Genomic DNA, 230,686 nt, shown 5'->3' with positions numbered 1-230,686 from the left:
TCGACGTCGCGGACGCGCTGACCGGCGGTCCCGCCATGGGCCGCGCGATCAAGGCGATCAAAGAGCAGCTGCGCGAGGTCCCGGACAAGGGCGTGGGCTACGGACTGCTGCGCTACATGAACGCCGACACCGCCGCCGAGCTGCCCGCGCAGCTGCCGGGGCAGGTCAGCTTCAACTACCTGGGCCGGGTCTCCGAGGGCGGCGTGCCCGAGGCGCTGCGCGGCTTCGGCTGGATTCCCGCACCCGAACTGGGTGAACTCGGCGGCGACTACGACGCCGATATGCCCGCGATGGCGCCGCTGGACATCAACGCCATCGTCGTCGGCGATCAGCTCACCGCCAATATCGGCTATCCGACCACGCTGCTCGGCGACGAGGCGGTCGCGGACTTCGGCCGGTTGTGGATCGAGGCCGTGGAAGCCGTTGCGCGCCACGCGGATTCCGCGTCGGCGGGCGGGCACACGCCCTCGGACTTCGCGCTGGTGCGCAGCACCCAGCAGGACGTGGACGACTGGGAACGTCGCTTCCCGGCGCTGACCCAAACGGGTGAGCGCCGCTTCCCGGCACTCGTCGAGGTGTGGCCGCTCTCGGCGCTGCAGGCCGGTCTGCTGTTCCACGCGCAACTCGCCGCCACCTCGGTCGACGTGTACACCGCGCAGGCGGTACTCACGCTGACCGGCCGGGTGGACGCGGACCGTCTGCGCGCGGCCGCCCAGGCGCTGGTGGATCGCTACGAGAACCTGCGCACCGCCTTCGTCACCGACGCACAGGGCAATCCGGTGCAGCTGGTGTTGGACGGTGTGCGGGTCGCCTGGGCCGAGCACGACGGCCGTCCGACGCACGCGCGTCCGGGTGCGAGCGCGAGCGAGATCATCGAGGCCGACCGCACGCGGCGGTTCGATCTCACCGAGCCGCCGCTGATCCGGTTCACGCTGATCCGGGTCGGCGAGGCCGAATGGCAGCTCGCGGTGTCCAACCACCACATCCTGCTGGACGGCTGGTCGATGCCGCTGCTCATGCGGGATCTGCTGGTGCTGTACGCGACGCACGCCGACACCGCTGCGATGCCCGCGGTGCGCTCGTACCGGCACTTCCTGGAATGGGTTGCGCAGCAGGATCATTCGGCCTCGGTCGCGGCGTGGGCCGCGGCGCTGTCCGGAGTGTCCGAGCCGACGCTGCTGACCCGGCCGGATTCGGGCCGCGAGATCACCTCGCTGTCCGGGGAGTACCTGTTCGGGCTCGATGTGGCCGCCACCGCGCGGCTCACCGAACTGGCCACCCGCCTGGGCGTCACCCCGAACACCGTGTTGCAGGTCGCATGGGGAATCCTGTTGGGCCGCACCACCGGTCGCGACGACGTGCTGTTCGGCACCACGGTCTCGGGACGTCCGGCGCAGCTGCCGGGCGTGGAGGCCATGGTCGGCCTGTTCATCAACACCGTGCCGGTGCGGGTGGACATCGACCCGGCCGAATCGGTGCGCGCGCTGCTCACCCGGACCCAGGGCGAACAGGCCGATCTGCTCGATCACCACTACGTCGGCCTGGCGGACATCCAGCAGGCCGCCGGCCTGGGCGGGCTGTTCGACACCCTGGTCGTGTTCGAGTCCTATCCGGTCGACTCCGAGGGCATCCGGGAGCAGGCCGCCGATATCGACGGTATGGCCGTCACCGGGCTCGAGGCCGCCGACGCCACGCACTACCCGCTGACCCTGATCGCGCAGCTCGACACCCGCGCGGGCGACACCGGGCAGACGTTGCGGATCCGCGCCGGATATCTGCGGGATCTGTTCTCCGAGAGCGCTGTTCGCCGGATCGCCGGCCGGTTGGTGCGTGTGCTGGCCGCGATCACCGCCGATCCCGACGCGCCGGTGGGCGATATCGCCCTGCTGGACGCCGCCGAACGCGATCTGGTGGTCACCCGCTGGAACGACACCGCGCACGAGCTGCCGGATACGGCAGCGACGCTGGTGTCGATGTTCGAGGAGCGGGCCGCCCGCACACCCGACGCGCCCGCGCTCACCTTCGAGGGGACAACTCTTTCTTACGCCGAGTTCACCTCCCGCGTGCATCGCCTGGCGCGCTGGCTGGTGGAACGTGGCGTAGGCGCGGAATCCTTTGTCGCACTGGGCATGCGCCGCTCGATCGATCTGGTGGTCGGCATGTACGCCGTCGCCGCGGCCGGTGGCGCGTACGTGCCGCTGGATCCGGATCACCCCGCCGAGCGCACCGAGTACATCCTGCGCACCGCGGACCCGGTCTGCGTGCTCACCTCGGGCGACGACCTGGAGATCGACACCGCGCAGGTGCGGATCGATCTGCTGGATCTGTCCGGCTACTCGATCGATCCGCTCACCGACGACGACCGGCGCTACCCGCTGCGCGCGGCCGATACCGCGTACGTCATCTTCACCTCGGGTTCGACCGGCCGCCCGAAGGGTGTGGCGGTGCCGCATTCGGCGATCGTGAACCGTCTGGTGTGGATGCAGTCCGAGTACGGGTTGACCGCGAATGATGTTGTATTGCAGAAGACTCCGTCGACGTTCGACGTGTCGGTGTGGGAGTTCTTCTGGCCCTTGCAGATCGGTGCGCGGCTGGTGGTCGCGAAGCCGGACGGGCATCGTGATCCGGCGTATCTGGCTGAGTTGATCGCGGCCGAGGGTGTCACGGTCGCGCACTTCGTGCCGTCGATGCTCTCGGTGTTCGTCGCCGAATCCGCTGTGGCGCAGTGCCGTTCGCTGCGCATGGTGTTCTCCTCGGGTGAGGCGCTGGCCCCCCGGTCCGCGCATCGCATGCGTGAGCTGACCGGTTCAGCTGTGCACAACCTGTACGGCCCGACCGAGGCCGCCGTCGACGTGACCTACCACCACGTCACCGGATCCGATCAGGAATCGGTGCCGATCGGCCGCCCGGTCTTCAACACCCGTGTGTACGTGCTGGATTCGCGTTTGCAGCCGACTCCGGTGGGTGTCGCGGGTGAGCTGTATCTGGCGGGCGCGCAGCTGGCGCACGGCTACGTCCGCCGACCCAACCTGTCCGCGGATCGGTTCGTGGCCAACCCGTTCGGCGCCGGCGAACGCATGTACCGCACCGGCGACCTGGTCTACTGGACCGGCGACGGTGAACTGGAGTACCTGGGCCGCACCGACTTCCAGGTCAAGCTGCGCGGCCTGCGCATCGAACTCGGCGAGATCGAATCCGCGCTGACCGCCCTGCCCGAGATCGCCCAGGCCGTGGCCGTGGTCCGCAACGACGTGCACACCGGCGATCAGCTGGTCGCGTATGTCGTTGCGGCCGGGACGATCCTGGACACCGACGAGGTGCGCGAGGAGCTCGGCCAGCGGCTGCCCGCCTACATGGTGCCCGCGCTGGTCATGGTGCTGGACGAACTACCGCTGAACGCGTCGGGCAAGCTGGATCGCAAGGCGCTGCCCGCGCCGGTGTTCGAGGCCGCGGTGTTCCGCGCGCCGACCACGCCGGTCGAGGAGATCGTCGCCGAGATCTTCGCGGAGACACTGGGTGTCGCACGCGTCGGCCTGGACGACGACTTCTTCGCCCTGGGCGGTAACTCGCTGATCGCGACCCAGGTCGCCGCGCGGCTGTCGGCCGCGCTGGACACCGATCTGAGCGTCCGGGAGATCTTCGAGGCGTCCACGGTATTCGCGCTGGCCGCCCGCGCCGAGTCCGGGACCGCCGGTTCGACCCGCAAACCGCTTGTGCCGCAACAGCGTCCGGAGCGGATCCCGCTCTCGCTGGCGCAGCAGCGGATGTGGTTCCTGAACCGGTTCGATCCGGAGTCCGCGGTCGACAACATCCCCGTCGTGGTCCGGCTGTCCGGTCTGCTGGACCGCCAGGCGCTGCACATCGCGGTCGCCGACGTGCTCGCGCGGCACGAATCGCTGCGCACCCGGTATCCCGAGGCGGCGCTGGAGCCGCACGAGCCCGCGCTGGCCGCGTACCAGGACATCGTGCCGACCAGCCGGGTGATCCCGGATCTGACGCCGATCGAGATCACCGAGGCCGAACTGCCGGGCCAGCTTTCCGAACTGGTGCTGACCGGATTCGACGTCACCGTGCAGGTGCCGCTGCGGGCCCGGTTGTTCGAGGTGAGCCCGACCGAACACGTGCTGGCCCTGGTGCTGCACCACATTTCCGGTGACGGTTTCTCGATGGGCCCGTTCGCCCGCGACGTGATGATCGCCTACGGCGCGCGGGTGGAGGGCGGCGAGCCCGCCTGGCAGCCGCTGACCGTGCAGTACGCGGACTACGCGCTGTGGCAGCGCGAGGTGCTCGGCTCCGAGAGCAGCCCGGAATCGCTGATCTCCCAGCAGATCTCGTACTGGACCGACACCTTGCGCGGTCTGCCCGAACAGCTGGATCTGCCGTCCGATCGGCCGCGTCCGGCGGTCGCCTCGGGCCGCGGCACCATCCACACCTTCGAGATCGACGCCGAAACCCAGGCCCGCCTGGCCGAACTGGGCCGCCCGCACGGCGCGACCATGTTCATGGTGGTGCACGCGGCGCTGGCCGTGCTGCTGTCCCGGTTGAGCGGGGAGACCGATATCGCGATCGGCACGCCGGTCGCGGGACGTGGTGAGCGCGCGCTCGACGACATGATCGGCATGTTCGTCAACACCCTGGTGTTGCGCACGCAGGTCGAGGCGCAGTCCAGCTTCGCCGATGTGCTGCACGCGGTCCGGGGCGGGGACATCGCGGCCTTCGGGCATGCGGACCTGCCGTTCGAGCGGTTGGTGGAGATCCTCAATCCGACCCGTTCGCAGGCCCGGCATCCGCTGTTCCAGGTGATGCTGTCGTTGCAGAACACCGGCCGGACCACGCTGGAACTGCCCGGTCTGACCATCCACGGCGTCGAATTGCCCATCGAGACGGCCAAATTCGACCTGCAACTCGAACTGACCGAGCGGCTGGAGGTTCCCGAGGGGTCCGCCGACGGCGTGCCCGCGCTCGCGGGGATGAGCGCCAAGTTCATCTACGCCACCGACCTGTTCGACGCCGAGACCATCGCCCAGTTCGCGCGGCGTTTCGTGCGGCTGCTCAAGGCCGTCGCGGTGACGCCGGATCGGCCCGTCGGCGATCTGCCGCTGCTGGATGCGCGGGAGGCCGAACTCGAACTGCGGGTGTGGAACGACACGCGGTTCGATCTGCGGGCGGCGCTGGCCGGGCGGGCCGCGACGTTGCCGTCGATGTTCGCCGCGCAGGCGTTTCGTACGCCGGAAGCGCCCGCGCTCACGTTCGAGGGGACAACTCTGGCCCACCCGTCGCCCGACCACCGCCCCTCATCGAGTCCCTCCGGGACGCTGTCGTATTCGGACTTCGCCTCCAGCGTGCGTCGCCTCGCGCGCAAGTTGATCGAGGCGGGCGTCGGACCCGATGTGCCGGTGGCGCTGGGTCTGCGACGTTCGCTCGAACTGGTCATCGCCATCCACGCGGTGGTCGAGGCCGGTGGCGCGTACGTGCCGCTGGATCTCGAACAGCCCGCCGAACGCATCGCGCACGTGCTCGAGACCGCGCGTCCGGCGTGCGTACTCACCACGGCCGCAGACGAATTCGCGCCCGATGGGGTGCCGGTCCTGCTACTGGACGAGCTGGATACGGCCGGTTACTCCGACGCGCCGGTCACCGACGCCGAGCGGATCAGCCCGCTGCTGCCGCAGCACATCGCGTACGTCATCTTCACCTCCGGTTCGACGGGTCGCCCGAAGGGTGTGGCGGTCTCGCACGCCGCGATCGTGAACCGTCTGGTGTGGATGCAGTCCGAGTACGGACTGAACACGAATGATGTTGTGTTGCAGAAGACTCCGTCGACGTTCGACGTGTCGGTGTGGGAGTTCTTCTGGCCCTTCCAGATCGGCGCGCGGCTCGTGGTCGCCAAGCCGGACGGCCACCGCGACCCGGTGTACCTGGCCGAGCTGATCGCCGCCGAGGGTGTCACGGTCGCGCACTTCGTGCCGTCGATGATGTCGGTGTTCGTCGCGGAATCCGCTGTGGCGCAGTGTGGTTCGCTGCGCATGGTGTTCTCCTCCGGTGAGGCGCTGGGCCCCGAGGCCGCGCATCGGCTGCGGGAGCTGACCGGTTCGGCGGTGCACAACCTGTATGGCCCGACCGAGGCCGCGGTCGATGTCACCTATCACGAGGTGACCGACGCCGACGTCGATCTCGTGCCGATCGGCCGACCGGTGTTCAATACCCGTGCGTACGTGCTGGATTCGCGGCTGCGGCCGGTGCCGGTGGGTGTCGCGGGTGAGCTGTATCTCGCGGGCGACCAGCTCGCGCGCGGCTACGTGGGCCGCACGGATCTGACCTCGGACCGGTTCGTGGCCGATCCGTTCGGTGACGGCGGGCGCATGTACCGCACCGGCGACCTGGTCGCTCGCGCCGCCGACGGTGAGCTGCTGTACCGGGGCCGCACCGACTTCCAGGTCAAACTGCGCGGTCTGCGTATCGAACTGGGTGAGATCGAGGTCGCGCTGCGGGCGCACCACACCGTCGTGCAGGCGGTGGCCGTGGTGCGGTCCGACGACCGCACCGGGGCCCGGCTCGTCGCGTACGTCGTGCCCGAGCAGTCGGGCGACGAATTCGATTCCGCCGCTTTCGATCTGGCGCTGCGCACGCATCTGGCCGGGGTGCTGCCGTCCTACATGGTGCCCTCGGCGATCGTCGTGCTCGACGCACTTCCGTTGAGCCCCAACGGCAAACTCGACCGTCGCGCGCTGCCCGCGCCGTCGTTCGAGGTGCGCGAGTTCCGCGCGCCGTCCACGCCGATCGAGGAGATCGTCGCGCACACCTACGCCGACGTGCTCGGCCTGGGCACGCCGATCGGCGTCGACGACGACTTCTTCGAACTCGGCGGTAACTCGCTGATCGCGACCCAGGTCGCCGCCCGTCTGGGCAGCGCTCTGAACACCCGCGTCCCGGTGCGGCTGCTGTTCGAGGCGTCCACGGTGCGGGCGCTGGCCGTGCGGGTGGAGGCCCAGGCCGGTTCGGGTCACCGCGAACTGGTGGCCGGACCGCGTCCCGAGCGCATTCCGCTGTCGCTGGCGCAGCAGCGGATGTGGTTCATGAACCGCTTCGACGCCGAGTCCACGGCCTGGAACGTGCCGATGGCGGTGCGGGTGTCCGGCGTGTTCGATGTGGCCGCGCTGCGTGCGGCGATCGCGGATCTGGTTGCGCGGCACGAGATTCTGCGCACCATCTACCCGCAGCACGACAACGGTCCGGTGCAGGTGATCCTGCCGGTGGGACAGGCGATTCCGGAACTGGAGTTGCGCACGGCCGCCGCCGACGGCGTCGAGGCCGCGCTGGTCGAGTTCTTCGCGGCGACCTTCGACGTGACCGTCGAGGTGCCGTTGCGCGTCGCGCTGTTCGAGATCGAGGGCAGCACAGGCGAATTCGTGCTGGCGATGGTGGTGCACCACATCTCCGGCGACGGTTCGTCGATGGGGCCGCTGACCCGTGACCTGATGATCGCGTACGCGGCCCGCGTCGCGGGTGAGGTGCCGGGCTGGGCGCCGTTGGCGGTGCAGTACGCGGACTTCAGCGTCTGGCAGCGCGCGGTGCTGGGCTCCGACGACGATCCGGAGTCGTTGGCCGCCAAGCAGGTCGCCTACTGGCGGTCCGCGCTGGCCGGGCTGCCCGATCAGCTGGATCTGCCCGCGGACCGGCCGCGGCCGCTGGCGCAGACCTTCGAGGGCAGCCGGGTCGAGGTGCGGATCGACGCCGAAACCCACGCTGCGCTGGCCGATCTGGCGCGTACCGAGGGTGCGACCATGTTCATGGTCGTGCACACCGCGTTCGCGCTGCTGCTCGCCCGCCTGTCCGGCACCGACGACATCGCGATCGGCACCCCGATGGCGGGTCGCGGCGAGGCCGCGCTGGACGACATGATCGGCATGTTCGTCAACACGCTGGTGTTCCGCACGCGGATCGACCTCGGCGAGTCCTTCACCGATCTGCTCGCCCGTCAGCGCGACATCGACATCGCCGCCTTCGCGCACGCCGACGTGCCGTTCGAGCGGCTGGTGGAGGTGCTGAACCCGGTTCGTTCGACCGCGCGGCACCCGCTGTTCCAGGTCGGCATGTCGTTCCAGAACCTGGCTCAGGTTGGCCTGGAACTGCCCGGCCTGACCGTCTCGGGGGTGGATCTCGACCTGCGGCAGTCGCAGTTCGACCTGAACCTGATCGTTGCGGAGGATCTGACCGAATCCGGTGCGCCCCAGGGCATCGCCGGTCACCTGACCTACGCCACCGCGCTGTTCGACCACGCCACGGTGCAGGGCTTCGTGGATCGTTTCGTGCGGATGCTGAGCCGGATCGTCGCCGATCCGTCCGGCGCTGTCGGTGACATCGATCTGCTCGACCTCGTCGAACGCGATCGGATCATGGTGCGGCGCAACGCGACCGACTATCCGGTCGACGCGTCCGCCACGCTGGCCTCGCTGCTGGCGGAGACCCTGGGCGCCCGCTCGGACGCCGTGGCCCTGATCGGCCCCGACGGTGCCCGGATCACCTTCGACGAACTCGATCGCCGGGTGAATCGTCTTGCGCGGCAGCTGATCTCGCTCGGTGTCGGGCCCGAGTCGCTGGTCGCGCTGGCGTTCGACCGGTCGGTGGATCTGGTCGTGGCGATGTACGCGGTGGTGACCGCCGGTGGCGCGTACGTGCCGCTGGGCCCGGACCAGCCCGCCGACCGCACCGGCTACATCCTCGAGACGGCCGCGCCGATCTGCGTGCTGACCAACACGGAGACCGCGTTCGGCACCGAGGTCGCGCCCGTGGTCCGCATCGATGAGCTGGATCTGTCGGAGGTCTCGGACGCGCCGTTCGCGCCCGCCGAGCGACTCGGCGTGCTGCGGCCGGACAACACCGCGTACGTCATCTTCACCTCCGGTTCGACCGGCCGCCCCAAGGGCGTGGCCGTCTCGCACCGCGCGATCGTGAACCAGATGCTCTGGGAGGTCGCCGAATTCGGCATCGACGCCGACGACGTGATGCTGTTGCAGACCGCCGCCACCTTCGACGTGTCGACCTGGGAGTTCTGGGCCGGCGCGCTGACCGGCGGACGCCTGGTGATCGCCGCGCCCGGCGGCCACCGCGACGCGGCCTACATGAACGAGCTGATGGCGCGCGAGGGTGTGACCACGCTGGGCACCGTGCCCTCGATGCTGGACGGTCTGCTGATCGCGTCGGCCGACGCGCTGGCGCCGTCGCTGCGGCAGGTGCTGGCGATCGGTGAGGCGCTGCCGGGTTCGATGGCGCAGCGCTTCCTGCGGGCCAACACCTCCGGGCTGTTCAACGTGTACGGCCCGACCGAGGCCGCGGTCTCGATCACCAACCACCAGGTCACCGCGGACGACACCGCACAGGTCTCGATCGGTGTGCCGGAGTGGAATTCCCGTGTCTACGTGCTGGATTCGCGCTTGCGGCCGGTGCCGGACGGGGTGGCCGGTGAACTGTATCTGGCCGGTGTGCAGCTCGCGCGCGGCTATCTGACCCGTCCCGATCTGACCTCGGACCGGTTCGTGGCCGACCCGTTCGCGGCCGGTGAGCGGATGTACCGCACGGGTGATCTGGTGGTCTGGAATGCCAACGGCGAGTTGGACTATCGCGGTCGTACCGACTTCCAGGTGAAGATTCGCGGTTTCCGGATCGAGCTGGGTGAGATCGAGGCGGCGCTGCTGACGCTGCCGCAGGTCGGGCGCGCGGCGGTGCTGGCGCGCGCGGATCAGCGCCTGGGCGACACCCTGGTCGCCTACGTGATCCCGGCCGGTGGCGCGCTGGACGTCGCGGAGGTCAAGGCCGCGCTCGCCGCGAGCCTGCCGTCCTACATGCTGCCCGCGGCGTTCGTCGTACTGGACGACTTCCCGCTCAACCCCAGCGGCAAGCTGGACCGAAAGGCGTTGCCGGAACCGGAATTCGAGACCACCGAGTTCCGCGCGCCGACGACGCCGATCGAGCAGATCGTGGCGGGCGTGTTCGCCGATGTGCTCGGTGTCGAGCGGATCGGCCTGGACGACGATTTCTTCGGCCTCGGCGGCAACTCGCTGCTGGCCACGCAGGTCGCGGCGCGCCTCGGCAGTGCCCTGGACGCCCGGGTGCCGGTGCGCACCGTCTTCGAGAACTCGACGGTCGAGGGCCTGGCGACGCGGGTCGAACAGCACACCGGTGGCCGTCCCGCGCTGCGTGCGGCGCAGCGTCCCGAGCGGATTCCGCTGTCGCTGGCGCAGCAGCGGATGTGGTTCCTGAACCGGTTCGATCAGTCCTCGGCCGCCTACAACGTGCCGATCGCGGTGCGCCTGACCGGCGAACTCGACGTCGCCGCGCTGGGCGAGGCCGTGGCCGACGTGGTCGCCCGGCACGAGGTGCTGCGCACGGTCTACCCCGAGACCGAATCCGGTCCCGTGCAGGTCGTGCTGCCGCCCGGACAGTCGGTGCCCGAGCTGGTCGTGCGGCCCGCCGCGGCCGGTGACATCGAGGCGCTGCTGCTCGAATTCTTCTCCGCCACTTTCGATGTGACGGCCGAGGTGCCGCTGCGGGTGACGTTGTTCGAGACCGGTGCGGGCGAGTACGTGCTGGCGATGGTGGTGCACCACATCTCCGGCGACGGCTCCTCGATGGCCCCGATGACGCGCGATCTGATGACCGCGTACGCCGCGCGCTCCACCGGCCACGCCCCCGGCTGGGCCCCGCTCGAGGTCCAGTACGCGGACTTCAGCATCTGGCAGCGCGCGCTGCTGGGCAGCGAGGACGATCCGGAATCGTTGCTGGCCAAGCAGACCGCCTACTGGACCACGGCGCTGGCCGATCTGCCCGATCAGCTGGATCTGCCCGCGGATCGGCCGCGTCCGGCGGTGCAGTCCTTCGCCGGTCGCAAGGCCGCGCTGCGGATCGACGCCGAATTGCACAGTGCGCTCACCGATCTCGCGCGCGAGCGGGGCGCGACGCTGTTCATGGTCGTGCACACCGCACTGGCCGTGCTGCTGGCGCGTTTGTCGGGCACCGAGGACATCGCGATCGGTACACCGATGGCGGGTCGCGGTGAGGCGGCGCTGGACGACATGATCGGCATGTTCGTGAACACGCTGGTGTTCCGGACGCGGGTCGATGCCGCGACGCCGTTCGCCGAACTGCTGGAAGCCCAGCGCGAGACCGACATCCAGGCGTTCGCCAACGCCGACGTCCCGTTCGAGCGCCTGGTCGAAACGCTGAACCCGGTCCGCTCGACCGCACGTCATCCGCTGTTCCAGATCGGTCTGTCCTTCCAGAACATGGGCGTGACGAACCTGGAACTGCCCGGTCTGACACTGTCCGGGATCGAGGTCGACACCGAGATCTCGCAGTTCGACCTGCACCTGTTCCTGGCCGACGGTTACGACGACGCCGGCGCGCCGAACGGGATCGACGGCTACTTCACCTACGCGACGGATCTGTTCGACGCCGCGACGGTCGAGGGTTTCGCGACCCGGTTCCTGCGTCTGCTGGGTGAGATCGCCGCTGCGCCAACGACTCCCGCCGGTGAGCTGGAGATCGTCGACGCGGCCGAACGCTCGCTGCTGCTGCGGGATTGGAACGACACCGCGCATCCGGTCGAGGCGACCGCGCTGCTGGACGGATACCGCGGCATGGTGGCCGCGCATCCGGATCGCGTCGCGGTGTCCTTCGAGGGCGAAGAGCTCACCTACCAGGAGTTCGACGAGCGGGTCAATATCCTTGCGCGGCGGTTGATCTGGGCCGGTGTCGGTCCGGAAGTGCTTGTCGCACTGGCGATCCGACGTTCGATCGATCTCGTTGTGAGCATGTACGCGGTGATCACCGCGGGTGGTGCTTACGTGCCGCTGGATCCGGATCATCCTGCCGAGCGCATCGCGCATGTGCTCGAGACCGCGCAACCGGTATGCGTGCTGACCCGTGCCGCCGACGAGGTCGCGGTGCCCGACGGCATCGAGGTGCTGGACCTGGAGACCATCGATCTCGATGGTTTCGAGGTCACGCCGCTGGAGCCCGATGAGCTGGAAGGCCCTGTCTTCCCGGACAATCCGGCGTACGTGATCTTCACCTCCGGTTCCACCGGACGCCCGAAGGGTGTGGCGGTGCCCGGCTCGGCCGTGGTGAACCAGATCGCCTGGATCACCGGCGAATACGGCATCGACCAGGACGACGTGGTGCTGTTCAAGACCCCGTCGACGTTCGACGTGTCGGTGTGGGAGTTGTTCGCCCCCTTGGCCGTCGGCGCGCGCATGGTGATCGCGAGCCCGGACGGTCATCGCGACCCGCAGTACCTCGCCGACGTGATCGCCGCCGAGCGGGTCACCATGACCTCGTTCGTGCCGTCGATGCTGCGGGTGTTCTCCGACAGCGTGTCCGCGCAGGCGCTCGCGGCGGTGCGCATCCTGTTCGTCGCCGGTGAGGCGCTGACGCCGGACACCGTGGCCGCGTTCGGCCGCCTGGGTGTGTCCGCGCGGCTGCACAACCTCTACGGGCCGACGGAATTCACCGTCCACGCCACCTACGCGCCGGTCGCCGAGAGCGTCAGCGCCGCCGTGCCGATCGGTTCGCCGGTGTGGAACGCCCAGGCGTACGTGCTGGATTCGCGACTGCGTCCGGTGCCGGTGGGTGTCGCGGGTGAGCTGTATCTGTCGGGCGCGCAGACCGCGCGCGGCTATCTGGGCCGCGCCGACCTGACCGCCGACCGGTTCGTGGCGAATCCGTTCGGGGACAACGGTTCCCGCATGTACCGCACGGGTGACCTGGTCCGGCACACGGGTGACGGCGCGATCGTCTACCTGGGCCGCACCGACTTCCAGGTCAAGCTGCGCGGTCAGCGCATCGAACTCGGTGAGATCGAATCCGAGCTCACCGCAACCGATTCCGTCGCGCAGGCGGTCGCGGTCGTGCACTCCGACGAGCGCGCCGGGGACCGTCTGGTCGCCTACGTGGTGCCCGCCGCCGGAAGCCTCGACGTCGAGGCGCTGCGTGCGCACCTGGTCGCGCAACTGCCGTCCTACATGGTTCCCTCGGCGTTCGTCGTGCTGGATGTGTTGCCGCTCAACGCGAACGGCAAGCTGGACCGCCGGGCGCTGCCGGAGCCGGAGTTCGAGGCCGCCGCCTTCCGCGCGCCGTCCACCCCGATCGAGGAGATCGTGGCGGGCGTGTTCGCCGATGTGCTCGGCGTCGAGCGGATCGGCCTGGACGACGATTTCTTCGGCCTCGGCGGCAACTCGCTGCTGGCCACGCAGGTCACCGCCCGGATCGGCGCGGCGCTGGACGCGCAGGTGCCGGTGCGGGTGCTGTTCGAGTCCTCGACGGTCGCCGGTCTGGCGGTCAAGGTGGAACAGGGTTCCGCGGCCGCCGACCGTCCGGCGCTGGTCGCCCAGCCGCGTCCCGAGTTGGTGCCGCTGTCGCTGGCCCAGCAGCGGATGTGGTTCCTGAACCGCTTCGATCAGCAGTCCGCGGCCTATCACGTGCCGGTCGCGGTGCGGTTGACCGGTGAGTTGGACATCGCGGCGCTGCGGGCCGCGGTGGGCGACGTCATCGAGCGGCACGAGGTGCTGCGCACCATCTACCCGGAGCGCGACGGCCTCGCGCATCAGGTGATTCTGCCTGCGGCACAGGCAGTTCCGGACCTCGAGCCGATCGCCGTCGCGCCGGATGCGTTGCGGGAGACCGTCACCGAACTGGTCACCGCGAGCTTCGACGTGAGTTCCGAAGTGCCGCTGCGGGTTCGGTTGCTGCGGGTGGAGACCGCGGGCGCGACCGAACACGTCCTGGTCGTCGTGGCGCACCACATCACCGCGGACGGCTGGTCGATGGGCCCGCTGACCCGCGACGTGATGCTCGCCTACGCCGCCCGCAGCACCGGTGAGGCTCCGACCTGGACGCCGCTGCCCGTGCAGTACGCGGACTTCAGCATCTGGCAGCGCGAGTCGCTGGGTGTCGAGGACGATCCGGCCAGCGTGCTGGCCGCCCAGGCCGACTACTGGCGCGGTGCGCTGGCGGGCCTGCCCGACGAGCTGAATCTGCCCGTCGACCGGCCGCGCCCGAATGTGCCGACCTATCGCGGCGGCCGGGTGCCGTTCACCCTCGACGCCGAGCTGCACGCCGCGCTCCAGCGGCTGGCCCGCGCGCGGCACACGACATTGTTCATGGTCGTGCACGCCGCGCTCGCGACGTTCCTGGCGAAGCTGTCCGGCACCGACGACATCGCGGTCGGCACCCCGGTCGCCGGTCGCGGCCGCGCCGAACTGGACGACGTGGTCGGTATGTTCGTCAACACGCTGGTGCTGCGCACCGGCGTGCGGCCCGAGGCGAGCTTCACCGAACTGCTCGCTCAGGCCCGGGAGACCGATCTGCAAGCGTTCGCGCACGCGGACATCCCGTTCGAGCGCCTGGTCGAGATGCTCTCGCCGGAGCGTTCCACGGTGCGCAACCCGCTGTTCCAGGTCGCGCTGTCGTTCGAGAACATGCCCGAGACCGCCTTCGAACTGCCCGGCCTGCGCGTCGGCGCGGTCGAGTTCGAGTCCGGGATCGAGAAGTTCGACCTGTCGCTGACCATGCGGGAATCGCTCGACGATTCCGGTATGCAGGCCGAATTCTCCTTCGCGCGTGACCTTTTCGACGACGACACGGTCGAGGTGCTGGCCCGCCGGTTCGTCCGCCTGCTGGGCGCGCTGGTCGCCGAGCCGGAGGTCGCGGTCGGTGACGTCTCGCTGCTGACCGCGTCGGAATTCGAGCTGCTCACCCACGTGCACGGCGACGACGTCATGGCCACGGGCCTGCTGCCGGATCTGCTGAGCCGCGGCCTGGAGCTGGGCCGCGACCGGATCGCGGTGCGCTACGAGGGACGTTCGATCACCTACGGCGAACTCGACGAGCGCTCGAACCGCCTGGCGCGGGTGCTGATCGATCGCGGTGTGGGCCCGGAAAGGCTGGTGGCCCTGTCCTTCCCGCGCGCCTACGAGATGGTGCTGGCCGTGCTGGCGGTCACCAAGGCCGGTGGCGCGCACGTGCCGGTGGACCCGACCTATCCCGAGGACCGCGTGACGCACATGCTCACCGATTCCGGTGCGGTACTGGGCATCACGAGTTCGCAGCATGTGGCCGACCTGGCCGGTGGCGTGGAGTGGCTGGTCCTGGACGACCCGTCGACCGAAAAGCTGTGTGCCGCACGGTCGTCCGAGCCGGTCACCGATGCGGACCGGATCACCCCGCTGCGCATGCGGCATCCGGCGTACGTGATCTACACCTCCGGTTCGACCGGCCGGCCCAAGGGTGTCACGGTGACGCACGCGGGTCTGGGTGGCCTGGTCGACGTCGCGGTGGGGCATTACGAGATGGAGCTGGGGTCACAGGATCGGCTGCTGCACATCTGCTCGCCGAGTTTCGACCCGTCGGTGCTGGAATGGCTGTGCGCCTTCTACACCGGCGCGACCCTGGTGATCGCGCCCGCGCACATCATCGGCGGTACCGATCTGGCCGAGCTGATGCAGTCCGAGCAGGTCACGCACCTCATCATCACCCCGGCCGTGCTGGGCACCGTCGACCCGGCCGGACAGCGACAGGTGCGGATCGCCTCGGTCGGTGGCGATGTGACCACGCCGGAACTGCTCGCCAAGTGGGAGCCGGGCCGCAAGTACTTCAACGCCTACGGTCCGACCGAGACCACGATCATCTCCTCCTACGCGCGGCTGTCGCCGGGCCGCCACATCACCATCGGCGATCCGGTGCACGGCATGTCGGCCCTGGTCCTGGACGCGCGGCTGCATCCGGTGCCGCCGGGTGTCGCGGGTGAGCTGTATCTCGCGGGCGCGGGCGTGGCGCGCGGTTACCGCAACCGCCCCGACCTGACCGCGGATCGCTTCGTGCCCAACCCGTTCGGCGCACCGGGCGCGCGGATGTACCGCACCGGTGACGTGGTGCGCTGGTACGCCGAACCGGGCGAGCGCGCCGGGAACGAGGCCGTGGCGTCGGTGCCGTGGGAGCTGGACTACGTGGGTCGCTCGGACTTCCAGGTGAAGATCCGCGGCTTCCGCATCGAACTGGGCGAGATCGACGCCGTGCTGGGCACCCACCCGGACGTCGAGTTCGCCTTCACGATGGGACGCGAAACCGCCGCGGGCGCAACGATTCTGGTCTCGTACGTGCTGGGCGTCGCGGGCCGCGCGGTCGATCCGGCCGACGTCAGCGCGCACGTCGCGCGGACCCTGCCGCCGCACATGGTCCCCGCGGCCATCGTGGTGCTGGACGAGATCCCGCTGACCCCGGTCGGCAAGCTGGATCGCCGGGCGCTGCCCGAACCCGAACTCGCGCCGCGCGAATTCCGTGCTCCCGCAGGCGAGATCGAGACGATCATCGCCGAGGTGTTCGCCGAGGTGCTGGGCGTCGACCAGATCGGCGTGGACGATTCGTTCTTCTCGCTGGGCGGCGATTCGATCCTGTCGATCCAGCTGGTGTCGCGGACCAAGGCGCGCGGCGTGGTGTTCTCCCCGCGCGACGTCTTCGAACGTCGCACGGTGGCAGCGCTGGCCGAAATCGCCACGCGCGGTGACGATTCCGATCGCCGACAGCTGGCCGAGCTGCCCGGCGCGGGTGTCGGTGAGATCCCGCTGAGCGCGATCATGACGCAGCTGCTGTCCAGTGGTTCGTCCTACGAGCGGTTCTCGCAGTCGATGACGGTCCGGCTGCCCGCGGGCATCGACCGCCCGACGCTGGTCGCCACCCTGGACGCGGTCTTCGAACACCACGACGTGCTGCGTTCGCGGCTGCGCGGCGACGCCGAGAGCGGCTGGGTCTTCGAGGCCCTCGCACCCGGCGCGGTCGATGTCGACGCGCTGCTGCGTCGCGTCGAGGTGCCCGCCGATATCGATGACGAGGCGCTGAACCGCCTCGCGACCGCGGAACTCGATGCGGCACTGGGACGTCTGGATCCGGCGAACGCGGCCATGATGCAGTTCGTCTGGTTCGCCGCCGACGCGGGCAGCGCCCGACGTGACGCGCTGCTGATCGTCGGCCACCACTTCGTGGTCGACGGCGTGTCCTGGCGCATCCTGCTCCCGGACTTCGCGATGGCCTGGTCCCAGCTGGCGGCCGGACAGCCGGTGACGCTGCCCGCCAACGGCACCTCGATGCGGCGGTGGGCGCACGCGCTCGCCGAGGCCGCCACCGATGCCGCGCGGACCGCGGAACTGCCGTTCTGGCAACGGGTTTCGGCGACCCCGGACCCGCAGCTGGGCTCGCGGGCGTTCGATCCCGCGGTCGACACCAACGCGACCGTGGATCAGGTGCGCGTCAGCGTCCCCGCCGACGTCACCGAGGCCGTGCTGACCACGCTGCCGGGCCTCTACCACGGCGGCGTCAACGACGGACTGCTCTCCGCGCTGGCCCTGGCCGTCGCGCGGTGGCGTTCGCGCGCCGGTGACGCCGCGCTGATCCGGGTCGAGGGCCACGGCCGCGAGGAAGAGGTCGTACCGGGCGCGGACCTGTCGCGCACGGTCGGCTGGTTCACCACCGCCTACCCGGTGCGGCTGGATCCGGCCGGGGCCGATCTGGACGACGCGTTCGCCGGTGGACCCGCGCTGGGCGCGGTGGTCAAGGCGATCAAGGAACAGCTGCTGGCCGTGCCCGACAAGGGCCTCGGCTACGGTCTGCTGCGCCGCCTGAACCCCGAAACCGCTGGGCTGCTGGGTGATCCGGGTCAGATCAGCTTCAACTACCTGGGCCGGATCTCCGCCGGTGAGGTCCCCGAGGGACTCGCCGAACTGGGCTGGGTCCCGGTGGACGACCTGGGCGATCTGTCGGTCGGCCAGGACGCCGATATGCCCGCCAACGGCGCGGTCGACATCAACGCCATCGTCACCGACGGTGAGCAGGGCCTGCGCCTGGGCGCGTCCTTCACCTTCCCGACCGGTCTGCTGGACCGGGAGCAGGTGCGGGAGTTCGCGGACCTGTGGGTCGCGGCGCTGACCGCCCTCGCGCGGCACGCCCGTCGCCCGGACGCCGGTGGTCTGACGCCGTCGGATCTGCCGCTGGTGCCCGCCACCCAGACCGATATCGCGGTGTGGGAGAAGAACTATCCGGCGATGATCGATGTGTGGCCGCTCTCGACCTTGCAGTCGGGTCTGCTGTTCCACGCGTTGCTGGCGCAGCAGGGCGTGGATGTCTACACCGTGCAGTCCACCGTCGGGCTGAGCGGCGCGGTCGACATCACCCGGCTGCGGTCGGCCGCCCAGGGCATCCTGGTGCGGTACCCGAACCTGCGCACCGCGTTCGTCACCGACGCCGACGGGCGTTCGGTGCAGGTCGTACTGGATAAGGTCGAAGCGCCCTGGCGCGAGGTGGATCTTACCGATCTGCCTGCGGCACAACGTGATACCGAGCTGAAGCGGCTGATGGCCGCGGACCGGGCCGAGCACTTCGACATGTCCGCGCCGCCGCTGCTGCGCTTCACGCTGTACCGCCTCGAGGCGCACGAGTGGCAGATCGTCATCACCACGCACCACATCCTGCTGGACGGCTGGTCGATGCCGCCGCTGCTGCGGGATCTGCTGATGCTGTACGCGGTGCGCGGCGATGCGAGCGTGCTGCCGCGCGTCGCGCCGTACCGGAACTACCTGGCCTGGCTGGCCGGTCGTGACAAGGACGCCTCGCTGCGCGCCTGGCAGACCGCGCTGTCCGGGGTCGAGGAGCCGACGCTGCTCGCCCCGCAGGTCGTGGTCGAGGAGCAGACCTACGAGATCGGCCGTCAGGTCACCGAGATCGACGCGGCCCGGACCGAGCGGATCAAGCGGTACTGCGCCGAGCTGGGCATCACGGTCAACACGCTGATCCAGGCCGCGTGGGGTGTGCTGCTGAGCCGGATGACCGGCCAGGACGACGTGATGTTCGGCGCGACGGTCTCGGGTCGTCCGGCGGAACTGCCGGGCGTGGAGTCGATGGTCGGCCTGTTCATCAACACCCTGCCGGTGCGGGTGCGCGTGGACGACGACGCGTCGGTCGGGCAGCTGCTGTCGGATCTGCAAGCGGCACAGGCGGATCTGCTCGATCACCACTACGTCGGCCTGACCGATATCCAGCGGGTCGCGGGTACCGGCGTCGGCTTCGACTCGCTCGTGGTGTTCGAGTCGTACCCGGTGGACAAGGACGCGATCGAGGCGACCAGTTCCATCGACGGCATGTCGGTGACCGGCGCGGGCATGTACGACGACACCCATTACCCGATGACGGTGATGGTCAGCGCCGAGGCGACCGTGGTGCTGGCGATGAAGTACCTGGTCAGCCACTTCACCGACGATCAGGTGACCGAGCTGTCCGCGCGTCTGCTGCGGGTACTGGACGTGCTGGTGGATCGGCCGGACCGTCGCGTGGGCGAGATCGATCTGCTCGACGACGCCGAACGCGATCGAATCCTGGTGCGCTGGAACGACACTCGGCACGAGGTCGCGCCGGAGCTGCTGCTCGACGGATACCGCCGCACGGTGGCCGCGCACCCGGATCGGGTGGCCGTGGTCTTCGAGGGTGCGGAACTGACCTATCGCGAGTTCGACGAGCGGGTCAATATCCTTGCGCGGCGGTTGATCTGGGCCGGTGTCGGTCCGGAGTCGCTTGTCGCACTGGCGATTCGGCGTTCTGTCGATCTGGTCGTGAGTATGTACGCGGTGATCACGGCCGGTGGTGCGTATGTGCCGTTGGATCCGGATCATCCGGCCGAGCGCATCGCGCATGTGCTCGAGACCGCGCAGCCGGTGTGTGTGCTGACCCGTACGGCCGACGCGGTTCCGGTGCCCGACGGCATCGAGGTGCTCGACCTGGAGACCGTCGACCTGGACGGTTTCGATGTCACGCCTGTGGAGCCGGACGAGCTGGAAGGCCCTGTCTTCCCGGACAATCCGGCGTACGTGATCTTCACGTCCGGTTCCACGGGACGCCCGAAGGGGGTCGCGGTCTCGCACGCCGCGATCCACAACCAGATCACCTGGATGCTCGCCGAGTACCCGATGGGCGCGGGTGACGTCTACTTCCAGAAGACCGCGACCACGTTCGACGTCTCGCTGTGGGGCTACTTCATGCCGCTGCGCGCGGGATCGAAGCTGGTCGTCGCCACCCACGACGGGCATCGCGATCCGGAGTACCTCGCGGAAACCATTGCCGCGCAGCAGGTCACGGTCACCGACTTCGTGCCCTCGATGCTGACGGTGTTCGCCGCGCACACCCCGGCCGGTGCGGTGCCGACGTTGCGTGACGTGTTCGTCATCGGTGAGGCGCTGCCGCCGCAGACCGTCGCCGGGATGCGCGAGATCTCCACCGCGACAGTGCACAACCTGTACGGCCCGACCGAGGCCGCGGTCTCGATCACCTACTGGCCCGCGACCGGCGACGAGCGCTTCAGCGTGCCGATCGGTGCGCCGCAATGGAATTCGCAGGTGTACGTGCTGGATTCGCGGTTGCGGCCGGTTCCGGCGGGTGTCGCCGGTGAGCTGTACCTCGCGGGCGATCAGTTGGCGCGCGGTTATGTGGCGCGTCCGGATCTGACCTCGGATCGTTTCGTGGCGGATCCGTTCTCCACCACCGGCGAGCGTATGTACCGCACGGGCGACCTGGTGTCGTGGCGCGTCACCGACGGCGCGCCGGTGCTGGATTACATCGGCCGCACCGACTTCCAGGTGAAGTTCCGTGGTCAGCGCATCGAACTCGGCGAGATCGAATCGGCGCTGCTGGCGCATCCGACGGTCAGCCAGACCGTGGTGCTGGTGATGCCCTCGGATCTGGGCGATCAACTGGTGGCCTACACCGTGCCCGCGCCCGGCCGGACGATCGACCAGCGCGAGTTGCTGGCCGCCGCCGGAGAATCGTTGCCCGCGTACATGATTCCCGCCGCGATCGTCGAACTGGCCGAGTTCCCGCTGAACACCAGTGGCAAGCTGGATCGAAAGGCGTTGCCGGAACCGGAACTCGCGCATCGCGAGTTCCGCGCGCCGTCCACCCCGATCGAGGAGATCGTCGCGAACGTCTTCGCCGAGGTGCTCGGTGTGGACCGGGTCGGCGCGGACGACGACTTCTTCGCCCTCGGCGGTAACTCGCTGATCGCGACGCAGGTCACCGCACGTCTGGGGGCCGCGCTGGAGACCCGGGTCTCGGTGCGGGAGCTGTTCGAACGCTCCAGCGTGGCCGAACTGGCCGCGCGGGTCGCGCAGTACGCGGGTTCCGATGTCGCCCGGCCCGCGCTGGCCGCGACCGTGCGGCCGGAGCAGGTGCCGTTGTCGCTGGCCCAGCAGCGGATGTGGTTCCTGAACCGCTTCGATCCGACGTCCACCGCCTATCACGTGCCCGCCGCGGTGCGGTTGTCCGGGAACGTGGATCTGGACGCGTTGCAGGCCGCGGTCCGCGATCTGATCGAGCGTCACGAGGTACTGCGCACGGTCTACCCGGAACGTGAGGGCTTCGCGCAGCAGGTGATTCTGCCTGTGGCACAAGCGGTTCCGGACCTGACGCCGGTACCGGTACAGCCGGATGCGGTGCAGTCCACCGTGCTCGACCTGGTCACCGCCGCGTTCGACGTGACGACCGAGGTCCCGCTGCGGGCCCGGCTGCTGCGCGTCGACGCTGCAACCGACCACGTAGGCACCTCGGACGTGGCTGACGCACACGGCACCATCGGCTCGCGCCTGGCGACCGATCACACGGGCACCTCGGACGTGGCTGACGCACGCGACACCACCGGCTCGCGCCCGGCGACCGACCACGCGGGCACTGCGGACGTGGCCGATGCACACGGCACGACCGGCTCGCGCTCGGTGGCCGACCACACCTCTGCCGTACCCGGCGACGCCGAATACGTCCTGGTGTTCGTCGCTCACCACATCACCGCGGACGGCTGGTCGATGGGTCCGCTGACCCGCGACCTGATGCTCGCCTACGCGGCCCGTACGGCCGGTGAGGCCCCGGCGTGGACCCCGCTGCCGGTGCAGTACGCGGACTTCAGCGTCTGGCAGCGCGCGGTGCTGGGCTCCGAGGACGACCCGGACAGCGTGCTCTCCGCGCAGGCCGAATTCTGGCGGACCACCCTCGCGGATCTGCCCGACGAGCTGAACCTGCCGGTGGACAGGCTGCGCCCGGCGGTGCCGTCGTATCGCGGTGGGCACGTGCTGTTCCCGATCGACGCCGAGGTGCACGAGGCGCTGCGGGCGATCGCGCGGCAGCAGAACACCACGTTGTTCATGGTCGTGCACGCCGCGCTGGCGGTGCTGCTGGCCAAGCTCAGCGGCACCGAGGACATCGCCGTGGGCACGCCCATCGCGGGTCGCGGTGAGGCCGAACTCGACGATCTGATCGGTATGTTCGTCAACACGCTGGTGTTGCGGACCGAGGTCAGCGGCCAGCGCAGCTTCCTCGAGTTGCTGGCCGGTGCCCGCGAGGCCGACCTGCAAGCGTTCGCGCACGCGGACATTCCGTTCGAGCGGCTGGTCGAGCTGCTCGCGCCGGAGCGGTCCACCGCGCGCAACCCGCTGTTCCAGGTCGCGCTGTCCTTCGAGAACATGCCCGAGACGACGTTCGAACTGCCCGATCTGAAGGTCGGCGGCCTCGAATTCGATTCCGGCATCGAGAAATTCGATCTCTCGCTGACCCTGCGCGAGCTGCCCGGCTCGGGGATCTCGGCGCAATTCTCCTTCGCCCGTGACCTTTTCGATCAGGATTCGGTCGAGGTGATCGCGGCCCGCTTCGTGCGACTGCTGCGGCAGATCGTGGCGCGCCCGGACATCTCGGTCGGCGATCTCGAGCTGATCGAGGACAGCGAACGCGCGGATCTGGTCTCGCGCAACGGACTTCCCGCCAGCACGCCGCGCACCCTGCCGGAACTGCTGGCCGAGGCCGTCGCGCGCGATCCGCAGGCGATCGCCGTGGTGGAGGGCCACGCGCCCGTGGCGGGTCCGTCGTGGGGCCGCAGCCTGACCTACGGCGAACTCGACGAACGCTCGAACCGCTTGGCGCGCTTGCTGATCGAGCGTGGCCTGGGCGCCGAGGATCTGGTGGCCGTGGCGGTGCCGCGATCGCTGGACTCGTATCTCGCGGAGTGGTCGGTGACCAGGTCGGGTGCGGCGTTCGTGCCGATCGACCCGACCTATCCGGCCGACCGGATCGCGCACATGCTCACCGATTCCGGTGCGAAGGTCGGTCTGACCGTGGCCTCGGTGCACGAGCAACTGCCCGATTCGGTGCAGTGGCTGGTGCTGGACGAGCTGGACACCACCGCGTTCGACGCGGCCCCGGTGACCGACGCGGATCGGGTGCGTCCGGTGGTTCCGGCGCATCCCGCCTACGTCATCTACACCTCCGGTTCGACCGGCGTCCCCAAGGGCGTCATGGTCACCCACGCGGGTCTGGCCAACTTCCGGGACGAGCAGCTCGCGCTCTACAGCCTCGACTCCGCAACGCGCGCACTGCATTTCGCCTCGCCGAGCTTCGATGCGTCGATCCTGGAAATGCTGCTCGCCGTGGGTGCGGGTGGACGTCTGGTCATCGTCCCGCCGGGCGTCTACGGCGGTGCGGAACTGGCCGAGCTGATCCGCTCCGAGGGCGTCACGCACGCGTTCATCACCCCGGCCGCGCTGTCCACGGTCGATCCGGCCGGGCTGGACAGCCTGCGGGTGCTGACCGCCGGTGGTGAGGCCGTGCCCGCCGATCTGGTCGCCAAGTGGGTCGTTCCGCTGGCCGACGGGACCGTGCGCCGGATGCACAACGTGTACGGGCCGACGGAAACCACCATCGCGACCACGCTCGGCGCGCTCGCGCCCGACGAGCCGGTCGCCCTGGGCGGTCCGATCCGCGGTATGCGGCTGCTGGTCCTGGACGAGCGGCTGCGGCCGGTGCCGGTGGGTGTCGCGGGTGAGCTGTACCTGTCGGGTATCCAGCTCGCGCGGGGGTACCACGCCCGCAACGGCCTGACCGCGCAGCGGTTCGTGGCCGATCCGTACGTGTTCGGCGGACGCCTCTACCGCACCGGTGACGTGGTCCGGTGGACCGCCGCCGGTTCGGTGGAATACGTCGGCCGCTCGGACTTCCAGGTCAAGGTGCGTGGTTTCCGCATCGAACTGGGTGAGATCGACGCCGCCCTCACCGCGCACGAGACGGTCGGCTTCGCGGTCACCCTCGGTCATCGGGGTGCCGCCGGAGTTACCGCGCTGGTGTCGTATGTCGTTGCGGCACAGGACTATTCGATCGACGTCGGCGCACTCGCCGCGCACCTGCAGGATCGTCTGCCCGCCTACATGGTGCCCGCGTCGATCATGGTGCTGGACCGCGTCCCGCTGACCCCGGTGGGCAAGCTGGACCGGCGTGCCCTGCCCGAGCCGGTGTTCGAGGCCGAGACGCAGTTCCGCGCGCCGCGCACCCCGATCGAGGAGGTCGTGGCGGGTGTGTTCGCCGCGGTGCTCGGTGTGGACCGGGTCGGCGCGGACGACGATTTCTTCGCTCTCGGCGGTAACTCGCTGGTCGCGACGCAGGTCACCGCGCGCATCGGCGCGGCCCTGGACACCACGGTCACGGTGCGTTCGCTGTTCGAGTCGCCCACGGTGGCCGGACTCGCGGAGGCCGTGGCGGCATCCAGTCGCGGCGAGCGGGTCGAGATCGGCAGTCTGGAACGGCCGCAACGGATTCCGCTGTCGCTCGCGCAGCAGCGGATGTGGTTCCTGAACCGGTTCGATCCCGATTCCACCGCGTACAACGTGCCGATCGCGGTGCGGCTGACCGGTGTGCTGAACATCCCCGCGTTGCGCGCGGCGATCGGCGATCTGGTGGCCCGGCACGAGGTGCTGCGCACGGTGTACCCGGAGACCGATCAGGGGCCGGTGCAGGTGATTCTGCCTGCGGTGCAGGCGATTCCGTCGCTCGATGTGCGGGTGACCGGGCCGGATCAGGTCGAAGCGGCGGTGCTGGAGTTCTTCTCGGCCTCGTTCGATGTGACCGCCGAGGTGCCGCTGCGGGTGGCCGTGTTCGAGGTGGCCGCGGCGGGAGCCGACGGTACGGGTGAATACGTGCTCGCGATGGTCGTGCACCACATCTCCGGCGACGGTTCGTCGATGGGACCGCTCACTCGCGATCTGATGACCGCGTACGCGGCCCGCTCGGCGGGTACCGCCCCGGACTGGGAGCCGCTGGCCGCGCAGTACGCGGACTACAGCATCTGGCAGCGTGCGGTGCTGGGCTCGGAGGACGATCCGGAATCGTTGGCCGCCAAGCAGATCGGGTACTGGCGCCGGGCGCTGGCGGAGCTGCCCGATCAGCTGGATCTGCCCGCGGACCGGCCGCGTCCGGCGGTGCAGACCTTCGCCGGTGGCACGGTCGGCCTGCGCATCGACGCGCAGACCCATGCCGCGCTGGTGAACGTCGCGCGGGAACAGGGCGCGACGCTGTTCATGGTCGTGCACACCGCGCTCGCGGTGCTGCTGGCCCGCCTGTCGGGCACCGAGGACATCGCGATCGGCACCCCGATCGCGGGCCGCGGTGAGGCGGCGCTGGACGACATGATCGGCATGTTCGTGAACACCCTGGTGTTCCGCACCCAGGTCGAGTCCGGTGCGGCCTTCACCGATCTGCTTGCGACGCAACGCGAATCGGATATCCAGGCGTTCGCTCACGCCGACGTCCCGTTCGAGCGTCTGGTCGAGGTGCTCAACCCGGAACGATCCACCGCGCGGCATCCGCTGTTCCAGGTCGGTATGTCGTTCCAGAACCTGGCCCGGATCAGCCTGGAACTGCCCGGTATGACCGTGTCCGGACTCGACGTGGACGTCGAGATCTCGCAGTTCGACCTGCATCTGATCGTGGGTGACGGCTACGACGAGTCGGGCGCGCCGCTCGGCATCGCCGGCGACCTCACCTACGCGACCGATCTGTTCGACCGCGAGACCGCGCAACTGTTCGCGGACCGGTTCGTGCGACTGCTCGGCGAGATCGTGGCCGCGCCCGGCACGCCCGTCGGCGATCTGAACTACCTGGACGCGGGCGAGATCACCGCGCTGGTGTCGGACCGCAACGCGACCGCGCACGAGACCGATCGCGCGGCGACCCTGGTGTCGCTGCTCGAACGCACCGTCTCGGGCACGCCGGACGCGCCCGCGCTGATCGCACCCGACGGCCGCACGATCAGCTACGCCGAACTCGGTTCCCGGGTGAATCGTCTTGCGCGTCAGCTGATCTCGCTCGGTGTGGGTCCGGAGGCGCGGGTCGCGCTGGCACTGCGCCGGTCGGTGGATCTGGTCGTGGCCATGTACGCGGTGGCGACCGCCGGTGGTGCGTATGTGCCGGTGGATCCGGATCAGGCGGCCGAGCGGACCGATTACATCCTCGACACCGCGGGCCCGGTCTGCGTGCTGACCAATGCCGAGACCGCGTTCGAGACCACGATCGCTCCGGTCGTGCGGATCGATGCGGATCAGGACGGCTCCGACGCGCCGATCACGGCCGCCGAGCGACTCGGTGTGCTGCGTCCGGACAACACCGCGTACGTCATCTTCACCTCAGGTTCGACGGGCCGCCCGAAGGGCGTGGCCGTGCCGCACGCGGCGATCGTGAACCAGTTGCTCTGGGAGACAGCGGAATACGGCCTCGGCGCGGACGATGCGGTGCTGCTCAAGACCGCCGCCACCTTCGACCTGTCGGTCTGGGAGTTCTGGACCGCCGCGGTCTGCGGCGGCCGGTTGGTAGTCGCCACGGCCGACGGGCATCAGGATCCGGAGTACCTGAACGCGCTGATGGCCCGCGAGTCGGTGACCACGTTGCATGTGGTGCCCTCGATGCTCGACGCGCTGCTCACCGAATCCGATGGGACACTGCCGGATTCGCTGCGACGGGTGCTGGCGATCGGCGAGGCGCTGCCGGGTTCGGTGGCGCAGCGTTTCCGCGCGGGGAACGCGGCCGGGCTGTTCAACCTGTACGGGCCCACCGAGGCGGCCGTCTCGATCACCAGTCACCAGGTCGACGCGGCCGATGTGACGTCGGTGTCGATCGGTGTGCCGGAGTGGAATTCCCAGGTGTACGTGCTGGATTCGCGGTTGCGGCCAGTGCCCGCGGGTGTTCCGGGCGAGCTGTATCTGGCCGGTGCGCAGCTGGCGCGCGGCTACTTCGGTCGCGCGGAGCTGACCTCGGATCGGTTCGTGGCCAACCCGTTCGCGAACGGCGAGCGGATGTACCGCACCGGTGACCTCGCGGTCTGGAATGCCAACGGCGAGTTGGACTATCGCGGCCGTACCGACTTCCAGGTGAAGATTCGCGGTTTCCGTATCGAACTGGGTGAGATCGAGGCGGCGCTGCTGGCGCTGCCGCAGGTCACGCAGGCCGCGGTGCTCGCGAAGTCCGATCCGCGCCTGGGTGACCGGCTGGTCGCCTACCTGGTGACCTCGGACGCGGAACTCGATGTGGCGCAGGTGCGTTCGGAGCTGTCCACGAACCTGCCGTCCTACATGGTGCCCGCGGCCTTCGTGACGCTCGACGCGCTGCCGTTGAACGTGAACGGCAAGCTGGACCGAAAGGCGTTGCCGGAACCCGAATTCGAGTCCACTCCGTACCGCGCGCCCGCGACGCCGACCGAACAGATCGTCGCCGAGGTGTTCGCCGACGTGCTCGGTCGCGAGGGGATCGGCGTGGACGACGACTTCTTCGGCATCGGCGGTAACAGCATCCTGTCGATCCAGGTGGTGTCGCGGTCCAAGGCCCGCGGTGTGGTGTTCAGTGCCCGCGAGGTGTTCGAGCGGCGCACCATCGCCGGGATCGCCGCGGGTGCGGTGCTCGGCAGTAGCGAACTCGAACTGCCGACCGGTCCGCTGGTCGAGGTCGGCGCGGCCGATCAGGCGGCGTGGGAGCAGACCTATCCGGCGCTGACCGAGGTGTGGCCGCTCTCGCCGTTGCAGTCGGGTCTGTACTTCCTCGCGGTGATGTCGGAGTCGAGCCGGGACGTCTACAGCCAGCAGGCGCGCCTGGACTTCACCGGAACTCTCGACGCCGAGCGGCTGCACGCCGCGGTGCAGGCGCTGGTGGATCGCTACGAGAACCTGCGCGTGGCCTTCACCACCGACGCCGACGGCAAGGCCGTGCAGATCGTTCAGGATCGGATCGAAGTGCCTTGGCGCGAAACCGATCTCACCGAGCTGCCCGCCGCTGAGCGCGAGCTCGAGATGCAGCGGCAGCTGGCGCAGGATCGCGCGGTGCCGTTCGACATGGCCGCGCCGCCGCTGATCCGCTTCGGGCTGTTCAAGCTCGACACGGACGATGATCCGGCGACGCAGCAGTGGCGTTTGGCGATCACCGCGCACCACATCCTGTTCGACGGCTGGTCGATGCCGCTGCTCATGCGGGATCTGCTGGTGCTGTACGCGGTGCACGGCGATGTGAGCGTGCTGCCGCACGTCGCGTCGTACCGGGACTTCCTGGCGTGGCTGTCGGTGCGTGACCGCGAGGAGTCGCTACAGGCATGGGCGCGTGCCCTGGCCGGTATCGACGAGCCGACTCTGATTGCGCCGCAACAGAAGTCGTCCGATGCCTTCGATGTCGAGCATGTGAGCATCGCGCTCGACGCCGAGCGCACCCAGCGCCTGAGCAAGTTCTGCGCCGACCTCGGGATCACCGCGAACACGCTGATCCAGGCGTCGTGGGGGCTGCTGGTCGGTCGCCTGACCGGCCGCGGCGACGTGGTGTTCGGCGCGACCGTCTCGGGTCGTCCGGCCGAGCTGACCGGCATCGAGTCGATGGTCGGCCTGTTCATCAACACCCTGCCGGTGCGGGTGCGGGTCGAGGACCATCGCACGGTCGCCGATCTGCTGACCGGATTGCAGGGCGAGCAGGCCGCGCTGATGGACCACCACTACGTCGGGCTGCCCGACATCCTGCGGGTGGCCGGGCTCGGCGCGCAGTTCGATTCGCTGATCGTGTTCGAGTCGTATCCGGTGGATCGGGAGGCGATCGCCGCCGCCAGTTCCATCGACGGCGTCGCGGTGACCGGTATCGACTTCAAGGGTGGTACGGACTATCCGCTGACCATCACGGTGACCGCCGATACCACCATCGCGGTGAACCTGGAGTACCTGACCAACCGCTACAGCGAGGCCGCGGTGCGCACCCTCGCCACGCGGTTGGAGCGGGTGCTCGAGGCGCTGATCGGCGATCCGGACGCGCTGGTGGCCGACATCGACATCCTCGATGCCGCCGAGCGGGCCCGGATTCTGGCCGAATCCGGCGGCGCGGCAACCGAACCCGCGTCCGCGCGGGTCGGTGCGCGCACCCTGGCCAGTACGCTGGGCGCGGTCGTCGAGGAGGATCCGCAGGCTCCGGCGCTGCTGGTCGGCGAATCCGAAATCGGTTACCAGGTGGTCGATTCGCGGTCCTCGCAGCTGGCCCGGGTGCTGATCGATCGCGGTGTGGGCCCCGGCGACATCGTCGCGGTGGCGCTGCCGCGTTCGGTGGAGTCGGTGGTCGCGCTGTGGGCGGTGCAGAAGGCCGGTGCGGCGGCATTGTTCGCCGACGGCCTGTCCTTCGGCGAGATCGTCTCCGCCGGAGCGGGATTCGGCATCACACTGGAACCCGCGGCCAAGTCGATGCGCTGGCTGGTCCCCACCGATCCGAAGGTCCAATCGGAACTCGCCGCGGCCCCGGCCCACCCGGTCTCCTACGCCGACCGCCTGCGCCCGCTGCACGAGGACCACCCGGCCCTCATCGCCCGCCGTGCCGACGGCTCCTGGCTCACCCTGACCCAGGACCAGGCCCTCGACCACGCCGAAACCCTCCGCGAGGACAACGGAATCGACTACGAATCCACCACCTTCACCGCCGCCACCGCGGGCCCCGCAGCCCTGGCCGAATTCCTGGCCTCCGCCACCGCGGGCGCCCTCTCGGTCCTGCCCACCGGAGCCCCCCTCACGGACGACCTCTCAGACGGAGAGGTAACCCACTGGTTCGCGACCTCCGAGGAGTCCACCGCAGCCGCGGACGACGAGATCCAGGTGGTGATCACCGACTGACCCGGTTCCGGTGCAGAGTGGACCCGGCCACTTTGATGCCCTGACAGCTGTGCGGGGATGTCGTGTCCAGCGAAGTGCCGAACGCCCGGCTGGTGTCCGGTTCTTCGGAAAGTTCCGGCAGCCGATCAGCGGTTGGGGAGCGCGGTATATGTTGTGCGGCAGTTTATTCCGGGTATTCGCGAGCAGCGGGAACATGGGGCGGGCTGTCGGGGCGGCAATCGCTCCGGGCCTGCGGGCACGATGTCGTCGCAAACCCGCGTAGCGACGACCGGGTTGGCGATGGGAGCTTCTCGACTGCGGTATGTGTTGTGGGGCAGGGGGTTTCGGGAGGTTTCATGATCGACGGGTACTCGGGTGGTGATGGGTGTCACTTGGGGATACAGGTAGTGGGGTACTGCGGATTTTCTCGCGGGTGGGATGGATCGTGGGAGGGGACGGATCGTCCGTCGGGCCGCGGCAGTGCGTGTGGGCCTGTACCGCGGTCAGTTGGAGTAGGAAAACAGACGGTGGATCAGATCCTGTACTGGAATCTTCAGGTGCTCGGGGCGAACAGGACGGAGCACGCCGATGTCGGAGGAATGGCCAGGGCGCTCGCGATGACGCATCTGGCGATGTACGAGGCGTACCGCGGTATCGCCTCGATCCCATATCCCAGCTATCTCGCCGACCCGCCGGTTCCGGAACCGGGTGCGGCGCCGGACGCGGCCATGGCGGTCGCCGCGCACACCATCCTGACCGCGCTGTATCCGCAGTGGACCGCGCGCCTGGACAACGCCCTGCAGCGCACCGGCCTGAGCAGTTCGGGCCGCACCGGCGGCACCGCCCACGGCCTGGCGGTAGCCCAGGCGATCCTGGCCGTGGCCGGCGTGCCGGAATGAGTGGCCGCCAGCCGCTCGCGCATCGACTGAACCGACGGCAGACAATTTCTGGCTAACTCACCGTAGACTGAGTGCTCCACGGTTGTCGGGTGACGGCGGGAGTGGCGCATGACGGACACCGATGTCGATTCGGGACCGCTGCGGGGCAGGGCGCGCTGGTTCGCGCTGGGGGCACTCGCGCTGGCGGCGGGCACGCTGGTGTTCGACGCCACCATCGTCGGCGTGTCGATGCCCGCGGTCATCGCGGGCACCGGACTCGGGTTCTCCGCCGCGCAGTGGGTGCTGTGCGCGTACTCGGTGGTGTTCGCGGCGCTGCTGATCACCGCCGGGCGAGTGGGCGATCGGGTGGGGATGCGCACACTCATGGCTATCGGTGTGGTGCTGGTCGTCGCGGGCAGTCTGCTCGCCGCCGCCGCACACCATCCGGACCTGCTGATCTGGGGTCGGATCGTGCAGGGCGCCGGGGCGGCGTGCGTTCCGGCGGGGGTGTTCAGCGCCATCGACGCGGTGTTCCGCGGCCGCGATCGGACCCTCGCGTACACCGCCGGCGGGGTGGCGCTCGGCGTCGTCGCGGTGCTCGGCGCGCTGCTGGGCGGCTGGCTGACGACGTCGTTCACCTGGCCGTGGATCTTCCTGGTGAACGTGCCGATCGGCGCGATCCTGCTGGCGGGCATCCTGGTCGTGGTACCCGAGGTCCGCACCGAGGATCGCGGCCTGGACATCGACGGATTCCTGCTCGGCGCGGCCGGTTTCGCGGTGGTCGTATTCGCGCTGATCGAGGGCGCGGCCTACGGCTGGGGGCGGCCGCTGCGGGCCTTCCCGGTGTTCGGCCTGCACTGGTCGGTGCGCGCGGCGGCCTCACCCGCCCCGGTGCTGCTGGTGCTCGGGATCGTGCTGCTGGTGCTGTTCCTGCTCTGGGAGCATCATCGCGCGCAGTCGGATCGTCCTGCGCTGCTGGATCTTTCGCTGTTCACCAAGCCCGCGTTCCGGTGGGGTGCGGCGGCGGCGTTCGCGAGCGCACTGACCGTTTTCGGCCTGCTCTTCGTACTGCCGCTGTATCTGGTCGACGTGTTGGACCTGTCCACGTTGCACAGCGGCCTGATCGTCGCGGTCGCGGCGCTGGGGGCACTGCTCGGCGGGCTGGTCGCGCGGGGGCCGGTGGCCGAACTCGGGCGGGTGCGGATCGTGCGGCTGGGTCTGGCCATCCAGACCGTCACCATCGCCCTGACCGCGCTGTGCATCACCGCGGACATCTCGCCGTGGTGGGTCGCGGTGCTGCTGCTGTGCTACGGCCTCGGGCTCGGCGTGACCTGCGCACATCTCACCGCCATCACGCTGTCCGGCACCCCGCGCGAGCGCAGTTACCGCCGCGGCCGCGCCGCCCAGACCACGCTGGCCGGTTTCGGCGCGTCCCTGGGCGTGGCGATTCTCGGCGGCGCGCTGTCGCTGTCCCTCGGTCACGCACTGACCGATCGGCTCGCCGCGATCCACGATCTGCCGCATCGCACCGCCCGCGAGGTCACCATCGTCACCCACGATTCGGCCGGCGGCGCGATCGCCGCCCTGCGCGCCCACCACGCCGACCCCGCCGTCGTCGAGGCCCTCGCCCGCGGCTTCACCGACGCCACCCGCGCCGCCCTCCTGGTCGCCGCTGTAATCCTGCTCCTGGGCTTCTGCGCCGCCACCCGCATCCCACCCGGCGTGGTGCGGACGCTGCGCGCGCAAGCGGTCTCGGACGCTGCGCCCGAGGCGAAAGAGGCCGCCGACGAGGTCTCCACCCCGGATCGAACCGACGCCAGCGAGGATTGATCCGTTCGGCGATGCCGCGTGAATCCGAGTGCGACAACGTTACGGGCGCAATGGAATTCGCGAGTCGCTGACCAGTGGCGCGTTCGAGGCGCGGTCGTGCGTCGGCTGGTCGAGCGCGCCGTTCGATCAATGCGGCCGAGCCGCGTGCCGGTGATGGGATTCGCGTGTCGGGGCATACGGGACGTTCGAGGCGCGATGTGCGTCGGCTCGTCGTGTGCGCCGGTCAGTCGATGAGGCCGAGGGCTTGCAGGTGGCGGAAGACGAGCATGGAGCCTGGGGCGACGTGTGGCATGGCGGCGTATTCGCCGACGGTGAAGTAGCGGAGTTCGGCGATCTCGCTGGTGGGGTGCGGGTCGCCGCCGAGGTCGGCGGTGAAGCAGGTCATGTGCAGGGCGGTGCCGGGGGCGTGGCCGTACGCCTCGCATTCGAAGACGCCGAGTTCGGTGTACTCGGTGACCTCGACGCCGAGTTCCTCACGGACCTCCCGGTGCAGGGCCTGCACCGGGGTCTCCCCGGGATCGATCTTGCCGCCCGCCATGTAGAACACGTCCTTACCCGTCGAACGCGCCTGCAACAGCCTGCGATCGCGGACGTAAGCCAGCGCCGCGGTGCGAATCATGGTGTCCACCTTCTTCTTCGGTCCGTCAGTGCGCGGTGGGCGGGGCCAGCTTCCAGTGCTCGTGCAGCGCCCCGGCGATCTCGGGCAACACCGTCACCGGAATCCTCTTGTGCCGCAACATCTTCCGAATCTGCGCGACCTGCTCCCGCTTGCGATGCTCATAGGCGTTGGACACCGGCCGCACCACCGGCGGAATAGACAGCAGCACCAGTTCACCGTGCTGCTCGTCCCCACCGGACAGATCCAGCGCCAACGCCCAGCGTGCCCGCTCGTCCAGCGTGAACCGCCCCGCCACCACCCGATCCCACGCGATGGCACTCTCGTGCAGCGGCGTCCGCCGCGAGATCGCCTGCTCCCCGAGCACCACCACATCCCGCCCGAACAACGCCACCAACACCGCGATCCCCACCGCACTCCCCGCGAACAACCCGGTGAACACCCGATTCACCCCGAACGCCCCCACGATCCCCCCGCAAACCACCGCGGTAGCCACCACCCCCAACACCCCATAAACCAACACCCGCTGCCCCGGCACCACACCCGCACGCACCATCGCTCGGTCCTTCCCGTCCACGACAGCACCGTACCGGCCCGAAGCAACAGCAGAAACCGCGGACCACACCCGCCCGACCCCCACAAGGCCACTCGCTCCGATATACAGCCCGGGATCATCATCCCGTACCCAGCGCGACGGCAGCGCAGATCGCCGCCGACTGGCAACGTGAACTACCGGGTGCTAGCACCGAATCCATCGAAGTCATCACGCCGCTGTGGCGGGTTGCCAAGTTACTGAGCGAGGAGCGGCAGCGCACCCTGGCCCGGCTCGACATCGACGAATCCACCCTTGACCTGCTCAGCACTCTCCGCCGTGCCGGCCCGCCCTATCAGCTGACGACTCGTCAGCTCACCGTTCGCAGCCTGGTGACCGCCGGCGCCGTCTCGCAACGCCTGGCTCGCGCCGAAACCGCAGCGCTGATAATCCGCGAGCCGACCACCTCGTCTCGCCGTGGCATCCTGGTGACTCTGACTGCCGAGGGGCATGAGCTGATCGAGCGGGTGGTCCGTGACTTGCTCGATCATGAAACCACGCTCATCGAGCGTCTCACTGCTGCCCAGCGAACAGCCCTCATGGACGGACTGCGATGCCTCGCGGCAGTGGTACGCCCAGGTCACCCGATATAGCGGCGGTCCACGATGCGTCGCGAGCACAGTGCGGTTCCGTAGGTGATCTGTCGGCGGCTCGATCCGCGCCGTCTCAGGGACGCAGGGCGACCGCGGCCTCGGCGGTGTAGACCAGGAAGGTCAGGCTCTCCTGGAAGTACAGTTGTACCGTTTCGGCGTCGTGGGACAGGTAGCCGATCGAAAGGTCTTGTCCCAGTTGGAGATCGAAGTCGCCGCCGCGGGTGGTCAGGACGAAGGCGCCGTCGATGGCGGGGGCCCAGATGATGTCGCCGTCGGGGATGAGGCGTTCGATGTGGGTGCGGATGGGGTAGCCGTGGTCGGAGGTTTCGCTGACCGCGGTGTAGAGGTCGGCGTTCAGCAGCACCGAGTACGGGCCGTCCACACCGGCCAGCCGCAGTGCGGTGACGGCCTGTGCGATCGCCTCGGGGGCCTGCCGGGCGTCGGCGGGCGGGGCGATCGGATCGTTCGAGGAGGACGCCCGGATCCCGGTGATCCCGGCCGCGGCGTATCCCTCGAAGATCGCGCGGTCCTCGGCGTAGGCGATCTTGCGCGCGGCATCCTTCACCGCGTCCAGATCGGTGTCCTGCCCGCCGCGCTCGACATTGTCGAGTTCCTCGCGCGAGAGCGTGAACGGCACCCGCAACTCCACCACCGGCGCGACCTGCCGCTGCCGCGCCACGATGCCCTCGTCGGGCGCGTCGATGACGGTGGTGCGGCCCAGGCCGACCGCGGAGAACTCGGTGCCGTGCGGTCCGGACACGTCGACCACGCGACGTCCGGCGATATGGCGTTTGAAGGTGCGCTTGGCCTCGTCCTCGATCGCCGACCACGCCTCGGACGTGATCGGTGCGAGTTCGCGGTGCAGATTGTTCATCGCTGGAGTCCTTTCGACGTGGCCGGGCCGGTGGGCCGGACCGCTCGCGTACTCGACCCGATCATGCCGGGTCCTTACTTCAATGTGCCGATGCCCAGGGAGCCGTCCCCGGAACTCGCGGGCGCGGGTTCGGGTACGGCGGGCGCGGTGGGTGGATCGGGCAGATCGTCCAGGAAACCCGCGGGCGGGGTGAAGAACAGGGTCCCGGTGATCGGTGTGGAGAAATCCAGGATGCGGTCGTAGGCGGCCTCGTCGCTGCCCAGGAACATCCGCTCGAGCATGCGTTCGGTGACGCTCGGCGTCGCGGCGTAGGCGATGTAGTAGGTGCCGAACTCGCTCTCGCGCACACTGCCGAAGGGCATGTTCGCGCGCAGGATCTGCCGCTGCGTACCGTCCGGATCGATCAGGGTGTTCACCGCGACGTGCGAATTCAGCGGCTTCTCGGCATCGGACATCTCGTAATCGCCCAGCTTGCTCCGGCCGATCACCCGCTCCTGCTCCGATACCGGCAGCGCGTTCCACGCCTCCAGATCGTGCAGGTACTTCTGCACGACGACGTAACTACCGCCCGCGAACGCCGCATCCTCCGCGCCGATCAGCGCCGTCGAGGCCGCGAACGCGCCCTCGGGATTCTCGGTGCCGTCCACGAACCCGAGCAGATCGCGCTGCTCGAAATAGCGGAACCCCACCGTCTCGTCCACGATCGTGGCCGCGCCGCGCAACCTCTCGCCGATCGCCATCGCCAACTCGAAACAGGCGTCCTGAGCTTCGGCCTTGATGTGGAACAGCAGATCGCCGGGCGTGGTGGGAGCCTGATGCCGCGGGCCGGCGAAACCGGGGAACTCGTGCAACTCGGCCGGGCGTGGACCGGCGAACAACCTGTCCCACGCCGCGGACCCGATACCGGTCACGCAGCTCAGATCCGCGCCCGGGACCCGGAACCCCACCGAACGACGTAGACCGGACAGGTCCGCGAGCAGTTCGCGGACGCTGCTCTCGCCGCCGTCGTCGATCGTGACGACCAGGAACCGCGCGGCTCGGGTGAGCGGATCGAGGATCTGCTGCGCCTCACTCATGATCGACAGCGTACGGGGACCCACCGACAAAGACGCGGAATGGCCCCCCGCACTCGCTATTTCGCGACAGCCACCCGGCTACTTCGCGACCGTCAACAGGAACGCGACATCCTCGACCGCGGAGACGCTGTGCCGGGCGCTGGGCACGATCAGCAGATCGCCCGGCGAACCCTTCCACTCGTTGGCCCCGCTGAACAACGTGAGTGTGCCGGACAACACCTGCAACGTCGCCTCGCCCGGATTCTCGTGCTCGGCCAGGCTCTGCCCCGCGGTCAGCGCGATGACGGTCTGTCGCAGCGAATGGGTGTGGCCACCGCAGAGGGTCTGCGAACTGCGCCCACTGGTATTGGCCGCGGCCAGTTTGAGCTGTTGGCGGGCCACCGCGGTCAGGGATTTCTTGTCCATGAACAGCCTTTCACGCCTGTGCCGTGCGAGTTGTCACGGGCTGAATAGTCGTGAGTATGCCGGAGAGGCCGGTCGAGAACGTGCTGTTTCACATTGCAATTCGATGTTTCGTCCGGATCATCCGCGTTCGTCCGGATCGGCCGGCGTCAGCGTCTGGTGTAGTGCCGCACGCGGTAGCGCAACCCGGTGCTGGACTGCTCCCACGGCGAATCCCGCGCGACCCACTCCGGGCCGATATCGGGCGCGTACGCGTCGCCGTCGATCTCCGCGTCCACCTCGGTGACCATCAGCTCGGTCGCGTATCGCATTGCGGCACGGTAGATTTCGCCGCCGCCCATGACCCAGAGCGGATCGGTTCCGGGTGTCCGCAGCGCCTGTTCCAGCGAATCGGCGTGCTCGGCCCCGGTCGCCGCCCAGTCCGGCTGCCGCGTCAGGACGATATTGCGGCGCCCGGGCAGCGGCCGGAAACGCTCGGGCAGCGAATCCCAGGTGCGACGTCCCATCACCACCGGATGTCCGCCGGTGACCTTGCGGAAATGGGCCATATCCTCGGGAATGTGCCACGGGATCGCATTGTCCCGGCCGATCACGCCGTTCCTGGCCTGCGCCCAGATCAAGCCGATCCGCGTCATACCGCGACCGGCGCCTTGATCGCCGGATGATGCTGGTATCCGACCACTTCCACATCGGAGTACTCGTAGTCGAACAGTGACGGCGCGGGCCGCAGATGCAACTGCGGGAACGGATACGGCTCCCGGTCGAGCTGCTCTCGCACCTGCTCGACGTGGTTGTCGTAGATATGGCAGTCCCCGCCGGTCCAGATGAAATCACCCGGCGCCAGCTCGGTCTGCTGGGCGACCATCAGGGTCAGCAGGGCATAGCTCGCGATATTGAACGGCACACCCAGGAACAGATCCGCGCTGCGCTGATACAGCTGGCAGGACAGCTTCCCGTCCGCGACATAGAACTGGAACAGCGCGTGGCACGGGGCCAGCGCCATCCGGTCCAGATCGGCCACGTTCCACGCCGAGACGATCATCCGCCGCGAATCGGGATTGGTCCGCAGCGTGTGCAGCACCTCGGAGATCTGATCGATCTGCGCACCGTCCGGCGTCGGCCAGGACCGCCACTGCACCCCGTAGACCGGCCCCAGCTCGCCGCGCGCGTCGGCCCATTCGTCCCAGATGCTCACCCCGTGCTCGTGCAGCCACGCCACGTTCGAATCGCCGCGCAGGAACCACAGCAATTCGTAGACGATCGACTTCAGATGCACTTTCTTCGTGGTGATCAGCGGAAACGCGGTCGACAGGTCGTACCGCAGCTGATGTCCGAACACACTGCGCGTCCCGGTCCCGGTCCGATCGGATTTCGCCGTCCCCGTGCCGAGCACCAGCCGCAGCAGATCCTCGTACTGGGTGTCGGGAAAGACGTCGGATACCGCTCTGAGCCGCGAGTCGTCCATGACAGGCAGCTTACGCAGATTTCGGAAGGCGAGTACTGCCGCGGCTCCGACGCCAGCTGTCGCGTACGGGGTGAAAGCCGAGCATCGGATCGTGCACATCTCTTGCGCTCTCGATATAATATCAGTACCGTATCATACGAGACTCATACTTTAGGGGTTTGGATGCCCACCGCACATCTGGTCGTCACGCTCATCGCCATCGGTGCCAATGCGTTCTCCGGCCTCGCCGCGATCACGCGGTTCGGGCCGATCATGAAGACTCTCGGTCCGGCGATGGAGACTGCGGGAATCCCGCAGTCCTGGTTGATCTTTCCCATCGGCACCTTGAAAACCGCGGGCGCGGCAGGTCTTGCGATCGGCCTGCTCGGTGTGCCTCTCATCGGCACGGCGGCAGCGATCGGTCTGGTCCTGTTCTTCGTCTGCGCTGCCTACACCCATATTCGAGTGAGTGACTATTCGCAGACGTTCTTCGGTGCCGTGACGTTCTTCCTGCCCCTCGCCATCGCGAGTCTGGCTCTCGGCCTGGCCGGTTAGCCGCCGCTCCATGAAAGGCATTCCCATGCGTATCGCCGTATTCGGAGCCAACGGGCCCACCGGTCGGCTCCTCACCGATCTGGCATTGGCCGCGGAGCATGACGTCGTTGCGGTAACGCGCCGTCCGGATTCGTTTCCGCTGCACCATGATCGACTTACCGTGGCCGGCGCCGACGTACTCGACCAGGCCGCGCTCGACCCTGTCCTGGCCGGTACGGACGCTGTGCTGTCGGTGCTCGGCGTGCCGTTCGGCAGGGCGCCCGTCGTGACCTACTCCCACGGGATCGGCAACATCATCGCGGCCATGCGCCGACAGGGCGTGCGGCGGCTGGTCGCCGTTACCTCGACCGCGGTCGATCCGCATCCCTACGCCGATGCCGGATTCCTGTTCAACCGCGTACTTCAACCGTATGTGGTGAACGTGCTCGGCAAAACCGTCTACGACGACATGCGGCGCATGGAAGACCTCATCCGCGCGAGCACCGTGGAGTGGACGATCGTGCGCCCGGCCGGACTGTATGACCGGCCCGATATCACCGCCTATCACATTGCCGAGGGCCGCGCCGAGGGGCGGTTCACCGCACGTACCGACCTCGCTGCCAGTCTGCTGGCGCTGGCTGGCGACGTCCGGTATCTGCGCAAAGCCGTCGGTGTGATCACGACCGTCGGCAACCCGGGTTTCTTCCGGTTGGTCCGAAAGGAAGCATTCGCCGATCGCTGACTGGACACCGTCGCCTGACGAGATCCGATCCGTACGACCTGAAATCCGTACAACCTGAAAGGACATGCACGATGACCGACAGCAACGCGACACCGAAGGTCGATATGACGACCTCCGACTTCGAGCCGATGTACCGGGGCGACGAATTCTCCACCGGCCTCGTCCTCGAACGCGCGCCATGGGACATCGGACGGCCGCAACCGCTGGTCGTGGAATTCGAACAGCAGGGCCGCATCACCGGGGAAGTACTCGATATCGGCTGCGGCCCCGGTGACAACGCGGTTCATCTCGCCGGCCTCGGGTACGTGGTCACCGGTCTGGACGTCGCACCTACCGCCATAGCGCAGGCCCGCGGCCGAGCAGCGGCACGTGGGCTGGCGGTCGATTTCGCCGTCGCGGACGCGACCGTCCTCGAGGGGTACGACAGCCGCTTCGACACGGTGCTGAGCAGCGGTCTGCTGCACAACCTCGATCCGCGACAACAACGCGAACATGTGGATGGGCTGATCCGAGTGCTGAAACCCGGCGGCCGACTGATCCAATTCTGTTTCACTCCGGCCGAGCACGGCGACCTGTACTCGCCCCATCCGGTTTCCGAACAGCGGCTCCGCTCGCTCTTTGCCGAGCCGACCTGGTCCATCACGGCCCTGCGAACCGGTCGGCTCGAAACCAACGGATTGGCCGACCAGATGCTCGAACGCTTCACTCGGCACGACTTCCATCCGGAATTCGACGAAGCGGGAGCGCCACAGCTACCGGTGCTCGTACTCGAGGCGAACAAGGCACTTTCACTCCACTGACCATGGAGTATCAATGTGGGCGACGCTCCGGCGTCGGAGAGGGCGCGCGGTGGGTGCCGGTTTCCGCGCCGACCATGGAGCGTCCACCCGGGAACCGCTGGTTGTGGGGGTTTGGCAAGCTTGCGGGGTGCGGAAGCTTTATGTGATCGGGATCGGGGCCGGGGATCCGGAGCAGGTGACGGTGCAGGCCGTCAATGCCATGCGGCGGGCCGAGGTGTTCTTCGTGATCGGTAAGGGGGAGGCCAAGCGGGAGTTGGTGGAGGTGCGGACCGCGATTCTGGCCGCGCACATGGATCGGGAATACCGGATCGTGGAGATCGTCGATCCGCCGCGCGAGCGCACGGTGGGGGACGGGGAGTACCGGGACGTCGTGCTGGATTGGCATGCGCGGCGCGCGGCGCTGCTGGGGGAGGCGTTCGCGGGGCACGACGGGGTCGGGGCGATTCTGGTGTGGGGGGATCCCGCGCTGTACGACAGCACGTTGCGGATGATCGAGCGCGTCGATGCCGTGATGCCGCTGGACTACGAGGTGATTCCCGGCGTGACCAGCGCCCAGGCCCTGGCCGCCCGACACCGGATCGTGCTGCACGAGATAGGCGAACCGGTGCACATCACCACCGGCCGCCGCCTGCGCGAGGAAGGGCTGGCGCCCGGCGTGCCCACGGTGGTCATGCTCGACGGCGAGACCTCCTTCACCGGCGTTCCCGGCGACGACGTGCACATCTGGTGGGGCGCGTACCTGGGCATGCCAGACGAGGAACTCATCGAAGGCCCGCTGCGTGCGGTGGAATCGCGAATCCTCCAGCGTCGCAACGAACTCCGCGAGCAGAAGGGGTGGATCATGGACATCTACCTGCTGCGCCGGGATGTCGGCTGAGTCCGTCGTGGTCTGAACTTCGCCGGGAGACGCGACGGCGATACGCAGATGGCGAGTGCCACTGCCGTCGGGGCGCGGTCCGAGGATGTTCTCCGAACCGTCGCGCCGGTCCGTGCACTGCGGTGTGGATGGATGTGGAATTCTTCGGCGACTCGCGGTGCGTCCTGGATCGACCGGCTCGGCGAGTGGGCCGGATTTCCGGCTCGGATTGTCGGTGGTCGCCGGTAGGGTGCAGGGGTGCCCGAATTACCGGAGATCGTGGCGCTCGAGCGGTTCCTGGTCGAGCATGCGGTGGGCGCGGTCGTGGGGCGGGTGGATGTCGCGGCGCTGAGTGTGCTCAAGACGTTCGATCCGCCGGTCACCGCGCTGTCGGGTCGCGATGTCACCGGGGCGGGGCACTGGGGTAAGCATCTGGGGTTGGCGTGCGATGGTCTGTGGTTGATCACCCATCTGTCGCGGGCCGGTTGGCTGCGCTGGATCGATGAGCCGGGGCGTACGCCGCCCAAACCGGGCAAGGGGCCGCTGGCGCTGCGGGTGCATCTGTTCACCTCCGAGGGGGCGACTCCGGCCTTCGACCTGACCGAGGCGGGAACGAAGAAGCGCCTGGCCGTGTGGGTCGTGGAGGATCCGCAGACGGTCCCCGGCATCGCCCGCCTGGGCCCCGACGCGCTGGAGGTCACCTCCGCGCAGTTCGCCGAACTGCTGCACGGCACCGCTCAGCGACTCAAGACGGTACTGGCCGATCAGGTGGTGATCGCCGGAATCGGCAATGCCTATTCCGACGAAATCCTGCACGCGGCAAAGCTTTCCCCGTTCGCCACCGCCAACCGCCTGACCCCCGAGGAGGTCGAGCGGCTGTACGCGGCGATGCGCGAGATCCTCACCGACGCCATCGATCGATCGGTCGGCCAGGAGGCGGCGAAACTCAAGGGCGAGAAGCGATCCGGGCTCCGGGTGCACGCCCGGACCGGTCTGCCCTGCCCGGTGTGCGGTGACACCGTGCGTGAAGTTGCCTACGCGGACAAGTCTTTCCAGTACTGCCCGACCTGTCAGACCGGCGGCAAGATCCTGGCCGACCGGCGCATGTCGCGGCTGCTGAAATAGTCCTCAGGTCTGGTTCGTCGGCGCTTGATAGCCCGAAATGCCGAGGTGCGCACCGATTTCCGCGAGCGCGTCCACGATCGTGCGGCCGTTGAGCTGCGGCCAGCCGGTGAACACGGCGGGCATCGCGGTCCGAGTGCCCTCGCCGCCGATCTGGTCGACGGTCAGATCCGTGTGGTAGAGCAGCCATTTGAGGGCGTCGCCGACGGAAACCTGATTCCCGTACGCATCGGTGATGGTGTCACTCAGTTGCATATCTCCTCCTAGGCTCCATTGTCCGAAATCGGCGGTCAGGGATTGGTCGATATCGCATTCGACGCCGTTGACGTGGGCGTATCCGAGGGAGACGTTCTGCAGGATATTGATGCGCGGATCCTGATTCCCGCCGCTCCACGCCTGGGTCTGCCACGCCCAGGCGGCCACGCCCGCGTCCAGCGCCCGCGAGACGGTCCAGTACCCGCCGTAGATGCCGACGTTCTTGGTGCCGAGAACCGTTGCGGCGCCTTGGAGGTAGGCGTTGATCGGGGCCTGTTGTTCGGGGGTGGCGTCGAAATCGGCGGAGAAGTAGATCGGGCGGTCCGCCGAGCCGCCGCAGGCCAGCGCCTGCCGCAGTGCGGCCGCGGCGTCCGCGCGCCCGGCGTCGTAACCGTTCAACATCGCGTCGGCGGTGGTCTCCCAATTCGCGACGATGTCGATTCCGTTGGCGCGCAAGTCATCCGCTTCGCCGGGCGTGAGTAGTTTGCCGGGTAGGCCGGGACCGCCCGGAGTGAGATAGCGGCAGACGAATCGATATCCGGCGGCCGCGATGGCCGCGCCGCCGGGAATTCCCCCGGCATAATCCAGACCATTGGCCATGTCGTTCCTCCCCGATCGAAGATATGGCTGATGCGGCGACCGGCCACACGTCGCGATGGCTGCCGAGGTGTGGGTGATCGCCCTGATGATGTTCTGGCCGTGAGCTTTACGTGCTCAGTGATTCGGAACCGCGCGGCGATCGGACGGGTGCCGGGCTCGGGGTGCCCGGCACCTCATCTCGAATGTGAACGAATTCCCTTGGTGTGCAACAGGATCCGATATCAATCGGTTTTCCGGATGGCCGCGACGGCGACGGTCGTGTACGACATCGTGAAGACGCCCCCTAGTTCATCGATGACCGTGCCGGTCCCGGCCAGGATCTCGGCCAGCCGATCCGGTTCGAGCCGGGTGAACATGCCGGTCGTCGGCAACTGATCCAGCCATTCGTCGCGGGTGTAGTCGCGCTGCCACTCGAACTGCCACTGCCGCGGCTCCTCGAACGCGCCGCTCGCCCGCATCCCCTCGGCGGCGCGGTCGAAGAACGCCCGGTAGAGGTCCACGGTCGGACGGGTCGGCTGATCCAGGAACGGCGAGTCGGGAATCACCCGCCGATAGACCGCCTGCACCCGCTCGGCCACCTCGGGCGGCAGCTGGAAGACGTGGTTGAACGGTGCGAGCAGCCCGCCGGGCCGCAATACCCGCCCGGCCTGCGCGGCCCCGGCGGCCGGGTCCACCCAGTGCCAGGCCGTGCCCGACACCACCGCGTCGAACCGGCGGTCCCCGGGTGCCCAGGTCTCGAAGGTCGCGACCTCGGTCTCGATTCCGGTGCTGCGCGCGAATTCGGCCATCCGCGCGTCGGGTTCCACGCCGAGCACGGTGCAGCCCAGATCCCGGAATTGTCGTGCGACGATGCCGGTTCCGGTGCCGACGTCCAGGATCGCGCCGCCGGGCGCGGTCGTGCGGATGCGCTCGATCAGCGCGGCCGGATAGGGCGGGCGGGTGCGGTCGTAGCGGGGTGCGTCCACGCCGAAGGATTCGGCGATGGCGCGGGCCCGGTGCGGAGTCTCGGGCGAGGGTGTCTCGGTCGGTGCTGGTCCGGGCTGTTCGGGCGGTAGAGTGGGCATGTGCCCACGGTAATGGGCGCATGCCCACTCGACAACGTTTCGAGTGCGTCATCGAGTTCGCCCTGAGCGGAAAGGAGTGCCGGTGCCCACCGGAGTGGCCCTGCGCGATGTGCGCGAGCAGCTGTTCGGCGCGGCCGAACGCATCCTGCTGCGGGACGGTCCCGACGCCCTGACCAGCCGCGCGGTCACCACCGAGGCGGGGTGCGCGAAGGGCGTACTGCACCGGCACTTCAGCGATTTCGACGAATTCCTGGCCGAACTCGTCCGGGACCGGATCACGAAGTTGAACGCGCAGGCGCACGCGCTACAGGAATCGGCCGGAACCGGAACGGTCGTCGCGAATCTCACCGCCGCACTGACCGAGCTGTTCGGCACCATCGCGGTCTCGATCGTCAGCCTGGTGATCTTCCGCGACGAACTTCGTGCCAGGCTGCGCCGCGCCGGGACGCCCGGCATCCCGCTGATGCGCGAGGCCGCCGAGATGATCGAGACCTATCTGCGACGGGAACGCGAACTCGGCCGCCTCACCGCCGACGCCGATATCGCCACTCTCGCACCGACATTGGTCGGCGCGGGCCATCTGCGTTTCGCCGACCGGACCGCGCCGCCGGAGTCCGCGGAGGTCGCGCGGATGGTGACCACGGTCCTGGCCGGAGCCCTGCCGGGGTAACGGTTCAGCTCACCGCTGGAACCCGAACCCCTTCCCAGGCAAGGCGTTTGGACTTCTCCGGATCCACCTCGAGCCGGGACGGCGCATCGATGACGCGCGTGATCCGTCGCTGCTCGCTGTATTCGGGCCAGGACGCCAGCGGTGTGCCGGTGCGCGCGAAAGCCAGCCAGTTGTCCTGGAATTCGCGTTGCACCGCGCGAAAACCCTTGTGCCCGCCCGCGGCGGTGAGCACCCGCCCGATCGGCGAATCCACCCCGCCGAACACCGGGATCAGATCCAATGCGTGCGTCGCGCCGAATCCGGCCAAACGCACTGCGCGCGGGGCGAAATCGAAGCGGTAGGCGTAGGTCGGCGCGTGCCGGCTGTGCCCGGCCATGACCTCGAGTGAGGGCCGCCAGAACACGAAATCACCGCCCGCCCGCACCGCCGTCTTCGCGGCCGGATAGCCGGGATACGCTGCCGCGATACGGGATTCGGCACCCTCGGACCCGGCCAGTACCTCGCGCATGCGCTCCTGCGTGGTGGGCAGGGTGTCGTCGAAACGCGCGAACAGCGTCGCCTCGTTGCGGTTGGTGCCGATGATCAGCGGCAACCGGTGGGCCGATCCGTTGACGATCGCGTCGATCGGGGCCTCGGGCAGGAAGTCGCCGTCCACGACCGGGGACGCGACGAAGGTGCCCGGATGCTGCCGGGTCCACTTGCCCAGCCGCGATTCCACCGCCTTGCGGATATCGTTCGCGCTGGCGTCGCTCAACGCCTCGGCCGCGGTTTCCGGTGTGGCACCGAGCTTTTCGACGCAGGTGCGGGCGAACAGCCGGGCCTGCTCGGCGGTCACCGCCCAGTCGGCGGGTGCGCTCTGGGCGATACCGCGATGGAACAGTCCGGCCGCGGCGGGCGTGGCCAGCAGCGAGAGCACCGCGTGCGCGCCCGCGGACTCGCCGAATATCGTGACGTTGTCCGGATCGCCGCCGAACGCCGCGATATTGCGCTGCACCCACTCCAGGGCCGCCACCTGATCGCGCAGGCCCAGGTTGGAGTCGAAAGGCCGTTCGGGCGTGGAGAATTCGCTGAAATCGACGTAGCCGAACGCGCCGAGCCGGTAGTTGATCGAGACGACCACGACATCGCCGCGGGTGGCCAGCCGCGTACCCGAGTACAGGCTCAGCGCCGAGGTGCCGATCAGGTACGCGCCGCCGTGGATGAACACCATCACCGGTCGCGGCGTCGAGGACGGTTCCGCGGGGGCGACGACGTTCAGGGTCAGACAGTCCTCGGCGGTCGGCTGCGTGGTGCGGGGGCCGATGCGCGCGCCCGAGCGATGCTGCATCGCGGCGAAACCGAATTCGGTGGCATCACGCACCCCCTGCCATGGCGCCACCGGCTGCGGGGCCCGGAAGCGCAGCTCACCGACCGGCGCGGCCGCGTAGGGAATCGAACGCCAGCGCACCACACGACGACCGCGATGGCCGCGAACCGCACCGTCCGCGAGGGAAATCTCTGCCATGAGGTCGATGGTAGCTGTTACTGCAGGTATCCCTCGACCTGCTTGGCCGGGTTGACCTGGGCATCATCCGGATCGCCACCCTGATCGATCCGCGCGCGCCGCTGTCGCAGCAGATCCCAGCACTGATCGAGCTGCACCTCCAGCTCGGCCAGCCGCGCCCGCTCGTCCTCCTGACCGAGCGCCCCCTGCGCCGCCTTGGACCGAAGCCGATGCTCCTGATCCACCAGTTCACTGATCCGCGCGAGAACATCGTGTTCGGTCATGAAGCCGAGTTTAACGGCCTCGCTCACCTCGCGTCGGGACTCGTTCCGCGCACCCGCGGCAGCGCTCGCTCTGTGGGTTCGCAGCGCTCGAATGTCTACAGATCCGGGCCGGGTTACTTGTTCGTCGTACCCGCGACATGTTCGGGTGGCGAGCCGTGCAGTCGTTTGCTTGTGCGGCCGACGGCGTTGCGCGGCGGAATGCACGATGAATCTTGTTGTTGTGCAAAGAAATCCGTGATCACCGCGGTCGATTCGATGAATCAGTGGACGTGCGCGGTGGGGATGCTGTGGGTCGGCCGCTCGGGGGACAGGTGGCGGTACTGGGGGCGGCGTGGTGCGGGTGGGGCGGGGCAGGGGTCCTGGCGGGGTGGCTGGGGGAATTGGGACAGCCAGGCGGTGAGGCGGTGCAGGCCGTCGACGTCGACGCGGTAGAAACGGTTCATACCAGCGGGGCGGACGGTCGCCAGACCATTGTCGAGTAACGCCTTGAGATGTTGCGATACCGCGGCTTCGGTAATTCCGCGCTGTTCGCTGATCGTTCGAGTGATCGCGCCGGAGCTCTGCTCACCCGATGCGAGTAATTCGAGAATTTGTCGGCGGGTCGGGTTGCCGAGAACCCCAAAGGCGTCCATGGGGGAATAGTAGGAAAAACTGTATTAGAGGACGATGAGAAGCGGGCCTTCCCCCTGGTCAGGGCGGGTGACCAGGGGGAACATGACTCAGATATCCGTGTTGTAGGCCGAGGTGGCCGCCAGTGCGAGCGTGTCGTCGTCACTGAAATGGATGCGCGCGTTGACCCGGTAGACCTGCCGCAACATATCCTCGGTGATCACCTCGCGCGGCGTTCCCACGACGTGCACGCCGCCGTCTCGCAGCACCACGACGCGTTCGGCGAAACGCGCCGCATGCGTCAGATCGTGAATTGTGGTGAGCACGACCGCGGGCTGCTCCCGCGCGTATTGCCGTACGAGTTCGAGCATCTTCAACTGATTGTGCAGATCCAGACTGCTCGTCGGCTCGTCCAGCAGCAGCACCGACGGCCGCCGCACGATGGCCTGCGCGAGGCTGACCAACTGCTGCTGCCCGCCGGACAGCTGTGCCATCCGACGTCCGGCCACCGCGGTCAGCCCGACCCGCGTCAGCACCTCGGACACCAGATCCACCGTCGCGCGCTCGACCCGGAATCCGGCCCCCTGCTGATAGGCCAGCAGCACGTTCTCGAACACCGTCAACGTCGTCGCGGGCGGCGGATCCTGCGGCAGATACAGCACCGAACCCGGTTGTCCCGCAACGGTTCCGTCGCCGAGCCGGACCGTGCCGGAATGCCGGTGCAGCCCCGCGATGCAGCGCAGCAGCGTGGATTTCCCGGCCCCGTTGGGCCCCACCACCGCATACATCGCGCCGGGTTCGAACTCCGGCAGCGAGATCGAGCGCAGCACGGGGGTGCGGCCGTGGGCGAAGTCGAGATTCTCGACGGTGAGGGTCATGTCCACGTCCGCTGTCGCCGGGTCATGATGATGAGCAGGAATACCGGCACGCCGACCAGCGAGGTGATCACCCCGACCGGAATGATCACCCCCGGCACCACGATCTTGCTGACCATCGAGGCCCCGGTGAGCAGCGTCGCGCCGCTCAGGATGGAGGCGGTGAGGAAGTACCGCTGATCCTCGCCGACCAGGATGCGCGCGATGTGCGGGCCGACGAGTCCGATGAAACCGATTGTGCCCGCGATGGATACGGCCGTCGCGGCCAGCAGCGAGACGCCGATCAGCGCGATGGTGCGCATCCGGTCGACGGGCACGCCCAGGGCGCTCGCGCGATCGTCACCCATCCGGAACGCGGTCAAAGTCCATGCCTGCCAATAGAAGAACGGCAGCAGCACCGCCGTGACGACCGCCAGCGTGCCGATCTGCGGCCAGGTCGCGCGGCTGAGGCTGCCGAGCGTCCAGAACACGACCTGCTGCAACTGCACCTCGGAGGCCACGTACTGCATCAGCGCGAGTAATGCGTTGAACAGGAAGACGATCGCGATACCCAGCAGGATCATGGTCTCGGCCCCGGCCCCGGCGCCGCGCAGGCGGCTGAATCCGAGGATCATCGCACACGCCGCGATCGCGAAAATCCATGCGCTACCGGCCATTCCGATCTCACTGCCGAGCGGCAGCAGACTGGTGAACCCGGTGACCGCGGCCAGCGCCGCGCCGAATCCGGCGGCGGCGGAGACGCCGAGCGTGTAGGGCTCGGCCAGCGGATTGTTCAGGATCGTCTGCATCCCCGCCCCGGCCGCGGCCAGCGCACCGCCGACCAGGATGCCGGTGACCGACATGGGAAGCCTTATGCCCCAGACGATCTGGTCGTCCACGGCGGGTGCGTGCCCAGGTGTGAGCGCGGCCCGGAGCAGATCGCCGACCGGCATCGGCGCACCGCCGATCATCACGTCACCGCAGAACACCGCCACCGTGAGCATTGCGAGCCCGAGGACGATCAGGATCCGCCGCCGGGTCAGCTTCCGGTACCCGTCCTGCGCGGATTCCAGGCGCTCGACCGGCGTCCGGCTCAGCGTGATCACGACAACCCCGTCCAGAAGGCGCCGCCGGCCGTGATCGGCAGGAACTTCGAATGTAGTTCTGCCAGTTCGGCATTGGGGTCCACATCGCCGAACAGCTCCGGGTGCAGCCACTTCGCCATCCACTCGACGGCCAGGTAGTTGTACGGCGAATCGTAGAAGTGGTGCCACAGCGCGAAGGTGCGGTGGTCGCGCACCGCGGCGAGGGTGTCGAAACCCGGCTGTTTCGAGACGACCGCGGCGAGCTGTTCGCGCGCGGCCTCGGGGGTCTCGTTGTAGCCCAGCGCCACGAAACCGCCTGCCTTGACCGGTGTTTTACCCGGAGCCCAGTTCGCGCCGGTGGCGATGACGACCGCGGGATTGCGCTCCAGAATCTTCTCCGGCGACAGCGTGCCCTGCGGGGTGGACAGCAACTCGTCGCCGAGGTTCGTCCCGCCCGCCGCGGCGACGAGTGCCGCGAGATTGCTGCGCGCGAAGGTCGAACAGCAGTCGTAGTAGCCGGGCGCTCGCCACAGGAACGCCGGGGTCGGGCTCGCGTGCGCGGCGGCCAGCCGGTCGCGCACCATGCCCACCTTGGACCGGTAGTAATCGATGAACGCCTGCGCCTGCTGTTCGCGGCCGAAGATCTGCCCGAGCGCGCGCACGCTGGGCACGGTGTGCGCGACGGGGTCGACGAAGTAGTCGATCACGACCGTCGGGATACCGGCCTTGTCCAGCTTGTCGACGATCCCGGCGTTCCGCGCGGCCTCGAAACTCGCCGCGCTGATGACGAATACGTCCGGCCGCAGTTGCAGCGCCTGTTCGGCGGACAGCGAGCCGTCGTAGACCTCACCGGTGGTGGTGATCTTGTCCATCTGCTGTGCGAACCGCGCGCGGTACTTGTCGTAGGTGTCCTGATCGTTCTGGAGCAGATCGTCCGGCCAGCCGACCACGTCGCGGGTGGGGTCGTCCTTGTTCAGGAACGCGGTGGTGTAGATCAGGCGTTGCCCGCCCAGCAGCACCCGTTGCGCGGGCAGCCGTACCTGGACCTTGCGGCCGAGCGCGTCGGTGATCGTCGTCTCGTGCCCGTTCGAGGCGCCGGTGGTGCCCGGGCTGCATCCGGTGATCAACAGCAGCAGCGCGGTCGCGAACAGGACCGCGATCGAGGCTGCCCGCCCGGACGGCGGTGTGCGGCCCGGCATTCGGCGTGGTCGCGGTGACACTGAATTCGACATATTTGGTTAGCCTTCCCTCATCTCATGGCAGGCTAAGCGTGCGGTCCGGAAGGTGTCAACGGCGACGGTCGAGCTCGGAAATTGCCCTGACCAAGAGTTTTCTTAGTTGCTTGCGGCCGTTGATTAGGTAAGGCTAGCCTCCGAAACGCCGCATCTTCTCAGCGGATCCCCAGCACCCACGATTGGACCGCATCCCCATGCATATCCTCACTCGGAGCGATCTGGCGGACCTCCAGGTATCCCCGTCGGATGTGATCGGCGCCGTCGAGGACGGCTACCTCGCGTTCGCGCGGGGCGAGTCCCGATGTCCGACCAAACTGATGATGCCGCTGCCCGACGAGCGGCGCGATTCGGTGTCGTATTCGATGCTCGGTTACGACGCCAACCTCGAGCATCTGGGCTTCAAGACCTCGTACCGGCAGGGTAGTCAGACCAACGAGAAGTACTACACCACAATCACTTTGTACGACGACGCGACCGGACAGCCGTTCGCGTTGATGGACTGTCAGCGGGTCGGCGCGTCGCGCACACCGGCCACCACGGCGTTGATCGCGCGCTCGTGTGCCGCGCCCGGGGCTCGTTCCGCGCTGATGATCGGCACCGGGGTGCAGGGGGTGAACACGCTGCCGTATCTGCTCACGGTGCTGCCGGAGTTGGAGACGGTCCGGCTGTTCGGCACCCATCCCGACGGAATCGCCGGCTCGAAACGTCTTCTGCGCGAACACTTCCCGGATCGGAAGCTGGAGTTGGTCGAGGATGTGCGGGGCGCGGTCGCGGCCTCGGACATCGTGGTCGTCGCCTCGGGGCGGGCCGCGCATCCGCCGATCGATGTGCGGTGGTTGCCGCCGGGCGGGTTGATGATCTCGGTCGCGAGCAAGGGCGTCGCGGCGGGGGCGATGCGTGATTCGGACTACAACATCACCACGAGTATCGGCCAATTGGGTGTCACCGGAACGAGATTGGCGTCCGGAGGGGAGGTGCGGGTGGACGCGGTGCTGCCCGACATTCTCGCCGGGAGGTCGCCCGGACGCCGCGACCCGGGCGATCGGATCTTCGCCTTCTCCAGCGGGATGATCATCACCGACATCCCGGTTGCCCACGCATTCGCCACCCGCGCCATTGCCGCCGGACGAGGACGGAACGTCGAATTATGGACCTGACAGTGTCGAATCGGGCAGCCGCATCGAATTCCGTGGCAGTGCCGGATGATTCAGCGACATCGCGGGACGATCCGGCAGCCGCGTCGGGCGGTGCGGTGCGAGCGCCGGGTCATCCCGCGGCAGTGCCGAAGGGGCAGGTGGTGGTACCGAATATCGGTCCCGCGCTGCCTGCCAGGCAATCGAGCTGGGCGTGTTCGGTTCAGGCCGATCCCGCGCTGCTCGGTGACATCGCGCACGCGGTCGGCGGGCCGTTCCATGTGATCGACCCCGAGCGGTTCGCGGCCAACCTCGAAAGCTTCCGCGCGGCGCTGCGTGTCGCGGGTGTCGAGGGGCGAATCTACTTCGGCAAGAAGGCGAACAAGGCCGGAGCGTGGCTGGAGGAATGCGCTCGGCACGACGGCGGTGTCGATGTCGCCAGCGCCCAGGAACTCGTGCACACACTCGGGCACGGTGTGCGCGGCCGCGACATCGTCGTCACCGGGCCCGCCAAATCCAGCGAACTGCTGTGGCTGGCCGCCCGGCACGAATGTCTCATCGCCATAGACGATCTCGAGGAGTTGGAACGGCTCGTCGACGTCGGGGTACCCGCGCGGATTCTGCTGCGGGTGCTGCCGCCGACCGGGCCGAACAGCCGCTTCGGGCTGGATTCCGAACAACTCGAGCGCGCGCTGGACCGCTGTGTTCGAGTGCGCGAGCAGATTACGATGGACGGCTTCTCCTTCCATCTGGACGGCTATCTGCCGCAGCCGCGCGCCGAACTCGCCGACGCGTTGATCGATCGCTGCCTGGACGCGCGGGCACGCGGTCTGGCGGCGACGTCGATCGATATCGGTGGCGGATTCGCTTGCGACTACGTCGATGCCGAGGATTGGCGACGTTTCCAGGAGGACTACTCCGACGAATGGTTCCATGCCGCAAAGCAATTCACCCGCTTCTATCCCTATCATCAGGCCCCGGTCGGCGCGGATATGCTCGCCGCGGTCCTGGCGCAGGTCGGGCCGCGATTCGTCGAGACCGGTACCCGGCTGCTGTGCGAACCCGGGCGGGCGCTGCTCGATCAGGCCGGTTTCTCGGTGTTTCCGGTGCAGGGGTGCAAGGCGCGCGGGGACCATTTCGCCGTCACGGTCGCGGGGTTGAGTATGAGCATCTCCGAGCAGTGGAAGGGCAGTGAATTCCTGCCCGATCCGCTGCTGTGGCCCGCCGGTTCGCCCGGTGACGACGCTCCGATCACCGCGTTCGTCGCCGGTTCCAGCTGCCTGGAGTACGACGTATTGACCTGGCGCAAAATAGCTTTCGAGCGAGCACCGCGCTACGGCGAGCTGATCGTCTACCCCAATACGGCCGGATATCAGATGGACAAGAACGAGAGCGGATTCCATCAGCTGCCGCTGCCGCCCAAGGTGCGCGTGCACACCCGAGACGGCCGGTACACCTGGTCGATCGACGCCCACTGATGCCGACGCGACCCGAAGGAACGTCACCATGCTGACCACGATCAGCCGATCGTCCACCGCGATCGCGGAACACGCCTCCGCGCTCGTCGGTGACACACCCCTGCTGGAGCTCACCCGCACCGGTTCGGGCACCCGGTTACTGCTCAAACTCGAGCAGTTCAACCCGACCGGCTCCGGCAAGATCCGGATGGCCCGGCAGATGGTGCTCGCGGCCGAACGCAGCGGCCGGTTGCGTCCCGGCGGCCATATCGTCGAACCGACCTCCGGCAACACCGGACTCGGGCTGGCCATGATCGCGCTCGAACGCGGCTATCGCTTCACCGCCGTGGTGGATTCGCACGCCGCGCGGGACAAACTGCGCGCCATGGCCGCGATGGGCGCGGAACTCGTTCTGGTGGACAGTGATTCGACCGGCGGGCCGAGTACGGTCGAGCGTCGCCGGGTCGCGGACGAGATCGCCGCCCGCACCGGGGCGTTCCGGCCCGATCAGCACAACAATCCGGCCAACAACGACGGCTATGTCGAACTCGCCGGGGAATTGATCGACGCGCTCGACCGGATCGATTACCTGGTCGGCGCGGTCGGCACCGGCGGATCGCTGTGCGGGACGACCCGAGAACTGCGTCGTCGCGGTGTGCCGGTGACCACGATCGGGGTCGAACCGATCGGCTCGATCATCTTCGGCGGTCCGGGTGGCAAGTACTGGCAGTCCGGCGCGGGGAGTCCGCCCGGATTCACCGTGGGCAGCAATGTCGACTACGGCTGTATCGATGAGGGTGTGCCGGTCGGTGATGTCGCGGCGTTCACCACCGCGCGCGTCGTCGCCCGGCGCACCGGCCTGCTGATCGGCGGAACCGCCGGTGCCGCAATAAGTCTCGCGTTACGGCGGCTGACGCTGGTACCCGCGGGCAGCACGATCGTGGTGCTCGTCTGCGATGCGGGTGAGAAATACTTGGACACCATGTACGACGACGAGTGGTTGCGGGCGCGCGGCCTGCTGGATGAGGCCGCGCATCGACGGTTGCACCGGCTGCTCGACGCGTATGCCGATTCGGTGGATATCGCGGCCGCCGACCTGTGCCGGAAGGCGGGTGCGTGATGGCCGCGCTGCTCGGTAGTCCCACGGGACGGTTGCGGGAATATCGGCCGGTCATCGCGCTGGCCGCGCCGATCGCGGGGGTGCAGCTCGCCCAAGTCGCCTTGACCACGGTCGATTTGGCGATGATGGGGTTGCTGAGCGTCACCGCGATCGCTGCGGGCGGGCTGGCCATCCTGCTCTACAACCAGTTGCGGACCATGAGCGTCGGAATGGTCACCGGCATCGGCAATCAGATCGCCGGTGCGGTCGGGCGTGGCGAAAAGCGTACCGGCACCGACGAACTCGACGAGCAGGCGCGAGTCGAGATCCGAGAGTTGGTGCGCGCCGGGCTGTTCGTCGCGACGCTCGTCTCCCTACTGGCCGCGCTGATCCTGATCGGGCTCGGCTTCGCGCTGCCGCTGTTCGGACAACGCCGCGAAGTGGTCGAGATCGCCCGCCCGATGATGATCGCGCTCGCTCCCGGACTGATCCCCATGTTGTGGCTGAATGTGTTGCGGCAGTTCACCGTCGGTATGCGCAGGCCCGGTTCGCTGCTGCGCGTCACGCTGATCTCGATCGCGGTGAACGCGCTGCTGGACGCGGCGTTCATCTACGGCTGGCTGGGGCTGCCGAAGCTCGGCGCGACCGGAATCGGTCTGGCCACCACGCTGGTTCAGGTGTTCACCCTGGTCGCCCTGCATCTCCAGATCCGCCGGGATGCCCAGCTCACCGGGCTGCTCGCGTTGGATCTGTGGAATTTCGACCGGGCGACCGTGCGTCGCGTGGTCACCATGGGCACCCCGATCGCGTTCACCTACGGCAACGAGGCCGCCATCACCTCCATCGCGACCGTGCTGATGGGTATCTTCGGACCGGAACTGCTGGCCGCGAGCAATATCGTCAATCAGCTGGCCTACATCGTCTACCAGCTGAACATCGGTCTGTCCCAAGGATCTTCGATCCTGGTCAGCCGGAGCGTGGGGCGCGGTGACCGCGGTGACGCCGGGCAGATCGCGCGGCGGGTGCTGACCGTGAGCGTGGTGGCGATGACGGCGTTCGGGCTGCTGTACTGCCTCGCGCCGCGCGCGGTGGTGACGCCGTTCCTGCACGGTGCCGGGCCCGAGGTGGTGGCCGCGGCGACCGGGCTGCTGTGGTTCGCGATCGCGCACCAGTATCTCAAAGGCGCACAGAACATCTGCGTCGGATTGCTGCGCGGGCTGGGCGATACGAAATCCAGTCTGCGGATCACGCTGATCGGGTACTGGGGCGTGGGGATTCCGGTCATGTTGATCGCCGCGTATCTGCTGCACTGGCGTGGGTACGGGATCTGGCTGGGGTTGTGCGCGGGGTTCGGGGTCACGGCGGTACTGCTGCTGCGGCAGTTCCGCGCCGATCTGCACGCGGAGTAGGCCAACCGCCTCGACAGTTCGGATCCGGTGGAAGATCTTCGGCGGCAACAGTTTTCGATGTCTTTCGCCGGAGGCCGGTCCGGGCTGCGGGTGGTGGGTGATCGATCGGATGAGAGGGGTCGCTGCACGGGCGTCGGCCGGGTCGAACGGCCCGATGTCCTCGGCAGCGGCGACATGATCGATCGCCGTCGCATCCATCGCGGGGCGCGGATGCCGGTGCCGACTCGTGCGGATGGGCGCTAGTCGGCCAGCTGGTATCCGACCCCGCGGTGGGTCTTCAAAGTTGTTCTGTCGAAAGGGATGTCGATCTTGCTGCGCAGGTAGCGGATGTAGACCGCGACCACGTTGTCCGGGCCGTCGTAGTGGCTGTCCCAGACGTTGCGCAGGATCTCCGATTTGCTCACCACCGTGCCGGGATTGCGCATCAGGAATTCCAGCAGGCCGAATTCCCTTGGTGTCAGGGATAATTCGACTCCACCGCGACGCACCGAACGCTGACTCGGATCGAGTGCGAGATCGCCGACGGTGAGGATCTCGCGCTGCTGCGGTGACTGTCGTCGCATCAGGGCGCGGATCCGGGCGATGAGCACCACGAACGAGAACGGTTTGGTGAGATAGTTGTCCGCGCCCATGTCCAGGGCGTCGGCCTCGTCGAGCGCGCCGTTCTTGGCGGTCAGCATGAGTACCGGCGTGCTGACGTCCCCGGCGCGGATGCCGCGCAGTACCTCGTAGCCGCTCAAACCCGGCATCATGATGTCCAGCACGATCACGTCGAAGTCGAATTCGGTTGCCATCCACAGTCCGTCGACGCCGTTGCCCGCGATCTCGACGTGGAATCCCTCGTGTTCGAGGCCGCGGCGCACGGTTTCCGCCAGCCCCGCCTCATCCTCGACCAGTAGCACACGCATGAGCTGTGCACTCCCTTCCGGTCCGGCAAACCCCCTGCTGACGACTCGATCCGTCATCTACCTTAACTTAGGCTAAGCAAACTATATGCATAGGTGAGGGAGTCGGTATGCGATGGCAGAGGCGGGTCCGCGAACGCCTCGCGGTGCTGTGGCCGCCCTCGCGATGGGGATTGCGGGTGCGATCGGCGTTGGTCGCGGCGGCCGTCATCACGGTCGTGCTCGGATTCGGCGCGACCCTGATGCTGTGGCTGCTGTTGCGATCGATGTTCGACACGGTCGACAGCGCCGCCGTCGCGCGCCTCGACGATATCGCCGCACAACTGCGCACCACCCCGCCCGAAACCGCGAGCGCGGCGTTGTTCGAACCCAACGGATATGTGGTGATCGTGGAGATCGTGGGCCGATCCGGGCGGGTGCTGCGATCCTCCGAGCGGTCCGGGAGCCATCCGCCACTGATTCCGGCGGCTGAAACCGTTGTCGGACAGTCATTGTGCTGCGATTCGGATCTGAGGCTGTCGGCGCGGCGGGTCGACTCCCCGTCCGGGCCGGTCACGGTGATGGTCGCCGGGAACACTCAGCCGGTCGAGGACGCGATGGGGGAGGTGGCGCTGGCGTTGGCGATCGGTACCCCGGTCGTCGTCGCGGTGGCCGCCGGTGCGACATATGCGCTGGTGGGGCGTTCGCTGCTGTCGGTGGAGACGATCCGTTCGCGCGTCGCGGGGATCGGCAGCACCGGACTGGCCGAGCGGGTGCCGGTGCCCTCCGCGCGGGACGAGGTCGCTCGGCTGGCCGTCACCATGAACGAGATGCTGGGCCGCATCCAGGCCGGTCACCTTGCGCAGCGGCGGTTCCTGTCCGATGCCTCGCACGAATTGCGCAGTCCGCTGGCGACCGTGCTGAGTGGGCTGGAACTCGCCCGTGATCATCCCGGGGCCTTCGACACCGAGCTGGCCGCCCGCACCCTGCTGCCCGAGGCCGAACGCATGCGATATCTCATCGACGACCTGCTCATGCTCGCCGCCGCCGACGAGAACGGGCTCACGGTTCCGGTCACCGACGTCGACCTGGACGATGTCGCCGCCATCGCGCTCGAGGCCACCCGCCATCCCGCCGATGTGACGCTGGCCCGGCAGTTCAACCCCGTCCGGGTGCGCGGCGACGCGCGCTCGCTGACCCGCGTCGCCCGCAACCTGCTCGGCAACGCCATCACGCACACCACCTCGATCGTCACGATCCGCACCGTGCGCACGTTGTCGGGGGCGCAGTTGATCGTCGACGACGACGGTCCGGGAATCCCTGTCTCCGAACGGGAACGGGTCTTCGAACGCTTCGTCCGTCTACAGGACGACCGTGGACGCGACAGCGGGGGCGCCGGACTCGGGTTGGCGATCGTCGCGGAAATCGTTGCGGCGCACGGGGGTACGGTCACCATCGAGGATTCGCCGTACGGTGGCGCCAGAGTGCTCGTGAAACTCCCACTGCCGCAGGCGTAATGCATTCGTTCAGGCGGCAACTGTCGCACGCCGCGTCGCTGGTATGTCGGGCGTTGCGTATGGCGATGGAGAGGTGCGCCGCCGAAATCGTGGGAAATGTGGTCGCTTCAAGGATTTGTCGCCTGGGCACTCGCCGAGTGTCCGGATTCGTCGTTCCAGGTGGTTGACCTGCGAGTGGGTCGGTGCCTGAGTGCTGACACGGCAGTGAGGCGCGGTCGCGATTGCCGATTGCGGAATGCCGTGCTGCGGACCGGGCGTCTGTGGTGACAGGGTGAGAATGGGCGGGGTTCGAATCTCATGCCTCGGCGATGCAGCGGGCTGCGATTCGGGCGGCGGTGGCGAGGTCGGTGGGGGAGAGGGTTGCGTAGCCGAGGGGGATGCCGAACTCGCGAGGTGGGCCGCTGTGGTGGCGGGCCAGGCCGTCGAGCAGGACGCCGTGGGAGTGGGCGGTGGTGATGGCTCGGTTCTCGTGGGCGGCGGTGGGGAGGGGGACGGTGACGTGGGAGCCCGCGTCGTCGCCGCTGACGTGGAGGTCGTGGGCACGTAGTTCGTTGACGAGAAGTGCTCGCCGGGGCGGCATTTCGCGGCGGAGGCGGCGCAGGTGGCGGGCCAGGTCGCCGTGGCGGGCCAGTTCCACCAGGACGCGTTGGCCCGCGGGCGCGGGGTGGGTGCCGACTCGTTCGCGGTGTGCCACTACGGCATTCGCGATTTCCGGGTTCGCGACCAGCCAGCCGACGCCCAACGTGGTCGACAGGATCTTCGAGGTGGTGCCCAGGTGGATCACCACATCGGGGGCGAGGGTGGCGAGCAGGGGGAGCGGGGCGGTGTCGTAGCGTAGTTCGCCGTCGTAGTCGTCCTCGATCACCAGGGCCCCGGTGCGCCGGGCGAAGTCGACCAGGGCGACGCGGCGGGTGGCGGGCATCCGCGCGCCGAGCGGAAACTGGTGTGCGGGTGTGCAATACACCGCACGGACGTGCGGCGGGATCAGGTCCACGCACAGTCCGTCGGTATCCAGCGGGACGGGCAGCACCCGGATGCCCGCGGCCCGCAGTGCGCCGACCGCGCGCAGATATCCGGGCTCCTCCACGGCCACCGCGTCACCCGGACGCAGCAGCGCGGCCGCGAGTTCGCCTACGGCCGAACCGGTTCCGTTGGTGGCCAGCACCACGGCTTCGCCGCCCAGGCCGCGATGTCGCAGCAGATGTTCGGCGACGGCCTCGCAGTATTCGGGTTCGCCCGCTCTGTGCTTGTGCGCCAACGGGATTCGATCTCCGCTCGCGCGCCAGGCCCGTCGCCAGGCCGCCCGGTCGATCGCCGCTACGCACGGAGTGCCGGGAACCAGATCGAGCAGATCGGTGCGCGGCTGTTCGGCGCTGACGGCCGCCGGATCTCGCGGTGCGGCGGCGGGGGAGGCGGTGAGGTAGGTGCCCGAACCGTGGCGGCCGCTGAGCCAGCCCTCGGCGTGCAGCTGATCGTAGGCCGCGGTGACCACGGTGCGGCTGACGCCGAGTTGGGTGGCCAGCGCGCGGGAGGAGGGCAGCCGATCGCCGCCGCGCAGTCGTCCGGCGGTCGCGGCGGCGCGCAGACCATCGGCGACCTGCACGGCCAGCGGTGTCGCCGACGCGCGGTCGATCAGCAGTGGCAGATCCGGCTGCGCCATGAAGTGGTCTTTCGAAACAGTACGTAATTGGCCATTCGATAATGCCACTGGTTCGGGGAACCTGGGAATATGACCGAGTCAGTCGCCACCCGCACCCCGCTCTCGCCGACGCTCCGCAGCACCGTCACCCGGTATCGCGGTCAACGCGACGCCACCGACCGCGCCGCACTCGACGCGATCCTCGACACCGCCACCATCTGCCACCTCGGCGTCCTGATGCACGGCGCACCGGCGGTCATCCCCACCATCTACGGCCGCGGCGGTGACACCCTCTACCTGCACGGATCCACCGGTTCGGGCAACCTGCGCGCGGCCATGACGGGCGATGTCTCCGTCGCGGTCACCCTGGTGGACGGCATCGTCTACGCCCGTTCGGCCATGCACTTCTCGATGAACTACCGCTCGGCCGTCATCCACGGCCGCCCCACCGAACTCACCGACCACGCCGAGCGCCTACACGCTCTGCGCGTCATCGTCGAACACGCCGCCCCCGGCGCCTGGGACACCGTCCGCCCACCCACCCGCAAAGAACTCGCCGCCACCACCGTCCTGTCCCTCGACCTCACCGAAGCCTCCGTCAAAACCCGCACCGGCGACCCCAGCGACGACGAATCCGACCTCACCAGCACCGCCTGGGCAGGCACCCTCCCCCTCCACCAAACCTTCGCCCCACCCATCCCGTCGGCCGACCTCGCCCCCGGCATAGAAATCCCCACCCACGTCCTGTCCCGCAGGTAGGTTCGCAGCTACCAGAGGGTTTCGGCTCTGGTCCACATTCGGTGGCCCTGCCGATCCGGTGGTCCGCGCGGGCGGCGCATCACGATCGCTGCGCGAAATACCCATTGCGACAAGATCGTTCACGTCGCATCCGAGCCTGCGGAGTTGGTGGCCGTGCCGAGACCGCCGATCCGGTGGTCCGCGCGGGTGGCACATCACGATCGCTGCGCGAAATACCCATTACAACAAGATCATTCACGCCGCAGCGGAGCCTGCGGAATCGGCGGCCGGGGACTGTCTGAGATCTGGCTCTGGTCCACATTCGGTGATCACGCCGATCCGGTGGTCCGCGCGGGTGGTACATCACGATTGCTGCGCGAAATGCCCATTGCGACAAGATCGTTCACGCCGCATCCGAGCCTGCGGAGTCGGTGGCCGTGCCGAGACCACCGAATGTGCCCCAGAGCCGGAATTTTTGGCTCGGTTCCACATTCGGTGGTTACGCCGGGCCGGTGGTTCGCGCGGGCGGCACATCAAGATCGCTGCATGAAATACCCATTGCGACAAGAATATTCACGCCGCAGCGGAGCTTGCGGAGTCGGTGGCGGTGCCGGGACCATCGGATGTGCCCCGGAGCCAGATCTCAGACAGTCCCCTACCAGAAGGTTGGGGTGAGGTTGTAGGTGGTGAGGGTGGTGTGGGCGAGATCGGTCAGGGCTGTGGGGGATTGGATGTGGGTGGGGTCGAGGGAGGTGAGGGCGAGGGTGTAGGCGGGGGATAGGTGGGACAGGTAGGCCGACAGGCGGGTTCGGGGGAGTGGGGGTGTGAGGGCGGGGTGGATGGCTCGGGCGGCTACGCCCAGGCAGGGGTGGGGGCCCAGGTGGGTGAGGGTGGTGGGGAGGGGGCCGATGTTGGAGCAGAGGACGTCTCGTTCTCCCGCGCCTCGGGTGAGGGCATGGGCGGTGCGGGCGGGGAGGACCTGGAGGATCTCCTCGGGGAGGCCGCCGGGGCTGGACATGCGGTATTCGTATGCGGCGCGGCACTTTTCGCGCACGGTTGCAGCGGTGTCCGAGCGGGTGACGGTGATCTCGGTCATCGACATGTCGTTGTCGACGCGCGGTTCGTCGCGGGTGTCGACCGGGATGCTGGCCACGATCTCCGGTCCGTCGAATCCACTGTGCCACAACATTTGTGCGATCAGGTGGACGAACAGGCTGTTGGCCGTCGCGCCGTGCGCGGCCGCGGTCCGCTCCCAGTCCGCCGCCGGAATCTCCAGTACGACACCGCAGGTGCGGGCGGGTCCGGGGCGATCGGGTGCGGATGTACTCGGAGGTTTCGGAACGCCGCGTCGCAATGCCCGAGCCGTCCCACCCAGGATTATGCCCCACTGCCGCCACGCATCCAACCAATCAGACTGTGGTGCACCGATTTCCGCTGTCATCGCGCCAGAGAGTGACTGATCGGGCTGTTGCGCAATACCTTCCGCTATCGCCGTGCCAGAGAGCGACTGATCAGGCTGTTGCGCAATACCTTCCGCTATCGTCGTGCCTGAGAGCGACTGATCGGACGGTAGCGCGACAACTTCCGCTGCCATCGCAGCTGAGAGTGCCTGATTAGACCGCGGCGCACCGACTTCTGCTGCCGCCGTGCCTAAGGGCATCTGGTTGGACTGCGGCACACCGATTTCCGCCGCTGTCGTGCCGGAGAGCGCCTGATCGACCGCGATCGCCAGCCCGCGCCCGTCGGCCAGTACGTGCGAACACGTCAACGCGACGATCGAACCCCCGTCCGCGAGCGTCGCCGTGGCGAGCCGCCAACCCGGACCGTACTCCGGATCCAGATCGAACCCCTGCTCATCGGCCCAGTTCAGCACTTCGTCCGCGGGCAGCGCATGCTCGGTGACTGCGAGCGGATGCGCATTCACATTCGCCCGCCAGTACGGCCGCGCGCCCGGCACCCGAGCCCGCACCACCCGCCGCCCCAACGGCCCGGTCCGCAATGCCGCATGCACCTTTTCCAGCACCTCCGGCGCAACCCGATCGGCGGTGCGCCACAACCCCTGCAAGGCGATCGGCGTCCCCATCCCCCGATGCGTGCGCAGGAAGATCTCGTCGACGACCCCGAGTCGGCTCATCGGGCGCTGCTCGGCGGACATCCTGTCATCGTGCCATCGCCGCACATCGCGTGTTCAGGGGGTTTGCCGGGATCAGGCGGTACTGCCGTGGCGGCCCGCGCCGGAGGCGAAACGCTGTGCGCCCGCGAGCGCGCCGTCGGCATCGGACAGCGCGTCCATGCCGTGGCGGAGCTCGTTGGCGATGGCCGCGGGCTCGTCCATACCGTGCTGCTCGAGTGCCGACATCCGGTCCGAGCGCAGGCAGGTCTGCGGGAGTGCGGCCAGTTCGCGCGCGAGATCCTCTGCGGCAGCGCGTGATTCACCGTTGGGTACGACACGGTTCGCCAGCCCCATCTGCAATGCCTCGGTGGCACCGACGGCACGTCCGGTGAGGATCATGTCCATCGCGCGACCCTCGCCCACGATGCGCGGCAACCGAACCGTCCCGCCGTCGATGAGCGGCACACCCCAGCGACGGCAGAAAACGCCGAATGTACTGTCCTGCTCGGCAACCCGCAGATCACACCACAGCGCCAGCTCCAGCCCGCCGGCCACCGCATACCCCGAGATCGCGGCGATCACCGGCTTGGACAACCGCATCCGGGTCGGCCCCATCGGCCCGTCACCCTCCGCCTCGACGCGATTGGAACGCTCGGTGCCCAAACCCTTGAGATCGGCTCCGGCGCAAAAGGTTCCACCCGCACCCCACAGCACCGCCACCGCGGCCGCCGGATCGGCCTCGAACTCCCGGAACGCGTCCGCCAACGCGTCCGCAGTCGGCCCGTCGACCGCATTCCGCGCCTCCGGCCGATCCAGAACGACCGTGAACACCGGCCCGTTACGTTCGATGCGAACACTCACTTCTGCTCCTTGCTGACACGCGGCTCACTGTGCGCTCTGCGGTGATGGTCTGTTCGCGAATGCGCACGCGGCCTCGCAGGATGTCCCGGTGCCACGGGTTCGTGCGCGAGCACCGTCATGTCCGCTCCTTGCTGCCGTAGCGCCGACTGTCTCACCCGACGATACGTCCCCGCCAGGGCCTTGCGTCAAGAAATGAATTCGTGCTTCACTTCTTGTGTGGCCTATCGCAGAACCCCTGCCGTGCAGGCCCGTCTCGACAAGCAGGCGGGCGTGATCGTGCACGCCGCCACCCGGGTGCTCTCGCGGGAGGGTTTCGCCGGGCTGTCGATGGCGGCGGTCGCGGCCGAGGCCGGAGTGGCCACGGGCACGGTGTACAAGCACTACAGCGGTAAGGCCGAGCTGGTCACCGCGGTATTCCGCGAGGTCGTCACGCGGGAGGTGGCCGCCGTCGCGCAGGCGGGCGGTTCGGGTGGTGTGGTCGAGCGCGTCACCGCCTCCGTGGAGACCTTCGCCGGACGCGCGCTGAAGAATCCGAAACTCGCGTACGTCCTGCTCGCCGAACCGGTGGATACCGCCGTCGACGCCGAGCGGTTGCGTTTCCGCCGCGCGTTCGCCGAGATCTACGAGACGGCCGTCGCCGAGGGCGTGGCCGACGGGCAGCTACCACCCCAGGACCCCCGGATCAGCGCCGCCGCCCTGGTCGGCGCCATCGGCGAGGTGCTGGTCGGCCCGCTCGCGCACGCCCGCCAGAGCGAATCGGTGATCCCTGAACTGGTCGCTTTCGCCCTGCGCGCCTTGGGATTTCACGACATCGGCGATGCCCGCCCGCCCGGCATCGCGCAACCCCGCGACAATCACAGCCCGGCATCGCCCGAATAGGAGTTCCGCATGCCCACCCACGAGGTCTTCAACCAGGTTCCCCCGATCGTCCCGTTCGACAACTCGCGCAATCCCGCGCTGCTCGAGGGCCTGCACCGGGAGGGGGCGGGCTGGGCGGAAGCCGAGGTGCGTGAATTGGGCGCGCTCGCAGGCGGATTAGAGGCCCAGGAGTGGGGCCGGGTCGCCAACGAGTACCCGCCGGTGCTGCACACCCACGACCGCTACGGCAATCGGATCGACGAGGTCGAATTCCATCCGTACTGGCATCGGCTGATGGACGTCGCGGTGACGCACGGCCTGCACGGCTCCCCCTGGCTGGACGAGCGCCCGGGCGCGCACACCGCCCGCGCCGCCAAGTTCTACACCTGGGGCGCGGCCGACGCCGGTCATATGTGCCCGATCTCCATGACCTACGCGATCGTGCCCGCCCTGCGCCACAATCCGGAGCTGTCCGCCCGGTACGAACCGCTGTTGGGTTCGCGCACTTACGATTTCGGCCTACGCGAGCCCTCCGCCAAGGCCGGTCTGATCGCGGGCATGTCGATGACGGAGAAGCAGGGCGGCTCGGACGTCCGCGCGAACACCACCACGGCCACACCGCAATCCGACGGCACCTACCGCATCGTCGGGCACAAGTGGTTCACCTCCGCGCCGATGTCGGACATGTTCCTCACCCTCGCGCAGGCCCCCGGCGGCCTGTCCTGCTTCCTGCTGCCCCGGGTGCTGCCCGACGGCAGCCGCAATTCCCTTCGTCTGCAACGCCTCAAGGACAAACTCGGCAACAAGTCCAACGCCTCCTCGGAGATCGAATACGAGGATGCCGTCGGCTGGCTCGTCGGCCTCGAGGGCGCGGGCGTCAAGACCATCATCGAGATGGTCAACATGACCCGCCTGGACTGTGTGATCGGTTCGGCCACCGGCATGCGCGCCGGACTCGTCCAGGCCGTGCACCACGCCCGGCACCGAGAGGTGTTCGGGGCCAAGCTGATCGATCAACCCGCCATGCGCAACGTGCTGGCCGATCTGGTGATCGAATCCGATGCGGCCACCACCGTGATGATGCGCCTGGCAGGAGCCACCGACCGCGCCGCGAGCGATCCGGCCGAGGCGGCGCTGCGCCGGATCGCCCTGGCGGTCACCAAGTACTGGGTGTGCAAGCGTGCCCCCGCGCACGCCGCCGAAGCGCTGGAATGCCTGGGCGGCAACGGATATGTGGAGGATTCGGGTATGCCGCGGCTGTTCCGCGAATCCCCGCTGATGTCCATCTGGGAGGGGTCGGGCAATGTCGCGGCGCTGGATGCGTTGCGCGCCATGGGTCGTCAGCCCGAGAGCGTGGAGGCGTACTTCAACGAGGTCTCCCTCGCCCGCGGCGTGAACCACCACCTCGACGACGCGATCGACCGAATCGGCAAGGAGCTCACCGACTTCGGCGACATCGAATACCGCGCCCGCCGCGTCGTGGAACTGATGGCGCTGGTCCTACAGGGCGCGCAACTGGTCCGACACGGTCACGCCGCCATCGCGGATGCGTTCTGCGCCAGCAGATTCGGCGGCGACTGGGGTATCGCCTTCGGCACCCTGCCCACCGGCGTCGACACCACCGCCATCCTGGAGCGGGCCTACGTGGACTGACACGGTTCCGCCCGCCCCGGGTTCAGCCGAGCGAAAGCCCCAGCTCACCCAACGCCTCGGACAGTATCCGCACGGCCTTGGGCCCCACCCCGTGCAACGCGAGCAACTCCGCCGCAGGCACCCCGGCCAATTGCTCCAGGCCGGAATACCCGGCCGCGGTCAGGGCCCGGGTCGCGGGCGCGCCGATCCCCTTCGGGAGCGCCGAATCGGTCATACGGGCAGCGTAACCGGCGAATCGGCACCGCCCGCCCACACGTGAGCAGCGACACGCTTCCTGGCCTGTACCAGGAGGATTAGCGTCAGAGGTATGTCACGTACAACGGCGTACACACAATTCATCGCGCTGCCGCCGGAACGGTTGTGGGCGGTGCTGGCGGACCCGGTTCGCTGGCCGGAATGGAACCCCGCCGTCGCCTCGGTGCGGCTGCGGGACGCGCCCGGGGTGGGAGTACAGGGCGATTATCTGCCCGGCGGCACAGTGAGCAGGGCCGTGCACGGCAGGCTGGCGCAGCCGTTCACGATCACGAGTTTCGTCCCCGCCCGGGAACTGGTCGTGCAGCAGCCCGAACCGGCCGGTGCGATGCGAATCTCCTGGACGCTGACACCCTGCCCCGGCGGCACCGAACTCGCCCAGCGACTCACCCTCGACGGCGTCTCGGCACCGATCTTCTGGTCCGTCGTCGGCGGCCGGTTGCAGGCCCACGCCCGGGTCGGTTTCGCGCGCTTGGCCCGGCTCGCCGGAATCACCCCGGACGATCAGGCCCCGACCGTCGTCATCGCCGGTGGCAGCGGGGCGCTGGGCCGCAATATCGCCGCCGATCTGACCTGTCGCGGGCTGCGGGTACGCATCCTGACCCGCCGCCGCGATCCCGAACTCCCCTTCGAACAGGTCGAATGGGACGGCCGCAGCGTCGGGGATTGGGTTGCTGCACTGCGTAATCCGGGCCCCACCGCCTTGATCAACCTGGCCGGCAAGCTGGTCGACTGCCGCCCCACCGCGGCCAACGTCATCGAATTGCGCCGCAGCCGAGTGGATCCCACCGCGGCCCTGGTCGCCGCCTCGAAAACACTGGACCGCCCGATCGAGCACTGGATCCAGGCGAGCACCACGGCGATCTGGTCCGACGCCGGTGAAATGCATTGCACCGAAACGACTCCGCTACCCCGGGGCCTACCGCAGATGACCGGCGTCGCCCAACCGTGGGAGCAGGCTTTCGAGGGCGCGAACACCGCACACCACACCATCCTGCGCACCTCGATCGTGCTGGACTCGGATTCCCCCGCCCTGCAACGCCTGTGCGACCTGACCCGCGCCGGTCTCGGTGGCCGCGTCGGCTCCGGCAACCAGTGGTTCAGCTGGATCCACGTCGAGGACTGGCTGGCCCTGATCCGCGCCGCCCTCGGCCTGGACCCCGAGGTCCACTTCCCCGACGGAATCCTCGTCGCCGCAACGGATTACCCGGTCCGCAACCGCGACTTGATGACCGTCCTACGCCGCCACCTGCACCGCCCACCGGCACCCCCGACCCCCGCACCCCTGCTGCAGATCGGCGCGATCTTCCTCCGCACCGACCCGGCCCTGGGCCTCACCGGCCGCCACGCCACCTCGGAAGTCCTCCCGCACACCGGTTTCCGCTTCCGCTACCCAACCCTCGACGAAGCCCTGGGCAACCTGCTCCCACACTGACCTCAGCGGTGGTCGCGGTACCACCCGATGAGCGCGTCGGTGGACGAATCCCCTTGCGGCGCAGGATCTTCGGCGGAGGTGAGCAGCGGAGCGAGCTCCAGAGCCTGCTGCTTGCCGAGTTCCACACCCCACTGGTCGAAGCTGTCGATACCCCAGATGGTGCCCTCCACGAAAACCTGATGTTCGTAGAGCGCGATGAGCTGCCCGAGAACCGAGGGGGTCAGCTCGGGCGCGAGGATGGCGGTGGTGGGCCGGTTACCGGGCATCACTTTGTGCGGCACCACCTTCGGGTCGGTGCCCTCGGCGGTGATCTCCGCGGCGGTCTTGCCGAACGCGAGCACCTTGGTCTGCGCGAACAGGTTGCTCATCAGGATGTCGTGCATGCTGCCGGTGCCGTCGCGGGTCGGCAGATCGTCGGTGGGACGGGCGAATCCGATGAAATCGGCCGGAATCAACCGGGTGCCCTGATGCAGCAGCTGATAGAACGCGTGTTGCCCGTTCGTCCCGGGCTCACCCCAGAAGATCTCCCCGGTGGAGGTGGTGACCGGAGAACCGTCCGCGCGAACGGATTTGCCGTTCGACTCCATCGTCAACTGCTGTAGATACGCCGGGAACCGGGCCAGATCGTTCGAGTACGGCAGCACCGCCCGCGACTGCGCGCCGAAGAAATTCGAGTACCAGACGCCGAGCAGCCCGAGCAGCACCGGCGCGTTCTCGTGCAGCGGCGTCCGCGCGAAATGCTCATCGACACTGTGCATTCCGGCCAGGAACTCCCCGAAACGCTCGCGCCCGATCGTCGCCATCACCGACAGCCCGATCGCCGAATCCACCGAGTACCGCCCGCCGACCCAGTCCCAGAAGCCGAACATGTTCGCGGTGTCGATACCGAACGCCGCCACCCGCTCGGCATTGGTGGACACGGCCACGAAGTGTTTGGCGACCGCGTCCTCGCCGAGCGCGTCCACCAGCCAGCGCCGCGCCGCGGTCGCGTTGGTGAGCGTCTCGAGCGTCGAAAACGTCTTGGAGGCAATGATGAACAGCGTCGAGGCCGGATCGAGGCCGTCGAGTTTCGCGGTCAGATCGGCCGGATCCACATTGGACACGAAACGCGCCGAGATCCCGGCGTCGACGTAGTGCCGCAGCGCCTGATACACCATCACCGGCCCGAGATCCGACCCGCCGATACCGATGTTCACCACCGTGGTGATGCGCTCGCCGGTCGCCCCGCGCCACTGCCCCGAACGCAGCGAATCGGTGAAATCGCCCATGGCACTGAGCACTTCGTGCACCTGCGCGCCCGCGTCCTCGCCGTCGACCTCCAGCGACGTCCCTGGCAGCACCCGCAACGCGATGTGCTCCACCGCGCGATCCTCGGAGGTGTTGATGTGCTCCCCGCGGAACATCGCGTCCCGGCGCTCGGCCACCCCGGCGGTCTCGGCCAATTCGACCAGCAGATCCAAGGTTTCGCGAGTCACGCGATGCTTGCTGTAGTCGATGCGCAGATCCGCGCTCTGCACGATCAGCTCGCGCCCGCGCTCGGGATCCTCGGCGAAGAGTTCACGCAGGTTCCGGTCGGCGATCGCCGAGTGGTGATCCCGCAGTTTCCGCCAGGCCGCCGTCGCGGTGATGTCGCTGCTCACCGCACCGACATTACCGTCAGCGCCGAGACGGCGTCGACCATCGGACCGATGTCCCCGGCCGCGGCGGGCCCGCCGCGGCCGAGACGATCGCCGGGGCCTACTGGCAGACCCACATCCAGTGCGTGCCGTAGTGCTCGGCGGCACTGCCGTCCAGGTGGACCCAGTTCCAGTGCCCCGGCTTGTTTCCACCGGCCCGGCAGTCGCCGCCGACGTGCTGACCGTTCGGCGGCGCGGGCGGGGTGCTGCTGTCCGGCGGGGTCTGGTTCCCCTGGCCGCTTCCGCTGGGGATGGGCCCGAGGTCGATGCCGGCGACGGTGGCGGCGTCACCCACACCCGCCGAGAAGGCGGCGATGGCGAGGGACATGACCGCGATGGCAGCCGATTTCTTCACTGTGGGATCTTCTCCTCAAATATTTTCGTTCGGTATCTCATGACATGAGAACACGATCCCGGCCGGTCCGCAGGGCCGAGGGCGCCCGGACGGGCCGTTGCGGCGAGGTCCCCGAACTCCGCCGGACGGCTGGACACCCGGGCATAGGCTGGTCGCATGGTGTCCGAACGTGAACTTCTCGCATCCGTCCCCACACAGCTCTGGATCGGTGGCCCGGTGGACGCCACCGGCGGTGCCACCTTCCCGGTCGAGAATCCGGCGACCGGCGAAACCCTCGTCGAGGTGGCCGACGCATCCCCCGAGGACGCGATGCGCGCCCTCGACGCCGCGGTCGCGGTGCAGGCCGAGTGGGCCGCGACCCCGGCCCGGCAGCGCGGGGAGATCCTGCGCGCAGTCTACGAGCGGATCATCGAGCGCACCGAGGATTTCGCGCTGCTGATGACCCTGGAAATGGGTAAGGCGCTGCCCGAGAGCCGCAACGAGGTGCGCTACGGCGCGGAGTTCTTCCGCTGGTTCAGCGAGGAGGCCGTGCGCATCCACGGCCGCTATCAGACCGCGCCGACCGGCACCGGCCGCATCATGGTGCACAAGCAGCCGGTCGGGCCGTGCCTGGCGATCACGCCGTGGAACTTCCCGCTGGCCATGGGAACTCGCAAGATCGGCCCCGCGCTCGCGGCGGGCTGCACGATGATCGTCAAACCGGCCTCGGCCACCCCGCTGACCATGCTGCTGCTCGCCGAGCTGTGTCGCGACGCGGGCCTGCCCGACGGTGTGCTCTCGGTGATCACCAGCCGTCGTTCGGGCGCGGTGACCGCCCCGTTGATCAACGATCCGCGGCTGCGCAAACTCACCTTCACCGGTTCGACCGAGGTCGGCAAGAAACTGGTGGAGTCCTCCGCGCACGGCCTGCTGCGCACCTCGATGGAACTCGGCGGGAACGCGCCCTTCGTGGTGTTCGACGACGCCGATGTCGATGCGGCCGTCGCGGGCGCGATGCTGGCCAAATTCCGCAACGGCGGCGAGGCGTGCACCGCGGCCAACCGCCTGCACGTGCACAACTCGGTGATCGCGGAGTTCACCGAGAAGTTCGTCGCGGCGGTGCAGGGGAGCAAGCTCGGTCCCGGCGCGGATCCGGAGACCACCCTGGGCCCGCTGATCAACGCCGAACAACTCGACACGGTCAGTGAACTGGTCGACGACGCGGTGACGAAGGGCGCGCAGGTGCGCACCGGCGGCAAGGCTCCCGGCGGCCCCGGTTACTTCTATCCCGCCACGGTGCTGAGCGATGTGCCCACCGACGCCCGGATCCTGAGCGAGGAGGTGTTCGGCCCGGTCGCGCCGATCGTCGGCTTCGATACCGAGGAGCAGGGTCTGGCCGCCGCCAACAACACCGAATACGGTCTGGTCGCCTACGTCTACACGCGGGATCTGGATCGGGCGCTGCGGGTCGCCGAGGGCCTGGAGAGCGGCATGGTCGGCATCAACCGCGGCGTCATCTCCGATCCGGCCGCGCCCTTCGGCGGCGTCAAAGCCTCGGGCTTCGGTCGCGAGGGCGGCACCGAGGGGATCGAGGAGTACCTGTCGACCAAGTACATCGCGCTGCCCTAGCCGGACAGCGAAACGCCCCGGGACCGGTTCCCGGGGCAGATTCGACGTGAAAAGCCTTGTGACCGAGTGTGTTTCGGTCTCCTGCCGCGTCGGCGCGGGCTATCGCCGCATCGATCCCGGACACCGCGTGCCGGGATCGGGGCCGTCGCGGGTCAGCGACCGAGACGTCCGCGACCCAGGCGCAGCAGCAGCATGGCGAGCGTGTGGCCCTCCTGGCCCAGCTCGCTGAAGCGCTCCAGCACCTTCATCTCGCGGGAGTGCACCAGTCGCGTCCCGCCGTTGGCCATGCGGGTGCGGCCGATGATGCGCGAGATCTCGGTGCGGCGTTTGATGGCGGCCAGGATCTCCGCGTCGAGGCGGTCGATCTCCTTGCGGAGTTTGTCGATCTCCGCCTCGCTACTGGGCAGCGCGGCATCGGACCCGGTCGTCGTCGTAGAGGTGCTCATACTTCTTCTCCTCGTGTCAGAACTTCGATCGGCGCGCGACCGCTGGCCGTTACCGATGGGGTTCCTTCACCGTGAATCAGGCCCGGTAGGCCGAATATTCCCCCAGCCGATACCCCGTACGCTCAGGTGCCAAACCGCTGACCGGAATCAACGGTGGTCAACCGGTACGTGGTGATAGCGCGAGCGCTGGTCATGTGGTCAGTGTGCCATGGGCCCCTGCTTCGGCAAAACGGTAACCGCTGGGGGGAAGCCGAAGTATCCCGCGATGATCACCGGCCGGTCACGCGGATGTCGCGTGGATGTGCCCAGGGCTACAACCTTGTCGGTGCCCGCCGGTAGCGTGGGGATCGATGGAGACGACGGTGGCTGATACGTGGCGTCCGCAGGCGCGGACGGGGCAGATGGCAGGCGCGGCGGGTAGCCCGCACGATCGCGCGGCGGAGGCGGTCGAGCGCCTGCTCGAGGGCTTGAATCCGCAGCAGCGCGCGGCGGTGGTGCACAGCGGTACACCCCTGCTGATCGTCGCGGGCGCGGGCTCGGGCAAGACCGCCGTGCTCACGCGCCGCATCGCCTACCTGTTGGCGGCCCGCGGCGTCACTCCGGGGCAGATCCTGGCGATCACGTTCACCAACAAGGCCGCCGCCGAGATGCGGGAGCGGGTGGCCGGTCTGGTCGGCCCGCGCGCGGCGAGCATGTGGGTGTCCACGTTCCACTCCAGCTGCGTGCGCATCCTGCGCACCCAGGCTGCGCTGCTGCCGGGCCTGAACACCAACTTCTCCATCTACGACGCCGACGACTCGCGCCGCCTGCTCGCGATGATCGGCCGCGATCTGGAACTCGACGCGAAGAAGTACACCCCGCGCCTGCTCGCCACGGCCATCTCCAACCTCAAGAACGAGCTGATCGAGCCCGACCGGGCCACGATCGACGCGGAATCCGACGAGAGCCAGCTGCCCCGCATCGTCGCGCAGGTCTACACCGAATATCAGCGTCGGCTGCGCGGCGCCAACGCGATGGACTTCGACGATCTGATCGGCGAGACGGTCGGTCTGCTGCAACGTCATCCGCAGGTCGCCGAGTACTACCGCCGCCGGTTCCGGCACGTGCTGGTCGACGAGTACCAGGACACCAACCACGCCCAGTACGTGCTGGTCCGCGAGCTGGTCGGCCATCATGCCGCAGGCCTGGCCACCGAGGCGGACGACGCGGATGCCGGTGCGGCAGCGGCGGACCCGGACTTCACCCCGGCCCGGCGCGAGGACGCCGTGCCCCCGAGCGAGCTGTGCGTGGTGGGTGACGCCGATCAGTCGATCTACGCCTTCCGCGGCGCGACCATCCGCAACATCGAGGAGTTCGAGCGCGACTTCCCGGACGCGGAAACCATTCTGCTGGAACAGAACTACCGTTCCACCCAGCACATCCTGTCCGCGGCGAACGCGGTCATCGCGCGCAACGAGGGCCGCCGCGAGAAGAAGCTGTGGACCGATTCGGGCGAGGGCGATCTGATCGTCGGCTACGTCGCGGACAACGAGCACGACGAGGCGTCCTTCGTCGCGCGCGAGATCGATCGCCTGGTCGATCAGGGCGATTACAACTACGGCGACGTCGCGGTCTTCTACCGCACCAACAACAATTCCCGTGCGCTGGAAGAGATCTTCATCCGGATGGGCCTGCCGTACAAGGTGGTCGGCGGCGTCCGCTTCTACGAGCGCAAGGAGGTCCGCGACATCGTCGCGTACCTGCGCGTGCTGGAGAATCCGGAGGATGCGGTGAGCCTGCGCCGCATTCTGAACACCCCGCGTCGCGGGATCGGCGATCGCGCCGAGGCGTGCGTGGCGGTGCATTCCGAGCAGCGCGGTGTCGGTTTCGGTCAGGCGTTGCGCGACGCCGCCGACGGCAAGGTCGCCCTGCTCAACACCCGTGCCCAGCGCGCCATCGCGGGATTCCTGGATCTGCTGGACGAGATCCGCGCGGCCGGTGTGCAGGAGGATCTGGATTTCCCGGACGTGGGAACCGTGGTCGAGGCGGTGCTGGACCGTTCCGGATATCGCGCCGAACTCGAGGCGTCCGACGATCCGCAGGACGGCGCGCGCCTGGACAACCTCAACGAATTGGTCAGCGTCGCACGGGAATTCAGCTCCGAGGCGCGCAACAGCGTGGAGGCCGCGCGGGATGAGGGCCTGCTGCCCGAGCCCGCCGAGGGCGAGCCCGATCCGGGCTCGCTGGCCGCCTTCCTGGAACGGGTGTCCCTGGTCGCGGATACCGACCAGATTCCCGACGAGGGCGCGGGCGTGGTCACCATGATGACCCTGCACACCGCCAAGGGCCTGGAGTTCCCGGTCGTCTTCGTGACCGGCTGGGAGGACGGCCAGTTCCCGCACATGCGCGCCCTGGGCGATCCGACCGAACTGGCCGAGGAACGCCGCCTCGCCTACGTCGGCATCACCCGCGCCCGCCGCCGCCTGTACCTGTCCCGCGCGGTGGTCCGCTCCGGCTGGGGCCAACCGGTGTCGAATCCGGAATCCCGCTTCCTGCAAGAGATCCCGGGCCACCTGATGGACTGGCAACGCCTGGAACCGACCTCGGCTCCCGGCACCCGGGGCATGCGCCGCCGCGGCGAGAGCGACGGCCTGGAACGCGACTGGACCCGAGGCGACGGCTGGAACGACCGCCCCGGCGTCCGCGGCGGCGACCGCCGCCCCGCCCCCGGCAGCGCCAAACGCACCAACACCAACCTCGTCCTGGCCGTGGGCGACCGGGTCAACCACGACAAATACGGCCTCGGCCGAGTAATAGCCTCCGAAGGCACGGGCCCCATAGCCAGCGTCACCATCGACTTCGGCACCGCAGGCAAGATCCGCCTCATCCCCCAATACAGCGGCGGAGTCCTGGTCAAACTGTAAAACACTGTCGCCCTGGGGATTTCGATCCCCAGGGCCACCCTTGCCCGTGGCAGGATGCTCAACTGTGCCCGAGATGAGACGGCTCAGCTACGCGGACGGTGTTCAGGCACGCTCGATCTGGTAGATCGGCAACAGCCCGAACCGAGGTCAGACCCCGACAGTCTCCGGGTTGAGGTGAGATCCCGACAGTCTCCGGGTTGAGGTGAGATCCCGACAGTCTCCGGGTTGAGGTGAGATCCCGACAGTCTCCGGGTTGAGGTGGGATCCCGACAGTCTCCGGGTTGAGGTGGGATCCCGACAGTCTCCGGGTTGAGGTGGGATCCCGACAGTCTCCGGGTTGAGGTGGGATCCCGACAGTCTCCGGGTTGAGGTGGGATCCCGACAGTCTCCGGGTTGAGGTGGGATCCCGACAGTCTCCGGGTTGAGGTGGGATCCCGACAGTCTCCGGGTTGAGGTGGGATCCCGACAGTCTCCGGGTTGAGGTGGGACCCCGACACTCCTAAGCCGAGGTGAAATCCCAGCAGGCCAGAGTTGAGGTCAGACCCCAACGGCCCCGAGTTGAGGTGAGATCCCTCGGTCCTCTTCGGGGCCGACGAAATCGGTCAGTCCTCTTCGGGCCCCAGGGAGATCCCGCGACTGGCCAACCAGGGCAGTGGATCGATGCGGTCGGTCCCGTGCAGCCACACCTCGAAGTGGCAGTGCGGCCCGGTGGAGAAACCGCGGTTGCCGATGGTCGCGATCTGATCGCCCGCCATGACGTGCTGGCCGACCGAGACCGTCGTGGTGTTGACGTGGCCGTACACGGTGATGGTGCCGTCGTCGTGCCGCAGCCGCACCCACATGCCGAAGCCCGAGGCCGGCCCCGCGTCGATGACGGTGCCGTCCATGACCGCGTAGATGGGGGTGCCGATCGGGCCCGCGATGTCGACGCCGGGGTGCAGGACGCCCCAGCGGCTGCCGTATCCGGAGGTGAAGGTGCCGCTGGCGAACTTCACGAAGACCGGGCGGAGTTTGGCGGCGGCCTGGGCGGCGAGGCTCTCGGCGAACTGCTGACCGTGGTGCAGCACGTCCTGGAACTGGCTGATGTCGGTCACCGGCGCGGTATCGAGCACCTGCGGCGACTGGCTCGCGGTGGCCGCGCCGGTGGCGGGCGTCGACGCGGCGACCTGACGGATCTCACCGGTCCGCGCGGCGTCGGCGGTGGCGGGACGCTGGGTTCCGGCATGTTGCGTTGCGGCCTGGCCCGCGGCGACGACCGCACCCGCGGCGACCGCGACGACGGCCGCGCGACCCTTGAGCGCGGCGGGCGGAACGGGCATCCGGTGCGAGTTCGGCACGCGAGCGGCCCGATGATCGGAATTCCCGCGTGCGGCGCGCCCCGCGAACGGGCTGGGCCCGGTCGGCTCGTCGGGGTCGTCGTAATCGGCCTGCTCGGCTTCGGAGGCATCGCCCGAGGCCCAGGGATCCCACTGCGAATCCTCGGAAGACTGTGCGTCCCACTGGTATTCGGTGCTCTGCTGCCAGCCGTCGGCTTCGGGGGTGGACCAGTTGTCGGCGGGTGCGTTCCAACTGTCCGCGTGCCAGGTGTCGCCGACCGGTACGTCCCAGGTGGCCGCCGCGGGGGCCCCGGACCAGCTGTCGGCGCGACCCGCGGGAGCGGCGTAACCGCCGAACGAGGCCGCATCACCGATATTGCTCAACCCATCGCCCTCACGGCGGTAACGCAATGCGGACGGGGCGCGATGTCCCGGCTGAAATGGATCGCCGCTCATTACCGAGCCTCGAGGGAGTGCGGATACGGAAGTGTGCGAGGGGCCGGGCCGATCGACAGGTCGCCTGCGACGCGGCTCGCTACCTGCGGAGCGCTGTGCTGCAACAAGCCTGCCGTCCTCCTGTGCCCGTCAGCGGCGGATGTGGTCGTCCCGTGAAGCCCGGTCGGGAGTTCAGAGACTACCGCCTGGGACGGCCGCATTCACGCTGGTCCTGTGACCATGTTGTGACTTCGGTCGCATCGACGGTAACGAAATGATTGCGACCCGGCAAGCGCTCCAGGACATCTCCGTCCGCTTGTGAGATTCATCACAAGAATCGCCGGGAATATTACCCTCGACATCACGGCCGATCTGTCGCATTTTTGGTACGACGCCGTGTAGTAATCGAGCCGTCCTGAACGCCTCGAACCCGTGGTCCCGCCGCCTCCGCGGAAAGCTACTCGCCAGTAGCAGTGGCCAGCGGTTTTGCCCGCCCGGGTGCGGCCCGGTGACCTGTGCCACTTAGGCTGTATGCGGCTGATTTCCCGTGCTCGCGAGTGATTAGAGTCCGATTCGACCCGCCCTGGAACGACGGGACGCCAACAAAGTCGTTGTCACCACAACGCAGACGAGACGGTGAGTACATGGATCTCTTCGAATATCAGGCGAAGGAGCTCTTCGTGAAGCACGGAGTGCCCTCGTCGGAAGGCCGGGTCACGGACTCGGCCGAGGATGCGCGTGCGATCGCGACCGAGATCGGCAAGCCGGTCATGATCAAGTCCCAGGTCAAGGTCGGCGGCCGCGGTAAGGCCGGTGGCGTCAAGTACTCCGCCACCGCCGACGAGGCGTTCACCAACGCCGAGGCCATCCTGGGCCTGGACATCAAGGGTCACATCACCAAGAAGATCCTGGTCGCCGAGGCCAAGGACATCGCGGAGGAGTACTACATCTCCTTCCTGCTGGACCGCTCGAACCGCACCTACCTGGCCATGTGCTCGGTCGAGGGCGGCATGGAGATCGAAGAGGTCGCCGCGACCAAGCCCGAGCGCCTGGCCAAGGTGCCGGTCGACGCCGTCAAGGGTGTGGACCTGGCCTTCGCGCGTTCGATCGCCGAGCAGGGCCACCTGCCCGCCGACGTCCTGGACGCCGCCGCGGTCACCATCCAGAAGCTGTGGGAGGTGTTCATCGGTGAGGACGCGACCCTGGTCGAGGTGAACCCGCTGGTCCGCACCCCCGAGAACGAGATCCTGGCCCTCGACGGCAAGGTCACCCTGGACGAGAACGCCGAGTTCCGCCACCAGGAGCACGCGGAGTTCGCGGACATCGACGCGACCGATCCGCTCGAGCTCGAGGCGAAGAAGAACGACCTCAACTACGTCAAGCTGGACGGCGAGGTCGGCATCATCGGTAACGGCGCGGGCCTGGTCATGTCGACCCTGGACGTGGTCGCCTACGCCGGTGAGAAGCACGACGGCGTCAAGCCCGCCAACTTCCTGGACATCGGCGGCGGCGCGTCGGCCGAGGTGATGGCCAACGGTCTGGACGTCATCCTGAACGACGCGCAGGTCAAGAGCGTGTTCGTGAACGTCTTCGGCGGCATCACCGCGTGTGACGCGGTCGCCAACGGCATCGTCAAGGCCCTCGAGATCCTGGGCAGCGAGGCCAACAAGCCGCTGGTCGTCCGTCTCGACGGCAACAACGTGGACGAGGGTCGCAAGATCCTCGCCGAGGCGAACCACCCGCTGGTGACCCTCGCACAGACCATGGACGAAGGCGCCGACAAGGCCGCCGAACTGGCCGCCGCCAAGTAAAGGAAACAGGGCAATGTCTATCTTCCTCAACAAGGACAACAAGGTCATCGTCCAGGGCATCACCGGTGGTGAGGGCACCAAGCACACCGCCCTGATGCTGAAGGCCGGCACCAACGTGGTCGGCGGCGTCAACGCGCGCAAGGCGGGCACCACCGTCAAGCACGTCGACAAGGACGGCAACGACGTCGAGCTGCCGGTGTTCGCATCGGTCGCCGAGGCCATCGAGAAGACCGGCGCGGACACCTCGATCGCGTTCGTGCCCCCGGCGTTCTCCAAGGACGCCATCATCGAGGCCATCGACGCCGAGATCCCGCTGCTGGTCGTCATCACCGAGGGCATCCCGGTGCAGGACAGCGCGTACGCGTGGGCCTACAACGTGGAGAAGGGCCAGAAGACGCGGATCATCGGCCCGAACTGCCCCGGCATCATCACCCCGGGTGAGTCGCTGGTCGGCATCACGCCGAACAACATCACCGGCAAGGGCCCGATCGGTCTGGTCTCCAAGTCCGGCACCCTGACCTACCAGATGATGTACGAGCTGCGCGACTTCGGCTTCTCCACCGCCATCGGCATCGGCGGCGACCCGGTCATCGGCACCACCCACATCGACGCCATCGAGGCGTTCGAGAAGGATCCGGAGACCAAGGTCATCGTGATGATCGGCGAGATCGGCGGCGACGCCGAGGAGCGCGCCGCGGCCTACATCGAGGCCAACGTGACCAAGCCGGTCGTGGGCTACGTCGCGGGCTTCACCGCTCCCGAGGGCAAGACCATGGGTCACGCGGGCGCGATCGTCTCCGGTTCGGCCGGTACCGCCGCCGCGAAGAAGGAGGCCCTCGAGGCCGCGGGCGTCAAGGTCGGCAAGACGCCGTCCGAGACCGCCGCGCTGGCGCGGGAGATCCTGGAGAAGGCCAGCATCGAGGCTTGATAGCGGCGCGCAGCGTCTCCGTTGCGGGCGGGGGTGGGGACGAGGCGGGCCTGATCGAGACCCGTCCCGCTGCTTTCCACGAAGGCCGTCAACCGAATCCGGTTGGCGGCCTTCGTCATTGCCCGATCGAGGTATTCACGGTGCTGGGAATACGTGACACAGTCCCAGCGCGCGCACCACGGTGCAGAACATTTCCGAAAGATTCACGGCAAACCTCCTTTTTCTCCTTCTGGAGGCACGATCGGAGTGCTCACCTGGTTCATCGGGCATACCATCCGGCCGACTGCGGGTTTGCGGTGGCCGTGACCCGGGCGGTTTCGTGCAGTAGCGTCAAGAGCACATTCAGTCTTGACAACGAGGGACTCGACAAGGAGAAGACGACATGTCATACCCGTCCGGGGGCTCCGGGTACAACGCACCCGCGCCGACACCACCCACCTCCGCCGCCGGTTTCGCGCAGCAGCAGCCGCCGAGCGGCGGTAAAACGGGTGCACCGGGATCGAGTGCGATCGGGTTGCCGTTCTATCTCACGGCAGGCACCGCCATCCTCGGTGTCATCAACCTGCTGTTGGGTTTCGCGCCGTTCGTCTCCACCAGTAGCAAAGATCTCGGCGAAGGCATGCAGATCTCGGCGAGCAGCAGCGACTTCTTCTTCTCCTTCCCGGTGGCGGTGCTGATCGTGCTGCTGGCCGGTGGTCTGCTGGCCGGTATCTCGCTGCTGCCGAAGCAGAACTGGATCGGCGCCTCGGCGGCGGTGTCCGGGGCCGCGTTCATCGGGCTGATCTTCATCGTGATCAAGGTGCCCGACGGGGCCAATGTCGGCTGGGGTACCTGGGTGGTGCTCTTCCTGGCCCTCGTGCAGACCGCCGCGGCCGTCGCCGCGGTGCTGTTCGAGAGCGGCATCGTGGCCATGCCGACGCCGAAACCGGCTGCGCCGCAGGCTGTTCCGGGTGGTTACGGGGCTCCGGGTTACGGTCAGCAGAGCTACGGTCAGCCCGGGCAGTACGGCCAGCAGTCGCAGCCGGGACAGTCGGCCCAGGGCGCGCAGCCGGGGCAGTCGCAGCCCGGACAGTCGCAGCCGCAGAGCCAGCCGTCCTACGGCCAGCAGCAGTACGGGCAGCAGCCGTCCTACGGGCAGCAGCCGGGTGGTCAGTCGGCCCAGTCGCCGTACGGTCAGGCCGGTCAGCAGCAGTACGGCCAACAGCAGTACGGCCAGCAGCCCGGTCAGGCGCAGTCGCCCTACGGCCAGCAGCAGTACGGGCAACAGCAGTACGGTCAGCAGCCCGGATACGCCGCCCAGCAGCAGCCGTCGGGCGCCAACCCGACCGCGACCCCGCCCTCGGACGCGCCCAGCACCCCGCAGCCGTACGGTTCGCTCAATTTCGGTCAGCAGCCCTCGACCGGTCAGGGCGCGGCGGCCAGCCCGTCCGGCCAGTCGGCGAGCACTCCGAAACCGGCCAACCCCTTCGGTGAGGACCGCGCGGTCAACCCGGCCGCCGACCCCACCACCGCCTTCCGCCCCGGCGAGGACGACAAGAAGTAACCGGCCGCGTCCGGAGGCTTGCTACTCGGCCTCGGTGCCGGCTACCTGTTCGCAGCGTGTCCGGGTAGCAAGCTTTGTCACAGTTTTCGGCACTCGTTCGTTCGAATGAGTGCGTAGCGCGTCGGGGTGCGCTGCCGAATCCGGTCGGCGGTGTAGCGAGCCTTGCCGCTGTTTTCGGCACTCGTTCGTTCGAATGAGTGCGTAGTACGTCGGGGTGCGCCGCCGAATCCGGTGAGCGGTGTAGCAAGCCTTGCCGCTGTTTTCGGCACTCGTTCGTTCGAATGAGTGCGTAGCGCGTCGAGGTGCGCCGCCGAATCCGGTGGGCGGTGCGGTAGCGGCATTTTCAGCTCTCGGGGCGGGGACCGATATCGGCGAGTCGCAGGTGTGTCGGCGCGCCTGACTTGCCGATGCGGGGGAAGGTGTCACGCTGGGGTGTCGTGAGGGAGCGCCGCGGTGAGAGTGAGCGCGCCGACCCGTCGTGAGGGGAAATCGTGACAGTCGCATCGGATGCCGGACGTCGCGGGAGAGTCGGATCGTGAAAGCTTCTCCCGTCCGGTGGGATCCCCGCGACGCCCGCCCGCCGCGGCGCGAGAACGGCCGTGGTTCCGGACGTTCCGGCGGCGAGGACAATCTGTTCCTGTCGTTGAGCCCGGAGCGCGCCCGGGTGCTGCTGATCGTGGCCGCGCGGGCGAGCAGCTACACCATCGTGGTGATCGTGGCGCTGGTCCTGGTGACATTGTTCGCCGCCGACAGCGCGATGACCGGGGCCTCGGGCGCGATCGCCGCGGGCTGGCTCGCGGTGCACCAGGTGCCGCTGGTGATCGGCCGCACGACCCTGAGCCTGCTGCCCCTGGTGCCGACCGGCCTGGTGCTGTGGCTGACCGCGCGTGACTGTGCGCGTGCGGTGGAACCCCGATCCTCGCGCGCGGATCTGGGCTGGATCCTCGGCGCGGCGCTGACCGGACCGCTGCTGGTCACCGCGATCTGTCTCGCCGTGGCGGGGGACGCCTCCTCGGTGGTCGCGCTGCAACCACCCGAGGCGCTGGCCGCCTTCGCCTGGGTGGGCGGACTGCATCTGGCCGCGGCCCTGTTCGGTCTGGCCGTGCGGCCGAATCCGTTGCGCGACAAGGTGATCGCGCGCATTCCACTGTGGGTCGAGTCCGCCGCCCGGATCGCGGTGCGCGCGGTGTGGCGGCTGCTGCTGTGCGCGGCCGTGCTGACGCTGCTGTCGTTCCTGCTGCACTGGTCCCGGATCGGTGAAACCTACAGTGCGGCAGGCAATTTCGGCGGCGTGCTCGGGCTGTCCGTGCTGTCGCTGGCCTATCTGCCGAATACGGTGATCGGCGCGACCGGTGTGCTGGTCGGGGCGCAGTTGCACATCGGTGTCGGCGGGCTGAGCGTGTTCGCGGTATCGGGTGCGTCGGTCCCGGCGCTGCCGATTCTGGCCGCTGTGCCGACCGGTCCGGCCGCGGGCTGGTGGCCGGTGGTGCTGGCGGTGCCGGCCGCGGTGGGCGTGCTGACCGGGCGGGATTGTGCGCGCGGCACCTACGATCAGCCGCTGCGGCCGTGGGCGACGCTGACCACGGCGGCGTTCGCCGCGGTGCTGCTGGGTGTGCTCGGCGGGATCGCCGGTGGCGTGGTCGGCTCGTTCGGCGAGATCGGTACGGGCATATTCCTTTTCGGCGGTCTGGGCTTCGCGTGGCTGGCCGCGGCCGGATATCTCGGGCTGATCGGTTCGCGCTGGTTCCTCGCGATTCCCGCCGCGCGACTGGTCGACGAGCACGAATACGCGGCCGACGCGGCCTACGCAGACGACGACCAGCACGAGGAGTACGCCGAGGACGGCTACGCCGACGACGCCTACTATGAGCCGGTCGAAGACGACCACCACTACGAGGATCACCACTACGACGAACCGGAGTACCCGGAGCGCGGCCCCGGCGGTCCGGGCTACCGCGAGCGAGTCTACGAATACGACGACCTCGACTACGGCCGCTACGCCCGGCTCGCCGATCGCGACGTCGAGGAGATCGACGGCGAACTCGTCGAGGAGCAGGCCGCACTCGGCCCCGCCGACGATCCGGACGACATTCTGGACGCCGAGGTGGTGGAGACGGACCTGCCGGAGGGTCGCCGGTGGGACGGTAGCTAGGCTCTACAGCGGCGGTCCACGCATCCGCCGCAATCCTTGCAGTCCCGACGCACAGGGAGTAGAGCGCTGACGACTCCGCCCACCCACTCGGTGCCCGCGGCCGTGCCCGCGACCGTCGTCGTACTCGCCTCGGGCGCGGGAACGCTGCTGCGTTCGCTGCTCGCGGCCGCCGCCGCGGCCGATTATCCGGCGCGCGTGGTCGCCGTCGGCGTCGATCGTCCCTGTGCCGCAACCGATCACGCGGTGGCCGCCGGAATCCCGCATTTCCGGATCGGGCTGGGGGAGTACCCGGATCGCGAAGCCTGGGATGCGGCGCTGACCGAGGCGGTCGCCGCGTACGCACCCGATCTGGTGGTGTCGGCCGGATTCATGAAGATCCTGGGCCCGGCGTTCCTGTCCCGTTTCGGCGGCCGCGTCATCAACACCCACCCCGCGCTGCTGCCCTCGTTCCCGGGTGCGCACGGCGTGCGCGACGCGCTCGCCTACGGGGTGCGGGTGACCGGCTCGACCGTGCATCTGGTCGACTCCGGCGTGGACACCGGGCCGATCCTCGCGCAGGAGGCGGTCGCGGTCCTGCCCGAGGACGACGAGGACACCCTGCACGAGCGGATCAAGGTTGTCGAACGGCGGTTGCTGGCGCAGGTCGTGGCCGCCGTCGCGACGCGAGGCATTGTCTCCGATGGACGAAAGGCAGTTATTCCAGATGAGCGAGTACTCCGGTGAGTGAACGCAGCGAAGCTTCCGCGACCGAGGTCGGGCGCAGGCCGATCACCCGGGCGCTGGTGAGCGTCTACGACAAGACCGGGCTGGTCGAGTTGGCCACCGGGCTGCACGCCGCGGGCGTGGAACTGGTGTCGACCGGGTCGACCGCGGCGCGGATCGCCGACGCGGGCATTCCGGTGACCAAGGTCGAGGATCTGACCGGGTTCCCGGAGACCCTGGACGGCCGGGTCAAGACGCTGCATCCGCGGGTGCACGCCGGGATCCTGGCCGATCTGCGTAAGCAGGAGCACGCCAACCAGCTGGTCGAGCTGGGTGTGGAGGCGTTCAATCTGGTGGTGGTGAATCTGTATCCGTTCACCGAGACCGTGGCCGGCGGGGCGAGCTCGGACGAGTGCGTGGAGCAGATCGATATCGGCGGGCCGTCGATGGTACGGGCTGCGGCGAAGAACCATCCGTCGGTCGGTGTGGTGGTGAACGTCGGCGACTACGATCGCGTGCTCGACGCCGTGCGCTCGGGCGGGTTCACCCTCGCTGAGCGAACCGCGTTGGCGGCCAAGGCATTTCAGCACACCGCGAGCTACGACGTCGCGGTGGCGAGCTGGATGACCGGTGTGCTCGTCCCGGAACAGGATGTGGCGTCGGATGCTTCGGCCGACGCGGATTCGGTTGCCGCGGAAGGCTTCCCGGACTGGCTGGGCGCGACCTGGACCCGCGAGGCGGTGCTGCGCTACGGCGAGAATCCGCATCAGGCCGCCGCGCTCTACACCGATGCCGCCGGTGCGCCCGGTCTGGCGCAGGCGGAGCAGTTGCACGGCAAGGAGATGTCGTACAACAACTACACCGACGCCGATGCCGCGTGGCGGGCCGCGTGGGATCACACCGCGCCCGCGGTGGCGGTGGTCAAGCACGCCAATCCGTGTGGGATCGCGGTCGGTGACGATATCGCGCAGGCGCATCGCAAGGCGCACGCGTGCGATCCGGTGAGCGCGTTCGGCGGGGTGATCGCGGCCAACCGCGAGGTGACCGTCGAGATGGCCGAGCAGGTCGCGGAGATCTTCACCGAGGTGATCGTCGCGCCCGGTTATGCCGACGGTGCGGTGGAAGTGTTGCAGCGCAAGAAGAATGTGCGCATCCTGGTCGCCGCGGCGCCGGTGCGCGGCGGGGTGGAACTGCGGTCGATCAGCGGCGGCGCGCTGTTGCAGCAGCGCGACATCGTCGACGCCGAGGGTGACGATCCGGCCAACTGGACCCTGGTCTCCGGCGAGGCCGCCGATCCGGCGACTCTGGCCGATCTCGAATTCGCTTGGCGCAGTTGCCGTGCGGTGAAGTCGAACGCGATCCTGCTGGCCCACGACGGCGCCTCGGTGGGCGTCGGCATGGGTCAGGTCAACCGGGTCGACGCGGTGCACCTGGCGGTGCTGCGCGCCGACGACCGCGCCAAGGGTTCGGTGGCCGCCTCCGACGCCTACTTCCCGTTCCCGGACGGCCCGCAGCAGCTCATCACCGCAGGCGTGAAAGCCATTGTGCAGCCGGGAGGTTCGGTCCGCGACCAGCTGACCATCGATGCCTGCCGCGAAGCCGGTGTCACCATGTACTTCACGGGTGCGCGGCACTTCGCCCACTGAGCGGCCCCGACCAAACTCGTACGCCGACAGCAAGGTTCGCGGCTCGGTGAGCCTCAGGGGGCCGCGAACACGCCGGAGCGGAGCGGAGGCCAAAGATACAGAAACCCCCTGCGCGGGGCTGCGGTTCCCGCGCAGGGGGTTTCTTTTCATCCAGGCACCGGGCCGTATACATCCCGGGTCCCGGGTTCGTCATCCCGGCTGATGCCGGGAATCGGTCTGGGGTTCCCCTTGTGTGCGAGGGCGATTCGGAGTAGCTCGACGGATGCGTCGCGAGGGGGAAGTGCGTGACATGAGTGCTCGTTGGGTGTTGAAGGGCCTGGAGTTTCTCTACGTAACGCTTATGTCACGCAACGTATCACTTCCGAAGTGTCGCCGCTTCAGATACTCCTGCTATAACAGCTGATGAGAGCGCTTTGTGATCGACATCACATTAGCTGGCGAATTCAGCTGGCGCTCAGCACCTTTCGATTGCCGAGAGGTTGCTTCAACTGGATGTCGAGCGTGCCGAAGACCTCGATCATGGTGCACATCCGGCCCTGCGCCTCCGGCAGGCGACCCGAGCGCAGGGCGACGGTGACGGTGCTCGCGGTCTCGGTGGCGGTGGCGTCGACGCCGAAGCAGTCCGGCGAGCCGATCTGGAAGTTCACCGCGATCCGGTCGGCGCCCAGCGGGCTCCAGCTGTCGAAACTCGTCGGATGCGCGTCGACGATGGCGGGATTCGCGGTGAAGGTGCGGCCGGGATCGGGGGTGGCCTGTTCGGTCGGGGTGCTGGGCCCCGAGGTGCTGCCGGTGGTCGTATCCGCTTGGGAGCCACCGTCGTTCGCCTGTCCGCAGCCGACCGCCAGCAGTGCCAACAGGGTCGCGGCGGCCGCACCGACTCGGCGCGGTCCCGAATTCGCCATCATGCGCCACACCCTAGTGGGCGTCGGATTCGCACTGGTGGCCCGTACTGCGTGACTCGTTGTGCGACACCAGGTATGCGGCACTCGGCATGCCATGCGAAGAGCCCCGGTGCGCACACCGGGGCTCTCCCGTCGGGTCCGAGGGACGGCTCAGCGACTGGTGAACGGCAACAGGGCCATCTCGCGGGCGTTCTTCACCGCGACGGCGACCTGCCGCTGCTGCTGCGGGGTCAGGCCGGTGACGCGTCGGCTGCGGATCTTGCCGCGATCGGAGATGAACGTGCGCAGCAGGTTCACATCCTTGTAGTCGACCGTCTCGACGCCCGCGGCGATCAGGGGATTCTTCTTCGGGCGCCGCGCCTGCTCGGCCCGGACCTTCTTGGACGGTGCCCGTTTGACTGCCATATGAGTGTCCTTTCTCGCCGTGAGCTCAGGGCCCTGCGTGCTCGCACGGACGATCTACCGTGCCGCACAAGTGGTCTACCAACTCGATTTGTGCACACCGGGCAACTCCCCGCGGTGGGCCAGCTCGCGCACACGCACTCGGGAAAGGCCGAACTTCCGCAGATACCCGCGTGGGCGGCCATCCGTAGCGTCCCGATTGCGCAATCGTACCGGACTGGCATCCCGCGGCAGCCGCTGTAGCGCTGCGTACAGCTCGGCGGTCTCGGGTGCTCCGACGGCCGCGGCACGGCGGGCGGCCTCCTTCAGTTCGGCGCGTCGCTCGGCATTGCGGGCGACGACGGCGGCACGTTGCGCGTTGCGGGCGACCTTGGATTTCTTGGCCATCTACCTGTCCTCCCGGAAGTCGACGTGCTTACGCAGCACCGGATCGTATTTGCGCAGTACCAGCCGGTCCGGATCGTTGCGGCGGTTCTTGCGGGTGATGTAGGTGTAGCCGGTGCCCGCCGTGGAGCGCAGTTTGATCTTGGGCCGAATCTCGTTGCGGGCCATCAGATCTTGACTCCCTCGCGCCGCAGTCGCGCGACGATCGCCTCGATGCCGTCGCGGTCGATGGTCTTGATGCCCTTGGCCGAGACGGTCAGCGTGATCCGCCGCCCCTCGCTGGGCAGGTAGTAGGTCTTGCGCTGCACGTTCGGATTCCAGCGGCGGTTGGTGCGCTGATGCGAATGCGAGACGGCCTTGCCGAATCCGGGCCGGCGCCCGGTGACCTGGCAGTGTGCCGACACGGTGATCCTCCTGAAGATGGAAATCATTTTCGACAATGAACGTCGAACACTGTAGCGTGGGCGACCGGTAAATGAAAATCATTGTCGAAAGGGGTTCCGGTGGCTTCGCCTCCCGACCGCCGCACGCCCGTGGTGCTACTGGCCGACGCGTCCTCCGCAGCCGAACCCGGCGGCCCGGTGGGCGACGGTCTGGCCCGCACCGCCCGCGCGATGCTCGATACGCCCGGCACGGTGGTGATCCGCCACGATCTGACCGCCCTGCACGAGGGCATCGTGCATCGGACGGTGTGGTACGGCACCCCGATCGGTCGGGACGTCGCGAATCCGGCCGTGGATCACCACGCGGTCACCACCGTGCACGAACTCGCGCACGGCTGCGTCTCCTGCACGCTGCGGGCGGATCTGCTGCCGCTGCTGTGCCTGCTGGCTACACGGGATTCGGTGCGGCGCATCGTGATCGCGCTGGATCCCGCCTTCGAGGCCGAGGCGGTGTGTCATGCCATCGAGCATGTCCCGGTGGCCGGTGTGGTCGGCCGGGTGGACGGTCCCGCTGGACGAAGCGTGCGGATCGAGGCCGTGGTCACCGCGCTGGACGCGCGGACCTGGCTGTCCGATGCCGTGGGCGAGGAGACCCTCGCCGAACGCGGCCTGGGCGGCGAGGACGATCGCACGGTGGCGCAGGTCGCCGTCGGACAGGTCGAATTCGCCGATGCCGCACTGGTTTTCGGCGGTCAGGCGGTCACCGGGGAGGATCGCGCGCGGCTGAGCGCGATCCTGGATCGGCTGATTCCGGGGGCTCCGGTCGAGTGGGCGCACGGTTCGGCCGTCGAGGAACGGGTGCGGATCGAACGGCTGCTGGCCTGTGTTCCGGCCGATTCGCGACGCGGCCGGATCTTCGACGCGCATGTGCCGCTGCTGCGCGGCAGACCGCCGCTGCACACCGAATTCGGTGTCACCCTGGTCGAATTCGCCGCCGGACGCCCGTTCCATCCGGCCCGCCTGCACGACGCGCTGGACGTGCTGTTCGAGGGTGTGGTGACCGCGCGCGGCCGGGTGTGGCTGGCCACCCAGCCCGACGAGGTGGTGTGGCTGGAATCCGCGGGCGGCGGGCTGCGGGTTGGCAGCGCGGGCCCGTGGCTGGCCGTACTGCCGCCCGAGGAGGCCGACAAGGCCGATCCGGACCGCCGCGCGCTGGCCGCCATGCGCTGGGACGAGCACTTCGGGGATCGCGACGTCTCGCTGACCGTGCTGGTGTGCGACGCCGATCCGGACGAGATCCGGCACGCGCTGCACTGGGCGCTGGTCGACGACGCCGAGTTCCAGCTGGTGCGCACCGCGCCCGAGGTGGTCGCGGAGTGGGACGACCCGTTCGGCGAGTGGCACGAAGACCCTTGTGAGACAACCGAATCCGCCACATCACCGCAGGGTTCGCAGGAGAGGAAGGCAGATCAGTGAAGGCAGGTATCCACCCGGATTATCATCCGGTGATCTTCGAGGACGTGAGCACCGGCAAGCGCTTCCTCATCCGTTCCACCGCGACGAGCACGCGCGCGGCCGAGTGGACCGACGGCAACAGCTATCCGCTGATCACCGTCGAGGTCAGCGCCGACTCGCACCCGTTCTGGACCGGCGCGCATCGCGTCCTGGACACCGCGGGACGGGTGGAGAAGTTCGAGCGCAAGTACGGTCGGCGCACGCCGGTCCGGCGCGGCAGCGAGCCGGGCGGCGAGCAGCAGGGCGAGGTGGGCTGAGATGGCGGTTCCCAAGCGGCGGATGTCCAGATCGAATACCCGTAGCCGACGGGCGAATTGGAAGGCGACACCGACGGATCTGGTGCCGGTGCGGGTCGGCGGCGCGGAGTATCGGGTGCCGCGACGGCTCGCGGCTGCGGTCCGGCGGGGGCTGATCGATCCGGCCCGCCTGTAGGGCCGTCGCGAGTGCCGGTGCGGCATCGGGCGGTATTCATGTTGTTTGTCCGAGTTCCGCGATCGGCGGGCAAATATCGAGATCGGTTCGAGCAGTGCAGAGCGCACAATTATGGATTGCGATGAAGTTGCTGGACTGTGAACCGGCTACGGCCAGTTGGTTTTTGGGTGTGAAAAAGTCCACCCGAAGTGATGAATTCGTGGCCCCGGGCCGGTAGCCTCGTTCGGGAGGGCGGGTTCCCTCGGAAAGTCTGGGAACCCGCTCATCGCCATTTTCGGGGGAGATTCGCGGGGAGCATCCGCGAGGGGGCTAATGCGAATGTTCCGAGCCGCCGCGCGTGAGTGGTTCGGGCAGTAGCGATTCCAGTCGGGCGACCTGTTCGGCCAGCAGCGCCAAGGGGCCCTCCGCCAGCGACAGCGGCCACGGCAGACGCGGCTGCGAGAGGTTCCGCACCTGTTCCTCGAGTTCGGCGATGGTGGCCTCCAGGTCGCCCACCTCGGTGCGTAGTTCGGAGATCTGCGTCAACGCGGCGGCGACGGCGTCCACGAGGGAGCGGTGCGAGCCGTCCTCGCCCGCGCCCAGCTGTGGCCAGCCGGTCAGGTCCGGGCCGCGCAACTGGGTCTGGATATCGCGGAGTAGGGCGAGCTGATCCGGGAGGGCCTGCGACGCGTCGGTCGGCTCGGCGTCATCCGGGCGGGAATGCATGAGGCCACTGTAATTCGCCCCGCGCATGCGGTGCTCGGTACCGGGGCGGGGGATCGATCCGGACCTCTCGCGTGATCACCGACACCATTCATTGATACCCGGATACGGTATGCGAGCTGCGGTTTTTCGTCACGCTTGTCTGAGTTTGCAGTTTCTTAACACAAATTCCGACATTTTGCCGACTTCATGACGGGCAATGTTACAAATTCGTAATCCCGGCAGGCGAGTCTCTCTCCGGGCCGCAATTTCACGGGCTCGCGCCTCCGGATTCCGGGGGCGTGCACTGCGAGGAAACCTGATGGGGATCGCTATGAAGAAGATGACGTACGCCGTATCGCTCGCGACCTTGGCCACCACCGCCGCCGTCGCACTGGCCACCGGCACCGCCTCGGCCGCCACCCCCGGCACCACCGCACCCGAACTCGATCCGCACACGCTCAGCGTGCCGATCGCGCCCGGCGTGCAGTACACCAGCAACACCACCGACCGTTCCACGGTGCTGAACACCCCGTTCGGCAAAGTGACCACGCTGGGCGGGCAGATCCAGGTGAACAACGCCGCGGGCGCGACCATCTACGGGCAGCAGAAGTTCGCGGAGACGCCCAAGGCCGCCAGTACGCTACCCGCGGCGACCACCGTGGTCGCACCCCATCAGGCGGCGGCCGCAACCAAACCGGTCGACGCCCCGGCGCACGATCCGCAGGCCGACTTCAACAGCGCCCTCGGGCAGGCGGCCACCCAGTTCGGCCTGGCCACCGGTGTCGGTGGCATGGTCGGCGGCGTCGGCGGCGTGCTCATCGGCTGCCCGGTCGGCATCGTGACCGGTGGCGTCCTCACCTCGCCCACCATCATCGGCACCCCGCTCGGCATCATCGGCGGCTGCATTCTCGGTGCGTCCGCGGTCGGCGGTGTCGGCGCGATCGTCGGCGGCGCGGCGCTGGGCATCCCGGTCGGCATCGCCAGCGGCGTCCAGATGTACAACAACCTGCACGCGCAGGGAGATATCTAGAACCAGCCGAAAGGCTTGGGACGCAACGGTTTCAGGAGAGATCGGCACCCGCGTCCCGACGAGTTCGGGCCGGAACGCCCTGCCGGGGGCGTTCCGGCCCGATTCGTATGTCGATCTCGGTCCGATCAGCGCGTCGATCCGGGCTACCCGATCAGCCGACGGGCTCGCTCGTGCGGGCCTCGGCGGTCCGGTTCGGCCCGGGAATGCGCCGCCGCCGCGGATCCTTGGGAACCCGCTTGGTGCGCGCCTCGGGTTGCAACCGCCCGGTGCGGTCCGGTGCGACCAGGACCGCGGTGATCGGAACCGCGAGTGACATCGTGGCCACGACGAAGATCGGGATGAACATGGTGAACAGATCCCGCCCGGTCGGCTGCGACATCGCCGGATCGATCCGGAGCGACAGCCCGGACAGGCCCAGGTAGTGGATGCCGATGATCACGCCCGCGTACACCACCGAGATGCCGACCAGGGCCGTGGTCACCCGCCACCGCATCGCCCACAGCAGCCCACCGGCCAGCAGCACCAGCAGTACCGTGCAGCCGGCGACGACCGCCGGGTCGATCGAGGTGGAGCCCTGCACCGTCAGCGAGCTCAGGCCCAGATAGTTCGTCAGCCCCAGCCCCAGCCCCGCGATCAGCGCGCCGATCCCCAGCCGCACCGGTTTGCGATGCTCACCCGCGATGATCAGTCCGGCGAGTATGCCCACCGGCGCGACCGCGAGCGCGATCATGCGCTGCGTCACGTCGTAACGCACCACCCCGCTGGGCAATCCGACGCCCAGCATGGTCACCGTCGTCGCCACCTGGGTGCCGATCGCGCCGATGCACACCGCCGCCGCGGTCAACCACACCAGCCGGAATTTCGCGGTCACCGACAGCGTCGACTGCCGGATACAGATCAGGCCCACCAGGGTGCCCGCCCACGCCACACCGAGCGCCAGCGCGAGCACCCAGGTCCCCATGGTGAAGTACTGCACGCGAACCCCCTGTCCGGGTCGGATGAATCCTCGGTTACTTACATTCGTTTCGGGCCGTAGGCAGGCCGCCGCCGAGCGCCGGTCCTCGCCCCGGAGCTCGAGTCTCCCCGCGCCCGACGACGCGCTAACGGCTCGGGGAGGCGGGGGCGCTGAGTCGTGCGATCGCGTATTCGGTTACCGCGGCCAGTGATTGGCGCACCTGGACCGGATCGCGGGCATCGATGTCGACGATCGGCACACCCTCGCGGATCGACAACGCCTCGCGCAGTTCGGCCGCCGGGAAGCGCGGCGCATCGGGAAAACGGTTGACCGCCACCAGGAACGGCAGCTGCCGCGCCTCGAAGAAGTCGACCACCGCGAAACTGTCCTCGATCCGGCGGGTGTCCAGCAGCACCACCGCGCCGATCGCGCCGCGCACCAGGTCGTCCCACATGAACCAGAAACGGCGCTGGCCCGGGGTGCCGAACAGGTACAGGGTCAGGTTGCCGGGCAGGATGATGCGGCCGAAATCCATGGCGACCGTGGTCGTTTCCTTGGCCGGGGTGGCCGACAGATCGTCCACCCCGTCGGAATAGCCGGTCACCATGGCCTCGGTGCGCAGCGGCACGATCTCCGAGACCGCGCCGACGAAGGTGGTCTTGCCCGCGCCGAAACCACCGGCCACCACGATCTTCGTGGAGGCGGTACGGGTTTCGGCGTCCGAGACGTCAGAGAGCGCGGAGTCCACGCAGGGTCCTCTCCATGAGCGAACGGCGCTCATCGTACGTGGCGTTTTCGCTGAGCGTTGTGTGCACCCGCAGCGTACCGGCGACGACCAGATCGCCGATCACTACGCGGACCATACCCAGCGGCCGCTGGAGATGGGCGGCGATCTCCGCCACCGAGAGCCTGCCACCGCCGAGGCGCAGGATATCGGTGCGGACATCGCCTGCGGGCCAATCGAATCGGCTCGCATACGGCAGGGTCTCGACCACCGCCTCCATCGGCAGATCGACCGCGGGCTGGGTGCGCCCGGCGGTCAGGGCGTAGGGGCGGACGCGTGTTGTCGGCCGGGGATCGGCTCCGAAGGAACTCGACATAGCACTGTCAGACCGACGAACGGGCGGTGGCCTGAACGACGGCGCCGACCCGATCCGATAGTAGGGCCATCTCGTAGCCGATCCGGCCGATGTCGTGCTGCTTGTTGGCCAGCACGGCCAGATGCGAGCCGTTGCCGACGCTCATCACCAGCAGATAGCCACGTTGCATGTCCACGACCGACTGCATCACCTTGCCGCCCTCGAACAACTGGGCGGCCCCGGAGGACAGACTGGCCAGTCCGGCGGTCACCGCGGACAGCTGCTCGGCGCGATCCGACGGCAGGTGCGGGCTGGTGGCCTGCAACAGCCCGTCGGCCGATACCAGCACCGCGTGCGAGACACCGGGGACGTCGCGTGTGAAGCGGGTCATCAGCCAGTTGAGATTCTCGTCGGTGGGGGGCTGCTCGGTATCGGTCATACGTGTCCTCCATCGTTGTACTGCGCGTCGAGATGTTCCGGGCCGCCACCGGACCGAGTTCCGTTGTACCCGTTTTCATCACCGTACGACGCCAGGCCCGCGCGACCACTGCGCACACCACTGAGGTGGCGGGACAGGTTGCTGCGGATCTCCTCGGGATCGGGTGCGCCGGTTCCGGCGGGCGGAGTCAAGCCACCCGGAACGAGCTGTGCGCCCGGGTTGCGGATGGGCAGGCCCCCGGAGGTCCGGTGGTCCATGGTCGGTTTGCTGGCCTCCTCGGCCGCGGCCCAGCCCGCGTCGGCGGGGGAGGACCAGGCGCTGCCCGCTTCGTTCGCCGACGGTTCGACCAGCCATTCGGAAACCATGCGCTGGTAGATGGGCGATTCGGCGGGGGCGGGGGTGCCGGGCTGCTGGACCGGCAGGGTCGCGGTCTGCGCCCACAGGTCCGCGGGCTCGGATTCCCAGGACGGGGCGGACGGCGGTTCGGGGGTGGGGGTGTTCGCGACCATCGGCGCGAATTCGCCCGAGGGCCAGGGCTCCGCGGTCGGGCGTCGGCGGCGCGGGCGCAGCACGTGCTCACCGGTGTCGGGGCCGGACCCGGTCGCCGGGTTCGCGCTCCGGGACGCGGAATCCGCACCGCCCCAGGACTGTTCGACCGCGGCCCGCTGCTCGGCGGACGCATCCGCCCAGAACTGTTGTGCCGGTTCGGATCCGGTCTCCTCCCAGCGCACCGCACCGGACCACGCGTCACCGCTCTTCCAACGGGCCGCCTCCTGGTCCTGCTGGTACTGCGGGGTCTCGGGGTGCCGATCCGGTTCCGACGCTTCGGATTCCGTGGTCGACCAGCCCGTGGCCGAGTTCGACCAGTCCTGCACCACCGGCTCGTCGTCGTCCGCGTCCGGCTCCGGCAACGCCGAGCGATCGGGGACGGACCACGGATCCCGGGTGCTCTCGCCCGCGTGGGCGAACGGGTTCTCCTCCTCCAACGGCCGGTAACCGAGCGCGTCGTCGGCGATCGGCTCCGGGTCGTGGTGCGAGACGAACAATCCCGTCGGCTCGTCGTCGGCGATCGGCTCCGAATCCTGGTGCGGGACGAACAAACCCGTGGGCGCGTCGTCGGCGACCGGCTTCGGATCGTGCCGGGAGACGAACAGCCCGGTGGGTTCGTCGTCCGCGACGGGCACGGTGACCTCGTCGGAATCCCCGCGCGCCGGACGCCGCTGCGGCAGCGGGGTCACCGACGAGCCGAACAGCGGCACCGGGGCCGGGATCTCCTCCGGTGCGGCATGGGCCGGGGTCGAGGTCGGCGCGACCGGCGGCGCGGTGCCGGTGGGCTCGCCGGACTCCGACTTGTCCGAGGTGATCAGGGATTTCGGCAGATGGATCGTGGCGGTGATACCCGGCTGCTGGGCCATCGTCGAGGTGCGGCGCAGGCTGACGGTGACGGTGTGCCGCTTGGCGAGCCTGCCGACCACGTAGAGGCCCATGCGCCGGGCGGTCTCGACGGTCACCTCGCCACCGGAGGCGAGCCGGTCGTTGATCTCGCGCAGATCGTCGCCGGACATGCCCAGGCCGCGGTCGGTGATCTCGATCAGATAGCCGCCCTCGGGCGCCGCGGACACCGAGACCGCGACCGGAGTGCTCGGCGGCGAATACCGCAGCGAGTTGTCGATCAGTTCGGCCAGCAGATGTTCGACGTCGACCGCGGGCTCCCCGGCGACGATGCCGTCGGGCACCGCGCCGATTTCCACCCGCTGATAGTCCTCCACCTGGGAGACCGCACTCCAGAGCATGTCCGACAGCGGCACCGGGGGCAGCTGGCCGCGCCGCAGCGCGGTACCGGCCAGCACCAGCAGGTTGTCGCCGTTGCGGCGCATGCGGGTGGCGAGGTGGTCCAGCCGGAACAGGCTCTGCAGCCGGCCCGGATTCTCCTCGTCGCGTTCGAGATCCTCGATCAGCGTCAACTGCTGTTCGACCAGCGATTGGCTACGCCGCGACAGGGTTTCGAACATGCTGCTGATCAGCAGGCGCAGGCGGGCCTGGTCGGCGGCCAGGTGCAACGCCTGGCGGTGCATGTCGTCGACCGCGCGGGCCAGCTGGCCGATCTCCTCGGTGGTCTGCACGTCGACCGGGAGGATCTCGGGGGTCGCCCCGCCCTCGCGCACCACCGACAGCTCGGCGGGCAGATCGACGTGCGCGACCTGGAGTGCGCCGCGGCGCAGTCGCCGCACGGGCACGACCAGCGAGCGCGCCACCGCCAGCGCCAGCGCCAGACCCGCGAGCAGCGTCAGGATGACCGACGCGACGTCACGCAGCACGGTGCTGCGCGCATCGATCGAGGTCCGGCTCAGACCCGAGGTGATCAGGTCGGTGACGTGGTTGATGGCCTCGGTGTAGGTGGCGGTGCTGCGTTGCAGCGAATCGTGCACCCCGGGGATGGTCATCGGTTCGGCCGAGTTCTGGCTCAACGCGCGCAACCGGGTCTGCTGGGCGTCCAGCAGGATGTCCGGTTTGTACGCCGAGCTGGGCTGCACCACGGCGTACTGGTTGATCATGGTCAGCTCGGAACCGGTCGCGGTGAGCGCCTGGGCCCGCATTGCCGGATTGTTGCCGATCTCGCCGCTGCCGATGATGAGCTGCTGCTGCAGGAACATCCGGCGCGCGATGGCGAGGTCGCCGAGCTGGGTGTAGTTCCGCTCGAGCACCGTCTCCTTGGGTGTGATCAGGGTGGTGACGGCGTTACTGATGTGGGTGGCGACCTCGTCGGCCTGGGTGCCGACCACCTGGGCCGCGCTGCCGCGCAGACCGTTGCGCATCCCGCGTCCGCTGGACAGCGCGTCGGTGATCTCGGTGTTCACCTGCTGATCGACCTTGGCCAGCGGCAGCGCCGCCTGGAGGTTGGCCGCCGCCTGGTCGAAACGCGCGGAGACCTGGTCCAGCGTGGTCTGCCCGATGTGGTCGCCGACGCCGCCGGTGCCCGCGGCGACCGCGAGATCATCGGTGGCGGAACCGAAGTCGAGCAGCGGCCGGATGATCTGTGCCTGCTGGGTCGCGACGTTCAACTGGGAGATGGTGCCCAGTTCGTCGCGGATCCGTAAGACGGCGAAGACCGACGCCAACACAACGGGCAGCAGCAGTACGATGCCGACCTTGCTCGTCACCGAGAGGTTGGACAGATTCCGCTGCCATGGTCGCGGTGCAGTTCCCATCCCGCTTCCGTCGCCTCCGCTCGCGCATTCGCCCTGCGGGCCCCACCGCGGCCGGTTCCCGGCTCACAGCCTCACCTCGCGGGTGCTCGGCCGTGCCGCGCCGAAGACGCTGTGTCCTCAGCCGAGCGCTCGAGCTACCTCGCGGGCAACGCAGATCCGGTGGAGCTCGAATTTGCGCAATGTGAACTGACGTTCTTCGGGTCCAACCGCCGGAGAACCGACTGTAGGTCTTCTTTTACGGCAGGCAACATACCGCGTGAACTTGGCCACGGCAATTCGGGCTTCCCCACGCTGAAATTCGCTGATTTCGCTGCGCACAATGCATTTCGTATGCTTTCATACGCGCGCGCGGACAAAGTTACAGGTCATCGGCCCGGTGCCGAACCGGCGTGTCGGACGGGGGCTTCTCAGTGGACTCTCAGTCGCTGCGGTCAGACTGGACCACATGCGCATTCTGGTAGTCGACGACGACCGCGCGGTGCGGGAATCACTGCGGCGTTCGCTGACGTTCAACGGCTACTCCGTCGAACTCGCCGTCGACGGGCTCGACGCACTCGAACAGGTCGCCACGCAACGTCCCGACGCGCTGGTACTGGACGTCATGATGCCCCGGCTGGACGGCCTCGAGGTCTGCCGCCGACTCCGCAGCACCGGTGACGACCTGCCGATACTCGTTCTCACCGCCCGCGATTCGGTCTCCGAGCGGGTCGCGGGCCTGGACGCCGGCGCCGACGACTACCTGCCCAAACCCTTCGCCCTCGAGGAACTGCTGGCCCGCTTGCGCGCCCTGCTGCGCCGCACGTCGGGGGATCCGGCGGGCTCCGAGGAATCCGAGGCGATGACGTTCGCGGATCTGTCGCTGGACCCGATCACCCGCGAGGTGTCGCGCGGCGACCGTGCGATCAGCCTGACCCGCACCGAGTTCTCCCTGCTGGAAATGCTGATGGCCAATCCGCGCCGGGTGCTGACCCGCAGCCGCATCCTCGAGGAGGTCTGGGGTTACGACTTCCCCACCTCCGGCAATGCCCTCGAGGTGTATATCGGCTATCTGCGGCGCAAGACCGAGGCCGAGAGTGAACCGCGACTGATCCACACCGTGCGCGGCGTCGGTTACGTGCTGCGCGAGACCCCGCCGTAGCCGTGGGCGTCATCGTGGGAAGGCATGTGCCGCGTTCGTCCGCCCGGGGTTCGGGTGGACGGGCCGCGGGCGGCCGTGGTTCGGGCGGACGGGGTTCGACCGGGCGGGGCCGGGATGCGAACGGGCGCGGTCGCGATGTCGTGGCCGGGCTGCATCCGGGTCCGGACACCCCCGATCTGCGTCCGCCGATGCCGCTGACGCGGTCGGTGTCGCTGCGCTGGCGGGTGACGCTGCTGGCCGCCTCGGTGGTCGCGATCGCGGTGGCGGTCACCTCGATCGCCGCCTACGCGGTGGTGGCGCGTGCGCTGAATGCCGATGTGGACAAACAACTTCGGACCCGGGCGACCGGCATGATCGATCAGCGCCTGGACGCGCTGGACTATCAGGAAGTGCTGCAACTCGGCGCGCTGTATTCCAACGACGTGTCCATCGCGCTGAACTATCCGGGCAGCGATCAGTGGGTTTCGTTGTCCCGCAACTCCACCTCGCCGATCGGCTCGCCCGAGGTCGCCGTCGCGCACGGCCGCTCCACGTTCTCGCTGCGCACCAATCGCAATCAGCGGATCCTCGCCGAACATATGGAATCCGGTGCAACGCTGGTGATCTGGCAGTCCCTGGAGCCCACGCAGGAGGTGCTGGACCGGCTGGCACTGCTGCTGTTCGTGGTCGGCGGCTGCGGTGTGGTGGTGGCCGCGGCCGCGGGAGCCGCGGTGGGCCGCACGGGATTACGTCCGGTGGCGCGGTTGACCGCGGCCGCCGAACGGGTCGCGCGCACCGACGATCTGGCGGCCATCCCGGTCACCGGTGACGACGAATTGGCCCGTCTCACCGAGAGTTTCAACACCATGCTGGTCGCGCTCGGCGAATCACGCGAGCGCCAGCGCCGACTGGTCGCCGATGCCGGACACGAACTGCGCACGCCGCTGACCTCGCTGCGCACCAATATGGAACTGCTGATCGCCTCCTCGCGTCCCGGCGCGCCCCGGATTCCGGAGGAGGACATGGCCGAGTTGCGCGCGGATGTGGTGGCCCAGATCGAGGAGTTGTCCACGCTGGTGGGCGATCTGGTGGATCTGGCCCGCGAGGACGCCCCCGAGGACGTCTACGAGCGGGTGGACGTCGGCGCGGTGACCGAGCGTGCGCTCGAACGGGTGCGTCGTCGTCGCGCCGGGGTGGAGTTCGTCGCCGAACTGTGCCCCTGGTTCGTCTACGGCGACGAGGCCGGGCTCGAGCGGGCCGTGCTGAACGTCCTGGACAACGCCGCGAAGTGGAGTCCGGCCGGGGATCAGGTGCGGGTCACCATGGCCGAGACCGGGCCGGGCCTGATGGAGATCAGCGTCGACGACGCCGGACCGGGCATCCCGCCCGCCGAACGCCGCCTGGTCTTCGAACGCTTCTACCGCACCATGGCCGCCCGTTCCATGCCCGGTTCGGGCCTGGGCCTGGCGATCGTGCAGCAGGTGGTGACCAAACACGGCGGCACCATCACCATCGAGACCTCCGGACGCGGCGGCGCGCTGGTTCGCATCGTGCTGCCCGGCGAGAATCCCGTGCCCCCGGCGCAGTAGCGCCGGTTCCGAACTCACTGCCCCAGGGAGGAATACGACCGCGCCGCACCGGCAATACACCCGGTGCGACGCAATCCGATGTCCCTGTGCGGCGCACCAAATGTCGTCGACGGAGATTCTCGAGGGCCGGTAGGTTGAGAATACGAAGGCGGCCCACGATCGCGGAAGAACTGATGGAGAACTGAAAGCGCCGTCTCAGTTCGCTCTCAGTCGATGTCATCAGTCTGGTCGGCAGACGTGAGGAGAAACGAGAAGATGACCGAGGACCCGAAGGACAACCGGGAACAGCCGCAGCCGTCGGCGAACTCGGGGTCGGGCGCCCAGACGCCCGCCGTACCGCCGACCGATCAGCCGTCCGCCGAGCCCGGTCGTCCGGGCGGGGCCGCCGCCCAGGATCAGGTTCCGAACCAGCCCGCGTCCGCACCCGGCACGGGCGGCATGCCGCAGTCCGGTACCCAGCAGCCGGTGTCGCCGGGCCCGGGTACGCCGGAGTCCGCGGCGCCGGGATCGGTTGTGCCGCAACCGCCTTACTCGCAGCCGGGGATCCCGCAGCCGCCGTCCGGACAGGGCGCGGCGGACGGTTCGGATTCGCCGTTCGGCCGCACCACGTTCGGTCAGACGGGTTCGCCGTGGGCCGGTTCGCAGGGCTCGGCCGTGCCGCGGGCCCCGTTCACCCAACCCGGTACGCCGGACGCACCGTACGGCCAGCAGCCGACCGGTTCGGACGCTCCCTTCGGTGCGCCGCAGCAGCCGTTCGGGCAGCCCGAGTCGCCGTTCGCGCAGACCACCTCCTTCGGTCAGCCGTCCCCGTTCACCCAGCCGCCCACCCCGTACGGGCAGTCCGGGCCGCAGACCGGTCAGTTCCCCCCGGTCGGGCCGCAGCCCGGTGCGGTGCCGCCGGAGCACGCGCCGTGGGCGTCCCGGGAGACCCCCACCCAGCACACGACCCCGATGCCGCCGTATCCGCAGGCGTACGGGGCCGGTGGCGGGCAGCAACCGCCGACCGGCGGCACGCCGACCGTCGCGGGTTTGCCCTTCGGCCCCGACCACAACACCGGCTCCTTCGCGAGCGCCTCCTACCCGCCCCCCGCCCCGCGCCGTCGCGGCCGGGCCGGTCTGGTCGCCGGTGCGATCGTGCTGGCGCTGCTCGCGGGCGGGGTCGGCGGTGCGGTCGGTGCGCTGGTGGCCGGTTCGGGCGGCGGATCGATCGACAACGCCCTGGACAGCTCCTCGCCGAACGCGAATCCCGCCTCGGTCACCGCGCCCGCGGGCTCGGTGCAGGCGGTCGCGCAGAAGGTGCTGCCCAGCGTCGTGATGATCAAGGTCGCCGGTGACCGCGCCGAGGGTGAGGGTTCCGGGGTCATCCTGTCCTCCGACGGGCTGATCCTGACCAACAACCACGTCGCCAGCGGCGCCGGTGCGGACGCGAAGATGCAGGTCCAGTACAAGGACGGCAGCACCAGTTCGGCCTCGGTCGTCGGCGTCGACCCGGTCTCGGATCTGGCGGTCATCAAGGCACAGAACAAGTCCGGCCTGACCCCGATCGAACTGGGCAGCTCCAAGGCGCTCCAGGTCGGCCAGCCGGTCGTCGCGATCGGTTCCCCGCTGGGGCTGGCCGGAACGGTCACCACCGGTATCGTCTCGGCGCTGAGCCGTCCGGTGTCCACCAGCGGTGAATCCGGTTCGACCGGCACGGTGATCTCCGCGGTACAGACCGACGCGCCGATCAACCCGGGCAACTCCGGCGGCGCGCTGGTCGACATGAACGGCAAGCTGATCGGCATCAACACCGCGATCGCGACCCTGGGCGGCAGTTCGGACAGCAGCCAGCAGAGCGGGTCGATCGGCCTGGGCTTCGCGATCCCGGTCGATCAGGCGCGGCGGGTGGCCAACGAGCTGACCAAGACCGGCCATGCCACCTACGCCCAGATCGGGATGACGGTGCTCAACCAGACGCCGAGCAATGTCAGCGCCAACGGCGCGGTGGTCAAGGACGTCACGGCCGACGGCCCGGCCGCCAAGGCGGGCATCCCGACCGGCGTGGTGGTCACCAAACTGGGTGATCTGGTGATCGACAACGGTGACGCGCTGGTCGCCGCGGTGCGCTCGCATCAGCCGGGTGACACGGTCGCGCTGACCTACACCGACACCAACGGCCAGAACGCGAAGACGGTCCAGGTGACCCTCGCCGGAGCAGCCGCGGACGGTACCCATTGAGCCGCCCGCCGCGCACCCTGACCCTGCTGACGGACGGCCGCTCCGGCAGCGGGGGACCGGATTCCCTGTCACCCCTGGACGCTACGGTTAGCGGCATGGAAATCGATGCTCCGGTGGCGGGTCGTGCGCTCGTGGTGATTGTGGACGATCGGTCCGCCCATGGCGGGGAGGATTCGCTGGGCCCGCTGGTGACCGAGTTGCTGACCGAGGCCGGGTTCCTGGTCGACGCCACGGTGCTGGTGGCGGGTGACGAGGTCGAGATTCGCAATGCGCTCAACACCGCCGTCATCGGCGGTGTGGATCTGGTGATCTCGGTCGGCGGTACTGGTATGTCCCCGCGCGATGTCACCCCCGAGGCCACCTCCGAGGTGCTCGATCGCGAACTTCCCGGCATCAGCGAGGCGCTGCGTTCCTCCGGTCTGGCCGCGGGCTCGCTGGACGCGGGGCTCTCGCGCGGGCTGGCCGGTATCTCCGGCAGCACGCTGGTGGTCAACCTGCCCGGCACCAGGGCCGCGGTGCGCGACGGCATGGCCACGCTCGGCCCGTTGGTGAGCCGCGTCATCGATGAGCTGTCCGGTCTGGACGAGTAATGAGTTCCACCCCGAATCAGGACGATCGGACCCCTCGCCCGGCGCGGGCGGGGGGTTCCGCGCGTTCGGCCGCCGATGCCGCGAAGCTGGCGCGGATCTTCGGTGAAACCCTCCCGCAAACCACCAGCGACGAGCGTGGTCCGGATGGCGAATTCCCAACTGTGGGAAGGTCATCGGACGAATGGTTGCGGTCGCAGGTGCCGCCGCATCACGGTTGATCCGTTCGTCAGCACAATTGCGTCGCGTTGGCGCACTCGAGCCGTCTCGGACGGCGATTCCATTTTGCGAGCGCTAACACGGTTTTTGCGCCGCACATAGTATGCATGATCACTAATGTGATTTAGATCACAAGATGTTTACATGAGCTTACGTTGTCAGCGTCTCCTCACTGCGTTTAGTGTTCGCCTTTGGGCTATACCACAGCGGCTCTTTTGGGCCCGGGAACGGCGTCTCGGCGTCGGACCCGGCGGAACGTAGCCCGGTTCCGACAGGTTGGTCTGGCGGTAGCGCGACGAATGTCGCCGGTTAGGCGGCGGCAACATGCTGGCGAATAGACTGAGCTGGGCCCGTGTATGGGCCGCGTTTCCAACCCCGGTGGTCGGGGTCGGAAATCAGCCTCGGTGGTCGAGGCTGACTGCTATAACCTGATGAGGGGAAATATGAGCGAGAACCGCACCAGCGGTGCGCGTCGCGGTGCCCGTTTCGTGGGCATCGGTGCGGCGGCAGCCGTTGCGATCGGATTGCTATCAACCGGCGCTGCCAACGCCGACACCTTCGTGCCGTTGCCGGACGGTCACAAGGCGGGTCCAGGTGGAGTTTCCATCACCCGTACCCACGAGTTCGCCAACATTTCGACATCTCTCGCAGCCAACGGTGCCGGCCGTACTGTCTGGGTGTCGGGTATCGCGGCCGCGGATGTCCCGAATGCGCCGGTCACGAAGGCCGGCCCGAACAACGGCCAGCTGAACACGCCCGGTTCCAACAACTCGTCGACCCACGGCACCTCGCAGCTCAACTCGGGCTACATCGTGGGTTGTCAGGTGAACATCGGTACCGACGCCATCTCCGCCGGAATCTCCGGCAGCGTCAGCCTGACCGATGGCGCACTCGGCGGATCGATCGGCTTGAACCTCGGCCCCGGCCAGGTCAAGTTCGTCCAGATCGATTCGATCGACATCACGCACCCCGGCCACTACTCGGTGGAGTACCAGGATGCCGAGATGAACATCCAGGGTTGCGCGGGTTACGCACAGGCTCGTGCGTACACCGTTGTCGAAGTTGTCGGCAACAACTACTCGAAGACCACTCTGTACGGGCAGCCCTTCAGCATCGGCTGACGTGCGCGCGTGGTCCCAAGCGCCAACTCTTTTCTCGCGCATAGCGATTCACCCATGAGGGATTAAATATGAACATCCGTAAGACTCTGGCACGTGTGGCCGGCGTCGGTGTCGTGGCCACCGCCGCTCTAGGTCTGCTCTCGACCGGCGCCGCGAACGCCGACACCTTTGTCCCGCTGCCCGGCGGCAGCATCACCCGTACCCTGACCGATGGCACGTCCGTGCACGTCTGGATGGACGGCGAGTCGGCGAACATCAACCCGTCCATGGGTTCGACTCCGCTGCACCGCAACGCGTGGGCCTCGGGCACCGCGCATGTGAGCATCTCCGGTAAGACCACCGCCACCGGCGGCAAGATCTACCCGGGATACGTCGTCGGCTGCCAGGTGAACATCTCCGGCGGTGGCGCGAGCGCGTCGCCGAGCGTGGGTGCGAGCTGGGACAGCTCCGGCAACGTCACCCCCAGCGCGTCCGTGGGCACCAGTGGCAACCTGACCCTCGGCCCCGGTCAGGCCCAGGCGTTCTACGTCCTGGACCTGGAGAAGGCGGACGACTTCGGTGCCGATACCCACAAGACCTACGCGCCGTTCACCGGCGACAACGGTTCGGTCGCGTGGGCGGACGAGACCATCGGCCTGACCGGTTGCGCCGGTTACGCCCAGGCTCGTTCGTTCATCAGCGTCGAGGTGTCCACCGACAGTGTCGTCACCTGGGTGACGCTGTGGGGGAAGCCGTTCAGCCTCGGCTGATCGGACTCACTCCTTCCGGCATGATGGTGGGCCCGGTGCATCCGTACCGGGCCCACTGCCAGGATTCGGAGTTTCTCGGCATCGCGGCGGACACCCTTGTGTAACAGTGGATTTCGCCACCGATGATGTGACTCGGCTCAGGACTCGTGCCGCCCGCCCGAGCTCTTGTTGCCCTCGGCGAGCAGGTCGCGGATCTCGGTCAGCAATTCGTTCTCGGTCTGGGCGTCGCTCTTGCCCCAGCGCTTCTTGGCCCGGGAGGCCGGGAGCACCAGCAGGAAATAGACCACGGCCGCGATGATGACGAAATTGATCGCGGCGGTGATGATCGGGCCGAGCGCGACATAGGTCGCGGGTTTATCGGCGACGATCCGGAATCCCAGGCCCAGGTCCCCGGTGCCGCCGAATATCTCGATGATCGGTTTGACTATTCCGTCGGTGAACGCCGTGACGATGGCGACGAATGCGGTACCCATCACGACCGCGACCGCCAAGTCGATCACGTTCCCGCGGAATAGGAAGTCCTTGAAACCCTTCAGCATTTGCGGCTCCTGTCTCATTCGGCACACCCGCTGGATGTCGAATGGTCTGGTCACAGCGGCGGGAACCTGTGTTGCCCGCGCACGGATCGGGTATCGGGGATGCTAGATGCATTTTGTGGCAAATACTTGGCGAATCGAGTGAACTCTACTGAAAAACAACCGTGAGTGCGGTACGCAGGGAGGCCGCGGCAACGGTTGTCGCGTGCGCCGAATCGAGGGCGACCAGCACCACGCGGTCCTCCGAACGCGGTGGTCCACCCGCCCCGGATCGCGCCGGGATCGAGACCACGACCGCGCCCGCGGCGAGGGTGCGGGCGGGTGCCGCGGCCGGGGTGTTCGGATCGGGCGCGGCGACCACGTCGACCCGGTCTCCGGTGCGGAGGATTTCGGCAACGGCGTTGTCCGCCAAGCGAATCGGGACTATCCGAGCGTCGGGTGCGGCGGTGGCGGCCGCGGCCAGGCGTGGTCCGAGCACGCGCAGATCGGTGAAGATCTCACCGGCCCGCATGGGTGCGGACAGGGTCGCGCCGAGCAGTGGGGTGGGTTCGCGGATCGCGCCGCCGGGCACGCTGTTCGCGATGAACGCGGCGGTGCGCAGATCGGCGGTGGTCACCGCGCGGCCGGGGGATAGATCGTGGGCGGCGACCACGACCTCGACATGCCGCGCGGACGGATCGCCGCGCAGCAGCAGGAATGCGGCCAGCGCGGTGAGCGCCGCGGCCAGGATGCGGCGGGCCAGCGTGCCGTCCAGCCAGGCGGGGCGGCGGTGCCGCAACCATTCCCAGCGGGGGACGCGGCCGAGATCGATATCGCCGCCACGGACTGGAACCGGCCTGCTCCGGCCGAACGCGCTGTACGTCATGGCACGGACGTTACGACTCGTGCGAGACCGCTCCGCCGGGAAAACAGCTGGTCAGAATTGGGCTGTGGATAACTCGAAACCTGTGGACAACATCGGGTGCGTCCACCGCGGCCGATCGGTCAGGCAGCCGGGGTGCTGGTAGCCGTGCTGCTGCTGGACGAGCTGCTCGAACCGCTGGACGAGCTATCCGAGGAGGAGCTGCTCGACGCGGAGGACGACGACGAGGACTCGGCCTTGGCGGGTTCGCTCGCGGTGGTCGAACCGCTGCGGCTGTCGGTGCGGTAGAAGCCACTGCCCTTGAACACGATTCCCACCGAGTTGAAGAGCTTGCGCAACTTGCCGTCGCACTTCTCGCATGTGCTCAGCGCATCGTCGGTGAACTTCTGAACGATGTCGAACTTGTCGCCACACTGCGTGCACTGATACGAGTAAGTAGGCACAGGAACCTCCACAGTCTCCGTCGTTAGCACTCTACAGCCGACAGTGCCAACAACACCAATTGGTACTTCATTCCCCCAGCCGTGTCAGCCCCGCATCGGGCGTGAGGGCCCAGCCCATACGGCGGTCGTGGGGTTCCTCGGGAAGACGATCCAGGAGTTCCTCGTCACGCACGACCGCGATGAGCCGGGCATCGGGACGCGCGGCGGGCAACGTGCGGTCGTAGTATCCCGCCCCCCGGCCGAGCCGGACGCCCCGGCGATCCACCGCCAGCGCCGGGATCAGAATCGTGGTGGCCGTCGCGATGGCGGCGGGGGACAGGGCCGGCCCGACCGGTTCCAGCAGCCCGTAGCGCGCGCGGCGCAGAGCCGCGGATCCGCTGTACTCGGCCCAATCCAAAGGCCCCGGCACCCCGGTCACCGGCAGCAACACTCGCGCCCCCGCGTTTCGCAGCGCGTCGAGCATGGCGAGCGACCCGGGCTCACCACCCGCCGGAACGTAGGCGGCAACCCAGACCTCCCCGGTCGCGTCGAAAGCCAGCCGCGACGCCGCACCGGCAAGAGCATCCGCTTCCGCCTCGTGCACAGCGGGATCCACCCCCGCACGCCGCGCCAACAATCGCGCCCGCCACTCACGTTTGTCGGTCCGCCCGGCAATCTCCACGCCGACCACGATAAGACCCCCGCCTACTCACACTGCGCCCCGCGCGATCGGCCACTCTCGTCCGTGCGTCCGTGCGTCCGTGCGTCCGTGCGTCCGTGCGTCCGTGCGTCCGTGGGGCCGTGGGGCCGTGGGGCCGTGGGGCCGTGGGGCCGTGGGGCCGTGGGGCCGTGGGGCCGTGGGGCCGTGGGGCCGTGGGGCCGTGGGGCCGTGGGGCCGTGGGGCCGTGGGGCCGTGGGGCCGTCCGGATCGCAGCGGGGAAGGTCACTGTTCGGTGGGGTTTCCCGGCCGGGTCGAGGGGGAATTGTTGCAAGCACCGCTGGTGGTGGACGGCTGTGGGACGCGATGGGGCGGAACTCGGCGCGCGGGTGTGGAGGGCGGCCCCTAGGCTTCCGGTGTGCCGCGCCGGGGCGAAGCCCGTCCGGACGACGAAACTGATGGATAGGGTGTGCTTATGACAGCATCGCGCAGCGATTCGGTGAGGGGTGGCGGTCGGGCGACGGGTGGGCCAGCTGATGCTGGAGTCGCGAAAGCGAAATCCTGCTTCCGCACTGCCGTGGTGCCCGCGGCCGGGCTAGGGACCAGGTTTCTCCCGGCGACCAAGACCGTGCCGAAAGAGCTGCTACCGGTGGTGGATACGCCCGGTATCGAGCTGGTCGCCGCCGAAGCGGCCGAATCGGGTGCGGCTCGCCTGGTGATCGTGACCTCGCCCGGTAAGGACGGCGTGGTCGCGCATTTCGTCGAGGACCTGATGCTGGAGAACACCCTCGAGGAGCGGGGCAAGTTCCATCTCCTGGAGAAGGTGCGCAAGGCGCCGGGGCTGCTCGATGTGACCTCGGTGATCCAGGAGGAGCCGCTGGGCCTCGGACATGCGGTGGCGCAGGCGGAACAGGTGCTGGATCCCGACGAGGACGCCATCGCGGTGCTGCTGCCCGACGATCTCGTACTGCCCTCGGGCGTACTGGACGTGATGAGCCGGGTGCGGCGCAAACGCGGCGGTTCGGTGCTGTGCGCCATCGACGTGCCCAAGGATCAGGTCAGCGCCTACGGGGTGTTCGACGTGGCCCCCGTGCCCGACGCCACGAACCCGAACGTGTTGCGCGTCAACGGAATGGTGGAGAAGCCCGAGCTGGCCGACGCGCCCTCCACCTACGCCGCGGCCGGTCGCTACCTGCTCGACCGCGCGATCTTCGACGCCCTGGGCCGCATCGAACCGGGCGCGGGCGGCGAATTGCAGCTCACCGACGCCATTTCGCTGCTGATTTCCGAGGGACACCCGGTCCATGTGGTCGTGCACCGTGGGTCGCGCCACGACCTGGGTAACCCGGGCGGCTATCTTCGAGCTGCGGTCGATTTCGCTTTGGAGCGTGACGAATACGGGCCGGCCTTGCGTGAATGGCTGGAGCACCGACTCGCCCCCGACTGGGATCCGCAGCTGACCTCGCCGGAGTAATCTGGCGTGCAGCCGGGCGAGCGCCGCATCGGACACGGAACGTGAGGGAAGGGCTGCATGCGCTCGGTGGAGGATCAGCAGATCAAAGTGACCGCGGCGGCCGTTGCGCCGAGACCGGTCCGGGTCGCGATCTCCGAGGCCCAGGGTCTGCTGTGCGCCGAGGATGTGGCCACCGAACGTCCGCTGCCGGGTTTCGATCAGGCGGCCATCGACGGTTACGCGGTGCGCAGTGTGGATGTGCAGGGTGCGGGTGCGGACATCCGGGACGAGAACGGTGATCCGGTCGATCTGACGCTGCCGGTCGTCGGCGAGGTGGAGGCGGGTTCGCGACAGCCGATCCGGTTGCAGCCCCGGCAGACCGTGCGGGTGGACACCGGTGCGCCGCTGCCCACGCTCGCCGATGCCGTGCTGCCGGTGGATTTCACCGACGGCGGTCGCGCCCGGATCAAGGTGTACGAGCCGGTCCGCACGGGTGATTACGTGCGTCGCATCGGTGACGACGTGCAACCCGGCGATATCGCGGTCCGGGCGGGCACCATCATCGGCGCCGCGCAGGTGGGTCTGCTGGCCGCGGTGGGCCGGGACAAGGTGCTGGTGCATCCGCGCCCGCGACTGTCGGTGATCTCGATCGGCGGCGAACTGGTCGACATCGATCGCACCCCCGGTCCGGGCCAGGTCTACGACGTGAACTCCTATGCGCTGGCCGCGGCCGCGCGGGACGCGGGCGCGGACGTGAATCGGGTCGGCATCGTCAGCGCCGATCCGAAGCGCCTGCGTGACGTGGTGGAGGGCCAGCTGGTTCGCTCCGAGGTGGTGGTGATCGCCGGTGCGGTCGGCGGCTGGGCCTCGGATCAGATCCGCGAGGCACTCGAGGGCCTGGGCGAGCTGACGATCGATCGGGTCGCCATGCATCCCGGTTCGGTGCAGGGGTTCGGGCGGCTGGGCCGGGACGAGGTGCCGACCTTCCTGCTGCCGTCGAATCCCGTTGGCGCACTGGTGGTTTTCGAGGTGATGGTGCGTCCGCTGATTCGGATCGCGCTGGGCCGCCGGCATCCGATGCGGCGGGTGGTGCGGGCGCGCACCATCATGCCGATCAGTTCGATGGCCGGGCGGCGCGGATATCTGCGGGCGCAGTTGATGCGGGACGAGCAGACCGGCGATTATCTGGTACAACCGTTGGGCGTCAATGGTTCCGCGCATCTGCTCTCGACCCTGGCCGAGGCCAACAGTCTGATCGTCCTGGAACCGGAGATCACCGAGGTTCGCACCGGTGACGAGGTCCAGGTTGCCTTTCTCGCACAACGTGGCTGAACAATCATGGATATGAACGTCTTTCGGGCCGCGCAGCATCCCGGCTGGCCCGCGCATCTGGGTCCGGTGCGGGTCGCCGCCGGGCAGGTCACCCTCCGTCCCGTTCGGCTGCGCGACGCGTCGGCGTGGGCGCGCATCCGGGTGCGCGATCGCTATCACCTCGAGCCCTGGGAGCCGACCGGCCGGGGCGAGTGGGAGGCGCGCAACCATCCCTCGAACTGGCCGTCGCTGTGGTCGAGCCTGAAGGCCGAGGCGCGGCGCGGGGCGATGATCCCCCTGGTGATCGAGGTGAATGGCACCTTCAGCGGGCAGTTGACGGTCGGCAATATCGTGCGCGGTGCGTTGCGTTCGGCGTGGATCGGCTACTGGGTCGCCAAGGATGTGGGCGGGCAGGGTGTCGCGACGGCCGCGCTGGCATTGGGGCTGGACCACTGCTTCGGCCCGGTGGGTCTGCATCGCGTGGAGGCCACCGTGCGGCCCGAGAATCTGCCGAGTCAGGCGGTGTTGCGCAACGTCGGTTTCCGCGAGGAGGGCATGTTGCGCCGCTACCTGGACGTGGACGGCGCGTGGCGTGATCACCTCCTGGTCGCCATGACCGTCGAGGACCTGTCCGGCACGGTGGTGGACAGACTCATTCGAGCAGGTCGCGCCACTCCCTCATGAACTTTTCGAGGCGGGGAACGGACTCTCGCGGCTTTACGCGTGTTACTCGTGGGGCAGGTGTTGACGGCGCGCCTGCGACGGATTTCGGGGCGGCCGAATTAGCCTACGGACGTCGGTGGTGCGTCCCGTATCGCCGGAAGGGAGCCGGTGCAGTGGCCCGACGAGGCGGCGGCACAACCCTTTCCGAGGATTCGGGGCACGGTGCGAGAACGGTCGGCGGCGAGTCGGCGATATACGAACAGGTTGTGAGATCTGTCGCTGGGGCGACAGCCAGGCGGGGACGGAGGTGCGAGCGCGGTGCCGAATTCGATCTTGTGGGTCGGCCTGGTGGTCCTCTGGGTCTTCGTGTTGTTTCCGATGCTCGCCGCGAGGTACCCCCGTATTCGACGGACCACCGATACCGCCCTGGCGACCCGGGTGCTGCATCGGGGCGGTACCAGGCGACGCGCCAAGTCGGGGCCTGCCTCCGGGCACGACTCGGATCCGGACTGGGTGCCCACACGAGTGCAGAGAAGGCTTTCACACGGCGATGATGCGGAGGATCGGATGACGACTTCGGCCGATGAGCCCGTCACCGAGCACGACGACAGCAGCGATACCGGCGCGGGTGGCGTCGGGGTCGGCGAGGTCGTCGAGGTCGACGGGGCGGATGCGGCCGAATTCGGCGGTGCGGACATCGCGGGTACGGATGTCGAGGTCGAGGCGGCCGTGGTCGCGGAGGTGTCGGAGGATTCGGGGGCGGACGCGGAACCCGCCCCGATGAGCGCGCGAATTCCCCCGGCGCGCACGGTATCCGGGGCGACGCCGGATCTGTCCGCGGCAGCGGCGGACGACGCCGACGCGGACGATGACGCCGAATCCGGTTCCACGCCCGGACGTTTCGTGTCCAACCGGCGAGGACGCGGTGGATACGATCCGGAAGCCGACGCGGTGGCGCGGGCGACGCGGTATCGGTACCGGCAGCGGATGACGCTCGCATTGGCGTTGAGCGCCTTGCTGTTCGGTGGTTTCGCACTGGCGGTCTCGCCGCTGCTGTGGTGGGGATGCGGGCTGTGTGGGGCGGTGCTGGCGGGGTATCTGATCTATCTGCGGCGGCAGGTGCGTTTCGAGGAGGAGATCCGGCGGCGGCGGTCGTCCCGGCTCTCGGGTGGCGGACGGCCCGCGGCGGCGCGTGACGGCGCTCGTTCCGGTGGGAAGGATTCCGGGCGGGACGAGGCGCGTGACCTGCGCAGGCGCGCGGTGGTCATGGATATCGACGACGAGGACCCGGGTTTCGATTTCCTGGAGAACTTCGATGCCGCCGCGGCCCGGGCCACCCGCGCCCGCGCGGCCGGTGGCGAAATCGCCCGCGCGGCAGGGGAATAGCGGTTCGATACGTTTTCGGCCCGGTTACGGAATCATCCGTGACCGGGCCGAATGCGTTGCGGGCCTTGGTTTGTCAGCTGACCGCCAGGGTGATCAGCGCGGCCACCACGGCCAGCACGATCGCGCCGAGTCCCCAGACCGCACCCGCGCGCTGCCAGGGGCGGCCGTGGTCGAGGGAGATGCGGCCGGGACCGGTGAAGGCGAGCGCGGCGACGGCGACGGCGTAGACCAGGGGCAGTTGGTAGCCGTCGAAGCCGTGCGCCCAGTCCGCGTGTACGGCGTTGATCATGGTGCCCAGGGCGATGGCGGCGGCGAGCGGGGTGAGCAGGCCCAGGACCAGCAGGACGCCGCCGGTGATCTCGCTGAGCCCGGCCAGCGTCGCGAAGAAGCGGCCGGGGTTGTAGCCCATCGAGCCGAATCCCTTCGCGGTCGCGGCCAGACCGTAGCCGCCGAACCAGCCGAACAGTTTCTGGGCGCCGTGCACGACGAGCAGCGCGCCGAATCCGATGCGCAGGATCAGCAGGCCGATATCGGAGCCCGGCCGGGACGTGTCGTGCGCGGAGGTGAGCGCGGGCGCCTCGGTGGCGGCTTCGGCACTGGTCGTTGTCGTCATCAAAGGTATCCATCTCGGGTCGGCGATCGCGCCCGGCGGGTGCCGGAGCGAAACGGACTGCGGTCCGATTATGTATCGGACTGAACCAACCGTCGACTCGTCCCGGGTATTCCGCGCCCGGTCAGTACTTCGGGATGCCCGGATCCTCGAAGCCCGGCTTCGCCCGCCGCATGGCCGCGATGTCGTCGCGGTCGCGCAGCTCGGGCATGGCGTTCCAGCGCTCGTGCAGGCGGGCCACGGCGTCGCGGTCCAGGGTGACGCCCAGGCCCGGCGCGTCCGAGACGGTGACCGCGCCGTCGGTGAAGGTGATCGGTGTGGTGATCACCTCCTCACGCTGCCACGGGTAGTGGCTGTCGCAGGCGTATTCCAGATCCGGGACGGTCGCCGCGACGTGCGTCATCGCGGCCAGGCTGATCCCGAGATGGGTGTTGGAGTGCATGGACAGGCCGCGGCCGTAGGCGCGGCAGACCGCGGCCAGGTCGCGGGTGGCGAACAGGCCGCCCCAGTAGTGGTGGTCCGAGAGCACGATCTGCACCGCGTCGGCGTCGAAGGCGGGGCGCACTTCGTTCAGGGCGGTCACGATCATGTTGGTGGCCAACGGAATTCCGGTGCGTCGATGGACCTCGGCCATATCCGCGACGGTGGCCGTGGGGTCCTCGAGATATTCGACGACGCCGGTCAACTCCTGCGCGACGTGCAGTGCCGTTCGCAACGTCCACCCGCCGTTGGGATCCAAACGTAGTGGCATGCCAGGGAATTCGTCCGCCAGCGCCCGGATCGCCGCGATCTCCTCGTCCGGCGGCAGCACCCCGCCCTTGAGCTTGAACGAGCGGAAACCGCCGTACTCGAAGAACTTTCGCGCCTGCCGCACCACGCCGTCGGGGTCCAGTGCCGCACCCCAGTCGTCGCCGAGCGCGTCCTCGACGGGATGTTCGGCCCACTTGTAGAACAGATATCCGGAGTACTCGACGTGATCGCGCACCTTGCCGCCCAGCAGTGCGTGCACCGGCACGCCGAGTTGCTGTCCGAGCGCGTCGAGCGCGGCCACCTCGAACGCGGACAACACGCTCAACCGCACCTTGTCGGTGGTCAGCGCACCCCGCAGCCCACTGGCCGCGGGCTGCGCCTCCAGTAGCGTGCTGGCCTCCTGTCCGATCCCGCCGATCGTGTTGACCGCGCCGACCGACTGCCCGACCAGCTCCGGCGCGAGCGCCTTCGCCCGCTCGAAATACACTGTGTCACCGTAGGTTTCACCGAGACCGACGATTCCGCCCTCGATCTCGACCTCCACGATCAACCGCGGCGTGTACGGCTGATGCACACCCGACAGATTCAACAGCGGCGGATCCGCGATCAGGATCGGCGTCAACCGCACCTCGGTGATCGTGGGAAGTGTTGTATCAGTGCGTATTTCGGCGTTCATCGGCCTACTCCATCGATTCTTCGGAAGGGACTTGCGCCCTCGGTCTGCGGCAACCGGTGCGCACCGAGATTCGGCGGCGCGGGCCGGTTCGCGAGTGATTCGCGTGGTCAGCCGCTGCTCGGCCGCGTACGGGGTCGACGCGTCCGGAGGGCGGGCCGCCGGTGCGCGGCATCCCTGTCGACGTGCCGGAAGGTCCGATTCGCCGACAGGGATGCGCATCCGCGCGGATGTTCAGCGCACCCCGTCGACGCGCTGGGGCAGGTTCCACGGGTTGGCGTCCTGCAGCGGGGGCGGCAGCAGGGCCTCGGGGAAGCCCTGCCAGGCGACCGGGCGCAGGAAGCGGTCGATGGCGGCGGTGCCCATCGAGGTGAACTGCGGGGTGGTGGTGGCGGGGTAGGGGCCGCCGTGCTGCTGGGCCCAGGACAGGGTGATGCCGGTGGGCCAGCCGTTCCAGATCAGGCGTCCGGCCAGCGCGGTGAGGGCCGGAAGCAGGTCGCGGACGGTGTCGGCGTCGGAATCCTGGGCCTGGATGGTGGCGGTCAGGCCCGGTTCCAGCTGGGCCAGCAGGGCGCGGAGTTCGTCCTGGTCCGCGTATTCGACGATCAGCGAGGCGGGTCCGAAACATTCCACGTCGAGGGATTCGGCCTGGGCGAGGAAATCCGCGCCGCTGACCTTCAGCAGCGTCGGGCCGAACGCGGTCTCGCCGGGTTCGGGTGCGTACAGCACCGTGATCGCGGGGTGCCCGGCCAGCCGCTCCAGGCCGTCGCGGTAGCCGTGCGCGATCCGATCGTTGAGCAACTGCTGCGCGGGCACCGCTCGCACCGCGGACAGCAGCGCCTCGTCCAGGCCGTGGTCGGCGGGCAGCAGCAACAGCCCGGGTTTGGTGCAGAACTGGCCCGCGCCCAGGGTGAACGATCCGACGTAACCGCCGGCCACCTCGGCCCCGCGCTCCCGCACCGCGGTCTCGGTGACGACCACCGGGTTGACGCTGCCGAGCTCACCGTAGAACGGGATCGGCCGCGGCCGGGCATTGGCGATGTCGAACAGCGCCCGCCCACCGGCCTCGGATCCGGTGAACGCCGCCGCCGCGATACCGGGATGCCGCAGCGCGGTCACCCCCGACTCCAGCCCGTAGACGATGCCCACGGTCCCCTCGGGCGCGCCCGCCCCGAGCAACGCCTCGGACAGCACCGCGTAGGTGCGCGCGGACAGTTCGGGATGTCCGGGATGCGCCTTGATGACCACCGGGCAGCCCGCCGCCAACGCAGCGGCCGTGTCGTGCCCCGCGACGCTCAGCGTCAACGGGAAGTTGCTCGCGGTGAACACCAGCACCGGCCCGATCGGCACCGTCATCCGCCGGATGTCCGGGCGTGGCCCCATCGGCCAGTCCGCGTCGGCGTGATCGACTGCGGCACGCAGGAATTCACCGTCGGTGAGCACCTGCCCGAACAGCCGCAGCTGGAATACCGTGCGCACCATCTCCGAACGCAGCCGCGGCTGTTCGGGCAGATGGGTTTCCTTCGCCGCCAACGCGACCAGTTCGTCCGACGCCTTCTCCAGCGCGTCGGCCGCGGCCTCGAGCCAGCGCACGCGTTCGGCGGGCGTGGTGCGTGCGAGCTGTGCCGCGGCGGCCACCGCCGCGGTGACGATGCGATCGATGTCCTCCGGGGACGTCTCGGTAGTCACTGTGTCCTCCACCAGTAGTCGGATGCTGTTGTCGGCGAACGGATTCAGGCTTTGATCCGGAACTCGTCGACGGTCCAGGCGCGCGCCTGATCGCTGAGGGTCACCCCGAGGCCCGGACGCGACGACAGATGCATGCGCCCGTCGCGGATCTCGAGACGTTCGTTGAACAGCGGGTCGAACCACTCGAAGTGTTCCACCCACGGCTCGATCGGGTAGGCCGCGGCGAGATGAACGTGCACCTCCATCACGAAATGCGGTGCCAGTTGCAGATGTTCGCGTCCGGCCAGCGCCATCACGTCCAGGAAGCGGGTGATCCCGCCGACGCGCGGCGCGTCCGGCTGCACGATATCGATCCCGGCCCGGATCAACTCGCTGTGCTCGGCGACGCTGGTGAGCATCTCGCCGGTGGCGATGGCGGTGTCGAAGGTCTGCGCGAGCTGCGCGTGCCCGGCGAAATCGTAGGCGTCCAGCGGTTCCTCGATCCACACCAGCGACAGCGGGTCGAACGCCCGGCACATCCGGCGCGCGGTCGGCCGGTCCCACTGCTGGTTGGCGTCGACCATCAGCGGTGTGCGGTCGCCGATCCGCTCCCGCACCGCGGTCACGCGCGCGATGTCGACGGCGTTGTCGGGGTGGCCGACCTTGATCTTGATCCCGCCGATCCCGGATTCGAGCGATTCGGTGGCGCGGTCGAGCACCTCCTCGATCGGGGCGTGCAGGAAGCCGCCGGAGGTGTTGTAGCAGCGCACCGAATCCCGGTACGTACCAAGCAGTTTCGCCAATGGCAGCCCGGCGCGCTTGGCCTTGAGATCCCACAGCGCCACATCGAACGCGGCGATCGCCTGCACCGACAGGCCGCTGCGGCCCACCGAGGCCCCGGCCCACATGAGCTTGTCCCAGATCTTGCCGATATCGCTGGGGTCCTCGCCGATCAGCACCGGCGCGATCTCCCGGGCGTGCGCGAACTGGCCGGGCCCGCCCGCGCGCTTGGAGTAGCTGACGCCGATGCCCTCGAGCCCGGCCTCGGTGGTGATCTCCGCGAACAGCACCGCGACCTCGGTCATCGGCTTCTGCCGCCCGGTGAGGACCTTGGCGTCACTGATCCCGGTGGGCAGCGGCAGGGTGACCGAGGAGAGGGTGACGCCGGTGATCCGGTCGACTACGGAGGTGGGGTTGGTCATGACGGATCTCCTTGTCACGCAATGCTCTTGACCAGCTCGGTCAGCTCGACGAGCTCACCTTCGGTCAGATCGGTCAGCGGCGGGCGCACCCGGCTGGACGGACGGCCCACGGCGGTCAGCCCGGCCTTGATGATCGACACCGCGTATCCGGCGCGCCGATCGCGAATGTCCAGGTAGGGCAGCACGAAGTTGCGCAGCCGCCGGTACACCTCGTCGCGATCGTGCGCGCGCACGGCCTGATAGAACTCCAGCGCGAACTCCGGCACGAAGTTGAAGATCGCGGAAGAGTATGTGGTGACACCCATTTCGATGTACGGCAGCGCGAAGGTCTCCGCGGTGGGCAGCCCGCCGATGTAGGTGAGCCGGTCGCCCATCCGCGCGTAGATGCGGGTCATGGTCTCGATATTGCCGACGCCGTCCTTGAAGCCGACCAGGTTCGGGCAGCGTTCGGCCATCCGCGCGACGGTGACGTCGTCGACGCGGGCGTTGGCGCGGCTGTAGAAGATCACGCCCAGCGAGGTGGCCGCGCACACCGCGGCGACGTGCTCGACCAGACCGTCCGGCCCGGCCTCGGTCAGATACGGCGGCAGCAGCAGAATGCCCTGTGCCCCAGCGGCTTCGGCATTGCGCGCCTGTTCCACCGCGATGGCCGTGCCGGCGGTGGCGGGCGCGAGCACCGGCACCCGGCCCTCGGTCTCGGCGACCGCGGCGCGCACCACCCGATCGATCTCCGGGGTGGTCAGCGAGAAGCCCTCACCGGTGCCGCCCGCGGCGAACAGTCCGGCCACGTCGTACTGGGCCAGCCAGCCGATGTGTTCCCGGTAGGCGGCCTCGTCGAACGCCAGCTCGTCGTCGAAATGCGTGACCGGGAACGACAGCAGCCCGCGGCCCAGCGCGGGACCGAGATCTTCGGCGGATATCTGTGACACGAGTTTCCTCCTCGGGGAATGACATTCGCGGGTGGTGTGCCCGGACTCAGGAGTCCGGCCAGGACTCCAGTAGGTCGATGACCCGGCGCAGCGCCGGATTGGCGGGATGCCGACGCCAGACGGCATACAGTTCGGCGGGTTCGTGCGTCCCGGCCAGCGGGCGGTAGCGCACCCCGTCGGGGTGCAGGTGGCTGGCGGTGTCGGGGACCAGGGCCAGCCCGCGCCCGGCGGCCACCAGCGCGAGCATGGTGTGCACCTGGGTCAGGCGGTCGGCGGGATCGTAGGAGATCCCGGCCAGGGTTCTGGTCATGAGTTCGGCGAAGTAGCGGGCCGGGCCGGGCGCGTAGACCAGCAGTCGTTCGCCCTCGAGTTCGTGCAGCGGCATCGGGGTCGGCGCGTCGAGCCGGTGGCCCTCGGGCACGGCCAGCACGAGCGGTTCGCGATGCACCTGCCGGGCGTCGAATTCGGCGCGGTCGAAGGGCGGGCGGGCGAACGCGAGATCCAGTTTGCCGCTGGACAATTCGTCGAACTGCACGGCGCTGACCTGTTCGGCCAGGACCAGTTCGATCTCCGGCAGCGAGCGGGAGATCTGGTTCAGGAACCGGCCCAGGAAGCCGAAGCCCGCAGTGGCGGTGAAGCCGATCCGCACGGTGCCGGTGCGTCCGGCCGCGACCAGTCGCGCGGTGCTCGGCGCGGCCTCGGCCAGGGCGAGCAGCCGTCGCGCCTCGGCGAGGAAAACCGCACCGGCGGGGGTCAATTCGACCTGTCGCTGGGTGCGGTCCAGCAGCAGCACGCCGATATCGCGTTCGAGTTTCTGGATCTGGCGGCTCAGCGGCGGCTGGGTCATCTGTAATCGTTCGGCGGCGCGGCGGAAGTTGCCCTCCTCCGCGACGATGACGAATCCACGCACCTGTTCCAGGGACAACATGGCGGACAGCTTGCCGTCGCCGGTCATGGTTGCTCCTCGGTGGTGCGGGCGGGGTCGGGGTGTGGTCGCATCGGGTTCCTTTGCAGGCTAGGACGAGTCGGTGATACCCGTCCAACATCGTTTCAGCATCACGATATGCCCAAGAGGTATCACTCGTGGGTTCATATATCTGAATACTTTCCGAAACCTGTGGATATTCGGGATTGAGAATGCGCAGGCGCCTGGATAGCCTGCGAGACACGGATCACCCATTGAAGGAGTGCCATGCAGCGACGCGTCGGCGCCGAGCGTCGTACCGATTCCGACGCCCGGGGCGGTCCCGGCGGCGAATCCGCGACCGGGGTGAAATCGGCCCGCCGCGCGATCACGCTGCTGGAGGTGTTCGCCGCGCAGCGGTCCTGGTTGTCGCTGGCGCAGTTGCACGAGGCCACCGGATTTCCCCGCTCCAGCCTGCACGGTCTGCTGCGCACGCTGCGCGATGTGGGCTGGATCGAATCCGACGAGACCGGTACCCGATTCCGGCTGGGGGTGCGGGCATTGATGTGCGGCACCGCCTATCTCGACCGCGATCCGGCCATGCCGTTCGCCACCGAGGCCCTGGAGCGGCTGCGCGAACAGACCGGATTCACCACGCATTACGCCCGGCTGGCCGGTGCCGAGGTGGTCTATCTGGAGACCCGCGAATCGCGCAGTTCGGGCCATCTCATCTCGCGCGTCGGCCGGGCGCTGCCCGCGCACGCCACCGCGCTGGGCAAGGCCCTGCTGGCCGAACTCGCCGATGCCGAACTCGGCGACCTGCTGCCCGCGCGGCTGTCTCCGCTCACCGAGCACACCATCGTCGACCGCGACGCCCTGCACGCCGAACTGGGTGTGGTGCGCGAACGCGGCTACGCGACCGAACGCGAAGAGGGCACCGCGGGCGTCGCGTGCGCCGCCGCCGCGGTGCCGTACCGGATCCCCGCCACCGACGCGCTGAGCTGCTCGATGCCGCTGGATCAGGTGACCGAGGCCGAACAGCGCCACATCGGCGAGGCCTTGCGCGAGGCCGCCGCCGACCTGGCCATGCGCCTGCGTCGCGCCGGAATCCGTTGACCCGCCGCGACTTTCGCGGCAAGTATCACAGCGAGGAGTTTCACCCATGTCGGATCAGCGCATACTCATCACCGGTGCGGCGGGCATCGTCGGGACGCTGATGCGTCCCCGGCTCGCGCGTCCCGGCCGCATCCTGCGGCTGCTGGACATCGCGCCGCTCGATCCGGCCGCACTCGGTGAGCAGGTCGAGACCATCACCGGTTCGGTCACCGACGCCGAGGTGCTGGCGCGGGCCTGCGCGGGTGTGGACGCGGTGATCCACCTCGGCGGGATCAGCCGCGAGGACGACTGGGAGCGCATTCTCGAGGTCAATATCGACGGCACGCACACCGTGCTCGAGGCCGCGCGGGCGGCGGGGGTGCCCCGGGTGATCCTGGCGTCGAGCAATCACGCCGTAGGTTTCCGCCGGATCGGCGAGGACGGTCCGGACGGGTTGGCCGCCGACAGCAGTACGCGTCCCGACACGTACTACGGCGTCAGCAAGGCCGCGATGGAGGCGCTGGGCAGCCTGTACCACTCGCGATTCGGGATGGATGTGAGCTGCCTGCGCATCGGCAGCTGTTTCGACCGTCCCGCCGACGTGCGTCAGCTCTCGCTCTGGCTCTCCCCGCAGGACTGCGCGCGGTTGCTGGAAGCCTGTCTGAGCACGGCCGAACCCGGATTCCGGGTGCTGTGGGGCGTTTCGGCGAACACCCGCGCGGTGGTGTCGCAGGCCGAGGGCGAGCGGATCGGCTACCGCTCCCTCGACGACGCCGAGGTCTTCGCCGATCAGGTTCCGCCGGGCGAATTGCCGGTGCTGCTGGGCGGCGCGTTCTGCGATATCCCGCTGGGGCAGCACAACCCGCTGTGACATCGCGGCACGGTCGCGCCGGGTGCTGCGTGTGCGCTGAGTATTCACATATGTGACAGCATGACGCGATACCGAATGAGCATCGTCATGTGTATTGCGCCCGCCTATTGAGCATGTGACCCTGAGCACACTTGTTTCGCAGTGAAGGAAGCATCACATGCAGCACTCGGCAACGGCGCCAACTGAGCGACGCCGGATCAACGTCTCCTATCTCTACTTCTTCGGCGCGTTGGGCGGCATCCTGTTCGGATACGACCTCGGCGTGATCTCCGGAGTCCTGTTGTTCATCAACCCGCTCTGGCACCTGGACTCGTTCGCCCAGGGCGTCGTCGGCGGATCGGTCGCCTTCGGCGCGATCTTCGGAGCCCTGTACGCGGGCCGGATCACCGACCGCTGGGGCAGGCGGCCCGCCATCGTGATCGCCTCGGTGGTCTTCGTCATCGGCGTGGCGGGCTGTACGTTCGCACCCGGTTTCGGGGTGCTGGTGGTGGGCCGGTTCATCACCGGTATCGCGGTGGGCTGCTCGTCCGCGACGGTGCCCACATACCTGTCCGAACTCGCGCCGACCCGGGCGCGCGGACGACTCTCGACGCTCAATCAGCTGATGATCGTCTCCGGCATCCTGATCGCGTACATCATCGACTGGGCGCTGTCGGGTGCGGGATCGGCGAACTGGCGCATCATGTTCGCCATCGCGGCGATTCCGGCCGTGGTCCTGTTCGTCGGCCTGATGTTCATGCCCGAGACCCCGCGCTGGCTGGTCAAGGCCGGACGCGAGGCCGAGGCCCGCGAGGTGCTCGCCCAGACCCACCGCAACGACGACATCGACGCCGAACTCGGCAGCATCCGCGAGGTCATCCGGCTCGACTCCGAACAGCGCGGCTCACTGCGCGACCTGATCTCCCCGTGGGCCAAGCCCGCGCTGATCGTCGCGCTGATTCTCGCGGTGGGACAGCAGTTCGCCGGTACCAACGCGGTGAATCTGTACGCGCCGACCATGTTCAAGCAACTCGGCCTGGCCACCTCGGGTTCGCTGCTGGCCTCGATCATCATGGGCGCGGTCAAGCTGGTGTTCACCGCGTGGGTGTTCCTGGTCGTGGACCGCTGGGGTCGCAAACCGCTGCTGCTGATCGGTAACGTGCTGATGGCGTTGGCCCTGATCCTGTTGGGCGCGTGCGTACTCGGGCTGGAGAAGGGCACCGGCACCGGCATCATCGCGCTGCTGCTGCTGTGCCTGTACTGGGTCGGTTACGAACTGGGCTGGGGTGCGGTCGTCTGGGTGATGATGGCGGAGATCTTCCCGCTGCGGGTGCGCGGTATCGGCATGGGCGTCAGCAGCACCGTGCTGTGGGCGGCGACCTTCGCGATCACCTTCCTGTTCCCGGTGATGAGCGATCATCTCGGTCTGGCCGGGTCGTCCTTCATCTTCGCCGGCGTCAGCGTCGTACTGTTCGTGCTGGTCCGGAAGTTCGTGCCGGAGACCAAGGGCCGCAGCCTGGAAGAGATCGAGATGGATCTGCGCGGCCGCGTCGGCGGCACCGCGCAGGAGGCCGCGTGAGCGCACCGACCGTGCGGCGCACCGTGATTCGCCCGACGTCGATCCCGACCGGTACAGCGCTGGCGGGATCGGCACCGGGCGGGTGCGATGCGGTCGGATCCGGTGTGGTCCGCTCGCGGCGGCGGCGCTGCGATGGTGAGGTGATCGGATGACCACGATCGTCTATGTCTCCAATGCGGGCAGCGCCGAGATCTCGGTGCTGCGGCTCGAGGACGACGGTGCGTTGAAACCGGTGCAGACGGTGGCCACCGGCGGCACGGTGATGCCGTTGACCACCGGGCCCGGCCATCGCATGCTGTACGCCTCGCTGCGTTCGGAACCGTATTCGGTGGTGTGCTACGAGATCGCCTCGGGCACCGGCGAACTCACCGAACGGGCACGAATCCCGTTGCCGGACAACATGGCCTATCTGTCCACCGATCGGGCCGGTCGCTTCCTGTTCGCGGCCTCCTACTCCGGCAGCGTCGTCTCGGTGAATCCGATCGGGCCGGGCGGGATCGTGGAGTCCGAGCCGACTGCCGTGCTCGCGACTCCGCCGCACGCGCATTCGATCCTGGTCGATCCGTCGAACCGGTATCTGTTCGCGGCCTCGCTCGGTGGCGATGTCATCCTGCAATACCTGTTCGACCAGGTCACCGGGGTGCCGATCCTGAACGTCCCGCCGCACGTCCCGACCCTGCCGGGGGCCGGGCCGCGGCACCTGGTGTTCCATCCGGGCGGCCGGTGGGCCTATGTGGTGAACGAGTTGGACGGGACCGTCGGCGGCTACGAATTCGACAGCGGCACCGGATGTCTCACACCGCTCGGGACGTATCCGGCGATGCCCGAGGGCGGCGGTGAGCCGTGGGCGGCGGAGATACGGCTCACCCCGGACGGCCGCTTTCTGTATGTGTCCGAACGACGTTCGAGCACACTCGCGGGATTCCGGGTGGACGCGGCGACGGGTGCGCTGAAACCGTTGGGGCACACCGCGACCGAGACCTGCCCGCGCGGATTCGACATCGATCCGAGCGGGCGGTACCTGCTCGCCGCCGGGCAGGAGTCCGATGCCATCAGCGTCCACGTCATCGATCCCGACACCGGGGCGCTGACCACGTGTGGACGGCAGACGCTCGGGCGCGATCCGAACTGGGTGGAGATCGTCGAACTCCGCTGAGCCGGAGGTGTCGGCGGGCTGTGCAATGCTGATGAGGGGCACAGCCCGCCGGACCCGGCGCGGCGGCGCGAGGATCTGGAGGCGAGGGTGGCCGAGCACAACCCGGTGACGAGCCAGGCGCATGCGACCGCGGAGGAACTGCGCCTGACCGCGGGCGATGCGCTGCTGACGGTGGATGCCGCGACGGGCAGGATCGCCCGATTCGCTGTGGGCGCACACGATCTGCTGCACGTCGGCCCGCGTTTCGGCTGTTTCCCGATGGCCCCGTGGTGCGGCCGGATGCGCGCGGGCGTCCTCGATTTCGCCGGGCAGCGGTATCAACTGCCCCGCAATGCCGAGCCGCACGCCATCCACGGCACGGTCCGGGACCAGCCCTGGCAGGTGGTTCAGCATACGGACAGCGAACTCGTTCTCGCCCAGGATCTTCGGGAGCCCTGGCCGTTTCCGGGCCGGGTCACGCAATCCTTCGAACTGCGCGCGGGCACCGCCGTCTTCGGGATGACGGTCGAGGCGGCCGCGGATCCCTTTCCCGCACAGGTCGGTTGGCATCCGTGGTTCGAACGCCGCCTCGGCACCGATGCCGCACCCGTCGAGATCGACTTCGCCCCGGCCTGGCAGGAGGAGCGGGGCGCGGACTACCTGCCGGACGGCAACCGGATCGCGCCGAAGCCTCGCCCGTGGGACGACTGCTTCGGCATGCCCGACGGGGTATCGGTCACGCTGCGGTGGCCCGGCGCAGTGGAACTGACCGTGCGCAGCCCGCTGCGCTGGGTGGTCGTCTACGACGAACCGGCCGACACCATCTGTGTCGAACCACAGTCCGGCCCGCCGAACGGGCTCAACACCGACCCGTCGATCGTCACGCCCGACACACCGCTGACCGCTGAGATGTCCTGGTCCTGGCGGGGTCCGGCCTAGGGGGTTCAGCCGGAACAGTCGTCACGTGACGGATCGAGGGATCGACTCTCGCTCGGGTGGGGGTCAGTGCACCCGAGACGAGTCGGGGACGAGATGCCCGACCGAGATGAGGGTGCGCACCGCGGCCCGACGGCGGGGGCACTCGTCGGTTCTGCAGTTCAGATGCATCTGCATGATGGAGTGTGCCCGTTCGGCAGTGAGCCCGATGGGCTCGACCCAGCACGTACTGAACCTGTCCACGATCCCCTACCCTTCCTCATAGACGTCGGGTATGACGCCGCCCTGAAATGAGACTAGAAGCATCTTTCAGGCGGAAGAATGTGACGAGGGGACCGAATGTTGGTAATTTCGGACGGTGATCCCCATCGGAAACCCTTTCGGCGCACTCCCGCGCAGTAGTGCCAGTGTGCGAATGATGATTGCGGTTGGGCATGCGCACGGACTGGATGACGCCACGTTATTACGTCGCACAGGAATTACCGCCGAGAATCTGGCAGACGAGTTTGCCCAATTCTGGGTGGATCAGGAATTCGACGTCGCGCGGAACCTGCTGGGCGCGCTGGGGGATCGGCCCGGCCTCGGGGTGGAGACCGCGCGGCACGCCACGCTCGGCAAGGCCGGGCTGACGGGTCTGGCGGCATTGGCCAGCGCGACCGCCGGTGCGGTGCTCAACGTCGCGATCCGGTATCAGGAGCTGGTTCCGGTGCTCGCGCGGTACTCGCTGGAGGAGAGGGCGGACGAGGTCGTGGTCGTCGTCGACGGCCAGTCGATTCCCGAGGATGTGCGGGCCTTCTTCGTGGAGCGGGACGTCACGCTGATCTTCGTCGCCGGACAGGTGCTGGGGGTCGACATACCGGCGATCGAGATCGGCCTGACCGGCTCGCCCGAGCGGGTCGGGGAGGTGGCGACGGCATGGCCGTTCGATCGCTGCCCGAAGGTATCCGCGCAGGTCCGCAACAGTATCGCTATTCCGCGGACGTTCCTGCGGCAGCCCATGCCGCAGGCCGACGCGCAGACTGCGGCGATGGTGGAGCGGCAACTCGGGGAGGCGCTGCGGCAACTGGTCGGCACCGGTCGCGGGCTGACCTCGGCGGTGTGTGACCGCCTGCTGCGGGATTCGGGCGTGGTGCCCACGATGGCCGAGGTCGCCTCGGAACTGCACATCACCGCGCGCACGCTGCGTCGCCAGCTCGCCGCGGAGGGGTCCACGTTCCGGGGGCTGCTGAACAATGTGCGCGAGAGCCGGGCAGCGGAGTTGCTGCGCGGCGGGTCGAGTGTGGAGGAGGTCGCCCGGCTGCTCGGTTACGCCGAAACCGCGAACTTCACGCATGCGTTCACTCGTTGGCGCGGTATGTCGCCGCGGGCGTTCCGGCAGTCTCTGACGCGTCGCACATAACGTTATTATTCATGCGCGGATCGTGATTTTCCGGCCGATCGGATCGGCCGGAAAGTGAGGTTCCGATTAGTCAGAAACCATCATAGTTCACAATTGATGACGACGTTTCGCGGAACTCTGTCACGAGCCGATCGATCGGTCATCGGAATAGTTGAATAACGAGTTATTTCGCGGCAGCCCTGAATTCCGGAACTCGCGCCGGGAAATGTCCGGGGAGGCCGGTCGCCGCAATCATCGGGGCCGTCGAACTCGTCCCGGAGACTGTAGCGTCCCCAGGTCTCGCTGCGGACACGAAGGGTGAGACGCCGCACAGAGGGATATTTTCCAAGTAAAACATCTGCTAAGCTTCTCGTATGTTCCTACCGCCACCCCACATGCACCTGCGCCCGGTCGATCGCTCGGCCCGGACGCTGTGGCGTGCGGGGCAGGTGCTCTCGCTGCGCGGTGCGTTCCGGATGCGTCCGGTCGCCGATACCTGGCGGCGGTCCGCGGTCTGCGGGCTGATCGCGCTCGGGGTGCCCGAGGTGGTGCTGGTCGCCACCGGGCATCTGCCGCTGGCCTTCTATACCTGCGCCGGCGGGCTCTGCGCGCTCTACGGGCACGGGCTGCCCTATGCCGCGCGGGCCCGTGCGCTCGGGTGGGTGGTGTTCGGGATGGTTGCGGGCGTCGGCGTCGCGCTGACCACCGCGGGCCTGACCGATTCGGCCGTGGTGCGAGTGTTGGTGCTCGCGCTGCTGGCGGGCGTCTGCAAGCTGGTCTGCGATGCCGCCCGGATCGGCCCGCCCGGCAATGTCATCTTCACCTTCATCATCTCCGCCGCCGGATTCCTGCCGGTGCGGCTGGCCGAGGTGCCCGCGCATCTCGAACTCGTGCTGGCCGGTGGGGTGCTGGCCTGGGTGGTCTGCATGGCTCCCGCGCTGGTGCGGCCGCACGCCCCGGAGCGGCTCGCCGTCGCCCGGGCGCTCGCCGCCACCGCGCGGCTGGTGCGGCTGCCCGCGGGCGACCCCGCCGTGGCCCGCGCCCGGTACGACGTCGCGGCCGCGAGTCATACCGCCTGGCACACCGTCCGGCTGATTCCCGGCGACACCCCGCGGCGGATCGCCGAGAGCGCCGGGCTGAGCCGCCTGCTGGTGCGCGCCGAATCCCTGGCCGCCGCAGCACAATCCGATCCTTCGGCTCCGGATCGTCCCGTATTGCCCACCGCCGCCGCGTCTTTCGGCGAGCCCGATCCGCTCGATCGTGCGGCCGCGGCCGATCGGCTCACCGAGTGGGCGCAGGTACTGCGCGGCGGACATCGGGTGCCCGAGGTCGACTTCCTGATCGACGAGCAGGACCAGATCCGCGGCATCGCGATGCAGCGCGATGTGGCAGCCGCGCCGAGCGGAGTGCAGCGGGTCCTGCGGGCCTTCCGGCCCAGTTCGCCCGGATTCCAACTCGCGCTGCGGGTCGCGGTGGGCGCAGCGGCGGCCGGACTGGTGTCGATCGCCCTGGGTGTGAACCGGCCCTACTGGGCGGTCATGACGGCCGCGGTGCTGATCGTCGCGAACACCGCGCTGTCCTGGCATCGCACGGTGCAGCGGCTGGTGGGCAATCTGATCGGGGTCGGGCTGTTCACCGCCCTGGTCCCGCTGACCGCGCATCCGGTGGCGCTGGTCGTGGTGGCGCTCACCTGTCAGCTGATCGTCGAGGCGACGATCTCCCGGAACTATTGGGTGGCATCGGTATTCATCACGCCGATGGCGCTGGTGATGGTCGAGTTCGCCGGAGTGCAGCCCGCCGGGCATCTGGCGCTGGACCGCTGGCTCGACACCTGCGTGGGTGCGGCCGTGGCCGTGCTGATCTGTTTCGCCGTCCCCAACAAGCGCGCCTTCGATCGGGTCGGGCTGGCCCTGCGCGAGCTGGACGCGGTGCTCGCCCGGGCCCGCGAGGCGCTGCGGACGGGCCGCGCCGACAACGATGTCCGCCGTCGGCTCAAGGCCGCGCTGGTGGAGGTGCGCGAGTCCGCCGATATTGCGGCGGGGGAGTGGTGGAGCACCGAGTTGCCCGAGGAGCGGATCGTCGCCTCCGAACGCGCGGGACATCAAATGCTGGCACAACTTCCGGTCCGGCTGCCGGTGGCCGCCCGATGAGCGAGGGAGCGCGGGCCGAGGACGCGGTGGCGGGCGTACTGCGACAGTGGGAGGTCGTCCGTCCCGACCTGAACTTCGGCCCGATCGCGGTACTGGGCCGGCTCAATCGCTGTGCGGCGCTGCTGCAACGGGTCGCCGACGCCCCGCTGGGCACGGCCGAGTTGAGCCGCCCCGAATTCGAGATACTGACCGCGCTGCGCCGCATCGGCGGCGAGCTGACACCCGGCCGCCTGGCCCGCGAGACCTTCGCCTCGCCCGCTGCGGTCACCAAACGGGTACGGGGACTGGAGAAGCGGGGCCTGGTCGATCGTCGCATCGATGAGCGCGATCGTCGCGTGGCCCATCTCGCGCTCACCGATGCGGGCCGGGAGCTGATCGATCAGCTCTTCCCGCAACAGCTTTCCTACGAACAGTCGCTGCTGTCCCGGCTGCCGGACGACGAGCAGGACGAACTCGCCCGCATCCTGGGCGATCTCCTGCTGCAACTCGAGGGGCAGCTGGGCAGCGTCGACTACTGACCCGGGTCGGGCATCGAACCGGGTCGGCGGCGTGGATCAGTGATTCGCGGCGAAGGACATCGCCCGACTCAGCTGCGGCACGGACGGAAGCTGCGGCGCCGGACGAGATTCCAGCGCCATGTAGTAGGCGGCCTCGTATCCGGCCCCGAGCCCGTCCACCGAGAACCGCTCCATCACCCGGCGTCGGCAGGCGACCGGATCGATGCGGCCCACCTCGGCGATGGCTGCGGGCAACTCCGCCGGGTCGTCACAGATGATGCCGGTGACCCCGTCCTCGACGACCTCCTCGACCGCGCCGCCGCGCAGCGCGACAACCGGTGTGCCGCAGGCCATCGCCTCGATCATCACGATCCCGAACGGCTCCTCCCAGCGGATCGGGAACAGCAGACACCGCGCCGAGGACAGCAGCAGCCGCTTGGCCACCGCGTCGGCCTCGCCGAACACACAGTCCCGCTCGGTCAGCAGCGGCCGCACCGCGGAGTTGAAGTACTCCCGCTCGGGCGGTTCGTTCATCTTCGCCGCGAGCACCAGGGGAATATTCGCCGCGTGCGCCGCCCGCAACGCCAGATCCGGACCCTTGTACGGGGCGTAGCGGCCCAGGAACAGGGCGAAGTTCTGCTTCTTGATCTGTAGCGGCCACTCGATGGGCCGGACCGCGTTGTGCACCCGGCCGATCCAGTTCAGGTTCGGCGCCAGGGACCGCTGCCGGTCGCTGATCGCGATCAGCTGGGCGGTGTCGCCGAGGGCCCGGTAGTAGTCCTGCGGTTCACCGTCGACCGGGCCGTGCACGGTCACCACGGTCGGGATGCCGAGCGAGGCGTACATCGGCGCGTTCAGCGGTCCGGCGAAGGTGTGGTCGTGCACGATGTCGATGCGTTCGGTGCGCGCCAGTTCGGTGACGATGCGCCGGACCTTCAACGCGTGCAGTACTTCCGGGAAGGGATCGCCGAGACGTTCGGCGAGGATGTCGTCCCAGACCTTGACGAACCGCGCGGTGGTGCCCGACCGCCCCGCCCCGAGCAGGGTGACGCGGTGTCCGCGCGCGGTCAGTGCGTCCGTGAGCTGCGCGACGACCGCCTCGACGCCGCCGTAACCCGACGGCGGGACCTCGAAATACGGTGGTGCGACCATGACGACATCGAGCGGCGCGGCGGACTTTCGGAATCCCACAATGCGTGCATCGGCATCGGCATCGGCATCGGACGGGAGGGAACTCATGGTACTGCCTCCTCAACGTGTGAAGCTGCGACCAATCGGAACATCGGATGGGCATCGCCCGCCTCGGGCGTGATCCCAGCGTGATGCATACCCAGCATCCATCTGGCTAATCATGTGTCCGAAAATCTTACGAGAATGTCCGAATTGAACCGGCGGAATGTAGCTCTTGTTCAGGAAACACGCCCAGGTATTAAACCGTTTTCCAAGCGATACGCCGCTATCCTCCCACCCTCCGGCAAACCTGCGCAAGGGACCGATGTCGGCGGCCGATGTAATGGCTGAATCCGGTTCGGCGAAGCTCGGAGTCGGCCCGAACCTCAAGTTTGTATTGCGACATTCCGCCGAAAATCCCTTGCCCATAATGGCGTGGCGGCGGTTTTGCCAGGCCGACGCCGGATAGCCTTGTGTCACCGTCGATTCGCCGGATATGGGGCTTTTATCCCATTAGCTGGCAGGTTGCTGAGGAACTGTTGCGGCGCGTTTCGGAGGCATTTCCGAGACATATCAAGGTCATCTGTGTGAAGATCAAAATTGTTGCTACGCAACGTCGTTGAGTATGTGTAAGCTGACGGACAATCATGACCCACTACGAGGTGGGACGACCGGCGAGGCGGTGTCACAGTGAATGTGGACAGACTCCGGATACGCCGCGCGGCCTATGTTGCGACCGCGTTCGGCGTACTGGCTCTGGTGATAGCGGGTCCGCTCGATCGGTTGTTGCTGGGCACATTCATCTGCATCGGACTCGGGCTGGGTTGGCTCAACGCTCAGCTCACCTGGAAGTTCATCACCCGCCAGATTCGTTCGGAGACACCGAGTAAGCAGGGATTGCTGCTGTCGACCGCGGTCCGTTTGTTCGGATTGACCGGTTTGTCCGTTTTGGTGGCTTTTCTGGCCCGGCCCAACGGCATCGGAGTTTTCTTCGGGCTGGCCCTCTTTCAGGTCATTCTGGTTCTTCATACCGTCCTGCCCGAGTGGAAAGCGATGCGCCAGCTGTCATGACGATCCACGCCTCGTTGACCGGTATTCCGAGTTCGATCGCCCGGTCCGAACTCTCGCTCGCTGATTCCGGCGCCAAGATCAAGGTCGGCGAACACGCCGTTGCCCACTTCTGGGGCATGGACTTCAACGTCGACACCATCGTCTCGACGTCGGTCGCCGCCCTCATCGTGATTGTGCTGGCGATCTTCCTGCGCATCAAGCTGACTTCCGGTGTGCCCAACGGGGTTCAGCTGTTCTTCGAGGCCATCACCGTGCAGATGCGCGATCAGGTGGAGTCGGCGATCGGCCTGCGGGTCGCGCCGTTCGTGCTGCCGCTGGCGGTCACGCTGTTCACCTTCATCCTGCTGTCCAACTGGCTCTCGGTGCTGCCGGTCCAGTACGGCGAGGGTGAGCTGGTGTCGCCACCGGCCTCGGACGTCAACTTCGTCTATGCCCTGGCGCTTTTCGTGTTCGTCTTCTATCAGGGCGCGGGCATCGCCCGACGTGGTGTGGGCGGGCATTTCAAGGCGCTGCTGAAGGGGCACACCGGATGGGGTCCGATGGTGTTGATCAACATCATCGAGGAGATCGCCAAGCCGCTGTCGCTCTCGCTGCGACTCTTCGGCAACATGTTCGCCGGCGGTGTGATGATCGCCGTGATCACGCTGTTCCCGGTGTGGATCAGCTGGGGCCCCAACGCGATCTGGAAGATGTTCGATCTGTTCGTCGGGGCGATTCAGGCGTTCATTTTCTCGCTGCTGACCGTACTCTACTTCAGCCAGTCGATGGCGCTGGAGCACGAAAACCACTGATCGGCGCCGCCGATCGGAGTAACTGTTCGAGAACAGGAAGTGAAAATGGCAGATCCAGCAACCGCTCAGATCGTCCAGGGTGCCCTCATCGGTGGCGGCATCATCATGGCCGGTGGCGCCATCGGCGCCGGTATCGGTGACGGCCTGGCGGGTTCCGCGCTGATCAACGGTGTGACCCGGCAGCCCGAGGCCGAGGGCCGGTTGCGCGGTAACTTCTTCCTGACCGTCGGTCTGGTCGAGGCCGCGTACTTCATCAACCTCGCTTTCATGGCGCTGTTCGTATTCGCCACTCCCGGTAAGTAATACGAGATGTCTCCGCGAACCGATGTGGAGGCCGCTGGGAACTTCCTCATTCCCAACGGAACCTTCTTCGCCGAGCTGCTGATCTTCCTGATCGTGCTCGGAGTCATCTGGTTCTTCGTCGTTCCGCCGATCCGCAAGGTCCTGACGGAACGCGAAGAGCGGGTCGATCAGACCTCGGCGAACAACAAAGAGGCCAAGGAAACGTTCGCCGAGGCACAGGCCAGATACGAGTCCGCACTCGAGAAGGCGCGCGCCGAGGCCGCCGATATCCGCAACGAGGCGCGTGCCGAAGGGCGCACCATCCTCGAACAGCTGCGTGGTGAAGCGCAGCAGGAGGCGGACAACATCGTCGCGGAGTCCGCGGCGCAACTGCGGGCCGAGGCCGACCAGGTCGCCGCGGAACTGCGGGAGGCGGTCGAACCGCTGTCGCAGTCCCTGGCCGAACGCGTGGTGGGTCGCGACGAAGGGCACGCCGGCACCAGCTCCGGCCAGCGAAGGGGACGGGCTACTTCATGATCAACAGCGGTGTGCTCGCTGAAGGGCCGTATCACATCTCGTTCGATTGGCCGGTCTTCTTCAGCCAGCTGTTCGGCTTCGTGGTGATCGTCTTCGTCTTCGTGAAGTGGATCCTGCCGCCGCTGCGTCGGATGATGGCCAAGAGTCAGGACGTGGTGGCGCGTCAGCTCGACGAGAGCGACAAGGCCGCGACCAGGCTCGAAGAGGCCAAGAAGTCCTACGACAACGCGCTGGCCGAGGCCCAGGTCGAACTCGAGCGGATGCGTGGTGACGCCCGCGCCGACGCCGACCACATCATCGCGCAGATGCGTGAGGCGGCGACCGCCGAGGTCGAGCGCGTGCGCAAGCAGGGGCGCGACCAGATCGCACAGCTGCACCGGCAACTCGTGCGCGATCTGCAGGCCGAACTGGTCACCAATATGCTCGATCGCACTGAGGAGCGGGTGCGTCAGCAGGTGGCGTCGTTGCAGGCCAAGGCCGACAGTGTCGAGAACTTCCTCGAGGATCTCGAGGTGATGGCCAACGGAGATGCCTCCCCGTCGGTCAAGCGCCGGGCACAATCCCGCTGGAACTGATCGGTCCGTTCTCCGCGTCCGCGACGGCTGTCGTTGTGGGCGCGGAGACTTGTTTTTCGAGGTCGGAACGTTGCTCGGCGTTCACAGAAAACTCGTTGCGCCCCATATTCGCCGCGCGCTAGGGTGTTTGTCATCCCCGCGCGCCCGCGGGGACGTCAGTCTGTTCGCGGGCTGAGGGTCACCACGATGCACGGGGGGTTCGCCATTTCTCCACAACAGTGGTTGTGGTCTGCCGGATCTCGGTGCCACGCGGGCTGATCATGCAGCCGGCCAAGGAAACTCGCCCATCGATCGTGCGTGATCGATGGGTTGAACCGTATCTTACTGCGGCCCAGACGTTTTCGCGTCTCGAAGTATTTCGGGCCGACTCCATCTTTCCGAGCATTCCGTCGCGAGAAGGGCCGACCGATGGCTGACAGCGAATTCGACACCTACACCAAGGCGGCCAAGGCGGGGCGCGTCCAGCTGAAACCGCAAGCGGCGCTGGACTGTGCCAACATGTGCGCCGACCTGATCCACGAACTCAACCAGACGATCAGTAAATCCGGCGAGTTGGCCACTGTCACGGGCTTCGGCAACCTCCCGAATGCGACGGACCTCGCCAAGCGGTACGCGGACCGCGCGAACCCTCAGTACGACTCTTCGATGCCGAACGTGTTGACCAAGCATCGCGACGTCGTCAACGACATGATGGAGACCTTCATCGCGTCCGGCCGCGCCTATCTGAAGGCCGAAGATCATTCTGCCGCAGACCTTTCCGGCTACACCCTGTCCAGTTATGACACGCAGGTGGACAGCTGCCGGGCGAAGACGAAATAGTAGAATTCCGACCGGCGGCCCAGGGAGGTGACCAATGGGTGACTCTGCTCCGAACAATCCGAAGTCGTACAAACTCAACGACTTCAAACCGGACAACGAGACCGTCGACAAGAGCACCGTGCTGGGCACCAGCGGTGATATTTCGACCGAAACGGGCGAGGTCCCGTGGGAACACTACGGCAGGGAGTTGGATGGCGCGGGAGGGCTGGTGAGTTTCCGTGAATCGATCGAATCCAAACCGGTGCAGGAGTTGGCCAACAGCTGGCGCACGCACGGTGACACGCTGACTTCGCTCGCCGGCAAGTTCTCCAACGAGGTCAAATCGAAGATCATCGCTTCCTGGGATTCGACCGGCGGCGGCAGCGCGTCGACGGCGGTGCAACGTTACGCCGATCAGTTGGCACAGCTGCCTGTGGTCATCGAAGGGATCGCGAACAGCCTCGAATTCACGGCGAAGTTCCTTGAACTCACGAAGAACAATATTCCGGGCTCGGACGGCAAGCTGCACGACGGGACGTCGATCGTGCAGACCTCCGGCCAGTACGACAACGACCAGACCAGGGCGCAATTGAAGTCCCTGCTCACCCAGCGGGCCCATGACGTCATGAACCAGGTGTTCGTCGCGGGCGGGAAATCCGCGGACGCGGCCATGCCGATATTCCCACCGCCGCAACCGGTTACGACTGGACTTCCGGATCCGAACACCGGGCGCACCGGTACGCCCGGCACTCCCGGTACCCCTGGTACGCCCGGCACTCCCGGGATTCCGGGCCCGCCCGGACTGACGCCGTCGAATTACACCCAGCAGTCGCAGGAGTACGCGAAACAGCAGGAAAAGCAGCAGAAGGAACTGGAAGCGCAGCAGCAGAAGCAGCTCGAGGAACAACAGAAACAGCAAGAGCAGCAACAGAAGCAGCAGGAACAGCAACAGAAGGAACAACAGCAGCAGCAACAACAGCAAGAGCAGCAGCAACAGGTCCAGCAGGTCGCACAGACGCTGGAGCAGGGATTGCAGCAGGGCTTGCAGGCTGCGCAGCAGATCGGTCAGCAGTTCACCCAGAAGTCGGCGCAGACCGATGCCGAGAAGCTCCTCGACGGCTTGGAGAACCCCGCGGTAGCAGGCCTGGCGGCCTCGGCGCTGAACGGTTTGGGTGGCGGGACCGGCGGCGGTGGCGGCGGTGGCAAGGGTTTCGGCACACAGTCGCTGCTGGCGAGCGAGGCTGCGGCCTCGTCCAAGCTGTTCCCGCGCGCGACCACGACCTCCGCGCTCGGCGAAACCGTCAGCGGCCAGGTCAAGGCCGGACTCTCCACCACCAGCGGGATGGGCATGCCGGGTATGGGCGCGATGGGCGGCGGCCAGCGCAAGGAGAGCGACAAGGAGAAGAAGCGCGCCGAATTCCTGGATTCGGAGGAGTGGCTCGAGCAGGCCATGGGTAACGCGCCGGTGACCGCGAAGCCGGTCGTCGACGGATGAGCGTGCATCGGGGGCGGCTGACGTCGTTCGAGACGGTCGTGCTGTGGGAGCTGATGTCGCGTGAGCGACTGCCGTTCCCACTGGTCCATTGGCCGACGCAGCAGTACGAGGACGACTACATCCGCGCGAAGAAGGAGACCGCCGAGCGCCTGCTGGCCTATCTGCCGGAAGACGCGATGCAGTTGTGGGAGGCCGCGGTCAACCCGGACATCGTGATCTGGGCGGCGGGCGAGCCGTCCGCCGACGAGACGGATATGTCGCTGGTGACGCGCGTGGTCGGATTGCGGCGCGAGGGTTACGCGGTGGTGCTGGTGCAGCAGCCCGGCGAGACCATCGAGCGCGGCGGCGACGTCGATGTCTACGAGACCGACGTGGTCGGGCTGGCGCGGTCGGTGATCGAACATCTGCCCAAGGTCGGGCGGGGTAAGCGGGGCGAGGTCCAGATCCTCCCGGAGGAGCCGGACGGTTCGGATGCGCATCACGACGGCTCGCCGGTGCTCGATTCGAACGACCAGACGCAGCAGCGTTCGGACCGCTGGCGCCGTGCGAAGGCGATCCAGTTCGGCGACCTGAAGGTCGAGCCCGGCAAGGGGGCGCACTGGATCCAGGACCGCAGTGGCTATCTCATCCGCTGGCGCGACCTTGTCGACGACGGCCGCTACGTGATCGAGGCCAAACCGGATCCGGTGGCGGTTCCGGTGGACGACGAGGGATTCGAGACCGTCGTCAACCGGCGGGTCGCGGATCTGGTCCGCCGGATCCGGGAGAACCGGCCCGCCGACCGCGACTTCCGGGTCTCCTGAGCGGCCGGGCGCGGAAGCGGTCCGATGTTCGACGAGATGACCTGTGACACACTCGAATTCCTGCTCGAGACGCAGCTCTACGACAAGCGCCTGCCGGGTCTCGGCGCGGTCGTCGAGGTGGGTGGTGAGCGGTGGGAGCTGGCCCTGGGCGTCGCGGATGTGACGACCGGTGAGCCGTTCCGGATCGGCGATCACCATCGCGTCGGATGTGTCACGAAATCGTTCACCGCGACGGCCGTGCTCCAGCAGATCGACAGTGGCCGAATAGGTTTCGAGGATACCCTCGAACCGTTCGTGCCGGGCATACCGAACGGCGAGCGCATCACGATCCGGCAGCTGCTGAACATGACCTCCGGGGTGGCCAACTTCGCCGGGGTGCCGGACTGGCTGCCGGTGCGCGCGGAGCCCTCCTTCGACACCCCCGACGCGGACTGGCCGCAGGAGCGCAAGGTCGAGCTGATGCGAAGGGGCCCTGCGGCTTTCGAGCCGGGGGCCAAGGCAGACTACTGCGACAGCAACTACATCCTGCTCGGCCTGATCCTCGAGCAGGTGACCGGCAGGCCCGCGGCCGCGGTGATCAACGACGATGTGGTGGCCGCGCTGCCGGAGCTGACGAGCACCGAATTCCCCTCTGTTGCAAAGCTTCCCGACCCTCATCCGACGGTCTATAGCTATCTGCCCGACGATCGCACATTGCGCGCGCTCGGCGATATGAACCCCAATATGCTGTGGACCGCGGGTGCGATGACCTCGACCGTCGACGATCTGCTGCGCTGGGTGCGTGAACTCGCCGAGGGCAGGTTGCTCTCGGCCGAACTGCGGGATGCGCGGCTGGCGCCGACGCCGTTGGACCGGCGGCGCGCCTTTCACCGGTACGGGCTCGGGGTGCAGCGACTGGGCGCGCTGCTCGGCCACAACAGCATCATGCCTGGGTCCTCGTGCGCGGTGTACCGCTATCCGGCCGAGGACGCGTCGGTCGCGGTCGTGACCAACGCGTCGGCGAACGTCGATGCCATCAGCATGGAGATCGCCCTCGATCTGGTGCGGTCGCTGTATCCGGGGTTCGTCGATGGCTGAGCCGGACCGCGCGTCGGAGGATCCGATCGCGATCGTCGGCATCGGATGCCGGTATCCGGGCGGTATCGCCTCGTCCGCGGAGCTGTGGGCGTTCGCCGCCGAAGGGCGAAGCGCCACTTCGGCATTCCCGCTCGACCGGGGCTGGGATCGAGGCAGACTCCCGGCTTCGGTCAACACCCGGCACGGGAATTTCCTCGATGCGGCCGACGCGTTCGACGCGGCGTTCTTCGGTATCAGCCCGCGCGAGGCGCTGGCGATGGACCCGCAGCAGCGGTTGCTGCTGGAAACCTCATGGGAAGCCCTGGAACGCGGCGGTATCGATCCGTTGTCGCTCGCGGGTTCGGAAACCGGGGTCTACTTCGGCGTCGTCGCGATGGATTACGGTGGCCGGGTCGGCTCGGACCGTATGGGTCTGGCCGGGCATCTGGCCACTGGGACCGCGCCGGCCGTCGCGTCGGGTCGGGTGGCGTACTCGCTGGGGCTGGCGGGGCCGGCGGTCACCGTGGACACCGCGTGCTCGTCCTCGCTGGTCGCGATACACCTTGCGGCACAGGCACTGCGGACCGGCGACTGCACGCTCGCGCTGGCCGGTGGTGCGACGGTGCTGAGTTCGCCGAGCGCGATCGTCGGGCTGGGTGAACTCGGCGCGCTCGCGGAAGACGGCCGCTGCAAACCGTTCTCGGTTGCGGCCGACGGGTTCGGCATCGGTGAGGGCGTGGGAGTCCTTGTCCTGGAACGGCTTTCGCAGGCCCGTCGGCGCGATCATCCGGTGCTCGCGCTGCTGCGCGGATCGGCGACCGGGCAGGACGGCGCGTCGAGCGGGTTGACGGTGCCGAGCGGCCCGGCGCAGGAACGGGTCATCCGCAAGGCGCTCGCCGCGGCCGGGCTCACGCCCGAGGACATCGATGTGGTGGAGGCGCACGGTACCGGCACCACGGTCGGCGATCCGATCGAGGCGTCCGCCCTGATCGCGACCTTCGGTGGAACACGTTCGGCCGCAACGCCGTTGCTGGTCGGATCGGTGAAGGCGAACATCGGTCACGCGCAGGCCGCGGCGGGTGTGGCGGGCGTGATCAAGATGGTCGAGGCCATGCGGCACGCGGTGGTGCCGCCGACACCGGGCGCCGAGCGGCCGACGACCGCCGTGGACTGGTCGACCGGCACGGTGCGGGTGGTGACCGAGCCGACCGCGTGGCCGTCGCGGAATCGGGTTCGTCGCGCGGGGGTCTCGGCGTTCGGCATCAGCGGCACCAACGCGCACGTGATCCTGGAACAGGCGCCGGACGAACCCGTGGCGGTATCGCGGCGCCGGCCCGCGGTCGCGGTTCCGCTCGAATTGTCGGCGAAGACGGGACGGGCGTTGGCGGAGCAGGCATCTCGGCTGCTCGGGATGCTGGACCGGGAGCCGGTGGACATCGCGTGGTCGTCGGCGACCGGGCGGGCGGATCTCGCCTGCCGAGCCGTCGTCGTCGGCGCGGACGCCGACGAGCTGCGTGCGGGTCTGAACGCGGTCGCCGAGGGGCGGGCCGCCGAGAACGTCGTCACGACCGGCAGGCCGACCGGGGACGCCGTCTTCGTGTTCCCGGGCCAGGGCTCGCAGTGGGTCGGGATGGCGGCCGAATTGCTCGATACCGCACCGGTATTCGCCGAACATATCGCCGAGTGCGCCGCGGTGTTCGCCGATCTGGTCGACTGGTCGCTGCCGGACGTGCTGCGGAACGCGCCGGATGCGCCCGGACTCGAGCGGGTCGATGTGGTGCAGCCGGTGCTGTTCGCCGTGATGACCTCGCTGGCCCGGCTGTGGCGGTCGGTCGGTGTCGAACCCGCCGCGGTGATCGGTCATTCGCAGGGGGAGATCGCGGCCGCCTACGTCGCCGGGGCGTTGTCGCTGGCCGAGGCCGCGCGGGTGGTGATCGTCCGCAGTCGCGCGCTCGTCGCGATCGCGGGGCAGGGCGGCATGGTGTCGGTGCCGCAGGCGGTCGGCGAGGTCGGCGCCCTGCTCGAAAAGTGGTCCGGCAGACTGGGTGTCGCGGCGGTCAACGGTCCGTGTTCGACCGTGGTGTCCGGCGATGCGGACGCGATCGCGGAACTGATCGCCCACAGCGACGCCAACGACCTTCGCGCCAAACAGATTCCGGTGAACTACGCCGCGCATTCGGCGCAGGTCGATGCGATCGGCGCCGAATTGCGTTCCGCGCTGGCCGGAATCGGATCCGCTGCCGAAGAGAGCGGTCGGACGACGCGGCGGGACGGTGACGTCCCGATCTTCTCGACGGTCACCGGCGGTCTGCTCGGCCCGGTCGCGACCGATGCCGGGTACTGGTTCGAAAACCTCAGGCAGCCGGTGCAATTCGAGTCGGCGATCCGCGCCGCGTACGAGCGCGGGTACCGCACCTTCGTCGAGGTGAGTCCGCATCCGGTGCTGACCATCGGAATTCAGGAAACGCTCGACGCCGAGGATGTCACGGTCCTCGAAACCGTGCGGCGCGACCAGGGGGATCTACGCCGCTTCCTGTTGTCCGCGGCGCAGGTGCGCGCGAACTGGCGGACCTACCTCCGAATGCTGCGACCGCGACGGGTCGATCTGCCGGTATATCCGTTCCAGCACAACCGATTCTGGCTCGCGCCCGACGAGGGGGGCGCCGGTGCCGTGCACCCGTTCATCGATGCGATGGTCGAACATCCCGAATCGGGTGAGGTGACGTTCGCCGGCGAGGTGTCCGTCGACCGTCAGCCCTGGCTCGCCGACCACGCCGTCGCCGGAACGGTGTTGCTCCCGGGGGCCGCGACGGTCGAACTCGTACTGTCGGCCGGAGCCTCGGCCGGCTGCCGTCGTCTGGCCGAACTCGTGCTGCACGCGCCGCTGGTCGTCGCCGAATCCGGTGCGGTGCAACTCCGCACGGTCATCGGCACGCCCGACATCTCGGGGCGGCGACCGGTCCGGTGCTATCTGCGCACCGACGACGCGACGCAGTGGACGCTGCACGCCTCGGGCACGGTGACCGGCGCACACCACGACGCGCCGCAGGTCGACACGGCCTGGCCGCCGCGCGACGCGACGCCGATCGATCTCGGCGACTTCTACGAACGATGTGCCGCCCGAGGATACGAGTACGGTCCGGTGTTCCGGGGACTGCGCGCCGCCTGGGTGACGGGTGCCTCGTCGCGGGATCGGGAGTTCCACGCCGAGATCCTCGCGCCGCTCTCGTCCGGTGTGGCGGGATTCGGTCTGCACCCGGCCCTGCTCGACGCGGCGTTGCACGTGCTGATCGAGCCGTTCGCGACTCGCGACGCCGCCACGGTGAGCCTGCCGTTCGCCTGGGAGGGTGTCGAGTTGTACGCGGCGGGTGCGACCGCGTTGCGGGTGCGTGTGACGACGCTGGCCGAAGGGCGGGTCGCGGTGACACTGTTCGACACCGCCGGCGCCGTGGTCGCCAGGATCGATTCGCTCGCCTCGCGGCCGATCGATCGACGGCAGCTCTCCGGTGGGCCGGTGTACGGCCTGGACTGGGTCCCGGTATCGATTCCGGAACCGCACGGGGACCGGATCACCAAGGCGCCCAATATATTACGGTGCCGGGAGATTCCGGTGACCGACGGTGACCTGCCACGGGCGGTGCGTACCCGGCTCGTCGCGATCCTCGCACAGATCCAGCGGTGGCTGGCACGCGACGACGACAGCACACTCGTCGTCGTCACCTGCCGGGCGGTCGCGGTGCACGGCGGCGAGGACGTGCTGGATCTCGTGCACGCACCGGCTTGGGGGTTGCTGCGGGCGGCGCAGAATGAGCATCCGGGGCGGATCGTGCTCGTGGACGTCGACGACTGGTCCCACCGCCGGGTGGCGATCGCCGCGGCGCTGGCCACCGACGAACCGCAGCTCGCGTACCGGCGCGGAATCACCCACGTGCCCAGGCTCGTTCGCGCCCGCGCGGATCTGGTCGGCAATGCCGAACTGATCGATACCGGGTCGTGGCGGCTGCGGACCGGCGGTCACGGGACGTTGCAGTCGGCCAATCTGCGCCTGGCGCCGCTCGCGGAGCCGGAACGGGAATTGCGGGCGGGTGAGGTCCGGATCGCGGTGCGCGCGGTGGGGCTGAACTTCCGCGACGTGATGATCGCGCTCGGCATGTACGACGGGGGCGAGGCCGAGATCGGCGCCGACGGCGCCGGGGTCGTGGTCGAGGTCGCGCCCGACGTCACGTCGGTCGCCCCGGGAGACCGGGTGATGGGGCTGCTCGGGCCGATCGCCTCGACCGTGACGGTCGATCACCGGTTGGTGGTCCCGATTCCGGCCGGGCTGTCGTTCGCCGCGGCCGCCAGCACGCCCGCGGTATTCCTCACCGCCTATTTCGCGCTGCGTGACCTGGCGGATCTGCTCCCGGGTGAGCGGTTACTGGTGCACGCGGCGACCGGTGGGGTCGGCCTGGCGGCGATCGCGTTGGCCCGGCACTGGGGTGCGGAGCCGTTCGCCACGGCGAGCGCGGGGAAGCAGCACGTGCTGCGCGCGCTCGGATTCGACGACGACCACATCGGCGACTCGCGCACGGTCGAGTTCGAGCGGACGTTCCTCGCGACCACCGGGGGCGCCGGTGTGGATGTCGTACTCGATTCTCTCGCAGGCGAATTCGTCGATGCCTCGCTGCGGTTGCTGCCCCGTGGCGGCCGGTTCGTCGAGTTGGGGAAGACCGATATCCGCGATGCGGCGGCTGTCGCGGCGACTCATCCCGGCGTCACGTATCGGGCGTTCGCGCTGGTCGACGTCGGTCTCGATCGGATTCAGCGGATGCTGACCGAGATCGCGGCGCTGTTCGAATCCGGTGTGCTGCGGCCGTTGCCGGTCGGGCGCTGGGATATCCGGCGCGCGCCCGAGGCGCTGCGTCATCTCGGTCAGGCGCGGCACATCGGCAAGCTGGCTCTCACGATTCCGGACGAACCACGTTGGGCGGGAACGGTTCTGATCACCGGCGGCACCGGGGTCATCGGCGCGGCGCTCGCGCGGCATCTGGTGACCCGGTACGGCGTGCGGAATCTCGTGCTGCTCGGTCGTCGTGGCATGGCGACGCCCGGTGCGGCACGGCTGCACAGCGAGCTCGGCGCACTCGGGGCGGACGTGCGGATCGTGGCATGTGATGCCGCGCAACGGGATTCGCTGCGGGAGGTGCTCGCGGGGATCGATCCGCCGCTGGCCGGGGTGATCCACGCCGCCGGTCTGCTCGACGACGCGGTCATCGATACGATGACCCCGCGGCAACTCGAGAACGTGCTCCGGCCGAAGGTCGACGCCGCCTGGAACCTGCACGAGCTGACCGCGGCATCGGATCTGTCGATGTTCGTGCTGTTCTCCTCGATCGCGGGCATATTCGGCCCGGCCGGTCAGGCGAACTATGCCGCGGCCAACACCTTCGTCGACGCGCTGGCCGCGCACCGGGCCCAGCTCGGGCTGCCCGCGCTGTCGCTCGGCTGGGGGTTCTGGGCGTCCGCGACCGGGATGACCGGGCATCTGCGCGACCGGGATCGGACCCGCCTGGAACGAGCCGGATCCGTCGCCATGTCCTCGGCCGAGGCCCTGGACCTGTTCGACGAGGCGATCGAGCTCGGCCGGTCGTTCGTCGTACCCGCTCGCCTCGATCTCGCCACCATCGAGGCGGGGGAGATCCTGCCGGTGCTGGTTCGCGGCCTGGTGCGCGCGGCCCCGAAACCGGGTGACGCGCCCGTGGCCGCGGTCGGTGGCCTGACCGGGCTGGATCCGGAGCGACGACGCGAGCGGGTGTTCGCCCTCGTCCGCTCCACCGCCGCCGCTGTGCTCGGTTACGAAGGCCCGGACGCGATCGGCATCGACCAGTCGTTCAAGGAACTCGGATTCGATTCCCTCGGCGCGGTCGAATTCCGCAATCGGCTGCGGACCGCGCTCGGTGTTGCACTGCCGACCACGGTTGTCTTCGAGTATCCGACCGCCGCCACGTTGACCGATCATCTCTGCGCGGCGTTGGAGTGACGGGTGAAACGTTGTGGCTCAGGACGATTCGGGACGCAGGGTCAGGACCGTGATCTCGCTGGGGGCGAACAGGCGCAGCTGCGGGCCCCAGAAGCCGGTGCCGCGGCTGGTGTAGAGGCGGGTGTGGGTGCCGTGGGTGCTCAGGCCCGCTACGACCGGTTGTTCGAGGCGGACCAGGTAGTGGAAGGGCCAGATCTGTCCGCCGTGGGTGTGGCCGGAGATCTGTAGGGCGACACCGGCTTTCACCGCGTCGGCCACTTGCCGGGGTTGGTGGGCGAGCAGGACGACGGGCAGGTGCGGGTCGGCGTCGGCGAGGGCGGCGGGGAGGTCCGGGCCGTGTCCGGGCAGGCCCTTGCCGGTCGGGTCGTCGATACCGGCCATGACCAGGCGGTCGCCGTCGCGGGTGATGATCTCGTGCTGATTGCGCAGCGGCTGCCAGCCGAGGGAGGTCATGTGCTCGAGCCAGCCGGGGGCGTCGCCGAAGTATTCGTGGTTGCCGGTGATGTAGAACCGGCCCAGCGGTGCGGCGACCTTGGCCAACGGGTCGACCTGCGGGTGTCGTTTCGCCACCGAGCCGTCGGCGAGATCCCCTGCGTGACAGGCGATATCGGGTTGCAGGTCGTTGACGATCTCGACCACCCGCTCCGACCAGCGCAGCCGGTTCAGCGCCGCGTAGTGGGTGTCGGTGATCACCACGAGCCGCAGGCCGTCCAGGCCCGGTCCGAGGCCGCGGATCGGTACCTCGACGCGGCGCACCCGGGGCACCCGCCGCGCCTCGCGAATACTCCACGCCACCAGCACCGCCGCGAGGGCCAGCACCCCCACCGCGATGATCCGCGACCGCGCCGGATCGTGCACTCCCGCCGCGCCCAGCACCAGACCGACGATGTTCCCGATCACCGACGACGTGAAGACGACCCACATCACCCCCAGCAACGTATCGCCCACGATCGACGCGGCATCGGATTGCGCGGGGCCGTGCCCGAAGAACATACCCGCAGGTAGACAGACGTATCCGAGTAGGAAGATCGCGGTGCCGATCCAGAACGCCGTCCCGGTCGTGACCGCCCCGACCACCGTCCACCACGGCAGCGCGAACAGGATCGCGGGGATCGCCAGAAAGATGATCAGGCGCGGAATGTATTTCACCAGGGTCGTCCTCGTCCGTGTGAGCGCAGGGCACCACACCCGGCCCAATCGACCATACCCGGCACGAACGCCTGTTTTCCGGATCGTCGTGACGCGCATTCCCGCCGACGGATCGCGGGTGAACGGGCGTGTATGCGGCTGACGAGCGCCCGCTGCCATCCCCAGCCCAGTGGCGTCACGGTGCGCCGGCTGACGCGATCGCCGGTCGTGCGGCATTCATCTCGGCAGCTGTGCCGACGGCGCCCCGATCGGCCGCAGCCGCGACAGGTTCGGCGCGATCGGAGGCGGTCGTGCGTGCCGGGCATCGCTCGTCGAGGCGGGCGGAACTGCCTCGACGAGCGATGGTCGGATCAGCGGCCGCCGACCGGTTCTACTTCAGGTGTCGCGTGAAGAACCGGGTCACGTCGTCACCCTCGGACTCCGGGACGCCCGTATGCCCACCGAGGTTGGCGTGCAGTGCCTTCTCCTTCGAGCCGAAGGCGTCGAACAGGTCCAGGGCCAGTTGCCGATCGTTGCCCTCGTCGTCCCACTGCAACAGGACCAGCAGCGGAATCTCGACCTGCCGGGCCTCCTCGAGCATGCTGCGGGGGACGAAACTCCCGGCGAACAGGGTTGCCGCCGCGATCCGTGGCTCGAGCAGCGCCATCCGCAGGCCGATGGAGATGAAACCGCCCGCGTACCCGGCCGGACCGCCGATGCCGGGCAGTTCGAGCCCGGCGTCCAGCAGGGCCTGCCATTCCGGGACCGCCTGCTCGGCCAGCGGGAGGATGAGCCGGTCGATGACCTCGGGGGTGACCGGCTCGCCCGCCGCCAGCGCCCGCTGCATTTCGCCGCGGGCCCGCAGGGAGTCGGCGGAACAGGGCCGGCCCTCGCAGCCGGGCAGTTCGATGGTGGCCGCGGCGAACCCCGCCGACACCGTGTGCCGGGCCCGGGCCGCCAGCCTCGGATACATCCTGCTGAGCCCGCCGGGATGGCCCATCAGGATCAAAGGCGTTGTCGCGGTGACGGATTCGGGCGTCCACAGGAAGCCGGGAATCTCGTCGAGGGTGAATGCGCGTTCGAGGACGCCGTCGTCGAAACGCTTTTCGGAAGTGAAGTGCATGGTCGTGCCTTTCGGAAGTGCTGCGAACGGCGCTCCCGGACGACCTACTACCGCCCGACCGTGACCCCTGAGGGGAGCACCCATGTCGTCAATGTGTTCACGGGTACCACCTCCTCGGCTCTCGCACGGTCCCCGGAAGGCTAACAGCGGCCGCCGCGCCCTGCCAAAGGGTTTTTCGCGGAGGACGAAACATGTTTTCCGGCAAGGGGAACGACCATAGGCTCGGGGCATGACATCAGATCTCGTCGCCGATCTCGAGCGGGCCTTCGAAGCGGTGGGGCAGTTGATCGCGCGGATCGAACCCGGGCAGTGGGCCGCGCCGACGCCGTGCACCGACTGGACCGTGCGCGATGTGGTCGGCCATCTGGTCGGGCTGAATCTCGTGTTCACGGCCTTGCTGACGGACGGTCCGATGCCGGATCGGCAGGCGGATCCGCTCGGGGCGGATCCGCTCGCGGCCTACCGCACCTCCGCCGCCGCGGTGACGGCCGCGTTCGGTGCGCCCGGGGTGCTGGAACGGACGTTCACCGGACCGCTGGGCGATGCCACCGGCGCGGGGCGGCTGCGGATCCGGATCGCGGATCTGCTCACCCACGCCTGGGATCTGGCCCGCGCCACGGGAATTCGCGTCGAGTTGCCGGAGGATCTGGTGCAGGACGCACTTGCGAACATCAGGGCGCAACTGGCCGGGCAGTCCCGCGCCGGACGTTTCGACGACGAGCGATCCATTGCCGCCGACGCCCCCGCACTCGATCGACTCGCCGCCTTCACCGGCCGCGTGATCTGAAGTCCCGCCCGAATTTCCCCCTTATCCGCGTGCGGTCCGGGCGCGTCTTCCCGCATGCTGGAGGAAGAACCTGTACCTGTAGATGAGGTTCGCACAGGGGTGGCTTTTCTGCGAGGAGTGCCGATGCCGACACGGTGGTTTCGCTGGCTCGTTTCGATGATGGGGATCGTGCTCGTCGCCGGTCTCACCGCGGGTCCTGCCCAGGCGCAGGATCCGCTGGACCGGTTCTACGGGCAGCGGTTGGATTGGCAGTCCTGTCACGACGACGCCCTGGACGCCGCCGGTGCGCGGTGCGCGGGAGTGCTTGTCCCGCTGGACTACGCCCACCCCGACGGCCGCACGCTCACCCTCGCGATCTCGCGGATCGCGGCGACCGATCCGGCGCGGCGGCGCGGGGTGCTGCTGTCCAATCCGGGTGGGCCCGGCGGCCCGGGACTGCGCACGATGACCAGCGTGCAGAAGGTGCTGTCCGCCGATGTGCGGGCGCAATACGACCTGATCGGCATGGATCCGCGCGGTATCGGCCGTTCGAATCCGGTGAACTGCGCGATACCGCTGCCGACCCTGCTGTTCTCGGCCGGATTCGACGTGTTCGGCCTGGCCCGCGATACCGGGGTGGCCGCCGCGCTCGCCGCGTCCTGCCTGGCCGGGGACATCGATAAGCTCCGCAACATCACCACGCGCAACACCGCCCGCGACATGGACGTCATCCGGGGGGCGCTCGGCGTCGACCGGATCAGCTATTACGGCGCGTCCTACGGCACCTATCTGGGTGCGGTGTACACGCAGATGTTCCCGTCGGGCAGTGATCGGATCGTGCTGGACGGCGCCATCGATCCGGATCGCTACTGGGTCGGCATGTATCAGGACATGGGCCCGATCAACGAGTACGCCCTGGACGACTGGGCCGCGTGGGCCGCCCGGCACGACGACGAATACCACTTCGGCACGACCGCGCCGCAGGTGCGCGCCTTCGTCGAGGACACCATCCGCCGCGCGGCGAAACATCCGGTGATCAGCCTCGGTTCCGCCTATCTGGTCGACGAGCACACCGTCCCGATGATGCTGCTGGCGCTGCTGTCGAATCCGAAGATGAATGCCAATCTGGCCGAGGTGGTGCGGATGGTGTCCGACGGCGCCGACGGCAAACCGCTGGACGTGGCGAAACTCAAATCCAAGATCAGCGGCGCGGTGCCGCTGGAGGCGTCCGGGATGGCCGCGGTGATGTGCGACGACCGCGCCGCGCCCCGCGATCCGGCCTGGTACTACCGCAATATCGAGGCGGCCCGCCCGACCCAGCCGGTATTCGGCGCGTTCGCCAACAACATCACCGCCTGCGCCTACTGGCCCACCCCGCTGGAACCCGCGACCCGGGTGCGGAACGCGACCCCCGCCCTGGTCCTGGCCACCGTCCACGACACCCGCACCGCCTACCAGGGCGGCCTCGCCCTGCACCGCGACCTCACCGCCTCCCGCCTGGTCACCTTGGCAGACACCAGAATTCACGGCGCCTTCCGCGTCGGCCTCAGCCCTTGCCTGAACGACGCCGTCAACACCTACCTCGCCACCGGCGCGCTGCCGGATACGGACATCACCTGCGAACCGGACCCGGAGTACTTCCCGAAGTGACATCGGGGAAGTCCGCACCCGGGACCGATCGGCACACGCATGCCCGAGTGTCGGAGATACCCGCATCGGCAGGCCGAACGGCATCGTCGCGTTGTGGGGATGCATTGCCCACAGCGTCGCGATATCGGTGCGCGTCGGAGATACCCGCATCGGCAGGCTGAACGGCATCGTCGCGTTGTGGGGATGCACTGCCCACAGCGTCGCGACATCGGTGCGCATCGGAGATACCCGCATCGACAGGGCATCGTCGCGTCGTGGGGATGCATTGCCCACAGCGTCGCGACATCGGTGCGCAACCGGTTCGGCTACAGGGTGATTCGTGGATATCGGGATCGGGCATCGTCGTCGGCCGGGCGTTGCCGGGGTCGAGCTGACGTCCGCGAGTGAGCACGGCACGGTGGTTCTCTGTCGCCTTGGACGGGTCGTGCGGGCATCATGGGTGCCGAGGCAGCCGCGCGGACTAGGAACGAATGGGCGTGACAGAGAACGATGATCGCTGGGGGAGTGGTGGGGGGGAATCCGCTGCGGAGGTAGTGGGCGAGGAGGCGGGGTTGTCGACCGCCGATGAGTTGCGCTTTCTCGTTGCGGGACAGGTGGAATCCGGATCCGGTGCGGGTGCGGGTGCGGAGAGTATGGCCGGGGAGGCGGGGATGTCGCCGGGGGCGAATGGGCAGTACGGGGCCGCCGGGTGGCAGGTCAGTTATGCGTTGGCGGGTGTGCGGCAGTCGGGGGATCGGGTGGGGGATGGGGAATCGGCTTCGGACCCAACCCGGTTCGGGGATCAGGGGACGGCGGATGAACGGGAGTCGGGGCGGCGGCAGGTCGGGAGCGGATCTTCCAGTGCGGCTTCGGCGTCCGAGCAGGTTGTGCGGCAGGCGAATTCGGGGGAATCGCGCCGGAAGCGGCTCGGGATGCTGGTGGTGGCCGGGGTGGTGGTGATCGTCGCGGTCGTGGTGGGGGTGACCGTGTCGAGCCGGGTGTCGCAGCGGGCCGTGGTGGTGCAGGTGACGCCGTCCGCGCCGGTCGAGGCGACGATCAGTCCGGACACCAGTGCGACCGAGCCGGTGATCCGGGGGTATCAGGGAGTTGCGGTGCCCGCCTTCGGGATCGGGTACGACGTGCCGACCGGGTGGGTCGTCGAACCGGCGCACACCACGTGGACGATCGGGGGATTCACCGGGCGCGGTCAGGCCGACGAAGGGGCGCGTTACTGTCCGGGGTCGGGGTACCGGGCGGTGGCCACGCTCACCGATTCGGGGCAGGGGGATCCGGCGCGGGCGGCGACGGCCGTCGGCACCACCGCGGCGCAGACCAGTTACGGCGGTTCGGGTGGCGGTACTGCCACACCGGCCGTCGAACTGACCACCCGCAGCGGCATCACCGGACAGTACGTGGAGACCTCCGGGACCTGGACGCCCAGCCGAACCGGTTGCAGCACAACGACATTCTCGGTGTACACCTTCGCTTTTCGAGGCGCGTCGGGCTCGGTGCTGGTCCTGACGATCCTCGCCGACCGCGGCACCCAGGGGGAGTTGACCCCCGCCCAGGCACACGAAATCCTCACCAGCGTGCGCGATCTGCGCTGACGGGCCACGAAAACAACTGAGCCCCGGCGATATTCGCCGGGGCTCAGGTGCGGGAGAAACGGATCAGAACAGGCCCGCGAGCGAGGAGTCGCGCGACTGCAGGTCCGAGTTGCCGGTGTGCACGAGCTGAGCCGCACCCTGCAGGGTGGTGTTCAGCTGCACGATGTTCTGGTTCCACTGCGACTGCAGCTGCGAGAACGCGTCGTTCGCGTCACCCTGCCAGTGGTTGGTGACGAAGTCGGTGACCTGCTTGTGGAAGTCCTCCAGGTCGGACATCAGGTTGCGGGCGCGGCTGATGAACGCGTCGGCACCTGCGGCGACATCGCCGAAATTGGCTGAAATCCGCGAGGGATCGTTGGCGGCCATGGAATGCTCCTTTTGAACGTGGTGATCAGGAAGCCGGAACTTGGATACCGGGCAGGATCAGATGGCGGGCAGGTCCAGGCTGGAGTTCTGCTTGGAGATCTGCGCCTGGAACTCCTCGTCCTGCTTGGAGTAGCTGTCGGCGGTCTTCATCAGGCTCTCGACCGTGTTCGACAGCTTGTTGTTCATGGCCTGCGCCTGCTCGTAGTAGCGCTCCATGAACTGGTCGAAGGCCGAACGCGCCTGACCGCTCCAGCTGGCGGTGGTCTGTTCCTGATCCGCCTTGGTGGACTGGATGTGGGTGATCAGCTTCTGGTGCTGGTCCTCCATGTTCTTGGAGAACGTGTTCATCTGATCGACATTGGCTTCGAGCTTGCCAGCCACAGTGGTGCTCCTCTCGGGTCAACGAGTCGCGACGTTCGTCCGTCGCGATCGGTATGTCTTCTTGGACGTGCACGACGTCCGTTCGGTTCCATCCAACTTTGCCCCAGTATGAAGGGCACCCCCCAGGCGATGGAGCCGATCTGGTGTGCTCACGTCACGCGAGATGCACCTGTGTGGACGCTATCTCGCCAGTGCTGTCGGAGCAACCGGCTCTGATACCAGGGGCAGTCGAGGCGCCGCGGCCTCGAATCAGAACCCTCCTTTCCTCGCCTCCCGCAATGGAGCCCGACCGGACGGCCGGAGATGTGAACCCCGTCTCGTCGACGGAATTCGAGCTACAGGTACTTGGACGCAACATGCACCGATTCGGTTCCCCTTGCCCTGCTGCTGCGTTGAAGTGGGGCCGGAACGGCTGAAAGTACGGCTCCGCGTGATGGATTCGTCCGCTCGAGACACCCCTGCGGCGAGCATCGCGCATGCTGTGCGGCGTATGTTCTCCTTCCCCCGAGGTGCCGCTGTACCCAATTATCGGGCATGACTGCCGCTTTACCCTACCAATCGCGCGCCCCCGGGGCCACAGGTATGGGTCCGGTCCGGCCACTCACCGCGTACGGGACGAGTCGGTCCGGCGTCGTAGGGTAACGTCCGCCACATCGTCACGGGAGAAGTTGGTCGGGTAGCCGAAGTGTCCACGATGCGTTTCCACGTCGTCAATCTGCCGCATACGCAGACCACCCGGTCGTATTCGCCGTGTGCCTATACCCAGAAGGTGCGCCGATTCTGCGACATGATGTCCGGGCTCGGACACGAGGTGTTCCTGTACGCCTCGCAGGAGAACGAGGCCGCCTGCGCCGAACTGGTCACCATCGTGACCAAGGACGAACAGCGGGAATGGTTCGGCAACAACGATTTCTTCGACGGTCCGATCAACATCACCTGGGGTAAGAACGACGAACACTGGGTGATCACGAACGGCCGGGCCGCCGCGGCCATCGCCGAACGCGCGCAGCCGCGGGATTTCCTGTGCATCATCGGCGGCACCTGTCAGGAGGCGATCGGCGCCGCGCTGCCGCACCTGATGACGGTGGAATTCGGTATCGGTTACAGCGGGGTCTTCGCGAAATACCGGGTGTTCGAAAGTTATGCGTGGATGCATGCGGTACATGGCGCACATACGACACTGCCGGGAATCATGAGTGATCGCGGCCGATTCTTCGACGCGGTGATCCCGAATTACTTCGAGGCGCCGGAGTTCCCGTTCTCCGCGGAGAAGGACGACTACTACCTGTTCATCGGCCGGTTGATCGAGGCCAAGGGCTATCAGATCGCGGTGGACACCTGCCGCGCCCTCGATCGCAGACTGGTGATCGCCGGTGCCGGAACGCCACCGGAATTCGGCGAATACGTCGGCGTGGTGGATCCGGTGCGACGCGGTGAGCTGATGAGCCGTGCCCGAGCGGTTTTCGTGCCCTCGCTGTATCTGGAGCCGTTCGGCGGGGTGCACGTGGAGGCGATGCTGTGCGGGACGCCGGTCATCACCACCGATTGGGGTGCGTTCAGTGAGACCGTGCAGCAGGGCGTCACCGGATTCCGGTGCCGGTCGCTGCGACAGTTCTGCGCGGCCGCGGACGCGGTGGACGACCTGGACTATCAGGCGATCCGGGACTACGCGGTCGGGCGGTTCTCCACCGATGTGGTCGCGCAGCAGTACGAGGACTACTTCCGGCATCTGGAAACCCTGTGGGGCGACGGGTTCTACGCGTTGTGACCCGGCACCCGGGCCGTGCCCACCGGAGTCGAACTCACTGAATGTGCTTGCGCAACACCGGAATCAGCCGGCTCAACTCGGTCTTCTCCGAATCGCTTCCCCAGTTCCGCATGGCCGTGACCGCGATCGGATCGTCCAGCGGGATCACCGTCGCCTTGGACGTGCTCACCTCGTACGGCAGCCCGAGCAGCCCGCCGCCGCCCGCGGCCTTGTCGCTGCGCACCGCGAGGATGTAGCTGCCGTCCGCGGCGTTGAGGGTGTCGTAGTCGCTCATCGGTTTCGGCGAGGTCTGGGTGCCCTGTTTGGTGTAGTTCAGGTTGTAGACGAAGCCGAGCCCCTGCAGGAATTCGGTCTGCGGGGTGCCGCCCAGATAGATCGCGACCTTGTCGTCGTCGGTGATGTCGACCATGGTGATGGTCTTCCCGGCGAAGGCCGGATTCTGCTGTTTGGCCTCGGCCACCGAACTCGGCGCGGCGGCGGCGCTGGTCGTCGTGGTGGGTGTGGCCGGTTGATCGCCGCCCTGCGTGGCCCAGACCCCGATCCCCGCCGCGGCGGCCACCACGACGACGCCGACGATCGCCGGGATCAGCCACCTGCGGCGACCCGGCGGCTTGGCCAGCAGCGCGGACAGATCCGGCTCACCCGGACCGGAATTCCCCTGTGCGGTATAGGAACCCGACAGATTCGCGCGCGGATCGGTGGACGGCTGACCGGGCACCTGGATCGGGTAGGTCGGCGAGGTGGAGGTGCGGATCGGGTTGTATCCGGGCACCAGGGCCCCGGTGGCCGCATCGGTGAACTCGCGGCAGGTGTTGAACCGCTCGGCCGGATTCTTCGCCAGCACCCGCGCGAAGATCTGGTCCAGTGCCTCGGGCAGGCCGGGGTGCACGGCGGTCGCGCGCGGCGGCGGCTCGTACAGGTGGCCCATCATGACCATCGCCGGTTGCATTGCCGGATAAGGGTTCTGGCCGGTCAGCAGCTTGTAGAAGGCGCAGCCGAGACTGTAGATGTCGGCGCGGTGATCGACCGGATTGCCCTGGAGTTGTTCGGGTGAGGCGTAGGCGATGGTGGCCACGAAACTGCCGGTCTGGGTCAGCTCGTTCGGATCCTCGGTGGACTTCGCGACCCCGAAATCGGTGAGCAGCACCCGTTCCTCGTCGTCGCCGTCACCGGCGGACAGCAGGAAATTGGCCGGTTTCACGTCGCGGTGCAGCAGCCCGCGCCGGTGCGCGTAGTCCAGGCCCCGGCCGACCTCGGTGACGATGCGCAACGCCCGCAGCGGCGTCATGGCGTGCCGGTCGCGGGCCAGTTCGGCCGACGCGTCGGTGCCCTGCACGTACTGCATCGCGATCCAGAGTTGGCCGTCCTCCTCGCCGCGGTTGTAGACCGAGACGATATTCGGATGATCCAGTCCCGCAGCCAGATTCGCCTCGCGCTCGAAACGGCCGCGGAATTCGGCATTGGCCGAGAGTTCGGTGCTGAGCACCTTGATCGCGTCCATGCGTGGCAGGCTCGGATGTTTGCCCAGGTATACCGTGCCCATTCCGCCCGCGCCGAGCACCCGCTCGATTCGATACCCACCGACGATGGTGCCGGGACTCATCGCCATTTCTCACATACTCCTGGTCGATCGCGGGTGGTGCAGGTTCCGGTCGGGTCGTACTCTGGCGGAGCATACCCGGCCTCACCCGGGCACGGTCCGGCTACGGTTCCCATTGACTGTTGGCCAACAGGGCGTATTGCGCGGCGGCCCGCTGATGCGCGTCCAGCACCTGATCGGAATCCACGTAGCCGACATAATTGCGGTACGCGACCAGACAGGTGAAACGTTTGCGGTTCATGTAGACATCCGCATCCGTATCGTTCTGCACACAGGCCGAATCGGCGATCTTCGGCACGGCGGCGGTGGCGGTCGATCCGTGCGGGTCCGGAGTCAGCTTGTCGTGCACCGCTTTCAGCGCCGAGGCGGTGTCCTTGGTCCGGACCACCAGTGCGGCATCGGTTCTGGCGAATTTCTCGGCGTTCATCGCGGTGAAGACCTTCTTCGCCTCGGCGCGGAAGGGCATGTAGTGCAGGATGCCGCGCGTGCCGAACGCCGCGTTCTCGTCCTCGAAACCGATGGTGGCGAACTGATCCGGGTTCAGCGCGCGGCTGATCATGTACTCCGGATCCCAGTCCAGCCGCGCGGTGTCCTCGTCCGAGATCGGCTGGAGTTGATCCAGCACCGGGAACGCCGTGTCGTAGGTCTTCTCGACGAGGGTGGTGAGGTTCTGCGGATCGGCGGTCGGCGCGAAGGCCGCCACCGCGGCCACGTAGGAGCCGTGCGCCAGGAACGACCGCGCCACCGCGGTGCCCGGCCGCCAATTCGCGTGCGCGGCAGGATATTTGCCGATCGCGAGCGGTTGGTTCCTGGTGATTCCGATATCGGCGTTGGAGAAATCCGTGGCCGCGCGTCCGGCGGTGTCGGCGTCGGGGAACTGCATCACCATCAGATCGATCGAGGTGGCGTTCTTCTCCGACTGCGAGGGCCAGTCGCCGGAACTGAGGAAACCGTCGGTATCCGAGCCCACCGACTCGAAGCCGAAATACATGTTGTCGCGCTTGGCGACCGCGGTCATGGCGGCGTCGTTGCCGAACGGGCCGGGCAGGGTGCCGCTGGTGAACGTCGTCGAGCGCAACCCGAAGGTCAGGTGCGGGTCGATATCGGACGCGTTCACCACGTATTCGCTCAGTCGCAGGCCGCCGACCTGCGAGGCGTGCACCAGTCCCGGCGGGCTGTCCAGGTGGATGTCCAGCGGATCGACCGGGAAGGTGCCGATGTCCAGGGTGCGGACATCGATCTCACCCGGTGTCGCGGTGCCGTGTTCGGTGCCGCAGGAACTCAGCGCCGCCACGGCCGCGATACTGCCGAGCAGTGCGGCGCATTTGCGGGTGCGCGATGTCGTGGTCATTTCGCCCTCACCAGAATCGCGTACTGCGCCGAAATACGTTGCTGCGCATCGAGCAGCTGTTCGCCCCACGCCTGCGACGCATACCGTCCGTAGGCGACCGAGCAGTAGAAATGCACGGCCGCGGTCACCGGCCCGTGGTACTGGCGGCATTTCGCGATCGGCAGATTTCGGGGTGGCGGGGCGGATTTGAAATGTTTCGCCGGATCGCCGAGTTGATCGCGGACATCCTTCGCCGCGGCCGCGTCCCGGGCCCGGAACAGCGTATTGCCGTATTCGGCGTACAGATCCACGCCGTCGCGCTGATAGGTCTTCTGGTCGGCGATCGGATCGGTGGTCCAGCCCAGCGCGGCGTGCGCGTGGAACACCACCGGCGGATTCAGCCATTCACCCGACGCGGCCTTCGGGCGGACCATGGTGCGGCCGAGCATGCCCTCGATATCCATGGGTTTGTCGGACAGCTGGTCGACCGGCGTCGGGGTGAATTTCGCGAGCGCCGGGACGATCGTGTCCAGGCATTTGGTCACCATCGCGACCAGCGCGGGCAGATCGGTGTGTTTGAACCAGATCTTCGCCTGGTCGTACTCGGAGGTGAAGACGACCATCTTCCCGGTGGCGTACCAGCTGTTGATCGCCTGCGTATCGGGGGTCCAATGGGCGTGGGCGGCAGGGTATTTCGGGATCGGCACCGGTTGCTGACCGGGTTTGGCGAGGAAGTCGCGGTGTTCCAGCGCGGTGGCGGCGTCGGCGGCCTGCTTCTCGTCGGGGAACAGCAGCACCGCGTTGACCAGTTCGATACCGTCGTTGTTCCGGCTGCTCATCCCGTAACTGATGTAGCCGCCGATGAAATTGGGGGCATCCTCCGCGAAATGGCTGAAGTCGCCGAAATTGTGCAGCTGCGTGCCCTTGGGATCGTCGAAGACCAGGGTGCCGGAATTACCGCCGAAGGTCAGCGACGGATCGATGTCCATGGCCAGCGGCACGATGTCACCGAGACGTTCGGCCTCGAAATCGTGGGCCTGCAGGTCGTTCTTCGGCTTGCCCATCTCGTGCGGGGTGGCGTCGTACGGGCCGAAATCCAGGGTGTTCAGGTCGATGACGGGGTCCGCCGGGGTGGTGTCCGACCCGGTTCCGCAGCCCGCGACACACGCCGTGACCAGCAGCATCGCCGCTACGAAAACGTTCGTCCTGCGCATGAAACCCCTCCCGTGGGACCGGCCGCCGCGCGATGGCTCGGCCGCGGCCCGCCGGTAGTGTACACACGGGGGCCGGTGCCGATGCCAGTGATTTGCCGCCGCGTGCGAGCCCACTCACATGCTGTTCGCCAGCAGTGCGTAGGCGGCCGAGGCCTTCTGTTTCATATCCGACTGGTCGTTGCTGATGACCACCTCGACGTAGCGGCCGTGCGGGATGTAGCAGCGGAATTTCGCCGAATTCGAGTGCACGCTGGAGCTGCCCAGCTGGAGGCATTTCGCGCCCGGGAGAGCGTCCGGCGCGTCGGTCGGGCTGTAGGCCGAACCCGATGCCGAGACCAGGCCGCTGATCAGCCGCCCGCCCGCCGCCGCGTCCCGCACCCGCAGCACCGTGCTGGTGTCGGCGATGGCGACCGCGTCCAAGCCGGTGTCGGCGACCAGGCGCTGGCGGGTGGTCTCGTCCTCGGCGATGTTCAGGAAATCGTTGGGGCCGTAACTGGCGAAGCGGTCGCGGTCGGGGGTGTCCTTGTCGCGGTCGCGCATCACCGCGCGCCCGAGCAGCCCGTCCGGATCGACCGGGAGGCCGGAGAAGCCGTCCTTCGGGGTGGCCTGGAACTTGTCGAGTGCCGGGACCTGCGCGTCGAGCGCCTTCTGCACCCACGACGTCAGATCGTCCGCATCGGGTTTGGGCCGCTGGATGAACAGCGAGATCACGAAGTTCTTGTGCGCCAGGAACGCGCCGACATTGGAGATGCCGGGACGCCAGTGCACCAGCGCGTCAGGGTATTTCGACACCGACAGCTTCTTGTTCAGGTCGGGGGCGACGCCGAAGTCGGCGTCCTCGAGTTCCTGCGCGGTCCGCTTCGCGGTGTCGTCGTCGGCGAAACGCATCACGAAATTGGTGACCGAGGTGGTGTCGGAGGTGGAGATGGAGGTGCCCGGATCGTCGGACTTGTCCGCGCCGGAGGCGGTGTAGCCGGTGAGCAGGTTCTCCCGGTCCAGGATCGGCTTGGACACCGCGGCCAGCAGCCGGGTGGTCGCCTCGGTGTTGTTCAGCACGACGTGGCCGCCCTGCCCGACCTTCAGCGACGGATCGATCACGACCGCGGGCACCACCGCCCGGGACATCCGCATGCCCTCGACGAGCGCGCCCTGATCGGCGGCGGTCTGCCGAAAGCTGTGTTTGTCGACGGCGTAACTGCCGACATCCAGGGTGCGCACATCGATCTCGCCCGCGACCGGGGTGCCCTTCACCCCGCACCCGGCCAGCACCGCGACCGCGGTTGCCGCTGCGAATACGATCCCTGCGCGACGTGTTGTGTGAACCATCGGCCAGCCCCCGTATCTCCAGCAAATCTGTTCACAAATTACCGGACCGGTGGCCCTCACGGGAACAGTCCGCGTGCGGCGGTGTGGCGTGTCCGGGACGGGGCGTGGCGTGTCCGGGCGAGCGGCGTGGTGTGTGGGGACGAGCGGGTGTGGTGTGTGGAGTGTGGGGATGAGCGGGCGTGGTGTGTCGGGACGCGGGGTGTGGTGTGTGCGGGCGAGCGGCGTGGTGTGTCGGGACGCGGGGTGTGGCGTGTGGGGGACGAGGGTCATGGCGTGTGGGGGACGGGGCCGCCCCGTCCGGGAACCGAGGTTGATTCGTTGCTCTAACCTGGTGCGTGTGGTGACGACCGCGTACCCGGTTCGCAGAGGCCGATTCCATTGAGGGATCGGCAGGTCGAGGTTGTCCCGGGCAACCATGTCGTGGTTCGGGTGGCGGGTGCGCTCGTGCTGGTCGCCCATCGGGGGTCCGGTCCGGTCCGGGAGGAATCGGTCGCCATGCGGGTGGCCGAGGCGCTGTCCCAGTTGGTCTTCGAGGCGACCGAGCAGGCTCCCGGCGGGCCCGGCCGGTTGGTCGCGCGGGAGGCGACGACCTGGTTGATGCGCGACGCTGAGCAGATCAGCCCCGATATGCCGGTCGATCTGGGCATCCTGACCCAGTCCGAGACCGGTGGCATCGCGATCTTCCTGCACGGCGCGGTCACCGCGATGCTGGTCGACACCGACGATGTCGAGTACTTCCACGGCGAGGAGGCCGGGTTCGCGGTGGATCGGGTCGCGCCGACGCCCGCGCGTGCCGCCGCGATCTTCGTCGAGGAGCAGTCCGCCGACGATCCGGAACTGCCCGAGCGCGGTATCGGTGCGCTGGGCGAGGGCGTGGCGCAGGCGTCCGGTGCGGTCGTCTGGTTCGAGGGCCGGCGTTCGCGGGCACGTGATCGGGACGGCGAACCGGGCGGTCAGCGACGTTCCGTATCGACGGGATCGATGCCCTTCGCCGGTGAACCGCAAGCGTTTTCGGACCCGCGAACCGCCCCGCCGTCGGGCGTCGGTCCGAGCGACGACTCGGCGCCGCAGCTACCCGGTGTCGGGGTGGCGGCGGGCTTCGGCCCACCATCGTTGCCGGGTGGTGGGGCACCGGGCGACTTCGGTCCGTCACTGTTGCCAGGTACTGGGGTACCAGGCGACTTCGGCCCACCGCCACTGCCAGGCTCGGGCACGCCGGGAGATTTCAGCCCACCGCCGCTGCCGGGTACTGGGGCACCGGGCGACTACGGCCCACCGCCGCTGCCGGGTACCGACGTGCCGGGCGATTTCGGTCCGTCACCGTTGTCGAGTCCTGGGGTGCCGGGCGATTTCGGTCCGTCGCAGCTTCCGGGCTCGGGCACACCGGGGGATTTCGGTCCGCCGCCGCTGCCGAATGTTGCGCAGGTTGGTGAATACGACTCGGCACCATCGTCTTCGCCGCTGCCGAATACGGGAATCGACAACGCTCTGGTTCCGCCGCCGCTACCGGGTGGGGGCGGGAACTTCGCGCCGTCCTCGCCGACTCCGCCGCCGCTGCCCCTGGTCCCGCCGCCGAACACCGGGCCCGATATGGCTGCCCGGATGGCGCAGACGCAGTTGGGGCGGCCGAGTTCGGTACCGCCGCAAGCAGATCCGGAGCCGATGCCCGATCGTGGTGGGGCGCCAGGGGTGCGGGTGGTCGGATTCAAGTGTGCGCGGGCACATCCCAGTGATCCGCGCTCGGCGTTCTGCACCGTGTGCGGGATGCCGGTGGATCAGACGCAGCCGCCGTCCGACGTGGTGCGCCCGCCGCTGGGCGTACTCGTCCTGGATGACGGCAGCATGTTCACCGTGGCCGCCGACGCCGTGCTGGGCCGCGACCCGCAGCACTCCGAGGCTGCCCAGCGTGGGATGGTCCCGATCAAGCTCGAGGACAACTCCGGCGGCATGTCCCGCGCCCACGCCGAGATCCGGCTGGTCAACTGGGATGCCACCATCGTGGACCGCGGCTCCACCAACGGCACCCGCGCCCGCCTGCCCGGCTATCCGGACTGGATGCAACTGGTTCCCAACCAGCCCATGGCCATGCCCCACGGTACCGAGATCATGCTGGGCAACCGGGTGCTGCGCTACGACCCCGTTGCGATCCCGCCTTTCGGATAGCGCTGCCTCTCCCACCTCCGCTCTATCCGGACTGGATGCAGTTGGTCCCCGACCAGCCCATGGCCATGCCCCATGGCACCGAGATCATGCTGGGCAACCGCGTCCTGCGCTACGACCCCGTTGCGATCCCGCCTTTCGGATAACGCTGCCTCCTCGACCTCGACCTCGACCTCGACCTCGGCGGGTTGTCGGCGTGGTACGACGCCGACGAAACCGCTTCACGCGTAACGGGATTCGCAGGTCTGCTGGTTGCCCAGGACGCCCGCGCGGAAGGCGTCGACGCGGGAGAAGCCGCTGGGTACGGTGTTGCCCTGGATGTCGCTGGCGGCCAGACCGTCGGTGAGCAGGCCGGAGACGGCCTTGTCCAGATCGCCGGGGGACAGGGCGAGATCGCCGTTCGCGATGGTGCGGGTGGGGCTGGCCAGTTTCGCGGTGATCACGCCCGACAGGCAGGACGCGCGCAGCCCCGTCTTCGCACCCGACAGCCGCTGGTGCAGATTGTTCTGCACCGCGAGGGTGTACCGGGAAATGAACACGATGTAGGCGTTGTAGTCGCCGCCGATCTGGGTGGGGAAATCGGTCTGATCGGCGCTGTTGGCCTTGGCGCGGGCGGCCAGTGCGGGCACGTCCGTGCCGATCGTGTTGGTCGCCGGGCAGTAGGTGACCGGTTCGGTGTCCGAGGCGTCCGCGCAGCCGAGTTTCGCGCCGCGATAGTCGTAAGCGGGGGCGCTGGGCACCGGCATGATCGAGTTCATCGCCTTGGCCAGTTCGGCCAGATTGTGCTGCGTGATGGGCAGTTCGCCGTGATCGGCGTCGTTCCCGTAGGACTGCGGGAGATTCTTGCGACGCCGGGTGATGTCGTTCATATCGATGGCCTTGCAGCCCTTCGGACCGTCGGTGAAGCCGATCTGCACCGCGGTCACCCGCTCGAACGCCGAACCGTGCACCGAATCCGGATCGCTCGGATCGGCGTCGCGGATCGCGACCGTCGCCGCGAGCACCTTGTTCAGGCCGTCGGCGGTGTTGATCGTGAAATGTTTCGCCCCGCCCTCGGCCACGTGCCGCATGAACGCCCCGGCGAAGCAGTCGGCCTGCTGTTCCTTGACGATCGTCGGGGTCCGGCCGGTGACGAGTTCGGCCATGGTCTGCACGGCGTGGCCGTACTCGTGGGCCAGCACCATGACCACCGACATCTTGCCGAACGCCTTGGTCATCGTCGGCAGCAGCATGCCGCGATCCCAGCCGATGGAATTGTCCAGGCGGCAGTACGCGGCGTTCACCAGATGCCGGGTGGTCTGCTGGCAGAACTGGCTGTCCTGGGACTGCTGGGCATCCCAGGAGTAGAATTTCGGGACCGGGGTGAAGGCGCCGGAGAAATCCTTGGAATATTCGGCGCGCCAATAACTCTGGATGTCGTCGATGGCATTGAGCGCGAGCCTGTCGTACTCGTCGCCGACCGCGCCGACCGCGGTCAGGGTGCTGTCCGCGACGCCGCTGCGGGGTCCGCTGGGGCCGCTGGTGGTGGGCAGTCCGGCCACCTGGAACGGGTCCTCGTAGATCGAGACGGCCCGGCCGTCGACGGTCGAGGTGCAGCTCGTCAACGCCAGAACTGTCAGTAACAACGCGGAGACCACCGCCGTCTTCGGCCGTTTCGGCACCTGTACTTCCTCCCCTGGGCGGTCACGATTCAGTTACGGGTCCGCACACCCCGGGCCCGTGGGAAATGTGCTGCCCCGATGCACGGGCTTTCGCATAGTATCCGGCTCATGTCATCACCGGGGGCGCAGAAGATCACCGTGCGCCATGAGGGAATCGATCGGGGATTCGACGCGGGACAGCAGATCACCATCGGCCGTGCGCCGGAGGTGACGCTGTTCGTCGACAGCCCATTGGTTTCCCGTGTGCACGCGACACTCAGCTGGCAGGGCAGTACCTGGGTGCTGTCCGACAACGGCAGTACCAACGGCGTATTCGTGGATTCGCAGCGGGTCACGGGTCCGGTTCCGATCGGTCGTCCGACGCAGGTGCGGTTGGGTGACGCGGTCACCGGGCCGCTGTTGCAGCTGACACCGCAGGCGGGGTTGCATCCGCAGACGCCGCCGCAGCAGCCCGCGCCGCAGTGGCCGGGGCCGGGGCAATCCGGGGGACGTCCGGTCGCGCCGCTACCGCCACAGGGGGTGCCGCCGGTCCAGGGGCAGATGGCGCCGCCGCAGGGGGGACAGCTCCCGCCACAACGGCCGCAGATGCCGCCGCAGCCGCCCGCGCAGCAGCAGTATCCGGCCGCGCCCCCGCAACGGCCACCGGCCCCACCGTCACAAGGCATTCCGCAGCAGCGTCCGTCCGTGCCACCGCAAGCTCCGGGAATTCCGCCCCAGGCGCAGGGTACTCCGCCGCAGGCACCTGGGATTCCGCCGCAGGCGCAGGGCGTTCCACCGCAGGTCCAGGGCATTCCGCTACAGGCGCAAGGTGTTCCACCACAGGCGCAGGGCATTTCGCCGCAGGTCCCGGGTGTTTCGCCGCAGGTCCAGGGCGTACCGCCACAAGCGCAGGGCGGCGGCCCCAGGTCCGGTCCGATGCAGCGCCCGCCGGTACCGCCGCAACAGCGCCCGATGACGCCGCAGCAGAATCTCCCACCGTCGCAGCAGAATCCGCAGGCACCGCAGCGTCCTGCTCCGCAGTCCCCGGTCGATCGATCGAATTTCGCACCGCGACAACCGGTTCCGCCGCAGTCGGCGTCCCCGCAGCAACCGGCCCCGAGCCAGCAGTCGGCCCCGCAACCGGTGGCCCCCAACATCAACATGACCGCGAAGGCCGACGCCTCGATGCTGCCGCCGCCGGTGCGCGCGGCGACCTCGACCGGCCCGGTGGCCCGCGCGGACCGAATTCCCCCGCAGGGCTTGAACATCGGTCGTACCAGCGACAACGAGATCGTGGTGAACGATCCGCTGGCCTCGCGTCGGCACGCGCGGCTGCTCAAGGGCCCCGAGGGGCTGGTGATCGAGGACGTCGGCTCGGCCAACGGCACCTTCGTCAACGGCCGCCGGGAACAACGGGTCGTCCTGCACGAGCGGGACATCGTCACGATCGGCAACATCGACTTCCTGGTGCAGGAGGGCACGCTCGCCGTCCGGCAGAAGCCGGTCACCGAACAGGGCCTGGACGTGCAGGGCGTCGGCTTCACCGTGGACGGCAACAAGCAGCTGCTGGTCGATGTGAACATGCAGGCCGGGCGCGGCACCCTGACCGCGCTGATCGGCCCGTCCGGTGCGGGCAAGTCGACGCTGTCCAAACTCATTGCCGGAGCGACACATCCGTCCGCGGGCGTGGTCACCTTCGAGGGCCGCAACCTGCACGCCGAATACGAGGCCATGCGCAGTCGTATCGGCATGGTCCCGCAGGACGACGTGCTGCACCGCCAGCTCACCGTGCGCCAGGCCCTCGGCTACGCCGCCGAGTTGCGGCTGCCCCCCGACACCTCGAAGGCGGATCGCCGCGCGGTCATCGACGGTGTGCTGCAAGAACTTTCGCTCACCGAACACGCCGACACCCGAGTCGACAAACTCTCCGGCGGTCAGCGCAAACGCGCCTCGGTGGCGCTCGAGCTGCTCACCGGCCCGGCCCTGCTGCTGCTGGACGAGCCCACCTCGGGTCTGGATCCGGCGCTGGATCGCCAGGTCATGACGATGTTGCGGGAACTGGCCGACGCCGGCCGCACCGTCATCGTGGTCACCCACTCGGTGGCCTGCCTGGACATGTGCGATCAGGTGCTGCTGCTCGCGCCCGGCGGCAAGACCGCGTACTTCGGTCATCCGGGCGGGGTCGGCGCTTTCCTGGGCACGAGCGACTGGGCGGAGATCTTCGCGAAGGTCGCCGCCGATCCCGACGCTGCCTTCGCGAACTATCGCGCCAAACAGGCCGCACTACCGCCCCCGCCCCCGCCCGCGCCCCGCGGCGAGCAGGGCAAACCGCCGAAATCCAGTGCGCGCAAACAGTTCTCGACGTTGTCGCGGCGGCAGTTCCGGTTGATCCTGGCCGACCGCGGCTATCTGATATTCCTGCTGCTGCTGCCGTTCGTCCTGGGCGGCCTGTGTCTGGTGGTGCCCGGCACGAACGGTTTCGCCATCGGCCCGCTGTCCCAGGTGAGCGACGGGAAGGGCAGCATCATGTTCGTCCCGGACGGCGGCCGGGAGACCGAACAGCTGCTGCTGGTGCTGATCCTGGGCGCGTGCTTCATGGGGTCCACCCTCACGGTGCGAGACCTGGTCGCCGAACGCGCGATCTTCCTGCGTGAACGCGCGGTCGGCTTGCGCCCGCTGTCCTATCTGCTGGCCAAGGTCGCCATCTTCGGTTTCGCGGCGCTGTTGCAGAGCGCGGTGATGGTCGCGATCGTGCTGGTCGGTAAGAAGCAGCCCGCGCACGGCACGCTGATCCCGTCCGGCAACATAGAGCTGTACGTCGACATCGCGGCCACCGCCATCGCGTGTGTGCTCATCGGTCTGCTGCTGTCGTCGCTGGCGCGGTCCAACGAGCAGGTGATGCCGCTGCTGGTGGTCGTGATCATGGTGCAGCTGGTGATGGCGGGCGGCGTCATCCCGGTGACGAATCGCGTTGTGCTCGAACAGATCGCGTGGCTGTTCCCCTCCCGATGGGGCTACGCCGCGGGGTCCTCGACGGTGAACATGGGAACCCTGAATCCGCTCGACAAGACCGCGACCACCGATACGCTGTGGAAGCACACCACACACGTCTGGTGGCTGGATATCGGCATGCTGGCCGCGCTCACGCTGGTGCTGCTGATCCTCACCTGGTGGCGGTTGCGGTTGCGGAAGTCCTCGTCGTGAACGGTATGAGCGTCAGTTGTAGTTGTCCGCATCCCGCGAAACGGCGGCGACCAGGCAATAAACCCGCCCGGTCGCGCGTGTCGCCGAAGAAGAAGGCACACTTGTGCGTGTGACGGCTCGAATAGGGGCGGTGCATCTCGGATGGGATGTGGTGTCCGTGGCCGGCGGTGGCGGTGGTACGCCGATCCGCCCGGTCCAGGTGGAAGGAACATATACGCCGCCCGCGTATCTGCTGGCGGACGCATCCGGCCGCCTGCATACCGCGGGCGCCGACCGGGGGCGTTCCGACCTGGGTATCGCCGTGGCCGACGTGCGGGACATCCTCGGCCACAAGCAGATCCGCATCGCGGGCGCGACCTGGCCCTCGGAGTTGGTGTTCCGGGCCCGGCTCTACAACCCGCTCGCCGCCATCGGCAAGTACGTGCGCGGTAAGCCGGACGTGATCGCGCTGCCGTATCCGGACGACTGGCCGGACGAGAAGATCGACGAATACGCCCGTCTGGTCGAGGAACTCGACGTGACCAGCGAGCCGCTGCCCGAATCGGTGGCGCTGTCGGGGTATGTGCGTGCCATCGGCCTGGTCCGCCCGCCCGATGCCGCGGGCCGGGCCACCAGCGCGACCGGCGTCTACTCCGACGGCCGGATGTGTCTGGTCGTCTCGGTGAACGGCGACGACGAGCGGCCGACGGAATCGATCGGCGTGCCGATCGCCCCCGACGCCATGCGCGACGCACATCACGCCGACAACGTGGTGATCGAGGTGATGGCCGCGGCCCGTGCGATCGGCGCGGACACCTCGCGGGTGCTGCTGTCCGGCAACGTCTGCTTCAACGACGCGTTGCGGCTGGCGTTCCAGAATCATCTCGGCCATCGATTACACGTGGCCGATCATCCGATGCACGCCCTGGTACTGGGTGCCGCGCACCTGCTGGTCACCGACAGCGAATACGCGGACGAGGAGCCCGATCAGGGCTATGGGCCCGAACCGGCACGCCCCGGCGGTCCGGGCCCGATAACGCAGGGGCCCGGACATGCGGTGACGCCGCCGCGTCCGGATCAGGGTGGCCCGGTCGATCCCGGTCGGCAGGGCGCCCGCGCGCCGGGTGATCCCGGGTACTCCGCGCAGCCGCCGCGCCCGCCCGCGGGTACGGCGAATTCGGCCGTCCCCGAGGAGGATTCGGCCGCGTCCGGTGGCGGGCGGCACGGCTGGCGCGGTCCGGAGCCGACGGGCCAGCTCGCGGGGGCCCGGCCGGGTCAGCAGGGTCCGCGGCACGCCGCGCCCGACGCGAGCGAGCAGACCACCGCCATCGTGCGCGATCAGGTGTCGAATGTGCATCCGGGGGTTCCCGCGATGGGCGGCCGGGTGACCAGGCCGCCGGGTTCGCCCGCCGACACCATGCAGACCACCCGGATGGGCGGTGATCCGGCGCCGCGCGCGCGTCATCCCGCGCCGCCCGCCGTGCCGCAGGGCGCGACGGGTGCGGGCGAGCCCGGCCGCGTGTGGAACAAGGTGAAGGACAACCTGTTCGGCGCGCCGACGATCGTGGGCGCGGTCGCGCTGGCGCTGTTGGCGGTGCACGTCGGGGTGGAGCCCGGCGGCGTGGACCGATCGGGCGGCGTGACCGCGAGCGGGGTGCGTCCGGTGACCGATCCGGTCGTCTCCGCGGTTCGGCTCGCCAGGGTGCCCGAGGACTGTCAGGGCATGCCGAATGCCCGTGCGACGCCGGGACCGGGGGGCGAGCGGGCCACGGGCTGCGATCGGTTCGGCATCGACAACCTGCACTATCTGGTGCCGAACATGCCCGCGGATCTCGATCAGGGCCCGCCGCTGCGCGTGTGAGTTCGGCCCGGTCGTTCCCGCTCGACGTTCGCGCAGGTGAGGTCGCGGGATCGATTTCGGATCGACGCCGTGCGGCTGGTATCGTTGCCCGCTGGCGTGCGGTACGTCGCGAGTTCTTCGCGTCGTCCCACGAGTCCCGGGTCTCCGCTGGCCGCCGGACCACTCGATCGCCCGCCGGGCCGGTAGAACATACGACAGACAGGGAAGAACTGTGCCTACGTACAGCCCGAAGGCAGGTGACGTCACCCGTCAGTGGTACGTCATCGACGCCACTGACGTAGTGCTCGGACGTCTCGCCGTGCAGGCAGCGAATCTGCTGCGTGGCAAGAACAAGCCGACCTACGCCCCCAACGTCGATGGTGGCGATTTCGTCATCATCATCAACGCCGACAAGGTTGCCGTCTCCGGTAACAAGCGGCAGGACAAGCACCTGTACACCCACTCCGGGTTCCCGGGCGGCCTGAAGTCCCGGTCTGTCGGGCAGTTGCTCGACACCCGTCCCGAGCGGGTCGTGGAGCGCGCCGTCAAGGGCATGATCCCGAAGAACAAGCTCGGCAACAAGATCGCCGGCAAGCTCAAGGTCTACGGCGGTCCGTCGCATCCGCACGCGGCCCAGCAGCCCGTTCCCTTCGAGATCAAGCAGGTGGCCCAGTGACCGCTCCTGAGGAATTCAACGAGGAATACGCGGCCGAGGACGTCGCCGTCGAGGACGCCGCGGTGGAGGACACCGCCGTCGAGATCGTCGACGAGGGCGCCGGCTACGAGGAGTCCTACGAGTCCGTCGCGGTCGCCCCGATCGTGATCGACCGCCCGGTGCAGACCGTCGGTCGTCGCAAGGAGGCCGTGGTCCGGGTGCGTCTGCTGCCGGGTTCCGGTCAGTTCGTGCTCAACGGCCGTCCGATCGAGGACTACTTCCCGAACAAGGTGCACCAGCAGCTGGTCAAGTCCCCGCTGGTCACTGTGGAGCGGACCGAGGCGTTCGACATCCACGCCCGCCTGGTCGGCGGCGGCCCGTCGGGTCAGGCCGGCGCGCTGCGCCTGGCGATCGCCCGCGCGCTGATCGAGGTCACCCCCGAGGATCGTCCCGCCCTCAAGCGGGCCGGCTTCCTGACTCGTGACCCGCGTGCCACCGAGCGCAAGAAGTACGGTCTCAAGAAGGCCCGTAAGGCTCCGCAGTACTCGAAGCGCTGAGTCTCAGCAGTACGTTTCGGGGCCCCGGCCGGTTGCGCGTGCATCCGGCCGTGGGCCCCGGCTTCGTGCTGTAGCCGTACGCAGACATTGAGGGGCATGTGGAATGGGACGTTTGTTCGGCACCGACGGAGTCCGGGGACTGGCCAACGGTTCGCTGGGTCCGGAACTGGCCCTGCGGGTTTCGGCCGCGGCGGCCCAGGTACTGCGCCGCGGCAAGTCGCGTCCGACCGCGGTGGTGGGCCGCGATCCGCGCGCCAGCGGCGAGATGCTCGAGGCCGCGGTGGTCGCGGGCCTGACCTCGGCCGGAGTGGACGTGGTGTCGGTCGGCGTACTGCCCACCCCCGCGGTCGCGTATCTGACCGCGATCTACGACGCGTGCCTGGGCGTGATGATCTCCGCCTCGCACAATCCCATGCCCGACAACGGCATCAAGATCTTCGCTGCGGGCGGTCGCAAACTCGACGATGCGATCGAGGACCGCATCGAACAGCTGGTCCACGAAGGGGATTTCCTGCGGCCCACCGGCGCCGGGATCGGCCGGGTGCTGAGCCTGTCCGGGAGCGACGGCCGGGTCGAGGAGCACTACAGCGAGGCCGGGACGCACGAACGCTACGTCGAGCATCTGGTCGAGGCGACCGGCCGCGATCTGACCGGGCTGACCGTCGTGGTGGACTGCGCGCACGGCGCGGCCTCGGACGTCGGCCCGGCGGCGTACCGGGAGGCGGGCGCGCGGGTCATCGCGATCAACGCCGAGCCCAACGGCCTGAACATCAACGACCGCTGCGGTTCCACCCATCTGGACGGGGTGCGCAGTGCGGTGCGCGAATACGGCGCGGATCTGGGCCTGGCCCACGACGGCGACGCGGACCGCTGCCTGGCCGTGGACGCGACCGGCGCGATCGTCGACGGTGACGCGATCATGGCGGTGCTGGCGATCGGGATGCGCGAGGCGGGCGAACTCGCGCACGACACCCTGGTCGCCACCGTGATGAGCAATCTCGGCCTGCACATCGCGATGCGGGAGGCGGGAATCACGATGCGCACCACCGCGGTCGGCGACCGCTACGTACTCGAGGAGTTGCGCCGGGGCGGGTTCGCCCTCGGCGGTGAACAGTCCGGACACGTGGTCTTCCCGAAATTCGGCACCACCGGCGACGGCCTGCTGACCGGTTTGCGCCTGTTGGCCCGAATGGCCGAAACCGGCCGCGGCATGGCCGATCTCGCGTCCGTGGTCCGGACGGTGCCGCAGGTGCTGGTGAACGTCCCGGTCGCGGACAAGGCCGCGGTCGCCGAGTCCGCCGAGGTGCGCGAGGCGGTGCTCGAGGCCGAACGCGTGCTCGGCGACACGGGCCGGGTGCTGCTGCGCCCCAGCGGAACCGAACAACTGGTGCGGGTGATGGTCGAGGCGACCGATTCCGATCGGGCCCGGCAATTGGCCGACGACCTGGCCAAACGCGTTGCCGCGGTGTGACCCGCGAGAACGAACCGACCGGGATTTCCGGTGCGTGATGCGATGATCGGAGAGCGTTTCGGGTCGTGGCCAAGTATGGTGGACACGACTCGTCATGCGACAGCGAGAGCTTGATTTCCGTGAGGGGGAACAGTGGACGCGCTGAAGCTGGATCCGGCGGCGATGGCCGCCTACAAAACCGTTGCCGACAATGTCTCGCAGCAACTGGCCTCCGCGGCCGTCGCTGCGGGCGGCGCGGTCGACCCCGATCGGCTCTCGGCTGATCTGGGGCTGGTGGGAGCGGAGTTCGCGGCGCAGTTCACGGCCGCGGTCTCGCAGCATGTGCAGGCGTTGTCCACGGCGGGCCAGCTGGTCCACGCCTACGGGCAGGTGCTGCGCGACTACACCTCCGATATGCAGGATTCCGATGCCGGTACCGCGGCCGCCATCGCCAAGACCGGGGAGACACTGGTATGAGGCGCGCATCGGGACTCAGGCGGCGGCCGATCACCCCGCGTTCGGCCAAACCGGCCAGCAAGACCACCTCCGACGGCGTCGATCCGCCGATCATCGCGCGGCTGGTGCAGCCGATGCTTCAACTGCGTGCCTCGCTCGGCACCGGCGTCAGCGTTCCCGACGCGAATATCGTGCGCGCACTGACGAATTCGAGCAGCCAGGCCGCCGACACCGAGGCCCCGCACCGCGACGGTATGCACGCGCTGGAGGCGACCTGGTCCGGTCCCGGCGCGAACGCGGCCGTGCCGGCGTTGCGCACCACGCAGACCCAGATCGGTGACATCTCCGATCGCGGCCCGCAGTACCTGTCGGTGCTGAACGACGCGCAGTCCACCAGTTACCGCGCGGCGCAGAAGGTGGACGCGATCATCGCCGATTTCCGCAGCGACGCGCGCACCATCCTGAACAACGCCAAGGCCGCCCCCGACACCGACGCGGTGATCGCGCGGGCCAGCCAGGCATTGCGCGAGGTGATCACCGCGGTCGACACCGCGAAGACCGAAATGGCCTCGCACACCACGAAATTGCAGTCTATGGGCCCGCTGACGGTCACCACCCCGGTCGACCTGTCCACCAGCAAGTACTCCGGCGACAGCACCGCGAGTTACGACAACACCGACAATTCGACGTCGAACAGCGACTACAACCCGAGCCGGAACTTCTCGAGCAACAACAGCTACAACCCGCTCGGTACCGGCACGTCGTTCAACAACAACGGCACCTCCTTCAACGGGACCACGCCCGCGGTGTACATGAACGGCGCCAACACCCAGATCGATCCCGCGACGGCCGCGCAGATGCAGTTGCAGCAGCAGTTGATCGCGGCGGGTGTGGATCTGGGGTCGTCGGCCATCAGCGCCGGGGTCAATATCGGCACCGAGTTGATCGACAAGATCGCCGAGGTCGGCACGCACGCCATCGATACCGGTGCGCAGGTGGCCGAGCAGGCCATTCCGCAGCTGATCAATCCGAAGGCGTCCACCGACGGCACCACCGGGACCGACGGCAGCAGCACCAGCAAGGACGGCGCCAATTCGAGCGTGTTCGATTTCGGCGGATCCACGCCGACGTCGGCGCAACCGGCGGACAACTCGAATTCGATCATCCCGGATCACAGCGGCACGAATTCCGACAACTCCGCGGCGGGCGGCAGCACCGCGACGCCCGGGACCAGCATCCCCGCGCCGACGGCGAAACCGGTTCCGCAACCGGCGACTCCGGCGCCGAGTGCGTCGGAGCCCGCGCCCGCCCAGTCCGGTCCCACCGCGGGGCTGGCGTTGCCGCCGTCGGCGGGGACGGGCAGCGATCACAAGCCGCGGGACGGTCAGCTCGGTGTGACGGCTCCGGCTGGTATGCAGATGGTCCCGACCGCCGTCATCGGCGATCTGGGCGATGACGAAATCTGATTCCGCGGAACCGGATCCCGAGCAGGAGGACAACCCGTTCGACCTGGGCCTGCCCATGCTGCGCCCACCCGCGCGGCAGCCTGCGCGGCGTCGTCCGGGGCGGCGTGGCGGTCGGCGGCGGCCCCCGCCCGCGCGGCCCGCGGCGTTGCCGATCCCGGGGACGGCCAGCGGTCCCGACGATCGCTCCGGCGATTGGGAGGAATGGCTGGATCAGGGTGCGCGGCAACCGGATCCGCCGCCCGAGATGCCCGCCGCCCGGATCCCACCGGCCCCGGAGTACGACTACAGCGACGAGAGTCCCACGCGCACTCCGCAGATCGTGGATCGTTCGGGTGGGAGTGCGGGTTCGCGGTTGCGGCGGGCGCGGGCGCGTCGCCCCGAGGACGGCCGCGTTCGCCGCGACAAGGTGTTGAGCCTGCTGATCCTGATGGGTGTCGGCATCGTGATCGTCGCGGTGGTGCTGACCGTGATCCATACCGGCAATCGCAAGCACAACACCACCGTGGCCGCGAATGCGCCTGCGGTGGTGGAGAATTCGACGTTGCCGCTGGCCCCGCCGATATCGACCGGACCGGCCTCGCCCGCACCGGTCGCCACCGCGGATTGTGAGCAGCGCCGCGACGCGGACGAGGTCTCGGGCACCGATCCCGGCGGTACGAGTTCGGGGCCCGATGCGATTCTGGCCTTCGAGCGCGCCTACTACGTGCAGCGTTCCGGTTCGGCGGCGCGCGCGGTGGTCACCGACGACGCGACGGTCGCCTCGGCGGACTCCGGACCCTCGGCCTTCCCCGCCGCGGAGAGTATCCAGCGTGGTATCAACCAGGTCCCGGTCGGCACGCGCTACTGCGTGCAGGTCACTCGCGGCAACAACGACGGCAGCCAGTGGGAGGTCCGCCTCACCCAGCAGAAGCCGGGCGAGCAGCCGCACACCTTCACCCAGATCGTCACTACCAGAACAATTTCCGACCGCACCCTGATCGCCGCGATCAAGGAGGGGTGAGCGACTCCGGTGTGATGCCTGCGCATTCACATCGATCGGCGTTCGGCCGCAGTCGTTTTCGATACTGCCCCAGCCGTTTGCGGGATTGCCTGAGCGGTTTGCGGGATTGTCGCGGCCGTTTCGGGATTGCCGGACCGGTTTGCGGGGACTGTCGCGGCCGTTTCGGGATTGCCGGACCGGTTTGCGGGGACTGTCGCGGCCGTTTCGGGATTGTCGCGGCCGTTTCGCGGCTGCCGGAGCGGTTTTCGAAACTGCCGCAGCTGTTTTCGGGCTTGCCGGTGCGGCCTCGGAGTGACGGACGGTCGTCGGGCTCAGTCCTGGATGAGTTGCCCGTCTTCGATCCGCCAGCGCCGTGTCGCCCGGACGGTGTCCAGCATCCTGCGGTCGTGGGTGATGAGAATCAGTGTGCCGGTGAAGGATTCGATGGCCTGCTCGAGTTGTTCGATGGCGGGCAGGTCGAGGTGGTTGGTCGGTTCGTCCAGGATCAGCAGGTTGACTCCGCGCGCCTGGAGCAGTGCCAGGGCCGCGCGGGTGCGTTCGCCGGGGGACAGGGTGTCGTTGGCGCGCAACACATGTGGCCCGCGCAGCCCGAATTTGGCCAGCAGCGTGCGGACTTCGGCCTCGGGCCAGTCGGGCACCTCCGCACCGAAGGTGTCGGCGAGCGAGGTATCCCCGCGGAACAGTCCGCGCGCCTGATCGACCTCGCCGACCGCGACCGCGGATCCCAGTGTCGCGGTGCCGGTGTCGGGTGCGATCTTGCCCAGCAGCATCGCCAGCAGGGTGGATTTACCGGCCCCGTTGGCGCCGGTCAGCACGATCCGATCGCCCCAATCCACCTGTGCGGTAACGGGTCCCAGCGTGAAGTCGCCCCGGGTGAGGCGCGCGCCGGTGACGGTCGCGACCACCGAACCGCTGCGCGGGGCCGCGGCGATCTCCATCCGCAGTTCCCACTCCTTGCGCGGCTCCTCCACGACGTCGAGGCGCTCGATGCGACGCTGCGTCTGCCGCATCTTGGACGCCTGCTTCTCGGTGGATTCGGCGCGCATCTTGCGGCCCGCCTTGTCCGAATCGTTCTTGGCCTTGCGGCGGGCGTTGCGGACGCCGTGTTCGAGCCAGTTGCGCTGCATCGTCGCGCGCGCCTGTAGACCGGCCTTGGTGTCGGCGTAGTCCTCGTAGGCCTCGCGGGCGTGCCGGCGGGCGATCTCGCGTTCGGCCAGATACGCCTCGTAGCCGCCGTCGTACACCCCCACCTGCTGCTGCGCCAGATCCAGTTCGACGATGCGATTCACGGTGCGCGCCAGGAACTCCCGGTCGTGGCTGATCACCATCAGCGGCACCCGCACCCCGGACACGAACTGCTCGAGCCGGTCCAGCCCGTCCAGATCCAGATCGTTGGTGGGTTCGTCCAGCAGCAGAATGTCGAAGCGGGACAACAGCACCGAGGCCAGCCCGGCCCGCGCGGCCTGCCCACCGGACAGTCCCGTCATCGGCGTGTCCAGGCCCTGCGGGAGGCTCTCGATCAGGCCCAGTTCCGCGGCCACCTCCTGCGCGCGCTGATCCAGATCCGCACCGCCCAGGGCCAGCCAGCGCTCGAGGGCGGCGGAGTACTCGTCGGCGTCGTCGGGAGCCTCGGCGAGGCGTTCGGCGGCGGTGTCCATGAGGCGTTGTGCCGCAGCCACTCCCGTGCGCCGGGACAGGAATTCCAGTACGGTCTCGCCGGGTACGCGCTCGGGTTCCTGCGCGAGGTAGCCGACCGTCGCGTCGGGCGGGCTCAGCGCGATCTGCCCCTCGGATGCGTTGCCCTCGGCCAACATTCGCAACAGCGTCGACTTCCCGGCCCCGTTCACCCCGACCAGCCCGATCACATCGCCGGGCGCGAGGATCAGGTCCAGGTCATCGAACAGGACGCGTTCGCCGTGTCCGGCGGACAGGCCACGGGCATGCAGGGTCGCGCTCACGCCCATGAGTCTGCCGTGTTCGGGGTTGTACCCCGAGATCGGGCCCGGGGAAATCAGGGTCGGTATCGGTCCTGCTCCCGATGTGCGGGCGGGCGCTCGGACGGCACAGTGGACCCATGACAACCGATACGCGCCGTCTGACCCGTTCCCACACCAACCGCTGGATCGGCGGTGTCTGCGGTGGCCTGGCCGAATACTTCGGCTGGAACGCCACCCTCATCCGCCTGCTGTTCGTGCTGTCCTGCCTGCTGCCCGGCCCGCAGTTCGTGCTCTACCTGGTGCTGTGGCTGGTGATCCCGAAGGACTGACCCGCCCGGCGGCGAGTTGTCCACAGCCGACCGGATCGCCGCACACACGTGCCACCTCGTATTTCCCGTGTTGTCCACAGGAACCGGACAACACGGATGCGCCGTGGGCGGGTCGGATGACAGGATGGAACCACTTCCCTGCGGGACCCCCATCCGAGGAGCTTCATCATGGTCAATTCGGGCGACCTGCCTGGCCTGGACCTGCCGGACGTCGACGCACACTCCGATCTCGGCGGTCTCGGTGCCATCGAACTCCACCACCCCACCCAGGACCTCGACGGCGACCATATCCCCGACGCCGAAACCGTCCAGGGCCAGCACTCCATGGACGTCTGGAGCGACCTGGACCACGACGGCTTCGCCGACCACGTCACCGCCGTCGACAACGACGGCGACTATTCGTCCTGGGAGTTCCACCACAACCCCGACGGCACCACCCACTGGGTGCGCACCGATCAGGGCCACTTGGGCGACCACAAACACTGACCCGAGCCGGGGCGATTCCGGTGGTGGTCGTACCTGCCCACGGCGGGCGGCGTCCGCCGGGTTGTCCCGGGATTCCCTCACACAGTAGATTTTTTTCGTAGGTACGGGCCGAGGGAACCGAATCGGACTTCGGTGCGTCCAAGGAGGTATAGGCAACACCTGGGCCGGGCAGCCGAAGGCCGGGGGGAGTGGAAGGGACGGCGATGGCCGATTCGGATTACGTCGGTGTCAGCACCGGTGAACTCGGAAAGTTCGCCGAGGAGTTGCGCACCTCGTCGGGGACCGTGAACGGGACGGTGAAGAACGTCACGGGGAATCTGTGGGGCGCGGGCACCAACGCCCACGGTGTCGAATCCGGCCGGAACTACGCGCAGCAGGGTAAGGCCATCAACGATGCGCTGACCGAGATCGGCAAGTGGCTGGGGGACTGGAGTTCGGCCGCCGGTGCGCTCGCCGACGCCATCGGAGCTGCGAAGGTGGGCTACACCGATACCGATGCGGTGAATGCCAGCAATACGCAGAAGGTCACGAACTCGGTATGATGAGAGCGGAGTATTGCTGATGGCGCAATCAACACCGGGGACGACGACGGCCAGCGTCGACACCATTCTGGACGACGCCGCCGACGGGCTCAAATATTTCGCGGATTTCATCGACGAATACAAGCGGGCCTTCGGCGGATATTACCAATCCCATGAGCTCAGTTTTCTGTACATGCGATACGACGAACAACGCGGTATGGATCTGGCCAAGCTCTCCGCCGCCGCAACCGGTTTGCAGACGGCGCTGAAAGTCGCCGACGACGAGTGGAATACGCAGACCGGTCTGTCCAAGCAGCTCCCCACCATCTGGCAGGGTGAGGCGTCCACCGCAGCGCAGGACATGTTCGGCAAACAGTTGGCCCAGGCATCCGATGACAAGACCAAGAGCCGGGCCGTGCTCGATGCGATCGGTTCGACGGTGACCGGTTTGCAGAAGGCCGTGCAGGAAAAGGCCGATTACGTCAAGACGCTGCTGGGTCCCAGCGGTGCTGTCGTGTCCGGCGGTAAGACCAAGGGCGAGGTCGATACGATCATCTCCGGCTCGAAGATGGAGACTTCGACCGGTTTACTTCCACATTCGCTGGTGAATCGACTTGTAGGAATATTCCCTGATCAGCAGCCGTTCGGCTCTGTTGGCAGTACCTTCGATTTCTTCACCGACACCGGTACGCTTCTCGGTATTACCAGCGGCGACCACGGATATGGCAAACGCCTGAAGGACCGTTGCCAGGAATGGCTCGACAAGGTCTTCAAACCTGATTTCGAGAGCAAGGTCAACGGTTTCCTCGCGCACTGCGACACCACCAACACCACTGTCGAGCAGGCATATACGACCCTGGTGCAGGCCGCTCAGCAGGTAACTCACAAACCGTTCGTTCGCCCGGTCGGCACGAGCGCGAAGGCTACGCCGAGCACACCCGCCCCAGCCCCCAGTACCAGCGCATCGCCCAGCACCAGCTCATCCATCAGTAGCAGTACGTCCACCAGCGGCACCACGCCGACGACGACCTCACCCACCAACACCAACACCAAGACCTCTTCGCTCGACGCCTCCTCACTGCTGTCCCAGGCGTCGTCGGCGTTGAACGGACTCGGCTCGTTGAGCGGTCAGCTCTCCTCGCTCGGGCAGACGCTCAGCAAGGACGCCAGCTCGTTGTCGACCACCCTCCAGCAGGGCATGCAGGGGTTCGTCTCGCAGATCGAGTCCTTCACCAAGAATGTGAGCGGTTCCGCGGACGGCAAGCCGAAACTCGAATTCGACATCGCCGGTAAGCATGTGAAGTTCGCGCTGGGCAAGAACGGCGAGGTGGATATGAGCACCTCCGACAGCAGTGGCGATTCCAAGAGTTACACCATGAAGCTGGACGAGCACGGTCTGCCCGTCATCACGAGTACCGACGGGTCGAAGGACGACAAGAAGTCCGACGGCGATCACTCCGGCACCGCCGCATCGCACGGATCCGGCAGTGGCACAGACAGTTCGGGCGGTTCCAGCACCCAGCATTCCGCGGGGACGAGCGACACCAACCAGCAATCCGGTACCGGCACACAGCATTCCGGCACCAGCCAGAACACCGACAGCTCGACCAGCGGTAACCAGTTCCCGAGCACGACGCCCACACCGGCCACCAGCCAGACCGACAAGGACAAGAAGACGCCGACCCCCGCTTCGGCCCCGAAGCCCGATGCGGGCACGGATAATGGCACCGGTGCGGAACTGGCGGAAGCGGGTCCGCTGTGAACGAATCCGGCCACCCGGGAGAACTGAGATGGTGAACTACGCCGCCGAGATCGATGCGATCTTCGCCGAGCACTCGCGTCGCTCGGCCGTGCACAGCCAGGATCTCGCCGAACTCGAACAGCGCACCGCGGCCGCCGCCTACGCGCTGGAGGTCCGCGCCACCGCGGAGATGAAGGAGTTCTGGGAGGAGCACGCCGAGGAGTTCGAGCGGGCGCGCGCCGAGGCGGAGGAGAAGGAACGCCGGGAGATGGAGGCGCGCGAGCAGCGGGACGCGGAGGCCCGCGCCGCCGCCGAACTGCGTGCGCGGCAGGGCGGCCCGATGGGTGACGTTCCCGTGCGACGGGCGAACGAGCCTGCGGTGCAACAACATTACGAGGCCCCGCAGCAATACCGGGACCCCGCGGTACCGCTCACCGAGGCCGAACGTCTCGAGGCCGAGGCCCGCGAACAACGTGCCGCCATCGCCCGCGCCGCCGCCTTCCGCAAGGCTAACAACGTGGTCCGCGCGAGTGACGACGAAGACGAGGACGACGAGTACTACCGCCGCAAGAGCTGGCTGGTCTGATCCGGCTCAGACCAGCCAGGATTGCCGCGACTGCCCGTAACCGTCGTCTTCGTCCCAGTCGGACGGCCCGACGACCTGGTCGCGGTTGGGTTTACGGGTGCCTGGGATGATCCGGTTCACCGGCTTCGGGGGTGCGGGGGCCGGGCGTGGCGGCGAGGGCGGCGTCGGGGGAGCCACGGGAGTGTTGTCGTCCGGCGCCGCGTGGATCGGGAAGAACGCGTCCAGGTTCGGCCGGTCTTCCGGATCGAGCTCCGATTCCACTGCGCCCATGCGGGTTTCGTACATCTGGCGGGCCGCGCGTTCGGCCGCTTCGGTGATCGCCGCGGCCAGCTTGCCGACGGCGTCGCCCCGGTAGGCGTCGGGTGAGATGTGTACGACCGCAACGATTCCCAGCGCGTCGACGCCGACGCGGGCCATCCGGTTGTTCGATTCCGCCTCGACGCCCGGACTCGGCGGCGCCGCGACGCGGTCGAGATCGGGGGTCAGCGATTCGTCGACCGCCGCGCTGATCGATCGGGTGAGCTCGGTGAGCGGGGCCGCGGCCGATTTCGCGGCCTCGCGGACCTGACGGGTGGCCTGCTGTGCCGCCTCGACCACCGATCGGCCGAGGTACTGCGGAGTGCTGCGGCGGAACGTCTCCGGGGCGAGCGTGAGGCCGGTGAGCGCGCCGGTGGGGCTTACCGTCACCTCCACCAGACCGTCCGCGGACCGGGCATTCGCGGTGACATTCGCGAGCTGCCGCTCGGCGGCCCGCAGACCGGCCTCTTTCCTGTCGATCTCGGCCAGGACCGCGTTGAAATCGATCTTGTCGAAGTCGGCTTCGTCACCCATCGGAACTCCCACACCCTTGATCACGTGACTGGATGATAGCTCCGATCGCATTCGCAGGCTCGTCCCGGGGCTGATCCGCGGTGGTTGGGAACCTGTTGCGTGGTAGACGTTTTGGATGGGAACCGGATCGCACTCGGGTGCGTCCAAGTAGACATGCGGCCCGCGCCGCCGGTCGGGTAGCGTGCCCGCTGAAGAGTTGCAGAGTTGAAGGGGGATGGCATGGCCACCGTGCTGAATGTGCCGCCGACCGAGGATTTCACCGGTTATCAGGGCCTGGTGGCCAAGCAGGCCGAACACTTCGCCTCGATGGTGACCTGGGCCGGTAACGAGTGCGTCAACACCACCGGCATGGACGGGATCATTCTCTCGCTGGCGAAGCCCTTGGTCCCGCCTCCGGCGCACTACGTCAGCGGTCTGCTGTCCAAGTGCCAGACGGGTATGGGCACCATCAAGGACAAGATCGCCACCGTGGACAAGGAGCTGCGGACCCAGGACGAGAGCAATGCCACGGATCTGAAGAACGTCTTCCCGGATCAGATCTCCGGACTCGGCAGCAACGTATCGCTGCCCACGCTCTCCAGCGAGACGACGAATTTCGACGACGAGGCCGTCACGTTGAAGGAGCCCACCGAAACGGAGAGCTCCCCGACCTCCCAGGTGTCCGCGCCCAAACTCAAGAGCAGTGTCATCAGCCTGCACAAGAAGAACAAGAAGAACAAGAACTCGAAGGATTCCAAAGATTCCGAGGACTCGAAGGATTCCGACAGCAGCGACGACTCGTCGGATGGTGATTCGAGCGATTCCAGCAGCTCGTCGAGTTATCTGAGTTCGCTTGCGGGCGAACACATCAAGAAGTACACCGAGTACCTCGAGAAGAAGAAATCGGGCTCCGGCACGGTGATCTGGCTCGCCGAAAAGGGCTACAAGATGGTGACGGGGCACAGCCTGATCGACGCCATTTTCAAACCGATCGTCGGCGACTGGGATCGGCTGAGCTACCTGCACGACGCCTACGACACTCTGGGCGACGGGTGCTATACCGTCGCCGGGACGCTGCGCAAGGCGTCGTGGAAGATCGGCAGCGAGTGGAAGGGCGACACCGCCAGCGCTTTCGATATCTACATGTTCCGCTGGACCATGGGCATCGGCGGCATCGGTGATCTCGCGAAAGTCATCGCCAAGGCGTACAAGACGGCGCACGACGAATTGTTGAAACTGATCGGCAAACTCGTCGACAAGATCGGTGATCTGATCGACAAGGGCATTACGACATTGGCGGCCAAGATCGCCAAGATGCTGGCGGTGGACGCGGCCATCGAGGTGGTCGGCGGCGGTCCCGAGGATCCGCTGGCCGATATCGCGGTGCTGGCCTACGACGCGAAGCAGATGTACGAGATCTACAAGCTCGTGCGCGAGGTCGTCAAGGATGTCATCACGATCGTCGAGCTGTACAACAAGATCAAGACCGTGATCGAGACGCTGAAATCGAGCGTCGAGAAGGCTTACAGCAGCTTCAGCGGTCCGATGCCGACGGTCGGCAGCGTGATCAGCGATGTCGAGACGAAGGGTTTCGATTTCGAGAAGTCGGGGTCGTGGAATTCCACGACGGGTGTCGCGCGTATCGCGATACTGCCCTCGGCGTGAGTGCGACCGAGCAAATCAGGGGAGAACAGTAACAATGCTGGGAGAAGTAGCGAGGTGGCTCGCGCGCGAGTTGTTTCTGGAGCGTGTCGACCGACATCTCGTGCGCCGGGAGGAGCGTCGCGGGAAACTCGGTGTGCCGGTGGTGACTCTGGTCGCGACGGTGTTCGGTACCGTCGCGACGATCGGGTGGTTGCTGCTGGGTGTGCATTATCTTCCCGACACCGAGAAGACGAAAGTTCTCGTGGTCGTGCCGGTGGTGCGACTGATTCTCGTACTCATGGTTGCCTACGGTCTCCGTGCCAGTGGCACCGCGAAGCGTTTGGACGGAACGTATTTCGGCATACTGCTGGCCGAGATCGTCAACATAATCGCGATCATCGCCGATGGTATGGGCTTCTTCGCTCAGGCCATGACGAATATCTTCACCCGACTCGATCCCGGCAGCGAGGCGACCTATCCGAAATGGGTTCTGGGGCCGTTGCTGGCGTTGACCGCTGTCGGGTTGGTGTGTGACATCGTCATCAGCTTCGCGCTGCTGATCCGCCGCAGGCATCTCGACTGATCAGCGATGATGCCCACCCGCAACGAATCATGTTGTGGGTGGGCATCATTGGTGCACGCTGTTCGTTCAGGCGGTCGATCAGCTCTGTTCGAACCTGCCCGCTTGCACGCCTGCGGTGAAGGTGTCCCACTCGATGGGGGAGAAGATCAGGGCCGGGCCGGTGGGGTTCTTCGAGTCACGGACTCCGACCATGTTGCCGTCGAGGAAGGCTGCTTCTACACAGTCTCGGTCGGGACCGCTGTAGCTGCTCTTGAACCACAGGGCGTCGGATAGGTTGCTGTTCATTCGAACTCCCTAGCTATGTCCAGGATCAGATGCCTGGAGTCCTGCTCGTTCAGCGCCGCGGCTCGAATCGCCTTGCACGCCAACTTGTACCGGTCGATCTCGCCGGGCTTGTCCAGGTAGAGAGCGCCGGTGTAACCCTCGATGTATACGACCGGCGGCTCGGTCAACCGCGATGTCGGATGCGGAGGGAACTCCAACAGTGTGAACGATCCGGCGAGGAGATGCAGGGGCATTTCGATGGTCAGAGGCAGGACGCGAACAGTGACAGTCGGCGTTCGGGAGACCGAGACGAGGTGATGGAGTTGCTCGCTCATCACCGAACGTCCACCGACTCGGTGTCGGATGGCTGCCTCGCTGACGAACACGTTCATACGGAACTGGTCAGATGGTTCGAGCAGGCGCTGCTGTCTCTTCGACGTGAATTCGATTCGGCTCTCGACGTTTACGGTCGGCATGCCCGGATAGGCTGCCCAGATCACTGCGCGTCGGTAGTCGGCCGTCTGCAAAAGCCCTGGTAGTAAAGTGATCTGGTAGGTCGTCAGCCTGCGTGCCGCCTCTTCCAACCCGAGATACAGATCGAAATCGCTCGGCACCGCATCCCCGTACGCATGCCACCACCCCGGACTCTTCGTCTCCGCGACCAGGCTGATCAGCACGGCCGCATCGTCCTCCGGCACGCTGTACAACCGGCACAGCGTCTCCACATAGATGTCCTTGAGCTTCGGCCCCGGCTGCCCGGTCTCGATGCGCCACAACGTTTGTGGGGCGATCTCGATCGCTCGGCACGCTGCGGCCTGTGACACTCCCGAACGTTCCCGCAACTGCTTCAGCTGTCGTCCCAGCATGCGTCGAGGGATCGTGGATCCAGCTGTCATAACCTGGCCTCACTATCGGTCGTACGGAATTTTGGAATGGTTCTTTCGGGGAAACCGGATCCTGCCGATTTTTCCGCGCAATCCACGTCGCGGAACGTTCCCCTGCCCTTATCGGCAGCGTACTACTGGACGTACTCCCGGTAGCCGGGATGAACCTTTTCGGCCCGAATACTTCTGCCCCCGAGTCGATTTCGGCCCCGGCTACCGGGTATTCCAGAACATCGAATCCACTACGGAGTATCCACATGTACGGCTTGCCAGTACTGAACCATCGTGAATTGCCCACGATGACAATCGATTGCGCCCACTACATCATGCAGAGCCACCTCGATTGCCCTGCTGAGAGCTGTCCCGTCAAGAACCAGGCAAAACAGCGTCTGATCGACGCCGGAAGGCTCGTACCGGCGGATGTACCGCATCTCGGGTATTAGTCGGTCGCCAGATTCGATCCCATAATGCTCGAAAGAATTACAGCGGCATGCCGTGCGAATAGTCGACCCGAAACCCTGACCGTCCCAATTGTGAGCAGTCCAAAATGTATGTGCCGAACCGGAATATCCAGAACATTCTGGAATTCAGGCTGGGAAGCAGGAGACCGACTGCGATGTTCACAGTGCATCGATATTTCGGTGATCTGCGTTGGGGCGAGTATGGAGGCCCTGCCGAATTGTGTTGTGGTGCGGTCGGGATCGGTCGCGGTAGCGTGCATCCATGTCCGACGTACCCCCGTTCAGTCCGACGATCATGTTGCTCACGGTGAGCCGGGTGTGGGAGGTGGCGTTCGCGGATGCGTTGAAGCCGCTCGGGTTGACGACTCGGCAGTATGGGTTGTTGGGGCATGTTCGTGGGACGCCGGGGATTTCGTTCAGTGAGTTGGCGCGGCGGTCGCGGATCACTGTGCAGAGTGCGCACACTGCGGTCGCTCGGTTCGTCGCGGCGGGGTTGGTCGACGACGGTACCGCGCATGCCGGGGCGGCGTCGACGCTCAGCGTTACCGCAGAGGGGGATGCGTTGCTGGATCGGGCCGCTGTTGTGGTGGCCGACCTCGATGCGGAGTTCGCTGCTCAGAACCCTGAGCTGACGGATGCGTTGCGTGCGCACATGATTCGGATGCTCTCCTCATAACCTTCAGTTAGACTGAAGGTTATGAAATATGGCAAGGCGCGGAACGCATGAGTATCCGGCATTATCTGCGTCGGCCCCCGGCTGTCAGCGCGGTCGAGGCGGTCGGATTGGTCGCGAGTGGTGCGCTGGTGGTGGACGTGCGGCGTCGGTTCGAGTGGAATCGGGTGCACATTCCGGATGCCGTGCACGCGCCGCTCGAGGTGCTGCTGGATCGCTGTGTGGATTTCCCCGACGATCGTCTGCTCATCACCTTCTGCACCGGTGGCATTCGATCGGCCGGTGCGGCGAACCTGTTGGTGGAGAACGGATTCGACGCGGTCAATATGGCCGGTGGTCTGGTGCAGTGGCGTGCGGCGGGTGGACCGCTCACCGATTTGTGAGAGCGGTCCGGCTCAGTGCTGCTGTGGTCCGGCCTCCAGCGATGCCTTGTGCGCGCCCGCGCTGACCCAGTCCTGCACGCTGCTGTCGCGGGTCAGGTTGATATAGATGCCTGTGGCCTCGACGAAGTAGCGGTGGCTCACCGACGACCACTGGGACTTGGTGGCGGCGGAGATGTTGCCGTCGCAGGTCGAACTGCCGGTTCCCGTTGTGGGGCAATAGATCACCCAGTCCTGGACGGGGCCGTCCAGGGCGTTGTAGGCGGCTCGGGCCGATGTCGCGTTGGGGAAGACGAGTACGTTCACCGACACCAGGATGTGGTCGGCGTTGTCGATGTAGGAACCGGTGACGTCCGTGGTGCAGTTGTTCTGGTTCAGGGCCTGGGTCACGTTCGCGGAATCGGCCTGGTGGGTGCACGGGTGGATGCCCGACGCCGTGCGCGTGTACAGGACACCCTTGGCATCCGTGAAGGTTTGCGGCAGTAGGGAACTCGTGGTGATCGAGGTCTTGTCGGTGGAGGCGTCGTCGAGGGTGCCCGGATCGAACGGCGGGGTGGTCGGGACCGTCGTGTAGGTCGTCGTCGGGGACCAGCTCTCCGTGGTCGTCGAGGTGGCCGCGGCCACGGAACTGTGGTGGCTGCCGGAATTGCTCGCGACGACCGCGATCACCGCGACCAGCGCGACGATGACGATACAACCCAGCATGATGGCGATCACCTTGCCCGCACCACCCGATTGCGACGGCGGGTAGTACGGCTGCTGCCCCATCGGCTGCTGCCAAGCCTGCTGCCCCGGTTGCTGCCAGGTCTGCTCGATCGGTTGCTGCGGCCAGGATGGTTGGCCCGGTTGCTCGGGCCACGACTGCTGGGTCGGCTGCCAGGGCTGCGCGTTCTGCCCGGTGAACGGTTGCTGCGGAGTCTGCCCGGTGAACTGGGTCTGCTCCGGCAATGGCTGTTGCGGGGTCTGCCCGGTGAACTGGTTCTGCCCGGTGAACGGTTGCTGCGGATTCTGCCCGGTGAACGGAGTCTGCCCCGGCAACGGTTGCTGCGGGGTCTGCCCGGTGAACTGGGCCTGCCCCAGCAACGGTTGCTGCGCAGCCTGCCCGGTCAACGGCTGCGGCGTCGAACCGGTCTGCCCCGGCTGCTGCGGCCACGTCGGCTGCACTCCGGGCTGCTGCGGCCACCCCGGATTCGCTTGCGGCTCAACACCACTCGCACCACCCCCGTACCACACCGTCGGTTGTGACGGCTGCACCGGTTGCGCCGGATACGGCGTGGTCGGCACCCAGTCCGTCCCCTGCCCCGGATCGCCGCCGAGATTGTCACCCTGACCGGGCGTCGGATTCTCGCCTGGCATCTTCTTCTTCCCTCCCGCAGACGGACGATTCCGCCTGAACACGCTGCCCGGAGTGTAGAACACCCGGGCAACGGAGTTCGCCCGCTGTTGTCGACCCGTACCGCGGTCGCCACGCGGACGCCGATCCCACCCCGGCGGGAAACATTCAGCCCCGCAGGCGAATTCGCCTACTTACGCAACAGCTGGGCAACCTGGAGCAGCTGCATCTTCGACGGGGGTTCGGGTTCCTCGGTGGCGTGCGGATCGATGATCGCGGTGCGCGCGATGACCTCTTCCGGTTCGGCGAACGCCTTGTACTTCTTGTCGCCGAGCAACTGGTAGGTGAGGTAGCCGACGAGCAGGCCGCGGGTGATGCGTTCGGTCTTGGGCTCGAATTTGGTCGCGCCCAGGGCGGCGAGGGCGCGGCGGCCGCGGACGATGCCGTTGCGGGAGGCGCCGTCGACCGAGCGCAGGACCGCGGGGCCACCCCAGGCGGCGGCCAGGGCGACGGCGTCGGAGCCGACCTCGTCGAGATCGGTGCTGCCGCCCAGGATCAGGGCGGGGGATTCGATACCGGGTGCGAGGGATTCGGCCGAGGGCGCGGTGACCGCGGGATACAGCGCGGCGACTGCGGCGACCTTGCGCTGCGATGCCGCGATGACCGCCGCACCCGCACCCATACCGTGACCGGCCAGGGCCAGTTTGCCGGGATGCACGCTGATCTTGCCCTCGCCGAGCCGCACGCCGGTGCAGATGTCCAGGGTGGTGAGCAGATCGGTGGCCAGGTTCAGGTGCGAGGGGATCGGTCCGCGTTCGGTGTCGGGTGCGGCCGCGACGAAACCCCAGGACGCCAGATGTTCGAGCAGCTTGCGGTAGTTGCCCGCACCGGCGAGCCAGCCGTGCCCGAACACGACGGCGGGCAGATTCGAGCCCGTCTCGGGAGTCAACACCAACCCGGGCTGCCCGGCGATGCCGAGATTGCCGTGCAGGACCCGATGCGGGCCGGGGCTGGCCAGGAGGCTCAGGAGTGATTTCACAGACGCCGACACGACGTCGAATTTATCCGATGCTCGCGCGCGGACGGCGTTTCGTCGGATCCCGGGATCGTCGCCGGGGCGCGCGATCACCGTCGCAACGCGTCTGCCAGCGGTTTCACGATTTCGAAAAAAGTTCTGCCGCCGACGTTCGGCCCGGACGCGCCCGAGTCACGGATACGCTCACGACCGCTTCGCTCGAGCGAATGTGTCCCTTTACCATCGCGAACGAGCGCAGCCGGGCAGGCGCGCGAGCGCATGTCACGGCCCTGTCGCCGTCCCCGGTGCGCCCCAGTACGCTGGGGCCCCATGTGCGGAATCGTGGGCTACGTGGGATACCGGGACGCGCTCGGCGTCGTCGTGGACGCGCTGCGCCGTATGGAGTACCGGGGATACGACTCCGCGGGCGTGGCCATCCTGGACGGTGCGAGTGGGATCGCCGTGGAACGGAAGGCCGGTCGGCTGGCCAATCTGGAGGCCGAGCTGTCCGAGGCCGGGGTGACGAACTTCGCCGGGACCACCGGCATGGGCCACACTCGCTGGGCCACCCACGGTGCGCCCACCGATCGCAACGCGCACCCGCATCGCGACTCGACCGGTGCGGTCGCCGTGGTGCACAACGGCATCATCGAGAATTTCGCACCGCTGCGGCACGAACTGGAAACCGCCGGGGTGGAGTTGCGCAGCGATACCGACACCGAGGTCGCGGTGCATCTGGTGTCGCGGGCCTACGCCTCGGGGCCGACCGCGGGTGATTTCGTCGGCAGCGCGCTGGCCGTGTTGCGCCGGCTCGAGGGCGCGTTCACGCTGGTGTTCACCCATGCCGAACATCCGGGCACGATCGTGGCCGCGCGGCGGTCGACGCCGCTGGTGGTGGGCGTCGGCAAGGGGGAGATGTTCATCGCCTCGGATGTCACCGCGTTCATCGAACACACCAGGGAGGCAGTCGAACTCGGGCAGGACCAGGCGGTGGTGATCACCGCCGACAGCTATGCGGTCACCGATTTCGACGGCAATACCGAGGGCGTGCGGACCCGTCCGTTCACCATCGACTGGGACCTGGCCGCCGCCGAGAAGGGCGGTCACGACTACTTCATGCTCAAGGAGATCGAGGAACAGCCCGCGGGCGTCGCCGAGACGCTGATGGGGCATTTCGACAAGGGCCGGATCGTGTTGGACGAGCAGCGTCTGGCCGATCAGGAGTTGCGCGATTTCGACAAGGTCTTCGTAGTCGCCTGCGGCAGTTCGTATCACGCGGGTCTGCTCGCCAAGTACGCCATCGAGCACTGGACGCGGCTGCCCGTCGAGGTGGAGCTGGCCAGCGAATTCCGTTACCGCGACCCGGTTTTGGATCGTTCCACGCTGGTGGTGGCGATCTCGCAGTCGGGCGAGACCGCCGACACGCTCGAGGCCGTGCGGCACGCCAAGGAGCAGAAGGCGCGCGTGCTGGCCATCTGCAACACCAACGGCGCACAGATTCCGCGCGAGTCCGACGCGGTGGTGTACACCCGTACCGGACCCGAGATCGGGGTCGCCTCGACCAAGGCGTTCCTGGCGCAGATCACCGCGAATTACCTTGTCGGACTTGCCCTCGCGCAGGCGCGCGGGACCAAGTATCCCGATGAGGTGGCGCGCGAGTTCGGGGAACTCGAGGCGATGCCGGAGCTGGTCGAGCGGGTGCTGGAGACCGCGCCGCAGGTGCGGGAGATCGCGCGCCGGTTCGCCGACGCCTCGACGGTGTTGTTCCTGGGCCGCCACGTCGGGTATCCGGTGGCGCTCGAGGGTGCGCTCAAACTCAAGGAACTGGCGTACATGCACGCCGAGGGTTTCGCCGCCGGCGAGCTCAAGCACGGCCCGATCGCGTTGATCGAGGAGGGGCTGCCGGTCATCGTGGTGATGCCCTCGCCGAAGGGGCGCGCGGTGCTGCACTCCAAGCTGCTCAGCAATATCCGGGAGATCCAGGCCCGTGGCGCGCGCACCATCGTGATCGCCGAGGAGGGTGACGACACGGTGCGTCCCTTCGCCGACCATCTCATCGAAATCCCCGCCGCCCCAACCCTTTTCCAGCCGTTGCTGTCGACGGTCCCCTTGCAGATCTTCGCCGCCGAGGTGGCTCAGACCCGCGGCTACGACATCGACAAGCCTCGCAACCTCGCGAAGTCCGTCACCGTCGAGTAACGGTATTCGCTTGGGTGGCAACCGATTCGCCCAGCGGTGCTCGTGCTGGCGATGAGCAGGGTAGCAGCAGGCTGATCAGCAGCATGCGCTTGCGCGGGACGCGGGTCCCGAGGCCGGTCATGATGGGCGCGCCGATCGGCACGCCGATCGCGTATCCGCTGATCAGTGGGCCCGCGGTGGGGGTCGGTACGTGATAGCCGCTCGCGATATCGGGCGGCTACGTCACGGTCCGACAGTGATCACGGTAGCGATACTCGGATATTGGGCAGGATTTGCTCGGCGGCCTTCACGAGCCTGGCATCGAAAGTCAGGAGCCGGGCATCGTGCATTGCGGCAACCGCCAGGTAGGCGGCGTCGTAGACGGACACGTTGTGGCGCATCGCCCACACCGAGTGCAGCAGGGTCGTATCCGTACCGATGTAGTCGATATGCATGGCGGTGAGTGCGCGGAATGCCGCGTCGGCGTCATCGGCGGTCAGATGGTTGCCCAGCACGGCCTTGCGTAGCGTTCGCATAACTTCCAGTGGCATATGCGCGGGAGCGACCCAGATATCGTCCGCGCTCAATGCCGCGCGTGCGGCATTGCCCTGTTCTTTCGGGCTGGACAGGGCCATGACCATGACATTGGCATCGACGACGATCACTCGTCGTCCTCGCGTCCGTCCCGGATCTCGGCTACTACTTCATCTGCGTCGAGGTCGAGTCCACGATGTCCGACCATGCTCTCGAGCAGGTGCCTGTTCCGTTCGCTACGCAGCTCTCGCTCCAGTAGTGCCCGCAGGTAGACCTGAGTCGACTGCCCGCGGGCCGCGGCGCGCGCGGCAATGGCATCGCGGACTTCCTCGGGTACGTCCTTGATTTGGATTGCGACCGACATGCTCCGAGAATAACATGCGAATGTCATGCGCATGTCAGGTCGAGGCGTTGAACGCGTCCGCCGCGCACGGGGCGCACTCGTGCATATCGTCCGGCGTGAGTGGTTCGGCGGGTCACTGTCGGATAACGCGCTGTGATCGGATGGCGTATCTGTGCCGCCCGGCCCGTCGTGGCCCGGTTTTGTCGCTCTCGCGCTGGTCACGTGGGTGTGATCGATCGGCGGGTGGGGCCCGAGAGTTAGATATGTCTCTTTCGAAAGTATGTTTAGTTATCTTGTAGTTCATCTTCTGTTAACTTGTCGCGACCATTCTGTGACTTGCCGAGATGAGCTGCCAGCCCATCTCCCGCGTGTGGACACGACCGCTTCCGCGACATCCGTCGCCACGGCCGCGTCGGCTGTCGCCGGTTCGATCCGGTGTGAGACCGCGCGAATCCGCGCCACGTCTCCGGACAACTGAATCTCCGAATCACACAACACAACCGACAAACCGAACAGCTAGCGGCGAGGATTTCGACCGACCGGTCGAGGGGTGCGCACGCGATACTGTCGCGCGTCAGAAACACAGTCGAGATGCATTTTCGAAAACTGATCCCCTTCACCCTGCTCGCCGCCGTCGCGGTGACACCCGTCGTCGCGAACGCCGAGACGCCCATCGCGGGCGTGCCGCCACAGCTCCAGCAGCAGGCTCAGCAGCTGACGCAGCAACTTCCGGCGATGCAGCAAGCTCAGCTCCAGCAACTCCTCCAGCCGCTGCCGCAGCCGTTACCGCAGCTGCTGCCGCCGGTCTTCCCGAACAACCTGGACGGCTGGATCCACAACGCGCAGTACGTGATGGCGCAGCGCGGCATTCCCGGCAGTTACGACGGGATCCACCGCAACATCATGCGGGAGTCCGGCGGTAACCCGCGCGCGATCAACCTGACCGATTCGAACGCGGCCCGCGGCATCCCGTCGAAGGGGTTGATGCAGGTCATCGACCCGACGTTCCGCACCTACCACGTGGACGGCACGTCGTGGGACATCTACGATCCGGTCGCCAACATCGCCGCCGCCTGCAACTACGCGGCGCACCGGTACGGCACCATCGACCGCGTGTTCTCGGCGTACTGAGTCTTTCGCGCTCCGGCTACTGCACGGTGACGGTGCCGTGCATTTCCGGGTGCAGCGGGCACAGGTAGCGGTAGGTGCCCGGGACGTCGAAGGTGTGACTCCACGTGCCCGTATTGAAGATCGGGCTGTCGATCCCCATCGCGCTGTCTCCGATGCCCTGCACCGCGTGCGGGAAACGGTCGGCGAATTTCCAGGTCACGGTGCCGCCGACCTTGATGGTGATCGCGTCGGGGGAGAACTTCATGTCCTTCACCTCGACCGTCACCGCCCCCTCCGGCGCCGCCGTGCTCGAAGTCCCCGATGCGGCGCTCGAACTCGACGTCGGCGCGGATGTCGTTGTCCCGGAACCACATCCACTCACCATCAGCGTCCCCGCGAGCGCGGCCACCCCCAATCCGGCGCGCAACATCTTCCGGCGGCTCCAGTCCATCGGCATGCCGCCCACCTTATCCCGCCCCCGAACCCCCCGATCCGCCGCAGCACCGTTGCTCGTTTCGCGCGGGCAGGTGCTGCTCGTGGCACTGACGAGATCCACGACTCATCGCCGGTGTGAGTGACGCGAGCGCGGTGCGCCGGTGCGAGGCATATCGATTGCGGACAGCTGGGGATGTGCCGGTGACAGGCCAGCCCGTGTGATCGAAATGCGATGGGGAGTAGGCGAAATGCGTCGGGCTGCGGGGAGATGCTCGGCATTGTGGTGTGCGCGTTGCCTCACCTCTGCGGAACCGTTCGGACCGGCGCGTTCTGCGCTCCGACAGGTGATCCGAAAGCGCGAGATCGTTCGGTTCGGTGACGGAGTCCGGCTGGTGGAACGGGTGCGGGTTGTAGCCGGGCGGATGTGTCGGTGGTGCGGCGTAGTCTGCTGGCGTCGGGAGAGCCGGGTGGGTAGGAGGCGGGTGATGGCGGTGCGCGGGTATTACACGGGGGACGAGGTTCGGGCAGCGGAGGCGGAGCTGTTCGGGCGGGTGGCGGCGGGGGTGCCGATGCGGCGGGCGGCGCATGGGCTGGCGAATGTGGTGGTGGGGGAATTGCGGGAGCGGACCGGCGGGGTGGTCGGGCGTGCGGTGACGTTGCTGGTGGGGTCGGGGGACAACGGTGGGGATGCGCTGTGGGCGGGGGCGATGCTGCGGCGGCGCGGGGTGGCGGTGTCCGCGGTGTTGCTGGTGCCCGAGCGGGCGCATGCGCAGGGGTTGGCGGCGTTGCTGCGTGCGGGTGGGCGGATTCGGGAGGATGTCGGTTCGCCGGATCTGGTGGTCGACGGGATCGTCGGGATCTCCGGACGTGGCCCGTTGCGGCCGTGCGCGGCGGAAATCGTTGCGGCCGTGGATGTTCCGATCATCTCGGCGGATCTGCCCAGCGGGGTAGATCCGGATACCGGTGTGGTGGCCGGGCCCGCGGTGCAGGCCGATGTGACGGTCGCGTTCGGCGCGTACAAACCGGTGCACGCGTTGGCCGCGCCCCGATGTGGGCGAATCGAGTTGGCGCCCATCGGATTACGTCTGCCCGAGCCCGAACTTGCCGCGTTGGCACCGGCCTCGATCGGTGCGGAGTGGCCGGTCCCGGGTCCCTCGGACGACAAGTACTCCCAAGGTGTGACGGGCATCTGCGCGGGAAGCGATACCTATCCGGGTGCGGCGGTGCTGTGCACGGGCGCGGCTGTCGCGGCGACTTCGGGAATGGTCCGTTACGCCGGGACCGGCGCGGCGCAGGTACTCGCGAACTTCCCGGAAGTTGTCGCCGCCGAGACGATCTCGTCCACGGGCCGAGTGCAGGCATGGGTGGTCGGCCCCGGTGCCGGTACCGACGACCTTGCCCGCGAACGACTTTCGGAGATCCTCGCGACGAACCTGCCCGTGGTCGTCGACGCGGACGCCCTGACCCTTTTGGCCACCGACCCCGCCCTGCTCACCGGCCGCACCGCACCGACCGTGCTGACCCCGCACGCCGGTGAATTCGCCCGCCTCACCGGCGCGGACCCCGGCCCCGACCGAGTCGCCGCCGTCCGCGACCTCGCCGAAAAATGGCAGGTCACAGTGCTTTTGAAGGGTCGAGCAACCCTGATCGCCACTCCCGGCCACCCGACCCTGGTCAACGAGGCAGGCGGCTCCTGGGCCGCCACCGCGGGCGCGGGCGATGTCCTGTCCGGCGTCCTGGGCGCACTCCTGGCCACCGGCCGCGACCCATCCTGGTCCGCCGCGGCCGCCGCCCGCGTCCACGCCCTCGCCGCCAACCTCGCGGCCCACGACCGATCCCCCAGCGGTCCGGGCGCTCCGATCTCCGCATCACCGCTGCTGCACCACATCCGCTCGGCGATCCAAACCCTGCGCGCCAGCGTCGTCCGGTCGTAGGTGGCCTGGTTCTCCGACGACCAGGCGGTCTGCCAGCGGTCCGGGGTAGGCCCTACTCGCCCTGGGCCAGTTTGGACACCGGTTCCCATTCGCGCCACAGGGCGAGGCGGGACTCGTAATCGGCGGTGGCGATGCCGAGCGGGTCGACGCCGAAGAAGATGCGTAGGGGCGGCTGTTCGGCGTCGACGATGTGCAGGATCGCTGCTCGGGTGCCGGTCGGCTCGCCGATGCGACGTTCGCCGCGGATCCGCTCACGCGCGGCGCGGGCATCCGCGTAGGCGGGGATCGCGGTGCTGCGCACCGCGGACGAGCCCGACCAGTCGGTGCTGAAACCGCCCGGCTCGATCAACGTCACGTGGATGCCGAATCCGGCGACCTCCTGCGCGAGCGACTGCGACATGCCCTCCAGCGCCCACTTCGACGCGTGGTACGCACCCAGATTCGGAAACGCGCTGATCCCGCCGATACTCGACACCTGCAGAATGTGCCCGCTGCCCTGCGCGCGCAGAATCGGCAACGCCGCCTGCGTCACCCACAGCGCGCCGAACACATTCGTCTCGAACTGCGCGCGGATCTCCTGCTCGGTGAGTTCCTCGATCATGCCGAAATGGCCGTACCCGGCGTTGTTCACCACGATGTCGAGTCGCCCGAAATGCGCCGCCGCCTGCTGTACGGCCGCGAAATCCGCGTCCCGATCGGTGACGTCGAGGTGCAGCGGCAGGAAGGTGTCGGGGTAGTCGGCGGTCAGATCGTCGAGGGTGCTCATCTCGCGCGCGGTCCCCGCGACCCGATCGCCCCGCTCGAGCGCCGCGATCGCCCATTCGCGGCCGAATCCGCGCGACACACCGGTAATGAACCAAACCTTGCTCATCGGGAGCCTTCCCTATCAGTGGTCCGGGACAGCTACTGCCCCGAGATCAACCGTAGGCACCTGGAGTGCACTCGAAGCAAGCGCTACTCCGTGACTTCGTCGCGGATTGCGGCGAGGATGCTGGAATCAGCGACCCGGACGCGATGGTCCAGACCGACCGGACGATGGTCCAGGACCCGACAATGGCAGGATCGGTAGCCGTGAACAGCCCAGCAGCGCAGGTGGAGACCGTCATCGACCTGGACGCCATCGCACACAACGTGCGAGTGCTGCGCGAATACGCCGGTGATGCCGGAGTCATGGCCGTGGTCAAGGGCGACGGCTACAACCACGGCGCCGCGCAGGTCGGCCGTGCCGCGCTGGCGGCCGGTGCGGTCGAACTCGGCGTCACCACCATCACCGAGGCGCTGGATCTGCGCGCCGCCGGAATCGACGCGCCGATTCTGAGCTGGCTCAACGCCGTCGACGCCGATTACACCGCCGCGGTCGCCGCCGGGATCGAGCTCGGCGTGTCCTCGGTGTGGCAGCTGCGGGCGATCGAACAGGCCGCGCGCGCCACGGGCGTCACGGCCACCGTCGCACTCAAGGTCGATACCGGATTGAACCGCAACGGCGTCTCCGATATGGAATATCCGCAGGTCCTGGCCCTGCTGCGGGAGCTGGTCGACGAACGCGCGGTCCGGTTCCGGGCGATCTTCTCCCATCTCGCACACGCCGACACCCCGCAGCATCCGGGTAACGACAGGCAGCGCGATCGCCTGCTCGACGCCATCGCCCAGGCCAAGGAGTTCGGCCTCGAACCCGAACTCGCCCATCTGGCCAATTCCGCCGCCGCGCTGGCCCGGCCCGATCTGACCTTCGACATGGTCCGGCCGGGCATCGCGATGTACGGGTTGTCGCCGCTGGAGGAGACCAATTTCGGGCTACGTCCCGCGATGACGTTCCAGGCGCAGGTCGTGCTGGTCAAACGGGTCGCCGAGGGGGAGGGCGTGTCGTACGGCCACGAGTGGGTCGCTCCGCGCGACACCACCGTGGCGCTGATCCCGGCCGGATACGCGGACGGCGTGTTCCGTCCTCTGGGCGGCCGGATCTCGGTCCGGATCGGCGAACGCGACTATCCGAGCGTGGGACGGGTGTGCATGGATCAGCTGGTGGTGGACCTGGGCGACGACGCCACCGGGGTCGCCGAGGGCGATACCGCCGTGCTGTTCGGCGGCGGCCCGGGGCAGACGCACCCGCAGCGCTGGGCCGATCTGCTGGGTACCATCCACTACGAAATCGTGTGCTCGCCGCGTGGACGGGTGGTGCGGCGTTATGTCGGCGGAGGGGCTTGTTCATGAAATATGCTCGGCCACAGGGGATCACGAAGGTCGTCTGTCAGGGCAGCATGGCCACCGCGGGTGTGCTCGGCGCGTTGGCCGCGGCGCACGCGCTGCGTCGCATCGGCGCGACCGTGCAGTGGCCCGCGCGCGGCGACGACCTGCGTGACGAGGATTTCACGCTGCTCGACCGCGATCGGGCGCGCACGGTACTCACCGAAGACGGTGTGGCGCTTGCGGTCCGGGAATGCGGTCCCGAGGATGCCCCCGCCACCGTGATTTTCGTGCACGGCTTCTGCAACAGTATGGAGTCCTTCCACTTTCAGCGCCGCGACCTCGAAAAACTGTGGGGCCCAAGGGTTCGCATGGTCTTCTTCGATCTGCGCGGGCACGGCCGCTCGGGCGAACCCGGGGCCGGTAGCTGTACGGTGCCGCAGCTGGGCCGCGATCTGGTCGCGGTGATTCGGGCGTGCGCGCCGGACGGCCCGCTCATGCTGGTCGGACATTCCATGGGCGGTATGGCGATTCTCGCCGCGGCCGCGCAGTTCCCGGAGCTGTTCGCCGCGCCGGGCGCGCCGGGGCGGGTGCGGGCGGTGGCCCTGCTGTCGACCGCGGCGGCGGAGGTGGCCGCGGCGGGTGTGCCGCAGCTGCTGCGCAATCCGGCGCTGGACGGATTCCGCGTCGCGGTGCATGCCGCGCCCGCGATGATGCAGGCCGGGCGGGTCGCCGCGCGACAGGTGATCAATCCGATCCTGCACGTCAGTTCGTTCCACGGTGAGGTGAGTCCGACGCTGTCGCGGTTCACCACCTCGATGATCGATCGGACGCCGGTGTCCACGGTGGTGAAATTCCTCGGCGCGCTGCGGGTGCACGACGAATCCGCGGCGTTGCCGACCCTGGTTCCGCTGCCGGAGTTGGTGCTCAGTGGCGGGCACGACATGGTGATCCCGTTCCGGAATTCGGTCGCGCTGGCCCGCAGCCTGCCCGATGCCGATCTGGTCCGCGTCACCGACGCCGCGCATATGGTGCATCTGCAATACCCGGATTTGGTCAATGCCGCGCTGGATCGCCTGCTGCTGCGCGGCGGGCTGCTCGGCACCGGGGGAAGGCAGGAGGTCGCACGTGGCTGAGCAGCGGATACTGCCGACGGTCGAGGACACCGAGGCGCTCGGCCGCGAACTCGCCCGCGATCTGGGGCCGGGTGATCTGGTGGTACTCGACGGTCCCTTGGGCGCGGGCAAGACCGCCCTGACCCGCGGCCTCGCCGACGGCCTCGGCGTGCAGGGCCGGGTCAGCTCGCCGACGTTCATCATCGCCCGCCAGCACCGCGCCGGTGACCACCCCGGCGCGATCGGCATGGTCCACGTCGACGCCTACCGCCTCGGCGGCGACCTCGACGAACTCGACTCCCTCGACCTGGACACCGACCTCGACCACGCCGTCGTGGTCGTCGAATGGGGCCTGGGCGTCGTCGAACACCTCACCGACCGCCACCTGCGCGTCCTCCTGCGCCGCGAACCCGACTCCGACGTCCGCACCGCGACGTGGGAGTGGGTCGCCGGTTGATGCGACTGCGGTCTCCGTGAGTCCGAGGCCGGAAGCCATTCCACGATCGGTCCGCAGGTCTGCCGGCGGCAACTGTGCAATCGAGCGAGGGTCGATGTGCGAGGGCGACTGCTCGACGCGGGGCACATTCGTGTTCGGACGATGGGGTGAGTTGCGAGTCCGGCCGCGCATCCGGTTTCGGATAACCGGCGCTCATCAACCCCGACGGGGTCGGGGGTAGTGGAGTTGAGTTGGTTGCGCGGATATCGTGCCTGATCCATGGTGGGGGATCCCGATCCGGATCCGGAGATTCATGGACGGCCGGGGTGCGGCGTCGGCCAGCGGGCCGGCACGTGCGGGGGTCTCGCGATGTGTGTGATGCCGGACACCCGCTGGAGGTTCGAGTTCTCGGATCGGATGTTTGCGGGGTGCGGCGGCGGTCGTATCGATGCTGGTAGTCGTTGTGCCGCTTGGGGGTTGGGGATAGCTGTGGATGCGGTGCGATTGCATGCGGTGTGGCCGGTGATCGCGCGGGCGACGGTGGGGTGAACCGGAGGCGGGCGGGTTGCCGTCGGGGAGGTGGCCAACCGGTATCGTTGGGGAAATCATGCTAGTACTAGCCCTCGACACCGCGACGCCTGCTGTCACCGCGGGACTGGTGGCACTGGAACGGACCGAGCCCCAGCACCACGAGGTCCGCACGCTCGCGTCCCGGGTGACCGTGGATGCCCGCGCTCACAACGAGGTGCTCACCCCGCAGATCCTCGAATGCTTCGACACCGCAGGGCGTTCCCGCGATGAACTCGACGCGGTCGTCGTCGGGGTCGGGCCGGGGCCGTTCACCGGACTGCGCGTCGGCATGGCGACCGCCGCCGCCTTCGGGGACGCGCTGGGTCTGCCGGTGTACGGGGTGTGCAGCCTGGATGCGATCGCCGCGGCCGCCTGGCGCGACATCTCCGCGGTCGATGCCGAACTGCTGGTCGTCACCGATGCCCGGCGTCGCGAGGTGTACTGGGCGCGTTATCGCGCGGTGTCCAAGGCCGCGCTGGCCGGATCGTTCGTGGTCGGCAACGGGAACGGCGGTCCGCGCGCGGGCGCGGTGGTGCGCGTCGCCGGGCCGCAGGTGTGCAAGCCGGGTGAGCTGGAGTCCGGGGATTCCACCGTGATCGCCGGATCCGCTTCGCACGTCGACTTTTTCGACCTTCCGGTGCTGCCGGTGGAGACCCCGTCCCCGGCCGGACTGGTCAGCTGCGCCGCCGCCGAACTGCTCGCGCGCGCGACCCCGCAACCGCTGGTCCCGCTGTACCTGCGCCGCCCCGACGCGGTCGAACGCAGCTATCAGGCGGTCCGAGCATGAGCGGTCAGGGCCGGAGGCGGCAGCGGAGCGTCACCACGCAGGCCCCCGCTCATGCTCCGAATGGGCACAGCATGAGCGGTCAGGGCCGGAGGCGGCAGCGGAGCGTCACCACGCAGGCCCCCGCTCATGCTCCGAATGGGCACAGCATGAGCGGTCAGGGCCGGAGGCGGCACACTCTCGAGGGCACGGCGTGAGCGACCGGATCGCACCGGCGATCCGGATCGAGCCGATGGACCGATCCGCGATCGACCGCTGCGTGGAACTCGAACAGCTGCTGTTCCCCGAGGACGATCCCTGGCCGGATGTGGCCTTCGAATCCGAACTGGCCGCCGCGCACAACCGCTACCTGGTCGCGCGCGACGAGTACGGCCACCTGGTCGGCTATGCCGGGATCGCGCTGCTGGGTCCGCTGGAACATCCGGAGGCCGAGATCCACACCATCGGCGTCGATCCGGACAGCCATCGCGGCGGTATCGGCACCACGCTGCTGCGCGCGCTGCTGGCCGAGGCGGGTAAGCGCGGCGGGCCGGTCTTCCTCGAGGTCCGCACCGACAACGTTCCGGCGATCGCGCTGTACGAGAAGCACGGCTTCCACATCATCGGCCTGCGCAAGAACTACTACCAGCCCAGCGGCGCGGACGCGTTCACCATGCGCCGCCCCGCGACCGAGGGTTTTGCCGATCCGAACGGGGTACGCACGTGAATCGCGCCGTCCCGCCGGACTCCGGTATCCACTCGGTCTGTGAAATGTACTGTCGCACAATGGATGTGCGTATCGACAGGGGTGTGCGGGCATGATCGTGATGGGCGTGGAGAGCTCCTGTGACGAGACCGGCGTCGGCATCGTGCGCTGGCACGACGACGGCACCTGCGAACTGCTGGCCGACGAGGTCGCCTCGAGTGTGGAACAGCACGCGCGGTTCGGCGGCGTCGTGCCCGAGATCGCCTCGCGCGCACATCTGGAGGCGATCGTCCCGGCCATGCGGCGCGCGCTCGCGGCCGCCGGGATCGCCCGGCCCGACGCGATCGCGGTGACGATCGGTCCCGGCCTGGCCGGTGCCCTGCTGGTCGGCGTCGCGGCCGCGAAAGCCTATGCGGCGGCGTGGGACATCCCGCTGTACGCGCTGAACCATCTCGGCGGGCACGTCGCGGTGGACACCCTCGAACACGGTCCGATGCCGCCGTGCGTGGCGCTGCTGGTCTCGGGCGGGCACACGCATCTGCTGCACGTCACCGAACTGGCCGAGCCGATCACCGAACTCGGCAGCACCGTCGACGACGCCGCCGGTGAGGCGTTCGACAAGGTGGCCCGGCTGCTGGATCTGGGTTTCCCGGGCGGCCCGGCGCTGGATGCCGCTGCGGCACACGGTGATCCGCGGTCCATCGCCTTCCCGCGCGGCATGACCGGCCCCCGCGACGCGCCCTACGACTTCTCCTTCTCCGGCGTGAAGACCGCCGTGGCCCGCTACGTCGAGGCGGCGCAGCGCGAGGGCCGCGAACTGCCCATCCCGGACATCGCCGCCTCGTTCCAGGAGTCCGTCGCGGATGTGTTGACCCGCAAGGCGATTCGCGCCGCCCGGGACGTCGGCGTGGACACCCTCGTGCTCGGCGGCGGCGCGACCGCCAACTCCCGGATCCGCTCGATGGCCCAGGAGCGTTGCGCCACAGCCGGTCTCACCCTCCGCGTCCCCAAACCCCGCCTCTGCACCGACAACGGCGTCATGATCGCCACCCTCGGTGCCCACGTCATCGCGGGCGGCGCGAAACCTTCCCCCCTCACCGTCGCCACCGACCCGGGCCTCCCGGTCTCCACCACCCAATTGCCCTGACCCACACCGGAATCGACGCCATCGGTAGCGCCGACCGCGCTGCCGTGCACGTACTCTGGTGTTTGCTGATCGCGGTGGACCGGTCTCGATCAGCCAGCTATCGCGAGGTTCGAACTGCGGCCGAAACCACCTCTGCGAGAGCGTTGATCAATGTGATTTGCTCGGACCGAGCTACCGCGACTGTCTTCGGCCCGCTGCATCCTGGCGTAGCAGCTCACTCGGGAAACGAACGAGCCGACCTGTCGCGGGTCGGCTCGTTCGGCGGAGGCTACCGGGGTAGTTCCGGGCTGACGTTTGCAGCCCCGAACTACCTTCCGGCTCAGTGCTTTTCGGTGCCGTCGGCGTTGAGGATCAGCTGAGTGGCCTTGGCGGAGGTGAAGTCGAACATGCTGGACAGGTCGCCCGCGGTGGCTTCCGCGGTGTCGTTGCCCAGGAGCGGCAGGGACCAGTTGGATTCGATGAACTTCACGATCGAGGTCTCGTCGGTCAGGGTGTGGTCGACGTGGTTGACCTTCGAGTAGGGGGAGATCGCCAGCAGCGGCAGGCGCGGGCCGGCGCCGCAGCGACCCTGGTGACCGCCGAGCGCGGGCTTGCTCGCGCAGGGGCCGTACACGTCCGACTCACTGGTGGAACCGTTGATCACCGGACCAGCGACGTGGTCGTACCAGCCGTCGGAGTCGTCGTAGGCGATGAAGATCGCGGTGGACTTCCAATCCGGCGACTGCTGGATCGCGTTGATCCGGTCGACCAGGAAGTGCTGCTCATCGATCGGATCCGAGTAACCGGCGTGGCCGTCCTGATACTCGGACGCCTTCACATAGCTCACCGCGGGCAGCTTGCCCGCCTTGGCGGCCTGATCGAACCACTCCAGCCCGTACTGGTGATTGGCCGGACCAGCGTGCCCGACCTCGTCCAGCGAGGCGGGCGCGGTGTGACTCGGATTCGAGGTCGACTTGTAGTACTGGAACGGCTCGTGGTGCGGGCTGTAGTCCACCACCTGCTGACCACCGAGGTTCGCGTGCTTGGCGCCGCACACCGCCTTGCCGTCGGCGTTCTTACCGGTCGGGGTGAACCCGCCCTGGAACCAGCCCCAGCTGATGTTCTTCTCGTTCAGCGAGTCACCGATGTTCTTGCCGGTCATGGACATCAGATTGTCGGTGGTGGTGTGGCTCTTGTTCGAGCAGTCGTCGTAGACGGGATCGGCGTCACCGATATCGGAGCCGACGGCCTGCTCGTTCGGCGCGGCGACCACCTCCGGATCCTGCACCGGCTTACCGGTTTTCGCGTCGACGGCCTGCGCGCCGTAGGTCTGCGCGGCGGTCACCTCGAGCGCGCCCGGCGTGGACGGGCCGAAGGTGGTGTTGAAGGAGTTGTCGCTCAGCGCGTAGTGCTGGGCGTAGTTCCACATCGCGGTGACGGTGTTGCCGTCGTAGTAGTCCATCACGATCCCGTTGGGACCGTAGGCGGCCGGGCATTCGTCCTTCTGCGTCTTCTGGACGAACTGATCCATCTTGCCGTTGTTGTACGCCTCCTGCTCGGCCTTGTACGAGTGGTCCTGATCGCAGGTCATGGCCTGCGCCGGGCCCAAGCGCTGCGGCTGGAACAGATTCGGGTTGTGCGTCAACAGATCCGGGGTCAGCCCGTTCACCGCCGGGGTGCCCGGGGCCGCGGTGAACTGCACGCCGTCGGTGTTGGCGGCGTTCGGATATGTGCCGAAGTAGTGGTCGAACGAGATGTTCTCGTCGTAGAGGACCACGATGTGCTTGATCGGCGTGGTGGTCGTCGCGGACTGGTCGGTCGCCGTGGTGCTCGTCGAGGACGAGCAGGCGGCCGCGAGCAGTCCGGCCGTCGCGGCGGCGGCGGCGATCGTCGTGCGTCGCTTGTACTTTCCACCGCGGCCCTGCGCCGGTGCGCGCCACTGGGAGCCTGTACTCACGTATCCTCCTGGGTCGATCCCGATTCGCCGCTCATTGCGAAGTCACACGATAGTCACGAGCGGAGATTTCTCAGGGGTGAACACAGGGCGACATGCGTTTGTCGGATGGAAGATCCGCCTCATGTCAGCAGCGCCCGCGCGTAGAAGTCCGCCGCGTCGCGCACCCCCGGTAGTACGAAGAAATATCCGCCGCCGAACGGTGAGATGTAGTCGACCAGCGGTTCGTCCAGCAATCGCCGCTGCACGACCTCGAACTGCGCGTGCGGATCTCGTTGATAGCACTGGAAGATCAGGCCCTGATCGAGATTTCCGGCGTCGTCGTTGCCGCGGTCGTAATTGAAACTGCGGCGCAGGATCTGACTGCCCGCGGAGTCCGGGGTGCGCGGATTGGCCAGGCGGATATGGGCATTGAGCGGGATGACCAGTCCGGTGGGATCGTCGCTGTAGTCCGGCAGATCGCTCTCGTGATTTCCGCTCAGCGGCGCGCCGGTATCGCGCACCCGGCCGAACATGTTCTCCTGCTCGGTGATCGCGACCCGGTCCCAGAATTCCACGAGCATCCGGATCAGCCGGATCACCTGATAGGTGCCTCCGGCCGCCCACGCGGGTTCCCCGGTCCCGGCCCACACCAGACGTCCGAAATCGACGCTGCCCGGATTGGCGATACCGTCCTTGAAGCCGAACAGATTTCGCGGCGTCCCGCTCGGTCGGGGCGGGCTCACGAACCCGTTCATCCGCCAGCGCGGCTGCATCGCGCCCCGGGTCGCGCGGGTGATGTCGCGCAACGCGTGCACGCAGACGTCGGCGTCGGCCGCGGTGAGTTGCAGGCTCAGATCGCCGTGGCACCAGGCCGGACGTAGGTTGTCGTTGGGGAACATCGGCATCGCCGTCAGCCCGGCGGGCCGCTTCCCGGACAGCCCGTACCGCTCGTCGAACAGGCTCGCGCCGACGCCGACGGTGATCACCGGCCCGTTTTCCGGCAGGTCCGGACCGAGCACACCGTTGTCGGCGGGCGGTGCGGTGATACCGACCGCGGCCGGCGGCCCACCGGCGGCGAGCAGGCGGGCGCGTTCGGTGAGGATGCGGAACAGGTCGGTCAGCTCGGCCGGATTCTCGGCGATCACATCGAACGACGCCGTGATGCCCTGCGCGCCGTCCGGGGGCGGATCGGCGACCCCGGCCTGGTGGATCCCGTGGAACGGCGGCACCGCCCGCGCGGCGGGAATCGTGTGCAGTGCGGCGGGGGCGACCGCCGAGGCCGTGGTCACCGCGCCGCCGACGCCCGCGGCCATCGCGCCACGCAGGAAGGAACGTCGATTCGACGACGGATTCGCGGTCACTGGAACGTCTTTCGGGGTTTGCAGATGGTCGCGATCGGGGCGAGGTATTCCAGCAGCTGGCTCAGGGTGCCGTTGAGCTGCTCGCGATCCGGCCGGCTCAGCGCGGACACCGCGGTCCAGGCGCCGCTGGCCGGATTACCCGCCGTCGCGCCGAGATGATGGGTTTCGAGCTGGGTTTCGAAACGGTTCAGCCACGTGGTCACCCGCGGCAGCTGCTGGTAACGGGTGCGCAGCACCGGATCCAGCACGGTGAGCAACTCCCGGGTGCCCGCGATATTGGCCACGGCCGTGGCCAGCGAGCTGCCGCTGCCGTAGTCCGCGTCGCCGGTCATCTCGAATTGCAGGGTGTTCTCCAGGATTTCGTGCGTGCGCAGGCCCAGATCCAGCAGCGGGACCTGGATGTTCGGGAAATCCGCGACCAGTCCGTGCACATCGGTGGCCAGTTGACCGGTGGGTCCGGCCAGCGCCGCGAGCGATTCGCCGTGCCACAGGCCGTATTCCACCCGATGGAAGCCGGTGAAGTCCGGATCGGCGACGCCGCCGGGCAGACCGTCGGTGCGGCCGTCGAGTTTGCCGTCGTAATCGCCGAACGCGTCGTAGGCCGCGCCGAGCCGTTCGTAATCCAGATGCGCGGTCAACCAAGCGGTTCGGGCGGTGGCGAGATCACCCCCGGCGACGGTGTCGCGCAGGATGTCGGTGTCCGCGGCCAGCCGGGTCAGCCCCGCCGCGACGTAGTCCACGTACTGCTTGTCCGGCCCGTACAGATCCTCGGGGGTGACCGGCGGGATCGACGAGGCCGCGGCCGGTCCGGCGAGCGTGACGCTGGGCCCGGTGCTCATCGCGTTGCTCGAACCCGCTGTGGCGCAACGGAATGCGAAGGTGCCGCCGCCGATGTCGACGCGCATGTCGCGGGTGGTGTTCGGCCCGATGTCGGGCACCTCCGCGGCGATCGCGCCGGTGTGCACGTCGACGAGGTCGACGGTCGCGGGATTGGAACCGGTATTGCGGAAGTACAGGGTCTGCTGACCGGTGTGCGGATCGGTCCACCCCGCACCGCAGGCGTTCGCGGACACGTCGATGATCTGCTGAGTCGGTGTCGCGGGTCCGCCGTGCCCACAGGCGCTCGCCACCGCCGCGGTACTCGTCACGACGACGGCCACGACGATCCGGCGAACTGTTCCCATGCGCATGACCGCGCCAGCATACGGCAGGTGAACCCCGCCGAACCCGGACCGCACTCTCTGTACAGGGACTATTCACGCCGATGTCGCAATCGGACGATCACGACATCGAAAGACGCTCGGCCGGTGGAACTTCGGACGCTATTCGGCGGGGTGGAGGGTGGCTCGCGCGGCCGAACCGGTGTCGGCGCGCGGCAGGTGCGGGCCGCGACTCGGCGTCGGGGCGGTGCTGGTCGGGGTGGATGTGCCGTTCGAGGTGGGCGTGGTGCCGGGGACACTGCTCGGCACGGTGGGCTGGGGTGTGGTGGTGCCCAGCAGCGGGCCGAACAGGTGCGGCAGATCCGGCAGCGGGATGGACGGCAGGCCCGGATCCGGGCGCAGCGGCACGCCGGTGGTCGCCGGGGTGGCGCTCGGCGCGCTGCTGGACTGGCTGCTGGTGTCCGCTGTGGACGGAATCGTGGTGGCGGCGGTGTGCCGGCCGGGCACGGTCTGATCGGCCGGGGTGTTCGAGGTGGTCGGGGCCGTCGTCGTCGACGGTGCGGTGGTGGTACTGGGGAGATCTGCGGTGTGACTCGTACCGGCCGGGGTGACGTCGTTGTTGTCGGCGGTGGGGACGAGTTCCTTGACGCCGTAACCGACCACCAGACCCAGCACCACGACCACGCCCGCGAGGGTGCCGACGAGTTTGGTGAAGGTGCCGGGCTTCGCGTCGGAGCCGAGGCTGATCACCGGGAACGCCGACGGCTGCGCCGAATCGGCAACCAGCGCAGCGCCTTTCGCGGTCGCGGCCTCGGGCTCGGGCACGCTCAGGACGACCAGATCGAGCAGGTCGCCGAGGTCGTTGACCACGGCGGCCAGATTGGCGCAGCCGCCGATGACGGTGACCGCCCGCGGATATTTCGGCGCGCGATCGAACACCGCGGCCGCGAAGACCGCCGCCTCGTGCAGCAGATCCGCGGTCAACTCCTCGAAATCGGCGCGAGTGAGTTTGAGCGGCTGACCCGCCACGTGGTCGATGGTGACCGCCGGGGCGATGGACAGATGCTCCTTGGCCGCGCGGGCGCGGTTGAGCAGCATGGTGCGGTTGGGCCGGGTGCCGCGCCGCCGGAAGTGACAGTCGAGCAGGTGGTGGTAGATCAGCTCGTCCATCGCGCTGCCGCTGACGGCGTCGGTGCGCTCGCTGTGCAGCACCACGTCGTCGGCGACGTCGGCCACCGAGACCGTCATCCCGGTGGAGCCGAGATCGATCAGGCCGACCGTCTCGTACCTGTCCAGCAGGCCGGTGTGGCGCAGATAGGTGAGTGCGGCGGTGCTTTCCAGGATCAGTTGCACATCGCGGCGCTGACGGCCGATGGCGGAGCGGATCGCCACGGCCTGTTCGCGATCGCGGTAGGCGACCGCGATGGCGCCGGGGGTGGGAAACGGTTCGCCGGGGGTCACCGCCGGTCCGGCGGCGTGCGCACCGCGCGGGTACACGAATTCGCGGGGCATCTGGGTGGTCATCAACTCGATCGAGGAGGCCACCAGATCGCCGAGATCCGAATGCGCGACGTCGGCGGAGACGATGCGGTAGTCGAATTCCTGAGCGCCGTTGGGTGCGGTGGCGACGAGCGCCGAACACACCACTTCGTTCCCGGCGGAGATGCCGAGGGATGTTCGCATGTTCACCTCCCTTCGAGCGGATGGTCATCGTGTCGCCGACCATCGGGTGCGGGCGGCACGGGCATCCGCGTGGGTGGCGGATGGCCCGAGCCGATCGGGCCGGGCCCGTGGTCGGTGTGGGCGTGGGTCCGGTGTGCGCCAAGGGCTCGCGCGGGGTGAAGCACTGGGTACAACGCTCGACGGATCGCGTGACGATGTGGAACCATCCGAGGTGTACCTCCCGACGGCACGGGGCCGCTTGGCGGTACGACATCTTGTTGGCACGGCAACATCACGGAGCCGTCGTCCATAGTGTCACATTCCGTTATCCGAACGTTACAGATTTCTCGGATCAATTGCTACCGTGTTGACGATGTGACTCGAGTTACCTGTGAGGTCCCGGGTCATCGGGGGTTTCCGCCGAAAAGTCGTCGGCGTGTCGCGCAACGTGTCGCGATACGGCGGGTTGCGGGCGGCGGTACGGGGTCGCCGAAGAATCAGCACTACCCAACCTTGAGCGCTGGCACTCTGCTGTATAGAGTGCTAGGTGGCACCGCTGGAAGTTGCTCAGCTGCCAGCACGACCACTGCACTGGGGTCCCGGCACCCGCGACGACGGGGCTACGGGCAGGGTCGGCACACGACCGAAACCGTGCGTCCGGGGAACAGCCCCGGACGAGTAGAAATCCCCGAAAGTGGAGGGCTCAACGTGGCGAGCGTGAACATCAAGCCGCTCGAGGACAAGATCCTCGTCCAGGCCGGCGAGGCCGAGACGACGACCGCCTCCGGCCTGGTCATCCCCGACACGGCGAAGGAGAAGCCCCAGGAGGGCACCGTCATCGCCGTGGGTCCCGGTCGGGTCACCGACACCGGCGACCGCATCCCGGTGGATGTGAAGGAAGGCGACACCGTCATCTACAGCAAGTACGGCGGCACCGAGATCAAGTACGACGGCTCGGAGTACCTGATCCTGTCGGCGCGCGACGTGCTGGCTGTCGTCAACAAGTGACCCAGCCGTAGTCGAACGCTGCCCCGGCACCCCGAGACGGGGTGCCGGGGCAGCGTTCGTTACGCCCCCTTCCGCGGCGCTCCCGGTCCCGCGACGCCTGTGCGCGCAGGACCCGTCGAGCGCCGACGATCAGACACTGAAGGAATTCCGAAACATGGCAAAGCAGATCGAGTTCGACGAGAAGGCTCGTCGGGCAATGGAACGCGGTGTCGACAAGCTCGCCGACGCCGTCAAGGTCACGCTCGGCCCGCGCGGTCGGCACGTGGTGCTGGCCAAGGCGTTCGGCGGCCCGGCCGTCACCAACGACGGTGTCACCATCGCGCGTGACATCGACCTCGAGGACCCCTTCGAGAACCTGGGCGCGCAGCTGGTCAAGAGCGTCGCCACCAAGACCAACGACGTCGCCGGCGACGGCACCACCACCGCCACCGTGCTGGCGCAGGCGCTGATCAAGGGCGGCCTGAAGAACATCGCCGCCGGCGCCAACCCGATCGCCCTGGGCTCGGGCATGAGCAAGGCCGCCGACGTGGTCTCCGAGGCGCTGCTGGCGGCTGCCAAGCCGGTCTCCGGCGAGAAGGCCATCGCGCAGGTCGCCACCGTCTCCTCGCGGGACGAGGAGATCGGCGAGATGGTCGGCAAGGCGCTGACCACGGTCGGCAAGGACGGCGTGGTCACCGTGGAGGAGTCCTCCCTGGTGAGCACCGACCTCGAGATCACCGAGGGCGTGCAGTTCGACAAGGGTTACCTGTCGGCGTACTTCGTCACCGATCTGGACAAGCAGGAGGCGGTCCTCGAGGACGCCGTCGTACTGCTGCACCGCGAGAAGATCAGCTCGCTGCCGGATCTGCTGCCGCTGCTGGAGAAGATCGCCGAGGGCGGCAAGCCCGTGCTGATCATCGCCGAGGACGTCGAGGGCGAGGCGCTGTCCACCCTGGTCGTCAACGCGATCCGCAAGACCCTCAAGGTCGTCGCGGTCAAGGCCCCGTTCTTCGGTGACCGTCGCAAGGCGTTCCTGGACGACCTGGCCGTCGTCACCGGCGCGACCGTGGTCAACCCGGACCTGGGCATCACCCTGCGCGAGGCGGGCCTCGAGGTGCTGGGTTCGGCGCGTCGGGTCGTCGTCACCAAGGACGAGACCACCATCGTCGACGGTGCGGGCACCCAGGAGGCCATCGACGGCCGGGTCGCGCAGCTGCGCGCCGAGATCGAGGCCACCGACTCCGACTGGGACCGCGAGAAGCTCGAGGAGCGCCTGGCCAAGCTGTCCGGCGGCGTCGCGGTGATCAAGGTCGGCGCGGCCACCGAGACCGCGCTCAAGGAGCGCAAGTACCGGGTCGAGGACGCGGTCAGCGCGGCCAAGGCCGCGGTCGAGGAGGGCATCGTCCCCGGCGGCGGCACCGCGCTGGTGCAGGCGAGCACCGAGCTCGCCGACCTGCGCGCCTCGCTGACCGGTGACGCGGCCATCGGCGTCGAGGTCGTCCGCAAGGCGCTCGAGGCCCCGCTGTACTGGATCGCCAGCAACGCGGGCGTCGACGGTGCGGTCGTGGTCAGCAAGGTCACCGAGGGCAAGGACGGCTTCAACGCCGCCACCCTGGTCTACGGCGACCTGGTCGCCGACGGCGTCGTCGACCCGGTCAAGGTGACCCGCTCCGCGGTCCTCAACGCCGTCTCCGTGGCGCGCATGGTGCTCACCACCGAAAGCGCCGTCGTCGACAAGCCCGCCGACGACGAGGCCGACGACCACCACGGCCACGCCCACTGAGCCTTTGGCCTCCGCTCCGCTACGGCGTGTTCGCGGCCCCCAAGGCTCGCCGTTCGGCCCTCGAGACTCGGGCTTCGCCCATGCGCTTCGAGGGCCGAACGGCGAGCCGGCCGCGAACGGTCGCTCGAAGGCTCGCTCCGTGCGGGGCCGGGAGAGCACACGCGTCACGCAATAGCGGGTGACGGCTTCGGCTATCGAGCAGTCCGCTCATGTCTTCGGATGTGGGCGGGCTGTTTTCGTATCCGGTTGAACTTCGGCAAATTGTATTTGAAACGCAAGTATTCAGAATTGTGGGCCGTTTCCGATCATTCATGAATGTGAACGGCCCGTGGACTTATCCGGAATACGGGGAATCGCGGCCGCGGATTCGGTTGGCGCGCGGCGGGACACCGATCGTCAGGCGGTGGGGGAGCCCGGATGCACCGCATTGCGCGGTGTGCGGGCCGCTGGGGAACTTTCGGACTCTGCCGCGGCGATCATGTCCAGGACGCGATCGCGCAGCGAGGCGGGCGGTGGGGTTGCCGACGCCGAGGCGAACAGGGTGAGAGCTTGTCGGTTCAGCTGCACTTCCGTGTCGAAGTCCGCGCGCAGCGCCGGGTCGTCGGCTTCGGCGATCTCCCGCACCGCGCGCTGGTCCTCGTCGCCGATCGACCCGAGCGCGACCATGTGCGCGAGATCGATCTGGCTTTCGTTCATCTCACGTCACTCCCAAATTCTTCTTCAGTCTGGTCAGACCGTCGCGAATGCGAGATTTGACCGTCGGTAACCCTACGCCGAGTTGCGCGGCCACCTCCGCGTACGTGCGTCCGCCGAAGTAGGCCAGCGAAATCGCTTCCCGCTGTGTCGGAGTCAGCGTCTCCAGGCCCGCGCGCACGGCCTGCTGCTCCAGCCGCCGCCCGACCTCCTCGGTGACCTCGTCGAACTCGTTACCGAGAGTGCTTGCGCCGTAGGCGACTTCGCGTAGCGCGTGGGCCTGTTCGGCACGCACCCGGTCGACGGCGCGGCGATGTGCCAGCGTCATCAGCCAGGTGACCGCGGAACCCTTGGCCGGGTCGAAATTGGCTGCGGTACGCCAGATCTGGAGATAGACCTCCTGCGTGGTCTCCTCCGCGTAACCCGGATCGTGTAGAACGCGCAGCACCAGGCCGAATACGCGTGCACAGGTTCGGTCGTACAGTTCGGCGAAGGCCCGCTGGTCGGCCAGCCCACACCGTTCGAGCAGTGCCGCCAGTTCGAGTCCTTCGGCTGCGCGCGCCGTTACCGCAGAGTTCACGCTGGGGGGGTTCGCCCGCCCGTCCCGAAACGCTTGGTGGAACGAGTCGTCCTCTGCGGCCGACGGCCGCGTTGTCACAACGCTCCATTCTGTGTCATCGGCCACTACCGTAGCCTGCCGCTATGACCTCCTCCGCGCTGGGGTATCGGCAGAACCGACTGCGGCTCAGCGGTTTTCGGACATCGCTCGGCACGCGGAGAATTTTTCTCGAGACACGCCGCGGACACGCCGAGAACATCTGTGGAACGCCGTCTTCGCGCACAGTGGATCAACGTCGAACTCGCTCTGGTGGATTCGGTCTGCTGCGTGGTTGCGCATACCGTTTCCGCTGAATCGGGCGGCGCTGGCCGAATATCTCGGGCGGCAACGCTGCTGATCGCTGCACCGCAGGTCTCACGGCGGTAGCCGAATATTCCGGGTGCTTGTCCGTGCTGCTCACTGGCCGTCAACTCGAGTGGCCGGGTATTTGCTAGGCATTCGGCGCACCCGCGTCCACGGATGGGGAGAAATTTTCGCCGGACCTCGGTGACGCGGCCGAGGGCGCGACGGTACGACGTGCGGGCGGCTCAGACCGCGACGCGACGGCGGTTGCGGCGGGCGTGCATCTCGCGTTCGGTCTCGGACAGACCGCCCCAGATGCCGTAGGGCTCGCTGACCTTCAGCGCGTGGCTGCGGCACTGCATGAGCACCGGGCAGTTCCGGCAGATCTCCTTGGCACGCAGCTCACGCTGGGTGCGGGCACGGCCGCGTTCGCCATCGGGATGGAAGAACACCGAGGAGTCCACACCGCGGCACGAGCCGCGCATCTGCCAATCCCAGACATCGGCGTTAGGCCCAGGGAGGTGAGTGGGCATGGGCATGCTGAACTCCTTATGGTGCGAGCTCGTCGGCGTTGTCGAGCGGTGCGGTAGCAACGGTCTGTCCGGCCCGTGGCGCGGCCGGATGGGACCTCGCCGAGATCGGGCTCGGACCGTGTCGCCGGGGGTCCGGCGATCGCAGTTCGCGGCACTCACATTTTCGTGAGGCGCCGACGACGGCGATGTCGTACGTTAGGACGGACAAACAAATCGAGTCAATAGTTTCCACATTGGGGATTTCAAATCGAGGGAATCGCAGATTTAACCTCTGCGCTGTTTACTTTTCAGCTCCCTGTCGAGATACTGATCTGTTCGGTGGTTCGGGGTGGTGGATGCGCAATCATGTGAGCGCTCACAAAACTGCAGGTAAACACTAGTTTCCTGATGGAAATGCTGGGTTTCGGCAACCTCTCCGCACCCTCTGTGCGTTCTGTGTGATGTGACCGAGATCATGGTTTGAACTGCCTGGTTGCCGGTTTCGATACCCGTTCGGATGGCCGTTTCGGGGCGCGCAGGTTAATTACCCGAAAAGCATGCGAACTTTCGAGGCGCGTGCTAGGTGATTGCGCGAGGTAGTTTTACGAGATCGAAACACCCGCGAGGCTTTCCGCATGCCGGATGGTTGCCGGGAGTTCGGCAAATGTACCGGAACAGGTCTGTCGATAGGGTGCTGCGATGCACGAGTTCAGTCCCGAACCCAGTTCCGAATCCCGGCTGCGGCACGCGTTATTCGCCGCGGCGGCCTTCGGCGCCGACCCGCGCGCGGCGACCGCGGAATTGCCGACGGCCGCCGACGGCGCCGAATCGTGGCTGCGCGCGGTCGCGCTGGGCGGCCAGGGTCGCTACGCCGCCGCGCGCGCCGAACTCCGCCGCACCCGCCTGCTGGCCGCCGATTCGACACTGCTGACCAGCAATTCGGTAGTGCGCTCGCTCGCGGACAGCGCCGAGGCGTCGCTGCTGCGGCAACTCGGCTGGCATGCCCGGGCGGCCGTACTGGACGGCCGGGCGCTGGCCGGTGCGTGGCGCGCGGCAGCCGGAAGCGGCCCCGATGATCGCGTGATCGACACCGACGTGATCTCCGTCACTTACACGGATTCGGTGTGTGATGCGCTGACCGGACTTGCCGCCGATGCGCTCGGCACCGCCCGGCCGACGCTCGCCGCCCGGCTGCTGGAACGTTGCCGACGGTCGTTGGACGCCTCCGGAGGCTGGCGGACCACGCTGCGCTGGCACTGGGTCAGCGCCGAGACCGCCCTCGCCGCACCCGGATCGGGCCTGCTCGAGCGATCCGCGCTCGAGCAGGCCGCCGCGGCCGTGGCGATCGCCGAGCGCCACGCCTCGACGCGACATTCGGTCAAGTCCCGTCTACTCCTGGCCGCCGCGGCCGCCGCGAACGGTGATCTCGATCGCTCCGCCGAACTCGCGGCGACCGTCGCGCGGCAGTGCGACGAACACGGTCTGCTGCCGCTGCGATGGGCGAGCGCGATGCTGCGCGGTGGCGTCGAAACCGGTTCCGCCGCAACACGCGCGGCGGCCGAAGCGGCAGAGTGCGCCGCGGAACTGGCCGTGCGCGGCGGTCGATTGCGTTCGGCCACCGGGGTTCTCGGCGGTCCGTAGATTCACCGTGTTGCCGAGCCACGACTGGGGAACGGCTATTGTTGGTTTCGTTCCGCCGACCGGCGGAAGCACAGGTCAAACACAGGCCGTGCCACTTGTAACGCCAGGAATATCTCTGACGATGACGCACACGGGCGAGGAGTTGGACACCGCCGTCGCTGCCGCAGCGCAGGGCGACCGTTCGGCTCTGGCCCAGGTATTGGAGATCGTACGTCCGTTGGTGGTTCGCTACTGCCGGGCGCGAATCGGTTCCGCGGAACGCGGACAGCTTTCCGCGGATGACGTTGCGCAGGAGGTGTGCCTGGCCGTGATGACCGCCCTGCCGCGTTATCAGGATCAGGGTCGGCCCTTCATGGCCTTCGTCTACGGAATCGCTTCGCACAAGGTCGCCGACGCCCATCGCAACGCCGCCCGTAACAAGTCGGACGCGATGGCCGAAGTACCAGATGTCATATCCACCGACCAGGGGCCTGAACAGCGAGCTCTCGAATCCGAGGCCGGACGGCAGATGAACACTCTGCTGGCCACGCTTCCGGAGAAGCACCGGGAGATCCTGATCCTGCGCTTGGTGATGGGTTTGTCAGCGGAAGAAACCGCGACCGCCGTGGGCAGTACGGCGGGGGCGGTGCGAGTGGCTCAGCACCGGGCGCTCGCGAAACTGAAGTCACAAGTGGCGAGGGCAGGTGAAATGTATGGCTAGGGATGGCGAGCGCGGTCGGGGCGACTGGAAGGCGCGGCTTGGATCGCAGAACAGCGGTCCCTACGCCGAGGATTCCGGTGATGCCGGACCGGTGGACATCGTCGCGGTGCGCCGCGACGATGCGCTGATCGACGCGATCGCGGGCGAGGGAACCGTTTCGACGGACAGCGACGAGGAGTATCAACTCGCGACGCTGCTGGCGAGCTGGCGCTCGGAGATCGTCGACGAGCCGCTACCGGCCGGACCGGACCTGGACGACATCGTCGCGGCTGTCAATCAGGAAATCGGTGCTCGGCAGGTAAGGACCAAGGCCACCTCGCGAGGTCGGCTGCGACTCGTGCGCCCCCTCATGGGCGCGGCGGCCGCGATCGCGCTGATCGCCGGTGGGATGACGGCGTTCTCCTACAACGCCGAACCCGGCGATCCGCTGTGGAAGGTCAAGGAGGTCGTGTTCACCCAGCAGGCCCAGACCACCATCGCGCAGAACGCGCAGGGGGATATGGCCAAGGCCGCCGATCTGATCAGCCAGGGGCATCCCGATCAGGCCAAGCCGCTGTTGGCGAGCGCGCAGGCCAGCGCCGGTCAGATCAATGATTCGAACCGCAAGAAGAGCCTGACCGAGCAGTGGAACCAGGTCTGGACGGCATTGGACGCGAAGGATCCGTCGATCGCGGCCTCGCTGTTGCCCAGCGGTGTGACATTGCCTTCGTTGCCGAATTCGCCCGTGGCGCCCCCGACGCTTCCGTCCTGGCCCAGCGGCGGACATCCGGGCAGCGGCACGAGCACCACGCGGGATCCGCGCGCCGTGCAGAACACGCCGGGTAAGCCGACCACCCCGCAGCCGCCGGTCACCACGTTCCCGGGCGGTGCGACGTTGCCGACCACCCTGCCGGGGATCCCGCCGACCACCCATCCGAATCCGCCGACGACGGTCGTTCCGCCGACCACCCGGCCCGGCGGACAGCCGACCACCGTGGTCCCCACGGTCGTGCCGACCAGCATTCTGGTCGTCCCGACCATGGGGACGGGTCCCACCCAGAATCCGGTCCCGACGAAGAATCCGATTCCCACCCAGAATCCGATTCCGACGCAGCACCCGATTCCGACGGTGCATCCACAGCCTGTCGTGCCGACGGTCCACATGCCGTCGGGCGGCGGGCTGCTGCCGGGTGGCGGGATCAACTAGTACGACGAGGCGTTACTCACGACGACCGGACGGCCTTGGGGCGTCCGGTTTTTCAATGCGTCGGGCCGGTTCTGCGTGGTGTTCGGGAAGCGCGGTGTTCGGGAAGCACCGGTCGGTTGTGGGCAGCGCGCCGGTCTGTCGCGATGGCTCGGCAATGGGCGAGTACGTGATGCTCGGCAATGCGTACATGCGGCAGGTAGGTGCGGTGTGCTCGGCGCAGCGTAATTTCCGGCGCAACGTGGGGTCCACGCTCCCGGTTCGGGATTGCATGCCTCGCGGCCTCGGATTGCATGCGAGGTCCGGACACGGCACGGGATCAGGTGCCGGAACCCGATCGGACGATCAGGCGTCGAACCCGTCGAATCCGTCACCGTGCAACGCCTCGTTCATCGAGGCGTCGGCGTACCCGCGGCAGTAGTCCCACGTGACGTAGGCCTCCGGGGTCGGATCGTAGGCGGGCTCGTGCGGGCGCACCGTACCGTCCACCAACAGCTGGAGTAGGTTGGCGCGCAACATGTCCCAATCGTGATAGTGATCCTGCCGACAGTCCTCGCAGCTGACCACGAGCCCGCGGATACCGCGGTGCGCCAGCAGCGCCTCGTAGACAGCGAGGTCGGCGAGATCCTCTTCGACCGCTAGCCGTTCGTGGGGATCCAGCGGCTCCCCAGGCTCGATGGCATCCAGCGCGGCCGACGGGTCGGAGGGATCTCCGGCGAACGGGTCCGGCGGCAGGCCAGGTGGTAGATGGTCACGCACATTCCCACGGTACGCAGAACCACCCCCTCCGCGCCAGCGCTGCGCATATTTTGACGCGCCTGTCGCAGCGATCAGCAAACCCCGTACACCACCGGACGCGCAACTCGAAGGCGGTGGCCGCCGGGTCGTCGGCGGTGTGACGGAGCCGCCGCGAACGCGCACACGCACGGCCGATACCATGGACGCCAGGTGCCGGGAAAGAGTTTTTCGGCTCCGTATCCGTCAGTAGAAATTCGCGAGCCCGGGCCTGTTCCGGGCTCACAGCGTTCGAAGTCCAGGAGGGGTCGATCCGATGAGTAGTCCCGTGATGGGCGAACGCGCCGTCCGCCCTCGTACGGGTGGCGACGATCCGAACAAGATCGCCATGCTCGGCCTCACATTCGACGATGTGCTGCTGTTGCCCGCCGCTTCGGATCTGATCCCCAGCTCGGTGCAGACGTCGAGCCGGTTGAGCCGCGACATCACGTTGCGCACGCCGCTGGTGAGTTCGGCGATGGACACCGTCACCGAGGCCCGCATGGCGATCGCCATGGCGCGTGCGGGCGGCATGGGCGTGCTGCACCGCAACCTCGCGACCGCCGATCAGGCCTCGCAGGTGGAGACGGTGAAGCGTTCGGAGGCGGGCATGGTCACCGATCCGGTCACCTGCCGCCCGAACGACACCCTCGCCGAGGTCGACGCGATGTGCGCGCGGTTCCGCATCTCCGGTCTGCCGGTGGTGGACGAGACCGGTGAGCTGGTGGGCATCATCACCAACCGCGACATGCGTTTCGAGGTCGATCAGAACCGCCGCGTCGCCGAGGTGATGACCAGGTCGCCGCTGATCACCGCGCAGGAGGGCGTCACCGCCGAGGCCGCGCTGGGCCTGCTGCGCCGGCACAAGGTGGAGAAGCTGCCGATCGTGGACGGCGAGGGCCGGTTGCGCGGGCTGATCACCGTCAAGGATTTCGTCAAGACCGACCAGTACCCGAACGCGACCAAGGACCGCGACGGGCGGCTGCTGGTCGGCGCGGCCGTGGGCGTCGGCGAGGACTCCTGGTCCCGCGCGATGACCCTCGCCGACGCCGGGGTCGACGTGCTGGTGGTGGACACCGCGCACGGCCACCAGGTGCAGGTGCTGGAGATGGTCACCAAGGTCAAGACCGAGGTCGGCGACCGGATTCAGGTCGTCGGCGGTAACGTCGCCACCCGCGAGGGCGCCGCGGCGCTGATCGCGGCCGGTGTGGACGCGGTGAAGGTGGGCGTGGGCCCCGGCTCGATCTGCACCACCCGCGTGGTCGCCGGTGTCGGCGCGCCGCAGATCACCGCGATCCTGGAGGCCGTCGCGGTGTGCAAGCCCGCCGGTGTTCCGGTGATCGCCGACGGCGGCATCCAGTTCTCCGGCGATATCGCCAAGGCCATCGCGGCCGGCGCCTCGACGGTGATGCTCGGTTCGCTGCTGGCCGGTACCGCCGAATCGCCGGGCGAGCTGATCCTGGTGGGCGGCAAGCAGTTCAAGAGCTACCGCGGCATGGGTTCGCTGGGCGCGATGCAGGGACGCGGCCAGGCCAAGTCGTATTCGAAGGACCGCTACTTCCAGGACGACGTGCTCGCCGAGGACAAGCTGGTGCCCGAGGGCATCGAGGGCCGGGTGCCGTTCCGCGGTCCGGTCAATCAGGTGATCCACCAGTTGGTCGGTGGTCTGCGGGCGGCGATGGGGTACACCGGTTCGCAGTCGATCACCGATCTGCAGGAGAAGCAGTTCGTGCAGATCACCGCGGCCGGGCTCAAGGAGAGTCACCCGCACGACATCACGATGACCGTCGAGGCGCCCAACTACACGGGCCGCGGCTGACCCCCGGTAACCGGGGGTGACCGGACCCGGGTGAGAGTGGTTAGGCTTTTGCCCGGTGGCCGTCGCGGACGATGGGGCGTGCACGGATACGGCTCGTCCGGGCCGTGACGTGTGCGGCGACGGAGTTACCCGAGGACTCCGTCGCCCGGCGAGCCTCCCGGCTCCGCAGATCCGCGATGCCCGAGTCGGCGCAGCACACACACTGCGCAGGAACTAAGGAGTTACTTACATGCGCGACATGGTCGAGATCGGCATGGGCCGGACCGCCCGGCGGACCTACGAACTGGACGATGTCGACATCGTTCCCTCCCGGCGCACCCGCTCGTCCAAGCAGGTGTCGCTGTCCTGGCAGCTCGACGCCTACCGGTTCGACATCCCGCTGGTGACGCATCCGACCGACGCGCTGGTCTCGCCGGAGTTCGCGATCGAACTAGGTCGTCTCGGCGGGCTCGGCGTGATCAACGGCGAGGGGCTGTGGGCCCGGCACGCGGATGTGGCGTCCTGCGTCGAACGTCTGGTGGAGGTGGCCGAGAAGGAGGGCACCGAGGCCGCGGTCGCGCTGCTGCAATCGCTGCACGCCGCGCCGATGCAGCCGGATCTGCTGGCCTCGGCGGTCGCGCAGGTGCGGGCCGCGGGGGTGACGGTGGCGGTGCGGGTGAGCCCGCAGAATGCCCGTGCGCTGACGCCCGCGCTGGTGCAGGCCGGGATCGATCTGCTGGTCGTGCACGGCACCATCATCTCCGCCGAGCACGTCGGCGACGGGGAGCCGCTGAACCTCAAGACCTTCATCGCGGAGCTGGACGTTCCGGTGGTGGCGGGCGGGGTGAGCGATCACCGCACCGCTCTGCATCTGATGCGTACCGGCGCGGCCGGGGTGATCGTCGGGTACGGCTCGACCGCGGGCGCGACCACCACCGGTGAGGTGCTGGGTGTCGGGGTGCCGATGGCCACCGCGATCGCCGACGCCGCCGCGGCCCGCCGGGATTACCTGGACGAGACCGGCGGCCGGTATGTGCACGTCATCGCGGATGGTGACATCGTGTCGTCCGGGCAGCTGGCCAAGGCCATCGCCTGCGGTGCGGACGCGGCCATGCTCGGGGTTCCGCTGGCGTTGGCGCAGGAGTCGCCCGCGCGCGGCTGGTACTGGCCCGCTGCGGCCGCGCATCCGTCAGTGCCGCGCGGCGCGCTGCTGAAGTTCGCCGACGAGGACGACCGCCCGACCTTGCAGCAGCTGCTCTACGGGCCGTCCAGCGATCCGTGGGGTTCGATGAATCTCGTTGGCGGCCTTCGCCGTTCGATGGCCAAGGCCGGGTATCGCGAGCTGAAGGAATTCCAGAAGGTGGGGCTGAGCGTCCGCGCCTGACCGGGCCGCCGCACCGGGTTCGCGGATCTCCCACCGGGTTTCGGATGTCACCTCAATGGGACTGGGTGAGAACCGTGTCCCGGAGGAACTTGCGGATCGCCGAATTGACCTGCGCGGGATGCGTCATGTTGACAGCCTGACGGGCGGCCTCGATCTCGACGAAACGCGAATTCGTCAGTAGCCGAGCCATTTCCACGGCATTGGTGCGGGCGATACCGGCCCGGGTGGGATGGATGACCAGCACCGGGCAGGAGATTTCGGAGAGCCGGTCCAGGATCGAGTCGCGGCCCAGGATGCAGCCCGCGGCGACCTCGGTCGCGTGCGGGTCGCGGGAGAGCCAGCGTTTGATCCAGACCGCGCGGTTCCAGGCGTCCTCGCCGATCAGCCACTGCGCCAGGTGTTCGGCCATCTGGCGGCGCAGCCGCGGCTCGTGCCAGCGCTCCAGGAAGCGGCGGGAATTGTCCAGTTCGTGCGGGGTCGGGGCGTGCGCCTCGGTGGCGATGAGGATCAGTGCGGCGACGCGTTCGGGGGCCAGCAGCGCGGTGCGGATGGCGCTGAATCCGCCCTGGGAGGTGCCGCCGACGATCGCGCGTTCGATCCGCAACTGGTCGAGCACGGTGAGCGCGTCGCGCGCGGAGGTCCAGTAACTGAACGGCAGTCCCTGATCCCGGGTGTGCCCGTGGCCGCGCGCATCCCAGGTGACGATGCGGAATTCCGGGGACAGCGCGGCGACCTGCGAGGCGAACATCGTTCTGTCCATGAAGAATTCGTGCCCGAGTAGCACAACCGGGCCGTGCCCGCCGCTGTCCTCGTAGTGGATTTCGGCGTCGATCGCACGGGCGAATGGCACGAGCACGAGGATAGCTGGAACACACGCCCCATACGGGCGGTTGTCCAGCTTGTCCGACCGGCACTCCGCGCTGCCCGGTCGAATCCGAGGCTGCTGCCGATTCGCCGGAGCGATGTTGCGCCGCACCGGGATTCGAGCGTCATCGCCGCGGAGTGAGGGGAAGGGCCGGTGCCGCGGACTCGTTCCGTCCGGAGGTATCGCCCGATGGCAGGCTCCGGGTGGGTGTGGGGCCGGTGTTCAGGGCCGCATAAACTGTCTCGGTGGCAGATACCCAGCGACCGGTGCTCGTTGTCGATTTCGGGGCGCAGTACGCGCAGTTGATCGCGCGGCGGGTTCGCGAATCCAGTGTGTATTCCGAGGTGATCCCGCATACCACGACCGTGGAGGAGATCGCCGAGCGCGCGCCGCTCGCGGTGATCCTGTCCGGCGGGCCGTCGAGTGTGTACGCCGAGGGCGCGCCGCAACTGGATCCGCGGCTGTTCGACCTGAACGTGCCGGTCTTCGGCATCTGCTACGGATTCCAGGCGATGGCGCAGGCCCTGGGCGGTACGGTCGCGCAGACCGGTACCCGGGAGTACGGGCGCACCGAACTGAGCGTCGACGGCGGGGTGCTGCACGGCGGGCTGCCCACCGTGCAACCGGTGTGGATGAGCCACGGTGACGCGGTCACCGACGCCCCCACCGGCTTCGAGGTCACCGGAACGAGTGCGGGCGCCCCGGTGGCGGCGTTCGAGAACACCGCGCGGCGGCTGGCCGGGGTGCAGTATCACCCCGAGGTGCTGCACTCCCCGCACGGTCAGCAGGTACTGAGCCGATTCCTGCACGAGATCGCGGGGATTCCGGCGGCGTGGACCCCGGCCAATATCGCCGAGGCGCTGGTCGCGCAGGTGCGTGAGCAGATCGGTGACGGGCACGCGATCTGCGGGCTGTCCGGCGGGGTGGATTCCGCGGTGGCCGGTGCGCTGGTGCAGCGGGCCATCGGCGACAAACTGACCTGCGTCTTCGTCGATCACGGCCTGTTGCGGGCGGGGGAGCGCGAGCAGGTGCAGCGCGATTTCGTCGCCGCGACCGGGGCCAAACTGGTGACCGTCGACGCGGTGGACAAATTCCTCGGTGAGTTGAAGGGCGTCACCGATCCGGAGACCAAGCGCAAGATCATCGGGCGCGAATTCATCCGCTCCTTCGAGGACGCGGTGGCGGAGGTCGTGAAAGAGGCCGGGGCCGTGGATGATTCGGCTCCGAAGGTGGAATTCCTGGTGCAGGGCACGCTGTATCCGGACGTGGTGGAGTCCGGCGGCGGCTCGGGGACGGCGAACATCAAGAGCCACCACAATGTCGGCGGTCTGCCGGACGACCTGGAGTTCTCCCTCGTCGAACCGCTGCGGCTGCTGTTCAAGGACGAGGTGCGCGCGGTCGGTCGTGAGTTGGGGCTGCCCGAGGAAATCGTTGCGCGCCAACCGTTCCCGGGGCCGGGGCTGGCCATCCGGATCATCGGCGAGGTCACCGAGGACCGGCTCGGGACGTTGCGTCAGGCCGACGCCATCGCCCGCGAGGAGTTGACCGCGGCGGGGCTGGACCGGCAGATCTGGCAGTGCCCGGTGGTGCTGCTGGCCGATGTGCGCAGCGTCGGCGTGCAGGGTGACGGCCGCACCTACGGTCATCCGATCGTGCTGCGGCCGGTGTCCAGTGAGGACGCGATGACCGCGGACTGGACGCGGTTGCCGTTCGATGTGCTCGAGCGCATCTCGACCCGCATCACGAACGAGGTGCCCGAGGTCAACCGCGTGGTGCTCGACGTGACGAGCAAGCCGCCGGGGACCATCGAATGGGAGTGAAACCGGGTCGGTGCGCTGCCGCCTGAGCGCGGGACTCACCTGACGACAAGGCCCGGACCATCGAAACGGTCCGGGCCTTGCGGGTATTCGGGGGCTGGTCGTACTCGAGGATTACCGCCGTCGGCGCCGACGCGGCGAGATCACCATGACGATCCCGGCCACGATGGCCACGGCCACCACGATCCAGCCGACCGGGACGCCGCTGTGCACGGGCCACGCGGACGGTCCGAGGAACGCCCAGACGCTCACCGCCAGCGCCAGCATTCCGGCGAACAGGAGTGAGAACGACGGTCCGCGAACGGGTTTCGGGTCGTCGGTTCCGGTGTGGTCAGCCATGGGTCACCTCCGCGTCTCCGGCTTTGACATCGATGTCGAGGGTGAGCACCGGGCCGGTGGCCGGGCCCACGATGCCCTGCGGGCAGTGGGTGTCGCCGAGCGTGGACGTGCAGCGCGCGTCCAGCCGCATCGATGCGGGCACCAGGGCGTGGAAGTCGCCCGTGCTCACGTGCACCGTGACGGTGCGGTTCTCGGTGAGTCGCAGTGATCGCAGATCGAGCGTCCCGTCGCCGACGGTGACCTCGTAGGTCGGATGCAGTTCCGCCGTGGTGACCGGTTTCCAGGTGTGGTCGCCCATCGCGGCGGCGTCGAACCGCACCGGACCGCCGAGCGCGGCCAGGATCACGAATCCGGCCAGCGGGGCCGCCAGCACCATCAGGCCGTAGCCGCGCCGCAGGAACGCGCCGATCAGCAGGCCCAACCCGATCACCGCGAGGGCGACCGCGCCGATCCGGGCCGGGGTCATCCAGTGCACGTGGACCGCCGCCAGGGCGCCCGCCAGCGCCGCCGCGATGATGGCGCTGCCGATCACGATCGGGGTGAGTCGCGAGCGGGGTCGCGGGGGTGGCGGGGGTGGTGGGGCTACCGGGCCGCGTGGGGTGGGGGCGGGCAGGTCCCAGGCCAGGGGGGATACGCCGAGCGGATCCCAGCCCGAGGGGGTCGGGCCGATGTCGGCCGGGTTCGGGGCGGACCGGAACGGGCTGGTTCGCGGGGGTGTGATCGGTTGCGCCGCTTGGTCTTCCGGTGTTCCGGTCGATGGCGGTTCCGGCGCGGTGTCATCGGACGAATCCGGCTCCGCGACAGGCGCATCCATCGGAACGCCGGACCGGAGTACGGCGGTGTCCGTCCCGGCGAAGTCGGTCTTCGTGTCCGAAATCTGCTGTGCGACAGGCTCTTTCGTGGAATCCGGCTCGTAGTGGTCCGGCAGTTTGGTGTAGGGCCCGTAAGTAGGCCCGGTCCAGGCCGGTCCGCCCGGGAACACCCCGGGATATCCGGTCGGGGCGGGGCCGCCGTCGGGCAGCAGCGGATCGGCACCCGCGGGCGGATTGGGCTGGCGCAGATACAGCAGCCACCAACCGGCCACCATCAGCGCGAAACTGATCAGTCCGGCCCCGCCGAGTCCGGCGCCCACCGGACCGACCGTGCTGACCGCGATCACCAGCGCCACGATCAGCAGCAGCGTCCGGGTCGGCGACTGGGTGCTGTGGCCGCGGCCGATCAGGCTCTCCGCCGCGGACACGTCGTCGTGCACCGCGGGCATCAACAACCAGGCCAGCAGATACAGCACGATGCCCGATCCGCCGAAGATCGTGGACACCACGAAGGCGACCCGCACCAGCACCGGGTCCACTCCGTAGCGTTGCCCGAACCCGGCCGCGACACCGGCGACCGGCCCCCGGCGGGGCAGCCGCACCGGCCGCGTCCGCCACAGGTGGTGGAGCTGTTCGTTGAATCCGGTCCGGCCGGTTCCACCGGCCCAGCCGTTCGCTCTGGTCATAGCTCCATGGTGACCGTGCCGCCGCCCGGATCACATCGGGGATGACCCTGAAACGGGTCCTGAGAATCCGTTCAGCCGCGCATCCACTGCGGGCCGCCGCCCTCGCGGTTCGCGCCCTTCTCGAGTATCGCCAGGTTGTGATAGAAGTGCAGGCCCCGGATGTGCGCGTCGGTGGCCTGTGGCTCGCGGCCGTCGATCTCCTCGTGGTTCACGCCGTCGAGCAGGAGTTTGAGAAATTCCATACTCGTCGGCACGCCGGTGGGGCCGGGTGGCCGACCGCCGAAAGCGGACCAGTAGGAGGTCTGCAGGTCCTCGATCGCGTAGAGGCCGCCCTCGCGGAGTGCGGGAAACAGGGTCTCGAAGGTGGTGAGCACGTGTTCGCTGCGATGACTGCCGTCGTCGATGACGATATCCAGCGGGCCGGTCGTGTCCAGCACCCGCGCCAGGTCCTCGGGGTCGGATTGATCCCCCTGGAGCACCGTCATCCGCCCGCGTGACATGTGCGTCTTGTCGAAGATGTCCAGGCCGTAGATGCGGGCCCGGGGGAAATAGTTCTGCCACATCCGCAGGGAGGCGCCGCCCTCGTGGACGTCGTGGTAGCCGCCCACCCCGATCTCCAGAATCGTCAGACGGCGGTCCCGGATCGGCTCGAAATGCCTTTCGTACCACTGGGAATACTGATGGCCGCCCCACTTGTCCGAACCGTACCGGATGCAGAATTCCGCGAGTCCCGGCCGGTAGGTGTGGTCGATCGCGTCCAGCAGCAGTCGTACGGTTTCGAAGACGACCTGGGTGCGGGCGGCGAACGGCGGATCCGCCCAGCGCAGCACCCGGGTGGCGCAGGGTGCGGCGCTGCGCGGTCCGAAGACCATCCGGACCATCTCCGGCAGCGACTGTTCGATCGTCGCGGTCGGTTCCGCGGGCGGGGCGGTGACGGCTGTCTTCGCCACGTCGTCGACCAGGATGCCCAGTTCGACGGTGGTGCTCGGCATGTGCATCCGGAACAGGATGTCGGCCGGTGGGCGGCCGCGCAGTGGTGCGCGATCGAGCAGTTCGGCCAGCACGGTTCGGGCCACCCGCTCGGATCCGATGTTCGCGATGCACTCGGTGAGTGTGTCGCCGTCCGAACCGGCTGCGGTGAACAGCCGGTCGGCATGGGTGTCCGAGATGAACCGAGTCACCGGGCAAGCCTGGCATCGAGGTAGTGCGCCGTCAACCGGGGGCGACGCGTATTCGACAGTGCCCCGGCCCGATTCGGTGACAGGCGCGTCGAGTTCACATCACGACCGGATCGCCCATCACCCAGTCGCCCCCGTCGACCTGCGGGGAGGATGCCTCGATGACGGTGTACGCCTGCACGGTCAGCGGTCCGCCGCAATCGTTCACCCGGACCTGGAAGTCGCGGCTGACGATGTAGCCGGTGCGTCCCGGGGTGAGGGTCTTCTCGGCCACCCGGACATCGGTGATGGTGCCGGGGGTGATGGTGAGCGCGGTGTCGATGCCCGCGTTCACGCTGGGGCCGATGCTCACCCCGGCGCTGGGGGTGACCACGTCGCCGACGTCGACGCCGGCGGTCGCCCCGGCATCCAGGCCGGCTCCGGCGTTGACGCTGAACGACACGTCCAGGTCGACGGCGCAGGCGACGAAGTAGCCGGTGCGGATCTTGCCGGTGCCCGGTCCGTCGAACCGGCCGTAGGAGGTGTTGTCCAGATAGACCTCGCGGCTGGTCGGCATGCCGTTCATCGGCGCCACCGGATGGACGGCATTGTCCTTGTGCCCCACCGTGAAGGTGAATCCCTCGGCACTGATCGTCTTCTCGTGCGGTGCACCGGTGTCCGCCGCCGCGAACGGTGCGGTGAGTCCCAGTCCCACCGCGGTGGCGACGGCGACGAATGCGGATGCGATGTGCATTGGATGTCCTCCCCTGAACTCCTGCGATCCGCCGGAGGGCGAACCGCCTGGATCTCGACGACCCGGACCCAGGTTATGGGTGTTCACCAAGGCGCTTCACCGGCGTAAACCCTTCGGCCGCAGGGAAATTGCTGGTCCCGATGGCTGTAACCGGTTTTCCGGAACGGCCACCGCATCGCACGGCCGTGTCCGGATCGGTGTCCGGTCCGGACAGCCGCGACGGTCCCGCTACCAGGCCGAATCGGTTCGCGATCCGGGTGATCCGGGTCGGGGCAGTGCACTCCCGGACCGCAGCATCTCGTAGGGCGGACCGGGCCTGCGGTGGTCGGGGTGGAATGTGATCCGGCGGTTGGGGTGGAGCGTGATCCGGTGGTCGGGGTGGAGCGTGATCCGGCAGTGGGGTGGAGCGTGATTCGGCGGTCGGCGTGGAGCGTGATCAGGCGGTCGGGGTGGAAATGGGGTACTTCCCCGATGTTCGGTGTCGGTGGGGCATGTCAGTATCGAGGTATGTATCCGTCCATGCCCGCTTTCGATGCCCGTGGGGTCGAGGTCGCCGCGCCGCGTATGCAGCGGCGGTCCGGTGGTCGTGTGGTGGGCGGGGTGGCCGGGGGGATCGCCGATCATCTCGGGGTCGACGTGTTCAAGGTGCGCGTCACCTTCGTGTTGCTGTCGGCGCTGATGGGGGCGGGCATCGCCGCGTACGCGATGCTGTGGATCTTCACCCCGTCCGGGGCGCAGGGACCCGCGCCGACGGCTCGGGAGCGGCGGCAGGCGGCCGGGCTGGCGCTACTGGGCGTGGCGCTGGCGGTTTCGATGTCGTGGCTGTTCAGCGGTAGTGCGGCCCGGGTGGTCGGGCCGATCGTCGTGGTCGCGGTGGGCGCGGCGCTGGTGTGGCGGGAATTCGACGCGGAGGGTCCGCGCTCGATGTTCGGGCTGCCCGCGCGGCCCACGGTGCTCACCTGGACGCGCATCGTGGCGGGCGCGACGTTGATCGTGGTCGGGCTGGGCGTGGTGGTGCTGGGCCGGATCGATCTGGGCTCGCTGGGGTCGGCGCTGATCGCGGTCGCGGTCACGCTGATCGGGGTCGGGCTGCTGACGGTGCCGCTGTGGCTGCGGATGATGCGGGCGCTGAACTCCGAGCGCGCCGCCCGCATCCGCAACGAGGAGCGCGAGGAGATCGCCTCGCACCTGCACGATTCGGTGTTGCAGACGTTGGCGCTGATCCAGCGGCAGGCCGGGGATTCTCAAGAAGTGGTGCGGCTGGCCCGCAGTCAGGAGCGGGAGCTGCGCAAATGGCTGTTCGAGGATGCCACGCCCGCCCAGTCGAGCCTGGCCGCCGCGCTGCGCACCATCGCCGGTGAGGTGGAGGATCAGCACGGGGTGAAGGTCGCGCCGGTGACCGTCGGGGATGTGTCGATGGATCCGGGCGATACCGGATTCGGGCTGCCCCGTGAGCATTTCACCGCGCTGCTGGGGGCAACTCGCGAGGCGCTGGTGAATGCCGCCAAACATGCCGGGGTGCCCACCATCGATCTGTTCGCGGAGGTCGAACCGCATCAGGTGGGTGTTTTCGTGCGCGATCGCGGGGCCGGTTTCGATCCCGCCGATATTCCCGCCGATCGTCAGGGGTTGGCCAAATCCATTCACGCCCGGATCGAGCGTCGGGGCGGCACGGTGGTGATCGATTCGACGCCGGGGCGGGGTACCGAGGTGCGGATCACGTTGCCGCGCAATGATTCCGAGGGGGCGGAGGATGTGTCGGGTGCCGAGGGACCGGGTGCCGCCACGGAGTTCGGGGGATCGGGGGATGGGCCGGATATCGGTGGACTGGGAGACACACCCGAACCCGCCACTGTTCCCGAGTCCGATTTCGGAAGACATTGAGTCGCAACCTGTTCCGCGGGCAGCCGATGTGAGGATCGATGGGGCGAGCCCGCGTCCGGGCACGGCCCGTGCCGCTGCGGCATTCCGCCGATGTGTTCGCGCATCGAGCATGCATGACGAGTACGGGGCGGGACGTGATGTGGTACCGATGATGACGATGTGCCATGCCCGGCATGTGTGTGAGTTCCGGTCTCAGGTGAGGAGATGCAGTGTCCATCCGGGTGTTTCTGGTCGACGACCATGCCGTGTTCCGCTCGGGTGTGCGGGCCGAGCTGGGGCGGGAATCCGATATGGATGTCGTCGGTGAGGCGGGGGCGGTGGCCGAGGCCGTCGCCGGGATCGCCGCCGCGAAGCCGGATGTGGTGCTCCTGGATGTGCACATGCCCGATGGTGGTGGCGTCGCGGTACTGCACGGCCTCGGACACGACGGTCCGGGCCCGGTGTGCTTGGCGCTGAGCGTATCCGACGCCGCCGAGGACGTGATCGCGGTGATTCGGGCGGGTGCGCGCGGCTACGTCACCAAGACCATCTCCGGGCCGGAACTGGCCGACGGGATCCGGCGCGTGGCCGGTGGGGACGCGGTGTTCAGTCCGCGGCTGGCCGGTTTCGTCCTGGATTCGTTCACCGGGCGTTCCCCGGCCCCCGAACCGCCGCTGGATCCGGAGCTGGATTCGCTGACCCCGCGCGAACTCGAGGTGCTGCGGCTGCTCGCCCGCGGCTACACCTATCGGGAGATCGCCGAATCCCTGTTCATCTCGGTGAAGACGGTGGAAACCCACGCCTCCAACGTGCTTCGCAAAACCCAGCAGTCGAATCGGAACGCGTTGACCCGCTGGGCGCATCGCCGCCGCATCGACTGACCTCAGGCGTCTCTCCGGGCTGCGGCGGCGGTTCGGGCTGCTGCGGGATCGGTGTCGTCGGGTTGCGGCGAGAGCTCGGGCTGCCGCAGGAGCGGTGTTGCCGGGTTGCGGCGAGAGCTCGGGCTGCCGCAGGAGCGGTGTTGCCGGGTTGCGGCGAGAGCTCGGGCTGCCGCGGGGGCGGTGTCGCGGGGCTGCGGTGAGGGCTCGGGCTGCGGTGGGAGTGGTGTCGCGGGGCTGCGGTGAGGGCTCGGGCTGCGGTGGGAGTGGTGTCGCGGGGTTGCGGTGAGAGCTCGGGCTGCGGTGGGACTCGGGCGGTTACATGACCGCGATGAGGATGACGATCAGGATCAGCAGGCCGATGAGCAGCCCGACCGCGACGGCCAAGGGTGCGGCGTTGGGGCCGAGGGAGGCGAGTGTGAAGCCCGGCTTGCGTTGCGGGGCAGGGGCATTGGTGGCGTTGACGCGCGGCGGGCGCGGCAGCGGGGTGGAGTGCGGGCTGCGCAGTCCGGCCGCGGAGTTGCGGGCCGCCCAGGCGGGGATGGTGCCGTCCTCGGTGCGGACGGGCGCGCCGAGAATGTAGGGCCCGGTGCCGGGACCGAATGCGGCGGTGAGGATTTCGTTGCGGGCCTCGGCCATGGTGGGGCGGCGCTGCGGTGCGGGTTCCATCATGTGCAACAGCACCGCGGTCAGAGCGCCGCTGCGGGTGGGCGGGATGATCTCGGCCATCGCGGCGCGCGTCACGATGACGTCGTTGTCCCCCTCGAGACCGTAGGGCGGATGCCCCTCGATCGCGGTGTACAGCGTTGCGCCGAGCGAGAATACGTCGCTGGCGGCGGTGGGCTGCGCGCCCCGCGCCACCTCCGGCGGTAGGTAGGCGGGAGTGCCGGTGATGACGTCCTCCGGCTCGTCGGACAGATCACCCGCGCCGCGCGAGATACCGAAGTCGCTGAGTTTGACCTTGCCGACCTCCGCGCCCCGATCGGCGACCAGGATGTTGCCGGGCTTGATGTCGCGGTGCACGATGCCCGCGGCGTGCGCGGTGGCCAGCGCGTCGGCGACCTGTGCGCCGATCTGCGCCACCTCGATCGGGGAGAGCGCGTCGGCCAGCGCCAGCGCCTTGGCGACGCTACGGGAGGGCAGATACTCCATCACCAGCCACGGTTCGCCGGCCTCGAGCACCACGTCGTAGACGGCGATGGCGTGTTCGTGGGACAGCTTGGCCGCGACCCGGCCCTCGTGCACGATCCGATCGCGGACCACGCGGGCCTCGTTCTCGCTCAGGCCCGCGGTGGACAGCACCTGTTTGATGGCGACGTCGCGGTTGAGCAGCCGGTCGTGTGCCAGCCAGACCGCGCCCATACCGCCGCCGCCGAGTTTGGACTGCAAGCGGTAGCGGCCCGCGACCAGATAGTCGGGGCCTACGGTGGAACGGGCGCGTTCGGTCACGGGCGCGAGAATAGCCGAAAACCATCCTGACTGGCCTGCTTCGGAACCATGAGGTTGACGAGAGCACCTCGCGGCGACGGGGTTTCACCGTTCTCCGGGGTGAGAGCCGAGGCTGAGGTTCGGTGCTGACGCAGGTCACGGTGGTTGTCGACGATGTTCTCCGCTGCCGGCATCGCTTTTCGTCGAATCGGCGGTAACGCGTCTCACGAACGCATCACGATCGCCCGTTCGGATCGTGGTGGCGGATGTTGTCCGCTCCGGCGGCGGGGCGGGACTCGTTGTGGCTCAATCCGGTCGATATCCGCCGGGCGTGTCCGGGCCTTCGGGGATTTGCAGGGTTTGTCCGATGGTGTTGCCGGACAGTCGATTCGGGCTTTCCATTCGAAGGATGTGCCGAAAGTTACTGTAGCGGTTGAGTATCGAGGAGATCAGGTCCGTCGGAGACCCTCGGGCACGCGGCTGTCTCTTCAGTGGAGTTCCTCGACCAGCCCGATGATGACGTTCTCGGGGCCGCGGACGTAGCAGTAGCGGCAGAGGTCCTCGTATCGGGCTATCGCGCCGACGAGTTCGCCGCCGTGGGCGCGCAGGCGTGCGACGACGTCCTCGACCTCGTCGACGACGAATGTCAGGCGCGGGATGCCCGGAGCGTGCACTGGCACGTTCGGCGCGGTGTCGGTGGTCCGCGGTGAGCGGAACGTCGAGAGTTCGACCCGGCCGTGACCGTCCGGGGTGCGCACGACGACCATGTCCGCTCGCACCCCGTCCAGTCCGAGCAGGTCGTCGGCCCACGGTCCGCCGACCGTCGCCTCGCCCTCCACCTCCAACCCCAGTTCGACGAAGAACGCGACGGCCGCCGCGAGATCCTCGACCACGATGCCGACATGATCCAGCCGGTGGATCGCCATGGATTCTCCTCGGGTTCAGGCGCGCTGCCGCTGCGCGATCAGCTCTTCGACCGCGGTGGGCAGAGTAGTGTCGAAGTCGATGAGTTTGACCCAGGTCGGGGTGATGACGATCCGGACCATACCGTCGTAGAGCGCGTGGACCTCGGCCTCCCATTCGACGCGCTGTTCGGGCGTCATCTCGTAACTGCCGTTCATCTGCAGGTACTCCGCCGGAATCCCGTCGACCACGTCCAGTTCCGCGCGCCCGCGAATGAGCAGGATCTGCGGCGGATGCACCTCGGTGTCGATGGTGAGCGCGACCTCGGGATTGTGTCGCAGCGAGGGAAGTTTCGGGGCGTTCTTCGCGGTGCAGACGACGATCTGCGTACCGTTCCAGGTGAAGGCGATCGGGATGTTGCGGGGCGTGCCGTCCTTGGCGACATAGGCCATGCGCAGCAGGTCGCGAGCCAGCAGCTCCTGGCTGATCGGCCGGTTCAGGATGGTGGTGATCTCGTCGGGTCGCATGGCGGCCTGCTCCTTCGTCGATGTCTCGTGGTCATCTGCTCGGACGTGATTCGCGCCCCGAATTCATCGCTCGCCGACCGGCGTCCGCGCGGCCAACGCGGCGAGCCATGCGTGGCCCGGGTGGACGCGGGCGAGCCATTCCGACAGTCGTGCGACGCGGTGTCGTGACAGCAGGGGCAGGGTCCGCGCGAAGTCGCCGTCGTCCTTCGCTCGCCTGGCCTTGGCTTTGAACAGCAGCACCACCTCCGGGATGACGTACGGCACCCCGCCCGGCCCGGTTTCGATCAGTTCCGTGTAGGGCAGGGTGATGGCGTTGTCCCGCCGGCAGATCCACCGATCCCCGTCGTGCGGTTCGCGGAAGACATCGAGATGGTATTTGCCGGTGGCAGGATCCCGCAGCCAGGTCTGGTGGAGTTCGGGATGATCGGCAACATCGGCATAGGCCCACACCGTGTCCTCCCCGACGACATCCCACTCATATCCGCGAAGAACAGCAGCGACCTCCCCGAATGCGGCTCGGGGAACAGCGATTTCGATATCAGCATGCACCCGGGCCTGCCCACCCCCGAACAAATCCAACGCCCACCCACCGACCACCCCCCAAGGCGCGGAAACCTCCGCCAGCCGCGCAAACACCTGCTCCGGCCCCCACCCCTCCCACCGCCGCTCACACTCTTCCACCCCGATCGGACGCCCACCCACCGGAAGTTCGTCACCCATACCGACCGAGCTTACGAGCATCCGATCAGCGACGAGATGCTGTTGTCCCCGGACCTGTTGATCCCGAACCTGTTGCCGATGTGGACGGCCGCGCTGGCAGTTGGTATGCGGCACTTGCCCTTTGGCCGTTGCCGAGCAGACTGGCCAAGGTCGTACTGCATCGACAGCGGACTGCTGGCAAATGACATCGTCTCGGGCTGGTTACCGGTGACCGGGTGAGAGGCTGAACGTCGTGGATGTCGAGGACGGTGCTCAGACGGTCGAACTGCACGATTGGTACATCGACGAGCGTGAATACGCACGCCACGAGGCCCGTCGTGGACGGCGGTTCGCGTTCACCGCCCTCGATGCCCGGCGCACGGCGCTGGTGGTGATCGATATGGTGCCGTTCCATGTGAGCGAGAGCGCCTACTGCCGTGGCATCGTGCTGAACATCAACGATATGGCTCGCGCCGTGCGGTCCGCGGGCGGAGTCGTTGCCTGGGTGCTGCCCGCGCGCGGTGAGCCGACCGCACGGGTGATCGAGTTCTTCGGCCCGAGGATCGCCGAAAACTACAGCAGCTCAGGTGGTTCGGGTCCACTGCCGACTCGATTATGGCACGAGTTGGACGCCCGCTCTCGGGATCTGTTCGTCGAGAAGTCCGCGTTCAGTGCTTTCTTTCCCGGTCGGTGCGAGCTGCCGCAACTACTCGATCAGCAAGGAATCGACACGGTCTTGATCACCGGCACTGTCACCAATGTGTGCTGTGAGTCGTCCGCACGCGATGCGAGCACCCTCGGCTTCCGGGTGATCATGGTCGCTGATGCCAATGCGGCTCCACACGACCACGTTCACAACGCTACGTTGCGCACCATCTACCGGTCCTTCGGTGATGTTCGCCCGGCCTCGGATGTGTTGGACATGATCGTTGCCGGGGACGCCGGTGATGGGAGGCACTCGGCTCGCGTAGTCGGTGCATGACCTTGACGTCGATCCGGTCGCATTCGTGCGGGTGGGTCGGGCTTGTCGTGGTGGTTTCCGGCGCTGCGGCCGGTCATCCAGATGTGGTGGTGATCAGCCGGGCCGGTGGGCCGCGATGTGCTCTCTGCGTGTGGGTGAGGTGAGTGCGCTTGCCGTTGGCGTGGCCGATCGCGTGCCCAGTGACAGATGCGACCTGCAAGTGACAACTACAACCTGTCGTCACGCTGTTCGGGGTGGGCGGGGGAGGAGGTTTTGCTTGGAGTGTATCGAACGTATATTCGACTGACATCGATAGCTGGATCGGTGCTGGGATCCACTCGGTGGAGATGGGCGGTCGAGGATGGGTTCGTTGGGTGTGGGGCGGGATGAGCGGGTGGCGGAGTTGCGGCGGCGGATGGCGGCGGTTCCGGCGCGTGGGGGTGGTGCGGTGGTGCGCGGGTCGGGAGAGCGCCGTGTAG

Annotated in this window: 184 protein-coding genes and 1 pseudogene (1 of these 185 cut by a window edge); 103 read left to right on the top strand and 82 right to left on the bottom strand. The window is 68.1% G+C overall.

The genetic code is table 11. From position 1 onward, the window contains the following. From NRB20_RS11120 to NRB20_RS11110, 3 genes are all read left to right on the top strand, one after another. A protein-coding gene (locus tag NRB20_RS11120; protein WP_153410001.1) for a non-ribosomal peptide synthase/polyketide synthase crosses the window boundary here: on the top strand, positions 1-30,014 show its 3' portion. The gene continues 20,473 nt to the left of window position 1, outside the view; the window shows 30,014 of its 50,487 coding nt (coding positions 20,474-50,487); its start codon lies off the left edge, out of view; it ends in the stop codon at positions 30,012-30,014. A gap of 506 nt (positions 30,015-30,520) precedes the next feature. Further along, positions 30,521-30,892 carry a hypothetical protein gene (locus NRB20_RS11115; protein WP_153410000.1) on the top strand — a complete coding sequence of 124 codons (372 nt, stop codon included), beginning with the start codon at positions 30,521-30,523 and terminating at the stop codon, positions 30,890-30,892. A 108-nt stretch (positions 30,893-31,000) separates the two neighbouring features. Beyond that, positions 31,001-32,701: an MFS transporter gene (locus NRB20_RS11110; protein ID WP_153409999.1), complete on the top strand. Its 1,701-nt coding sequence runs from the start codon at positions 31,001-31,003 to the stop codon at positions 32,699-32,701. Positions 32,702-32,924: 223 nt separating this feature from the next. Here NRB20_RS11110 and NRB20_RS11105 read toward each other — a convergent pair whose 3' ends face one another. Then, the gene (locus NRB20_RS11105; protein ID WP_153409998.1) at positions 32,925-33,320 is read right to left on the bottom strand and encodes an NUDIX hydrolase; all 396 of its coding nucleotides are present in this window, start codon (positions 33,318-33,320) and stop codon (positions 32,925-32,927) included. 25 nt (positions 33,321-33,345) lie between these two features. Continuing rightward, positions 33,346-33,894, bottom strand: a complete 549-nt coding sequence (locus tag NRB20_RS11100; protein ID WP_319944744.1) for a hypothetical protein — start codon at positions 33,892-33,894, stop codon at positions 33,346-33,348. Between the two features lie 128 nt (positions 33,895-34,022). Between NRB20_RS11100 and NRB20_RS39545 the strand changes: the two genes are divergently transcribed. Then, positions 34,023-34,502, top strand: coding sequence for a MarR family winged helix-turn-helix transcriptional regulator (locus tag NRB20_RS39545; protein WP_406603816.1), 480 nt, complete (start codon positions 34,023-34,025; stop codon positions 34,500-34,502). Between the two features lie 73 nt (positions 34,503-34,575). Here the strand turns inward: NRB20_RS39545 and NRB20_RS11090 are convergent, their stop codons facing one another. From NRB20_RS11090 to NRB20_RS11070, 5 genes are all read right to left on the bottom strand, one after another. Next, positions 34,576-35,376, bottom strand: coding sequence for a family 1 encapsulin nanocompartment shell protein (locus NRB20_RS11090; protein ID WP_153409996.1), 801 nt, complete (start codon positions 35,374-35,376; stop codon positions 34,576-34,578). Positions 35,377-35,450: 74 nt separating this feature from the next. Continuing rightward, positions 35,451-36,452: a Dyp-type peroxidase gene (locus NRB20_RS11085; protein ID WP_153409995.1), complete on the bottom strand. Its 1,002-nt coding sequence runs from the start codon at positions 36,450-36,452 to the stop codon at positions 35,451-35,453. Positions 36,453-36,530: 78 nt separating this feature from the next. Next, complete coding sequence (locus NRB20_RS11080; RefSeq protein WP_040819011.1) at positions 36,531-36,857, bottom strand: cupin domain-containing protein; 327 nt, start codon at positions 36,855-36,857, stop codon at positions 36,531-36,533. A 146-nt stretch (positions 36,858-37,003) separates the two neighbouring features. Then, entirely contained in the window at positions 37,004-37,489 is a 486-nt protein-coding gene (locus NRB20_RS11075) for a dihydrofolate reductase (protein ID WP_153409994.1), read from the bottom strand. Then, complete coding sequence (locus NRB20_RS11070; protein ID WP_153409993.1) at positions 37,486-38,319, bottom strand: thymidylate synthase; 834 nt, start codon at positions 38,317-38,319, stop codon at positions 37,486-37,488. Before NRB20_RS11070 ends, NRB20_RS11075 begins: the two co-directional genes overlap by 4 nt. A 162-nt stretch (positions 38,320-38,481) precedes the next feature. Between NRB20_RS11070 and NRB20_RS11065 the strand changes: the two genes are divergently transcribed. The 5 genes from NRB20_RS11065 to NRB20_RS11045 all read left to right on the top strand — a co-directional run bounded on the left by NRB20_RS11065 (position 38,482) and on the right by NRB20_RS11045 (position 42,355). Further along, on the top strand, positions 38,482-38,853 hold the full coding sequence (locus NRB20_RS11065; protein WP_153409992.1) for a DoxX family protein: 372 nt from the start codon (positions 38,482-38,484) through the stop codon (positions 38,851-38,853). 25 nt (positions 38,854-38,878) lie between these two features. After that, positions 38,879-39,574, top strand: coding sequence for an NAD(P)-dependent oxidoreductase (locus tag NRB20_RS11060; RefSeq protein WP_153409991.1), 696 nt, complete (start codon positions 38,879-38,881; stop codon positions 39,572-39,574). A 71-nt stretch (positions 39,575-39,645) separates the two neighbouring features. After that, positions 39,646-40,374, top strand: coding sequence for a class I SAM-dependent methyltransferase (locus NRB20_RS11055; RefSeq protein WP_227833415.1), 729 nt, complete (start codon positions 39,646-39,648; stop codon positions 40,372-40,374). 127 nt (positions 40,375-40,501) lie between these two features. After that, positions 40,502-41,251, top strand: coding sequence for a precorrin-6A synthase (deacetylating) (gene cobF, locus NRB20_RS11050; protein WP_319944743.1), 750 nt, complete (start codon positions 40,502-40,504; stop codon positions 41,249-41,251). 237 nt (positions 41,252-41,488) lie between these two features. Beyond that, positions 41,489-42,355 carry an Fpg/Nei family DNA glycosylase gene (locus NRB20_RS11045; protein ID WP_319944742.1) on the top strand — a complete coding sequence of 289 codons (867 nt, stop codon included), beginning with the start codon at positions 41,489-41,491 and terminating at the stop codon, positions 42,353-42,355. A 3-nt stretch (positions 42,356-42,358) separates the two neighbouring features. On the opposite strand, the gene NRB20_RS11040 is transcribed toward NRB20_RS11045, so the two are convergent. Both NRB20_RS11040 and NRB20_RS11035 read right to left on the bottom strand, forming a co-directional pair. Then, complete coding sequence (locus NRB20_RS11040) at positions 42,359-43,207, bottom strand: glycoside hydrolase domain-containing protein (protein WP_153409989.1); 849 nt, start codon at positions 43,205-43,207, stop codon at positions 42,359-42,361. Between the two features lie 221 nt (positions 43,208-43,428). Next, positions 43,429-44,271 (bottom strand): class I SAM-dependent methyltransferase, encoded by an 843-nt coding sequence (locus NRB20_RS11035; protein WP_153409988.1) that lies wholly within the window; start codon positions 44,269-44,271, stop codon positions 43,429-43,431. A gap of 82 nt (positions 44,272-44,353) precedes the next feature. On the opposite strand from NRB20_RS11035, the gene NRB20_RS11030 reads away from it, so the two are divergent. Then, positions 44,354-44,941 (top strand): TetR/AcrR family transcriptional regulator, encoded by a 588-nt coding sequence (locus tag NRB20_RS11030; RefSeq protein ID WP_319944741.1) that lies wholly within the window; start codon positions 44,354-44,356, stop codon positions 44,939-44,941. Positions 44,942-44,945: 4 nt separating this feature from the next. On the opposite strand, the gene NRB20_RS11025 is transcribed toward NRB20_RS11030, so the two are convergent. The 6 genes from NRB20_RS11025 to NRB20_RS11000 form a co-directional block, all read right to left on the bottom strand. After that, positions 44,946-46,445, bottom strand: a complete 1,500-nt coding sequence (locus NRB20_RS11025) for a carboxylesterase/lipase family protein (RefSeq protein WP_153409987.1) — start codon at positions 46,443-46,445, stop codon at positions 44,946-44,948. Positions 46,446-46,462: 17 nt separating this feature from the next. Further along, complete coding sequence (locus NRB20_RS11020; protein ID WP_153409986.1) at positions 46,463-46,708, bottom strand: DUF2630 family protein; 246 nt, start codon at positions 46,706-46,708, stop codon at positions 46,463-46,465. Between the two features lie 260 nt (positions 46,709-46,968). Continuing rightward, entirely contained in the window at positions 46,969-47,340 is a 372-nt protein-coding gene (locus tag NRB20_RS11015; RefSeq protein WP_153409985.1) for an ArsR/SmtB family transcription factor, read from the bottom strand. An 87-nt stretch (positions 47,341-47,427) separates the two neighbouring features. Beyond that, positions 47,428-48,195: an ABC transporter ATP-binding protein gene (locus NRB20_RS11010; protein WP_153409984.1), complete on the bottom strand. Its 768-nt coding sequence runs from the start codon at positions 48,193-48,195 to the stop codon at positions 47,428-47,430. After that, positions 48,192-49,277, bottom strand: coding sequence for a FecCD family ABC transporter permease (locus NRB20_RS11005; RefSeq protein ID WP_319944740.1), 1,086 nt, complete (start codon positions 49,275-49,277; stop codon positions 48,192-48,194). Before NRB20_RS11005 ends, NRB20_RS11010 begins: the two co-directional genes overlap by 4 nt. Then, positions 49,274-50,488, bottom strand: coding sequence for an ABC transporter substrate-binding protein (locus NRB20_RS11000; protein WP_227833414.1), 1,215 nt, complete (start codon positions 50,486-50,488; stop codon positions 49,274-49,276). The genes NRB20_RS11005 and NRB20_RS11000 overlap by 4 nt, the downstream gene beginning before the upstream one ends. A gap of 197 nt (positions 50,489-50,685) precedes the next feature. On the opposite strand from NRB20_RS11000, the gene NRB20_RS10995 reads away from it, so the two are divergent. The 4 genes from NRB20_RS10995 (at position 50,686) to NRB20_RS10980 (ending at position 55,589) form a co-directional block, all read left to right on the top strand. Continuing rightward, positions 50,686-51,648 carry an ornithine cyclodeaminase gene (locus tag NRB20_RS10995; RefSeq protein WP_194289801.1) on the top strand — a complete coding sequence of 321 codons (963 nt, stop codon included), beginning with the start codon at positions 50,686-50,688 and terminating at the stop codon, positions 51,646-51,648. A 140-nt stretch (positions 51,649-51,788) separates the two neighbouring features. Beyond that, complete coding sequence (locus NRB20_RS10990) at positions 51,789-53,102, top strand: type III PLP-dependent enzyme domain-containing protein (RefSeq protein ID WP_319944739.1); 1,314 nt, start codon at positions 51,789-51,791, stop codon at positions 53,100-53,102. A 28-nt stretch (positions 53,103-53,130) separates the two neighbouring features. Continuing rightward, entirely contained in the window at positions 53,131-54,201 is a 1,071-nt protein-coding gene (locus tag NRB20_RS10985) for a PLP-dependent cysteine synthase family protein (protein WP_153409981.1), read from the top strand. Next, complete coding sequence (locus tag NRB20_RS10980; protein WP_153409980.1) at positions 54,201-55,589, top strand: MATE family efflux transporter; 1,389 nt, start codon at positions 54,201-54,203, stop codon at positions 55,587-55,589. The genes NRB20_RS10985 and NRB20_RS10980 overlap by 1 nt, the downstream gene beginning before the upstream one ends. A gap of 239 nt (positions 55,590-55,828) precedes the next feature. Here NRB20_RS10980 and NRB20_RS10975 read toward each other — a convergent pair whose 3' ends face one another. Then, a complete protein-coding gene (locus tag NRB20_RS10975) occupies positions 55,829-56,497 on the bottom strand; it encodes a response regulator transcription factor (RefSeq protein WP_153409979.1) in 669 nt (222 codons plus the stop codon). Between the two features lie 107 nt (positions 56,498-56,604). Here NRB20_RS10975 and NRB20_RS10970 point away from each other — a divergent pair, with 107 nt between their 5' ends. Then, positions 56,605-57,990 (top strand): sensor histidine kinase, encoded by a 1,386-nt coding sequence (locus NRB20_RS10970; protein WP_153409978.1) that lies wholly within the window; start codon positions 56,605-56,607, stop codon positions 57,988-57,990. Positions 57,991-58,285: 295 nt separating this feature from the next. On the opposite strand, the gene NRB20_RS10965 is transcribed toward NRB20_RS10970, so the two are convergent. Further along, positions 58,286-59,650: an aminotransferase-like domain-containing protein gene (locus NRB20_RS10965; RefSeq protein ID WP_153409977.1), complete on the bottom strand. Its 1,365-nt coding sequence runs from the start codon at positions 59,648-59,650 to the stop codon at positions 58,286-58,288. 69 nt (positions 59,651-59,719) lie between these two features. Here NRB20_RS10965 and NRB20_RS10960 point away from each other — a divergent pair, with 69 nt between their 5' ends. Beyond that, positions 59,720-60,388, top strand: coding sequence for a pyridoxamine 5'-phosphate oxidase family protein (locus NRB20_RS10960; RefSeq protein WP_153409976.1), 669 nt, complete (start codon positions 59,720-59,722; stop codon positions 60,386-60,388). A 634-nt stretch (positions 60,389-61,022) separates the two neighbouring features. Here NRB20_RS10960 and NRB20_RS37505 read toward each other — a convergent pair. Further along, positions 61,023-62,522: a hypothetical protein gene (locus NRB20_RS37505; RefSeq protein ID WP_194289800.1), complete on the bottom strand. Its 1,500-nt coding sequence runs from the start codon at positions 62,520-62,522 to the stop codon at positions 61,023-61,025. Between the two features lie 51 nt (positions 62,523-62,573). Then, on the bottom strand, positions 62,574-63,341 hold the full coding sequence (locus tag NRB20_RS10950) for a crotonase/enoyl-CoA hydratase family protein (protein WP_319944738.1): 768 nt from the start codon (positions 63,339-63,341) through the stop codon (positions 62,574-62,576). Between the two features lie 216 nt (positions 63,342-63,557). On the opposite strand from NRB20_RS10950, the gene NRB20_RS10945 reads away from it, so the two are divergent. Both NRB20_RS10945 and NRB20_RS10940 read left to right on the top strand, forming a co-directional pair. Then, positions 63,558-64,220, top strand: coding sequence for a TetR/AcrR family transcriptional regulator (locus tag NRB20_RS10945; RefSeq protein ID WP_319944737.1), 663 nt, complete (start codon positions 63,558-63,560; stop codon positions 64,218-64,220). Positions 64,221-64,229: 9 nt separating this feature from the next. Further along, a complete protein-coding gene (locus NRB20_RS10940) occupies positions 64,230-65,852 on the top strand; it encodes an acyl-CoA dehydrogenase family protein (RefSeq protein WP_153409974.1) in 1,623 nt (540 codons plus the stop codon). A gap of 22 nt (positions 65,853-65,874) precedes the next feature. Here NRB20_RS10940 and NRB20_RS10935 read toward each other — a convergent pair whose 3' ends face one another. Beyond that, the gene (locus tag NRB20_RS10935) at positions 65,875-66,066 is read right to left on the bottom strand and encodes a helix-hairpin-helix domain-containing protein (RefSeq protein ID WP_153409973.1); all 192 of its coding nucleotides are present in this window, start codon (positions 66,064-66,066) and stop codon (positions 65,875-65,877) included. 93 nt (positions 66,067-66,159) lie between these two features. Here NRB20_RS10935 and NRB20_RS10930 point away from each other — a divergent pair, with 93 nt between their 5' ends. Then, entirely contained in the window at positions 66,160-67,539 is a 1,380-nt protein-coding gene (locus tag NRB20_RS10930) for a DUF1731 domain-containing protein (protein ID WP_153409972.1), read from the top strand. A 2-nt stretch (positions 67,540-67,541) separates the two neighbouring features. On the opposite strand, the gene pgi is transcribed toward NRB20_RS10930, so the two are convergent. Continuing rightward, the gene (gene pgi / locus NRB20_RS10925) at positions 67,542-69,179 is read right to left on the bottom strand and encodes a glucose-6-phosphate isomerase (RefSeq protein ID WP_319944736.1); all 1,638 of its coding nucleotides are present in this window, start codon (positions 69,177-69,179) and stop codon (positions 67,542-67,544) included. A 97-nt stretch (positions 69,180-69,276) separates the two neighbouring features. After that, entirely contained in the window at positions 69,277-69,570 is a 294-nt protein-coding gene (locus NRB20_RS10920; protein ID WP_153409971.1) for a hypothetical protein, read from the bottom strand. Between the two features lie 156 nt (positions 69,571-69,726). Here NRB20_RS10920 and NRB20_RS10915 point away from each other — a divergent pair, with 156 nt between their 5' ends. Then, complete coding sequence (locus NRB20_RS10915) at positions 69,727-71,178, top strand: NAD-dependent succinate-semialdehyde dehydrogenase (RefSeq protein WP_153409970.1); 1,452 nt, start codon at positions 69,727-69,729, stop codon at positions 71,176-71,178. Between the two features lie 152 nt (positions 71,179-71,330). Here NRB20_RS10915 and NRB20_RS10910 read toward each other — a convergent pair whose 3' ends face one another. Beyond that, on the bottom strand, positions 71,331-71,624 hold the full coding sequence (locus NRB20_RS10910) for a chorismate mutase (RefSeq protein ID WP_067886332.1): 294 nt from the start codon (positions 71,622-71,624) through the stop codon (positions 71,331-71,333). Between the two features lie 401 nt (positions 71,625-72,025). Here NRB20_RS10910 and pcrA point away from each other — a divergent pair, with 401 nt between their 5' ends. Beyond that, the gene (pcrA, locus tag NRB20_RS10905; protein ID WP_153410279.1) at positions 72,026-74,527 is read left to right on the top strand and encodes a DNA helicase PcrA; all 2,502 of its coding nucleotides are present in this window, start codon (positions 72,026-72,028) and stop codon (positions 74,525-74,527) included. Between the two features lie 602 nt (positions 74,528-75,129). Here the strand turns inward: pcrA and NRB20_RS10900 are convergent. Beyond that, entirely contained in the window at positions 75,130-76,299 is a 1,170-nt protein-coding gene (locus tag NRB20_RS10900; protein ID WP_153409969.1) for a M23 family metallopeptidase, read from the bottom strand. 623 nt (positions 76,300-76,922) lie between these two features. On the opposite strand from NRB20_RS10900, the gene sucC reads away from it, so the two are divergent. From sucC to purH, 6 genes are all read left to right on the top strand, one after another. Continuing rightward, positions 76,923-78,089 (top strand): ADP-forming succinate--CoA ligase subunit beta, encoded by a 1,167-nt coding sequence (gene sucC, locus NRB20_RS10895; RefSeq protein WP_153409968.1) that lies wholly within the window; start codon positions 76,923-76,925, stop codon positions 78,087-78,089. A gap of 13 nt (positions 78,090-78,102) precedes the next feature. Continuing rightward, positions 78,103-79,017: a succinate--CoA ligase subunit alpha gene (gene sucD, locus NRB20_RS10890; protein ID WP_153409967.1), complete on the top strand. Its 915-nt coding sequence runs from the start codon at positions 78,103-78,105 to the stop codon at positions 79,015-79,017. Positions 79,018-79,399: 382 nt separating this feature from the next. After that, positions 79,400-80,560, top strand: a complete 1,161-nt coding sequence (locus NRB20_RS10885) for a DUF5336 domain-containing protein (protein WP_153409966.1) — start codon at positions 79,400-79,402, stop codon at positions 80,558-80,560. A gap of 535 nt (positions 80,561-81,095) precedes the next feature. Continuing rightward, a complete protein-coding gene (locus NRB20_RS10880) occupies positions 81,096-82,712 on the top strand; it encodes a cell division protein PerM (protein ID WP_194289799.1) in 1,617 nt (538 codons plus the stop codon). 102 nt (positions 82,713-82,814) lie between these two features. Then, the gene (purN, locus tag NRB20_RS10875) at positions 82,815-83,435 is read left to right on the top strand and encodes a phosphoribosylglycinamide formyltransferase (RefSeq protein WP_319944735.1); all 621 of its coding nucleotides are present in this window, start codon (positions 82,815-82,817) and stop codon (positions 83,433-83,435) included. Further along, positions 83,432-85,060 carry a bifunctional phosphoribosylaminoimidazolecarboxamide formyltransferase/IMP cyclohydrolase gene (gene purH, locus NRB20_RS10870; RefSeq protein WP_319944734.1) on the top strand — a complete coding sequence of 543 codons (1,629 nt, stop codon included), beginning with the start codon at positions 83,432-83,434 and terminating at the stop codon, positions 85,058-85,060. The genes purN and purH overlap by 4 nt, the downstream gene beginning before the upstream one ends. Before the next feature lie 443 nt (positions 85,061-85,503). Here the strand turns inward: purH and NRB20_RS10865 are convergent, their stop codons facing one another. From NRB20_RS10865 to rpmB, 5 genes are all read right to left on the bottom strand, one after another. After that, a complete protein-coding gene (locus NRB20_RS10865; RefSeq protein ID WP_227833413.1) occupies positions 85,504-85,965 on the bottom strand; it encodes a hypothetical protein in 462 nt (153 codons plus the stop codon). Between the two features lie 147 nt (positions 85,966-86,112). Then, complete coding sequence (gene rpsR, locus NRB20_RS10860; protein WP_040695439.1) at positions 86,113-86,367, bottom strand: 30S ribosomal protein S18; 255 nt, start codon at positions 86,365-86,367, stop codon at positions 86,113-86,115. Between the two features lie 75 nt (positions 86,368-86,442). Next, positions 86,443-86,751, bottom strand: coding sequence for a 30S ribosomal protein S14 (gene rpsN, locus NRB20_RS10855; protein WP_153409965.1), 309 nt, complete (start codon positions 86,749-86,751; stop codon positions 86,443-86,445). Further along, positions 86,752-86,916 (bottom strand): 50S ribosomal protein L33, encoded by a 165-nt coding sequence (rpmG, locus tag NRB20_RS10850; RefSeq protein ID WP_153409964.1) that lies wholly within the window; start codon positions 86,914-86,916, stop codon positions 86,752-86,754. Continuing rightward, positions 86,916-87,152: a 50S ribosomal protein L28 gene (gene rpmB / locus NRB20_RS10845; RefSeq protein ID WP_319944733.1), complete on the bottom strand. Its 237-nt coding sequence runs from the start codon at positions 87,150-87,152 to the stop codon at positions 86,916-86,918. Before rpmB ends, rpmG begins: the two co-directional genes overlap by 1 nt. 99 nt (positions 87,153-87,251) lie before the next feature. Between rpmB and mrf the strand changes: the two genes are divergently transcribed. Genes mrf through rpmF form a run of 3 tightly spaced genes read left to right on the top strand, consistent with a single transcriptional unit; the run spans position 87,252 to position 89,078 of the window. Continuing rightward, a complete protein-coding gene (mrf, locus tag NRB20_RS10840; RefSeq protein WP_319944732.1) occupies positions 87,252-88,607 on the top strand; it encodes a ribosome hibernation factor-recruiting GTPase MRF in 1,356 nt (451 codons plus the stop codon). After that, complete coding sequence (locus NRB20_RS10835; protein ID WP_319944731.1) at positions 88,604-88,903, top strand: type B 50S ribosomal protein L31; 300 nt, start codon at positions 88,604-88,606, stop codon at positions 88,901-88,903. The genes mrf and NRB20_RS10835 overlap by 4 nt, the downstream gene beginning before the upstream one ends. 1 nt (position 88,904) lies before the next feature. Beyond that, positions 88,905-89,078 carry a 50S ribosomal protein L32 gene (gene rpmF / locus NRB20_RS10830; protein ID WP_153409962.1) on the top strand — a complete coding sequence of 58 codons (174 nt, stop codon included), beginning with the start codon at positions 88,905-88,907 and terminating at the stop codon, positions 89,076-89,078. A 309-nt stretch (positions 89,079-89,387) separates the two neighbouring features. Here rpmF and NRB20_RS10825 read toward each other — a convergent pair whose 3' ends face one another. Then, on the bottom strand, positions 89,388-89,783 hold the full coding sequence (locus NRB20_RS10825; protein ID WP_153409961.1) for a hypothetical protein: 396 nt from the start codon (positions 89,781-89,783) through the stop codon (positions 89,388-89,390). Positions 89,784-90,081: 298 nt separating this feature from the next. On the opposite strand from NRB20_RS10825, the gene NRB20_RS10820 reads away from it, so the two are divergent. After that, positions 90,082-90,792 (top strand): hypothetical protein, encoded by a 711-nt coding sequence (locus NRB20_RS10820; protein ID WP_153409960.1) that lies wholly within the window; start codon positions 90,082-90,084, stop codon positions 90,790-90,792. A 151-nt stretch (positions 90,793-90,943) separates the two neighbouring features. On the opposite strand, the gene NRB20_RS10815 is transcribed toward NRB20_RS10820, so the two are convergent. The 5 genes from NRB20_RS10815 to NRB20_RS10790 form a co-directional block, all read right to left on the bottom strand. Further along, a complete protein-coding gene (locus tag NRB20_RS10815; RefSeq protein WP_153409959.1) occupies positions 90,944-91,768 on the bottom strand; it encodes an MHYT domain-containing protein in 825 nt (274 codons plus the stop codon). A 124-nt stretch (positions 91,769-91,892) separates the two neighbouring features. Then, positions 91,893-92,495 carry a GTP-binding protein gene (locus NRB20_RS10810; protein WP_319944730.1) on the bottom strand — a complete coding sequence of 201 codons (603 nt, stop codon included), beginning with the start codon at positions 92,493-92,495 and terminating at the stop codon, positions 91,893-91,895. Further along, positions 92,476-92,847: a DUF742 domain-containing protein gene (locus NRB20_RS10805; RefSeq protein ID WP_153409957.1), complete on the bottom strand. Its 372-nt coding sequence runs from the start codon at positions 92,845-92,847 to the stop codon at positions 92,476-92,478. Before NRB20_RS10805 ends, NRB20_RS10810 begins: the two co-directional genes overlap by 20 nt. Positions 92,848-92,854: 7 nt before the next feature. After that, positions 92,855-93,265: a roadblock/LC7 domain-containing protein gene (locus NRB20_RS10800; protein WP_153409956.1), complete on the bottom strand. Its 411-nt coding sequence runs from the start codon at positions 93,263-93,265 to the stop codon at positions 92,855-92,857. Then, on the bottom strand, positions 93,262-96,474 hold the full coding sequence (locus NRB20_RS10790; protein ID WP_227833412.1) for a sensor histidine kinase: 3,213 nt from the start codon (positions 96,472-96,474) through the stop codon (positions 93,262-93,264). The genes NRB20_RS10800 and NRB20_RS10790 overlap by 4 nt, the downstream gene beginning before the upstream one ends. Positions 96,475-96,919: 445 nt before the next feature. On the opposite strand from NRB20_RS10790, the gene NRB20_RS10785 reads away from it, so the two are divergent. The 7 genes from NRB20_RS10785 (at position 96,920) to NRB20_RS10755 (ending at position 104,073) form a co-directional block, all read left to right on the top strand. After that, the gene (locus NRB20_RS10785; protein ID WP_153409955.1) at positions 96,920-97,612 is read left to right on the top strand and encodes a response regulator transcription factor; all 693 of its coding nucleotides are present in this window, start codon (positions 96,920-96,922) and stop codon (positions 97,610-97,612) included. Between the two features lie 188 nt (positions 97,613-97,800). Continuing rightward, positions 97,801-99,180, top strand: a complete 1,380-nt coding sequence (locus tag NRB20_RS10780; RefSeq protein WP_153410274.1) for a HAMP domain-containing sensor histidine kinase — start codon at positions 97,801-97,803, stop codon at positions 99,178-99,180. Between the two features lie 951 nt (positions 99,181-100,131). Continuing rightward, the gene (locus NRB20_RS10775; protein WP_227833438.1) at positions 100,132-101,397 is read left to right on the top strand and encodes a S1C family serine protease; all 1,266 of its coding nucleotides are present in this window, start codon (positions 100,132-100,134) and stop codon (positions 101,395-101,397) included. A 95-nt stretch (positions 101,398-101,492) separates the two neighbouring features. Further along, positions 101,493-101,987: a MogA/MoaB family molybdenum cofactor biosynthesis protein gene (locus NRB20_RS10770; protein WP_067672269.1), complete on the top strand. Its 495-nt coding sequence runs from the start codon at positions 101,493-101,495 to the stop codon at positions 101,985-101,987. After that, complete coding sequence (locus tag NRB20_RS10765; RefSeq protein ID WP_153409954.1) at positions 101,987-102,205, top strand: hypothetical protein; 219 nt, start codon at positions 101,987-101,989, stop codon at positions 102,203-102,205. Before NRB20_RS10770 ends, NRB20_RS10765 begins: the two co-directional genes overlap by 1 nt. A 441-nt stretch (positions 102,206-102,646) precedes the next feature. Continuing rightward, on the top strand, positions 102,647-103,324 hold the full coding sequence (locus NRB20_RS10760) for an MspA family porin (RefSeq protein WP_153410272.1): 678 nt from the start codon (positions 102,647-102,649) through the stop codon (positions 103,322-103,324). Between the two features lie 68 nt (positions 103,325-103,392). Then, a complete protein-coding gene (locus tag NRB20_RS10755) occupies positions 103,393-104,073 on the top strand; it encodes an MspA family porin (RefSeq protein WP_153409953.1) in 681 nt (226 codons plus the stop codon). Between the two features lie 137 nt (positions 104,074-104,210). Here NRB20_RS10755 and mscL read toward each other — a convergent pair whose 3' ends face one another. From mscL to NRB20_RS10735, 4 genes are all read right to left on the bottom strand, one after another. Further along, complete coding sequence (mscL, locus tag NRB20_RS10750; RefSeq protein WP_153409952.1) at positions 104,211-104,612, bottom strand: large conductance mechanosensitive channel protein MscL; 402 nt, start codon at positions 104,610-104,612, stop codon at positions 104,211-104,213. Between the two features lie 145 nt (positions 104,613-104,757). Beyond that, the gene (locus NRB20_RS10745; protein WP_153409951.1) at positions 104,758-105,474 is read right to left on the bottom strand and encodes an SAF domain-containing protein; all 717 of its coding nucleotides are present in this window, start codon (positions 105,472-105,474) and stop codon (positions 104,758-104,760) included. Positions 105,475-105,593: 119 nt separating this feature from the next. Next, entirely contained in the window at positions 105,594-105,914 is a 321-nt protein-coding gene (locus tag NRB20_RS10740) for an FmdB family zinc ribbon protein (RefSeq protein ID WP_319944729.1), read from the bottom strand. Positions 105,915-105,981: 67 nt separating this feature from the next. After that, positions 105,982-106,575, bottom strand: coding sequence for a 5-formyltetrahydrofolate cyclo-ligase (locus tag NRB20_RS10735; RefSeq protein WP_406603808.1), 594 nt, complete (start codon positions 106,573-106,575; stop codon positions 105,982-105,984). A 451-nt stretch (positions 106,576-107,026) separates the two neighbouring features. On the opposite strand from NRB20_RS10735, the gene NRB20_RS10730 reads away from it, so the two are divergent. The 4 genes from NRB20_RS10730 (at position 107,027) to sepX (ending at position 111,364) form a co-directional block, all read left to right on the top strand. Continuing rightward, the gene (locus NRB20_RS10730; protein ID WP_406603807.1) at positions 107,027-108,025 is read left to right on the top strand and encodes a UTP--glucose-1-phosphate uridylyltransferase; all 999 of its coding nucleotides are present in this window, start codon (positions 107,027-107,029) and stop codon (positions 108,023-108,025) included. A 57-nt stretch (positions 108,026-108,082) separates the two neighbouring features. Continuing rightward, the gene (gene glp / locus NRB20_RS10725; RefSeq protein ID WP_153409950.1) at positions 108,083-109,336 is read left to right on the top strand and encodes a molybdotransferase-like divisome protein Glp; all 1,254 of its coding nucleotides are present in this window, start codon (positions 108,083-108,085) and stop codon (positions 109,334-109,336) included. A 12-nt stretch (positions 109,337-109,348) separates the two neighbouring features. Further along, a complete protein-coding gene (locus NRB20_RS10720; protein ID WP_153409949.1) occupies positions 109,349-109,999 on the top strand; it encodes a GNAT family N-acetyltransferase in 651 nt (216 codons plus the stop codon). A 297-nt stretch (positions 110,000-110,296) separates the two neighbouring features. Beyond that, entirely contained in the window at positions 110,297-111,364 is a 1,068-nt protein-coding gene (sepX, locus tag NRB20_RS10715) for a divisome protein SepX/GlpR (RefSeq protein ID WP_406603806.1), read from the top strand. A gap of 73 nt (positions 111,365-111,437) precedes the next feature. Here sepX and NRB20_RS10710 read toward each other — a convergent pair whose 3' ends face one another. The 6 genes from NRB20_RS10710 to NRB20_RS10685 form a co-directional block, all read right to left on the bottom strand. Then, positions 111,438-111,977: a DoxX family protein gene (locus NRB20_RS10710; protein ID WP_153409947.1), complete on the bottom strand. Its 540-nt coding sequence runs from the start codon at positions 111,975-111,977 to the stop codon at positions 111,438-111,440. Between the two features lie 121 nt (positions 111,978-112,098). Then, a complete protein-coding gene (locus NRB20_RS10705; RefSeq protein ID WP_153409946.1) occupies positions 112,099-113,400 on the bottom strand; it encodes a glucarate dehydratase family protein in 1,302 nt (433 codons plus the stop codon). A 231-nt stretch (positions 113,401-113,631) separates the two neighbouring features. Next, a complete protein-coding gene (locus NRB20_RS10700; protein ID WP_319944728.1) occupies positions 113,632-115,086 on the bottom strand; it encodes an aldehyde dehydrogenase (NADP(+)) in 1,455 nt (484 codons plus the stop codon). A gap of 44 nt (positions 115,087-115,130) precedes the next feature. Further along, on the bottom strand, positions 115,131-116,267 hold the full coding sequence (locus NRB20_RS10695; protein ID WP_153409945.1) for an L-talarate/galactarate dehydratase: 1,137 nt from the start codon (positions 116,265-116,267) through the stop codon (positions 115,131-115,133). A gap of 14 nt (positions 116,268-116,281) precedes the next feature. Then, a complete protein-coding gene (gene kdgD / locus NRB20_RS10690; RefSeq protein ID WP_319944727.1) occupies positions 116,282-117,196 on the bottom strand; it encodes a 5-dehydro-4-deoxyglucarate dehydratase in 915 nt (304 codons plus the stop codon). A gap of 46 nt (positions 117,197-117,242) precedes the next feature. Beyond that, positions 117,243-118,151 (bottom strand): LysR substrate-binding domain-containing protein, encoded by a 909-nt coding sequence (locus tag NRB20_RS10685; protein ID WP_227833410.1) that lies wholly within the window; start codon positions 118,149-118,151, stop codon positions 117,243-117,245. 237 nt (positions 118,152-118,388) lie between these two features. Between NRB20_RS10685 and NRB20_RS10680 the strand changes: the two genes are divergently transcribed. From NRB20_RS10680 to NRB20_RS10645, 8 genes are all read left to right on the top strand, one after another. After that, positions 118,389-119,216, top strand: coding sequence for an IclR family transcriptional regulator (locus tag NRB20_RS10680; RefSeq protein WP_153409943.1), 828 nt, complete (start codon positions 118,389-118,391; stop codon positions 119,214-119,216). Between the two features lie 46 nt (positions 119,217-119,262). Then, positions 119,263-120,066, top strand: coding sequence for an NAD-dependent epimerase/dehydratase family protein (locus NRB20_RS10675; RefSeq protein ID WP_153409942.1), 804 nt, complete (start codon positions 119,263-119,265; stop codon positions 120,064-120,066). Between the two features lie 157 nt (positions 120,067-120,223). Then, positions 120,224-121,624: a sugar porter family MFS transporter gene (locus NRB20_RS10670; RefSeq protein ID WP_153409941.1), complete on the top strand. Its 1,401-nt coding sequence runs from the start codon at positions 120,224-120,226 to the stop codon at positions 121,622-121,624. A gap of 148 nt (positions 121,625-121,772) precedes the next feature. Further along, complete coding sequence (locus NRB20_RS10665; protein WP_153409940.1) at positions 121,773-122,780, top strand: lactonase family protein; 1,008 nt, start codon at positions 121,773-121,775, stop codon at positions 122,778-122,780. Positions 122,781-122,867: 87 nt separating this feature from the next. Next, positions 122,868-123,698, top strand: coding sequence for an aldose epimerase family protein (locus NRB20_RS10660; protein ID WP_319944726.1), 831 nt, complete (start codon positions 122,868-122,870; stop codon positions 123,696-123,698). 415 nt (positions 123,699-124,113) lie between these two features. After that, the gene (locus NRB20_RS10655) at positions 124,114-125,094 is read left to right on the top strand and encodes a helix-turn-helix transcriptional regulator (protein ID WP_194289798.1); all 981 of its coding nucleotides are present in this window, start codon (positions 124,114-124,116) and stop codon (positions 125,092-125,094) included. Positions 125,095-125,447: 353 nt separating this feature from the next. Then, complete coding sequence (locus NRB20_RS10650; RefSeq protein WP_227833409.1) at positions 125,448-127,223, top strand: FUSC family protein; 1,776 nt, start codon at positions 125,448-125,450, stop codon at positions 127,221-127,223. Then, positions 127,220-127,741: a MarR family winged helix-turn-helix transcriptional regulator gene (locus tag NRB20_RS10645; protein ID WP_153409937.1), complete on the top strand. Its 522-nt coding sequence runs from the start codon at positions 127,220-127,222 to the stop codon at positions 127,739-127,741. The genes NRB20_RS10650 and NRB20_RS10645 overlap by 4 nt, the downstream gene beginning before the upstream one ends. A gap of 36 nt (positions 127,742-127,777) precedes the next feature. On the opposite strand, the gene NRB20_RS10640 is transcribed toward NRB20_RS10645, so the two are convergent. Next, a complete protein-coding gene (locus NRB20_RS10640) occupies positions 127,778-128,959 on the bottom strand; it encodes a glycosyltransferase family 4 protein (RefSeq protein WP_406603805.1) in 1,182 nt (393 codons plus the stop codon). Positions 128,960-129,580: 621 nt separating this feature from the next. On the opposite strand from NRB20_RS10640, the gene NRB20_RS10635 reads away from it, so the two are divergent. The 10 genes from NRB20_RS10635 to NRB20_RS10590 all read left to right on the top strand — a co-directional run bounded on the left by NRB20_RS10635 (position 129,581) and on the right by NRB20_RS10590 (position 142,317). Continuing rightward, positions 129,581-129,961: a hypothetical protein gene (locus NRB20_RS10635; protein WP_319944725.1), complete on the top strand. Its 381-nt coding sequence runs from the start codon at positions 129,581-129,583 to the stop codon at positions 129,959-129,961. Between the two features lie 116 nt (positions 129,962-130,077). Then, entirely contained in the window at positions 130,078-130,752 is a 675-nt protein-coding gene (gene atpB, locus NRB20_RS10630) for a F0F1 ATP synthase subunit A (RefSeq protein WP_264766344.1), read from the top strand. Between the two features lie 45 nt (positions 130,753-130,797). After that, positions 130,798-131,055, top strand: a complete 258-nt coding sequence (locus NRB20_RS10625) for a F0F1 ATP synthase subunit C (protein ID WP_040819136.1) — start codon at positions 130,798-130,800, stop codon at positions 131,053-131,055. Between the two features lie 6 nt (positions 131,056-131,061). Continuing rightward, on the top strand, positions 131,062-131,571 hold the full coding sequence (locus NRB20_RS10620) for a F0F1 ATP synthase subunit B (protein WP_153409935.1): 510 nt from the start codon (positions 131,062-131,064) through the stop codon (positions 131,569-131,571). After that, a complete protein-coding gene (locus NRB20_RS10615) occupies positions 131,568-132,146 on the top strand; it encodes a F0F1 ATP synthase subunit B family protein (RefSeq protein ID WP_153409934.1) in 579 nt (192 codons plus the stop codon). The genes NRB20_RS10620 and NRB20_RS10615 overlap by 4 nt, the downstream gene beginning before the upstream one ends. A gap of 408 nt (positions 132,147-132,554) precedes the next feature. Next, a complete protein-coding gene (locus NRB20_RS10610) occupies positions 132,555-132,965 on the top strand; it encodes a hypothetical protein (protein WP_153409933.1) in 411 nt (136 codons plus the stop codon). 34 nt (positions 132,966-132,999) lie between these two features. Next, complete coding sequence (locus tag NRB20_RS10605; protein ID WP_153409932.1) at positions 133,000-134,439, top strand: hypothetical protein; 1,440 nt, start codon at positions 133,000-133,002, stop codon at positions 134,437-134,439. Then, positions 134,436-135,242 carry an ESX secretion-associated protein EspG gene (locus NRB20_RS10600; RefSeq protein WP_153409931.1) on the top strand — a complete coding sequence of 269 codons (807 nt, stop codon included), beginning with the start codon at positions 134,436-134,438 and terminating at the stop codon, positions 135,240-135,242. The genes NRB20_RS10605 and NRB20_RS10600 overlap by 4 nt, the downstream gene beginning before the upstream one ends. 36 nt (positions 135,243-135,278) lie before the next feature. Continuing rightward, the gene (locus NRB20_RS10595; protein WP_194289797.1) at positions 135,279-136,319 is read left to right on the top strand and encodes a serine hydrolase domain-containing protein; all 1,041 of its coding nucleotides are present in this window, start codon (positions 135,279-135,281) and stop codon (positions 136,317-136,319) included. Then, complete coding sequence (locus NRB20_RS10590; protein WP_194289796.1) at positions 136,312-142,317, top strand: type I polyketide synthase; 6,006 nt, start codon at positions 136,312-136,314, stop codon at positions 142,315-142,317. Before NRB20_RS10595 ends, NRB20_RS10590 begins: the two co-directional genes overlap by 8 nt. Positions 142,318-142,335: 18 nt before the next feature. Here NRB20_RS10590 and NRB20_RS10585 read toward each other — a convergent pair whose 3' ends face one another. Both NRB20_RS10585 and NRB20_RS10580 read right to left on the bottom strand, forming a co-directional pair. Continuing rightward, a complete protein-coding gene (locus tag NRB20_RS10585) occupies positions 142,336-143,466 on the bottom strand; it encodes a metallophosphoesterase (protein ID WP_319944724.1) in 1,131 nt (376 codons plus the stop codon). A 370-nt stretch (positions 143,467-143,836) separates the two neighbouring features. Beyond that, a complete protein-coding gene (locus tag NRB20_RS10580) occupies positions 143,837-144,568 on the bottom strand; it encodes a dienelactone hydrolase family protein (RefSeq protein WP_153409928.1) in 732 nt (243 codons plus the stop codon). Between the two features lie 229 nt (positions 144,569-144,797). Between NRB20_RS10580 and NRB20_RS10575 the strand changes: the two genes are divergently transcribed. The 3 genes from NRB20_RS10575 to NRB20_RS10565 all read left to right on the top strand — a co-directional run bounded on the left by NRB20_RS10575 (position 144,798) and on the right by NRB20_RS10565 (position 148,570). Continuing rightward, a complete protein-coding gene (locus NRB20_RS10575; protein ID WP_153409927.1) occupies positions 144,798-145,355 on the top strand; it encodes a TIGR03086 family metal-binding protein in 558 nt (185 codons plus the stop codon). A 123-nt stretch (positions 145,356-145,478) separates the two neighbouring features. Beyond that, the gene (locus tag NRB20_RS10570; protein ID WP_153409926.1) at positions 145,479-146,984 is read left to right on the top strand and encodes an alpha/beta hydrolase; all 1,506 of its coding nucleotides are present in this window, start codon (positions 145,479-145,481) and stop codon (positions 146,982-146,984) included. Between the two features lie 476 nt (positions 146,985-147,460). After that, entirely contained in the window at positions 147,461-148,570 is a 1,110-nt protein-coding gene (locus NRB20_RS10565; protein ID WP_153409925.1) for a hypothetical protein, read from the top strand. 63 nt (positions 148,571-148,633) lie between these two features. On the opposite strand, the gene NRB20_RS10560 is transcribed toward NRB20_RS10565, so the two are convergent. Together NRB20_RS10560 and NRB20_RS10555 are read right to left on the bottom strand one after the other, a co-directional pair. Continuing rightward, the gene (locus NRB20_RS10560; protein WP_153409924.1) at positions 148,634-148,936 is read right to left on the bottom strand and encodes a WXG100 family type VII secretion target; all 303 of its coding nucleotides are present in this window, start codon (positions 148,934-148,936) and stop codon (positions 148,634-148,636) included. Between the two features lie 57 nt (positions 148,937-148,993). Beyond that, positions 148,994-149,317 (bottom strand): WXG100 family type VII secretion target, encoded by a 324-nt coding sequence (locus NRB20_RS10555; protein ID WP_153409923.1) that lies wholly within the window; start codon positions 149,315-149,317, stop codon positions 148,994-148,996. Positions 149,318-150,011: 694 nt separating this feature from the next. On the opposite strand from NRB20_RS10555, the gene NRB20_RS10550 reads away from it, so the two are divergent. Next, the gene (locus NRB20_RS10550; protein WP_227833433.1) at positions 150,012-151,085 is read left to right on the top strand and encodes a glycosyltransferase; all 1,074 of its coding nucleotides are present in this window, start codon (positions 150,012-150,014) and stop codon (positions 151,083-151,085) included. Positions 151,086-151,119: 34 nt separating this feature from the next. On the opposite strand, the gene NRB20_RS10545 is transcribed toward NRB20_RS10550, so the two are convergent. From NRB20_RS10545 to NRB20_RS10530, 4 genes are all read right to left on the bottom strand, one after another. Continuing rightward, positions 151,120-152,694, bottom strand: a complete 1,575-nt coding sequence (locus NRB20_RS10545; RefSeq protein ID WP_153409921.1) for a serine/threonine-protein kinase — start codon at positions 152,692-152,694, stop codon at positions 151,120-151,122. A 94-nt stretch (positions 152,695-152,788) separates the two neighbouring features. Next, positions 152,789-154,036, bottom strand: a complete 1,248-nt coding sequence (locus NRB20_RS10540; RefSeq protein WP_153409920.1) for a DUF7373 family lipoprotein — start codon at positions 154,034-154,036, stop codon at positions 152,789-152,791. Continuing rightward, positions 154,033-155,229 (bottom strand): DUF7373 family lipoprotein, encoded by a 1,197-nt coding sequence (locus NRB20_RS10535; protein WP_153409919.1) that lies wholly within the window; start codon positions 155,227-155,229, stop codon positions 154,033-154,035. Before NRB20_RS10535 ends, NRB20_RS10540 begins: the two co-directional genes overlap by 4 nt. A 114-nt stretch (positions 155,230-155,343) precedes the next feature. After that, on the bottom strand, positions 155,344-156,555 hold the full coding sequence (locus NRB20_RS10530) for a DUF7373 family lipoprotein (RefSeq protein WP_153409918.1): 1,212 nt from the start codon (positions 156,553-156,555) through the stop codon (positions 155,344-155,346). Between the two features lie 378 nt (positions 156,556-156,933). Here NRB20_RS10530 and NRB20_RS38000 point away from each other — a divergent pair, with 378 nt between their 5' ends. Then, complete coding sequence (locus tag NRB20_RS38000) at positions 156,934-158,718, top strand: FHA domain-containing protein (protein ID WP_227833408.1); 1,785 nt, start codon at positions 156,934-156,936, stop codon at positions 158,716-158,718. Between the two features lie 218 nt (positions 158,719-158,936). On the opposite strand, the gene NRB20_RS10520 is transcribed toward NRB20_RS38000, so the two are convergent. Further along, on the bottom strand, positions 158,937-160,376 hold the full coding sequence (locus NRB20_RS10520) for a neutral zinc metallopeptidase (protein WP_319944723.1): 1,440 nt from the start codon (positions 160,374-160,376) through the stop codon (positions 158,937-158,939). A gap of 78 nt (positions 160,377-160,454) precedes the next feature. Here NRB20_RS10520 and NRB20_RS39760 point away from each other — a divergent pair. The 9 genes and pseudogenes from NRB20_RS39760 to NRB20_RS10475 all read left to right on the top strand — a co-directional run. Further along, positions 160,455-160,742, top strand: a pseudogene (locus NRB20_RS39760) (FHA domain-containing protein); the annotation flags it as partial. 465 nt (positions 160,743-161,207) lie between these two features. After that, complete coding sequence (locus NRB20_RS10510; RefSeq protein WP_454786540.1) at positions 161,208-163,559, top strand: ATP-binding cassette domain-containing protein; 2,352 nt, start codon at positions 161,208-161,210, stop codon at positions 163,557-163,559. Between the two features lie 109 nt (positions 163,560-163,668). Next, positions 163,669-165,399: a hypothetical protein gene (locus tag NRB20_RS37995; protein ID WP_227833406.1), complete on the top strand. Its 1,731-nt coding sequence runs from the start codon at positions 163,669-163,671 to the stop codon at positions 165,397-165,399. Between the two features lie 211 nt (positions 165,400-165,610). After that, positions 165,611-166,054: a 50S ribosomal protein L13 gene (gene rplM, locus NRB20_RS10500; protein ID WP_319944722.1), complete on the top strand. Its 444-nt coding sequence runs from the start codon at positions 165,611-165,613 to the stop codon at positions 166,052-166,054. Beyond that, positions 166,051-166,590 (top strand): 30S ribosomal protein S9, encoded by a 540-nt coding sequence (gene rpsI, locus NRB20_RS38885; protein ID WP_319944721.1) that lies wholly within the window; start codon positions 166,051-166,053, stop codon positions 166,588-166,590. Before rplM ends, rpsI begins: the two co-directional genes overlap by 4 nt. Before the next feature lie 103 nt (positions 166,591-166,693). Continuing rightward, positions 166,694-168,061 (top strand): phosphoglucosamine mutase, encoded by a 1,368-nt coding sequence (glmM, locus tag NRB20_RS10490; RefSeq protein ID WP_153409916.1) that lies wholly within the window; start codon positions 166,694-166,696, stop codon positions 168,059-168,061. A gap of 132 nt (positions 168,062-168,193) precedes the next feature. Beyond that, positions 168,194-168,517: a hypothetical protein gene (locus tag NRB20_RS10485; RefSeq protein WP_319944720.1), complete on the top strand. Its 324-nt coding sequence runs from the start codon at positions 168,194-168,196 to the stop codon at positions 168,515-168,517. Then, a complete protein-coding gene (locus NRB20_RS10480; RefSeq protein ID WP_153409915.1) occupies positions 168,514-169,962 on the top strand; it encodes a hypothetical protein in 1,449 nt (482 codons plus the stop codon). Before NRB20_RS10485 ends, NRB20_RS10480 begins: the two co-directional genes overlap by 4 nt. Further along, positions 169,949-170,962 carry a hypothetical protein gene (locus tag NRB20_RS10475; protein WP_153409914.1) on the top strand — a complete coding sequence of 338 codons (1,014 nt, stop codon included), beginning with the start codon at positions 169,949-169,951 and terminating at the stop codon, positions 170,960-170,962. Before NRB20_RS10480 ends, NRB20_RS10475 begins: the two co-directional genes overlap by 14 nt. A 311-nt stretch (positions 170,963-171,273) precedes the next feature. Here NRB20_RS10475 and NRB20_RS10470 read toward each other — a convergent pair whose 3' ends face one another. Beyond that, positions 171,274-172,920: an ABC-F family ATP-binding cassette domain-containing protein gene (locus NRB20_RS10470; RefSeq protein WP_319944719.1), complete on the bottom strand. Its 1,647-nt coding sequence runs from the start codon at positions 172,918-172,920 to the stop codon at positions 171,274-171,276. Positions 172,921-173,036: 116 nt separating this feature from the next. Here NRB20_RS10470 and NRB20_RS10465 point away from each other — a divergent pair, with 116 nt between their 5' ends. The 5 genes from NRB20_RS10465 to NRB20_RS10445 all read left to right on the top strand — a co-directional run bounded on the left by NRB20_RS10465 (position 173,037) and on the right by NRB20_RS10445 (position 176,562). After that, on the top strand, positions 173,037-173,228 hold the full coding sequence (locus NRB20_RS10465) for a PspC domain-containing protein (protein WP_153409912.1): 192 nt from the start codon (positions 173,037-173,039) through the stop codon (positions 173,226-173,228). Positions 173,229-173,396: 168 nt separating this feature from the next. Further along, a complete protein-coding gene (locus NRB20_RS10460) occupies positions 173,397-173,714 on the top strand; it encodes a DUF6802 family protein (protein ID WP_153409911.1) in 318 nt (105 codons plus the stop codon). Between the two features lie 203 nt (positions 173,715-173,917). Beyond that, the gene (locus tag NRB20_RS10455; RefSeq protein WP_153409910.1) at positions 173,918-174,256 is read left to right on the top strand and encodes a hypothetical protein; all 339 of its coding nucleotides are present in this window, start codon (positions 173,918-173,920) and stop codon (positions 174,254-174,256) included. Between the two features lie 19 nt (positions 174,257-174,275). Further along, positions 174,276-175,997, top strand: coding sequence for a hypothetical protein (locus NRB20_RS10450; protein ID WP_153409909.1), 1,722 nt, complete (start codon positions 174,276-174,278; stop codon positions 175,995-175,997). Between the two features lie 28 nt (positions 175,998-176,025). Continuing rightward, positions 176,026-176,562: a hypothetical protein gene (locus NRB20_RS10445; protein WP_153409908.1), complete on the top strand. Its 537-nt coding sequence runs from the start codon at positions 176,026-176,028 to the stop codon at positions 176,560-176,562. A 6-nt stretch (positions 176,563-176,568) separates the two neighbouring features. Here the strand turns inward: NRB20_RS10445 and NRB20_RS10440 are convergent, their stop codons facing one another. Continuing rightward, a complete protein-coding gene (locus tag NRB20_RS10440) occupies positions 176,569-177,393 on the bottom strand; it encodes a YbaB/EbfC family nucleoid-associated protein (protein WP_194289794.1) in 825 nt (274 codons plus the stop codon). Positions 177,394-177,612: 219 nt separating this feature from the next. On the opposite strand from NRB20_RS10440, the gene NRB20_RS10435 reads away from it, so the two are divergent. After that, a complete protein-coding gene (locus tag NRB20_RS10435) occupies positions 177,613-179,037 on the top strand; it encodes a hypothetical protein (protein WP_153409906.1) in 1,425 nt (474 codons plus the stop codon). 34 nt (positions 179,038-179,071) lie between these two features. Beyond that, positions 179,072-179,599 carry a hypothetical protein gene (locus NRB20_RS10430; protein ID WP_153409905.1) on the top strand — a complete coding sequence of 176 codons (528 nt, stop codon included), beginning with the start codon at positions 179,072-179,074 and terminating at the stop codon, positions 179,597-179,599. A gap of 78 nt (positions 179,600-179,677) precedes the next feature. On the opposite strand, the gene NRB20_RS10425 is transcribed toward NRB20_RS10430, so the two are convergent. Together NRB20_RS10425 and NRB20_RS10420 are read right to left on the bottom strand one after the other, a co-directional pair. Then, positions 179,678-179,884, bottom strand: coding sequence for a DUF397 domain-containing protein (locus NRB20_RS10425; RefSeq protein ID WP_153409904.1), 207 nt, complete (start codon positions 179,882-179,884; stop codon positions 179,678-179,680). Continuing rightward, positions 179,881-180,729: a helix-turn-helix domain-containing protein gene (locus tag NRB20_RS10420; protein ID WP_153409903.1), complete on the bottom strand. Its 849-nt coding sequence runs from the start codon at positions 180,727-180,729 to the stop codon at positions 179,881-179,883. The genes NRB20_RS10425 and NRB20_RS10420 overlap by 4 nt, the downstream gene beginning before the upstream one ends. A 741-nt stretch (positions 180,730-181,470) precedes the next feature. Here NRB20_RS10420 and NRB20_RS10415 point away from each other — a divergent pair. Then, entirely contained in the window at positions 181,471-181,884 is a 414-nt protein-coding gene (locus NRB20_RS10415; protein ID WP_153409902.1) for a MarR family winged helix-turn-helix transcriptional regulator, read from the top strand. Positions 181,885-181,931: 47 nt separating this feature from the next. After that, positions 181,932-182,264, top strand: a complete 333-nt coding sequence (locus tag NRB20_RS10410; RefSeq protein WP_153409901.1) for a rhodanese-like domain-containing protein — start codon at positions 181,932-181,934, stop codon at positions 182,262-182,264. Positions 182,265-182,276: 12 nt separating this feature from the next. Here NRB20_RS10410 and NRB20_RS10405 read toward each other — a convergent pair whose 3' ends face one another. Then, positions 182,277-183,617 (bottom strand): hypothetical protein, encoded by a 1,341-nt coding sequence (locus tag NRB20_RS10405; RefSeq protein ID WP_153409900.1) that lies wholly within the window; start codon positions 183,615-183,617, stop codon positions 182,277-182,279. A gap of 167 nt (positions 183,618-183,784) precedes the next feature. Further along, positions 183,785-184,645 (bottom strand): dienelactone hydrolase family protein, encoded by an 861-nt coding sequence (locus NRB20_RS10400; protein WP_319944718.1) that lies wholly within the window; start codon positions 184,643-184,645, stop codon positions 183,785-183,787. Positions 184,646-184,939: 294 nt separating this feature from the next. Between NRB20_RS10400 and glmS the strand changes: the two genes are divergently transcribed. Beyond that, on the top strand, positions 184,940-186,808 hold the full coding sequence (glmS, locus tag NRB20_RS10395; protein WP_153409899.1) for a glutamine--fructose-6-phosphate transaminase (isomerizing): 1,869 nt from the start codon (positions 184,940-184,942) through the stop codon (positions 186,806-186,808). Between the two features lie 239 nt (positions 186,809-187,047). On the opposite strand, the gene NRB20_RS10390 is transcribed toward glmS, so the two are convergent. Both NRB20_RS10390 and NRB20_RS10385 read right to left on the bottom strand, forming a co-directional pair. After that, entirely contained in the window at positions 187,048-187,452 is a 405-nt protein-coding gene (locus tag NRB20_RS10390; protein WP_153409898.1) for a type II toxin-antitoxin system VapC family toxin, read from the bottom strand. Continuing rightward, positions 187,449-187,685, bottom strand: a complete 237-nt coding sequence (locus NRB20_RS10385) for a FitA-like ribbon-helix-helix domain-containing protein (RefSeq protein WP_153409897.1) — start codon at positions 187,683-187,685, stop codon at positions 187,449-187,451. The genes NRB20_RS10390 and NRB20_RS10385 overlap by 4 nt, the downstream gene beginning before the upstream one ends. A 570-nt stretch (positions 187,686-188,255) precedes the next feature. On the opposite strand from NRB20_RS10385, the gene NRB20_RS37500 reads away from it, so the two are divergent. Beyond that, positions 188,256-188,795: a transglycosylase SLT domain-containing protein gene (locus tag NRB20_RS37500; RefSeq protein ID WP_194289793.1), complete on the top strand. Its 540-nt coding sequence runs from the start codon at positions 188,256-188,258 to the stop codon at positions 188,793-188,795. Between the two features lie 16 nt (positions 188,796-188,811). Here NRB20_RS37500 and NRB20_RS10375 read toward each other — a convergent pair whose 3' ends face one another. Further along, positions 188,812-189,231 (bottom strand): plastocyanin/azurin family copper-binding protein, encoded by a 420-nt coding sequence (locus NRB20_RS10375; RefSeq protein WP_227833405.1) that lies wholly within the window; start codon positions 189,229-189,231, stop codon positions 188,812-188,814. A 469-nt stretch (positions 189,232-189,700) separates the two neighbouring features. Between NRB20_RS10375 and NRB20_RS10370 the strand changes: the two genes are divergently transcribed. Then, the gene (locus NRB20_RS10370; RefSeq protein WP_319944829.1) at positions 189,701-191,143 is read left to right on the top strand and encodes an NAD(P)H-hydrate dehydratase; all 1,443 of its coding nucleotides are present in this window, start codon (positions 189,701-189,703) and stop codon (positions 191,141-191,143) included. A 52-nt stretch (positions 191,144-191,195) separates the two neighbouring features. On the opposite strand, the gene NRB20_RS10365 is transcribed toward NRB20_RS10370, so the two are convergent. Then, on the bottom strand, positions 191,196-192,014 hold the full coding sequence (locus NRB20_RS10365) for an SDR family oxidoreductase (protein WP_153409895.1): 819 nt from the start codon (positions 192,012-192,014) through the stop codon (positions 191,196-191,198). Positions 192,015-192,196: 182 nt separating this feature from the next. Here NRB20_RS10365 and alr point away from each other — a divergent pair, with 182 nt between their 5' ends. The 6 genes from alr to tsaD all read left to right on the top strand — a co-directional run bounded on the left by alr (position 192,197) and on the right by tsaD (position 198,064). Beyond that, positions 192,197-193,354, top strand: a complete 1,158-nt coding sequence (gene alr / locus NRB20_RS10360) for an alanine racemase (RefSeq protein ID WP_153409894.1) — start codon at positions 192,197-192,199, stop codon at positions 193,352-193,354. Further along, entirely contained in the window at positions 193,351-194,463 is a 1,113-nt protein-coding gene (locus NRB20_RS10355) for an alpha/beta fold hydrolase (RefSeq protein ID WP_153409893.1), read from the top strand. The genes alr and NRB20_RS10355 overlap by 4 nt, the downstream gene beginning before the upstream one ends. Next, positions 194,456-194,899 (top strand): tRNA (adenosine(37)-N6)-threonylcarbamoyltransferase complex ATPase subunit type 1 TsaE, encoded by a 444-nt coding sequence (tsaE, locus tag NRB20_RS10350; protein ID WP_319944717.1) that lies wholly within the window; start codon positions 194,456-194,458, stop codon positions 194,897-194,899. The genes NRB20_RS10355 and tsaE overlap by 8 nt, the downstream gene beginning before the upstream one ends. Positions 194,900-195,485: 586 nt before the next feature. Next, positions 195,486-196,235 carry a tRNA (adenosine(37)-N6)-threonylcarbamoyltransferase complex dimerization subunit type 1 TsaB gene (gene tsaB / locus NRB20_RS10345; RefSeq protein ID WP_153409891.1) on the top strand — a complete coding sequence of 250 codons (750 nt, stop codon included), beginning with the start codon at positions 195,486-195,488 and terminating at the stop codon, positions 196,233-196,235. Positions 196,236-196,464: 229 nt separating this feature from the next. Then, the gene (gene rimI, locus NRB20_RS10340; RefSeq protein WP_153410257.1) at positions 196,465-196,938 is read left to right on the top strand and encodes a ribosomal protein S18-alanine N-acetyltransferase; all 474 of its coding nucleotides are present in this window, start codon (positions 196,465-196,467) and stop codon (positions 196,936-196,938) included. A 91-nt stretch (positions 196,939-197,029) separates the two neighbouring features. Beyond that, positions 197,030-198,064 carry a tRNA (adenosine(37)-N6)-threonylcarbamoyltransferase complex transferase subunit TsaD gene (gene tsaD / locus NRB20_RS10335; protein WP_153409890.1) on the top strand — a complete coding sequence of 345 codons (1,035 nt, stop codon included), beginning with the start codon at positions 197,030-197,032 and terminating at the stop codon, positions 198,062-198,064. A 319-nt stretch (positions 198,065-198,383) separates the two neighbouring features. Here tsaD and NRB20_RS10330 read toward each other — a convergent pair whose 3' ends face one another. From NRB20_RS10330 to NRB20_RS10315, 4 genes are all read right to left on the bottom strand, one after another. Beyond that, complete coding sequence (locus tag NRB20_RS10330) at positions 198,384-200,000, bottom strand: phospholipase C (RefSeq protein ID WP_319944716.1); 1,617 nt, start codon at positions 199,998-200,000, stop codon at positions 198,384-198,386. 119 nt (positions 200,001-200,119) lie between these two features. Continuing rightward, positions 200,120-201,292, bottom strand: a complete 1,173-nt coding sequence (locus NRB20_RS10325) for a Dyp-type peroxidase (RefSeq protein ID WP_153410255.1) — start codon at positions 201,290-201,292, stop codon at positions 200,120-200,122. 44 nt (positions 201,293-201,336) lie between these two features. After that, a complete protein-coding gene (locus NRB20_RS10320; RefSeq protein WP_227833404.1) occupies positions 201,337-202,524 on the bottom strand; it encodes an EfeM/EfeO family lipoprotein in 1,188 nt (395 codons plus the stop codon). Positions 202,525-202,662: 138 nt separating this feature from the next. Continuing rightward, positions 202,663-204,183, bottom strand: coding sequence for an Hsp70 family protein (locus NRB20_RS10315; protein ID WP_153409888.1), 1,521 nt, complete (start codon positions 204,181-204,183; stop codon positions 202,663-202,665). Between the two features lie 687 nt (positions 204,184-204,870). Here NRB20_RS10315 and groES point away from each other — a divergent pair. Both groES and groL read left to right on the top strand, forming a co-directional pair. Then, the gene (groES, locus tag NRB20_RS10310; RefSeq protein WP_319944715.1) at positions 204,871-205,170 is read left to right on the top strand and encodes a co-chaperone GroES; all 300 of its coding nucleotides are present in this window, start codon (positions 204,871-204,873) and stop codon (positions 205,168-205,170) included. A gap of 154 nt (positions 205,171-205,324) precedes the next feature. Beyond that, on the top strand, positions 205,325-206,932 hold the full coding sequence (groL, locus tag NRB20_RS10305; protein WP_153409887.1) for a chaperonin GroEL: 1,608 nt from the start codon (positions 205,325-205,327) through the stop codon (positions 206,930-206,932). Between the two features lie 396 nt (positions 206,933-207,328). Here the strand turns inward: groL and NRB20_RS10300 are convergent, their stop codons facing one another. From NRB20_RS10300 to NRB20_RS10290, 3 genes are all read right to left on the bottom strand, one after another. Then, positions 207,329-207,628 carry an RskA family anti-sigma factor gene (locus tag NRB20_RS10300; protein WP_153409886.1) on the bottom strand — a complete coding sequence of 100 codons (300 nt, stop codon included), beginning with the start codon at positions 207,626-207,628 and terminating at the stop codon, positions 207,329-207,331. 1 nt (position 207,629) lies between these two features. Further along, the gene (locus NRB20_RS10295; protein WP_319944714.1) at positions 207,630-208,205 is read right to left on the bottom strand and encodes a sigma-70 family RNA polymerase sigma factor; all 576 of its coding nucleotides are present in this window, start codon (positions 208,203-208,205) and stop codon (positions 207,630-207,632) included. A gap of 566 nt (positions 208,206-208,771) precedes the next feature. Further along, positions 208,772-209,065 carry a WhiB family transcriptional regulator gene (locus tag NRB20_RS10290; RefSeq protein ID WP_040819224.1) on the bottom strand — a complete coding sequence of 98 codons (294 nt, stop codon included), beginning with the start codon at positions 209,063-209,065 and terminating at the stop codon, positions 208,772-208,774. A gap of 672 nt (positions 209,066-209,737) precedes the next feature. Between NRB20_RS10290 and NRB20_RS10285 the strand changes: the two genes are divergently transcribed. The 3 genes from NRB20_RS10285 (at position 209,738) to NRB20_RS37990 (ending at position 212,565) form a co-directional block, all read left to right on the top strand. Then, positions 209,738-210,679, top strand: a complete 942-nt coding sequence (locus tag NRB20_RS10285) for a hypothetical protein (protein WP_194289792.1) — start codon at positions 209,738-209,740, stop codon at positions 210,677-210,679. A 121-nt stretch (positions 210,680-210,800) separates the two neighbouring features. Beyond that, positions 210,801-211,379: a sigma-70 family RNA polymerase sigma factor gene (locus NRB20_RS10280; protein ID WP_040819228.1), complete on the top strand. Its 579-nt coding sequence runs from the start codon at positions 210,801-210,803 to the stop codon at positions 211,377-211,379. Continuing rightward, entirely contained in the window at positions 211,372-212,565 is a 1,194-nt protein-coding gene (locus tag NRB20_RS37990; RefSeq protein ID WP_227833403.1) for an anti-sigma-D factor RsdA, read from the top strand. The genes NRB20_RS10280 and NRB20_RS37990 overlap by 8 nt, the downstream gene beginning before the upstream one ends. Before the next feature lie 342 nt (positions 212,566-212,907). Here NRB20_RS37990 and NRB20_RS10270 read toward each other — a convergent pair whose 3' ends face one another. Then, positions 212,908-213,321: a DUF5319 domain-containing protein gene (locus NRB20_RS10270; protein WP_019932909.1), complete on the bottom strand. Its 414-nt coding sequence runs from the start codon at positions 213,319-213,321 to the stop codon at positions 212,908-212,910. A 292-nt stretch (positions 213,322-213,613) separates the two neighbouring features. Between NRB20_RS10270 and guaB the strand changes: the two genes are divergently transcribed. Both guaB and NRB20_RS10260 read left to right on the top strand, forming a co-directional pair. Then, complete coding sequence (gene guaB / locus NRB20_RS10265) at positions 213,614-215,155, top strand: IMP dehydrogenase (protein ID WP_227833402.1); 1,542 nt, start codon at positions 213,614-213,616, stop codon at positions 215,153-215,155. A gap of 229 nt (positions 215,156-215,384) precedes the next feature. Continuing rightward, positions 215,385-216,518 (top strand): GuaB3 family IMP dehydrogenase-related protein, encoded by a 1,134-nt coding sequence (locus NRB20_RS10260; protein ID WP_153409885.1) that lies wholly within the window; start codon positions 215,385-215,387, stop codon positions 216,516-216,518. A gap of 52 nt (positions 216,519-216,570) precedes the next feature. Here the strand turns inward: NRB20_RS10260 and NRB20_RS10255 are convergent, their stop codons facing one another. Further along, positions 216,571-217,368, bottom strand: coding sequence for an alpha/beta fold hydrolase (locus NRB20_RS10255; protein WP_319944713.1), 798 nt, complete (start codon positions 217,366-217,368; stop codon positions 216,571-216,573). A gap of 260 nt (positions 217,369-217,628) precedes the next feature. On the opposite strand from NRB20_RS10255, the gene guaA reads away from it, so the two are divergent. Then, positions 217,629-219,203 carry a glutamine-hydrolyzing GMP synthase gene (guaA, locus tag NRB20_RS10250; RefSeq protein WP_319944712.1) on the top strand — a complete coding sequence of 525 codons (1,575 nt, stop codon included), beginning with the start codon at positions 217,629-217,631 and terminating at the stop codon, positions 219,201-219,203. Between the two features lie 111 nt (positions 219,204-219,314). Here guaA and NRB20_RS10245 read toward each other — a convergent pair whose 3' ends face one another. From NRB20_RS10245 to NRB20_RS10230, 4 genes are all read right to left on the bottom strand, one after another. Then, complete coding sequence (locus NRB20_RS10245) at positions 219,315-219,539, bottom strand: hypothetical protein (RefSeq protein WP_153409884.1); 225 nt, start codon at positions 219,537-219,539, stop codon at positions 219,315-219,317. Continuing rightward, positions 219,532-221,037, bottom strand: coding sequence for a PspC domain-containing protein (locus NRB20_RS10240; protein WP_153409883.1), 1,506 nt, complete (start codon positions 221,035-221,037; stop codon positions 219,532-219,534). Before NRB20_RS10240 ends, NRB20_RS10245 begins: the two co-directional genes overlap by 8 nt. A 71-nt stretch (positions 221,038-221,108) precedes the next feature. Continuing rightward, complete coding sequence (locus NRB20_RS10235; protein WP_153409882.1) at positions 221,109-222,218, bottom strand: class I SAM-dependent methyltransferase; 1,110 nt, start codon at positions 222,216-222,218, stop codon at positions 221,109-221,111. 94 nt (positions 222,219-222,312) lie between these two features. Further along, entirely contained in the window at positions 222,313-222,948 is a 636-nt protein-coding gene (locus tag NRB20_RS10230) for an MspA family porin (protein WP_153409881.1), read from the bottom strand. Between the two features lie 519 nt (positions 222,949-223,467). Between NRB20_RS10230 and NRB20_RS10225 the strand changes: the two genes are divergently transcribed. Further along, positions 223,468-224,832, top strand: coding sequence for an ATP-binding protein (locus NRB20_RS10225; RefSeq protein ID WP_227833401.1), 1,365 nt, complete (start codon positions 223,468-223,470; stop codon positions 224,830-224,832). A 215-nt stretch (positions 224,833-225,047) separates the two neighbouring features. Continuing rightward, positions 225,048-225,692, top strand: coding sequence for a response regulator transcription factor (locus tag NRB20_RS10220; protein ID WP_319944828.1), 645 nt, complete (start codon positions 225,048-225,050; stop codon positions 225,690-225,692). Positions 225,693-226,007: 315 nt separating this feature from the next. Here NRB20_RS10220 and NRB20_RS10215 read toward each other — a convergent pair whose 3' ends face one another. The 4 genes from NRB20_RS10215 to NRB20_RS10200 form a co-directional block, all read right to left on the bottom strand. After that, positions 226,008-227,138 carry a serine/threonine-protein kinase gene (locus NRB20_RS10215; RefSeq protein WP_319944711.1) on the bottom strand — a complete coding sequence of 377 codons (1,131 nt, stop codon included), beginning with the start codon at positions 227,136-227,138 and terminating at the stop codon, positions 226,008-226,010. Positions 227,139-227,605: 467 nt separating this feature from the next. Then, the gene (locus NRB20_RS10210) at positions 227,606-228,043 is read right to left on the bottom strand and encodes a VOC family protein (protein WP_153409879.1); all 438 of its coding nucleotides are present in this window, start codon (positions 228,041-228,043) and stop codon (positions 227,606-227,608) included. A gap of 15 nt (positions 228,044-228,058) precedes the next feature. Further along, on the bottom strand, positions 228,059-228,547 hold the full coding sequence (locus tag NRB20_RS10205) for a pyridoxamine 5'-phosphate oxidase family protein (protein WP_153409878.1): 489 nt from the start codon (positions 228,545-228,547) through the stop codon (positions 228,059-228,061). 63 nt (positions 228,548-228,610) lie between these two features. Further along, the gene (locus tag NRB20_RS10200; RefSeq protein ID WP_153409877.1) at positions 228,611-229,267 is read right to left on the bottom strand and encodes a nucleotidyltransferase domain-containing protein; all 657 of its coding nucleotides are present in this window, start codon (positions 229,265-229,267) and stop codon (positions 228,611-228,613) included. 232 nt (positions 229,268-229,499) lie between these two features. On the opposite strand from NRB20_RS10200, the gene NRB20_RS10195 reads away from it, so the two are divergent. Then, positions 229,500-230,228: an isochorismatase family cysteine hydrolase gene (locus NRB20_RS10195; protein ID WP_319944710.1), complete on the top strand. Its 729-nt coding sequence runs from the start codon at positions 229,500-229,502 to the stop codon at positions 230,226-230,228. The last annotated feature ends 458 nt before the right edge of the window (positions 230,229-230,686 follow it).

Origin of the sequence: Nocardia macrotermitis (assembly GCF_009604405.1) — a bacterium.
Lineage (GTDB): Bacteria > Actinomycetota > Actinomycetes > Mycobacteriales > Mycobacteriaceae > Nocardia > Nocardia macrotermitis.
This window is presented reverse-complemented; position numbering and strand designations above follow the sequence as displayed.

Bases quoted from the DNA above. Each gene is read 5' to 3' on its own strand.
- NRB20_RS11110 (WP_153409999.1), top strand. From the start codon at position 31,001: ATGACGGACACCGATGTCGATTCGGGACCGCTGCGGGGCAGGGCGCGC.
- NRB20_RS11105 (WP_153409998.1), bottom strand. From the start codon at position 33,320: ATGATTCGCACCGCGGCGCTGGCTTACGTCCGCGATCGCAGGCTGTTG.
- NRB20_RS11090 (WP_153409996.1), bottom strand. From the start codon at position 35,376: ATGAACAATCTGCACCGCGAACTCGCACCGATCACGTCCGAGGCGTGG.
- NRB20_RS11085 (WP_153409995.1), bottom strand. From the start codon at position 36,452: ATGAGTGAGGCGCAGCAGATCCTCGATCCGCTCACCCGAGCCGCGCGG.
- NRB20_RS11080 (WP_040819011.1), bottom strand. From the start codon at position 36,857: ATGGACAAGAAATCCCTGACCGCGGTGGCCCGCCAACAGCTCAAACTG.
- NRB20_RS11075 (WP_153409994.1), bottom strand. From the start codon at position 37,489: ATGACGCGGATCGGCTTGATCTGGGCGCAGGCCAGGAACGGCGTGATC.
- NRB20_RS11070 (WP_153409993.1), bottom strand. From the start codon at position 38,319: ATGGACGACTCGCGGCTCAGAGCGGTATCCGACGTCTTTCCCGACACC.
- NRB20_RS11065 (WP_153409992.1), top strand. From the start codon at position 38,482: ATGCCCACCGCACATCTGGTCGTCACGCTCATCGCCATCGGTGCCAAT.
- NRB20_RS11060 (WP_153409991.1), top strand. From the start codon at position 38,879: ATGCGTATCGCCGTATTCGGAGCCAACGGGCCCACCGGTCGGCTCCTC.
- NRB20_RS11055 (WP_227833415.1), top strand. From the start codon at position 39,646: ATGACCGACAGCAACGCGACACCGAAGGTCGATATGACGACCTCCGAC.
- NRB20_RS11040 (WP_153409989.1), bottom strand. From the start codon at position 43,207: ATGGCCAATGGTCTGGATTATGCCGGGGGAATTCCCGGCGGCGCGGCC.
- NRB20_RS11035 (WP_153409988.1), bottom strand. From the start codon at position 44,271: ATGCCCACTCTACCGCCCGAACAGCCCGGACCAGCACCGACCGAGACA.
- NRB20_RS11025 (WP_153409987.1), bottom strand. From the start codon at position 46,445: ATGGCAGAGATTTCCCTCGCGGACGGTGCGGTTCGCGGCCATCGCGGT.
- NRB20_RS11020 (WP_153409986.1), bottom strand. From the start codon at position 46,708: ATGACCGAACACGATGTTCTCGCGCGGATCAGTGAACTGGTGGATCAG.
- NRB20_RS11015 (WP_153409985.1), bottom strand. From the start codon at position 47,340: ATGGACGCCTTTGGGGTTCTCGGCAACCCGACCCGCCGACAAATTCTC.
- NRB20_RS11010 (WP_153409984.1), bottom strand. From the start codon at position 48,195: ATGACCCTCACCGTCGAGAATCTCGACTTCGCCCACGGCCGCACCCCC.
- NRB20_RS11000 (WP_227833414.1), bottom strand. From the start codon at position 50,488: ATGTCGAATTCAGTGTCACCGCGACCACGCCGAATGCCGGGCCGCACA.
- NRB20_RS10995 (WP_194289801.1), top strand. From the start codon at position 50,686: ATGCATATCCTCACTCGGAGCGATCTGGCGGACCTCCAGGTATCCCCG.
- NRB20_RS10985 (WP_153409981.1), top strand. From the start codon at position 53,131: ATGCTGACCACGATCAGCCGATCGTCCACCGCGATCGCGGAACACGCC.
- NRB20_RS10980 (WP_153409980.1), top strand. From the start codon at position 54,201: ATGGCCGCGCTGCTCGGTAGTCCCACGGGACGGTTGCGGGAATATCGG.
- NRB20_RS10975 (WP_153409979.1), bottom strand. From the start codon at position 56,497: ATGCGTGTGCTACTGGTCGAGGATGAGGCGGGGCTGGCGGAAACCGTG.
- NRB20_RS10970 (WP_153409978.1), top strand. From the start codon at position 56,605: ATGCGATGGCAGAGGCGGGTCCGCGAACGCCTCGCGGTGCTGTGGCCG.
- NRB20_RS10965 (WP_153409977.1), bottom strand. From the start codon at position 59,650: ATGGCGCAGCCGGATCTGCCACTGCTGATCGACCGCGCGTCGGCGACA.
- NRB20_RS10960 (WP_153409976.1), top strand. From the start codon at position 59,720: ATGACCGAGTCAGTCGCCACCCGCACCCCGCTCTCGCCGACGCTCCGC.
- NRB20_RS37505 (WP_194289800.1), bottom strand. From the start codon at position 62,522: ATGTCCGCCGAGCAGCGCCCGATGAGCCGACTCGGGGTCGTCGACGAG.
- NRB20_RS10940 (WP_153409974.1), top strand. From the start codon at position 64,230: ATGCCCACCCACGAGGTCTTCAACCAGGTTCCCCCGATCGTCCCGTTC.
- NRB20_RS10935 (WP_153409973.1), bottom strand. From the start codon at position 66,066: ATGACCGATTCGGCGCTCCCGAAGGGGATCGGCGCGCCCGCGACCCGG.
- NRB20_RS10930 (WP_153409972.1), top strand. From the start codon at position 66,160: ATGTCACGTACAACGGCGTACACACAATTCATCGCGCTGCCGCCGGAA.
- NRB20_RS10915 (WP_153409970.1), top strand. From the start codon at position 69,727: ATGGTGTCCGAACGTGAACTTCTCGCATCCGTCCCCACACAGCTCTGG.
- NRB20_RS10910 (WP_067886332.1), bottom strand. From the start codon at position 71,624: ATGAGCACCTCTACGACGACGACCGGGTCCGATGCCGCGCTGCCCAGT.
- pcrA (WP_153410279.1), top strand. From the start codon at position 72,026: ATGGCAGGCGCGGCGGGTAGCCCGCACGATCGCGCGGCGGAGGCGGTC.
- NRB20_RS10900 (WP_153409969.1), bottom strand. From the start codon at position 76,299: ATGAGCGGCGATCCATTTCAGCCGGGACATCGCGCCCCGTCCGCATTG.
- sucC (WP_153409968.1), top strand. From the start codon at position 76,923: ATGGATCTCTTCGAATATCAGGCGAAGGAGCTCTTCGTGAAGCACGGA.
- sucD (WP_153409967.1), top strand. From the start codon at position 78,103: ATGTCTATCTTCCTCAACAAGGACAACAAGGTCATCGTCCAGGGCATC.
- NRB20_RS10885 (WP_153409966.1), top strand. From the start codon at position 79,400: ATGTCATACCCGTCCGGGGGCTCCGGGTACAACGCACCCGCGCCGACA.
- NRB20_RS10865 (WP_227833413.1), bottom strand. From the start codon at position 85,965: ATGATGGCGAATTCGGGACCGCGCCGAGTCGGTGCGGCCGCCGCGACC.
- rpsR (WP_040695439.1), bottom strand. From the start codon at position 86,367: ATGGCAGTCAAACGGGCACCGTCCAAGAAGGTCCGGGCCGAGCAGGCG.
- rpsN (WP_153409965.1), bottom strand. From the start codon at position 86,751: ATGGCCAAGAAATCCAAGGTCGCCCGCAACGCGCAACGTGCCGCCGTC.
- rpmG (WP_153409964.1), bottom strand. From the start codon at position 86,916: ATGGCCCGCAACGAGATTCGGCCCAAGATCAAACTGCGCTCCACGGCG.
- rpmF (WP_153409962.1), top strand. From the start codon at position 88,905: ATGGCGGTTCCCAAGCGGCGGATGTCCAGATCGAATACCCGTAGCCGA.
- NRB20_RS10825 (WP_153409961.1), bottom strand. From the start codon at position 89,783: ATGCATTCCCGCCCGGATGACGCCGAGCCGACCGACGCGTCGCAGGCC.
- NRB20_RS10820 (WP_153409960.1), top strand. From the start codon at position 90,082: ATGGGGATCGCTATGAAGAAGATGACGTACGCCGTATCGCTCGCGACC.
- NRB20_RS10805 (WP_153409957.1), bottom strand. From the start codon at position 92,847: ATGTCGAGTTCCTTCGGAGCCGATCCCCGGCCGACAACACGCGTCCGC.
- NRB20_RS10800 (WP_153409956.1), bottom strand. From the start codon at position 93,265: ATGACCGATACCGAGCAGCCCCCCACCGACGAGAATCTCAACTGGCTG.
- NRB20_RS10790 (WP_227833412.1), bottom strand. From the start codon at position 96,474: ATGGGAACTGCACCGCGACCATGGCAGCGGAATCTGTCCAACCTCTCG.
- NRB20_RS10785 (WP_153409955.1), top strand. From the start codon at position 96,920: ATGCGCATTCTGGTAGTCGACGACGACCGCGCGGTGCGGGAATCACTG.
- NRB20_RS10780 (WP_153410274.1), top strand. From the start codon at position 97,801: ATGCCGCTGACGCGGTCGGTGTCGCTGCGCTGGCGGGTGACGCTGCTG.
- NRB20_RS10775 (WP_227833438.1), top strand. From the start codon at position 100,132: ATGCCGCCGTATCCGCAGGCGTACGGGGCCGGTGGCGGGCAGCAACCG.
- NRB20_RS10770 (WP_067672269.1), top strand. From the start codon at position 101,493: ATGGAAATCGATGCTCCGGTGGCGGGTCGTGCGCTCGTGGTGATTGTG.
- NRB20_RS10765 (WP_153409954.1), top strand. From the start codon at position 101,987: ATGAGTTCCACCCCGAATCAGGACGATCGGACCCCTCGCCCGGCGCGG.
- NRB20_RS10760 (WP_153410272.1), top strand. From the start codon at position 102,647: ATGAGCGAGAACCGCACCAGCGGTGCGCGTCGCGGTGCCCGTTTCGTG.
- NRB20_RS10755 (WP_153409953.1), top strand. From the start codon at position 103,393: ATGAACATCCGTAAGACTCTGGCACGTGTGGCCGGCGTCGGTGTCGTG.
- mscL (WP_153409952.1), bottom strand. From the start codon at position 104,612: ATGCTGAAGGGTTTCAAGGACTTCCTATTCCGCGGGAACGTGATCGAC.
- NRB20_RS10745 (WP_153409951.1), bottom strand. From the start codon at position 105,474: ATGACGTACAGCGCGTTCGGCCGGAGCAGGCCGGTTCCAGTCCGTGGC.
- NRB20_RS10730 (WP_406603807.1), top strand. From the start codon at position 107,027: ATGACAGCATCGCGCAGCGATTCGGTGAGGGGTGGCGGTCGGGCGACG.
- glp (WP_153409950.1), top strand. From the start codon at position 108,083: ATGCGCTCGGTGGAGGATCAGCAGATCAAAGTGACCGCGGCGGCCGTT.
- NRB20_RS10720 (WP_153409949.1), top strand. From the start codon at position 109,349: ATGAACGTCTTTCGGGCCGCGCAGCATCCCGGCTGGCCCGCGCATCTG.
- NRB20_RS10710 (WP_153409947.1), bottom strand. From the start codon at position 111,977: ATGACGACAACGACCAGTGCCGAAGCCGCCACCGAGGCGCCCGCGCTC.
- NRB20_RS10705 (WP_153409946.1), bottom strand. From the start codon at position 113,400: ATGAACGCCGAAATACGCACTGATACAACACTTCCCACGATCACCGAG.
- NRB20_RS10695 (WP_153409945.1), bottom strand. From the start codon at position 116,267: ATGACCAACCCCACCTCCGTAGTCGACCGGATCACCGGCGTCACCCTC.
- NRB20_RS10685 (WP_227833410.1), bottom strand. From the start codon at position 118,151: ATGACCGGCGACGGCAAGCTGTCCGCCATGTTGTCCCTGGAACAGGTG.
- NRB20_RS10680 (WP_153409943.1), top strand. From the start codon at position 118,389: ATGCAGCGACGCGTCGGCGCCGAGCGTCGTACCGATTCCGACGCCCGG.
- NRB20_RS10675 (WP_153409942.1), top strand. From the start codon at position 119,263: ATGTCGGATCAGCGCATACTCATCACCGGTGCGGCGGGCATCGTCGGG.
- NRB20_RS10670 (WP_153409941.1), top strand. From the start codon at position 120,224: ATGCAGCACTCGGCAACGGCGCCAACTGAGCGACGCCGGATCAACGTC.
- NRB20_RS10665 (WP_153409940.1), top strand. From the start codon at position 121,773: ATGACCACGATCGTCTATGTCTCCAATGCGGGCAGCGCCGAGATCTCG.
- NRB20_RS10655 (WP_194289798.1), top strand. From the start codon at position 124,114: ATGATTGCGGTTGGGCATGCGCACGGACTGGATGACGCCACGTTATTA.
- NRB20_RS10650 (WP_227833409.1), top strand. From the start codon at position 125,448: ATGTTCCTACCGCCACCCCACATGCACCTGCGCCCGGTCGATCGCTCG.
- NRB20_RS10645 (WP_153409937.1), top strand. From the start codon at position 127,220: ATGAGCGAGGGAGCGCGGGCCGAGGACGCGGTGGCGGGCGTACTGCGA.
- NRB20_RS10640 (WP_406603805.1), bottom strand. From the start codon at position 128,959: ATGAGTTCCCTCCCGTCCGATGCCGATGCCGATGCCGATGCACGCATT.
- atpB (WP_264766344.1), top strand. From the start codon at position 130,078: ATGGACTTCAACGTCGACACCATCGTCTCGACGTCGGTCGCCGCCCTC.
- NRB20_RS10625 (WP_040819136.1), top strand. From the start codon at position 130,798: ATGGCAGATCCAGCAACCGCTCAGATCGTCCAGGGTGCCCTCATCGGT.
- NRB20_RS10620 (WP_153409935.1), top strand. From the start codon at position 131,062: ATGTCTCCGCGAACCGATGTGGAGGCCGCTGGGAACTTCCTCATTCCC.
- NRB20_RS10615 (WP_153409934.1), top strand. From the start codon at position 131,568: ATGATCAACAGCGGTGTGCTCGCTGAAGGGCCGTATCACATCTCGTTC.
- NRB20_RS10610 (WP_153409933.1), top strand. From the start codon at position 132,555: ATGGCTGACAGCGAATTCGACACCTACACCAAGGCGGCCAAGGCGGGG.
- NRB20_RS10605 (WP_153409932.1), top strand. From the start codon at position 133,000: ATGGGTGACTCTGCTCCGAACAATCCGAAGTCGTACAAACTCAACGAC.
- NRB20_RS10600 (WP_153409931.1), top strand. From the start codon at position 134,436: ATGAGCGTGCATCGGGGGCGGCTGACGTCGTTCGAGACGGTCGTGCTG.
- NRB20_RS10595 (WP_194289797.1), top strand. From the start codon at position 135,279: ATGACCTGTGACACACTCGAATTCCTGCTCGAGACGCAGCTCTACGAC.
- NRB20_RS10590 (WP_194289796.1), top strand. From the start codon at position 136,312: ATGGCTGAGCCGGACCGCGCGTCGGAGGATCCGATCGCGATCGTCGGC.
- NRB20_RS10580 (WP_153409928.1), bottom strand. From the start codon at position 144,568: ATGCACTTCACTTCCGAAAAGCGTTTCGACGACGGCGTCCTCGAACGC.
- NRB20_RS10575 (WP_153409927.1), top strand. From the start codon at position 144,798: ATGACATCAGATCTCGTCGCCGATCTCGAGCGGGCCTTCGAAGCGGTG.
- NRB20_RS10570 (WP_153409926.1), top strand. From the start codon at position 145,479: ATGCCGACACGGTGGTTTCGCTGGCTCGTTTCGATGATGGGGATCGTG.
- NRB20_RS10560 (WP_153409924.1), bottom strand. From the start codon at position 148,936: ATGGCCGCCAACGATCCCTCGCGGATTTCAGCCAATTTCGGCGATGTC.
- NRB20_RS10550 (WP_227833433.1), top strand. From the start codon at position 150,012: ATGCGTTTCCACGTCGTCAATCTGCCGCATACGCAGACCACCCGGTCG.
- NRB20_RS10545 (WP_153409921.1), bottom strand. From the start codon at position 152,694: ATGGCGATGAGTCCCGGCACCATCGTCGGTGGGTATCGAATCGAGCGG.
- NRB20_RS10540 (WP_153409920.1), bottom strand. From the start codon at position 154,036: ATGACCACGACATCGCGCACCCGCAAATGCGCCGCACTGCTCGGCAGT.
- NRB20_RS10535 (WP_153409919.1), bottom strand. From the start codon at position 155,229: ATGCGCAGGACGAACGTTTTCGTAGCGGCGATGCTGCTGGTCACGGCG.
- NRB20_RS10530 (WP_153409918.1), bottom strand. From the start codon at position 156,555: ATGGTTCACACAACACGTCGCGCAGGGATCGTATTCGCAGCGGCAACC.
- glmM (WP_153409916.1), top strand. From the start codon at position 166,694: ATGGGACGTTTGTTCGGCACCGACGGAGTCCGGGGACTGGCCAACGGT.
- NRB20_RS10480 (WP_153409915.1), top strand. From the start codon at position 168,514: ATGAGGCGCGCATCGGGACTCAGGCGGCGGCCGATCACCCCGCGTTCG.
- NRB20_RS10475 (WP_153409914.1), top strand. From the start codon at position 169,949: ATGACGAAATCTGATTCCGCGGAACCGGATCCCGAGCAGGAGGACAAC.
- NRB20_RS10465 (WP_153409912.1), top strand. From the start codon at position 173,037: ATGACAACCGATACGCGCCGTCTGACCCGTTCCCACACCAACCGCTGG.
- NRB20_RS10460 (WP_153409911.1), top strand. From the start codon at position 173,397: ATGGTCAATTCGGGCGACCTGCCTGGCCTGGACCTGCCGGACGTCGAC.
- NRB20_RS10455 (WP_153409910.1), top strand. From the start codon at position 173,918: ATGGCCGATTCGGATTACGTCGGTGTCAGCACCGGTGAACTCGGAAAG.
- NRB20_RS10450 (WP_153409909.1), top strand. From the start codon at position 174,276: ATGGCGCAATCAACACCGGGGACGACGACGGCCAGCGTCGACACCATT.
- NRB20_RS10445 (WP_153409908.1), top strand. From the start codon at position 176,026: ATGGTGAACTACGCCGCCGAGATCGATGCGATCTTCGCCGAGCACTCG.
- NRB20_RS10440 (WP_194289794.1), bottom strand. From the start codon at position 177,393: ATGGGTGACGAAGCCGACTTCGACAAGATCGATTTCAACGCGGTCCTG.
- NRB20_RS10435 (WP_153409906.1), top strand. From the start codon at position 177,613: ATGGCCACCGTGCTGAATGTGCCGCCGACCGAGGATTTCACCGGTTAT.
- NRB20_RS10430 (WP_153409905.1), top strand. From the start codon at position 179,072: ATGCTGGGAGAAGTAGCGAGGTGGCTCGCGCGCGAGTTGTTTCTGGAG.
- NRB20_RS10425 (WP_153409904.1), bottom strand. From the start codon at position 179,884: ATGAACAGCAACCTATCCGACGCCCTGTGGTTCAAGAGCAGCTACAGC.
- NRB20_RS10420 (WP_153409903.1), bottom strand. From the start codon at position 180,729: ATGCTGGGACGACAGCTGAAGCAGTTGCGGGAACGTTCGGGAGTGTCA.
- NRB20_RS10415 (WP_153409902.1), top strand. From the start codon at position 181,471: ATGTCCGACGTACCCCCGTTCAGTCCGACGATCATGTTGCTCACGGTG.
- NRB20_RS10410 (WP_153409901.1), top strand. From the start codon at position 181,932: ATGAGTATCCGGCATTATCTGCGTCGGCCCCCGGCTGTCAGCGCGGTC.
- NRB20_RS10405 (WP_153409900.1), bottom strand. From the start codon at position 183,617: ATGCCAGGCGAGAATCCGACGCCCGGTCAGGGTGACAATCTCGGCGGC.
- glmS (WP_153409899.1), top strand. From the start codon at position 184,940: ATGTGCGGAATCGTGGGCTACGTGGGATACCGGGACGCGCTCGGCGTC.
- NRB20_RS10385 (WP_153409897.1), bottom strand. From the start codon at position 187,685: ATGTCGGTCGCAATCCAAATCAAGGACGTACCCGAGGAAGTCCGCGAT.
- NRB20_RS37500 (WP_194289793.1), top strand. From the start codon at position 188,256: ATGCATTTTCGAAAACTGATCCCCTTCACCCTGCTCGCCGCCGTCGCG.
- NRB20_RS10375 (WP_227833405.1), bottom strand. From the start codon at position 189,231: ATGCCGATGGACTGGAGCCGCCGGAAGATGTTGCGCGCCGGATTGGGG.
- NRB20_RS10365 (WP_153409895.1), bottom strand. From the start codon at position 192,014: ATGAGCAAGGTTTGGTTCATTACCGGTGTGTCGCGCGGATTCGGCCGC.
- alr (WP_153409894.1), top strand. From the start codon at position 192,197: ATGGCAGGATCGGTAGCCGTGAACAGCCCAGCAGCGCAGGTGGAGACC.
- NRB20_RS10355 (WP_153409893.1), top strand. From the start codon at position 193,351: ATGAAATATGCTCGGCCACAGGGGATCACGAAGGTCGTCTGTCAGGGC.
- tsaB (WP_153409891.1), top strand. From the start codon at position 195,486: ATGCTAGTACTAGCCCTCGACACCGCGACGCCTGCTGTCACCGCGGGA.
- rimI (WP_153410257.1), top strand. From the start codon at position 196,465: ATGGACCGATCCGCGATCGACCGCTGCGTGGAACTCGAACAGCTGCTG.
- tsaD (WP_153409890.1), top strand. From the start codon at position 197,030: ATGATCGTGATGGGCGTGGAGAGCTCCTGTGACGAGACCGGCGTCGGC.
- NRB20_RS10325 (WP_153410255.1), bottom strand. From the start codon at position 201,292: ATGGCCGCGGGCGTCGGCGGCGCGGTGACCACGGCCTCGGCGGTCGCC.
- NRB20_RS10320 (WP_227833404.1), bottom strand. From the start codon at position 202,524: ATGGGAACAGTTCGCCGGATCGTCGTGGCCGTCGTCGTGACGAGTACC.
- NRB20_RS10315 (WP_153409888.1), bottom strand. From the start codon at position 204,183: ATGCGAACATCCCTCGGCATCTCCGCCGGGAACGAAGTGGTGTGTTCG.
- groL (WP_153409887.1), top strand. From the start codon at position 205,325: ATGGCAAAGCAGATCGAGTTCGACGAGAAGGCTCGTCGGGCAATGGAA.
- NRB20_RS10300 (WP_153409886.1), bottom strand. From the start codon at position 207,628: ATGAACGAAAGCCAGATCGATCTCGCGCACATGGTCGCGCTCGGGTCG.
- NRB20_RS10290 (WP_040819224.1), bottom strand. From the start codon at position 209,065: ATGCCCATGCCCACTCACCTCCCTGGGCCTAACGCCGATGTCTGGGAT.
- NRB20_RS10285 (WP_194289792.1), top strand. From the start codon at position 209,738: ATGCACGAGTTCAGTCCCGAACCCAGTTCCGAATCCCGGCTGCGGCAC.
- NRB20_RS10280 (WP_040819228.1), top strand. From the start codon at position 210,801: ATGACGCACACGGGCGAGGAGTTGGACACCGCCGTCGCTGCCGCAGCG.
- NRB20_RS37990 (WP_227833403.1), top strand. From the start codon at position 211,372: ATGGCTAGGGATGGCGAGCGCGGTCGGGGCGACTGGAAGGCGCGGCTT.
- guaB (WP_227833402.1), top strand. From the start codon at position 213,614: ATGAGTAGTCCCGTGATGGGCGAACGCGCCGTCCGCCCTCGTACGGGT.
- NRB20_RS10260 (WP_153409885.1), top strand. From the start codon at position 215,385: ATGCGCGACATGGTCGAGATCGGCATGGGCCGGACCGCCCGGCGGACC.
- NRB20_RS10245 (WP_153409884.1), bottom strand. From the start codon at position 219,539: ATGGCTGACCACACCGGAACCGACGACCCGAAACCCGTTCGCGGACCG.
- NRB20_RS10240 (WP_153409883.1), bottom strand. From the start codon at position 221,037: ATGACCAGAGCGAACGGCTGGGCCGGTGGAACCGGCCGGACCGGATTC.
- NRB20_RS10230 (WP_153409881.1), bottom strand. From the start codon at position 222,948: ATGCACATCGCATCCGCATTCGTCGCCGTCGCCACCGCGGTGGGACTG.
- NRB20_RS10225 (WP_227833401.1), top strand. From the start codon at position 223,468: ATGCCCGCTTTCGATGCCCGTGGGGTCGAGGTCGCCGCGCCGCGTATG.
- NRB20_RS10210 (WP_153409879.1), bottom strand. From the start codon at position 228,043: ATGGCGATCCACCGGCTGGATCATGTCGGCATCGTGGTCGAGGATCTC.
- NRB20_RS10205 (WP_153409878.1), bottom strand. From the start codon at position 228,547: ATGCGACCCGACGAGATCACCACCATCCTGAACCGGCCGATCAGCCAG.
- NRB20_RS10200 (WP_153409877.1), bottom strand. From the start codon at position 229,267: ATGGGTGACGAACTTCCGGTGGGTGGGCGTCCGATCGGGGTGGAAGAG.